A 230686-nucleotide genomic window follows, 5' to 3' on the forward strand; every position below is an offset into this window, starting at 1 on the left:
ATTATAATAGTCCAGATTGGGTAGATGGGTTAAATAAGAGTTTTGACACAGCATCATTTCTTTCAAAGGGTATCCCCGCTATCACCCTTTGGGTTGGAGATAGATTAAAAGGTGGAAAGATAGCCACACCGATTGCATTCGGGGAAATTCACAGCCCAGAAGATGAAGTAACTGATGATTGGAACTGGAACGGTGTTGAAGAACATCTGCAATTGTATAAGGCTATGGCAGATTATTTTCTTGAAAACCCGGATGGCATTAGCGTGACAAATCCTTCATTATTCGCTGAGGACTGATGACTAAAAACAGCACTATTTATTTAGAAAAGAAAATTATTAAATTGGTTATACCAACTCCCAACCCTTTCGATACTCACGACTTACCCATTCATTGGCTTTGTCGTAGTTTGTGATTTTCATGTTTTCACCATCCCAAAGCAATTTGCGTCTTCCCGGGTATTCGTAAGGATCCCAATCGCCTACTTTTTTACCTTCCTTCAATACTTTGTATTGATAAGCTTTTACGGCAAGGTTACCCATCAGTACCGTTTCGGTAAGAGGACCAGCTTTTGCAAAATTAGAGGAGGTTTCAGCTCCTGTAAGACAGCCATCCACAAAGTTTGCAATATGTCCACCCATGCTTCCAGGAACTCTGGCGTATTTGGGTTCGGGAGATTTATAAAGATTCATCATATCTGATGGGAGCAAACGCGCATTTCTTGAGTACGTATCACAGACCAAAATGCCTTTATCTCCATACATAATGGTTCCGCCACTTCCGTCGCCGACCATTTCGTCATCTTTCAACTCGTCTGGAAGGTCAGGCTTGATACCTCCGTCATACCAATTTAATTGAATATCTCCATGAGTTGGGTGTTCAAATTTCAGATGTATTTTTGAAGAGGGAGGGCATGAAGGGCTATAATCCGCCTCGACAAAATCACCTACCCAAACTGTTGTACAACTAGCTTCTGCTTCGGTCGGATATCCTAAATCTAAAACACTGAATGGAGTTTCCATAATATGACAACCCATATCGCCCAGGGCACCAGTACCAAAATCCCACCAACCTCTCCATTTGAACGGTAAATAGGCGTCGTTATAATTACGCATTGCAGCTGGTCCCAACCACAAATCCCAATCCAATCCTTTTGGAACCGGTTGTTTTTCGGAGGGAAGCGGAACACCTTGAGGCCATACTGGCCTGTTGGTCCAACACTCAATAGTATGCACATTTCCAATAACTCCAGATTCTACCCACTCACGTGCGATACGGCTATCATCACTTGATGCGCCTTGGTTTCCCATTTGAGTAACAATCCCATTTTCGGCCGCTACTTTGGTCATTAACCGAGCTTCATGAATATTGTGGGTCAATGGTTTTTCAACATAGGCATGTTTCTTCTCGCGCATAAATGGTAGCGCTATTGAAGCATGAGTATGGTCTGGCGTCGCTACTGCAACAGCATCAATATCTTTTAAATGCTTCTGATAAACTTTGCGAAAGTCTTTGTATCGCTTTGCATCAGGAAATGCCTCATAAGTTTGCTGAGCCCTGCGGTCATCAACATCACAAAAAGCAACGAACTTTACTTTTCCTGTTGCCGCAAGACCTTGGATAACCCCATTACCACGACCACCAACACCAAATGCAGCCATATAGAGGGTGTCACTAGGAGGAACATGGTTTTTTCCAAGAACAAAACTGGGGACAATGGAAAAAGCAGCTGAAGTAGCTGCTGCGTTTTTTAAGAACTTTCTTCTTTGCATTTGGTTTGTTTTTTTTGATGGGATTGAAGATACAAAAAACAACAATAGTCAAGGGGCGTTGTTACGCATTCCACTCTTTATAAAATTGTTTCAGGTAATCTAACATAAACTGGTGTCGCTCCTCCGCGAGATCCCTACCTGTCTGAGTGTTCATTTTATCTTTGAGTAAGAGTAGTTTTTCGTAAAAATGGTTAATGGTGGGGGCATTCGAATTTTTATATTCCTCTTTGGACATGTTTAGATTTGGCGGTACTTCAGGGTTGTATAATTCCCTGTTTTTATATCCACCATAATTGAAAGTCCTTGCGATTCCAATCGCACCAATAGCATCCAATCGGTCTGCATCCTGAACAACATGAAGTTCCTTGGAGACGAATTTCTCACCTTTTTCCAAACTGTTTTTAAACGACATGTATTTGATGATGTTGACGATATGCTCTGTTATATCCGAAGCAACATTTTGTTCTAGAAGAAAATTTTTAGCAGTCTGAGGGCCCAACGACTCATCTCCATTGTGAAATTTAGGGTCTGCAATGTCATGCAATAGCGCTGCCAGTTCGACAACTAAAATGTTTACTTCCTCATTTTGTGCTATCTGTCTTGCATTATTGAATACTCTTTGGATGTGAAACCAATCATGACCGCCTTCTGCTCCTTTCAACGTTTCTTTCACAAAATTTATGGTCTCTGTCACCAAATTTTTCTCAGTCATATGTTATAAAATATCCTTGGTTATTCGTTGTTCCACAAGTTTGATAAGTTCATCAGAATTTCCTTCGTTATCTATCGGTGGATGAACTTTAAATTTGATATAGGCACCAAGACCCATGGGAAACTTGCCATAGCGAATCATTTTCCAAGAATTGTTAATAGTAATGGGGACAATTAATGCTGAAGGTGATTGTTGCATAAGCGATTTCAAACCTGAAGGTTTAAAGGGTTTGGGTCTACCATCGCGACTGCGGGTTCCTTCAGGAAAGATGACTGCACTTCGATTGTGTTTTTCAATATAATCCCCCAATTTTCTGATTTCTGTCAATGCTTGAGCTGGGTCTTTACGATTGATCAATGCTGATCCTCCATGTCTTAGGTTAAATGAGACACTGGGAATGCCTTTACCCAACTCTTTTTTACTGACAAATTTTGGATGGTGCTTCCGCATATACCAAATAATGGGTGGAATATCATACATGCTCTGATGGTTGGTAACAATAATCAGAGGCCTGTCCGAAGGAATATTATGTTGGTTTTCAAATTGATAGCGAACCCCAAGTACGTTGGTGCACCTCATGATAAACCAATTCAAAAAACTTACGCTTCGTTTATGCGCATTATAACCAAAAGCATTTAAACATAGCCATTGAATAGGATGAAAAACCACTAAGGTGATTGCAAAACAAACAAAGAAGACAAGTGTCAATGGATATGAAAGTAACTTGAACATGCTACATTCTTTTATAGACCCAAGTTGGCAAAATCTTTAGAATTACAGCAATAATTCGCCATCTTTTTGTGATGTAAGCGATGTCTCTTTTCTTTTGAATTGCATAATAGATTTGTTTAGCTGCTTTTTTCGGAGGTGCCACCCAGAATTTCCCATCACCTTTAGCCATGGCTGTATCCACAAATCCAGGGCGGATGTCGGTTATTGTGATTTGTTGTTTGGATTTAACGGCTTTTTGACGAAGTCCTTCCAAATAATTTATTTGATAGGACTTTGTAGCGTTATAAGAAGGGGCTATACCACTTCCTCGAAGCCCACCAATAGAGCTAATGGCAACAAGGTGGCCATAACCTTGTTTTTGAAAAAACCGAAATGCCCATCCTATAATCTTAGAAAAAGCAATCACATTTAAATCGTTGGTCATTTGTTCAATATTGTCATCTAACGCTTCGTTTAAATCTCCTGTGCCAGATGAGAATATCAACAAATCAAGTCCGTCAAGCTTTGCAACTAGATCTTGCAAATTTTCCAGCGCATTTTCGGAGGTGCAATCAAAAGCGTTGGGAACAAAAGTATCCGGATATTCCTTTTCCAGTTGATTGAGGAGTCCCTCTCTTCTGCCTGTAATACCGACTTGATATCCATTTTGAGATAAGATAAGCGCAAGTTCTTTTCCAATTCCAGAAGTTGCCCCAACCACGATAACCTTTTGTCCCATAGGCTGCAAAAATAAAAAACCACCCTTAAGGGTGGTTTTTTATTTTAATTACAACGGAAGTTTAACAAAACTCATTGTAAGCTTCCATAAGGTTTTCGGCAATAATTTCAGCCGGTCTCCCCTCGATGTGATGTCTCTCGATCATGTGTACCAGCTCACCATCCTTGAACAGGGCCATACTTGGCGAAGAAGGAGGGAAAGGGATCATACGGTTTCTAGCTGTGTCTACTGCTTCCGTATCAACTCCAGCAAAAACCGTTGCTAAATGATCTGGTTTTTTGCTGTTCTGCAGGCTTAATTTTGCTGCAGGTCTGGCATTTGCTGCGGCACACCCGCAAACCGAGTTAACCACAACCAACGTGGTGCCTTCTTGCTTTAGTGCATTTTCAACCGCTTCACTTGTATATAGTTCTTCAAACCCGGCAGATGCTAGGTCTGCTCTCATAGGTTTAACCAATTCTTCAGGATACATAGTCTTATTTTTTATTCAACTTTCAAAGATACGGTTTTTGTCGAATTTTTTCCTCAGCCTTAACACCTTATAAACTCTTAATTGTTAGTCAAAGTCCTATATTTGGACTCTAAATATTTTAAGAAATGATCAAGTGGGTAGCCGCTTTTTTAGGCTATTTTATATTTCGTTTTCCAGGAGCGATTCTTGGGTTTCTTCTTGGGAGCCTTTTTGAAAACATGGGTGGTGCAAAAAGAGGGGGAAGAACAGTCTTTCAAGATTTTACAAGACAGACGGTTTCCCCAGCTGATTTTGAATTGAACTTGTTGTCGCTCTGTTCAATTATCATTAAAGCAGATGGACAGGTAAATCAACGTGAGTTGGATTATGTAAGGCAATACTTTTTAAGCACTTATGGGAAGGAAAAAGCAAATGCCATTTTTAGAACCTTTAATGATGTTATCAAAAAAAGAGAAGTTTCGGCGCAACGAATCTGTTCCTATTTGGAACAGCGCACTCGTTATGAAGTGCGATTACAACTTCTTCACTTTTTATTTGGAATTGCTCAGGCCGATGGTCAAGTAAGCAAGGCGGAAATAGATAAGTTAAGGGAAATAGCGGGGTATTTCAGGGTCGGCAGGCACGATTTTGAAAGCATTATGGCGATGTTCATCAAATCCGCTGACAATGCATACAAGATTCTGGAAATAGAAAAGACGGTTTCAGATGAAGAAGTGAAAAAAGCATATAGAACCATGGCCAAAAAATATCATCCGGATCGAGTAGTAACGGAAAATGAGGCCATTAAGAAAGGGGCGGAGGAAAAATTTAAGGAAGTACAAAAAGCGTACGAGACCATTCAAAAAGAACGAGGAATTTCATAATAGATCAACTTATGCAAGAACTTTGGTTTTACATCAAATTGGGATTGGACCATGTGTTGGATTTTGGCGCATATGACCATATATTGTTTTTATCCGCATTGGCAATTCCGTTTACTTTTGTGAATTGGAAAAGAGTGGTGGTTTTGGCGACCATTTTCACAGTTGCACATTGTACCTCTTTAGCGCTTTCGGCTTTTGGAGTGCTGACCGTGGATGTGGGCTTAATCGAATTTCTAATACCAGTAACAATACTCTTAACAGCTTTTTTCAATTTTATTTATGTAAAAAATGAAATCCGAAGTACCGGAATGACGCTTCATATTGTGGCTACCACGTTTTTTGGCCTTATTCACGGATTTGGTTTTTCGAACTACTTTAACTTGATGATGGCCGAGGAGGAGAACAAAGTCGTCCCCTTATTAGGCTTTGCTACTGGGATTGAGTTTTCGCAAGTTGCCATTATCCTTGTGATTTTGGCTCTGGCATTTTTGGTTCAAGATGTGTTTAAAATCAAAAGAACGATTTTTATTGTACTTGCATCGATTTTGGTCATCTGTATTACAATACCGTTGCTTATTGCCACGTTTCCACAATAGGGCCTTTGTTAAAATTAGCCGAATAAGGTTGTAGGGGTCTTGCAAAGCAGGTATATTTATTCATTATCGGCTTATTTTTTTGATGTATGAAGGAGCGCAAACAAGAGAAGTATGACAAGGCCTATCTTCGCATGGCAAAAGAATGGGGAAAACTGTCCTATTGCCATCGAAAACAAGTTGGAGCCATTATCGTAAAAGACCGGATGATTATATCCGACGGCTATAACGGTACGCCTACTGGCTTCGAAAATATTTGTGAAGATGAAGAAGGATATACCAAGTGGTATGTGCTTCATGCCGAGGCAAACGCGATATTAAAAGTGGCCTCATCTACCCAATCTTGTGAAGGAGCAACCTTGTATATTACATTATCCCCCTGCAGGGAATGCAGCAAACTAATCCATCAATCAGGAATAAAACGTGTGGTATATCAAAAGGCTTACAAAGATGATTCGGGATTAAAATTCTTGGAGCGTGCCGGAGTGATTACCCACCACCTTCCTATACTGGAAGAAATGGTATAACCTCACCATTAAGCTATGAAAAAGAAATATCAATATATATTGCCCACCTTACTTGCTTTGGCTGTGGCAATCGGAATTTTTATTGGAGGCAAACTCCATTTTGACGATACCCCAGAGAAGTTATTTTCCACCAATTCCAAAAAGGACAAACTCAATAGGCTAATAGATTATATAGACTATGAGTATGTGGATGACATTGACACCGATAGCATTGTTGATGTTACGGTGAACAATATTTTGGGAAAACTGGATCCGCACTCTGTTTACATACCCAAGAGTGAAATGGATGAAGTCTCAGAAAACATGAAAGGTGACTTTGTGGGTATCGGGGTGAGTTTTTATATGTATAGGGATACCATTACGGTAATACGAACCATAAAGAATGGCCCAAGTCAGATAAGTGGAATCAAACCTGGAGACAGGATTTTGATTGCCGACATGGATACACTTTACGGAAGAAGGATTCCTAACAATGAAATTGTATCCAAATTAAAAGGAAAAACTGGCACGAAGTTAGATTTAAAGGTATTCCGCAAAGCTGAGAATAGGATGATGGATATCACGGTAAGACGTGACCGCATTCCAATAAAGAGTGTAGATGCCTATTATATGCTCAGCAGTGACATGGGGTATATAAAAATCAATCGATTTGCGGAGTCGACCTACAACGAATTTAAAGATGCAATTAGAAAATTAAAAATAAGGGGTGCGAAAAAATTGGTTCTTGATTTAAGGGATAACCCGGGAGGTTATTTGGGAATTGCAGAAAAATTGGCCGATGAATTTTTGGAAGATGATAAACTTATTCTATACACCAAAAATAAAAAGGGAAGGATAAAAAAGGCCTTTGCAACTAGTAAAGGAGAGTTTGAAGACAAGCCTGTTTATGTATTGATAAATGAACGATCCGCATCGGCAAGCGAGATTATAGCCGGAGCCTTACAGGACAACGATATTGGCACTATTGTAGGTCGACGCTCCTTTGGTAAAGGGCTGGTCCAGAGAGAGATGGATCTAGGAGATGGTTCAGCCGTGAGGCTTACCGTTTCACGATATTATACACCTACGGGGCGTTCAATTCAGCGCTCGTACGAAAAAGGACATCGCGACTATTATCAAAAATTTATTGAACGCTATAGCAGCGGAGAATTGATTTCAGTGGATAGCATAAAAGTTGCCGACTCTCTCAAATTCCGCACGCCAAAAGGCAAGGTTGTTTATGGTGGCGGTGGAATAATTCCTGATGTTTTTGTCCCAATTGGCACCAATGAAGAGGAAGCGATAGAGAGTATGGATGATACCTACGAATTCTTCTCTCGTTTTGTTTTTGAACACTTGGAGAAGGATCGAACCCGGTATATGGACTATACCAAAAATCAATTTTTAGATGAATATCGGGTAGATGACATTCTTTTTGATGAGTTTATTCAGTTCGTGCTGAATCGTAAAATTCAATTGGATTTTTATGCCTTTGAGGCTAAAATAAAAGACTATATAAAGGCAAATATTGCCGAGCAATTGTTCTCACCAAATCTTTCAGCGCAAATAAAGGGAAAACATGATTCAATGTTGAAAAAAGTCAAAGACTTGGATGAGGCAGCAACCTTCGATAAATCCAAGGAAGTAGCATTCAAACCGGAAGACTAGTTGTCTTTGATTTTCTTATCGATTTTCTTAGAAGTCATAAATATCAACAGCAAAACAATTGCGCACAATGAAGCCACAATTCCAATAAGTGCTACGGTGCTGTCACCTTGAAAGGGCGCTTCAAAATCCACAAGGGTGACGTTATAAGCTATTAGTCCCAAAGCAAGAAATATAAGAATTGTGATAAGCGTTTTATTCATGACTATTGAAATTTAGTGTCCAAACATTTGATTAACGTTGGTTGCAAATAACTTTACTGCTATAGCTAACAAAATGACTCCAAAAACTTTTCGTATAACATTAAGGCCATTCTTGCCCAACAAACGCTCTATTCTGGCACTTGACTTCAGGACAAGATATACAAAGATAATGTTTACTATAATGGCGATGATGATGTTCTCGACATGATATTCAGCCCGTAAAGCCAAAATAGAGGTCAAAGTACCAGCCCCGGCAATTATCGGAAATGCGATAGGAACAACCGAAGCACTTTCGGGCTCGTCATGTTTAAATAGGGTAACACCAAGTACCATTTCCAGGGCAAGAAAAAATATCACAAAAGCACCAGCGACAGCGAATGAATTTACGTCGATACCTATTAACCCAAGGATACTTTCACCAACGAACAGAAAAGCGGTCATAATAGAAGCGGCCACTATCGAGGCTTTTCCCGATTGAATGTGACCTACCTTAGTGCGCAAGGAAATTATGATGGGAATACTTCCTAAAATATCGATAACTGCAAAAAGCACCATACTGGCCGTAACGATTTCTTTAAAACTTAAATTCATCAGCGTATATTTTGTCGGCAAATTTACGTGTAAAATGCCTGTTTGGATTTCATAAACAGGTATAGAAAACACAATTTTTTGGTTTTGGATTACTTTTGTCTAAAATTAACGATTGCAATGTTCCAGATTGGAAAAACCATAGTGTCCGAAGAGATTTTAGAAAATGATTTCGTGTGCAACCTAAATGCATGTAAAGGAGCGTGTTGCGTAGATGGTGAATATGGAGCACCATTGGAGAGTTCCGAAACAGAGATATTGGTCGATATTTTTAAGGATGTCAAGCCATATCTTAGACCTGAGGGAATAGCAGCTATTAAGGAGCAAGGGGCATTTGTAAAAGGGGAAGACGGTGAATGGGAGACGCCATTGGTTAATCAAAGCGAGTGTGCCTACGTGGTTTTTTCAGAAGAAGGAATTGCCAAGTGCGGGCTGGAAGAAGCTTATAATGATGGAGCCACAAATTGGAAAAAACCCATTTCATGCCATATGTATCCCGTAAGAACACGTGAATATTCTGAATTTACAGCTGTTAATTACCATAGATGGGAAATATGTGACCCGGCCTGTGGCTTAGGAAAGGAACTTAAGGTTCCAATTTACAAGTTTGTGAAGGAAGCATTGATACGAAAATTTGGAGCATCTTGGTATGCTGAGCTTGAAGCAGTGGCGCAGGAAAATGCTAAATAATTGGAATGTCCAGAATCACTTTAGTACCCCTAGGAGAACCATGTTCGTCAAATAAATCCACGATATCAACATCAAAGTTGTTTTGATAGTCTTTTGAAAAATTGGCCAAACGTTCCTTTGTAATTCGAATACCTACTGACTTTCTTTTCAAGACTCTGTTGGCCTTATTGGCCTGGGCGGCGTCCCTGCCGACCCCGTTATCTACAACTTCAATGGACACATGACTTTCGTTCTTCTTTTTTACGAGAAGATGAATCATTTTTTGTCCATCTTTTGGAGAAAGCCCATGCCATAAGGAGTTTTCAAGGAAAGGTTGTAGGGCTAAAGAGGGTACTTTTATGTTGTCTACATTGATATTATCGTCCACAACTATCTTAAAGTCTATTTCATTGGAAAAACGAATATTCTCAATGTTCATATAAAGCTCTACCGTTTCCAATTCTTCAGCAAGAGAAATCTCCTTTAAAGTAGAAGCTTCCAATATTTTACGAACCAGTTTTGAAAACTTGTTAAGGTAATGCACTGCATTTTTTTGCTCATTATTGATGATGTAGAGCTTGATAGAATTAAGGGAATTGAATAAAAAATGCGGATTCATCTGACTGCGAAGCATGTTTTGCTCCAAAGTGAGAACTCTTTTCTCATTTTTACTCTGATACTGGCGATATAGAATGTATAAAATGGAAGATATTAACCCTACAATAAGAGCGCTGACCAGCAGCGTGGTTTGATTTTTTCGAAGCCTTAACCGAACAATTTCGTTTTCCTTGGCCAGTACAGAAATCTGATTGTTCTTCTTATCTGCTTCATACCGAACAATAACATCGTTCATATACCTAAAATTCGTAGAGCTCGAGATCTCCTCATCGTATTCATCGGCTTTTTTGTAGTACTGGTATGCAGCCTTATAGTTACCGCGGGCTTGTTCAAAATCGGAAAGTTTTTGGTAAGCATATAAAATATTGCTTGGGATATTATGGGTTTGGGACATTTCCAATCCGTCCATGATAAGCTTGTGAGCTTTGTCATAATTGCCCAATTCGGTATGTGCCCAACCTGTATTGATATATACCAAGGGAGTAATATAAAAATCCCCGATGTCCATTGCTTGTTCGTGCAATGGCTCCAGCAAGACTAGGGCTGCATAGGGCATGTTTTGCTTTAGATAAATCCGGGCCAAACTATTTTTGCAGATGATTCTTCCGTAATTGGAATTGATGTCCTCATTGTAGGCCAGAGATTTACGAAAGTTCTCCAAAGCTCCTTCCAAATCACCCTTGTACTCCAAACAATCGCCTATATTCTGGTAGTTTATGGCAAGACCAAGTTTGTTGCCCAGTTCTTCTTCAAGTTTAAGGGTTCTCTTAAATTGAATAATGGCAAGATCGTACTGCTCAAGAGCTTGATAGAGATTTCCAATGCAGTTTAACGATACGTTAATGCTGCGTTTTATATGGGTCGATGGGTTTTCTACTTGTTCAGCAAGTTCAAGAGCTTTTTGGTTATAATCCAAAGCTGTTTTAATGGCATCGGTTCTTCGATATACTACCCCAAGCATATTTAAGGCCCGCACCCTGAGACCAATATTATTAGACTTTTCAGCATAATCTAAAGCTTCTTGATGCAGTTCTGCCGCTTGTTTAAACTTGGATAGATTTCTGTATCTCGCTCCAATTTGATCCAGTGAATAGGAGGCACCTTCCAAAAAATTCTCTTCTTTACATCGATTGGCAAAATAGCGTAGTAGGGCAGTATCTCTTTTTTGGTCCTTAAGCTCGGTATCCAAAGCAAGATATGTTTTGGGCTGCATTCTCAGAATCCGGTTGGTCTTTTGCACAAAGGAATCAGGAATTTCTTGCGCATGGGTAAATCCAGAAAACAATAAAAAGCAGAAGAAAACCAGACAGAGCTGAGATACAGGAGAAAGTTTTATGTTTTTTATCAATCTAATTTTGAACACAGTATCCTAGAAAGTTACAACATATCCAAAAAATCGGATTTCTTCTGACGGGAAACAGGTATTTTATGATTGGATTCCAAAACCACGTATCCATCCGTTTTTAGAAATTCTTTTATTTTATTGAGATTGATGATATATGAGTTATGGATTCTGAAAAAACTATTGTCTGGTAAAAGAGTGTTTACCTCTTTCAACTTCTTGGTCAATAGAATTTTTTGTCCATCACTTAAATAAATTGTGCTGTAATTCCCATCAGATTCGGCATAAAGAATGTCGTCGCTGTTCAAAAACACTAACTTTCCGTCTGTGTTGATGGTGATTTTTTTGCTATGGGAATCGGCATTAAAATTCAACAATATTTTTTCCAATTTTTCAACTGTCAAATTTTTGGTGTTGAATTTTTTGATTTTGGCAATGGTTACCTGAAGATCGTCAGTGTCAATTGGCTTAAGAAGATAATCTATAGCTTCATTTTTAAGAGCTTGAAGTGCATACTGGTTGTATGCAGTGGTAATTACCACCGGAAAATCCTTGTTTTTAAGATTCTTGATAAACTGAAAACCGTCCATTGCAGGCATTTCAATATCAAGAAAAAGACAATCTGGGGTATTGCGATCAAGATAGTCCAAGGCTTCATGGGCATCTGTGAAAGACGCAACAATATCTACTTCATCGCTCAGGTTGGTAAGCTCCCAACTTAAACTTTGTAGTGCTTTGACTTCATCGTCTACGATAACTGCTTCTAACATCCTCTGTTTTAAATCAAACTCAAATTTAGGATTAATATATATAAGGTATTTAAAATTATGTGCTGATGGACATTTTAAACGTATAACTGGTAAAAAACCAGTTGGAACGGTAGGTTTGTACATAAATTCCTAAGCAAAGCCCTTATTTTACCTCTATTTGAGACGAAATTGAAAAAAACCTAAACCATCTACACACAAAAAAGCACAATTCATACATGCCTCAATTGAAGGGCTGATTTTGTTTTATACTTTGGTCTTGTCAAAATAAAAGACAACCTAAACCATACATACAATGAGAAAATGTGTTGTGTTATTTATGATTTTGATATTTGCTCTGGTTTGCGCCGCGGTATTGGAGAATAAGGATTTGGAGATGCAATCAGACTGGAACGAAATGGCCATCATACCATAGACGTTTCAACCCACTACGTTCATTTACATTACCAACAAATTGTACGGCCGAAGCAACCAACCTCTTGTTTTAGAAACTGCTTGCAAAATAAAATATCCGGTTGAGCCAGGATTTGAAGTTTGGTTTTAGGTTTCGGGGGAACTACCTAGAACTTGACAAATTTCCATCGGTGAGACTTGGAAAAAGGCCGTACTATTTGGTAATGCACACCGGAAGAGCTTTTAGTGTAATTCCCATAAATAAATCAAGGCCAAGGAATATAAATTTTTATACTCTTTGGTCTTTTTTGTTGCCTTCTTATTTCGCAAAAAAGTTTTCATTCTCTTTAAATTTTACCAGCCCAAGCTGTACGGGTTGCTAGCCTAGATTTCAACATGTTGTGTTAAAAACTTTACACTCGTTTTAGTAAAACAAACTTTACAATCTGGTTACATTTTTGAATCTTTGTTAGCCCTGTTCGTAAGGAAATTTCCTTTCCAAATTATAAATTTTGTAACTAGATATTATGTCAGCAGCCATTGAGCCCATATTAGAAGAAAATGAAGATAGATTTGTAATTTTTCCAATAAAGCATGATGATCTTTGGGAATGGTACAAAAAATGCGAGGCCTGTTTTTGGACAGCAGAAGAGATAGATCTTCATGAAGACCTAACAGACTGGAACAACAAGCTGAATGACGATGAACGTTATTTTATAAAACACATACTTGCATTCTTTGCTGCATCTGACGGCATAGTAAACGAGAATTTGGCGGAAAATTTTGTAAGTGAAGTTCAGTATCCTGAGGCCAAATTTTTCTATGGGTTTCAAATAATGATGGAGAATATCCATTCAGAAACCTATTCTTTATTAATAGACACTTATGTAAAGGATGAGAAAGAGAAAAACATTCTTTTCAAGGCCATTGAAAACTTTCCAGCAATCAAAAAGAAAGCTGACTGGGCATTGAACTGGATTGATTCTCCAAGTTTTGCAGAAAGATTAATTGCTTTTGCCGCTGTTGAAGGAATTTTCTTTTCAGGGGCTTTTTGTTCCATATTCTGGCTTAAGAAAAGAGGTCTAATGCCTGGCCTTACATTTTCTAACGAGTTAATTTCTAGGGATGAAGGAATGCACTGTGATTATGCTGTTCATTTACATAACAAACACTTGATCAATAAAGTGCCTAAAGAGCGAATAACACAAATTCTGACCAACGCTCTGGATATTGAAAGAGAATTTATTACTGAGTCACTTCCGGCAAGTCTTATTGGAATGAACTCAAAACTAATGACTCAGTACCTGGAGTTTGTAACTGACAGGTTGCTTGTGGAGTTAGAATGTGAAAAAGTGTACAATGCTACCAACCCATTTGATTTCATGGATATGATTTCACTTCAGGGTAAAACCAATTTCTTTGAAAAGCGTGTTTCCGAATATCAAAAAGCGGGAGTGCTGAACAAAGAAAAAGACGAAGACGCACAAAAAATCAGTTTCGACGCTGATTTTTAAATTGACCAACCTTTAAGAAAATACTACCCCCTAGTATTTTCGTGATCTTAACCTAAGCGCGTTGGAATTTTCCATCGCCAGAGAAAATGTATGCTGGTATAACCAACAAACGTATCATTTAAAAACAATAGTAGCCACATGTATGTAGTAAAAAGAGACGGAAGAAAAGAGCTGATCATGTTCGATAAGATCACGGCCAGAGTAAGAAAATTGTGTTATGGTCTTAACGGACTGGTAGACCCATTAAAGGTAGCCATGCGCGTAATAGAAGGACTTTATGATGGTGTTACCACATCCGAATTGGATAATTTGGCTGCGGAGATTGCCGCTACCATGACCACAACGCATCCAGATTATGCGAAATTGGCAGCTCGTATCTCGGTTTCCAATCTACATAAGAACACTAAAAAATCCTTCTCCGAAACCATGAAGGATTTGTATGAATATGAAAACCCTAGAACAGGTAAAAAGGCACCGCTTTTATCCGATGAGGTTTATGAGGTAATTTCTGAAAATTCGGAAAAATTAGATTCAACCATTATTTATAACCGTGATTTTGGCTACGATTATTTCGGTTTTAAAACTTTGGAACGTTCATACCTATTAAAATTAAATGGAAATATAGCAGAGCGTCCACAGCATATGTTGATGCGTGTTTCTATTGGTATTCATTTAAACGATTTGGATGCTGCCATAGAGACATATGAGTTAATGTCTAAAAAGTACTTCACTCATGCAACGCCTACTTTGTTTAATTCCGGCACACCTAAGCCACAGATGTCATCTTGCTTTCTTTTAGCAATGAAAGATGACAGTATTGACGGAATTTATGATACGTTAAAGCAAACAGCAAAAATATCGCAATCAGCAGGAGGTATCGGTCTTTCTATCCATAATGTGAGAGCCACGGGATCCTATATAGCAGGCACCAATGGAACTTCTAACGGAATTGTTCCAATGCTTCGAGTATTTAATGATACGGCGAGATATGTGGATCAAGGTGGTGGAAAACGTAAAGGAAGTTTCGCAATCTACATGGAACCTTGGCATGCAGATATCTATGAGTTTCTCGATTTGAAAAAGAATCATGGTAAAGAAGAAATGCGTGCTAGGGATTTATTCTATGCCATGTGGATTTCCGATCTTTTCATGAAAAGAGTAGAAGCAAATGAAGAGTGGACATTAATGTGTCCTAATGAGTGCCCGGGACTTTTTACACATCACAGCGAAGAGTTTGAAGAACTATATTTAAAATACGAAGCCGAAGGAAAAGGTCGTAAAACGGTAAGGGCACGCGAACTTTGGGAAAAAATACTGGAATCTCAAATTGAAACAGGTACGCCTTATATGTTGTATAAAGATGCTGCCAACCGTAAGAGCAACCAGAAGAATTTAGGAACTATCCGTTCATCTAACCTATGCACGGAGATTTTGGAGTATACTTCTCCAGATGAGGTTGCGGTATGTAATTTAGCATCTATCGCACTGCCAATGTTCATTAAGAATGGTGAGTTTGACCACAAAGAATTGTTCAAGGTTACAAAAAGAGTGACCAAGAACCTGAACAAGGTTATCGATAGAAATTACTACCCGGTCAAAGAAGCTGAAAATTCAAATATGCGTCATAGACCTATTGGTCTTGGTGTACAAGGATTGGCTGATGCATTTATCATGCTGCGCTTACCTTTTACAAGTGATGAAGCCAAAAAACTGAACCAAGAGATATTTGAAACGCTATATTTTGCTGCTGTGACGGCTTCAATGGAAGAAGCAAAAGAAGATGGCCCATACTCTTCTTATAAAGGCTCTCCAATTGAAGGAGGAGAGTTCCAGCACAATCTTTGGGGCATCAAAGATGAAGAGCTTTCAGGACGCTGGGATTGGGCAAAATTGAGAAAAGAAGTAAAGAAGAATGGGGTTCGTAACTCTTTATTGGTGGCACCAATGCCAACAGCATCTACTTCTCAGATACTTGGTAATAATGAATGTTTTGAACCATACACTTCCAATATTTATACTCGAAGAGTACTTTCCGGGGAGTTTATCGTGGTAAATAAGCACCTATTGGAAGACTTGGTAGCTTTAGGACTATGGAACGAAAACATGAAGCAAGAATTGATGCGTGCCAATGGATCTATTCAACATATAGAAACTATTCCACAGGACATTAGAGAACTTTACAAGACGGTTTGGGAGTTGAGTATGAAGGATATCATTGATATGAGTAGGCAAAGAGGATACTTTATTGACCAGAGCCAATCTTTAAATTTGTTCATGGAAAATGCAAATTATTCCAAGTTGACTTCAATGCATTTTTATGCATGGAAGAGTGGACTTAAAACTGGAATGTATTATCTAAGAACTAAAGCGGCTGTTGACGCCATTAAGTTTACCTTGGACAATACCAAGAAAAAAGAAGTTCCAGTAAGCGTAGCAGCCGAGGCTGAGGTTTTGGCCGCTAGTCCTAAAGCTGCAGAAGGAATTAAGGTTGAAACCACACCAGTTGAGCAACAAGATGTGGACATACAGCCGATGACCCCAGAAGAAATGAAAGAGATGATCGCGCGGGCCAAAGAAGGTCAAGCAGATGATGATTGCTTAATGTGCGGATCATAATGTGATAGTGTTTATTTGATAAAGCACCTTGGGAAAGCTCACCCCACATTGGGCAGAACCAAGGTGTTTTCTTTAACAATAATAGTGGACGACCTGCAATAAATAGCTACGGAAATCTACCCCAAATAAAAACCCTATTGCTTAGCAATAGGGTTTTTTCGTGTGTTTTAGTTTAGGAAAAACCTATAAGGACCAAGCTTTTCCTTGGGTCAACTCATTAAGATCACCACAACCAATATACTCACCTGGTATAGGTAAATAAGCCAAGACTTCTTCACCAACGTATTCAGAAGTTTTATAGGCCCAGATAGTAGTGTTTCTAAGATTATCTGCAAAAGCATAACAGGCAACCTCTTCGTCTAGTTCAGCTGTTTCACCATTTGTCATGGCTTCAATATAAGCGTCCATGATTTCACCATGCTGCTCTTCCTGCTCTGGGGTTCTTTTTTTCAAATAAGAAGCAAATACAGGTTCTAAATCTTCATCATCGAGGTCTGCTAAGCTCTCTTTTCCAGAACTGGCCAATACCTTGTTGGTGAACGATTCCATCGTCAACTTCATTAACCCTTGGTGTTCTTCTGGCAGTACTTCATTGGCAAATTGATCGATAAACAAATGCACATTTACTTCAGACGCTGAAGGTGTATCCGTTTTTGGTAACAAAATGTCAATTAATGAATGCACGATATTCCCTTGCTCTTTACTAAAAAAGGTTGGAGTCCAATCGAGCACCTTTTTACTTTGACAGCTTTGAACAATACTCAATAATGCCGGAGTGGCCGCGGCATAACCGAAAACCATTCCCATATTTTTTAATGCTGCTCTTCTTTCCATTATATATTTCCTTTTTTAAGTTCTTGCGCTGCGTGGTTGGCTGCCCTTGCTGTGAAAGCCATATAAGTCAACGAAGGGTTGACACATGAGGCCGAAGTCATAAAAGAACCATCGGTAACATACACATTTTTACAGGCATGTACTTGGTTATATTCATTAAGAACAGATGTTCTTGGATCTCTTCCCATTCGAGCAGTACCCATTTCATGGATTCCTAAACCTATTGCACCAGGATCATCAAATGATTCTACATCACGCAAACCTGCTTTTTCAAGCATTTCAACTGCTTGATTTTTCATATCCTCACGCATTTTCAATTCATTTTCCCTGAGCTCGGCATCGAAGGTAACCGTTGGAAGTCCCCATTGATCAACCTTATCATAATCCAAGGTCATGCGGTTATCCTCATAGGGAAGAATTTCTCCAAATCCACCCATTCCAAAAGTCCAACCTCCAGGCTTCAAAATGGCATCTTTAAGGTCTTTTCCATGGGAAACTTCTGCAATAACATCTTCCCAATTGCCTCTTTGGGCACCTCCTTGATAGCCATATCCTCTTAAGAACTTATCGGTGTTGGAGCTGCCGCCAAGGTTTCTGAACCTAGGGACATAAATCCCGTTGGGCTTTCTTCCTTTATAGTACTTATCTTCAAAACCATCAAATTTTCCTGAAGCGCCCACACGTAAGTGGTGATCCATGATATTTCTTCCTAATTGATCCGAATCATTGCCGAGTCCATCTGGGAAACGGTCAGATTTTGATTGCATCAATATAGATGTTGAAGCTATTGCTGAAGCACATAGGAAAATCACTTTTGCCTTGAATACATGTTCTTCCTTGGTAACGCGATCAATAACTTTAACACCAGTCGCTTTTTTGGTATCAGGGTCATACATTACCTCATGAACAATGGCATCTGGTCTTAGCGTCATGTTTCCTGTGCGCTCGGCAGCCGGTAAAGTAGAAGAAACACTGCTAAAATAAGCTCCAAAAGGACACCCACGAATACATCGGTTTCTATATTGGCAACGTACTCTTCCATCACCTTCAAACTTTTTATCACTATTTATGTGAGCAACTCTACCGGCAGTTATTACCCTACCATCAAAATGCTCCGAAACCTTTTCGCGTACATGCTGTTCCACACAATTGAGCTCCATCATAGGCTCAAATTTTCCATCAGGTAGTTGGGGTAGGCCCAACATTTCCCCAGCAACGCCTATGTACGATTCCACTTTATCATACCATGGGGCAATATCCTTGTAACGAACGGGCCAATCTACCGCAACGCCATCCTTCTTATTAGCTTCAAAATCGATATCGCTCCAGCGATAGCTATGTCGACCCCACATGATGGAACGACCCCCAACATGGTATCCTCGCATCCAATCGAAACGTTTAGTTTCATTATATGGATGTTCCAAATCGTTTACGAACCAATGCTTTGAACCTGCTCTGGTTGTATACCCCGTGCGATTTTGCTTTTCCTGTTTTTTAATGTCTTCTGTTGTAGGTTGTCCATTGTTTGGAAAATCCCATGGATCCATATTGGCAGTAGGATAGTCTTCTCTGTGCTTGACCATTGGTCCACGCTCCAGTACCAAGGTCTTTAAGCCATTTTCGCAAAGTTCCTTTGCAGCCCATCCACCACTGATGCCTGTCCCAACAACAATTGCATCATAGGATTCTTGCTCTTCATTGTAATAGAATATGCTCATTTATTATTGATTGTTTATTTTCTAAAAGTATTAAATATTAAATTAATTTTCTACATTTAAACCCCCTGTTTATTGGGAAATTAACACTATAACGTTGTAGTAAATCCTAATCTTTTAATTGCCAGTATCACAAACCAATAGGTATGAAAAGAAGAAATTTTGTTGTCAATTCTGCAAAAGCAGGCTTAGCCTTAACTGCTTTGGGTGGATATGCTTGTAAGCAAACCAAAAAAGAACCGGAGAGTGAAGAAGTTGCTGTTGTGACTGAAGAAAGGACTTCCCCATTTTTTGAACTATCGCTCGCGCAGTGGTCTATCAATAAAATGATTCGTGAAGGAGGGACTGATCCATACACTTTTGCGGAAAAAGCAAAAGCGTGGGGTTTTACGGGTCTTGAATACGTAAGTCAATTATACCATCCTGAACTTGAGAAGGGTAATTATTCGCCAGAAGCTATGAAAGCTTTCGTAGATAAAAGCAATGCAGAAGCTGAAAAGCATGGTATGAAAAACGTATTGCTTATGATTGATGGACAAGGGGCTCTAGCTGCAGCCGATGAGGCAGAAAGAAAAGCTGCGGTAGAAAACCACTTTAAATGGGTAGATGCCGCCGCCGCTATGGGCTGTCATTCTATACGTGTTAATCTTCAAGGAAGTATGGAACAGGATGAATGGATCGAAGCTTCAACAGATGGATTAACGCAGCTGTCGACCTATGCCAAGGACAAAAATGTAAACATTATTGTAGAGAACCATGGGGGACCTTCATCAAATGGAGCTTGGTTGGCCGAGGTAATGAAGAGCGTGAATATGGATAATTGCGGGACACTACCAGATTTTGGAAACTTCTGTGTTAAAAGAGAAGATGGGTCTTATTACGATTCAAAATGCATAAAGGAATATGACAAGTACAAAGGGGTAGAGGAATTGATGCCATTCGCAAAAGCGGTAAGTGCAAAGGCCTACGATTTTGATGCTGATGGTAACGAGACCAAGATTGATTATGTTAAGATGTTGAAGATTGTAAAAGAAGCAGGATATACCGGATTTGTTGGTGTTGAATATGAAGGAAGTGTTTTGAGCGAGGAAGAAGGTATCATTGCGACAAGAGATTTATTGATTAAAGCAGGCAAACAAGTTTAAAGTTCGATTGCTGAAGCTCATTATATATGAAGGTATTGTTTAACCAACTATTTGACTACAATTTTTATTGTAATAAGAAGCTTATTGAGCAATGCACGACTATGGAAAAAGTTCCAGAAAAGTGCATCAAGCTTTTTAGTCATATATTGAATGCCCATCATATTTGGAACAATCGTATCGCCGGAAAACCCCCAGAATATGGTGTTTGGCAAGAGCATACCGTTGAAAGTTGGGGAGATATTCATTATGAAAACCAACGGACCACTTTTGAGCTAATTACAAATGCCGATGATTTCGGCCGAAGAATAGATTACGAAAACAGCGAGGGAAGAGTGTTTGCGAATGAGCTTAAGGATATACTTTTTCATATTATCAACCATTCAACGCACCACAGAGGCCAAATACTTATGGATTATAGATCTAACGGTATTGAACCTGAACCCTTGGACTACATTTTTTATAAAAGATAACCCCCGTTCATGAGTTTAAAAGTAAAGTTCCAGCTGTCGTTTATGATGTTTTTAGAGTTCTTCATATGGGGAGGTTGGTTCGTGACATTAGGTATTTATTTGCCTAACACCTTAGGAGCATCGGGCGCAGATATTGCCCTGGCGTACTCAAGTCAATCCTGGGGTGCAATAATTGCACCCTTTATAATCGGATTGATTGCAGACCGCTATTTCAATGCTGAAAAGGTTTTGGGAATTTTACATCTGGTCGGAGCATTTATAATGTACCAGATGGCCAATGCAGACGATATTTCAGTATTCGTTCCGTATGTATTTGGATATATGATTGCTTACATGCCTACATTGGCCTTGGTCAATTCAGTTTCGTTCAATCAAATGAAGGACCCATCCAAAGAATTTGCCTTTGTCAGGGTTTTTGGGACTATTGGTTGGATTGTAGCGGGACTAATTTTTATAAGCACCGTTTTTAAATGGGACTCCCCGGAGAACATCGCAAATGGTGCATTAAGAAATACATTTGTCATGACCGCTATAGCTTCTGCTGTGCTTGGTCTGTTCAGTTTCACATTGCCTAAAACACCACCAAGGGTTGGTAAAGCGGAAAAAGTATCTCTCTCGGATATTATCGGGCTAGATGCTTTAAAGCTATTGAAAGACAGAAATTTTTTGGTTTTCTTTTTAGCATCGGTGCTGATATGTATTCCTTTGGCATTTTACTACCAACACGCCGGACAGTTTTTGGGTGAAATTGGAGCTTCAATTGGAGTTTTCGGTGCGGAAATCGGCCCGGCAGGAATGATGACGATAGGTCAGATTTCTGAAGTTATGTTTATGTTATTACTGCCATTTTTCTTTAAGAAATTTGGATTTAAAAGGACAATTTTAGTGGGCATGTTCGCCTGGCTGGTGAGGTACCTGCTTTTTGCATATGGAAATGAAGGAGAATTGGCCTTTATGCTGATTATAGGTATCGCACTTCATGGCATATGTTATGATTTTTTCTTTGTTTCCGGTCAAATTTATACAGATACCAAGGCGGGGGACAAGTACAAAAGCGCTGCTCAAGGATTAATTACCTTAGCCACCTACGGTGTGGGTATGCTGATAGGTTTTTGGATTGCAGGTAAGATAACCGATACGTATCTCACTTCAGAAAACATTCATGAATGGGAAAATATTTGGAGTTTCCCAGCCATTTTTGCATTAGGTGTTGCCATTCTTTTTGCACTCCTTTTCAAAAACGAAAAAATAGAATACAAATCCTAAATAACAACCAAAATAATATAACATGGAGAATGTAAACAAGAATCGATTGTTTGTAGCATCCTGTGTTGCTTTGTTGGTCACTTCAATGACCTTTGCGATACGGGCAAGATTGGAGACCGTTTTTGGTCCTGAAGGAGTTGGATTGACATTAGAGCAAATTGGATGGGCGTTTACACCTGCATTTTGGGGTTTTACCTTAGCAATGATTATTGGAGGTCCATTGGTTGATTCCCTTGGAATAAAAAAGATTACTTGGATTGCATTTATTACCCATGCTATTGGTATTACATGGACAATTTTGGCCAAAGATCAAACCTCATTGTTTTTAGCTACGTTATTTGTTGGTATTGGAAACGGAATGGTAGAAGCCGCGCTCAACCCTATGATCGCATCTATGTATAGCGAGAATAAAACAAAAATGCTCAACCGTTTTCATGTTTGGTTTCCTGGAGGCATAGCCATAGGAGGCGTTCTAGGATGGCTGATTATGGATGTCATGGGCTTGGGATGGCAAATAATGGTCGGAATATTATTTATTCCCCTGGTGATATATGCATTCTTATTTTTTGGACAAAAGTTCCCGGTTACAGAACGTGTTCAATTGGGAGTTAGCAATAAAAAAATGTTTGCCAGTCTGGGTAAACCACTATTTATTTTTATGGTGATTTGTATGCTCCTGACTGCGGCATCAGAACTGGGAACAACACAGCGAATCGAATCATTGTTAAAAGAATCCGGTACTGTTCCGTTGTTGGTCTTGGTGTTTATCAATGGGATTATGGCTATAGGTAGAGGCTTTGCTGGTAAAGTAATACATAAGCTTCAACCGTCAGGAATGTTATTGTTTTCTGCAATATTTACCTTTATTGGTCTTTGGTTGTTGACTATAACAAGTGGGACGATGACATTTGCTGCAGCGGCTGTCTTTGCGGTGGGAGTCACCTTTTTCTGGCCGACAATGCTTGGATTTGTTGCGGAATACTTACCCCAAACAGGAGCCCTCGGGCTTTCGATAATGGGAGGTGCTGGAATGTTATCCGTATCAGTGGTATTACCTTTTATGGGAAAATTGATGGATGATGCCAGTCCTATGGAAGCACTGCGAACGATGTCAATCCTGCCTGCAATATTAATTGCGGCGTTCCTAGGATTGTACTTATATATGAAAAAACGAAAATCAAATACTGAAGCAACTTAAAAAAAGAAAACACATGCCAAAAAAGATTAGACTTGGTATTATTGGAGGTGGAGGAGATTCACTTATTGGGGTGCTGCACAGAGTGGCCTCTTTTATAAATGACAATTATGAAATAGTCGGAGCGGTATTTAATCCAGACTTTGAACAGAACATGGGTTTTGCCAAAGAAATCGATGTGCCCACAAATAGGATATACAAAGATTTTGACACTTTGATATCGGAGGAAATGAAGCTTCCGGAAGATCAACGCATCCAGGTTTGTTCAGTACTTACACCTAATTTCTTGCACTTTCCAATGGCCAAGAAATTGTTGGAGAATGGATTTCATGTGATTTGTGAAAAACCGATGACCATGAACCATGAGGAGGCGAAAATATTGGAAGAGGTACACCAAAAATCAGGAAAGGTATTCGCACTTACCCATACGTATACAGGTTATCCTATGGTACGACAAATGAGGGAAATGATTAAAGCAGGTGCTTTGGGAAGAATCCATAAAGTGGATGCGAGATATTATCAAGGCTGGATCAATACCGTAATTCATGATAAAGAAAAGCGTTCCACGGTTTGGCGATTAGATCCAAAAAAAGCTGGAATAAGTTCATGTATTGGTGATATTGGGGTGCATGCCTCCAATTTAATTGAATACACCACGGGATTACAGATTAAATCCGTTCTGTGCGATTTTAACTACCTCTACGATGATAATCAAATGGATGTGGATGGTACGGTCTTGATTCGTATGGACAAACATGTGAAAGGTGTGGTTAGAGCGAGCCAAGTGGCTACTGGGGAAGAAAATGGACTGGCTATTGCCATTTATGGAGAAAAAGGAGCTTTCAGATGGGAGCAGGAAAAACCCAATTTTCTGTATAAGATGAGTGATACGGAACCCTTACAAGTTTATAAACCAGGACATGCCTATAATTCTGAACTTTCCCTAAAAGCTTCAAAAATACCTGCTGGACATCCCGAAGGCATTTTTGATTCGATGGCTAATATCTATTTAGGGGCTGCTAGAGCCATCCGCGGCGAAGAATACAATGATGGGGAATTCCCAACCATGCGTGATGGTGTTAGGGGAATGAACTTTATTGAAAGTACAGTCGCTTCACACAAACAAGGGAATGTTTGGATTGATTTGGATTAATCTATATTCTAAAATAGAGAATAATGGTCGCCTACGTGCGGCCATTATCTTTGAAAAACCTTTTCGAATTCTTCAAAAACTACAATCATACTTTCCCTAGGGATACGATTAAATTCAGAAAGTTCTCGGGTATAATAGTCCCAATGTGTCTTTTTCCAGTATTCTAAACTTTTGTCGCCTTCGCCCTCTTTTCTGGCATGATCAGAGTTAACGGCAAAATAAGGAACCAGTTTTACCGATGTAGTCCGTATAACACACTTTGCTTTTCCAGACCAATCAGTCACGACAGCAAAATCTCCTATTTTGGGCATAGGTTCATTGCGGTTTTGCATTCCTAAAAGCGAATGCGAAGTGGCTCTTTTTACATCTTTGCACACCAAATTGACACAATCGTCTGCGTCTTTTTGATTATCACAAAAGTGAATCACTTTAGGTGCATCTTCAGAAGCAAATTCTAGATGGGCGTCCAAAAAATCGCCCCATAAATTGCGGGCAGAAGCGTTTTCCATAGTAGGTATTTAAGAAAATTTATGTTGTTTGAATTGTTCAACAGCGTGTTGTGCAGCTCTTGCTGTAAAAGCCATATAGGTCAGTGATGGGTTAACACAGCTGGCGGAGGTCATAAAAGCGCCATCAGTCACATAAACGTTGGGTGCTCCATGCACTTGATTATGTTTGTTTAAGACAGAAGTCTTGGAATCATGTCCCATGCGGGCACCTCCCATTTCATGTATGCCCAACCCTGGCCCGGTTTCTCTATCGTAGGCCTTCACATCTCTATAACCCGCTGCTTTTAATATGGCAACAGCTTCTTCCTTGATGGCCTCGCGCATGTTCATTTCATTTTCTTTGAATTCCACATCAAAATCCAATTGAGGAAGACCCCATTGGTCTTTCTTATCAGCACTCAAGGTAACACGATTGTCGTGATAAGGCAACATTTCTCCAAAACCTGTCATTCCAATTTCCCAATCACCCGGTTTCAACACCGCTTCCTTAAGGGCAACACCATATCCCATTTCTGCAACAGTTTCTGACCAATTTGACCTTCCTGCTCCACCTTGATATCCAAAACCTCGCAAAAAGTTTTTTCGTTTGGTTTTTTCATTCAGATTTACAAAACGGGGGATGTAAAAACCATTAGGTCTTCTGCCTTTGTAATATTTATCTAGATGCCCATCTACTTTTGCAGATGCTCCTAGCTGATAGTGGTGGTCCATAATATTGCGGCCCACCTCATCATAATTGTTGCCAAGACCGTTTGGAAATGTTTTTGATTTGGATTGCAATAAGATTCCTACAGATGCCATTGCCGAAGCACATAGGAAAACTACCTTGGATTTAAATTCAATCTTTTCATGGGTTACCGAATCAATGATTTTAACTCCTGTTGCCTTTTTTTGAACATCATCATAGACTACTTCGTAAACAACTGAGTTTGGACGAAGGGTTAGATTTCCAGTACGTTCCGCTGCCGGTAATGTGGAAGAATTACTGCTAAAATAACCCCCAAAAGGACACCCTCTCCAGCATCTATTTCTATATTGACAAGGGCCACGCCCGGTAAAATCAGTAGTATTTTTAGTAATATGTGCGGCTCTGCCGATCGTCAACAGGCGACCATCCTCAAAATGAGTGGTCATAGATTTTTGTAGATCTTTTTCCACACAGTTCAAATCCATCGGAGGCAAGAATTGACCATCAGGCAATTGTTTCAATCCCAATTTTTCACCACTTACCCCAATGTAGGACTCAACTTTGTCATACCATGGAGCTATATCTTTATATCTGACAGGCCAATCAATGGCAATGCCTTCCTTTTTGTTAGCCTCAAAATCAATATCGCTCCAACGATAACTTTGCCTGCCCCAGGTAAGGGACCGACCACCTACCTGATATCCGCGAATCCAATCAAAACGTTTGGTTTCTTGGTATGGATGCTCTAAATCATTCACAAAAAAATGCTTGACATCTTCACGCGGGGCCCAACCAACACGAAGTTGTTTCTGATATTTTTCCTTTTCCGAACGAGACAGTTCACCTTTAAAGGCATAGTCCCAAGTGTCATCGTTCATGGTTTTGTAATCTTCAACGTGCTTTACTATTGGGCCACGTTCCAAGACCAATGTTTTCAATCCATTTTCGCAAAGCTCCTTGGCTGCCCATCCCCCGGTGATTCCCGTTCCAACTACAATGGCATCATAAACAACATTTTCATTCATTATTGTGCTGTTTTAATTGTTGGCGAATCCCTATATTTATGTCTTTCCTAGAGGAAACTGAAAACATCATAATATTTTTCTTAAATATAGGTGATAAATCCTAAAACCTTAAGGATTTATACAAGCTAAAAAGTTGATTTAAATGAAGACAATTAAAGGACCGGCAGTATTTCTAGCTCAATTTGTAGATGGCCAACCTCCCTTCAATTCTTTGGATGGACTGTGCGAATGGGCATCTGGATTAGGGTACAAAGGAATCCAAATTCCAACTTGGGAGTCGTTTCTAATAGATTTGGACAAGGCAGCTGAAAGCCAGGATTATTGCGATGAATTAAAGGGAAAAATCAATTCGTATGGGTTGGAAATCACCGAACTATCCACACACTTGCAAGGGCAGTTGGTGGCAGTACATCCTGCTTACGATATCATGTTCGATAATTTTGCCCCAGATGCAGTAAAGAATAATCCGAAAGCTAGAACCGAGTGGGCCATTGAAACGGTTAAAAAGGCCGCAACGGCAAGCAGAAGATTGGGAATAAAAGCTCATGCCACATTTTCTGGATCATTACTTTGGCACACTGCCCACCCTTGGCCTCAAAGACCACCTGGATTGGTAGAAATGGGATTTGAAGAACTGGCCAAAAGATGGATGCCCATTCTAAACCACTTTGATAAGGAAGGGGTTGATGTTTGTTATGAAATTCACCCTGGAGAAGACTTGCATGATGGGGATACCTTTGAGCGTTTTTTGGAAGCTACTGGCAATCACAAAAGAGTGAATATATTATATGACCCAAGCCATTTTGTGTTACAACAATTGGATTATATTGCATATATAGATCACTATCATGAATTTATAAAATCGTTCCATGTAAAAGATTCCGAATTCAATCCAACTGGAAAAAAGGGTGCTTTTGGAGGCTATAACGATTGGGGAGATCGCGCAGGCCGTTATCGTTCTCTTGGTGATGGACAAATAGATTTCAAGACGATTTTCTCAAAATTAACACAATATGGATGTGATGTTTGGGCAGTTATGGAATGGGAGTGTTGTATTAAAAGTCCGGAACAAGGAGCAAGGGAAGGTGCCAAATTTATCCAAGACCATATTATTGAAGCCACCACCAAAACCTTTGATGATTTCGCGGGGGCAGAAACAGATACTGAAAAACTTAAAAAAATATTGGGATTATGAAAAAGCTGACTTTATTTATGGCCTTAATGGTTGCCTTTGCATGTAAAGACAAACCAAAAGAAGAGGCAAAAGAAGAGACCATACAGGCAACTGAAGCTCAAACGGAACGTGAAGAATCAGGTTGGGTAACCTTATTCGATGGAACCTCATTTAATGGGTGGCATTTATACAATGAAGGAGAAATTGATGAGCCTTGGAAACTCGAAGATGGTACCATGGTATTCTATCCACCTAAAGAGAAGAAAGAAGGGGAAAGCTATAATATTGTGACCGATAAAGAGTTCACCAACTTTGTTTTGTCTTTAGAATGGAAGATTTCGAAAGGTGGGAACAGTGGAATTTTTTGGGGTGTTTATGAGGGTGAAAAATATGGGCAACCATATTTAACCGGGCCTGAAATCCAGGTTTTGGATGACGAGGAACATCCGGATGCTAAAAACGGAACTACTCATCAGGCAGGAGCCTTGTATGACATGATTGCTCCATCCGAAAAGGCAGTTAAACCGGCAGGCGAATGGAATACCGTTGAATTAACTGTAAACCATGAAACCAACCACGGCCAGGTACTATTGAATGGAATTAAAGTTGTTGAATTTCCGGTTCACGGACCTGAATGGGACACCATGGTATCCAAATCCAAGTTTGCTGATTGGGAAGGATTTGGAGCCTACAAAACAGGAAAAATCGGCTTACAGGATCATAGCGATATTGTGGCTTATCGAAATATTAAAATCAAAGAATTATAAATGTCCAAAAATCTATTTCTTTTCTTTTTTGGTTTTATTGCAGTTGTTGCATTGGGCCAAGAAAAACAGCCAACTAATCCAGAAGCCACTGAAGTTTATGAACCCGTACCACCTCGTGTGATTCCAGGTCAACTTGGATCTCCACCGAGCGACGCCATTGTTCTTTTTGATGGTAAAAATTTTGACCACTGGATAAGCAGCGCTGATAGCTCGGCCGTAAAATGGCATTTGAATAAAGATGGTAGTACTACGGTCAACGATGGAACTGGAAACATCCAAACCAAACAAAATTTTGGGAGCATCCAGCTACATCTAGAATGGAAGTCACCAAAAGAAGTACTTCGAGATGGACAAAACAGAGCTAATAGTGGAGTATTTATACAACAACGGTATGAAATACAGGTATTGGACAATAATGATAACGACACCTATGTAAATGGGCAAGTAGGAGCTTTATACAAGCAAGGTGTGCCATTGGCCATGGCTTCATCTCCAACTGGCGAATGGAATACATATGATATTATATTTCACACCCCAGAATTTAGTAGAGGAGGAAACATTGTAAAACCAGCCACGGTTACTTTATTACATAACGGTGTTTTAATTCAAGATCATTTCGTAATTGAAGGCACAATAGAATATATTGGTTGGCCTAAATATCAGGCTCATGGAAAAGCTCCGTTAATGTTACAAGACCACAATGATAATAGTAGGGTGAGCTTCAGAAATATTTGGGTAAGAGAGTTGGATTAAATACTACAATCCTCAGACATTGCTTTGTGGCACAACCTGGGTAAACCCCATTTTTGGTTACCTTTGCCAAAATTTAATCATCCCATATGATTCAGTCTATGACCGGTTTTGGGAAGCATGTTGTACAGCTTCCCTCCAAAAAAATCACCATCGAACTTAAATCACTTAACAGCAAGAACCTGGATATCAATGCCAGAATTCCACAATTCTATCGGGAGAAAGAATTGGAGCTAAGAAAAATGATTGCCGACGTTTTGGTTAGAGGAAAGGTCGATTTTGGGCTTTATGTTGAAATCACCGGTGAGGAAACTACTACAGCGGTTAATCAAGGTGTGGTAAAAAAGTACATGCAACAACTTGCAAATATCACATCTGGAGATGATTTGAAATTGCTTGAATTGGCTTTACGCATGCCGGATACCATGAAAACGGAAAAGGCTGATATTGATGAAACAGAATATGGAGCCATCAAGACCGCTATGAAAGAGGCTCTTTCGGAAATCTCAAAATTCAGAAATGAAGAAGGCAAGGTTTTGGAAAAAGACTTTATTGGTAGACTCAGTAAGCTTAACAATTTGCTTGAAGAAGTAAAACACATGGACCCTGAGAGACTGGATACGGTTCGTGAGCGACTTGAAAAGGCTGTTGCCGATTTAAAGGTAGAATTGGATGAAAACCGATTTGAACAGGAGCTTATTTACTATCTCGAAAAATACGATATCACTGAAGAAAAGGTGCGTTTAGCAAATCATTTGGATTATTTTGAGAGCACATTGGAATCAAAAGATTCCAATGGAAAAAAGCTCGGATTCATCGCTCAAGAAATAGGTAGGGAAATAAACACCATTGGGTCTAAGGCCAACTATGCACCTATGCAGCAATTGGTGGTCCAAATGAAAGATGAATTGGAAAAAATCAAAGAACAAATGCTCAATGTACTATGAGAAAAGGAGGAAAACTCATAGTCTTTTCAGCCCCTTCAGGAAGCGGTAAAACAACCATTGTAAAATATCTTCTAGAGCAACCTGAATTGAATTTGGCCTTTTCTGTTTCTGCAACTTCAAGACCTAAACGGGGAAGTGAAGAAGAGGGGAAAAACTATTATTTTATCTCAATCCCCGAGTTCAAAAAACATATTAAACAAGGAGATTTTTTGGAATGGGAAGAAGTATATCGAGATAACTTCTATGGAACCTTGAAGAGTGAAGTAGAACGATTATGGGCCGAAGGCAAGAACGTTATTTTTGATATTGATGTTGTAGGAGGTCTTCGTATAAAAAAGAAATTTCCAGAGGAAACCCTAGCAGTTTTTGTGAAACCTCCAAGTGTTGATGAGTTGAAAATTCGCCTAAAAAAGCGAAGTACAGAGAGTGATGACAAAATCAATATGAGGGTGGCAAAAGCATCGGTTGAGCTTGCTACTGCACCCCAATTTGATAAGATTATCAAAAACTACGATTTAGATGTGGCCCTACAAGAATCCCATCAATTGGTAGCCGATTTTGTGGGGGCAACATGTTCAAATTCAGAAGAGGAATAATGAAACGCGTAGGGCTGTATTTTGGAACGTTTAACCCTATCCATATTGGCCATTTGGCTATTGCCAATCATATCGTTGAATTTTCAGGGCTTGACCAAGTATGGTTTGTAATAACTCCACAAAGCCCTTTCAAAACAAAACAATCTTTATTGGATGACCATCATAGATATCAGATGGTGGATGAGGCATTGCAAGATTATCCAAAATTAAAGCCCAGTAAAATTGAGTTCACTCTACCGCAGCCAAATTATACCATAAACACTTTAGTGCATTTGGATGAGGAATATGGTACTGTACATCAATTTTCTTTGATAATGGGAGAGGACAATCTCAAGAGCTTCCATAAATGGAAAAACTATGAGACTATTTTGGAGAACTATTCCATTCATGTATACCCAAGAATTTCAGAAGGAAAAATTGAACATCAGTTTCAAGAGCATCCTAAAATTCACAGGGTAGACGCTCCAATTATGGAAATTTCATCCACTTTTATTCGAAATAAACATAAAGAAGGTAAAAACATCAGGCCTCTGCTTCCAGATGCGGTTTGGAAGTATATGGATGAGATGAATTTTTATAGATAGTAAACTATTTTTTAGAGGTCACAACCCCAACCATACTGTCTGCAGTTCCATAATACAGATACCAAATGCCGTTAAATTGTACCAACCCTTCTAGAAAGGTTGTGCCATCTTTATATTGTCCTGACTTTTCGAAAGGAAGCTCTGGTTTAATGAATGGAGCACTGCATCGGTCCAGTAGCTTCCAAGGTTCTTTGGAATCAAAAAGTGCTTGACCTCCTGTGTAAACCCTATTTCCTAATTCCTTTACGCCAATATTTTGCGAGTTTCCTGCATTGTACAAAACCACAATTCCATTTTCAGTGAGAACGGGAGGTGGTCCGGCCTCTACTAACCAAGAATCAAAATAACCTGGCCTTGGGCTCAAAACGGGTGCAAGACTACCTTCATAGGTCTCTATTGGTGTCCAATCTATTAGATTTTCAGAACTGGCCAACCAAACGTGTGGCACTCCATAATACATCCAATATTTCCCATTGATTTTTGCGGCAACCAGTTTCCCATTATCAAGTTGGGTTACAATAGCACCGGACTTTGTTTCCTTATTTTGATATTTACCTTCCTTGTGATTCTTAAAAACGGGACCATGCTTTGTCCAATGTACAAGATCATTTGAGGTGGCAACTGCTAATCTGGGTACTTGTCTGTTCCATTGTGTGTAGGTAAGCACGTAAAGCCCTTCTTTAGTTTCTACAAGTCTTGGGTCTTCGACTCCTCCGGGCCATTCATTCTTTTTTTGATCATCAACTTTAGGATAAAAAACAGGAAACTTTTTTTTGGAGTAAGAAATTCCATCTTTGGAAACAGCCAATCCGATTCTTGAAGTGTGACCTCCAATTTCCTTTTCCCCCAACTTTTCCTCAGCTCGATAGAACACATGAATCATATTGTCTTTAACTATGGCCGCAGGATTAAAAGTTGCCATGGATTCCCAGAAAACATTTTCATTTTTAATGGGATCTGTAAAGAAGGAGCTAACATCTTTTTGAATAATGGGTTTGGTATCAGTAGCTCTTTTGAAGGGGCCCATCATCCAAGATTTTTCCATTTCCTGAGCAGAACAGAAAGAAATCTGAAATACCGCAATCAATATGAACACACTATATTTCAGAACCCAATCTTTAGTTTTTAATGAGAATATCAGTTCCTAAATATTTATTGTCTTTGTTGTAATACCAGGCTCGGGTCTTAGGCATTTTGATTCCTTGTATCTCTTCGAGTCCTTCAAGCAGAATGTATTCGCCATCATTTTTGGCTTCATCATGATAAAACTGGTAGACTTCCATGGCATAGGTGTTGGGGTCAAAATAGAAATACCAAACATCTTTGCCCACTCCCTCTTCGTAATTCACCTTTAAAACCAGATAATCTTTTCCTTTAAAGGTTTTGGTCAGTACTTTTTCGTGAAGTATGGTGCCTGGGTCTTTGATTTTCATTGGAAGACCATAAAGATAAGTATAGTAATTGCGCATTACGGTTCCCCGCTCGCAAGTCAACCGATACTCATTTCGGTCTTCTTCGGTGATATCTGTTGAGCCATTCAAATGGGTAATACAATCTTGTTTATTGAAGGAATAGGAATACGAATTATTATCCTTTTCAACTTGAAGTTTGAACTGTTCTCTTGGAATATTGATATCGATAATGCTTAATCTATCCGATGATTTTGGAGTTTTCATCAACACCTTAAAGGTGTTGTTCAATTGAGACCATTGATCATTGGGGTCGTGAAAGGCAATAGCCTTGTCCAATAATTCAGTCGATGTAATTGTTTGAGCCTTTAGGGCGTTATAGGTAATTAATACCAATACAATAAATATCCAGCGCATACGGTAAAAGTATAAAAATAAAAATTCCGGTTTCAGCCTTGAGTGTGAAACCGGAATTTTGTTCTTTGATTCCGAATATTTTTCGGAATAGGGTTTAGGCTATCTTCAATTAAGCTGGTTCGGTTGGCTCAATCCTAGCAGGTTCAATAGAACTATCATGCTCAACGTAATATAGCTCCAAAAGCTCAAATACAACTTCTACCAAATCCTTGCTCTCGGTAAGTATTGAGAAATACAAGGTAGTATTCTTTGGGCTGGATTCTTCGGTACGTGTCCTAGCAACTTGACGTTGAATTTTATCTGACATCAATTGAAATAGACCTTCCTTCTTCTCTAAAGTACTTCCTATTTCTTCAAAGGACCTATTTTCGAAAATTTGCTGAGTATTAGCAAACAATTTTTCCAGTTCCAAATCAAGCTCTTTGATTTCTTTGATTTGGTTATACTTTAATTTTTTGTGATTGTTGTTCACGTGTTTGTGACTCACTTTGCCGATATACTCCAACGACTGGGCAATATCAGTTAAGTGCGCCAAAGTATTTATATAAAAATTACTTGCACCTACATTGGCCTCATCAAGATTTTTGATGAAAAAGAATAGATGGTTTCGAAGATCTTCAATCTCGTCAGATAGTTTTGTGCCTTGCTTCTTGTTCTTTTTCAAAAGCTCCAAATCTTGCTTTGCCAACCCATTTATGGAATTGGTATAGATTTTATTGGTACGCTTTAAAACATTCGCAATGTTACTGGCGCTCTCTTCAATAACCCCTTGAACAGAACTGCTTTCAGCCCTGTTTAGACTATCCTCGGCCTTTTGCTCCTTGGCTTTTTTGTTATAAGCACTGTAATTACGCACTAAAAGTAAAATGGCAGCAAATAAAAGAATCGCGATTGCAGCTCCTTGTCCAAAGTTGATAAGGGTTAAAATTGTACCTGCTGAAATAAAGGCTATAATCGCAGTACCAAACCAACCACCTATTACATTAAGCACACCTGCAACTCTATATACGGCACTTTCCGCACCCCAAGCTCTATCTGCTAAAGAGGTACCCATGGCAACCATAAAGGTTACATAAGTAGTAGACAGTGGTAATTTATATGAAGTCGCGATGGAAATAAGGATACCCGCAACCATTAGGTTTACTGCGGCCCTTACCATATCAAAAGCAGGAAGTTTGTGTACTTTGTCCTGAGACAATGCAATTACTGGTTTTTCAAACTTTTTGTCCATGCCTGCTTTCAGACCTTTTGGAAGCAAACTGTTGAAATATTTTGAAATATTAGAAGACATCCGTACCAAGCCTCTTGAGAAAAAATTGGGTTGAAACCTTTCTTTAGCTTCCCCTTCTCTTGAAAGATTGATTTCGGTATCAGCGACATATCTTGCCTTTTTGGAAAGCCATAAAGTGGCCACCATTACAATTCCTGCAACAAATAGCAGCACTGTGGGGGTAGGCACTTTTTTAGCCAGTACCTCCATGCTAAATTCCGCAGCTGGAATGCCAGAAGCGACCCAAGCTTCATAGCTCTGCCATGCTGCAATAGGCACTCCAATAAAGTTCACCAAGTCATTGCCTGCAAAGGCCAACGCCAGGGCAAAGGTGCCAACACCGATAATTACTTTATAGATATTGATTTTGGCAACGTGAATAAATACGTAGGATAGAAGGGACCAAACTATAAAGTTTACAATTACTATTGAAAAAACTTCGGCTTCCAGAAAATCTTTAATTTTCATTCCACCAAGAATAGCAAAGCTCTCACCAGCAAAAGGTGTTCCTTTTATCCCTTTCATTAGAATGAAATACACCATGGAAGACAAAGCAACTCCACCAAATAATGCGCCTACCCACTTTGCTTTTTTCTCAAAATTATAGGACAATAGCAGTCGGGAAATCCACTGTACAATGGCGCCTATAGTAAATGCAACAAAAACAGACAACAAGATTCCTGAAATAATCTGAATGGCCTTAGAAGTGTTTATATAATTCACTACATCGGAAAAATCTCCGTTTGCTGCACCAATTTTTAAAAGTGACATGGCAACGGCGGCACCTAACAATTCAAATACAATTGATACGGTAGTTGAGGTGGGCATACCCAAAGTGTTAAAGAAATCAAGAAGCAATATGTCCGTAATCATGACTGCCATGAAAATGAACATGATTTCTTGAAAATAAAACTCACCAGGATTAAAAATACCCTTACGTGCAACCTCCATTAATCCGCTAGAGAATATGGCACCACACGCTATACCAGCACTGGCAATAATCATTATGGTTTTAAATGAAATGGCCTTTGAACCGATTGCCGAATTCAAAAAATTAACCGCATCGTTACTGACCCCAACTACCAAATCGGCAACGGCCAAAACGGCAAGGGCGATGATCATTAATAAGTAAATATTGTCCATAATTGTATCTAAAAAATAATTGTCAAATGTCTATACTTTGCTGATTTTCAATGTTATTTAAAAGTTATGTTTTGCTTAAAAATGAACATCGACCTGCAATCGGTACATCAATTCATCACTGCCACTATCGAAAGAAAGATAGCTAAAATCTGTTTGCACCTTTAACTTGTGCCCAACAATATATTTTGAAAGGCCAACAGTGTATTGAGCTCGATCACTGCTTCCAGTAATGTCATCAAAATTAACGTCTGTATATCGACCCGAAACTTCCCAATTATTTTTAAGAAGATAACCGGACTGAAGATTTAAAGCATTTCCAACAAGCACAACATCTCCTGTTGGCGACCCATCAGAATTTAATGCTATTGGATTGTGGGCGTCTCTGTGCGCATATTCACCCATAAGTGAAAAACCTTGATATTTAAACATGGCATCCACAAAGGTTGTGTTGATAGTGGTCTCATAAAAACCTACATCATTTGTCATGTATGAACCCAGGTTGCTTCTTGTTTTTACGGCATTTTGATTTGTATCATATGTAGCTGCCAACAATAATTTAGGTGTTTGCTCCCGCTTCAGGTCGGCACCACTATAATCTCCTTTGCTTATGAATTTCCCAAATGGGAGCAATTCTATTCGTGCTGTATATTGATGTCCTCCAAGGTTGCCTGAAGTAATATTTCTGCCTTCACCTTGTGAAAGTGCCAGTTTTTCGCGAACCAAAAACTTATCAGTTAAGTTAAAATGATGTCTTAACTGAATTCCCATATCCCGATCAATATTAAACCTACTGTTCAACAATGAACGATCTACTTGTTGAAGATTTCCTGATGAAATTACCCGTTCAATATTACCTGGAAGTTTTGTTTGCCCAACCCATAATTCAAAATTCTCATGAAAATTCCACATGATCACCGCATCGAGAATATATCGTGGCGCATTGTTTGTGAATTCACTTGTTCCTCCAATATCACGATTGGATAATCCAAGTTCGAATTTATATTTGAGTTTTGGAGAATAGGCAAAACCATCAAATTTTAACCTTGCTCTGCGCACTAAAAAATTCTGTTCAGGATTGGCAAATCCGTCATTTGCACCCTCATCCCAGGTTGCAATGCCCAATAGTTGCATACGCATTGCGAATTTCATGGTCCAAGTACTGTCTTTGCCGACAATATTAAAGAGTCCTTTACCAAATTTAGGGGCTTCTACTTTTTGAGCGTGGGAAGAAACACAAACAAGTGCAAAAAGGCCGACGGCCAGTAATTTAAAATTCATTTCAATATTAGTTTTTGTCGGGTGCAAAGAACTAATATCAATGTTAAGTTAATGTTTGCTTTATGTTATTTTTAATATGGCCACCCTGGCCAAGGTGGCCATAAATTCGACTTCAAAAAATAGTTGACAAAAACTAATATATTATGAAATCAAGTTGTCTCAAGACTTTAACAAAAGTCCAATAGAAAAACCAACTTATTGTAATCTAAAGATTAACTTATGTTTAAACTTCATGAGGTATTTAATGGATATTTGCTCACTGATACAGGTTATAACAACTACATAGTAAACATAAAATGTATATTGCAATTTAATTTAAGTCCTGCATGAACTGGGAAGCCCTTTTATCATTAAAACGCCTAGGCGACACCAACAAAAGACTACGAAAAGAACAAGAAGAAACCCGGTTGGGTTTTGAAGTAGATTATGATCGAATCATCTTTTCTGCCGCATTTAGAAGTCTGCAAGATAAGACTCAGGTTATACCATTGCCTATTAGTTTGGGGTCCAATAAAGATTTTGTGCATACCCGCCTTACACATAGTTTGGAGGTTTCCGTTGTGGGCAGAAGTCTTGGGAGAATTGCAGGGAAACAAATTTTGGGCAAATACCCGCACTTAAAAGAAGTTCACGGATATGAGTTCAATGATTTTGGAGCTATCGTGGCTGCTGCGGCTCTTTCGCATGATATTGGCAATCCACCTTTTGGCCATTCGGGAGAAAAGGCAATTGGAAATTATTTTGAACAGGGGAATGGAAAAAAGTATAAGGCTCTTCTATCCGATCTGGAATTTCAGGATTTAGTAGATTTTGAAGGCAACGCAAATGGCTTCAAACTATTAACCGAATCACGGGAGGGAGTTCCCGGCGGACTTCGCTTAAGTTATGCCACTTTAGGTGCTTTTATGAAATACCCCAAAGCTTCGTTGCCTAAGAAGCCCACCAAGCATATTGCAGATAAAAAATTTGGCTTTTTTCAATCAGAAATAGAGTTTTTCAAGGATGTGGTTCAAGAACTCGGTCTTGCTACAAACCCAAACAACCCCGGGATTGGATTTTACCGCCACCCGCTAACTTATTTGGTTGAAGCCGCGGATGATATCTGCTATACCATTATCGATTTTGAAGATGGCATCAATTTGGGACTTATTCCCGAGGAATTCGCGTTGGAATATCTAATTAATTTGGTAAAAGATAATATCAACACAAAGAAGTACAGCGCCATGACCAATTCGAGTGATCGCTTGAGCTATTTAAGAGCTTTGGCCATAAATACTCTTATCACGGATGCGGTGGAAGTCTTTATTGCCAATGAATCGGATATTCTTAAAGGAAACTTCGATGCATCCCTACTGGACAAGGGCAAATATCAAGCGCAAATTGATGACATTATAAAATTGAGTGTTGAAAAAATATACCTGTCCACGGAAGTGGTCGATAAGGAATTAGCTGGGTATAAGATTATTTCAGACATACTAGATTTTTATACTACAGCGTTGATGAACATAAAGCAAGGAACGGATACCAATTATGATAGGTTATTGGCGAAGAGTCTTCCTGAAAACTATCGAAATACTGAGAGTACTATCTATAGAATTTTATTGAATACCTGCTGCTTCGTGGCTAGCTTATCCGATAGTGCAGCGGTTCATATTCACAACAAATTGATGGGGAAGCAACTTTAGAATGCATAGTTAAGCCCTACACCCAACAGTTGCTTAAATTGTATTTTTGGAATCCCAGGGTCTATTACGGTTCCATCCGCATCGGTAACCTCATCAAATTTAATGTCGTCATCAAAAATGAGATGGGTTCCAATATTGGCATTGATGAATTTGTTGACCTTTAGGTTAAAGTTCAATTCCCAATCCACATCTATGTTTCCAAAACTTAATAGATAATCGGTATATAAACTTATTCGATGATTCATAAAGACGTTCTTAAGGACCTCCTTCTCCCAAGAATTGGTCACCAAAAACCCTATCTCCATAAATAAATGTTCACCTGGGTCTACACCAAACACCCCTTGATTGGATAAATCTTCATCCAGCACAAAAGTGGCCTTTTGGGTAACCGGAGAAATATATAAGTTGAATTTCCTTCCTTCTGGAATATAGGATGTCCCAACACCTAAAAACAAATAACCAGGGGCCATAAAACGGGAAATAGGGGTGTCACGGTCTGGATATTTATACCCGTTAGAGAACTGGGTATTAAAGCTGGTCTTCACGGAGTAGTACCAATTGGTTATGGTGTCTTTTCTAAAACCAATGGTAGATGCAAGCCTTATTTGGTCATCAGTTTTACGTAATTGCCTTCCTTCTTGTGCGTTTAGTCCGTAGCGTAGACGAAGTTCATTTTTCCAGTTGAGGTAGCGAAATTTATAGTTTCGGTTAAAACTCATGCTGGCCAATGCGGAAACCGAATTGTCTCCCCCCGCATTCCAATTTACAAAAGCAACTTCGTTAATGTTTAGTCCAAATTCGTTGGTTTTGGTCCAAAAGGATTTAGGAACAAAACGTCTATATTTTTTTGCTAGAGGTTTTATCCGATTCAGCACAGTTCTTGGATCCGTAAGCTTGGCACCCCTGGTAACATATTTCAATTTTACATCCTTGATTCGAACAACTTGAAATCCCGATGATGTGGTATCAGCATCTTGTTCGAAAACCCTTAAAAGGTTTATCTGTGCACTTGAACTGGATACAAAACACAGTAAAAAAAAGAAAAAGCAGACTATTGGTCGCATTGGGTTAAGGTTGATTTTATATAAGAACGTACTGCATCAAAATCTATACCAGCCATGGCGTGGGTTTCCTGAATTGTTCCGTGTTCAACAAACTTATCAGGAACCGCAAATATTTTAACAGGGGTAGTGTATCCATTATGGTTGGCAAATTCTAGAATCGCGGAGCCAAATCCGCCAGTTTCGCAACCATCCTCCAGAGTTGCAATTTGATCGTATTTGTTGAAGATGGTATGCAGTAGTTTCTCATCCAGAGGCTTTACAAAGCGCATATCATAATGACCAATAGCATGAAAGTCTTCGATTTCTTCAATAATTTTGGACACAATATTACCTAAATGCCCAATCGATAAAATTGCAATTCCCGCACCTTTTTTAAGACAACGACCCGTACTTATTTCAATTTTTTGAAAATCATTTTTCCAATTTAGATTCACTCCACGTCCTCTAGGGTACCTAATGGCAATTGGGCCGCTGGTAGCTAATTGAGCGGTATACATAATGTTTCGAAGTTCCATTTCGTTCATTGGAGCAAAAATGGTCAGGTTTGGAATGCACCTTAAATAAGCAAGATCGAAAACACCATGATGGGTAGCGCCATCTTGACCAACAAGTCCGGCTCTATCCAAACAAAAAATTACAGGAAGGTTCTGAAGAGCGACATCATGTATGACCTGATCATAGGCACGCTGTAAAAAAGTGGAGTAAATATTACAAAAAGGAATAAGCTCTTGAGTGGCCATTCCAGCGGCAAGTGTCACAGCATGCTGTTCGGCAATACCAACATCAAAAGCACGGTCCGGAATTTCGTCCATCATAAGTTTTAAGGAACTTCCGGTCGGCATAGCAGGAGTTATGCCCACAATTTTCTCATTTAACTTTGCCAGCTCAACAATGGATTCCCCAAAAACATCCTGGTATTTAGGGGGAAGTTTTTCTTCTGCTTTTTTGACTTGCTCTCCCGTGATTTTGTCAAACTTGCCAGGAGCATGGTATACGACTTGGTTTTCTTCTGCTTTTTTAAGCCCTTTTCCCTTCGTGGTAATAATATGAAGCAATTTAGGCCCTTGAACTTTTTTCAAGCGCTGTAATTCCGCAACCAATTTTTTAATATCATGACCATCTACTGGACCGGAATAATCGAGATTAAGGCATTCGAAGATATTTTCATCTTTTGCTTTACCTGTCTTTACATTGGTCAAATACTTTTTGAGTGCCCCGACACTTGGGTCGATTCCTATAGCATTATCATTTAGAATGATGAGGGCATTGACATCGGTTACCCCCAGATGATTCAAACCCTCAAAAGCCATTCCGCTAGCAATAGAAGCATCACCAACCACGGCGATATGTTGCCTACTATCATCTCCGGAAAGTTTGGATGCCATGGCCATTCCTAAAATCGCCGAGATGGCTGTTGAGCTATGTCCGGTACCAAAAGAATCGTATTCACTTTCACTTCGTTTTGGAAAACCGCTGATACCGCCCGATTGTCTATTGGTGTCAAAAACAGCTTTACGACCGGTCAATATTTTATGGCCATAAGCTTGATGGCCAACATCCCATATCAATTGGTCATTAGGAGTGTTGAAAACATAATGAAGTGCGATGGTAAGTTCGACTACACCAAGACTGGCACCGAGATGCCCTTCCTTGGTCGACACAATGTCAATTATAAAACGCCTTAGCTCTTGGGCAAGTTGAGGCAACTTATCCAATTGTAATTCTCTAACATCCGCAGGGAAGTTGATATGTGTCAAAAGTTTTTCCAAGAATTCAAAAAACAAAAATACCTATAATCGGTAATATGTTTTATGTGTAGATTAGCTATCTCAATTTTCATTTGGAAAAATTCGTGGAAAATCCGTTCGATGACACTTATTTTATGAAGAAGGCCTTGCAAGAAGCGGAAATAGCTTTTGAAAATGGCGAGGTGCCTGTGGGTGCAATTGTGACCGTAAACAATAGAATTATAGGCAGGGCCCATAATTTAACTGAACGATTAAACGATGTTACCGCACATGCCGAAATGCAGGCTATTACAGCTGCTTCTAACTTTTTAGGAGGCAAATACTTGCACGGCTGTACATTATATGTGACGTTGGAACCCTGTCAAATGTGTGCTGGCGCATTGTATTGGAGCCAGGTTTCCAAAATTGTGTACGGTGCAGCAGATTTGGAGCGGGGATTTAACGTAATGGGAGGAAACATTCACCCAAAAACAGAAATTGTTGGAGGCATTCTGGAAAATGAAGCTTCGGAAATGCTAAAAAGATTCTTTATACAGCGAAGGAACTTGAACTAAACAAAAAATCCCGACTGCTAGGCCGGGACTGTACAAATCAAAATAAAATATTGTTGTTAGATTACCTGCACTTGTGCAGCAACCACTCCTTTTCTTCCTTCTTCTTCTTGGTATTCTACTTTGTCGCCTTCGTTCAACGACACTCCGTTCAATGCAGTAACATGAACAAAAATGTCTTTTCCTGTTTCGTCGTTGGTAATGAATCCATAACCTTTAGATTCATTAAAAAATTTTACTGTTCCAGTCATTTAAAAAAATAATTGTTAAAACACTAAAATAGTTTATTTAAAAAAACAAAAAGTAAAATGTAGGTGAAATCTTTGAAAAATCATTGATTATCAGAGCTTTTTCTGTCCTTAGCCTGCATTTTTTCTATGTTTTCCTTGGTCAACATATAGTCTTTCATATTTTTTCCTTTCCTCTCTTTGAATAGAAACAGAGGCATTACCACAAGAAAAAGACCAGCCGTGCCGGCTCCTATAAATTTATTCGCTTTTGAGGTCTCTTCTTCTTTAATAGAGAACCCATAAAGAATGGAACCCACTGAAAGAAATAAGGCAAGAACGACAATATATTTGAGCTTTAATTTCATCGCGTGTAATTGATAAGTTTTCTTCGATAGGCGGTTAACAGTTTGGATTTTGATATAAAACCAACATATTTACCATCCTTGATTACAGGTAGATTCCAAGCTCCGCTATCTTGGAATTTTTTCATCACCGCTTTCATATTGTCCGAATTATAAAAAATATGTTCCGGTGGGGCATGCATCAAATTCTTTACGTGAGTTGTTTCATATAATCCACGATCAAACATAAACTCTCTAATATCATCCAAAACAATAATTCCAATCAATTTTTCTTCTTCATTAAGTACCGGAAAGATATTTCGTTTGGATTTTGAAACGGATTCGTGCAACATATCTCCCAATGACATCTCAGGATGCACGGGTTTGAAGTTTGTTTCAATAACATCATCCAATTCCATCATGCCAAGGACCATTAGGTCTTTGTTGTGGGTTAGAACAGCACCAATTTTAGCAAGCTCTTTGGTATAGATTGTGTAATCCAAAGCATTTTTGGTAATTAAAAATGAGATGGAAGCTGTTATCATCAAGGGAACAAAAAGTTGATAACCCCCTGTTATTTCTGCTATTAAGAAAATTGCAGTCAAAGGAGCATGAATTACACCGGCAATCAAACCTGCCATTCCAATTAGTGTAAAATTGCTTTCTGAAACTGAAAATCCGAGTCCAATGTTATTAATGACTTTGGCCACCACATTGCCTAGGGCACTACCCATAACCATAGTAGGAATAAAAATTCCACCAGCACCACCAGCAGCAAAAGTTGCCGTCATAGCAATGGCCTTAAAAATGGTGATTCCGAACAGAAGCGCAATCACTACCCAAATATTATGAACGTAGGCATCAAATGGGGTCTTGCCCAATGCAACTAAATGGTCTCCGCTCAAAAGATTGTTTATAAAACCAAACCCTTCTCCGTATAATGGAGGAATGGCGTAGAGCATAATCCCGATTGCAATACCCCCAACCAATAGCTTGTATTTTGGACTTTTGAATCTTTTAAAGAAATTCAGGATGCCAAAGTACATTTTGGTAAAATAAATGGAAGCGAAGGCAGTTCCCACACCAAGCAGAACATAAAAGAGTGTGTCTTTAAGTTCAAATCCTTCGGATAAAGAAAAACTGAATAACACCTCATTTCCCAAGAAAAAGTAGGAGGTAAGCACACCAGATATGGAAGCCAATAATAACGGTAGCATGGATAACATGGTAAGGTCTAAAGTAAAGACCTCAACTGCAAAAATTATGGCAGCAATGGGTGACTGAAAAATGGAGGAAATGGCCCCTGCTGAAGCGCAAGCCACCAAAAGTGACCGTGTTTTTGCATCAATATGGAATAATCTACTCAGATTTGAACTCAAGGCTGATCCGGATTTAACAGCAGGCCCAAGCAATCCGACCGAACCCCCAAAGCCGACGGTTAGAGGAGCAGCAATTAAAGGAGTGTAGATGTTTTTAACTTTTAAGAGCCCTCCTTTTTTAGACAAAGCAAAAATGATGGAGGACACGGCATGCTGAATCGGTTTTTTGTGCACGTATTTTACGTACAAATACACAAGTGTCAAACCTACAATGGGCAAAATAAAATACAATTGGTTTTGAGAAATTACAATGCCGCTTTCTAAAGCAGATTGAATAAAATAAGTAACGTTTTTTAGAGTAACAGAAACCAATCCGGCCAAAAACCCCACCACTATACTCATGACGTGGACAAAGGTTTTGTTGGAGATATTTTTATATCGCCATTTCAAGAAACGGGTAAGCCAGCTTTTCTTTTTGTTTGGCATTTAAGCGGATGATATATCTAAAAGTATTAAAAATCCCGCTCTATGGCGGGACTTTCTTTGACTTAAAGATCTAATCTTAAGTGGAGTTCTTTTAATTGATCGTCATCAATATACGCTGGAGCATCAATCATCACATCTCTTCCGCTATTATTTTTGGGGAATGCAATAAAATCTCTAATCGTTTCTTGACCACCCAAAATGGACACAAGCCTATCCAACCCAAAGGCAATGCCGCCATGCGGAGGCGCCCCGTATTGAAAAGCATCCATTAAAAACCCAAACTGTTCTTTGGCCTCTTCTTGTGAAAATCCTAAATGTTTGAACATAGTTGCTTGTACCTCCTTGTCATGAATACGTATAGAACCACCGCCAATTTCATTTCCATTCAACACCAAATCATAGGCGTTTGCTTTTACTTCTCCTGGTTTGGAATCCAATAATTCAAGCTGCCCTGGTTTCGGTGACGTAAACGGGTGGTGCATGGCATGATAACTGCCTGTTTCTTCGTCCAATTCGAGCAATGGAAAATCAACAACCCATAATGGAGCAAATTCATCTGATTTTCTAAGCCCCAATCGTTCAGCAAGTTCCATTCGAAGTGCACTTAACTGCGCCCTTGTTTCATTTGTATTGCCCGAAAGCACACAAATTAAATCACCAGGTTTGGCATTCGTCACTTCCTCCCATTTGGCCAAGTCTTCCTGATCATAAAATTTATCGACGGAAGATTTATAAGAACCATCTTCGTTGCATTTTACATAGACCATGCCTTTGGCCCCAACTTGGGGACGTTTGACCCAATCGATTAATTTGTCAATTTCTTTGCGAGTATAAGAAGCTCCTCCTGGAACTGCAATTCCAACGACCAACTCAGCCGAATTGAAGACATTAAAATCTTTATGTTGGGCAACGGAATTCAATTCCCCAAATTCCATCTCGAAACGAATATCAGGTTTGTCATTCCCATAGCGTTTCATAGCCTCATCGTATGTGATACGTAGAAAATCTGCTGCTTCAACGCCTTTGATTTCTTTTAATAGGTGTTTAGTCAACCCTTCGAAAGTATTCAAAATATCTTCCTGTTCTACGAAGGCCATTTCACAATCTATTTGTGTGAATTCTGGTTGTCTATCCGCTCTAAGATCTTCATCCCTAAAACATTTTACAATCTGAAAATACTTGTCCATTCCACCTACCATTAGCAATTGCTTGAAGGTTTGTGGCGATTGTGGCAATGCATAAAACTGTCCTTCATTCATGCGACTTGGAACTAGAAAATCCCTCGCACCTTCTGGAGTGGATTTAATAAGATAGGGGGTTTCAACATCTATAAAACCTTGTTCGGAAAGATATTTTCGGACTTCCATGGTTACTTTGTGCCTAAAAATCAGGTTTTCTCGTACAGGGTTTCTTCTGATATCCAGATAGCGATATTTCATTCTAATATCTTCTCCTCCGTCAGTTTCATCTTCAATAGTAAAGGGGGGGAGTTTGGATTCATTTAAAATTGTCAATTCAGTTACAAGCACCTCAATATCACCAGTGGGTATATTGGGGTTTTTTGAAGCTCTTTCAATAACCTCACCTTTAACCTGTATAACTGTTTCCCTTCCAAGTTCCCTGGCTTTTTCCAACAATTCTGATGAAGTACGATCTTGATCAAAGACCAATTGGGTAATACCATAACGATCTCGAAGGTCTACCCAAGCAACAAATCCTTTGTCTCTTATTTTATGTACCCAACCACTGAGTGTAACGGTTGAGTTAGTGTCCGATGCCCTTAATGCACCACAAGTATTGCTTCTGTACATGATGTTAGCTCTGAAGGCGCAAATTTAAGGGGAATGTCAATATTTATCGCTAGATATATCGATTTTCTGATCAATGTTCTGTTTCAAAAGAATTGTTTTCAGTCAAGTGTAATGCAATATTAATTATTGATTTTGGGAGCACACCAATTGGTTTTTTAGTTAAAATTTTCCGATAAAAATACCTAAGTAAAAAACTTAACATTGGATAATTACCTGACAAACAGTTGATTATGATTTAAATGTAAACTTAATGTTATGCAAATGTGTTTTTAATGTAAAATAATTTTTATCTTTAGAACGTTAGGATTATTCCACAGATTAAAACCCATAGCATATGAAGAACGTAATATTTTTAATGACAGCGCTATTTTCGGTTTGCATTTACGCCCAAAAAGCTGAGCCAACATTGGAAAAAGTTGGTGAAATGGTAAAAGCCACATATTTTCATGAAAATGGCGAAATAGCCCAAACGGGACATTACTTAGAGGGTAAGTTACATGGACAATGGTTCATGTATAATACTGACGGTAAAAAAATTGCCTCCGGAAAATATATAAGCGGAGTAAAGTCTGGTAAATGGTTTTTTTGGGAAGGTGAGCAATTGAAAGAAGTTGATTATGCCGACAATCGCATTGTTGATGTGAAAAAATGGAATCAATCAGAAATTGCTTCAACAAATCTATAAACTGGAAAAAGTTTTATGAAAAAGCCCCAACCATTGGTCGGGGCTTTTTTATTTGATTATTTCAAAAAATTATGCTGCTATATCAAGCACTTCCTTTTTGTCATCTTCTTTTCTTTTTCTGTTTTTTCGAATCCTTACTTTGACTCGGTACACAATACTAAATAAGATAGGAACGACTATTAGCGTTAAAAAGGTAGCTACAAATAATCCATAGATAACCGTCCAAGCTAAAGGACCCCAAAATATAACATTGTCACCTCCAAAGTAAATGTTTGGATTGAACTCACTAAATAGGGTAAAGAAGTTGATATTAAAACCTGTGGCTAAAGGAATTAGACCAAGGATTGTAGTAATCGCTGTTAACAATACGGGTCGTAATCTTGCTTTACCACCTTTTACCACGGCCTCCAAAAAGTCTTTGGATTCTAACAATTGATCATCATCCAATTCCAGTTCCACTTTCTTTCTGTCGATCAGTAATTGAGTATAATCCAACAACACCACTCCATTGTTCACCACAATCCCGGCCAATGAAATGATTCCCATCATGGTCATCATAATTACGAAAGCACTTCCAGTTGCCACTATTCCTCCGAACACTCCAATCAAACTCAAGAAAATGGCAAGCATAATAATTCCAGGTTTTGATATGGAGTTAAACTGGAAAATCAAGATGAAGAAAATCAAACCAAGGCCGGTAAAAAATGCTCCCATTAGGAAGGCCATCTGTTTGTTTTGTTCTTCAATTTGTCCTGTATAGTCGATTTTTATGCCCGCTGGAAGATCAGTGAAACTTTCCATTTCGGCTTGGACCTTGCTAACAATGGCGCCCGCATCTGTAAAGCCTGGTGCCAAAGCAGAATAAACCGTTACCACTCGTTGAGTTTCTTTATGCTTGATGGCACTAAACCCAGAGGTGTTCACCTGGTTAGCCACGGCAGAAATTGGAACTTCTTTTGTTTGTCCTGAATTCTGGTCCTTGAAGGTAATCTTTTGATTAAAGATCGCGCTGGTGTTATATCTATTCTCTTCATTAAACCGAACGTAGATGTCATAATCCTCACCATCTTCTTTATAAATACCCGCTTTTGCCCCGAAAATGGAATTTCTAAGTTGTTGTCCCACTTGACCTGTGGATACACCTAACTCACCTGCCTTTTTTCGGTCAACCTCCACAAGCATTGAAGGTTTGGATTTATTTACATCTATTTTGAGTTCATCAATTCCAGGAATATTCTTTCCGTTGATGTAATTCCGCATTTTTTCTGCAGTAGCAATCAATTCAGAGTAATCATTTCCTTCCAATTCAATATTGATAGGATATCCGGCCGGAGGACCTACAGCATCCTTTTCAACAGAAATAGCGACACCTGGATAAACATCTTTCAATGCTTCTTGAACCTTCTTGAGCAAATCGTTACTATCTGAACCTTCACGGAATTTATATTCCCGCATGGTAGCGGTAATCTTTCCACGATGGGGCATTTCCGCCGCTGAACCCCCATCAGTTTGAGGATTACCGGCTCCTTCACCTACTTGCGATACAGCGCTTTCAGTCAAAAAGTTGTAGTCGCCGTGCAGGTATGCATCTTCATTGATAATATCATAAACCCGACTTTCAATGTCCTTGGTAATCTGATCGGTCTTTTTTATATCGGTACCCTCAGGATATTCAATGTAGACAATGATTTGGTTAGGCGTATTGTCGGGGAAGAACTCCACCTTAGTGCGTTGACTTCCCACGGAAGCTCCAAAGCCCATAAAGGCCAAGAACAACAATACGAAGGTTCCAACAGCTATAAAAATGGGCTTTCTACCTGCCAATGCTTTGCGAAGCATTCTCTCATAGAACTTTTCCCATCTCGGCAAGACTTTGTTCTGAAAACCATTGGCCCAACCTCTTAAGAAAAGACGATATACCCAAAGCATAATTGCCGTAAATAACATAAGTGTACCCAACGCCCTATAACTACCTCCAAACAGTAGAATCAAAAGCCCAACACCCGCTACAATAGAAGTTATTTGGATAATATTCTTTAAAGGCATTTTCTTGTCGTCCGTGGTCATATACCGTGATACCAAAACCGAGTTAAAGAAGATGGCTACAAATAAGGAGGACCCCAAAACAACGGACAAAGTCACGGGGAAATAGATCATAAACTGCCCCATGACCCCTGGCCATAGACCTAGTGGCACAAAAGCCGCTACAGTGGTCAAGGTTGAGATAATAATTGGGAAGGCAATTTCACCAATTCCTTTTTTGGCAGCCTCTACCCGTGACATACCTTCTTGCTCTATGAGACGATACACATTTTCTACCACCACAATACCATTGTCTACAAGCATCCCCAATCCCATAATCAATCCAAATAGAATCATGGTGTTCATGGTATAGCCCAAAGTGCTCAGAATCATTAGCGACATAAACATGGACATTGGGATTGCAAACCCAACGAAAAGGGCGTTCTTGAATCCAAGGAAGAACATCAGAACAGTAACCACCAAGATGATTCCAAAGATGATGTTGTTTACTAAATCATCTACTTGACCAATAGTTTTGGAAGACTGGTCATTGGCTATGGTCACTGTTAAGTCTTGTGGAAATACATTCTCAATGGCATCTTCCACGATATCCTGAATCTGCTCTGCCGCAGCTACCATGTTTTTACCGGCACGTTTCTTAACGTCCAGCATCACAACAGGATGTCCGAACTCACGCGCGTAGGTGGTCTTGTCCTCTTCTTCAAAGGAAACCTCGGCAATATCTTTTAGATAAACAGGGTCGTCATTTTCTGATTTCACTACAAAATTGTCCAGGTCCTCTGGCTTATCAATTTCCCCTACAATTCTAATTGTCCTTCGTTGTCCACTAGTAATCAAGTTACCAGCAGAAGTGGTCATATTCTCGTTGCCAATAGCGGTAATTATATCATTGAAGCTTACCTGGGCGGCCATCATTCTGTAAATATCAACGGCAACCTCAACCTCTTTCTCCTGAGCACCACGGATATCTACCTGCTTTATTTCTTGCAAGCTTTCTATCTCATCTTCCAAATATTCACCGTACTCTTTCAGTTTATTCACGGGATAATCTCCAGAAATATTGATGTTTAAAATTGGAATTTCTTCGGACATACTCAGGTCAAAAACATTGGGTTCAACCTTTGCGTTGTTGAATGTGGGCCAATCTTCACCTGCAGTTTGTGAGTCTACCTCATCTTTTACTTTTTGTTTGGCGGCCTCAACGGAAATATTCTCATCAAACTCCACAATGATCATTGAATAATCTTCCTGGGAGGTTGAGGTGATTTCAACAACGTTACTTACCGTTTTTAGTTCATCTTCAAGAGGGTCTGTTATCAGTTTTTCAATATCCTCGGCTGTATTTCCTGGATAAAGTGAGCTGATATAGATTTTTGTTTCCTTAATCTCGGGGAAATTTTCCCTAGGCATGCTAAAGTATGCGGATGCCCCTAGAAAAAGTATCACGGCGATCAAAACATACATGGTTGTTTTGTTGTCAATAGCCCACGAGGACAGCCCAAATTCTTTGTCGACTTTCTTCTTTTGCTTGCTCATAATAATTTATGTCTTTGGTCTATTCTCCGTTCTTTATTCTTACTTGTTGTCCTTCCTTGACGCTTCGTGCTCCTTCGTCAATTATACCATCTCCGCTATTGATACCGGATAATACTTCCACAAAGTCGCCTTGTGTTTTTCCAGTTGTGATAATTACCTTTTTTGCTATGGTATTGGAAGCTGTGGAATCGGCATCTACCAAATACACATACTGCTCTCCTTCCGCATTTTCAGAAACAATACTTTGAGGAATTAGGATAGCGTTGTCACTTGTATAATCATTGATCATTACCTTGGCGGTAAGGTTTGGTTTTATCCTTCCATTTTCGCTAGGAACCGGAATCTCCACAGTAAAAGAACGATTGCTAGGGTTGATGAAATTACCGGTTTGCCTAACCTTTGTGGTTACGCTATCTCCAAGAACAGGGAAATATACCTGAACGTTTTTCCCAGGGGTCACATTGGGTAAATGACTTTCCGGAACCTCAACTTCTATATACATATTGGTAAGGTTTACTATTCGGAAAACTTCAGAACCAGGACCTGGGCTAACCACCGTTCCTTGATCCTTGATCACATCATCAATAATTCCGGAAAAAGGAGCTCTTATGGTAGATTTGGCCACTTGACTTTGCATTTGCTTTACAGCACTTTCCTGAGCTTCGTAAGTTGTTTTGGCCTGTAGGTATTGAATTTCAGAACCAATATTTTGTTCCCAAAGTCTTTTTTGACGCTCAAAAGTGGTCTTTGCCAACTCTGATTGCGTTTTTAGCTGCGCCAATTGGCTGGACAATCCTCCATCATCTATGGAAGCCAATACTTGTCCTTTTGCAACTTTTTGACCTTCTTTTACATAAACACGGTAAAGAGTCCCTCCCATTTCTGGGTAAACCAGTACATTTTGTTTTGTCATCACGTCTCCCTGAAGTTCTAGGTAGTGATTAAATTTTTGGGCCTTTGCCTCTATGGTTGTGACCAAAGGTAATTTGGCATTGTCATCCAACGAGGTGATTGCAGAATCCAACATATGAAGGTTTTTTTCCAAAGCCTTTTGTTGTTCAGAAATTTCCGTTCGTTTTGCACGGATGGCCTCCAAATCGTTTCCAGCAATAACACCTTCCACAGATCCATTGTTTCCTCCTCCACAAGAGGATAAAACTACTGTCGTAAGTACTATATATATGATTCTTTTCATGATGATATGGTTTTCTTTTTTGATTATTGATTTAGTATAGTTTCCAAATTGGTCTTGCGGTTGATTACATCGACCATGGATTGTAAATATTCTTGTTGAGTGGAGTACAGCTGTGTCTGTGCTTGTCTAAGTTCAAAACTTGTTGCCAAACCTTCAGAATACTTTATTTGATTTTTGTTCTCTATACGTTCGGCTAATCTGAGGTTTTCCTTGGAAGTGCCATATTCTTCTATAGAAAGTATATAATCACTTTTAGCACTTTCCAATTGAAGACGTATTTGTTCTTCGGCCTCGGTTAATTGCGTTTTGGCTTTTTCCAGTGCTATCTTAGCGCGTTGCGTACTTGCACTTCTTCCCAAAGAACTGAAAATAGGAACATTGAGGTTGAATCCTAAAACTGAGGATCCAAACCATTGCTGACCACTGCTTAAAAAATTAAAACTATCGCTAAAGGAGTTTCCTCCGTAGTTCACAAAAGCGTTTAAAGTGGGTAGTGCTCGACTTTTGGCAAGCTTATGTTCAAAATAGCGCTGCTCATTTAAGTTAAGGGCTAGTTTATAATCCACGTTATTCTCCATTTTGAATTCGGAATCCAAAAGACCGAAGTCGATTTGTTTTTGGGTGAGGTCATCAAGGTTTTCGGTTAAAACTGTTGGAGCTTCGATGGGAAGGCCCATGGTCAAATTCAACATCTGGAGCGTAATCTTTTCCAAACGCTTGGCATTTTTCAGTTGATTCTCTATTGATGATAAGGTGATCTGTAATTGGTCAACACTTTCTTCATCACCAAGACCATTTTCATAGATTCGCTTGGTCTCGTAGAGGTTCTTTTCGAGTGTAGCTTTATTGTTTTCTGCAATCAAAACACTTTCCTGGGCCAGCAGGACGTTGCCATAGGCCTCAGCCACAGCTTTTCTGACATCCAACTCGGTTTTTTCCTTGTTGTTTTGACTAAAACTTAAGAAGGCCTTGGTCGCTTGAACACCGACAATATAAGACCCGTCAAAAATTTGCTGTTCTAAGGTTGCGGTTGCCGTTGCAGACTGGGCTTGACCAAAAACCACTTCTTGAAAAGTGCCTGGCTCACCGCCAAAAAACTCGGCAGGAATTTGCGATACAGGCTGTTTTAACTGATTTTGATAATTGATTGCCCCAGAAATTTGAGGAAGTCCCGTGGCAATGGTTTCCCATTTTTGTTTTTGGGCATCCACAATATCTCTATTGGCATTGATTGCACTGTAGTTGTGTTCCAATGCATATATGATGGCTTCATCAAGACTATAGCTGTTGGTGCTGTCTTGAGCATGTGAGAACCATGACATTAGTACTAATAAACTGATTAAGGTTGTTCGCATTTATTCTTGGTTTGAATTGATGATTGAGTTTAATATTTTTCTTCCTTTTGGGGTTACAATTCCCCTGAGGTGATATTCCAAATAATAATCCATTAACTCGGGCATGGAGAAAATCTGCATTGGAAACAGATTGTTGTCTTTGATACTGGTTACTCCTGAAAAATATATCCGGGATACAAATACAGGATCTAAATTACCTCTGTAAATCTCCATTTCCATTCCGCGTTTCACATTATCCAGAACGCAATCTTGCATTACATCAAATTGTTTGCTCTTTAAGGATTCATGAACTTTGGGATAGTACTTTTGCAACTGATATTGTGGTGAGGATTTCTCATTTTTTAAGTGAAGCATCACAAACTTCTTTATCTCATAAAGTTCCTCGATTGGGTTTTTTTGTAAGGCGACAATTTCATCGATACCATTTGATATGAACCAAAACAGGGCCATGGTACTTTCTTCAACCAACATGGTCTTGTTTTCATAATGGGAGTAAATCGTTTTTTTTGAAATACCCATTTCATTGGCCAAATCGTCCATCGTCACGCTCTTAAATCCAAGATTCAAAAACATTTCTGTCGCCTTATGTAAAATCTTCTCTCTCATAATGGGCAGCAAAAATACCTTTGGAAACTTTAAAAACAAAAAAAGTTTCCAAAGTTTCACATTTTTTTAACGAGAGATTAATTTTTTGTTTTCACCTACGAATCAATACTTTATTGACGAACTGTAGTGTTAGAATTGGACTGAATTGTTGTTTTTGGTTTTGAATTCCAGAAAAAAGCTCTCCGCCCGTAGTTTTCGATTCGTTGTAAGACACTAGTTTTCTTCTGTGGAGCCATGGTTTTTTTCGTTTCTGATACGTTCGATATAAGCATTAAAGGCTGCTTTGCCCTCTTCCTTCCAATATTGGTCATAATAACGCCAATCTGAATCGCCGTTTTTTGGGTCACAAAAACGGTCCCATTTTCTGTGCTTTTTGTTCCTCTTGCTACCGCTGCCCTTGGAGGAATGATTGCCAAAGCCAAAAATAAACTTGGCCAATAACATTAACCCCAGGGCTTGCCAATATCCTATTGTGGTAAGGCCGAAAAGGTCCGGCATTAACCAGTTCCAAAGGTGCATCAGTACATACCCGGCAAGGAATACCAGGCCTATAAAGATGACGGCCATAAAGAATATTTTAAACCCCTTGGTCACATATTTTTCTACTTTTCTTTCATAGTATATATCACTTGGTTCCATATCTCTTAATTTTAATTCATTTTAGTTTTTTCGATTTCTAAATTATTTGATAAAAGGGACAATGCCCTATGTCTTCTTGACATTAAAGTTCCTTGGGAAATGCCTGTTTGAGCTGAGATTTCGCGATATGAGTAACCCTCAAAATCGACAGCGATTATAATATCCTGATATGATGGTTTCAACGATTGAATGGCTTTCTTTAAAGCGTGCATCAAGTCTTCGGGATACGAATTATCGGCATTCCCATAAAAAAGCTCGGCAAACTCCGCCCATTTGGTATCGATATCCTCACTTTCGTGAACACTTTCCTTTTTTGTCCTCAGGACATCAATGATTTTGTTCCTAATCGAGTTATAAACAAAACCGGCAATATTGGTAATGGGCGACAAATCTTCTGATCTGGAGAATATCCGCAACGCTACATCCTGAACAATATCTTCAGCATCACGTTCGGTTGAATCATCGACTTTAGATTGCACATACGTCTTCAGCGAATGATACTCATCGTTGAAAAAAGTCGAAAGATTATTATAGTTCTCTTTGTTGGTCACCGTTCTAATAGACTGTTTGCCGTCTTCACTAATAAAGACGAAGGTTTTCAAATCTATTGCGTTTTTTGAACAATTTTTTTCCGAATCTTGCTGAATTTGTCTTTTTACACTAAGAAATTCAAATGGTAAACTCTAATAGGTATTGGCTCGTTTTTTCATTTATTGACCTTATTTTTGGCATATGACCAATTCAAATGCCATTGAACAGTATCGCAGCACGTTCGTCTCATATCTAGAAGAAAGGACTGCTCTCAAAGAACCTAAAAATCTTTATGAACCCATAAGTTATATTTTGAGTTTGGGAGGGAAGCGTCTACGTCCGGTACTCACATTAATGACTACGGACTTGTTCGGCGGAAATATTTCCAAAGCTTTGGATGCCGCTTTGGCCATTGAGGTATTCCATAATTTTTCATTGGTTCATGACGATATTATGGATGATGCGCCATTGCGAAGGGGAAAAACCACTGTTCACGAAAAATGGGATATAAATACAGGTATTTTATCTGGGGATGCCATGTTGATCAATTCCTATCAATATTTGGAGAGTTATCCATCGGATATGTTTAAAATACTAACCACTCTTTTTAGCAAAACCGCTATTGAAGTATGCGAGGGGCAGCAGTATGATGTGGATTTCGAGACCAGGGACGATGTCACTATTCCAGAGTATTTAAAAATGATTGAATATAAGACCGCGGTCTTGGTAGCGACAGCCATGAAAATGGGAGCGATTATATCGCAAACCTCTGAAGAGAATGCAGATTTGATTTATGAATTCGGAAGAAACCTTGGTATAGCCTTTCAATTGCAAGATGACTATTTGGATGCCTTTGGCGATCCAGAAACTTTCGGAAAACAGGTTGGCGGCGATATTATGGAAAACAAAAAAACTTTTTTGTATCTAAAATCCTTGGAATTCGCAAAACCAAACCAAAAGGAGAGTCTTCTTTACCTGTACACAATAAAACCTGAGAATTCTGAAACAAAAATAGAGACTGTAAAATCAATTTTCTTAGATAGCGGAGCAGTAGAAGTGACCAAAGATGAAATTCATACTTATACCCAAAAAGCTTCTGCCGCATTGTCCAAGATCAATCTACCTGAAGAAAACAAACTGATTTTAAAAGAGTTTGGACAAAATCTGATGCAGCGAACAGTTTAGAAAATACGTTTCCAAAGCGCTTTAAGAAAAGGCAACTTTGGGCAAGCGCTGATTATCTGCAAATCTTCCCATAAAGAAGTCTCCTCATCCAAGAACTTCAATATCAGTTGAGGCTTTCTTTTTTGAAACATGGCTCCAAATATGGAGCTCCCCAAATGGTTTGCACGATAGAGAATGTCCAATAGCAGTAAATCGTAATACCAGAATTTATTCCTTTTATGGAATCGTGATAATGGTTGATTCTTTTTTAAGTGTTCAACGAGTTGCGCAACTTTTCTATGCGTATTATAAAAGGTAAAACCGGTACTTGGTTTGGCCCACCCACCGGCAATACCAATATTGAGTAGTGAGTCGGAATTATGTTCATGAAATCCATAACAGGTCATGGGGATGTTACCTTGCTCAACAGCTATAATTTTAAAAGGAGTATTTCCTAAGCGCTGCTCTATATACTCACGAATACCGGCTTCATATTCTGATTTGTCCAAGGTGTTTTCAGAAAACAGCGTATACTCCAATAGCGCTTCCGTTTCTGAAAAAGGAAGTACATACATAAAACGCGTATTCCCTTTTTGAGGAATGGAAAAATCCATAAAGGTCGCCTCGTTCGAATTGAAAATTGGCTTTTCCGTTTTTACAAACCAGCCCACAAAGTGCTGTTGGATCAATGGATATTTTTTTTGGGATGTCACATTTTGATGATTCACCCAACTATTGAAAACTTTGGTTGATGTAAAAAACCCATTTTGTGATGTTACTAGGACTTTGTTCTCACTTTCCTCTATCAAAATCACCCGGTCTTTAACCAATGTTACATTGGGGTGTTTTTTGATTCTATCCAAATAGTGATTATAAAAATCAATACCCTTCAACATTTTATATTGATAAGGGGAAATAGAGGCAGAATGTTCGAATCCGTTCCCTGCAAAATGGATGCTAGGCCAACTTTTATGTAGCAAATGGTCAAACGTACCTTCGTCTTTTTCCCAAAAGCACCAAGTTCGGTCGTTTGTGGTCTTATTGTCTCGATCAATGATCAATATGGAACTTGATGAAAAGTAATCGTCCTGTGTAAGTGCATCGGCAAGCAACAAACCTGCTGCTCCTGCTCCAATTATGATATAGTCAAAGTGGGACATAAACCAAAAATACGGAATGGAAAATTGTGCAAAGACTAATGTCTTTGGATATGGAAAATATATCCGTTGAAAAATGGATTACAATGATCAGATAAAGGTCAGTAGATATCCCAAAACTGCCCCGCCTAAAACGATGAAGGCACTATTGACTTTTTTAAATACGAAAACAACCAGCAAACTGATAACCGCAATGACTATGGTTCTCCAATCAGTCAAGGTGTCTTTTCCCATTTCTACACAAACGGCCACTATTAAAGCTACTGCGGCCACATTTACAGCATCCAATATGCTCCCGATGATCTTTGATTTTCGCATCTTGGGAATCAAAGGGTTCAATATCAGTACAAAAAGAAAGGAAGGAAGAAAAATACCCAGGGTAGCCATAAATGCACCCGAAATACCATTCATTTGCCAACCTATAAAGGTTGCGGTAGAGAGCACAGGCCCAGGGGTTATTTGTCCAACAGCAACAGCATCTAATAAAGCCTGTCTGGTTAGCCATCCGTTAGCAACCAATTCTGCATCCAAAAAGGCAAATAATACATATCCACTACCATATAATATGGCTCCAACCTTTAAGAATGTCAGCAATATTTTAAAAGACCCAATTTTCATTGGGTCACTGACCTGAAAAAGTAAAAATGGGATATGACTTTTTAAGTTACCCATATTCTTTTTTGCAAAATAGAGACCAAAACCGAGTAATCCTGTACCAAAAAGCACTGCGATTTCATTTACGCCAAGCAAACAGGTAGCTAAAGCGATGATTCCCAGAATGGTGAGTTCAGTAGTTTTAACCGCCTTTTTTCCAAGTCGGAAAGCGGCCATTAGAATAATGGCAATAACTGCTGGTTTAATACCGTAAATAAAAGGCTCCACCTTGGGTAATTGTCCATATTCCGCATATAACCATGCAAATACAGCTGTAATAACCACCGCGGGAAAGATAAAACAGATACCAGCAACAAAAAGGCCCTTCCAACCGGCACGCTCGTGTCCGCAATGCATGGTCATTTCGGTTGAGTTTGGACCTGGAATCAAATTGGTGGCGCCCACAAGATCTAAAAAATGTTCTTGGGTCATCCACTTTCGTTTATTGACCACTTCGTCTTCCATCATTGCTATGTGCGCAGCTGGACCTCCAAAAGCGATGCTTCCTAGTTTGAAGAACAACTTCGCAATTTCCCTTAGCTCATTTTTTTGGGACATGTCAATCTAAATTTTCAGTTGGTATTGATAGGTTGCGTTGTGAAATGAAGAACGCAGGTCAAAAATAAGGAATGGAAAGATTAAGACAATAAGACGGCAAGATATTAAGCACAAAGCCAATCTCAGTTTTGGCTTTTAGGCTGGAAGACTGAAATAAATGTTGGAGGGAGTGTTTGGTCTAATTCTTTCATTTGATCATCAAACGAACTTGAATTAGATGGCTTCAAAGTAGCATTGATAAAAGAAAGAGCAATTTTACAAATGGTTTCAAACCCCAATTGGGCTACTTTACCTCCTTTGGACCAACTTTGAACTTTGTTGGTATTCAGAATTCCGGGAATCATTCCTTCCATAGCATTAAAATTTCCATGGGAGAGTTCCTCAAAGGAGACGTAGCGGGAATTAGAATTCATGTCATCAAAAATGTCCGGAGGTGTTCTTTCCTTTCCGTTGGTTCCAATTTTTTCGGATAAAATTAGATATGGAACCTGAATTTGGTCTGTTACAATTTTATTTGGGAGTTCGCCTCCTGAATACACTCCATATGAAAACCCTATCGAACTCAATCCAACCACCAAATCTATATCGGAATTGCTCATTTGGGTTAGAATTGCCGATTCTCCGGCATAACTCCAGGACAAAATTCCAATTCTGTCCTTATCTATGTTCTGCTGCTTTTTCAAATGGGTTATAGCGTGATTCAAATCGGCAATTTGTTGGTTTAGGACCGAATCTTTTTCTTCAGCAGAAGGTAATTGCCAAGGAAACCCGGAATTTGGATTGTCTTCAACAAAAGCCACAACGTAACCTTGACTAGCCAAATATTCTGAAATCAGGAATTGGGATTCCACAGTTCCATAGCGCATGCTCCAAACGAGAAGCGGAAACTGACCATTTTTTGGAGCTACATTTTTGGAGGCTTTCATTTGAGCATTTAGAACTAGTTCCAAACTATTATTTGGAAATGCATCTGGGACACCGGAAATTCCTACGGAAAGATTCTCCAAAAGTTCCTGATGACTAAATTTACCTTTGTAATTGAGGTAATCCGAAAATATTAATTTGTCACCGTTCTCATTTCCGGGATACCAAAGTTGAATACTGAGGCTTGTTGACGTTCCATTTGTTGTATGGTCCACAGCGAGTTGCTTTGTCCCTACCAGGTGTGGTCCAAAATCAAGATTTCCAAAAAGATTAATAGCTTCTTGCGCGGTAAGGGAAGAAAATGCACTTAAAGTGAGAAATAGAAAAAGTATACCATTCTTCATGATATGCTATCTTTTTGAATGATGATCATACACCTAATATAACAAAAGCAAATAAATCCTAAAAAACAGTATACCGCAATCCAAAGAAGGCCCTAATCCCTTGGTTGGGACCATACACATAATTTGGGTCAAAAGTAAGCGCAAAAGGATTGTTGGTGGTCGCTACAGCATTACCGTTGGTATCAAAGGTCACGTTGTTGTCAAAAGGATCGTTAGCCCTGGCAATGATAAAAGGATTTCCACGGTTGGGTGTCCAATCCAATAGGTTTTTAATGCCGCCGTAGAGCTCGAAATCTTTAACTCCTTTATAGGTAAATTGAATATTCTGGATGCTCCAAGTTGGTGAGTTTGGAGCTCTTGGGTCTAGATCTCCCAAAAGAGGCAATCGCATCGGACCATATAGGTTTCCAGTATAATCAACACTTAAATCCAACGAACGAAAGGTATACGACACATTCCAGGTCCCCGTAAAACTTTCGGTAAGAATTTGTCGCTCTTTAATGCCATTTTCAGTATTGCTCACATCTTGCCATGTCGCTCCAACCATAAATCGAAGTCCGTTTGCAAACACCATATCCAAATTGGCACTTAAGCCTTGCGATACTGATTTTCCGTCTAGATTATCATAGATAATCTGGTTAGGATTGGTATCGTAATCCGGCAAAATAATATTGGAGAAATGGGTATAGAATGCTGAGGCATCAAAGCCTATAAAGGTGCCATTGTCGCTATAGATTTTTTTTAGATAGTTCAAATTCACATTGACAGAGTGTTCCGGTTTTAGTTCATTGGCAATGACTACATCCCTGGCCCCGGTCAATGCGGCGTGATCTTCCGTAAATAGATTTACCACGCGAAATCCTGTACCTGAATTCAACCGTAGAATATCGTGATCACTAATTTTCCATTTGTAGGCAGCTCTTGGAGTAAAAATATTGCCATGCCTTTTGTCATAATCATACCGAAGTCCTGTTAAAACTGAATGATTTTGAGCAAGCTCGATTTCATCCTGAACAAAAATGCTGGGAATCCAGACGTTTTCAGGTGAACTAGAAGTAGCAGGGGTATTGTCGTCATAATAATTATAACGAACGGCACCTCCAAAGAGCAAATCGTGTTTTCCAATGGATTTATCCCAGGTCAATTGCCCAAATCCGATACGCTGATCCGCCAAATAGGGAACATTGCCATACACCGAATTTTGATTGTGATCATTGTAAGAGAAGGAAAGCATCACTTTTTCATCAATAGGAAGTTCGTATTTTCCCAAGACCTCCCATCTTCGGGTATAAATACTTTCACCATAAATTTCATCACCACCTCGAAACTCTGGTGTCCAATCGAGCTCTCCACCCCAACGATCTTCATAAAAAAAACGACCCGCCAACGAAAATACCTTGGAATCATCTCGTTTGAAGTTCCATTTCTGGAATATTGAAATTCGGTCTTGAAGCGTTAAATCGGTAAAGTTGTCGCCGTTATTGTCGATTACTTCATCAAAATTAAAGTAATTGACACCCAGCAACACGTCGGTTTTCTTACCCAATTCAAACTTACTTCCAACATCCAGATTGTATTCTCCCCAACCAGTTATAAAACCATCGGCAAAGAATTCAGGAGCGTTAGGAGCATGTTTTGTTATAATATTGATCAGTCCTCCAACCGCTTCACTACCGTACAAAGTAGAAGCTGGGCCTTTTACGATCTCAATTTGTTCTATAAGTGAATTAGGTATGCCAGATAAGCCATACACCGTTCCAAGTCCACTTACAATAGGCATACCGTCTATTAAGACTAAGGTATATGGCCCTTCCAACCCGTTAATATGGATATCACCCGTATTACAAACATTGCAATTGATTTGCGGACGTACCCCATTTACATTCTGAAGCGCTTCAAAAATACTTGGGGTTGGATTCTTTTTTAGAAAAGTAGGTGTATAGACTTCAACGGGGACTGGACTTTCTAATCGACTTACAGGTTTTAGTGTTCCGGTCACCACGGTCTCACTTAATGACTCCGGAGAAGTTGTCATTTCAATATTTATGGTCCTTGTTTCACCAGATTGAATCGAAATAGTTGTTCTATATGGAACATATCCGATGGAAGAAGCCATTAGAACATACTCTCCTGGGGTAATATCGGTCAGGGTATAAAAGCCATCAAAATTCGTAGCTGTACCTTTCTGGGTTCCCTTCAACACAACGTTTACATAAGAAAGTGGTTGATTGTCCTCGGTAACCTTTCCCATTATAATGGTTTCTTGCGCTGATCCAGAAATATGGAACAGAGCTGACAACATGAAAAGTGTAAAATGGACAATCTTTTTTTTCAATTTGAGTAAAATTAATTTTAGACAAATCTAAAAATTGGTTTTGACAAATAAAAATGTATTTTTGGAAAAATTAATTTTTGATGACTCGTTCGGAAGAAAACTACATCAAAACCATCTTCCATTTAGGAGGAAACGATTCTATTTCAGTGGCAACTAATGCCATTGCAGAACAAATGGAGACCAAACCTTCTTCGGTTACCGATATGGCCAGAAAATTGGCTAAAAAAGGGTTGGTCAATTACGTGAAATATCAAGGCGTTTCTTTAACCGATATTGGAGTTGAAACGGCACTTTCTATTGTCAGAAAGCATCGTTTATGGGAGGTTTTTTTGGTCAAGAAGTTAGATTTTTCTTGGGATGAGGTGCATGAAATTGCCGAACAATTGGAACACATAAAAAGTGAAAAACTAATTGACAAGATTGATGAACTTCTGGATTTTCCAAAATACGACCCTCATGGTGACCCCATTCCCAGCAAGGATGGAAAGTTTATGGAGCGAGATAAACAATTGCTGAGCGATATTCCAATAAAATCCAAAGGTGTTTGCGTTGGGGTAAAGGATACTTCCTCTACTTTTTTAAAGTTTCTGGACAAGAATAAAATAGCCTTGGGTAACACCATAGAAGTGTTGGAAAAAGAAGAATTTGATCAATCACTCCATATTCAAATGGATGGAAGGGAACTTCATATTTCACATCAGATAGCATCTAATCTTTACGTTAAATTGAACGATTAATGGAACAGATAATTCAATATTTTGAAAGTATAAACCCCATTTTGGCAGCCTTCTACGCTACACTGTTTACTTGGGGATTGACGGCCGCCGGGGCAGCTCTTGTATTTTTGTTTAAAGGAATGAACCGTGCACTCTTGGATGGGATGCTAGGGTTTACAGGAGGAGTTATGGTTGCTGCAAGTTTTTGGAGTTTGTTGGCTCCGGGAATTGAAATGAGTGAGGGGGAAGGATTTGTAAAGGTAATCCCGGCAGCTGTCGGATTTTTGTTAGGAGCCGCCTTTATTTTTGGATTGGATAAAGTTTTACCCCACTTGCATATCAACTTTAAAGAAAGCGAGGCAGAAGGCGTAAAAACGCCTTGGCACAGAACAACTTTGTTGACCCTTGCTATTACCTTGCATAACATTCCTGAGGGATTGGCTGTTGGTGTCCTTTTTGGAGGAGTAGCAGCAGGTTTTGATGGGGCTACCATCGGAGGTGCTGTAGCATTGGCTTTGGGAATTGGACTTCAAAACTTTCCTGAAGGTTTTGCGGTGGCCATGCCGTTACGCCGTCAAGGTTTGAGCAGGACAAAAAGCTTTATGTATGGACAAGCTTCTGCTATTGTTGAACCAATTGCCGCAGTTTTGGGAGCATGGGCGGTGTTGACTTTCGAACCAATTTTACCTTACGCACTTTCTTTTGCAGCTGGAGCAATGATTTTTGTGGTGGTGGAAGAAGTGATACCAGAAACGCAAAGAGATAAGTACACTGATGTAGCCACGATGGGCTTTATTGGTGGATTTATCATTATGATGACTTTGGATGTTGGTTTAGGATAATTTCAAGCAAAGTTTTTCAAAACCCGATTCAAACTTCTAACAGTAATGCCAAGGTAATTGGCAATATCAGTTTTTGAAATTTTTTGCAATAAGTCAGGAAAATCCGCTACTAATCGGTTAAGGTTCTGTTCCAAAGAATGCGATTGATTATAGGAATGTCGGACCGCGGTATACCTTATTTTGGAAGCCATCATTTTCAAGAGCAGACTATTAAAGATTTTATCTTTTTTGATTAGTTCTTCCAAATCTGTCTTGGGAATCTTATAATATGAAATTGGCGTAAGTGCTTGAACAGTGCAAAAACTAAATTCATCAGTAAAAATTTCAATCTCACCGAAGGGTTCACCTTCACCAAAAACCTCTTGAATAAAATAGGTCCCTGTGTCTATCGAATGGTAGCATTTTACCATTCCGCTTTTAATAATATATAAGGCAAAGACCTTGGTTTTTTGAACAATGATTTTTTCACCAGCTTTTGCATCCTCCTCCAAAATCATTGGATGGTCCCCAGAGCTATGTAATCTGGTCACATAATTTAGTAGTTCTGTATTGACGCGTATCATTTTTGAATATTGGGACAAATGTCCTTTTCAGGTTCAAAAAGTGGCTATTTCTTTGGGGTACTTTTATGAATGCACAAGATACCACTACTCAGACAAAAACAATACACCCTATCTATAATCTTCGATTTGGATTGTTGTGCTTGAGTTCCTTGCTTTTTTCAAGCAGTTTTAATATGCTTATCCCCGAATTGCCAGGATATCTTTCTGGACTAGGAGGTTCAAAGTACATCGGTCTTATTATCGCATTATTTACGTTGACCGCTGGTATTTCAAGACCGTTTAGTGGTCTGTTAACAGATAAGATAGGACGTAAACCCGTGATGGTTTTTGGAGCATTGGTCTGTATGATCTGCGGATTTTTATACCCTGTCCTGACCACAGTGGCAGGATTTCTACTTCTGCGATTGGCCCATGGATTCTCAACAGGATTCACCCCTACGGCGGTTGCGGCTTATGTGGCCGATATTGTTCCAGCTCATCGTTGGGGTGAGGCTTTTGGTATTCAAGGATTATTTTTTACGAGTGGTTTAGCTTTAGGTCCTGCTATTGGCAGCACCATAAAACTTCATTATTCCTATGAGGTGCTATTTTATAGTTCTTCTGCCATGGCACTATTATCAATCATTTTGATTTTTAAACTTCGCGAAACGCTGGTTGCAAAGCAGCCATTTAGATTGGGCATGCTCAAAATTTCAAGGAAGGATATCATTTCACTTGAAGTAATGACCCCGGCAATCATTACTTTTTTGGCCTATTTTGCTTTTGGAATGGTTCTGACGCTTATTCCTGATTGGAGCGACCATTTAGGTATTCGTAATAAAGGAAGCTTTTTCATTGTATTTACTATTGTTTCATTAGCCATTCGTTTTTTGGCAGGAAAGGTTTCAGATAGAGTAGGACGTAAATGGGTTGCTATGACAGGACTCTTCCTTCTATGTTGCGCCTTGGTATTGATGGCACTCCTTCAAACAGCTTCTGGACTACTGATAGCCGGGGCACTTTATGGACTTTCCACAGGCATTTTATCACCAGCATTGAATGCCTGGACGGCTGATTTGAGTCCTTCAGAACAGCGAGGTAAAGGTATTGCGACCATGTTTATAGCTCTTGAAGCGGGAATTGGTCTTGGTGCCTTGTTATCAGGGTGGTACTATCAAGACAACTATCAAAACATTCCCATTGCCATGTTTGGATGCAGTCTGATTGCTTTGACTGGTCTTGTTTTTTTGCTTCTCAAAAAGGAAGTGAAATAAATATCAATTATGGAGTTTAAAATGAGCTATATGCTCCATAATAGTATCTTTAAAGTATGATACGACTAACAATAATTCTGGTTTTTGGCATTTTGGGACATGTGAAAGCGCAAACAACTGCAGATATACAACAAGAGATTGACAAATCAGTTTGGAAACCTTTTCAGAAAGCCTTTCAAACTCTGGACGGTGAAGCATTAAATGCCACTTATGCCGATGAGGTACTAAGGGTAACTCCACAGGGAATAGATACTGAAAATACCTTTAAGGGAAAGAATCTTAAACGGTTTGAGCAAAACAAGGCCGATGGCATCTCAATCTCTTTGGATTTTTGGTTCGATAGTCGTCATACCAATGCCACTACTTCCTATGAAGTGGGGTTTTATAGGATTGGGTTTATTGATAAAGATGGAAAAATCAGTTATAGCTATGGCCAATTCCATATTGTTCTGCAAAAGATTGACGGGCAATGGAAAATAACCCAAGATTGGGATACCGGAACCATTAATGGGAACCCTATTAAAGCTTCAGATTTTGCAAAGCAAAGTGTTCTAAAGTTCTAACCACACTTTAAGGAAGAATTGAGATACGCTCTTTATCCTTATCACCATTAGCGGTCGGAGCAATGTTTTTTATTCCCATGATTAAAAGCCATAGACAGGTGCCAAGCTCTCCAATGCTAGCAGGTATGGTAATATAATCTGATATCCAAAGACTGCCATAATCGGAGAATGCCATTCTGCCAATGAAATCCAGGAAATAGCCGATGCTTCCTACCATTAAAAACAACCCTAAAAGTTTAGGCAGAAACCCTGATTTAAACACCAAATATCCAAAGGGAAACAACCAAAGGCTCCAAAATACCTGTACTGCTAAAATCTCATTGTAATACGATTTGAAAGCGAGCATCACTTGAGCTTGAATTTCATCCGGGGTGTATATATTTAAATATTCGGCTCCGCGGACTAATGAAAGAACATCAAGTTTGTTTGCCACAGCATTAAATGAAATAGGGACACTAATAATGGCTAAAACAGCCATTAGAACGGCCTGTGTTTTATTAATCCTTTTGAACAGCTGATAGAGAATCAAAGGGAGAGGTATAAAAAATAAATAGCACAGAAGCTCACTTAAAATCTCCATTCTAAACAAAAATTCTGAGGATTTGATGTTGTCGATTGTTTCTGAAGGATTGTCCCAAACAATAAGTAGAGAGGGAACATACATTAGACTGAATAATCCCGTTACTGCGATTAAAAAATAAAAAAACCCAGCCAGACGCGCTGTTCTGTTATTTACTTCCATGTTTAATGATTGATATGGTTTGTAAATAGAAAGACGATTCTTTTTACAGAATGGTTGCCTATAGCTCTCTTAAATCTTCAAGTGCCAAGCCATAATCATACTGAAGGTCTTCATGGAGTGCAGCAATCTTCTTTTCGATATACACCACTTGCCTCTCATATAAATTGGACAAAGCAATGTTCCTATGGATTGAAGGGCGGAAGGTTTTTAGTTTCTCACAAAAATAGAGTAACAGCTCTACTTCGGTCTCTTTATTTCCCGAATAGCGAATGTATTTTTTGATGTTGCGCAATATCTTCCGAACACTTTTTTTGATATAGAAAAAACTGTTGGTATTGATGTCCAGGAATTGTTCGTCAATTTCAGATTTTACGCTTTCAATAAAACCAGCCTCATGGTCGGCTTCGAACAAGAGGTACGTAAGTAGTTCCTTGTTCTCTTTTTTAAATCGACCTAAACGAAGACATAAATTCAAAAGCTCATCCGGCGAACGATGTTGAAGTTCTTTTTTAAGTTGGGCAATGGTGGAGGCTTTCATATTAACTTCTTAAATAAGAGGCTCCGTTGACATCGATTATGGTTCCGGAGGAGTATTCAGCTCCATCTGAAGCTAAAAACAAAATGGCGTGGGCCACCTCTTCGGGTTGTGCCATGCGCTTAAAAGGAGATTCCCGAAGCAGATTCTCCCGTTCTTTAGGTGTCAGGGTAACAGCAGCCATCTCAGTTTCGGTAAAACCAGGTGCCACAGCTCCAACATAAATATTGTAAGGAGCCAATTTTTTGGCCAAAGATTGACTCATGGCATTCAATGCAGCTTTACTGGCACCATAGGCAGGTTTGGTAGGCTCTCCTCTAAATGCACCTCTGGATGATACATTTACAATACGACCTCCACCTGATTTCATCATTGCTTGTGCTGCGCAATAACACATATTGGCTGGCGCAAACAAATTGGTTTTAAAGGTGTTTTCCCAAGCGTCGGTCCAATGTTCAAAATCTACCTCATCAATGTCATGAAAAATGGAAATTCCGGCATTGTTTACCAAAATGTCCAAAGAACCATAAGTGGAAACGAACGCATCAACAAGAGTCTGGCAGTTTTCTTTTTGTGCAATATCTTTTTGAAAAAGTTGATGTCCTTCTCCTGGTAATTCGGCTAAGGTTTTTTGAGCTTCTTCCAAATTGCTTCTAAAATTGATGCCAACTTTCGCCCCTTTTTGAGCAAAGGCAATAGCAGTTGCTTTGCCAATACCTCTTGAAGCTCCTGTTATCAATACCTGCTTATTATTAAAATCCATATGCTCAGTAAAAGGTTAATTGGTTAACCTTTCCAATTCTTGGTCAATTTTTAATTTAAGTCCTTGGGCATCCTGTTTTAAAAATCCCCAGCGCATCAATTGCTCTTGGTTGCTACCGAACTTTAAAAGGGACATTCTCCAAAAATCCCTGTTGCTTTTTAGGCTCTCGATATCTAATGCTTCAATATCAGCAATATTTTCCACTTGCATTCCCAATCGAGCAAAAGCTTTTTTGTTCAGCATCACTGATTCAACAAGGAGGGGAGTTATGACTTCATCGGTAATTTGGCGGGAGGTACCATCTATCAAACTTTGCTTGGCATTTCTATAATAATCGAAGATGGCCTGCGAGAGTAGGGGATTTTTGATGTAGCTCATCTTACCAGACGATACTGCCTCGTCAAATATGCCACTATTGCTACTAAAGTAGTTGTCAACCATAAACTCGAATGAGCGGTTCGAAAACTCATCAATTCCAATAGAATCCTTGCTATTCAAAAATGATAAAGTGGTATTCAGTCGACCCAGACGTTCGTTGGTTTTTTTTGAATTGGAATCAATTTGTTTAATATCCAATCCCACATCTTTGGAAAGGTTTTGGAGTAATATGATTTCTTGTTTTCGTTCCTTTTTTTGCTCGCTGTAATTGTTGATTTGCAGCGCAATTAAAATACCAATGACCACTAAAATAATCTCGCCAATGGCATAAACGAGGTATTGCGAAAACTTATTCTCCGAAAGCAGTTTTTGACGTATTTTCCGAAAAAACTTAAACATGGTAAGGTTTGCTATTTCCGATAAATATAGCAAGTAATGAGCATTAAATTTTCACCTATCACATTTTCATGAACACAGCTACTTTATCACCTCGTTCAGAGCGCTTTCTAAATCTCTTTTTAATGATGGGGTTATAGTATTGTCCTCATCAATTAATTTTTTGGCTTGCTTGTAATGCAATTGTGATTTTTCTGCTAGGTTATTTTTTTCCAAATAATAACCAAGGCGATAATGGTTTAAGGTTGATTCCGGATAGCTTTCCGCTGCCATTTCATACAAATGCATACGATAAACATAGTCTGGGTCTTTCTTCCAGGCAAGCCAATTTTTAAAGTCATTATAAAAGGTGTTTGAAAATGGTTTTGGATTCCCTTCGGAAATATGAGATTGATAAATGCTATCTATCGCGTACATCCCTTTTGTGATAAAAAGATTTTTGAGAATGGCCATGTTTGGGGGAGGATTAAATCCATCTAACCTAAAAAGGGTGTCTATGGTCTTTTCAAACTTTTCCGGTATTTCACCACCATAAAATTGATTCAGGTTTTCTTCTTCTTGTTTCAATTTGGCATCCAAAAAGGCCAAGACAAGTTCTGCTGAAACTTTAAATCCTTTTTTGACATCTCCTTTTGGTTGCCCAATAATGTTTGGCACATATGCTTCAAACGGACCAAAATTCAAAAAATGGAACTCACTCATTTCTGGAAAGTGGGCAAAATATCGTTCGCTATAGTTTAAATGATAGATTTGCTCAGGTGAAATACTTGGGTGCGGAGCATAAATGGCCAAAAGGGGAAGAGTAATCCGTTGCGGTTCATAAAAGTTGGTTTCATTCAGAATATTTTGTTCAAATTGACTTAACAGACCTCCTTCCAAACTAATAAGCGCTTTAATTTTTTTGTTGCGCGAAGCTAGGCTTGCACAAATTGAAGAAGCCATCGCATTTCCTATCAAAGCAACTTCTTCTTTATTTACATTAGGTAATTTAAATAACTGACCCAAAGTAAATTGTAAGTCACTAACCGCCGTTTCCAATCCTTTTACAGAAGTACCTCTTACATGTGAAAATTCGCCCTTAAGAGCGACTGCTGCTACCACAAATCCATAACTGGCCAAATATTCACATAAAACACTTTGATAGGCCGGACTAGCGCCGTTTGGAAAGATGACCAATGGAAATTTTTGCTGTATGGGATTTGCATTGAGTGAAGCGTTTGTTTTTAATGCCAAAAGGGTATCCAATTGAGCCATGGTAAACCCATCTTCACCCTTTAATTGATCAACCTGGTAGGCAAAGATTTTCTTGGCAAGTGCATCAGAATCTTTTTTGAACCCTTCTTCAGTTTGCGCGGTCATTAGATCTACAAAATGGGCATAGGGAAGCAATTTGGATTTGTCAGAAGCGGGATACCAAATGTGTATGGGTAACTTTCTGCCTTCAGATGCTTTATGTTCAGGATAGAGTTTTCCACTCCAATCCGCGTAAGGCACACTTTCTCTGGAATCATCAGTCGTAAAAAGCGTTTTAAAGCCAACAGAGTATTCCCCATATTCCATAAAGTTGGAAAAGGGGACTTCAGGCATGTCATCCTTCGAATTTTGACAACCAGCGAGAAATAACAGACTTAAACAAAAGATAACTCTTTTCATGATTGACACTTAGTTGATCTTTGTGGTCACATCAGTAAAGATTTGAATCCATTCCTTGTCCTTTTCAAAAACGCTGGCCCATCCGTTCCAGACTAGTTTGTCTCTATCCGCATAAGAGATGGTCGCCCTAAAAAAGCGATCTTCAATTACATTTTTGGGTGTGATCGCAATAATACGTTCGTTTTCTTTGTCCAAAAACCATTTGAATTGACCATGTAATGGAAAATCATGGGCAAAATTGGTAGCCCTAAAGCAATTTTCCTTTTTGTCATAGTTGATCATGTAAGAATAAAAACGTTCCCGCTGGTTTCTTTGATCGACGGTCACGGATTCACACTTAATAAAACTTCCGTTGAGGTAATACTCACAGGTTCTGGTTCCAACTTCTTGATACTCTTTTTCAGTTCCGGGATATATGGTTTCAACGATTTTCCAGGTGCCGATTAAAAAATCCAGATCTTTTATGGATTGTGAAAATAAGGATGATGAAAACGTAACGGACAACAGAATTAAAATTGTTTTTTGCATGATGTGATTTTTCCATGAAAGTAGGAATGAAGACTATCTGCAAAGGTCTCAATGACTGATTGTACGTCTCAAAAGGTGTTTTTTAACCTAATTTTTGGATTTTAAACTCTTTGGGAGTCAAGCCCGTATATCCTTTAAACAAACGGTTGAATGTTGCTTTGGAGTTAAATCCCGCATCAAATGCCAAGCTGAGGATTTTTAAATGGGAATTTTCGGGATTCATCAACTTTTCTTGAACATCCTTTACCCGATATTCATTTACAAATTGATAGAAGTTTTTATTGAGATGTCCATTCAAGGTTTCCGAAATCGACCTTTCGGAAATACCAACAGCTTTACTCAGGCTAGTTAAACTCAATTCGGGATTTCTAAAAAGCTTTTCCTGAGTCATAACCAGATGAAGTTGTTCTATGGTCTTGACAGATTCTTTGTTTGGAACACCAATAGGAATTTCTTCCGGTTTGATAAGTTTTAACGTTTGCGTCTGTCGATAGCCGTGTATGCTTAGCCAATAAAGCATACAAGCATACAATACCAATATGGCTGCTTTATATTCATTCCATTGATAGAAAAAAAGTTTTCCACTAATGGCACTACTTACCCACAGAAAAATAAATATCAGCATGAAAGAACAAATGATGACCACAATGGTTTTTTTGACCCAATGAAGATCAATTTCATTCATATTAGAGACGTTGTTTAGAAGTTGTTGGCGATACCGTTTCACCCTTTTAAAGGATAGCACCATATAGATCATAATGGAAATAATTGATGCTGATTCAAATAGTTCGGCAACAAAATGAAACCAATACCATGGGGTAACGTTTCCTGGAAAAATGCCATGAAAAATACTATGTATGTAGTTAAGAATGATGGGGGCAAAATGCCAAAGATGTCTTTTATTAAACCGAAAACTTGGGTTGGTCAGAGTATGAACATAAAAATAAAAAGAAGGACCTATCCAATAAGAAAGTGAAAAGGGCAACCACGCTAACCATCTATATTGGTTCCAAATGGAAGGGTCCAACATATATGGAGTAAAGGTCAAGCACATGCAGATCAGCGTTATTGAAAGAAATCTATTGGCAAATCTGTTTTCCTTTTTTTCGAGCAGCAAAAAAGCAAAAATGAACCCATTGACAACTGCGCATATGGTAACAAGTTGAATGATGGAAATGTTTAGTTGCATCTGCAATTTTGTTTCTAAGGATCGTCCTTTTGCTTACCTTTAAAACTACAAATTTCAAAACTATGCGGAGACTTCTTTTTTTCTTGATTGCAGTAAGTGCCCTGCAATTTTCAGTAGCACAAAAACAGCATTTTTCATACCTCGATGTATTTGGACTTCAATATGTTTCGGACCCACAAATCTCTCCTGATGGGGAATGGGTGGTATATCGGAGAATGGGCTTTGACATTTTGAAAGACCGGTCTGTTGGAAATTTATGGCTCATTAAAACGGATGGGACTCAAAATCAAAAACTAACAACCAGAGAAGTAAACGAAAGCGGACCAGTATGGTCCCCTTCGGGAGATCGCATTGTGTTTTCAAGTAGTACAGAGGAAGGTTCCGAAATCTATATGTATTGGGTTTCTTCAGGAAAAATGGCCAAACTTACCCAACTACCATTTAGTCCAAGTTCATTGACTTGGTCTCCAAATGGTAAGCAACTTGCTTTTTCTATGAACGTGCCCAAAGCAGCTCCTGTAATTGCTAAAATGCCAAAAAAGCCCAAAGGAGCAAAATGGGCTGAAGCCCCTAGAATTACGGATCGCGTTTATCATGAAGCGGATGGAAGAGGTTATATTAAACCCGGGTTCAATCATATTTTTACTGTTCCTGCAGATGGGGGTGCTCCTAGGCAGATTACTTCTGGTGATTGGCATCACAGAGGCACACTTTCATGGGGAAGAGACGGAAGTAAAATTTATTTTTCCGCAAATAGAGTGGAGGATTGGGAGTATCGGTTCCGTAATAGTGAAATCTATTCCGTGAATGTCCAAAATGGAGAAATCAATGCATTAACAGATAGAAATGGACCTGATTACAACCCAAAGGTTTCTCCAAATGGGAAGTACATTGCTTATTTGGGTTTTGAGGATAAGGTGCAGGCCTTCCAAATTAGAAAAGTTCATATCATGAATATCGATGGAAGCGGGAAAAGAGTCATTTCCGGAGGATTGGACCGCACCATTTCCAATTTTGAATGGAATACAAAAAGTGATGCGCTATATATTGATTACGATGATAAAGGCAATGGAAAGGTTGGACAGGTTTCGCTTTCAGGTGCGGTGTCAAAAATACTCGACAATAAAGGGGGAACTTCCTTGGGAAGGCCTTACGCAAGTGGTTCTTTTAGTATTTCAAAAAATGGGACCATTGCATTTACGCAATCACGCCCAAAGTATCCGGCTGAATTGGCCATTCTTAAACCAAAGTCCAAAAACCCAATCAAGATTACCAATTTGAACGGAGCCCTGCTCAACTATAGAGAGTTGGGTAAGGTAGAAGAGGTTTGGTACAAATCATCCGTAGATGGACGAGATATACAAGGATGGGTTGTATATCCACCAAACTATGACGCTTCCAAAAAATATCCCTTTATGGTTGAAAATCATGGTGGCCCTATTTTAAATTATGGCGACCGCTTTTCAATTGAGATGCAATTATATGCCTCTGCAGGATACATTGTATTCTACCCAAACCCAAGGGGCAGCACAAGCTATGGAGAAGAATTTGGAAACTTGCTTTACAATAACTATCCCGGAGAGGATTATAATGATGTTATGGATGGGGTAGACCACTGCATTTCCAAAGGCATTGCTCACGAAGACCAATTGTTTGTGACTGGTGGAAGTGCTGGAGGTATTATGTCGGCTTGGATGATTGGAAAGAACAACCGATTTGAAGCTGCTGTTGTGGCCAAGCCCGTAATGAACTGGATCAGCAAGACCTTGGTTGCGGACAACTATTTTTATTATTACGATCATCGCTATCCCGGACAACCTTGGGAAAATTTTGAAGGCTATTGGAAATTTTCTCCCATTTCACTCGTTGGTAATATAGAGACCCCAACAATGGTTATGGTGGGAATGAATGATTTACGTACTCCGCCAAGTGAAGCCAAACAATTATATCATGCCCTTAAACTGCGCAAAATTGAGACAGTTCTGGTGGAAATTCCCGGAGCAAGTCATGGCATTGCCAGTAAACCAAGCAATCTAATTACCAAGATTGCACATACGGTCGCATGGTTTGATAAGTATAGAACGGATAAGGAAAATGAATAAGAAGAAAAGACACGGATTTTGGAATGTGCTCATAGTACTTACCTTGATTATCTGTGTTTTTGCGTTTATAATCCACTATAAAAATTGGCATAAAATTGAGGAAGGAGAATTAAGAATTCTATCCGGAATCTATTACCAAAAAATTCCTATTTCGGAGATTGATAGTGTTATGCTTGTTGATAGAATTCCAGAATTGGAAAGATCCAATGGTTTTTCATGGGCAGCAATAGAAAAAGGGGTTTTTAAAGATTCATTGACCGATACGAAGGTTTATGTTTTTGTAGATGATCTAAGACAACAAAAAATAAGATTGGTACACGATGATTCCCTTAAACTCTTCCTCAATTTTAAGGATAGTTTGGAAACGCAAAAAGTATATCATCTTTTGAATGAAGAATTGTTGGCCAAACTCGAAGACCCGAACTAATTTTGCTTCCGTATATGCATAAGAAATATTACTTATCCCAAATTTAATATGAGAAGACTTACTTTATGTGCTTTAGTGATGCCCGTATGGCTGTTTTCCCAAAACACTATATCAGTCAAGGTTCATAATGTTGCTTCGGAAGACGGAAAAATAAATGTTGCCGTTTATGATTCGGACGAATCTTTTTTAAAGTTTGACAAGGTTGTAAAGACCGGTTCTGCAGAGGCACATGAAGGAGTAGTGGCTTTAAAACTTGAAGACATGCCTGCAGGGGAATATGCATTGGCCGTTTTTCATGATGAAAATGACAATGATGAACTAGATACTAATTGGCTCGGCATTCCTACTGAGAAAGTAGCCTTTTCCAAAGGAAAGATGAAAACTTTCGGACCTCCCAAATACAGGGAATGCGTTTTTAAAGTAAACTCAGACTATGAGATTAATATTGAGTTGTAAAATGTAAAAATGTAATGGAGACCATTTTGTTGACACAGCTTATTGGAGGGCTTTATGGATTGTTGGCAGTCATTTTTGGGGCATTCGGTGCGCATGCACTAAAAAAGAAACTTACCCCGGATCAATTGCAAAGTTTTGAAACAGGGGTAAGATATCAAATGTACCACGCCATTGTGCTATTGGTTTTGAGCTTTAATTTTGGATTTGACAAGCCTATTGAACACTATATCGTGCATTGTTTTATTAGTGGAACATTTCTTTTTTCCTTTAGTATTTATGGCCTTTGTTTAAGTACCGCTAACGGAAAGAAACTTCGCTTTCTTGGCCCCGTGACCCCCTTAGGAGGACTATTATTGGTCATTGGATGGGCACTTTTGGTGTACTCATTTATTGCTCCAATACTCTAAAATTCAACACACTAAAGTCGGAGATACATATTGCCATTAATGGTATTTAGTTTGAGACGGTTGGTCGCTCCATTAAACCTTCCTTCCACTTTTTGACCCACATGACGATCCGTAACGTCCAATTTCAATTTTTCATCAGCGTAAATATTCCCGTGGATAGTTTCTGCGGTCAATTGTGAATTTGAAATGGCCAGGTCGATTTCTCCATTGATGGTTCTAAGCTCAAGATTTCCATCATACTTTTTAATATCAATATTTCCATTGATTAAGTCAGCTGTAAAATCTGCTTCGATGATTTCAGCTTTTAAGTCTCCATTGATACTACTCACAGAGAAATTAGCATTTTTGGGTACATAAAGGGTATAATCAAACTGGTACATTTGATTGGTGAAATAGTACCGCTTTTTTCCATCTGGCCTGTTTTTATCGCGTTCTTCTTGAAGCGCTTTGAAAATCTCTTTTGTCCTGGAAGTAATTATGATAGAGTTGGAACTTTCTTTTACATCGAGCTTGTATAGATCAAGATATTTCTCATCCTCGGTCATAATCTCCGCCTTAAAATATACGGTAGATTTATCCCAGGTCTTTACAGTAATGTCAGAAGCAAACTTAACCTCCACATCAATACGCTGATTGTTGTAATCGATAGTTTTCTCTATGACTTTTTGAGCGTTTAGCGATGAGCCGATAATACTCATCATTAAAATGATTGACAATTTTTTCATGACTGTTCGTTTTTTGATGTTTGCTTATTATTGCTTTCTTAGATAGATATTACCGTTGGTTGATTTCAAAGAAATATCTACTCCGCCGCTGTTGATTACAGCTCTTACTTTTCGCCCAGAAACAGATTTTAATCCATCTTTTTCCTCTCTTTTAATATCAAAATTGGTGTAGATGTCCCCATTTGTGGTAGTTAGGGTCAAATCTGCAGGAGTGCTCGCTGGCAGTGTTACATCTACTGCTCCGTTTGTGGTATAAATGGATATGGGAGAGTTTTGCTTAACGGTTCCAAACCCTACCTCAATTTCTCCATTTAATGCGTTGGCAGTTACCGGACCATTCACATTTTTTATTTCAACACTACCATTGAGCTGGGCATCAGCTTCAACTTCACCGGAAAATCCATCTATATCAATATTTCCGTGCCAGGTACTTTTTACAGACACATTTTGATTCTTGGGAAGATATATTTCAGCTCCTTCCGATTTCCTCAAACTTTTTACAATCAAGGTATTCCCATCTTGCACCACATAAAACCCAACATCGGTATTATCGGATCCACCTTCGCCAACGAGTTTTAAACCCTTTGCTTTTTCAGAAACTTTTGTACTTCTACTTTTTTTGATCAACAGTTCATTCGAACTATGTGTTTTAAGGGTGATATCTGATTTGGATTCGATTTTTACCCAATCCACCCCGTTCAGTGATTTGGTAAAGTCCGTTTGCGCATTGATACTTGTGCCAAATGCGAGAGCGATTAATAGAATTGTTACTTTTTTCATGATTTTCGTTTTTTGATGTTTATATAATTTTTGGTAATCCTAATTTGATTTCATCTTTAATGAAAGGCTGGGTGTCTTCCTTTTCCAGCAATTTTTGCATGGGGCCAATAGCCTTCTTCTCTTGAATCTGAACCAATGCTTGGATAATAGCAATTTGGATACTTGGGTTTTTCTCGGTTCCCAAAGCGTCTATAAAGGCAGTCTTTACAGTTTCGGTGGATGTGAAGCTTGAAAGTGCCTCAAAAGCATTCAGCCGCACATTATCATTCTCATCATAAAGTAATCGAGTGGTCAAAGCTTTTACAATAGCCTCATCAGGATTTGGAAATTCTTCGATATAGTTAACCCCCTGTATTCTTTTACTAGCTGATTGGTTTTCCATTAAGGAAAGCATGGCCGTTTGTTTTAGTTGTAGACTTTCATTTTGCACAACAACAAGGTCATTATTGGACTTTTTCTGTTGGAAAATACTGCCCATTTGAAATGACCCCACAAGTAAGGCAACACTGGCCGCAACCTTAAGTATATTTGATGCCCAGGAAGATTTCTTATTTTCCTCAGTAAGTGAAATTACTTTGGGGATGGATGCTTTTTCCAATTCAAGAGCTTCTTCAAAGTTTAGACGGAGCTTGTCGGAAGGAACTTGTACTGGCTCATTTGCAATGGCTTCAAAAAGCACTTTAAATTCTTCCAATTCCTTTTGGCAACTGGCACAGCCTGCTAAATGCTTTTCAATAGCAATCACTTCTTTTTCCGGTAAAGTCTTTTCCAAATATTCTGGAAACAGGTCCGAAACATGTTGTTTTTTCATGACTATATACTTTCTAAATAATATCCTTTTAATTTCTTCAAGATTCGACAAACTCGTGTTTTTACTGCCCCGGGAGTGCTGCCCATAATCTCGGCCAATTCTTCATACCGGATTTCTTGAAACTTGTTTAAAATGACCATTTCCCTATCAGTTTCTTCCAACCGGTTCAGCGCATTTTGTAAATGGGAGTAGTCTTCTTGGTAATCTTCTGTGCTTTCCACAGATTTATACTCAAGAACATTAATATCTTCATGGTTTTTGACGTTTCTTGTGAAATGACTTTTTAGATTATTTCTGGCGATGGTGAACAACCATGACACAAACGAGCCGTTTTTATATGAATCCCTATACTTGATGAGCTTATAAAAAACATCTTGTGTCAAGTCCTCACTTAGCATTTGATCTCCACTCATTTTATACAAATAATTATACACGTGTTTATGATGCCTGTTAAAAAGAACCTTTAGCAAATCCAGATTGCCATCGGCAACTTTCCGCATTAGTATTTCATCTGAAGGCTCTTTCAAAAGATGTTTTTTAGTTGGTGTGTTACTTTATATAGTCAGGAAATCCAAAAAGGTTACAAGAGGGGTGAATTTTTTTATCCCCTCCGTAATATGAATATAAAGTATAATGGATTAAAAAGGATCAGTCACAACCACATCCATCCTGCCCGCAGGCTTTGGATGCATTCTTTTTGCTTTTGACCAAGGTCTTGGGAAGGATAAACTTCCAGACCAAATAACCGACTGCTAATGCAAGAGTGAGATAAACAAGTATTTGTTGAAAATCTTCCATTACTTAAGGATTTGAAAGGCGGTCAATGCTACAAGATAGGCAAAAACACTCATGAAGAGAAGTTGAAACAAAGGCCATTTCCATGAATTGGTCTCTTTTTTCACGATAGCCAAAGTACTCATGCATTGCATGGCAAAAGCATAGAAAAGCATGAGCGAAATGCCAGATGCCAGATTAAAAAGCGGTTTTTTACCCGATTCGTCCAGTTCCGCAGCCATCCTATTTTTAATAGTTTCTTCCTCATCACTACCAACACTATAAATCGTGGCCAGCGTGCCCACGAAAACTTCTCGGGCTGCAAATGAGGTCAAAACCGCAATCCCAATTTTCCAATCATAACCTAAAGGTCTAACTGCCGGTTCAATGGCTTTGCCTGCATATCCAATATAGGAATGCTCCAATTTATAACTGGCAATTTCCTGAGCTCTGGCTCTTTCCTGTAAAATAGGAGTCATTATTTGGATGGAATCTTGCTTTGATTCTTGAGAATAGGTGTTAAGATTGTTTTGAATATAATTTTTGCTGTAAGGGGAAAGACCTTGTTCCTCTATTCGTTTATTAACAATGCTTTCGGCATTTTGAAATTTCTCAGAAATTCCGTTCGAGCCTAAAAACCAAAGAATTATGGAAATGGCCAATATGATTTTACCAGCACCAAAAACAAAACTCTTGGTCTTTTCCAAAACCGTATATGCCACATTTTTAAGCAATGGCAATCTGTAGGTGGGCATCTCGATCATGAACAGGGAACGACTTTTTATCTTAAGGATTTTGTTCAGTATCATGGCTGAAAAAATTGCCATTCCGAATCCGATGAGGTATAAAAGCATTAAGGTCAAAGCTTGAAAACTTAACCCTAGGAAGCGTCCTTGTGGTATCACCAAAGCGATAAGAATTAAGTAAACAGGCAATCTTGCGGAACATGTGGTGAAAGGGGTTACCAAAATGGTAATCAACCGCTCTTTCCAATTTTCTATGGTTCGAGTTGCCATTACCGCTGGAATGGCGCAGGCGGTTCCCGAAATTAAGGGTACAACACTCTTGCCGCTCAATCCAAAAGGGCGCATAAGCTTATCCATTAAAAAGACCACTCTGCTCATATACCCTGATTCTTCCAGCAGGGAAATGAATAGGAACAAAAAGGCTATTTGAGGAATAAAAATGACAATACCACCTATACCGGCCAAGATTCCTTCAGCCAATAAATCGGTAAAAACTCCAGCAGGTAAGGTGTTTTTTATCCATTCACCGGCCATGGCAAATTGCTCGTCAATGAAATCCATGGGATAGGTGCTCCAATCAAAAATGGCTTGGAATATCAAAAGTAAAATGGCAAAGAAAATAACGTACCCAAAGACTTTATGAGTCAAAATTTTATCGAGCGACCCTCTAAGCCCCGTGGCTGCTTGAAAATTCACTTCATAAGTTCCTTTTAGGGTATTGTTGATAAACTGATACCTTAAAACAGTCTCTTTATGCTGTAGTTTTTTTAGTTCTGTCTTGGATTTTGTTGAAAAAGAGGTGGCATCTTCAATGCGCTTCTTTTCAATGGGCATAAAATTGACATCCTGTGTGATTACCAACCAAAGTTTGTACAAATCTTCGTTAGGAAATGCCTTTTGTAACCGGGAGAAATATTCAGGTGAAATTCTGGAAGTATCAACGTTTGGATTGGTTGATAAAGACTTGAAATCGGCTATGAGTTCCTTAATGTGCTCAATACCATTGTTTTTTCGGGTACTTACCAACGCAATTTTGGTATCCAGCTTCTTTTCCATAGCCTCTATGTCCAAAGAGATCCCCTTTTTGGACATTCGGTCCGCCATATTGATGACCAAGATTGCCGGAATTCTCAAATCTTTGATTTGGGTGAAAAGGAGCAGATTCCGTTTCAAGTTTTCCACATCACTTACCACCACGGCAACATCAGGGTAATCCTTGTCCTTTTTGTTTAGCAAAAGCTCTACAACTACACTTTCATCCAAAGAAGTAGTGTTTAGACTGTAGGTTCCTGGAAGATCTATGATGTGGGCTTTAATTCCTCTTGGAAGCTTGCAAATACCTTCTTTTTTTTCGACTGTTATTCCAGGGTAATTGCCCACTTTTTGCTTCAATCCGGTTAGGGCATTAAAAACGGAAGTTTTACCGGTATTGGGATTGCCAATAAGTGCAACATTAATGATCTTGCTCATATGGCTTTAGGGTCTTCTTGGATTTCAATTTCAATCTGTTTGGCAAGAGATCTTCTAATAGCGATGTGGCTTCCGTTTACATTAATATAAATTGGGTCATTCAATGGGGCCACCTGCACAAGTTCGACACTATTTCCTGGCAAACAACCTAACTCCAGCAACTTAATGGGCAGAATATCTTCGGAGAATTCCTTTATAACCCCTTTCTGTCCATATCCCAATTCAGCAACAGTGACCACTAACTTTATTTAGATTGATTTTAAGTAAGGCAAAAATAGGTAAAAAAGCGAACATACGCCCTGCCAAATATCATTGAATAATTGGTGTTACTCTAGGTAGCTTGCTTTTAAGATTTCTAAGTCTGAAAGCAGTTTTTCAATTTCCTCTTTATTGGTTCCATCGTAAAATCCTCGAATTCTTCGTTCTTTATCAACAAGAATAAAGTTTTCGGTATGAATCATATCATATGGACCGCCATCACCATCATTTTTGACCGCCAAATACGATTTTCGTGCGAGTTCATAGATTTGTTTTTTGTCACCGGTAACCAAATTCCACTTGCTGTCAATTACCCCTTTTTCAACCGCATACTTTTTTAGTTGTGCAACAGTATCAATTGCGGGTGTCACAGAGTGGGACAATAGCAGGACATCTGTGTCATTTAAAATCGAATTTTGGATTTGGACCATGTTTTTGGTCATGATGGGACAGATAGTAGGGCATGTAGTAAAGAAAAAATCTGCCACATAGATTTTATTCTTGTAATTCTTTTGGGTAATCTTTTCTCCATTTTGATTTATAAGATCAAAATCGGAAATGGTATGATATTTCCTTTTATAATGCAAGGTACTATCTACCAACGACTGGTCAACCATTGAAGGTTGAAAAACCGGAAGCATCTTTTTGGGTTGCAAAGCATTATAGAATAGGTAGATAATCACTGCCGATAATCCAAGCAGCACAATTCCGAAGAACTTATATTTTGAGAAAAATGATAACACCGAATGCAAAATTACTGATGACCTTGGGATTCATCACTATTAAAATGGGCTTTTGGTGCTAAATCTTTCTTAAAACCCTTACCCTCGGAAAAGGCTGTTTTTTTATGAGGGGCTAAAAGTTTACTTTTGTGCGTTTTAACAGATTATTGCTGATGAGTCCCATTGTAATACAGATCATACAATTCTTCCTTAGTTTATCATTGCTTATTGTACTGCATGAGCTAGGCCATTTTATACCCGCCAAAATATTTAAGACGAGAGTTGAAAAATTCTACCTCTTTTTTGATATCAAGTTTTCATTGTTCAAAAAGAAAATAGGTGAAACCGTTTATGGAATCGGATGGCTTCCTTTGGGGGGTTATGTGAAAATTTCGGGTATGATCGATGAGAGCATGGATACCGAGGCCATGAAGGAAGAACCAAAACCTTGGGAGTTTCGAAGCAAACCAGCTTGGCAACGTTTAATTATTATGTTGGGTGGGGTTACCGTTAACTTCATACTTGCAGTGATTATTTACATTGGCATGGCATATTCCTACGGGGACCAGTATATACCCATGGACAGTTTACGCGATGGTGTTTGGGTAACCGAGAAGGAAATAGGTGATAAAATTGGGATTCAGACCGGCGATAAGATTATTGCTGTGGATGGAGAAAAACTAAAAACATTTAATAGTGTTTTTATTGAGTTGATCAATGGAAACTCAATTACAATTGATAGAGATGGAAAACAGATAGAAAAAGAAATTCCTATAGATTTTATTTCAACCCTGTTGGAAGACGAGGAAAAGGTTAGATTTTTGAGTTTGCGTGCTCCTTTTGTGGTGAATAAGGTTTCCAAAGATTCTCATAACGATAGTGCAGGGTTTGAGGCCAATGATGAATTTTTAACCATTAACGGATCTGAGGCGGTTTTCAGAGATCAAGTGATTCCGCTTTTAGAGGAAAATAAAGGGCAAGACATCAATGTTAGGGTAAAGCGTGAAGATGGTAGTCAGGCAGATTTGGTGGCCAAAGTGAACGACGAAGCAAAGCTTGGAGTAGAAATTGGTGGTTTCACGATGGAAGATCTTGAAAATAGAGGTCTTTTTAAAATTCAGACCCAGAAATACACTTTTCTAGAGGCTATACCAGCAGGAATTGATAAAGGAGTTACTACCTTATCGAGTTATGTAAAGCAATTGAAGAAAATTTTCAATCCTTCTACAGGGGCCTATAAAGGTGTTGGTGGTTTTGCGGCGATAGGGAGCATGTTTCCAGACACATGGGATTGGACAGCTTTTTGGTCGACCACGGCATTGATTTCCATTATTCTTGCCTTTATGAATGTTTTGCCCATACCGGCATTGGATGGTGGTCATGTAATGTTTTTGTTATACGAAATGGTTACAGGAAGAAAACCAAGCGATAAATTTTTAGAGTATGCCCAAATGGTAGGTTTCTTTCTTTTGATAGCACTGCTATTGTTTGCGAACGGTAACGATTTGTATAAATGGCTTTTTAAATAGAAAAGCACTTTTTTTGTTTGGGACGTTATAAAGAAACTGCTATATTTGCACCCGCTTAGGATAAAATATTCCTCCTTAGCTCAGTTGGTTAGAGCATCTGACTGTTAATCAGAGGGTCCTTGGTTCGAGCCCAAGAGGGGGAGCAGAAATAAAAATCCAATACTTGAAAGAGTGTTGGATTTTTTGTTTTTATGGAAGTTTCTAACCAAAACTATATTTAGATTTCATTTACTCTTAATAACATGGCCTCAATAGCTAATAGCTCTTCCTGCCAAAGACTAACAATAAGAAGGAGACAAAGTATAAGTCAGCATGCCAGCAAATTTGTAGATTGGCCAAAAAGCTCTAATTTTTCACTCATTTTGAATTAAGGAAGGCTTTACATTGAAAGTATTTGAAAGCATTGAGAACAAGATTAAGTTTACCATACCTATAAAGTACCACATCATCTTTTGGGTGGTCTACTTTTTGTTCAATTCCATTCGGTGGGGCAGTTATTTTGATGATTATTGGTACTCGGTCAAATCGAACATGGTCGAGTTTCCGCTTCATATCATCATGGTTTACCTCAATATTTACTATCTCATTCCAAAATTCATCATCACCAAAAAGTATAAATCGTACCTATGCTTATTGGCCCTCGCCCTGATATGTCATTATTTTGTTCGTATTGGTCTTTCCTATTGGTTGGTTTCCGAAAATGTTTGGAGAGAGGCTCAGGGCGTACACCAACCCTTTGGTTTTAATCATGTTGTTTCGGTGATTTTGGGCGAACTTTATGTTATTGGTTTGGTTTCTGCGATTAAATTCACGTTCGAATATGTAGTTCAACTGAACAAGAGCAATCATTTGTTGACCCTTCAATCTGAAACCGAGTTGAAATTCTTAAAGGCCAAGATACAACCTCACTTTTTTTTTAATACTTTAAACAATCTATACGCACTAACACTTAAAAGATCTAAAAAAGCTCCGGAGGTAGTACTCAAGTTGTCAGAAATCATGGAATATGTCATTTATGACATCAACATGAAAAAGACTACTTTAGGAAAAGAAATTAGATACGTTAAAAATTATATTGAACTAGAGCGGATACGACACGGCTATCAGTTAAAAAGTGATATAAAAACTTTGGGTGATTTGGATGATATAAAGTTGCCCCCGCTTTTATTTCTGCCATTTGTGGAAAACTGCTTTAAACATGGGCAATTGAGTGACGGCACCATAAAAATGGAAATGACCTTCGAACAAGAGAAAGACATGTTGCAATTTACCTTAACGAATGATTTTGAACCCTCAAATATGGTGAAGACAAAAGAAGGGATTGGTATTGCAAACACCCGAAGACGACTTGACCTATTATATGAAGATGCCTACACGCTGGATACATATCCAGTGGAAAATCGATACCATGTTAAACTGAAAATACCTTTGAAATGAAAATAAACTGCGTAATAATTGATGATGAACCATTGGCAATCAGTGTTTTGGAATCGTATATCAATAAGTTGAGCAATGTTACAATTGTAGACACTTATACGCGAGCCACGGATGCGATAATCGATGCAAATAGTGAAGATGTGGATGTGATTTTCTTGGATATTAACATGCCCAACCTCAATGGACTTGATTTTTTGAAAAGCATGGGAAAAGGCAAACAGCCATTGGTGGTTATCACTACTGCATATAGGGAGTATGCTTTGGAAAGTTTTGATTTTAATGTAATCGATTACTTGGTGAAGCCCATTCCTTTTGAACGATTCCTGAAATCGATCAATAAAGTTTCTGAAAGATTGATAATCAAAAAGAAAAGTGTTTCAAGTGAAAAGCCCGGTGAACCCTATTTTTTTGTCAAGGTTGATAAGAAAATGGTCCGGATACAGTTGAATGAAATCCTCTATATCGAGAGCTTAAAAGATTACATTAAAATTAAAACGATAGATAACGGTTATATTGTTTATCAATCGTTGTCAGGGATTCTCATGGATTTACCCTCAGAAAATTTTATTAGGATCCACCGATCGTTTATAATTGCTATTGATAAAGTGGAGTCAGTAGAAGGGACCAGTCTTGAGATAGCAAAAAAGAGCATTCCGATTGGCCGAAGTCATCTTAAGGAAGCAAGGGAGAGAATCTTAGGGGAGCGTACCATAAGTACAAAGAACAAAAAGCACCAGCCAATATAGAGCGACTTTAAACAAATCGCTTATATAATTCAACTGTGCGTTTTCATTTACAAGATGGGTTTGTTGGGTCGTCTTGTTCTTTAAAGCAAGATCAATACCCTTCAATTGCTGTTTTAAATTTTGCGTCCGTTCAAAATCATAAAACTTCTAGTGTTTTTGATAATAAGAATCCACTAGAGTGCTCAGTTTTTTTTCTTTGGTGTGATCATTAGAAAACATGTTCAACCGTTCCAATTCAACAGGGGAAAATCTTCGAAGTCCTGCTGAGGTTTGGACTACATGCTTAAAGCGGGAAAGAGTCCTAGTAGACAGACTAACGGATAATTAGGAAAAGTTTTTACTAGATTGTTAAACTCTTTCTTTCCAACTTGCCTCTTAATAAGAAATATGTGATTTGCGATTTAAAGGATATTTCGGCTCTGAAGCTCTTGTGGGCTATGTTGAATTGCTTTGTAGGAGGGCAATAAAAGGATTCTGAAAAATTCAATTAACAACCTGATTACTCTTAATTGACCCCCTTTATTTTCTTAAATGAAGGTTATGAATCAATTGAGAACCATAATATATCAATTCATATCTTGTTTTCTTCAAAAGAATAAGTTTTTTCTGCCAAATAGATGATAATTTTTCATTCAAATATTATTGAATAATCAATATTTATTCTTTGCTAAAACTTTCATTTAAATTTTCGAATAACAGATTTAAATGAACTCCACTAAAATGCCAAACTTTTAATATTCTGTACAAGTAATGCAAATTTTCCCAAAAGAAATCATTGATAATACTGTTCAAGCGTACATTCCAAAAAACAGCGTCAAGAGCAAAGCGATATATGGCTTGATATTATTTTCCATTTTCTTGGCACTTTGCTCACTACCTTTTATTAAAGTAAAGGTCTATACATCGGCCCAAGGAATTGTAAAGCCATCCAAGGAAAGAATTAAGATCACCAGCCTCAATTCTGGAAAGGTCATATTTTCTAACATTGAAAGCAACAAATATGTGGAAAAGGGAGATGTGCTTTTAATTCTGGAGAGCAATATTTTAAATGAGCAGATTGCATTGATAAATTATGAATCCAAAAGATACTTAGAGCAGATAAAGGATTTGAAATACCTCTTGAATGCGAAAAGAATTTATAGTGATAGTATCAAATCTTTAAATTATCAAAAAGTATATCTCCAATATTCAGAAGGTTTAAACGAGCATTCTACAAGAATCAAAAAGCTCAAGAAAGACTATGACAGAAACTACAGGCTCTTTTCAAAAGGAGTAATCGCCAAAGCCGAGTTTGAGAACATAAAATTGGATTATGACCTAGCCCTGAACACTTTCAACCAATTCAAAAAACGACAACAAAACACTTGGCAATCCTCTTTAACAGAATTGGAAAATAACCTGGAAGTGTCCCAAAATAAAAATATCCAATACAGTAAGAGTAAAAAAGAATATATAATTACTGCCCCAATGAACGGTTCCCTTGTTAATCTATATGGAGTTGAGAAGGGCAGTATAATAACATCAGGGGTTTCTCTTGTGGAAATCTCTCCTGACACAGATTTATTGGCCGAATGTTATGTAAGTCCAGTCGACATAGGCCTTATCAATAAATCAAAACCGGTCGATTTTCAAATTGACGCTTTCAATTATAACCAATGGGGTCTTGCATCTGGGGAGATTCTTGAAATCTCAAAAGATGTTGAGCTGATAAACAATCGACCTGTTTTCAAGCTTCGATGCAAATTGAATGAAGGATTCCTGCAATTAAAAAATGGTGCTAAAGGTATTATAGGAAAGGGAATGACATTCAATGCGAGATTTGAACTGACCGAACGGACATTGTACCAATTATTATATGATAAAGTAGACGATTGGATGAACCCTTCACAAAACACTCAAAGAACTTCTGTAGAGTAAAATGGCTAAAATCACTATAAGACAGCATGATATAACCGATTGTGGAGCAGCCTGTTTAGCATCCATAGCCGCTCATTTTGATTTTCAGATACCAATTTCCAGGATTCGGCAATATGCTGGAACCGATAAAAAGGGGACAAACGTTTTTGGACTTATAAAAGCAGCTGAAAAGATGGGGTTTTCGGCTAAAGGTGTTCGAGGTGAATTTGAAAGCCTATTTAAGATTCCCAAGCCAGCTATTGCACACATAATAGTAAAAGAACAGTTGCACCATTATGTGGTAATATATGAAGTGAGCAAGAGTCATATAAAAATAATGGATCCTGCCACGGGAAAGATTAAGAATTGTTCCAATGAAGAATTTAAGAAAGAATGGACAGGTGTTTTAGTACTTCTACTTCCCAATGAGAAGTTCAAAAAAGGGAATGAAAAAATCTCCGTACTCAAACGTTTTTGGTTCCTGTTAAAACCGCATAAAATGGTGTTGGCGCAGGCATTTATAGGAGCTTTGGTATATACCCTATTGGGCTTTTCTGCATCTATTTATATACAAAAGATAACAGATTATGTACTGATCGATAGTAACACTAAACTATTGAACCTCCTAAGTGTAGTGATGATTATCCTGCTAATATTGCAACTTATAATAGGAGCCTATAAAGATGTATTTCTTTTAAAAACAGGTCAACAGATAGACGCAAGGTTAATATTGGGCTATTACAAACATTTACTCAAACTACCCCAACAATTTTTTGACACTATGCGTGTGGGAGAAATCATATCACGCATCAATGATGCAGTAAAAATTAGGAACCTTATCAATGGTGTTTCCCTCAACCTCACAGTGAATGTCCTTATAGTTGTCTTTTCATTTGGATTGATGTTTACCTATTACTGGAAACTGGCCTTGATAATGCTCATCATTATTCCAATATTTATAGTGATATATTGGCTTGTTAACACGTTAAACAAAAAAGTGGAGCGTAAAGTCATGGAAGATTCCGCCGATTTGGAGAGTCAATTGGTTCAATCTTTAAATGCGGTGGGCACCATAAAACGGTTTGGATTGGAAAGTCATGCTAATTTAATGACCGAGACCCGTTTTATTCGATTGTTAAGGACCGGCTATAAATCAGCATTAAACCATATTTTCTCAGGTACCAGTTCCAATACCATTGCCCAATTATTCACTATTATATTACTATGGTCTGGGGCTGGATTTGTTATAGACCGAGAGATTACCCCTGGAGAGCTGTTATCGTTTTATGCCATTATTGGTTATTTCACGGGGCCTTTAACCAATCTCATTAGTGCCAACAAAGACATACAGAATGCACTTATAGCAGCTGACCGTCTTTTTGAAATCCTAGATTTGAAAAGAGAAGATGTGAATAAGAAAATAACCCTGACCAAAAATAAAATCAATAATATAAGTTTCACAGACGTGGCATTTCAATACGGGACAAGGACAGAGGTCTTCAAGAATTTGAACTTGACCATTGAAAGAGGCAAAATTACTGCCTTTGTTGGAGAAAGTGGATCGGGAAAATCAACCCTTGTTTCTCTGATTCAAAACATCTATCCCATCAACAATGGAAAAATCAGAATTGGTGACATCGACCTAAAGCATATTGATAACCAAAGCCTTAGAAATTTAGTGAGTGTGGTTCCTCAAAAAATAGACTTGTTTGCCGGAAATGTAATAGAGAACATTGCAGTAGGAGAATTTGAGCCAAATTTTGATAAGATATATAAAATATGTAGCGACATTGGGATTTTGGAATTTATAGAAAGTCTCCCCAACGACTTCAATACCTATCTGGGCGAAAATGGAGCCACCTTGTCCGGGGGGCAAAAACAACGTATTGCAATAGCAAGAGCCCTTTATAAAGATCCCGAAATTTTGGTGTTGGACGAGGCAACTTCTTCCTTGGATAGCAGTTCAGAAAATTATGTCCAAAAAACGATTGGCAATCTACGTTCTGAAGGTAAAACGGTAATTCTAATAGCACACAGATTAAGCACTGTGGTCAATGCGGATAAGATCGTAGTTTTGGACAAAGGTCAAGTAGTTGAAGAAGGTTCTCACTATAAGCTTTATGATGGTGAAGGTGCATATTTTGAATTATGGCAACAACAAGTGCCTTCATTCTTGTCAATACTTAAACCCGTTAACTAATAAATCTTACCGATTATGTCAAAACTGACAAGGCAAATAGCAATTCTAGAACGCGTACACCAATTGATAAGGCTAAAAGCTACGGGAAGTCCTAAGCAATTAGCAGAAAAGCTAGGAGTCTCAGAAGCTACAGTATTTAGAATGATAGATACAATGAAAGAGATGAAAGCGCCTATCTATTATAATTTAACAAGGCAAAGCTATATCTATACAGAGACTACATATTTTAAATGTGGCTTTTATGCAGAGGAACTGGACTCAACAACTAAGAGGAACTTATCAGGCGGGTGTTGCTTTACCTACATAGAACAATTGGTGAAATTTTAACTTTTTTATCAGAAACGCCTCTATTCTTAAACAAAGAATATGATTCGTTTTTATCAAAAACTATTTGGATTGAATCGGAAAAAATAATTTAGTAAGAAATATATCCCAGTACCTTGAGACAATATCAAAATATCATTTTAAGTCTTCTTTGCTATTTTTCAATTCATGCATGTTTTTCCCAAAAAGCTATTTCTGGCAAAATAATTGATGATAATGGTACTCCCCTACCTTTTGTCCATATACGTTTTGAAAACAGTAATATTGGGACAATTTCCAATGAGAATGGCGTGTTTCAATTTGCAACCAATAAAGATGTTGGGAAAAAAAGTATAATCATATCTGCAATTGGATATAAAACAGAAAAGATTCTGTTTCAAGAGGAATACCAAATTATTTCATTGAAACAAGATATTATAGCCTTGGATGGGGTCATATTATCCCCTGAAGATTATGGAAAGCAGCTGGTTGAAAAAGCAATTAATGCTATTCCTCTGAATTACCCAAAAGTAGAAGAAAGGCATACAGGTTTTGTTAGGGAGGTCACTTCTTGGGAAAACAAAAAGAACCCAATCTATGTTGTTGAAGCGGTACTAGAATCCATCAAAAAATCATATACTAAAAAAAACTTATCAGGGGATGTCAAATTAATTGAATTTAGGAAATATCAAAGTGAACAGTTGGACTCCTTGAATACAAGAATTTATGCAGGTAGTCATCATATACATAGGTTTGACATTGTATCACGAAAAGAAGCATTTCTGGGAAAACCGAATGACTTTATTTACAAAATCAAGGACACCTTACTTCAATATGGGGAAAAGATATACTTGGTTCATTTTGAAAAAAAAAGTAAGTTATCGGGCCAGATATATATAGCAGACTCTTCCTTTGCCATTGTAAAAGTGGTCATTGACCAACACTTCAGTTCCAAGACCCTTACAAATAATCGGCAGTATTTAAAATATACAATCACATATGAACAAGGAGAAGATGAAAAATGGAGGTTCAAACATTCCCATTACGAAACTGCTTTTGACAAGAAAGATGGACTTTTCAAGCTGACAAGCGATTATGTGACCACCAAAGTGGAAACCAATAAAGATGTAATACCTTATACTGACAAGTTGCAATATGGTGATATTTTGTTGAATAAATCAAAACAATATGAGCTTGGTTTCTGGAGTGGTTACAACATTATCATACCAAATCAAAAGACAGAAAGTTTATTCAAATCAATGGATTATTTAAATAAGAAGAATGATAAAAGGAAAAATAAGTTTGTTGATTTCCTACTAAGAATTGACCATGATATATCAATTATAGGAACATGGATAACTATGAATACCAATACAATAACCTTTAACAACCCTTCTCTCGTAGTTCAAGAAAATTTGACTTCTTCAAAAGAGTATGTAACAGGGTTGTCCTATTCTCTGATGTATGAGATTAAACCCAATATTTTTCTAGGATATGCAAATGAAAGTAAGATTTCAAAAACAGGAACAACTTCTCATGACGTAAGCATAGCAAATAGGTTCAACTTAAATCCCAATGGTCGGCCTATCTTCATATACCCAAGTGTAAATTTTGGGTATCAAAAGTTGGATTTCCTGATTGGAAGCTATAGTCGTACCGGAGATTTAATTGTCAATGGAAAATCCTTTGATACTGCTAAATTGGATGTTTTTCTCTCTCAAAAGAACTATCGGTTAAATCCCAATATCTCGCTTGGTATAGAAAAAAGTCGTCGCTTCTTGTTTAAGATATCAATTGGGCACAATTTTCAATTTAACGAAAAAAAAGGTGTTTTTTTTCGTGAGAAAGATGGGTTTTTCGCTTTAAGAAAAAGTACATTCCTAAACAACGGAAAAGAAAACTTATCAATTAATCCTAGTAATAATGATTTGTTACAAAACAACATTAATATAAAAACGGGTATCGTTTTTAGTTTTTAAACCATGGCCATCATTCCATTTGATTTATTCACTTAAAAATTAACTTTTTTTGATGGGCTCTCAATATTTGAGAGTGAGTCTTGCAATATTTGGTATGTAATGAAAAACCGGGCGCTTAAGAAATTTCCGGGTTTTGATTACAAAAAAATAAATGTTTAACATAAAAATTCTAAAAATGAAAAATTTAGAAAGTTACGGGGTTTCAGAGCTAAGAGTTACTGAAACTCAAGAAGTAAATGGAGGGTTTCTTGGTCTTCTTGCAGGATTTCTGGTTGGAACAGCCCTTGCAATGATATTTTTTGACAAGTAAAATAATTATTAATCCAAAAGCTTGAAACATGAAAAATTTAGAAAATTTACAACTGACCGAGCTTAGCGCACAAGAAGCTCGTGCAGTCTCGGGTGGGTTTGGTTTTTTACTAGGTTTATTAGTGGGCTTTGTAGCTTCTGCGCTAGCATTGTCCGCCTCAAAGTAACAGATTAAACAAATAATAGTGGGGGTATGTCCCCGCTATTATTTACTGTGCTCAATTGACCATCTACTTATTGGTTAAGTTATTTTATGGCATACTGTTGAGCATAGTATGCGCTGCAATGCCGTGACAGGATATATATGAAGTAAATTTTTCTTCAACATTACACAACTCTGTAATTTCAATGGCTTTTTGCTATTCCTATACTGCTATCCGAGATTATTGAGATGAATTTTCATTATGGTTTAATGTAAGAGATAATGTAGTTTTATTATGCTTCCTAATTAAACCAACTGCTTGCCTACACCAATCTTTAATAAAAACTCCAACCTTAACACTAGATTTATAGGATTTTCCGCTTTATTTTTTCTTGAAAAGAACAAATAACCTTCAGTTTTTGGGTCAAGATTGTCCATAACCAGTTTTCCATGTAGGCTTTTATTAGCTGAGATGGTCTTTTGCAATAGATGTAAGGTCAAACCTCTTTCAATTAGATACGAAATCAATTTTTGCCTATTCACAAAGGTGACATTGCAGGAGGTATAAATTCCTTTTTCATCAGAAAAGATGTTGGTAGCCAAAGCGTAAAAATGGGTTTGCTTCTTTTTGTCAAAAAGCCACCCGGGTTTTTCAGCACCGTTTTTTTGATATAAAAGTTCGAAAGCAAAAGTCGGTAGTGATTCATTTATATAATCCAATTGGGCTTTTTCATCCACAAAATGGACTTGTTGGGTCGTTTTGTTCTTTAGAACAAGGTCAATCCCATCCAATTGCTGTTTTAGATGCTGTGTCCGCTCAAAATCATAAAACTTCAAGTTTTTTTGATAATAAGAATCCAGTAAAATGCTCAGTCTTTTTTCTTTGGCGAGGTCAGCTTTGAAGTTGCTTTTCAAGGGCATCGATTTTCTGGAACAATACATTGCCCATTTGTTCCACTACACCTACCACAAGCGCATTGCCCATAAAAAAAGCTCTTTTGGTGTTGGAGATACCCTCCAATTTGGTGTGATCATCAGGAAACATGTTCAACCGTTCCAATTCAACAGGAGAAAGTCTTCGAAGTCCTGCTGAGGTTTGGACTACGTGCTTAAACCGAGATGGGGATTTACCGCCCTCACCGGTTATTATTGTTCTGGAAGGTTGATCAAGTGCATCAGGAAATACCATACTTCCCTCGCTATAATTATATTCAAAACCATCTTTGGTTTTGCGAATTTCTTTTTTGGACCCTTTTAAATATTCCCATTTTGGAATATCAGCTTCTGGAATTGAAAACTCCACTTCATTATTGTTCTCAATAATGTCGGAAAGAACATTACGAGAGCCATAATAATCAGCTGCTGTCTTTATAGTGTCTATTTCATTCTCAATACAGAGCCCTGAATTTAGAAAAGGAGAAAGTTCTTTATCTGCATTGAACGAATCGGAGAGCGACACCAAATCTTTGTCCAAAGAAAAAGAAACGGGAGCACCTAACTTCTTAACTGGAAATGATGAAGCAATGGTGCCATGTTCCAAAAGCCAATCCATAGGGTTTTGATTGACCAACTTCTTATAAATGGCTGTGGATTTATGGTACCCTAGAAAAAAGACCCGTCTCCTGCGTTGGGGCATTCCGTATTCTGCGGCATTGATTACCCGCCACTCTACGGCATAGCCCAGATTGTTCAAACTTTTGAGCATAACGGCAAAATCCCGTCCTCTCTGCGTTGATGGGGACTTTAATAATCGGTCCACATTTTCAAAAAAAAGATATTTAGGCTTGTTTTCTTTTTCTGAAAGAATACGATGAATGGACCACCATAGCACCCCTTTTTTGCCAATTAGTCCTTTGGAATTTTTTAGTGTAGTGGCCACAGAATAATCTTGACAGGGAAATCCGCCTACCAATATATCATGGTCGGGAATTTTAGAAGTTGACACTTCTTCGATATTCACATTGGAGTGGTTTTTAGAACCAAATCGGGCTTCATATACCAAAGAGGCATGCTGTGTTTTTGTGGATGGTTCCCATTGGTTGCTCCATACCACCTCATAATTGCCTGTGTTTTCCAATCCGAGTCGAAAACCGCCTACACCGGCAAAAAGTTCGCACACCTTGAGTTTTTGCATCTTCAAAAATAGGGTTATTCTATTTTCTTTAAATCTTCATCATACAAACCAACCAATACACTGTTTCCTTGGTCATCTATTTTCAATCCACCATATTTTGCCACTTCATATTTTTCAGCTTCTCCTTCTTGAAAGAAAAAAGACTCAGCCCCAATGTTTATCCCCCACCAATTTGCAGCAGTAAATTCAATAAGGTGCTCATTTTCATAGATAGGTGTCGTTTCTTCTTGTAAGCGAACCCGCTCTGCAGTGCCATTGGGTAAAAGTTTGACCACGCAAAAACCTCGTTTTGGGATGCTATCAGTATCGATGCCTTCAGAAATGGTATAGCGGAGACGCATATAATCTCCTTGAATGAGCGATCTTGGGTCTACCGGGGCTAGTTCCAATAGCACAAGCTTGCCCTCGGATAGCATAGACTCCTTTTTTATCACATTGTTGTTAAAGACCAACAATAGGATCAATAGATTTAAAAGGATGATGACCCACTTATATTTTTTCATTCCCCTTGAGCATTTTTTGGATGAACATATAGAAAACTAATAGTACCGCTCCTGATGAAATCAAGATGAGGGATTTGGTCAACAAGGTAAAACTGAGGTCATAATAGTATTGCGAAACAAAATAGACCAAAGCAACAATGCCAATTATAAAGCTGGTTTTATGATTGACGTAAAATCCCAATAGAACGATTAAGATGGCTCCGGAAATTGAAGGACAGAATATTGTGGGAAGCAAAAATAAGACGGTTAAGCCGTAGATTGCGGATTTATGTTTGGATTCCTCCAGTCCAACGACCCCAATGATATTATGCACAAGAAACAGGACTCCAGCCCAAATAAAAATGGAGGAAATCCAGATGTAATTTTGATCTATAGGAATCAAACCCCTAATGCCTAGTGTAATTAAACCGATTAAAAAAGAAACTACAATACCGATGCGCAAAGGACTGTAGAGCAGGGACAATTTAGCACTTGAATTCATGATTTTTGCTTCGCACAAAAACCAAAAACCCATTAATAGCACATAAAAAGTAATGTAAATGTGAATAAAATCGTAGAGATCATTAGATATGATCCATGTGAGCAAACAGGCACCTATGGTTACGGTGGAGACAAAGGACAAGATATAATTCTGCATTACATATAAACTTGCAAGAGCTATAGCTATGATTATGAAAATGACTGTGTTTTCATCGAGGTTTAAATTCAACAGACCAAAAGCCAAGCTAGCTACACCTATTATGAATATGGAAACGCTGAAAGTGTCGAAAATGAAGTTATCCACTTTCTTGTTAAGTATCCATGAAAAAATAATAGCACATATACCAACGGCCAGTATTCCATATTCAGAATCAAAGACTCCAACTATCCCCATAAAACCAAAGAGCGCCAATGAAGCTAAAAAACCACCAAAAACGGACAGAAGTTTGATTGCTATACCCGGTTGGCTGACATCTGTGTTCTGATAAGCTGATAGAATAGCTTTTTTGTCACAAACAAAAGTGTTTTCCTCCTCGGATTGAATGTCACTCAACAACTTTTCTATGGCTTTTATCCTTTCCATTTTCGCTGTAGTTTAAGTAATGACATAATCAATAGAGAGATACTGATAACAATGAACAAACCGACAGTAAGAAACATGGGCGCACCATCCGATAATTCAATTAGGAAAGCTGAAATTATAATAATGCCACCAAATGGAATCAAGGACACATAGATGATTTGTTTATGTTTAATACCATACCATATGCCGGCTCCAAAGAAAAGTAGAACAATTGTATAAAAGAGGGCAAAAGAGGAGCCTTGTCCATCAAAAATTCCCTGTAGAAAACCCAATGTGCCGATAGAAACTATATATAATAGCAGAATGTTCTGTAGCCATATGGGGGCGTGAATTTTGTATTTGAATTTTGATGCTATAATAAAAATGAGAGCAATCAAGGTGTTGAAAACAAAGAATAAGGTATACACAAAATCTGCGGACCAATCATGGGCAACTTGTTTTGTGTACAACATAAATGTGGTGTTCAGCAGAATAATATAAAGAAGCCATAATGGGGCAAAATTTGAAACGAATACCCACAGACTAATTAATAGGGTCCAACCTAAAAAGAGATCATATGCATTGGCCCCTGTTTGATAAATCTGCCCAAAAACAGCCAATAATACACCAACTAATATTGAAGCTGCGGTTATGAGAACATTTTTGATTAATTGACTCATACGGGAGTAGAGAACTATAAGCGCTATCGCTATAATTAACCCCTCAACCAATCCAATCTTGATAAACTTGTGTAGGTCAGCCCAATTGTATGCGAAGAAAAAGAGAATCCCAAAGGTGATAAAAGAAACTCCCAAACATAGTAAAAACAGCTTCAGGAACGCTTGCCAAGTATGCGAGGTATTATAAACGTTTTGTTTTAGGGTTTTGGCAATACCTTTTTCAGACCAATTGCTATGCTTATTTATTATTTGAATGTCTTCCCTGGTAATATTTGCCATATGACAACCTCTGAAAAGGCCAAACGTGACCTATAAATTGTACTTGTTCGGTAAGATAATAAAAAGGGGCAGATTATTTTCCGAGGAATTGACGAACAGATAAGAATTGTGTGTATTTAGAATCTCATTCCTTCGGTTTTCTGGTTAATTGAATAATAGATAAAGCATGAAGAAAAACGGCAAATGGCATTAAAAATGTTGGAAGTAATAAATAAGGGAACTGATTAAACTCGAGCGGGATACCAGAATTGCCCCAAATGGTTGGCAGGTAGAATGAGGTTATAAATATAAAAGCTGCGAACAGTACCACAAGAATTCCGATAACATTCCATATTAAAAGAATCTTTCTTGAACTATTTGTTCGATTGGCGTAAACCGCCATGACTATGGCAGACAATCCTATTAACACGTCATAATTAGAACCTTCAAAGGTCACTTGAACAGGTAAAATATTGTTCAAAAACGTAAAATAAAATAAAACCTCTATGACCGCCCTAAAACTCTGAATGGCTATGGGAAGTGCTATCGGAATAGCCGAAAGTACTTTATGGTTTCTATTCCTATTCAGGAATAAAAAGGTAAACAGAAATACAGGGAAGACCATAAACAGCGGAATTCGTGGAGGCAAGGACAAGTCGTAATAGAATCCAGTGTTCCAGACGAAAAACTGTAATGTCAACCAAGACAATATGCCTATCAAAGTGAGTAGCAAGATTCGATTTCTTTTAGCAGGGGTAGAGCCAGTTTTTAACAGAGCATTGTTTAAACCCCACAGAAGAATGGTTAAAAGAATAACAAACAACAGAACGTAAGAAGCCTTTATCATGGTTATTGAATTTATGGTTGTATATACAACTTATAGAATTAAATTTTTATCTGCTCAATTTGGTTAATATCAAGTTGATTGCGTTTTCTCCATCCTTTTCCAAGATTCCCCTAACTTCTGACATGGCATTGTTCCAGTGTGGCAAAACACCCTCAAGAAATTCCTTCCCGTTTTCTGTGATGAATAAAAAGGAGTTCTCGTCGCCAGAGATGTATTGTTTTTCAACCAATCGGGTTAGATTTCTATTTACCGTGGATTTTTCCATGTGGAGCTTTTCCGATATTCGTTTTTGGTTGACCGAATTTCCCTTCGTAACAACAAAAAGAATACTTAGTTGACTGTCTGTTATCCCGAAAGGCCTTAGATGCTTTCTGAAAATATTAGCGATTATCCTTTTGCATTTCATGATGTTTCCTGAAATACAGCTGGAAGGATTGCACTGTTCAATATTGCTATACGTTGAATTAGATGGCATAATTCAAAGATAATGAATAGAGTTGTATATACAACTATTTTAACTGTATTATTGAAACAGCTCTACTTCCGAGCACTAGTTAACTTTCTCCAACTGTACCCAAAAAGGAAAGATTCTTTTCCTATTGACCATATAGAAGGGTACAAGTGAACCCTTCATTTCCGGCAGCGTCACATTTTTCATTTCAATGATATCCGTTTTGGCCTCGTTCTTCATTTGATTGACCACCGCACCGGTTTCCAAAAACATTCTTCCCTGTGCTTCTACGGGTTTGATAAACTTGAACTTAAGATTATATGCTCCTTCTTTTATATGTACCTCCCATTTTCCATAGATTTCTTCTTGGTCCCATATTCCTCGCTGTCCAGAGGCATCATTTCTATTGAGTATGATAGGGTTTTCAAATTCTGAACCTATAACAATCAAGGGCTGATTCATAATGTTTTCAGAGGCAATGAGTTCTTGGTAATGGGTTTCCAATTCGTTTTTCAGGTCCGTCGCCAAGCTAGTATTTTCTTCAACAATATTCTGCTGTTCATTTGGATCTTTATTAATGTTGAACAACTCAAATTCCTCAATAGGGGAATTATAATTTGTTTGCCCCACTAGCTTGTAATCTGCTTTTTGAATGGCGATATTATGATATAGTTCTGGATACCTACGAGCCCAATAGAAAAATAAAGACCTGTCGCCCCAATCGACACTTTTATCATTCAAAAGAGGAAATAGATTTTTACCGTCAATTTTTCTATCCGAAGGAATTTCCACATTGCATAATTGTGCTAGAGTAGGCAAAACATCAATATGGGCAGTTGTAGTTTCAATATCCCCGCTATTTTTGAATTGGGATGGGTATCTAAAAAAGAAAGGAACGCGAACACCACCTCTATAAACACTTCCTTTTAAACCTCGCATACCGCCAACATATCTGAGTTGTTGGGGTCCATTGTCCGTCATGAAAATGACAATGGTATTGTCCGAAATCCCGAGAGTATCAAGTTTATTTAGCACCTTGCCCACGTTATCATCAATATTCGTGACCATCGCATAAACTTTTCTAGCATCTTCTTTGTCTTTTTCACTCATTTTTCGTGAAGCCGAATTGTTTTTTTCAAAAGCGATGGATGGATCAATATTTGCATATTGTTGGTAGTATTTTTCAGGTACCTGCAAAGGTGTATGAGGGGCGTTGAAGGAGAGATAGCAGAAAAAAGGTTGGTCCCTATTTTCCTCGATAAATGCAACGGCATTATCCGCAAAAATATCTGAACAATAACCTGTGTACTTTTCTTTTTCACCATTGTGCCATAAAACAGGATCAAAATAACTGCGATTACCTTCAAAAAAGGTGGTAAAATCGCCTACTTGACCCATGCCGCCCGAAAGATGAATTAGCGACTCATCAAAACCTTGATCATTGGGTCTGCTGGGGAAATTATCACCCAAATGCCATTTGCCAAAAACTCCAGCTCTATAACCTCCTTGTTTAAGCATTTCAGCTATGGTTATTTCATTGGGAGCCATAATGGCACCTCCGTTATAAGTATCTCGAACGCCTGTTCGCAAAGAATACCGGCCAGTCATTAAACTTGAACGGGTAGGGGCGCACACAGGTGATACATAAAAGTTATTGAAACGGATACTTTCCTTGGCAAAGGCATCCAGCACGGGAGTTTTTATTTGATCATTCCCGGTTATACCCAAATCTCCATAACCTTGATCATCTGTGATTATCAAAATCACATTTGGACGTTTTTTTTGTTGGGATTGGCTTGAAAAAGCTAAAAAGAGGGCCATTAAGCCAACGAAAAGGGTCCTTTTTTTGATATGCATGATTGCGGTTTTTCTAAAAATACACCAAAATGCAAACAAAACGGCATAGTTATTTGGAGGAGGCACGTAGCATTCCCAAAAACTGGTTTATCAATTCGGAAAGTTCTGGATTTTGATCATACACCGAGCTATTTCTTCGAGAATAAATCTTGGCAAAAAGATCAAACCTCACGCGATATGCCATTTTACGAATTTCATCACTATCGTCTTTTTCAATGAGCTCATTTAGTTTCTCAAACTCTTTTTTCCACCAATCAAAATCAACATCATTTGGGTTTTCAAAATCATTGGAAAGTTTGGGCCTTAATCTATCAGCAAGCTTAATTTCTCTTTTCAATGCATTAGAAAGTGCAGTTTTTTGTTTTTTGTAAACCTTAGATCTTAAAAGTTTTGCGTGCTGTTTTGATAGACTATCCGTTTCTAACAAATGTTTGTAATCTTTCAACATACGTTCACTCTGTTCTGAAGCCAATAATAGTTTTTGGTCTTCCATAAACTGTTTAAACAAAGTGTAATCGGCATGATATTGACTTAGAATTTTATCCGAAGCCGAAGTTTCCTTTTTAAGTTTTTGAAGGTGTAACCAATCAAACGCCCGGAGGATTTGATTTTGAGGCGGCCACCTATGCTCATCGTCATAGGTGATTAGGGTGCTATTGAATTTTATTAGTTTGAGGTAGTCTTTGTTTTCCTGCATTTCCCTAAAATTCATATCACGATCACCGCAAAGTCCCACATAAGAGTATGCCTGTGCGGCTGGCATTTGTTCCTGAATGTAGGAGAAGCCGGCTCCACAACCTACTACACCTGCAAATTTATCGGTCAAAGATGCTATGGCACTTGCTAATCGGGAACCTCCTGAAAAACCAGAAAGGTACATCTCACTTTCATTAATACTGAATCGGGAAAAAATGTACTTAAATAATCTATTGGCGATTTCAAAGTTACGGTTGTAAGGTCCATTTCTTGAGTTGTTCGAGCAAACTAAGATGTGTCCGTACTTTTCCGAAACTGTAATGAAAGGTTGAATACCTATAGCTCCTCTAGCGGCTGGCTCAAAAATAAAAACAATGGAACTTAGCTGATTTTCGTTGAATGATTTTGGAAGGTAAAGCGCAAACGTTTCTTTTTCTGCTCCAGTGACCAAAATTGAATCATGAACTATTCCTTTTTCAAATGAATCTTGTGCATGTAAAAAGGAAACTGCTATAAAAGAAAGAAAGAAAATACGAAACTTAAGGCACATAGACTATTGCAGGATACCATTATATTTTGTCCTATCATTCAATAACTCCTTAGCGGCCAAAATGGCATCATCATGTTTTAAATAATACTGATAAAGTCCTTCTCTATAAAAATATCGTTTGATAATTTCATCTTCAAGATTTTTCTGAATCTCTTTTTGATAGGTATCTAGCGCTAGAATTTTGCCCTTGTTCACGGCAAGTAGTAAGTCTTTGTATTTTTCTTGAACGGAAGGGCCGAGCAAATGTTCATCTCCGTTTATAGCTTCCTCCAGGATTTCCTCGGTTTCCGTTCGAAACGAAAAATTCTGAGCCTGTGCATATTGTTTAAAAGCGTCAAAATCAGCATTGGAAAATTCAAAATCATTTACAGATTCAACGGAATTATCATAGTAATAGTCCGTCGCAAAATCAAACACAACACTGTTCTGTTGCAAGGCATCGATTAAGGTATTCGATTTTAGAGAAGCAATTTCAATGTCGGGCATTACGCCTCCTCCATCTTGCACTCTTCGTCCATTTCTTGTGGTGAACTCCTTGAAATCAGTATTTCTAACTGCATTTCCCTCATTATCCCTGTTCCAATAGTCCAATGATTGGATACAACGTCCGGAAGGAGTATAATATCGCGAAATGGTAACTTTTAATTGTGTTCCATAGGTGAGTTTTAATGGACGCTGAACCAAACCTTTTCCAAAGCTTCTAGCTCCCATGATTACGGCGCGATCCAAATCTTGCAGGCCACCTGAAACTATCTCACTTGCGGATGCACTTCTACCATTTACAAGAACAACCAAAGGAATATCCAAATCTTCAGGTTGGTTTTTGGTCTTATACTCCTGATTGAATTTTTTGACTTTGGATTTTGTGGTAACAATAAGCTCTCCCTTGTCGACAAAAAGATTGGTCACATTGATGGCCTCGGTAAGAAGTCCTCCTGGATTTCCGCGTAAATCCAACACTAATTTTTCAGCACCTTTTCCCTTTAGGTCTTGGATAGCGGATTTCGTCTGGGATGAAGCCTTTCTATTAAATTTTGAAAGCACGATATATCCCGTGTTATCGTCGATCATATCATAAAACGGAACTGCATCCACTTCTACACCTTCCCGTTTTAGGGTAGCCGTTTTGGTCTGACCTTGTCTTACAAAAGTAATGTCGACACTGGTGTTGTTTGCTCCTTTAAGCAGTTCGCTTGCGTTGTCATCAAAGTCAGAAACCTTGATGTCGCCAATTTTAATGATTTCATCACCAGCTTTTAGGCCGGCCTTGTCCGCAGGATAATCTTTATAGGGTTCAACAATGACCAATTTGCTTTCGTAAGAACGCACCAAGGCCCCAATCCCCGAATACTCTCCGGCATTATTGATTTTATAGGCTTCAACATCTTGTTCGTTTAAGAACCGTGTATAAGGATCCAATTCATCCAGCATGTTCTTAATTGCCGAATCCATGAGCTCTGCAGGATTGGTCTCATCCACATAATTCATGTTGAGTTCCTTGAAGAGTGTGGTAAAAATCTCAATCTGCTTCGCGATTTCAAAGAAGTCACTCTTGAAACTACTTCCGACGGCCAAAAAGGCAACGGCTACAACGGGGATTATAAATTTTTTATTGAGTATTGTTTTTTTCATCGAATTCTTTCTTTAGAAATGCTTCCAAAAGCGTGTTTATGGAGCGATCAACTTCATCAAAATTGGGTATGGTATTACCAAGATATAAAAATAGAAACGCAAAATTTCCCTCAATCTTGTTAAAAACGGAATGCTTATTCAATCGATAGGCCTCGCGTAATAAACGTTTTACGCGATTTCGCTTTACCGCGCTTTTGAATTTCTTTTTTGGGGCAACAACACCTACTTTAATCTTGGTGTCATCCTCAAAATCTGATTTTATGTAAAGTAGTTTTATGGGAAATTCGGTGATTCCTTGTCCTTCAACAAAGAGTTGCTCAATAACCTTTCTGTTTTTGAGTTTTTCCTTTACTGGGAAAGTTACATCTTTTGAATCCATATCAAACTTTTCCCTTTAGGGAAGCTATTCGACTTTCTTCGGTCAAGATACAAGTAAATAAGTAATACCGATTAATCAAGAAGTTTCTGATGCACGTTATTTTCTCCATCCACATCTGCCATAAGTTGTGAAGGATCAAGGACAATGGCTTTTATCGTCCCAACAGGCTTATCTATTGTAAACCCATAGGTTTGATGTGCCCATGCCCAATCTTCCAAAACAGTTCTTTTTAGATTGGGATAAGGATTCTCTTTTTCTCCGCGCATCATGCGTAATGGAACATAATAGATTTCCTGCGTACCATCGGAGTTTACCACCAATATGTCTAAAGGCATAGGCATGTCGCCGATACGTTCCAGGACAACCTTTGTTTTTTGTCCTTCCGATTCCACACTTTTAATGGAATAATCGATGGTGTTGGTAGTCTGGGTCCAGTCGGTCAAATACCAATCCAATTCCATTCCTGAAACTTTTTCTGCTGTTCTCTTGATATCGTTTGGCACAGGATGTTTGAATTTGAAATCTTCATAATATTTTTGAATGGTTTCCATTAATTTATCCTGACCAATAATATATCCCAACTGCGAAAGAAAAATAGATCCTTTGCTATAAGCTCCAATGCCATAGGCGAAATTTGTCGCGAAGCGATCGGCATGCGAAGTCTGTGGTTTTTCCAAACCAGAATTCACCAAAGCATAGTATCCTTTGTATGAGCCTTCAAAAGGATTTTCCTTGCCTTCTTTCATGATTTCATTCATGCAAAGGCTGCTTATGAATGAGGTAAAGCCTTCATCCATCCATTCATATTTGGATTCATTTGTCGCCAAAATGTGTTGAAACCACGAATGAGCCATTTCATGCACGGTAACCCCAACAAGGCTGCCGAAACTTCTTTTGCCTGTAATCAAGGTGCTCATGGCATATTCCATACCTCCGTCTCCACCTTGAATCACAGAATATTGTTCGTAGGGATATTTACCTATGTTTTTACTGAAAAAGCGCATGGTCTCTTCCGTTTTGGGCTGCAATTTTTTCCAATTATCAATGATTTCAGGGTCATTTTTATATAGAAAGTGAAGTGTTGGTCCATCTTCCATAGCCACTGAATCATGAATGTATTCTGGATCTGCGGCCCACATAAAATCATGCACATTAGGCGCGTTAAAATGCCAAGTGAGCGTTTTTCCTTTGGTTTTTACTGAAGTTCCAGGAGCTTCATAACCGTGTCCTATTTCTTGAGGGTTTTGCAGATAGCCAGATCCGCCTACGGTGTAGTCTTTATCTATAGTCAATTTTACATCAAAGTTACCCCATACACCATGAAATTCCCTTGCGATATATGCATTGGGGTGCCACCCTTCAAAATCATATTCAGATAGCTTTGGGTACCACTGGCTCATGGATAGTGCAACACCTTCTGCACTGTTTCTTCCAGATCTTCTAATCTGCAAAGGAACTTGTCCATTGAATTCCATATCCAAAACGGTTTTTCCACCTGCCGGAATGGGATTTGCCAATTCAACCACTAGGATGGTTCCCTCCTCATTAAATGAAACAGGGGTTCCATCTTGGGTTAACGTTTTTACGTGCAAATAACCAATTTCACTTTCTGAAAGGGATGCAATCCTACTTTTTCCATCCTTCATCATCCGCTTATCAGGATCCTTTACGCTTTGAAGTCGAGCATCCATTTCACTCCCAGGTTGAAATGCATTAAAATACAAATGATAATACACCCGATTCAGTACATCAGGAGAGTTGTTAGTGTAGACCAATTTTTGGGTCCCTGCGTATTGAAATGTTTTAACGTCCATATTGACATCCATGGTATAGTCTACATGCTGTTGCCAATACGAAGTGTTGTTTTGGGCATTCAGGATAATTGTGGCGCCCAATAATGTGAAAACGGATAAAAAAGCTTTTCTCATTTTATTTTGTGTTCTTGGTCAAAGTCATTTTACCTTTTGAAATATTATCAGCCATAATAAGGGCGTTATAGGCATTGACCATTTTTCCGGATTTTGAAATAGTATTGAAAGTTGTGGCATTTTCAGGATCTCCCGAAACAATAACAGAAGCTTTGGAACTTAAGCCAGATTCAATAATTACCTGCTTTACCTGAGAAGCGGAAAGCTGCGGATAGTATGATCTGATAAGTGCCGCTACGCCTGCTACAGCAGGAGCGGCCATTGAGGTTCCTCCTTGAAAATCATAATCGTTATTGGGTAAAGTAGAGTATATGTCATCTCCTGGTGCAAAAACATCCACGTTCTGCAAGCCGTAATTTGAAAATGAAGCCACCATTTTAGAACCATAACTACTGGTTAGTGCGCCAACGGTAATTACGTTATTGGTAAATTCTGTGCTTCCATAGTTATGATCGTTAGGAAAATTCGGGTTTTCGGCGTCATCCAAATTGTCTCCATCGTTTCCTGCAGCATGTACAATAAGTACGTCACGAGATGCAGCATATTTAATAGCATCATAAACCCACTGCGCATTTGGTGAGAACGATTTTCCAAAACTACAGTTGATAATTTTAGCTCCATTGTCCACCGCATATCTAATCGCCAGAGCAATGTCTTTATCGTATTCATCTCCATTTGGAACAGCTCTTAAGCTCATCAGCTGTACGTTTTTGGCCACCCCATTTACTCCTTTTCCATTGTTGCGTTCAGCGGCGATAATTCCAGCTACGTGCGTTCCGTGACTTTCGGTATCCACTCTGTTCTTTGGATTTCCATTACCATATGATTTGTCAGTAAAATCATATGGCTTATCCCCAACAGGCGTTCTTCCATTAAAATCTTTGTTGAGGTTATAGTTCACCTGTTCGGTGAAATAGGTAATGCCTTCGTTAAGTTCTTCGATAACACTTGGAATACTTTCTCCATAGGAGAACATTTGGTTCAACACCGCAATATTCTGCTTCATTTCCTCCGTTTTGGCCTCGATAGCCATTAATTCCTTTTTGGTGTAGGAGCTCTTACCCAATTCTTTCTTAACAGCATCATCCGCATTTTTTACCACTTGGAAAATTTGCTCGTATTGCTGTTTGTTTTGAACCGCTTTGGGATACTCAGAATCAAGTTTAAGACGCGCTTTTGCCCTAGCAGAGGCATCACCGATATTCAATCGTAGCATTCGCACATACTCCAATTGCTCATGGTAGGCTTCACCTAAAAAATTATATCCGTGAATATCATCAACATATCCATTGCCATCATCATCTTTTCCGTTATTGGGCTTTTCTCCCTTATTGGTCCAAAGCACATCATCTAAATCTTCATGCTCTAGGTCCATTCCTGAATCGACAACCGCTACGACAACGGTATTTCCACGTCTATTTTTGATGATTTCTTTGTATGCTTTGTCCACACTCATACCGGGGATGGTGTCTGAAATTAAATCAGCATGTCCCCAAGTTTTCTTTTGGGATTCGGACAACTCTGAAATTTTTAAAGGAACGGCATCAATATTTGCAACCGGAGTAGACACTAAAGTGGTAGCGCCACATCCCATCAAAAAGATTGAAAAGAAAAGCGAGGCAAATGGCAGCTTTGAGTATTTGATATTCATAGAACTTATTTTATTGAAATGTAAAACTTTATTGTGAATTGAATATTTCATCGAAAGAAAACAATTCGTCCAATCGCACCCCTTTTTCCGTTTGTTTTAGGGTGCACAGTTGATTGTGTGCATCATGTTCAAAGAACAATAGCAATTTGTTTTCCGCCGCATGGTTTAAAAATTGCGCCTTTTCTTCCAAAGTCAGTAAAGGTCTAGTATCGTATCCCATAACATATGGCAAAGGGATATGTCCCGCTGTTGGAATCAGGTCCGCCATGAATACAATAGTTTTTCCTTTATAATTTACTTGTGGAAGCATCATTTTTTCTGTATGTCCATCTACAAAAAGGATACCAAATCCCAATTCTGAATTTTCAAGCTGAGAAACCTTGTCGCGTTTGACAAAATTTAGCTGCCCGCTTTCCTGCATCGGAAGAAGGTTTTCTTTCAGAAAAGATGCCTTTTCCCGAGCATTTGGGTTCGTGGCCCATTCCCAATGCTCTTTGTTGGTCCAAAAACTAGCATTTTTAAATGCAGGCTCGTAGCCGGTTCTGTCTTTGTTCCATTGGATACTTCCTCCGCAATGATCAAAATGTAAATGGGTCAAAAAAACATCGGTAATATCATCTCTTCGGAACCCAAGTTCTTTTAAAGAATTGTCTAAAGAATGATTTCCCCAGCGGTAATAATAGCTAAAAAACTTTTCAGATTGCTTATTGCCCAGACCATTATCTATAAGAATAAGTTTATCCCCATCTTCAATAAGCAGACATCTGGCTGCAAGGTCTATCATGTTGTTAGAATCGGCCGGATTGGTTCTATTCCAGATGGATTTTGGGACAACTCCAAACATTGCGCCCCCATCTAGTTTAAAATTACCGGTCTCAACAGGATAAATAGTCATTCAGAAAATAAATGCCGTGCAAAATAAGAAAAGCTTAATGCAAAAGGTTAAAAAACATCGGATTATTGGCCGTATTTTAACAAAGTTAGTCTTCTGGGAATTGATTTAAGAGTTTTTGAAGCTGTAAACCAAAATAAATCATGGCCTTGATTTCCTGTACACTCAACAAGCGTTCTTTTTTTAGAATCAGCAGGGAATTTCCATTGGATTCTATATGGTAATAGGGATTGCTCTCCAAAAACAGAATGAGTTCGTCATGAAAAAGCCCTTGAATCTGCGTGGTTTTTTCACCACTTAAAAAGAATCTACGGTTAAAATCGGGGTGATTGTCAATGGTGATGTCCTTAAATCCTGCCAACTTGTAAATTCGCTCGAGTAGTCCTTCTTTATCCAAAGTGAAGACCGGAAATCTTTGCCGCAGTTCAATGTGCATTACGGTTGATTTGATAACCTCTTTGGCTACAAAAGCTCCCTCAGTGAATTCAATATCAAATACGGAACAATGGTCTTTTTCGTCAATAAGATGGTTATACAAATAACTAATTTCCCGTGTTTTGAAGAAGATGAAATCTGATAGAAAGGAAGTCTCAATATTTTTTTGGGCACGATAGTTCCACCCAAGTTCAGTGGTGGTTTCTTTTAAATGCGTCTGTCTTCGTGTAAAGTATTTTTCAATGGGTTTTAAAGTTTCGAGCGGAATTATTTTTCGAATTGCAAAAGGATGTTTCGAATCGGTTCCGTGCTTGTCCAGCCCAACAATCTCTATACTTCCTCCTTTTTTGGAAAAAACGTGCATATAAGATTCCAAGCCTTCCATTGCTGTGTGATCTACAAATCCACACAAGGAAAAATCAACAATTACATTTTGATCTTCGGGAATAGCATCCAATTTATTTTTTAGCTTGAAAAAATTGAGGAAACTGCAGAAGTATTTTACACTCACATAATAATTCTTGTCCTCATGCTCTTGAAAAAGCAGCACATTGGGTTTAAAAAGATTCCCTACAAACAAAAAGGTACTTCTGTTAATGATAATATGGATAAGCAAAGTGGTAAGTATACCTACGCCGATACCCGTTATGAGATTTGTAAATAGGGTAGTCAGTAATGTTGCCAAGAAAATGACAATCTGTTCCTTTCCGATTTTTGCAATCTTCCTGAAAGTCTTGGGAGTGGCGAGCTTATATCCGGTGTATACCAAAATTGCGGCCAAAGCTGCCAAAGGAATCTTTTTGAGTTGTTCTTGGAACAAAAGAATAAAAATAACCAAAAAAGAAGCGTGAAAAAGGTTAGCTGATCGGTTTGTAGCTCCATTATTTACGTTAACTGAGCTTCTCGCAATTACCGTGACCACGTTTAATCCTCCTACCAGACCACTCAGAGAGGTTGCAAACCCTAAAGCTTTTAAATCCTTATTTACATTGGAGCGTCTACTTTGAGGGTCCAATTTATCAACCGCTTTAATGCTTAATAACGATTCGATACTTGCGATTAGGGTTATTGCGAACACACTAACCATAAACTCTTTAGTCAGTGCTTTTGAAAAATCGGGAAAAGCGAGGTTTGAAAGCACATTTTCAGGAATAGAAATAAGATACGAAGGATCCATTGGGAATGGGATGTTCAACCATCCGAAAGAATAGCTAAAGCCAACTGATAAAATCAAAATCCACATGGGAGCTGGAATCAGTTGAAAATATTGGTTTCTAATTTTTGAATAGAACACCATAATGAAAAGACTGATGATCCCAATTCCTGCGGCTACTAGTTCTTCCGTTGTCCCATTTTGGAAAAGATCTGTCAGTCCATTTGGAATCTGCGCCAACAATTGAACTATGCTTCCATGTTCATTGTTATGGCCAATCATAATATGAAACTGTTTTGCAAGGATGCCCCAACCTATTGCAGCTAACATACCTTCAACGGCCGAAGCAGGGAAAAAATCAGCAAGACGACCCATTTTTAAAAAGCCAAGCAACAACATTAAAACCCCCGAAACTACAATCGCGGCCAGCGTAAACAAATAACCTTGATAAAGGTCACCCGCACCCAATGTGGTAATGGCTCCTAAAAGCACTATGACCAATCCGTTTCCAGGTCCAGTGATGGTAACATTGGATCCACCTAAAATTGCGACTACGGTTCCTCCCACAATTGCTGCGATGATTCCGGAAATGGGCGGAGCATCACTTGCAATAGCCAGACCGAGACCTAGTGGCAGGGCAATCAACGAAACCACAAAACCCGAAAACAGGTTTTTAGGAAGATCTTGGATAAAATGTTTTTTATGGTGGGTTTTTGAAGTCAATTGTTTTTTCTAACTATGAGCAGGTCGGTTGGTAAATCAGAAAGTATATATTCGATATCGTGTGGAAAAATCCGATCCAACAAACCTATTTTTTTTGGTGCATTCATTACCAAAAGGTCTGCTCGGACCACCTCGGCATAGTGACCTATAGAGTACCCTCGTTTTCCAAAAATACTCTGGGTTTTGATCTTCAGATTTTCCAAATATCTTTCTGGGATTGATTTTAAAAGTTTTCGAACGCGTGAATCTTCCCGATGTCGTAGGCGCTCCTTTTGAATGGAGGCTTTTTTAAGAGACTTATCATCTTCAATGTTCACGGCTACCTCTTTTTGTCGGATTTCTTCCACAATGGTCAATTGTTTGGCTCCCAAGGCGTTTGATACAAAAACGGCATTTGAAATTGCCAGGGCAGTTCCTTCATCTTCCAACCCATTTACCACCACATGTTTACAAGGTACCCGTTCTTTAGAAGGTTTTATCAATAGCAATACGGAACAGCAAACTTTTCGTGTCAATTTTCTGGCTATGGATCCAATATAGAACTGATAAAGATTTTCATGCTGAAGAGCTCCAAGAATTAGAAGGTCAATATCAGAAGTTTTGCAGGTTTCCAATAAAACCTCATCTGGCTTCCCATTTTTCCACTCAATGGAGAATTCAAGATTTTTATGTTCGATTTGTGATAGGATTCCAAGAATTTCCTTTTCTTTTTCCTCTGTTTTTTCGCCAACATGTAGTAGCAGTAATTTAGCCTGAAAAAAATAGGCTATTCTGGCGGTCTCCATGATATTTATTTTCAAAGAAGGGGAAAAGGCAAACCCAAATAAGACGGTTTTAAATGGTGAATTCAAGAATTCTCTTTTAAAGATAGTCGCCAATATACCACTTAATGTATTAAGAGATATCGGTGGTTTTTCAGTTTAGTCAAATTTTTCACGGAAAAACAGTAAATTTCAGAAAAACTATTTCAATGCTCGAACTTGCTGGAATAATTATTCTTGGAATTATTGCACAATGGGTTGCATGGCGATTTAAATTACCAGCCATTTTACCACTAATATTAATTGGCCTATTGGTTGGTCCTATTGCCACCCTATATACGGAAGATGGCACAAAGCTCATAGAGCCTATTTGGAATGGAGAAAAAGGATTGTTCCCTGGCGAGGGGTTGTATTACTTTGTCTCACTTGCTATTAGTATCATCCTTTTTGAAGGAGGTCTTACCCTAAAGCGTGCTGAGATTAAAAACGTGGGCCCCGTTATTACCAAACTTATCACACTCGGTTCTATAGTCACCTTTTTTGGGGCAGGAGTTGCCGCTCATTATATTTTTGGACTTACATGGCAGATTTCCTTTCTGTTCTCGGCATTGATCATTGTTACTGGACCGACGGTAATTACACCGATACTTCGAAACATTCCATTGAAAAAGGACGTCTCCGCGGTTTTAAAATGGGAGGGAATCCTAATCGACCCCATTGGGGCATTGGTAGCAGTATTGGTATTTGAGTTTATCAGTGTAGGTGAGGGTAGTGCTTTTACCCAGACCGCCTTGGTAGAATTTGGTAAGATATTGTTGTTCGGAACCACTTTTGGATTCACCTTTGCACACGCATTGGCATTTGCAATCAAAAAGAACTTTATTCCCCATTACTTAATGAATGTGGTGTCACTCTCAGTGGTGCTTTTAGTATTTGTAGAGTCAGACCTATTTGCCCACGAATCTGGCCTGTTGGCCGTGGTTGTTATGGGAATGGTGCTTGGGAACATGAATCTTCCCAACCTTAAAGAATTGCTCTATTTTAAAGAGTCTTTGAGTGTACTTTTAATTTCCATCCTGTTTATACTATTGGCAGCCAATATCAATATTAGTGACATGATGTTGATTTTCAACTGGAACACGGCCCTTCTTTTTGCGATCATTGTTTTTATTATTAGGCCGTTGGGGGTCTTTTTAAGTACAAAGGGTTCTGGATTAAAATTGAATGAAAAACTCTTTATAGGATGGGTGGGACCACGTGGTATTGTGGCTGCTGGTATTGCTTCATTATTTGGGTCAAAGTTATTGGCAAAAGGTGTACCCGGCGCAGAATACATTACGCCTTTAGTGTTTATGGTTGTTCTGGGAACAGTTCTTTTAAACGCAACAACAGCACGACTTTTTGCCAAGATGATAGGTGTGTTCTTGACAAAATCCGAGGGAATCTTGATTATTGGAGCATCAAAAGTGTCGAGGTTGATAGGGAATTACCTCAAAAAGAACAACCGACATGTAGTTCTCATCGACAATAATGACACTAATGTTGAAAAGGCTAAAAGCCTAGGTTTGGAAGCCATGTCCGCGAACATTTTTTCTGATACGTTAACGGATAATATTGAATTGAATGATATGGGATACCTTATGGCCTTAACCGGGAATTCTGATATCAACAAATTCGCCATTGATAAGTTTAAGGACCAGTTCGGTGAGAATGGCGCTTTTCGATTGGTCAATTCTGAAGAAATCAACGACCCTGAGAATACTCCTGCAGATGGACTTTTTTCGCATACCGATGACTTTATCAAACTTATGGATGCGGTTCGGAAACATCCGACCATCCATGAAATTGACATAAAGGACAAGTCGCATTATGATAGCCTTATTGACATAACCCTAAAGGATTATGATATTATTCCGGTATTTACCAAATCGCCCAAAGGGAGTATTGATATCATTCCAGCAAATCGCAAAGATTTTACTCCTAATGGAGAAGGGCACAAACTGGTCTACCTTGGAAAAATGTTTGAAATGGATTAAAGCTTACCAATTCTGGTCAACGATTAGAAGGTGCGAGAAACCCTAACACTGTACAATTCACTCTCGTTTTGAAAAGTAATTTCTGGCCTAATAATAAGTCCTGGGATTGGACGTATGTCAAGGCCTATACTAATATAATCTTCAAAATCAGAGTTCTCTTCCAAATAAGTGCCATATCCGTAATTGGCGCCCACTCCAAATGTATCACTTAGACGGTAATCAACTCTAGCACTTACTCCTAAAAAATCGAAACCTTCGCCCTCTACGGTAATATCACCAAAGTCTCGATCTTTTCCAACAAAATGGGTATAGTTGACTTCCGGACCGGCACTAAAACCTTTAGATACTTTGAAAGAATACCCCCCAAATGCACCGTACAGAAAGGAGGCGGCCTCACCAAGACTTCCGGAGGGCACACCTACGCCTACTCCTGCATAATATGAATTAAATGCTTTCTCCAAATCCTCTTCAGTAATTTCGTCTACTGAAATTGGAACATCTTGAGTGGTTTCCTCTTTTCTTTGTGCATTGGCAGCAACGATGCATACCAAGAACAATAAGCTAAATAGAATAATGGAATTACGGAATGTGGGTTTCATATTGTTGAAGTTTGGTTATTATATAATTGCTTTAGTGTTATTTTTTTGAGAGTGAGACACTTCCGCTTAGCATTAAGGCGCCTAGACTGCCTTCTCCAAAAGCAATACTGCGATATCCTACAAAAAGTACTATTGCTTCAAGAGGTCTCCAAAAGGGGCCAAGACTATAGATAAGGCCGCCTTCCCCTCCTTCACTTGCAGAAATAGCATACCCCACGCCAGCTTCGGCACCAAAGGCATCGCTAAAATTATATCTTGCTTTAGCCGTAAGGGGTATAAAGTTTTCCCCTTCAGTTTCAAAACCAAAATCGGTTTCTTTTCCCGTATATCTTGCATAACCTGCGGTTGCACCTAGTTGGAACTTATCACTAAGGTTTTGGAAATAACCGACTTCTGCTCCATATGTAAATCCAAAGAAATCTGCCTCGTCACCAATAGGTTTTCCAAGGTAAACTCCATAGGAAAAGGAGCCCGCTTCCCTGAAAAAAGACCCTTCTTCATCTGATGCTTCAGAAACCGCACTTTCATTGGCTTGTGGATTGTTCAAAAAGATATCTCGGGTGTCCTCTATAAAATGCTTGGATTCTTCCGTGGGTACCTCGCTTGAAGTTTTTTCTGTTTCTGTTTTTTCTGGGCAGCAAACCACATTACTTATTGATAATTTTGCATCTGAAACAGTGCCATTAAATGTAAAATCGAATGCAGTTTCTAGGGATGTTGTTTTGGCTGTGTAGGTGTAAGTTGCTTTGTTCAATGTGCTTTTGTTTGAACCTTCCTTACAACCGCAGTTGTATGTTATTTTGGAAGTGAACAACCACTTAGTGTTGGGATATTTTTTTCCGGTTTCGGAGATATCATGGTCAACAAATACGTTACAATTTTTGCTAAATAAAATGTGGTCTCCATAATTATAACTATCATCCAAGCTAAACGATTTCATCAACTTTGATTGATCATACTTACGCCTTAGAGATTCTGCATCATTTTTACTTAAATCGCCAATACTTTGTCCAGCAAATAGTGATACAAATTCAGCGAAACTATTTGAATTACTAGAGCTAATCAATAGCTTGTCTTCAAGGGTTTTAAAATTTCCTCTATCAAAGCTCCCCTCTAGATTGAGTTTATTTGCATCTGAATTCATAGAACTAAGTTTATGGCGTAACATACTGCGGGTTTCTTGAGTGAAACCATACACTATAATACTGTGTTCTTTTAGATTTTTAACATAATCAAAAGCATCACAAGTTTGAGCATTTGTATTTTTATAAGCAGCATTTGCCTTTCGGAACATATCCTGAAATGCATTCTTAATGTGTTCGTATTCTTCTTCTACTCTGTTAGCAATTTTTTGTCTAAGAGCGTCTTTTTCCTTTTCATCTGTTTCCTGAGAATAACCATTGCATAGAAAAAGGCATAGTAAGAATGTTGTCAGTATTTTGGAAGAAATATAGAATTTCATGGCTTATTGATTTATAGTAAACCAAATAGAAGCTATTATAGCAGATGAAACAATACCAGAACTCAGGTATATTTTGTAGGAATTATGACTAAGACCGAAGTGCCTTTGTCAGGGAGGGAGTCAAAAAGAAGTTGCCCATTCATTTGGGTCACCCTTGATCTAATGTTTTTTAGACCAATACCGGAAGAGGTGTTTTTTTGCGCAACTCCCTGACCATCATCTTCAAAGCTTAGGGTAACGGAGTTCTTATGTCCAAATAATTGAATGTCAACACAAGATGCATTGGCATGCTTGATAACATTTTGGAGTAGTTCCTGCACAATTCTAAACAAATGTGTGGAAATTCCTTCGTTCAGATTTTCGGGGAATTGAAAGGTGTTGAAATTTATGGTCAACTGTTCCGTTTTTTCAATGGTCTCCAATAATTCGTCAATGGCACCTGAGAGTCCAACAAGCGAAATTTCAGCAGGGGTAATGCTATGGGCCACCGTTCTAACATCCTCACAAATGTCATCAAATTCTTTTTGCATTTTTTCATCGGAATATTTGGTACTGAACAACCTTTTCAAGTTAGAGATTTTACTTCCAATATTGTCATGTAGCTCACTGCCAACACGTTTGCGTTCGTCTTCTTGCCCCTGAACAAAAGCATTTAAAAATTTTTGTTGTTGAAGTACAAGTTTGTTGGCAAGGGAATTTCGTTCCTGATAGATCTGCCCGACCACCAGTGTCAATGTGGCGGTAAGAAAACAAACTTCTAGGGCAGACGCATAAAAAATTCCAGGAAGACCGTAAAATGAAAACTTTAAGAGACCGAAACTATGATAAAGCACCAGCAATATGGATCCAATCGCCATGAACAAATAAGAAATCGCAAAATAAGCTCCTATTTTTTTGTTGTGCTTTAGGTAAACTAAAACCTCAAAAACCAGAGCGATGATTAAAAACAGAATTGTCAAATACCAAAGCTTCATAAATAGTTCAACTTGGGCCGCATACATTGAGTTGGCCATAAAATGCAGAAAAATCCGAAAGGCAAATTGAAAAATAATTACAAATTCAACACTTCTTTTGAGTTTTGGTAAATACTTTTTTGCCATGAGCACTTGTTGAGCAAAAAGAATGAAAACAGCAGTGGAGAGCTCAATGGAAATCACATAAATGGCGCGTCCTACGTCCAAGGATTCAGGAGGTAACAACAAATTGGTATAACCAAGATACGAACCGATAAAAACCAACAAGATGGTCAGGTAAAGACCATATAATAAAAACAGTGTTCGCTTTATAAAAACAAAAATGAGGGTTGTAAAAAGAAGAGACAATAGCACAAGTCCGGCATAGGAGCCAATGGCCACACTTTGAAAGGTATGGGTGTTGTAATAGGTGTCGCTGTCTTGAACAATGATATCTGTTGCCAAGGGTTTGCCCTTAGATTTGTTGAAAACCAGATAGTACAGCGACCTCTCCTTTGGTAACAAAGTGATAGAGACCTTCCAGGTACGTTCTACCGCCTGTTTCAATAGCTTTATGCCAACACTTCCCTCCAGCTTTAAATCCCCTTGATCAACTTTATATACGCTTACATCTTCAAGAAAAGGATACGAAAAAGACAAAATAACTTCTTTGGATGTGTTTGATTGGTTTTCTAAGGTGAACTTAGAATAGGCTTGTGCTACATCAAAACCCAAGTAGAAAAAAGATCGTTTATCATCGAGGGAAGTGAAGCGATCTAGTTTATCGGTTGAGAAAGGACCTTCGTTTTTTTTAGAAATATTAATGGTGACGAAATCTTTCAGGTTTTTTGAAAAGCGAGCATCATGAAAAACAATGCTGTCATTAGCATGCAATGGAGTGAAACAAACGGCAAAAAGAGAAAAGAGAAACCAGTAAGTATTATAACAATTGATTTTCATGCACAAAGGTTACAAGTTTAATACTGCTATCTACTCCAAGTTTACGGTAGATATTTTTTTTATGGGTTTCAACAGTTAAAGGGCTAATGCTCATAGCAGAAGCTATATCCGGCACCTTATTGCCATCACATAAATATTTAATAATCTCTTTTTCCCTTGGGGTCAGTTGTATCCGTTTATAAAACTCATCCGCTTTTAATGGGTCTGGCTTGGCGCTCTTTGCCACACCTTCCCCATAGTAAAAACCACTTTCTTTGGAGACATGATTCAAGGCGTCCAGCAGATCTTCTGAAGAACAATTTTTTAATAAAAACCCGTTTGCTCCATGGGTAATGGTCTTATTGACAATTGTTTTTTTGTTGTACATGGTAAGAATAAGAACCTTGATATCATTGTTTTTGCCTCTAAGTTCTTGGAGAATTTCCAGACCATTTTTCTGTGGAAGATTTAAGTCAAGCAAAAGAATACTTGGCTCATACTTTTCCAGAGAAGAATATAGATTTGAATACCCATTGACGGCATCGACAACTTCAAAACCAGAAAAATCTTGGATAATGGAACGCAGACCATCTATAACAATTTGATGGTCCTCACAAATGAGAATTTTTCGAGATTGGTCATTCACACTGGTGGCGTCTGTGTAGTAAGTTACAAAAGATTAGCTGTATAACCACTTATTAAGAAAATCCTGCTTTGCAAAGCATCTATCAATTGGTTTGGACCATACATAAATCTGTAGGTCGAATAGAAAAACCATACCAATATATTCGTTTCAAGTAACTATCTAAAACTTTTAAAAATGAAAAAGATTTTGTTTTTAACCACCTTGGCAATTGCATTGACTTTTGCAAGTTGTTCCAATGACGATGATGGAGGATCTAAATGTGAGTCTTGTACTTCCAATGCTGGGAATAAGTTTGAAATTTGCGATAACGGAGATGGAACTTACACGGCATCGGAAAATGGGGTGTCAGAAACACTTACAGAAGAAGAGTTAGGCGGACTTTCAGTAAAATTAGCCGTTGAATTGGCCTGTGAGTTGGATTTAGAAGTCTAATCGTTAAGTTTTAAAACGGCCATAAAAGCTTGCTGGGGGATTTCAACATTACCCACTTGGCGCATACGCTTTTTACCTTTTTTCTGCTTTTCAAGTAGTTTTCGCTTTCGAGAAATATCTCCTCCATAACACTTGGCGGTTACATCCTTTCGCAAAGCTTTTATGGTCTCTCTTGAAATAATTTTAGAACCTATAGCAGCTTGAATAGGGATATCAAACTGTTGTCTTGGAATAAGCTCTTTTAACTTTTCACACATCTTTTTTCCAATGGTGTGAGCATTATCAAAATGAACCAATGCCGATAGAGCGTCAACAGGTTGCGCGTTTAAAAGAATATCCACTCGGACCAATTTGGAAGTTCGCATACCTATTGGGGTATAATCGAAAGAGGCATACCCCTTTGAAACGGTTTTTAATCGATCGTAAAAATCGAAAACGATTTCAGCCAAGGGCATATCAAAAATAAGTTCTACCCTTTCCGTTGTCAAATAAGTTTGATTCGTAATCTGTCCTCGCTTTTCAATACAAAGTGACATTACATTACCCACAAAATCAGACTTGGTAATGATTGTTGCCTTGATATAGGGTTCCTCTACGCGATCAACCGTGGAGGGGTCTGGCAGGTCTGAAGGGTTGTTTACAATGAAAGCGGTCTCTCTATCTCTGGTCGTGTAGGCATGATAGCTAACATTGGGAACTGTGGTGATGACTGTCATGTTAAATTCGCGTTCCAGGCGTTCTTGGATAATTTCCATATGCAACATACCTAGAAAACCACAACGGAAACCAAAACCAAGGGCAGCACTACTTTCCGGAGTAAATACAAGAGAAGCATCGTTCAACTGAAGTTTTTCCATAGAAGAACGCAATTCCTCAAAATCTTCCGTGTCGACAGGGTAAATGCCTGCGAAAACCATTGGTTTTACATCTTCAAAACCTTCAATTGCATTCTGTGTTGGTTTAGCAGCATCGGTAATTGTATCACCGACTTTTACTTCGCGAGCGTCTTTAATTCCCGTTATCAAATACCCAACATCTCCTGTGGAAATAGTAAGCTTTGGAAATTGAGTCAATTTTAAGGTGCCTATTTCATCGGCAAAATAATCCTTGTTAGTGGCAACAAATTTTATCTTTTGACCTTTCTTAATTTCACCATTGATGACTCTAAAATAGGTTTCCACTCCTCGAAAAGGATTGTAAACAGAATCGAAAACCAATGCCTGAAGTGACTCATCAGGATTGCCTTCTGGCGGAGGTACACGTTCAATAATTGCTGCGAGAATTTCTTCTATTCCAATTCCGGTTTTGGCACTTGCGGGAATCACTTCCTCCGCATTACACCCCAATAGATCGACAATATCATCTGTTACCTCTTCTGGATTTGCACTTGGTAAATCGACCTTATTGAGTACCGGTATAATTTCTAAGTCATTCTCCAAAGCCAAATACAAATTGGAAATGGTCTGCGCTTGAATGCTCTGCGCAGCATCTACAACTAAAAGAGCTCCTTCGCAGGCAGCAATGGAACGTGAAACTTCGTAGGAGAAATCAACATGTCCCGGAGTATCAATTAAATTCAAAATATAGGTCTCTCCGTTGTATTCATACTCCATTTGGATGGCGTGACTTTTTATGGTAATGCCCCGCTCTCGTTCCAAATCCATATTGTCCAAAAGTTGGTCTTGTTTCTCGCGTTCGGTCACAGAACCGGTAAAGTCCAAAAGACGATCTGCCAAGGTACTCTTACCATGGTCAATATGTGCAATAATGCAAAAATTTCTAATCTTCTTCATTAAAAGCTATTGCCCAATACATTGGGAGTGATTTAAGATTGCAAATATAGGTGTTTTAACTACCTCAGATGGGTATTTTAAGAATTATGAGAGCGGGGTAAAAGATGGCTGTAAAATATTTTCTTAGATTTGATATAGAACCCCAAACTCAACTAATGCGAATCACCTGTATTTTTTTATTGGTGTTTTTGACATCTTACAACCTGATTGCCCAGACGTATCAGATTAAAGGAAAGGTAGTTGACAGAAGTAACAATACCATTCCGTTCGCCAATATTTTATTGCTTCAAGCATCTGACTCGACTTTTGTAAAAGGGACTTCAGCTGATGATAGTGGCCAGTTTTTACTTTCTGAGGTAAAACCAAATGTTTATTTACTGCAAGCAAGCTATGTGGGACGTGGCTCTGAACCAAGAGCCTTGGATATTTCCAGCAATGTTGCATTAGGGGCGTTGGTAATTCCACTGGAAGAAAACAATTTGGAAGAGGTGGTCGTTACATCGCAGCGACCAAAGCTTCAAAGGCTTTCGGACAGACTTGTCTTTTCTGTGGAAAATACGGTAGTTTCCCAAGGAAATTCATGGGATATTCTTAAAAGTACTCCAGGGGTGATTGTTAACCAGAATGATCTTCAGATTAGAGGACAAAATGCTACAGTTTATTTGAACGACAGGAAGGTCCAATTGTCAGGTCAAGAGGTGAGGGATTTATTGGAAGGACTTTCGGGTACCAACATAAAGTCTGTAGAGGTCATTGCAAACCCTCCCGCGCAATACGATGCCGATGGAGGACCTATTTTGAATATTGTGACAAGCAAGAATATTGTCCCCGGTTATAAGGGAAGTGTAAATGGAACATACACCCAGGCTGTTTTTCCAAAGTTTGGAATTGGAACAAGCCATTATTATAAAACGGAAAAGCTTAACATATTTGCCAATTATAGTATCAGTCCAAGAAAAGATATTAGAAAAGCGGTTAAAGGCATCAATTTTATTGACGTAAATGAAACCGTTTTTTCTAATTGGGATACTTACTATGACCAGACAGCAAGGGCTAAAGCCCAAAATGCAAGCCTAATCCTGGATTATGATTTTAATGATAGAAACAGCATAAACCTTACCACCAATCTTGCTCTCAACCCTAATTGGGAAAGATCTACTAACCTGAATACCCAGATTAGAAACGGGCAAAGTCAATTAGACTCTACATTTACAACCCAAAACATGGAAAATGTAGACAACACCAACCTGGCAGTTGACCTAACGTATGTGCACAAAATGAAAAAACCAGGGGCTAAGCTCTCTTTCAATGGACATTATACCCTTTTTGATGGAAGCTCATCCCAAAATTTATTTTCCTCCTACTTTGATAATGGAGGAGGGTTTTTGAGAAACTTTGGATTTGATGCCAATTCCCTGCAGGACATTCAGATTTTTACAGGACAAATGGATTATTCTACCCCTGTCGGAAATGCATCCATAGAAACGGGACTTAAGGCTTCTTCGATAGCATCAAAAAACCGGATTGATTTCTTGAACTTTGTTGGCACCGATAACAATGTAGACGCTTCCTTATCGGATCGCTTTAACTATGACGAAAATGTATACGCTGGGTATCTAAGTTTTGTAAAAAACTGGGAAAAATGGTCGATGAAGTTAGGTTTACGTGGCGAATTGACCAAGGCAACGGGAACCTCCTTAACGTTAAATGAAGTAAATACCATTGACTTTTTTGAACCATTCCCTTCTGTTTATGTATTGTATTCCCCTTCTGATAAACATAGCTTTGCTTTTGACTATGGACGAAATGTGGATAGACCAAAATACAATGACCTGAATCCGTTTCGGTTATTTTTCAATGAAAACGATTTTGAAGAGGGAAACCCTGGATTAAGACCCAGTTTCAGCAATAATTTCAATTTTAACTATACATTCAACAGTGAACTCTTCTTTGATGTTTATTATCGAGATAATGGCGAGAACATAGCATATTTTGTTTTTCAAGACAACTCGAACCAAACTTTGGTGGAACAAAAACAGAACGTTTTAGACAGCAAGTCTTATGGAATTGACCTAACATTGAGCAAGAGTATTTTACCTTCCTGGTTTTTGTATGCCTATACTTCGCTGTTTCATGAGGAAGAAACGTTTTTGGCTGTAGAGAGCAACAATCAAGTGTTTACGAATTCTATTGAAGGTTATTATGCTTATTTAGCCAATTATCTAACTCTTTCTAAAGATGGAACCTTTACAGGGGAGTTAACAATGACATATTTATCTAAATTTTTATTTGGTTCGTATGTGTCAAGCGATGAGCTAAATATGACTTTAGGCCTCAGAAAATCATTTTTTGATAATAGGGTAACTGTATCTATAGCGGCTGAAGACATACTTGAGAAAGCTAACCCGACGTACTCCTCTAAATATCTAAATCAAGATAATTTTTATAGAAGACGACCAGAAACTCAATTCATAAGATTTGGTTTTACCTATAATTTTGGAAACTTCAAATTGAACGACAACCAGCGCGAACTAGATAAAAAAGAAAGGGAACGACTAGAAACTGAAGAATAAATAGTTGATTTAAGGGATTTTGTATTTTTGCAATCCAAAAAAATTAAGGTTTGCCAAAAATTGGAGATATAGAACTTCCTGATTTTCCGCTACTTCTTGCACCAATGGAAGACGTGAGCGACCCTCCCTTTCGTGCTTTATGCAAAGAACAGGGCGCAGATGTGGTATATACCGAATTTATTTCGTCCGAAGGATTGATCAGGGATGCTGCAAAAAGTATGATCAAGTTGGATATCTACGAAAAAGAAAGACCCGTAGGAATCCAAATTTTTGGAGCTGAGTTAGATTCCATGCTCCAGGCTACTGATATTGTTGAAAAATCCAATCCAGATATTATCGACATTAATTTCGGTTGCCCCGTTAAAAAGGTGGTAAGCAAAAATGCCGGTGCTGGAATACTAAGGGACATTCCCCTTATGGTAAAATTAACGGAGGAGATTGTAAAACGGACTAAACTTCCAGTTACCGTAAAAACTAGATTGGGATGGGATACCAGTTCCATTAAGATTGTTGAAGTGGCTGAACGTTTGCAAGATGTGGGAATCAAAGCTATTTCAATACATGGTCGTACTCGTGTTCAAATGTACAAAGGTGATGCAGATTGGAAGCCAATTGCTGAGGTAAAGAACAATTCAAGAATGCACATTCCGGTTTTTGGAAATGGTGATGTTGATACCCCAGAGGCAGCGGTTAAAATGAGAGATGAATATGGGTTGGATGGTGCTATGATTGGTAGAGCAAGTATTGGAAACCCTTGGTTTTTTAATGCTGTGAAGCACTTCTTTAAAACAGGAACACATGTATCACCTCCAACTATGGAAGAGCGGGTTGATGCAGCCCGCAGACACCTTCAAATGGCAATCGATTGGAAAGGTGAAAAATTAGGTGTTTTCGAAACTAGAAGGCACTACACGAACTACTTTAAAGGGATTCCGCATTTCAAAGAATATCGAATGAAAATGGTGACCAGCGATGAATCCGTTGACGTGTTTGCAGCTTTTGATGAGGTTCTCGAAAAGTTTGGAGATTTTCAATTTGCTTAGGCAGAAACCAATCTTTGATTTATTCTACTACTCGCGATTTTTGAGGAAACAAACCCCAAAACCACAATTGTTGCCAAAACCACAAATAGATTCATGACATTGTACTCCACAGGATAGGCCAGCGAAGGAGTTATTTTTAACCAACCAAAAGCAAGTTGGGATCCAATTAAGAGTGAGCCTATCAAGACACCGATAAGACCTCCCAAAGTGGTAACCAATAATCCTTGAGTGAAATAAATTGTACGCAATTCTTTGATAGTCGCACCAAGACTAAATAAGGTTTTTGAATTTTGTTGTTTGTCCAAAATCATCATAATAATAGCCCCAACAACATTAAAGAGTGCAATAATCAATACCAGTGTAAATATTAAGTAGGTGGCCAGGTTTTCCGTGTTGAGCATGCGATGGAGGGTTCCATTTTGTTCTTGTCGATTCAAAAGCAATACCTTGTTTCCCAAGACATTCCGGATTTTATCTTTAACGACATCTGAAGCAGATGTATTGTCAAGCTTAAAATTGATTCCCGAAACTTGCGTGCTATCTTTTTCAAGTAAAGCTTGCACTAATGGAAGTTGCACAAAGACATATTTTTTGTCCAAATTTTCCTCAATGGCGTAAACTCCGCTCAGAACAATAGGAAGTTCATTATAAGGCTTTGGAGAATTTAAACCTTGCGGTGAAAAAGAACCTTCTCCTGGTTTTGGGACCAAAACGGTCATTGGGTTTTGGTAATTATCAATGGGAACACCCAATTGATTGTAAATTCCAATACCGGCAACACCATTATATTCCATTACGCCCCAATTGCCAAAATATAAAGTGCTATCAACGCCAGTTACGGAACGATAGTTATTGTCCACCCCTTTAATGTAAGCGATGCAACTTTTCTCACGAAAGGTTAAATATGCTCTTTCTTCCAATTCTTTGGAATAATTGGCCAAACCCTCAATATCTTTCAATGCATCTTCTTCTTTTGGAGAAATAGAAAAGTATTTTCCGGTAACTGGTAACGCCTTTAAATCGGGATCAAATGTGTTGGTGAAAGAAAGGCTAAAAGTCTTTAGCCCTGCAAAAGCGGAAAGCACCACAAAAAGCGCTGCCGATCCTATCACAATGACTAAAAAAGTAATAAAATTGATAATATTCACAGCATTTTGGCTGCTTTTAGAACGGAGATAGCGTTTTGCGATATAAAAAGAAAAATTCAAGATCAGGATTTCTTTCGTTTATCCAACAAGTCCCTATTTTCAATAGGGTTTTCATCACCCTTTAGGGATTTTTCAATGTTGTCGATATATTCCAGGGAATCGTCTAAATAAAAGTTGAGCTCTGGAACACGTCGAAGTTGACTTTTGGTGCGCTGGGCCAATTCGTGTTTGATTAGGCTCTTGTTCGATTTGATTCCTTCTAACAATTCATCTGCGCTTTTATTCGGAAAAATACTCACATATACCTTGGCTATAGATAAATCGGTGGTGACATATACTTTGGAAACTGAAATCAAGGTTCCTTTTAGACCGCCATCGGTAGCAGCACGCTGCAAAATGTCGACTATGTCCTTTTGTATAATTCCACCTATTTTTTGTTGCCGTTGTGTTTCCATAAGTGCAAAATAACGGAATAAATGACGAACCTCATGATATGATTTCCCAACAGTGCGTATTTTTGATATCATGCAAGGGAAAGCATTTAAACATTTTGGCCATGGATAAAATCGAACATATCGGGATTGCGGTAAAAAACTTGGAGGATTCCAATACCTTGTTTACGCAACTTTTGGGCGTTCCGCATTATAAGATGGAAGAAGTTGCATCTGAAGGAGTACGAACATCTTTTTTTAAATCAGGCCCAAACAAGGTGGAGTTGCTCGAGGCGACTAATACTGAAAGCCCTATTGCCAAATTTCTTGAAAAAAAAGGAGAGGGCATACACCATATAGCGTTTTCCGTTGAAGATATAAAAGCGGAAATCTCAAGATTAAAGCAAGAAGGCTTTACGGTTTTGAATGAAACACCAAAAAAAGGTGCGGACAATAAGCTTGTTGCATTTTTGCATCCTCGCGGAACAAACGGGGTTTTGGTGGAGTTGTGCCAAGAAATAAAGGAGGAGTAGCTCAGTAAAATCTTGCGGTGTAGAAAAATAAATAGTAATATTGCATCCGCAAAATGCGGGTCCTATAGCTCAGTTGGTTAGAGCACCTGACTCATAATCAGGGGGTCCCTGGTTCGAGCCCAGGTGGGACCACAAAAGCAAACACAAAGCTTCCATTCTTGGGAGCTTTTTCTTTTTTGAAAACAGCAATTTTCAAGGAACCTCGAATAAACTAGTTCTGAGGTGTAAAATCCATACTTAAAACAATCATCTAAAACTATTTTTCTGCAAACCACTTTCAATGTGACCAAATTCAGGAAAGCGTGTCATACTAAATATAAAATGAAAAGATGCTCTTTACAATTGGTTTGGTTCTTGGAATACTATCATTTTTTACTTCAATTTTTTTGATGTTATTCTATTCCAATCAGGAAAGGAAAAGAAGAAAAGAAAAATAATAGGATGATGCTATGCAAACACTAACCATTGCGTTATCCGCAACCGCCAGTTTAACTGACACTCTGTTTGCTCCATAACAGGGATTAAGAATTGGCAATATGAAAAGGCTGCTTCGGCAGCCTTTTTTTGTATAAAAATTACACAGTTGTGATGACTGGTATACAGAAGTATACAATGTGATTCAGGATAAAAAATTGTTACTCCTCTGAATTCCAAATAACTAGCAAATCAATTCAAGTTCTAAAGAAAATGGCATCGAATTTTCAATAGTATGGTCAAGTTTAATTTTAAAAAGAATACATCATGAAAAAATTGATTTTTGCAACAGCACTTTCGTTCATCGGTTTAACCGCATTTGCCCAAGAAGAAACCGCGGAACTTCAAACGGATAATACTATTACAAAAACCGTTCAAGATTTTGAGGAGATTAGCGTTTCGGATCTTCCGGCAGCTGTCGTGGCAGCGGTTAAAAAAGACTATCCAACTGCAACCATTGACAAGGCGTACAAGAACGAGTCAAATCAGTTTAAATTGGAACTTTCATTAAAGGATGGTGCCAATGGAACTGTTTATGCCGATGCCGATGGCAATTGGATAGAAATATAGCATGAGTTTTGATTGATCATGTTAGGTTAGTTTGGTTCGGTGGGGGCTGCGTTTGCAGCTCCCACCTTTTATGATAAGTTTATCAAAAACAAAAAATCCCATACGTTGTCGGTATCGTATATATGGTACTGAGATATGCCCAAAATCTTAATCATTGAGGACGATACCGCATTCTGTCAAATGCTTCAAAAGTTTTTGACCAGGAATGGCTATGATGTTTCGTTCTGCTTTAACCTTAAAGAAGCAAAAAAAAATCTTGATAATACTTTTTTCGACCTTGTCCTCTCAGATGTAAGATTACCTGAAGGAGATGGTATAGCATTACTATCAAAGGTCAAGGCCAATTCTCCGCAGACGCATGTTATTCTAATGACCGGTTTTGCTGAGATAAAAACAGCAGTCAGCGCCATTAAGAAGGGAGCTTTTGATTATGTGTCCAAACCTTTTACTCCTGAAAGCATATTACAGGTCATCGCAAGAGCATTAAATACCGATAGCACTGAAGTTGACCCCCGGAAACCAAAAAAGGACCAGGCTTTAATCAAATCACATTTTACGAAAAGAATTGTTGGAAGCAGCACCGCCTCCAAAACAATGCAGCAGTATGTTGAACTCGTAGCTCCCACGAATATGTCGGTTTTGCTTACCGGAGAAAGTGGAACCGGAAAGGAAGTAACCGCTAGGACCATCCATGAAAGAAGTGAACGAAGAAACCAAAGGTTTATCGCCGTTGATTGCGGTGCAATACCAAAAGAATTGGCCACTAGCGAATTTTTTGGGCATGTGAAAGGAAGTTTTACCGGCGCAATCGAAGATAAAATTGGACATTTTGAAGCAGCCAATGAAGGAACGCTGTTTTTGGATGAGATAGGAAATCTATCCTACGATAATCAAGTGCAATTGTTAAGGGCAATTCAAGAGCGCAAGATAAAACGAGTTGGAAGTACACAGGAAATTTTGGTAGATGTCCGAATTATTTCAGCCACCAACGAGAATTTAATCGAAGCCGTTACTTTAGGAAATTTTAGGGAGGACTTGTATCACCGTTTGAATGAGTTTTCAATAGAAATTCCTTCACTGAAGGACAGGGAAGAAGACCTTATGCTCTTTGTTGATTTCTTTTTGGAAAGAGCAAACACTGAACTTAACAAAAGCGTATTCCACTTATCAGAAGAAGTTATTCAATTACTAAAAACGTATCATTGGCCTGGGAATCTTAGGGAACTCAAGAATATTATAAAACGTGCTGTCCTGTTTACAGATGGTGATACTATGGATTTAAAATCACTTCCACAAACCCTACATGCTGATTCAAAAGAAAGGGAGTCAGCTAATTTTTCCAAGCATGAATTTGAAAAAGACAGGATACTCAAGGCGCTAAAACTAACCAACTTTAACAAGAGCAAGGCGGCCAAACTTTTACAGATGACCAGAAAGACACTCTACAACAAAATCAATTACTATCAACTGAAAGTTTAGTCATATGGGCATTCATTTCTTTCTTTAGCTTAGAGATTGAATTTTCCAGCAATTCCAGATCCTTAAAAGCTTTTTTAGTGGAAATATCGGGAGCAATATGTTCAAAGTTTTCCAAAAGACAAATGGCACTCTCAATTTTCAATTGCCGGAACATAGGAAGCATTTTATGCGATACTTCCCTGACTTTATGATACTTTCTTTTTTTGATGGCCTTAGAAAGAAGTAATAGATTCTTATCTGTGTTTTTTAGAAAAGTATGCAGGATTTCAAAAAGAGCTTGTTCATTTTCGACAAAAGCAGCAAGGTTCTCTGTCGAAAATAAAGCTGATGAGGGTTGATGTGGCCTATCGATTCCATTCTTAGTGAAATCAAAGGGTTTCCCTGCTTTGACGAGGGCATTCAGAAAGTTTGATGTGGAAAAAGGTTTAAACAAAACATCATCAAATCCTATTTCGAGATAGTGGATTTGTGGGAATTCCTTCGAACCTGTCATGGCGATTACTGGTTGACCTTTATAATTGGGCAAGTTTCCTTTTTTAAAAGCTTTTACAACTTCAAACCCACTTGTTTTCGGCATCTGGATGTCAGTCAAAACCATATCATAGTGCTCCGGAAGATTTTTCTGTAATGCTTCGAAACTTGAAAATGTTTTTACGGAGATACCGTTTATTTTACAAACCTCTTTCAATAGTTTTAACAAACTTTCATCATCATCAAGTATAGCAAGCGATAGATTGCCTTTGAGATTGGTTTTTTTTACTTTTTCAACCTGACTTGGGTGATTGGAAAATTTCAATGGTATGGAAAAAGTAAATGCACTTCCCTTGTTGAACTCACTTTTGACCTCTATTGTTCCACCCAATAATTCGGTGAGTTTTTTTGAAATTGTGAGCCCTAATCCATAACCTCCCACATTTCCTTGGGAAGAACCTTCAACCTGTGTAAATTCTTGAAATATAAGTAATTGTTTTTCTGCTGGAATACCGATTCCTGTGTCAATAACCTGAATTATGGCCTTGTCGACCCCATTGACCTTTTTGGTAAAGGCTTTTATACTGATTGAACCTTCGTTAGTGAATTTAAAGGCATTACCGATGAGATTGGTTAATATTTGTCTAATTTTTTGTGAATCCCCATTAATGGGATGCTCTAAGGTTTCCGCAATGTCGATTTCTAATAGAATGGAATCGGAATTTTGAACTTGTTTAAAACTAGAAACCGTATCCTTAATTAAATCTGATAGTATAAAAGGAGAGTTGACTGTTTTTATTTTTCCAGATTCCAACCGGGAAAAATCCAAAAGATCATTGGCTAGATCTTCTACATAGCTGGTGGAAGATTGCATGTTTGAAATATACTCTTGTTGTTTAGGAGTCAATGCATGCTGTTCCATCAGCTCCAGGTATCCCTTTATGCTGTTCAGTGGAGAGCGCAGGTCATGACTTACGGTGGAAATTAATTGCCCTCTACTTTTTAAAAGAATGTCGGAATATGATTTTTCTTTTTCCAGTTGCGTTCGGTACGATTGAGATTTCCAATAATCATTCGCTATTAAAAAGGTGAAGAAACACACAAGAAGAAAACCAAGAATTGCCGCAGTCCAAGCAAGGGTAGAACTTCTTTTTAACAAAGTTTGCCTATTGCGATTTTCGGAATGGATCTCTGCTATAATTTCCTGTTCAAATGCTGAAATAAAACTTCTGAGCTTTTGCGAGAGTTCCAGGTCCGTTTTGTATACCTGCAACTCCTTGGCCATCATGGACCGCTCTAATTTTACATTTTGGGTTTTAGCTTCTTGTACTATTGATTTAGATAAACCAAGAATTGAATCTGCGTCATTGGAGCTAACTTTTCCCAATTCATTTTCAGGAATGTTCTCGTTCAATATGGAAACATATTCCCGAATCGATTCTTGTGTCTCAAAGGGAAGTAGATCAAAATCTGGCACAAAAGCTTCAGGCGTAATTCTTCCCATGTTTATTTCCATTTGGTTGAACACCTGCAATAGGGAATCCAAAGGAGCATAATTTTTATCAAGGCCTTTTAGCTTTCTAAGCTCAGCGTTGTTGATTGTTTTCTGCTTCAGCAACTGCTGAATACTGTCAAGTTTAAAAATTTTGGAATCATTTTTCAACAGTAGTTTCAGGGCATCAATGGTTATACTAACCGAATCTACCTTATTGGAATAGGCAAGGATATTTTGTCTTTTTCTATGTTGAAGGGCCAATTTGGAAAGATTTTCGGCTTCATAGACCTCGGTGAGCAAGGAATTTATTTTTATCAGCTTGGCGCTTCCATCTTGTTTATTCTGTGCCTCCGTGTAATCTTTAAATTCGGCATAAATGAAATAACCCGCCACAAGCACCAGGAAGCCTAATGTTAAATAACTGACGATGATTTTTATGGTGAACTTCTTTTTGGACCTGGGGAGCATAAAAAAGTGTTTCTGAAATATATACGTAGCAATGCAGGGCAAAAAGTGCTTACCTAATGTTAATTATGATGTTTTTTGTTATGAAAACTAATTCTCAGGTATTACATTTGCGGCATCTCAAAGGGGTGCTTTTATTTAAGGGCTGAGATTATACCCAATGAACCTGGGCGGGTAATGCCGCCAAGGGAATGCGCAAGGCGCATCTTGGAATTTCAATGTTTCTTTTGAAACAAAATCAATTTATTAATCAGAATAATAACCCCTTTTATTCGTAACATTTTTACGGATGAAGACATTTTTATTCACAACAATGGCTCTTTTAGGGCTGGTACTGGTCGGTAGTGCCCAACAATCACCGACAGATTCACTTGAAGGGAAAAAAATTGTGCTGGACGAGGTACTGGTTCAAGCAATTCGAGTGACAAAAGAATTCCCAATTACTTTTTCAGATTTGGACAAAGATGAAATTGCTCCAAGAAATTTAGGTCAGGACATTCCTGTTCTTATGAATTTCTTGCCTGCCGTAGTAACCACGTCTGATGCCGGAGCCGGAATTGGGTATACGGGAATTCGTGTACGAGGTAGTGACGCAACTAGAGTAAACGTCACAATTAATGGAATCCCTTATAACGATGCGGAATCACAAGGGACTTTTTGGGTGAATATGCCCGATTTTGCTTCCTCGACGGAAAGTCTTCAGCTTCAACGCGGGGTAGGAACATCCACTAATGGGGCCGGAGCGTTTGGTGCAAGCCTCAACATTTTGACCGATGCCTTTTCGGAAAGTGCTTATGCTAGAATTTCCTCTTCAGTTGGAAGTTTTAATACCCTGAGGAACAACCTTAAATTTAGCACTGGTTTGCTCAACAATTCGATTGAAGTTTCAGGAAGGTTGTCTCGAGTAACTTCTGACGGTTACATCGACCGGGCAAGTTCAGAATTGGAAAGCTATTTTCTTCAAGGAGCTTACAAAGACGATAACACTCTTGTAAAAGCCTTACTTTTTGGAGGACATGAGATTACCTACCAGTCTTGGTTTGGGATTGATGCAGAAACGTTAAGAACAAACAGAACATTCAATCCAGCCGGAATCTATACCGATGAAAATGGCAATACCCAATTCTACGAAAGAGAAGAGGATAACTACAAACAAGACCATTTCCAATTACATTGGAATGAAACAATTAGTGCTGGCTGGAGTTCTAATATCGCTTTCCATTATACGCGGGGAAGAGGGTATTTTGAACAATTCAGGGAAGATGATGACTTTGCCACATATGGCTTTGATCCAATTACTGTCGACGGAGAAACAGTGGATACCACCGATTTAATCAGAAGGAGATGGTTGGACAATGATTTCTATGGGGTTGTTGCCTCACTTAACCACAAAAAAGAGAACCTTGATTTGATTTTTGGAGGGGGTTACAACGTTTATAAAGGCGATCATTTTGGAGAGGTGATTTGGGCCCGTTTCGCTACGAACAGTAGTATCCGCGATCGCTATTATGATGACAATTCCACGAAAACAGACTTCAATGTTTATGCAAAAGCCAACTACAGAATGGATGACAAATGGGCAATTTTTGGAGATTTGCAATATCGTGGGGTAGGGTATGAAGCCAATGGAGAGGATACTGGTTTGGTGGATGATACCTTCAACTTTTTTAACCCCAAAGCAGGAGTTACTTTCGATTTAAATCCCAACAACAACTTTTATTTTTCCTATGCCGTTGCCAATCGAGAGCCCAATCGAAACGATTATGAAAATGGAAACCCCAAACCCGAACGTTTGAACGATTTTGAGTTGGGTTGGCGCTACGTTTCCCCATCATTTCAGTTAAATGCTAATGCCTATTACATGAGCTACAAAGACCAACTAGTGCTCACCGGAGAATTAAACGATGTGGGAGCACCTTTAAGGGCAAATGTGGGAGATAGTTATAGACTGGGAGTAGAATTGGATGCCAATATTCAACTTGGAGATAAGTTCGCAATCAGACCGAATATAGCACTGAGCGATAACCGGAATCAGGATTTCTTCTTTCAAAGAGATGGGACACTTCAGAATTTAGGTAATACGAATATTGCCTATTCTCCAAACCTAGTAGCAGGAAACATCCTTTCATATTTGCCAACTGAGAATTTTCAGATTTCTATCCTGTCAAAATTTGTTGGAAAACAATATATGGGGAATATTGATTCAGAAAATTCGGTACTGGAAAGCTATTCCCAAACAGATATTAATCTTCAATATGTAATCGAAACCAACTCTTTTATAAAGAGTATTGCACTCTCCGGTTTGATAAATAACATTTTTGATCAGGATATTGTTTCCAATGGGTATTTCTTCACCTTTGATGATGACTTTTCAACCCCAGGAACTATCACAACAGTAGAGGGAGCAGGGTTTTATCCTCAAGCTGGAATAAACTTTTTGCTAGGCGCCACAATCAATTTTTAGATAAAAAATTATCTCTTTTTGAGGGATTCTGTACTTTTATTATATGGCAGAATCCCTCGATTTTTTTGATAAGACCCCAATTCGCTGGGGTGTCATTGGCTGCGGAAGTGTTGCTGAGAAAAAAAGCGTTCCGGCATATCAAATGACAGAAGGGTTTGAAGTAGCCATGGTCATGCGAAGAGATGCAGAGAAGGCTAAAGATTATGCTCAAAGGCATAAAATTCCCAATTGGACTGTCAATGCAATGGACATTATCGAAAATCCGGAAATAGATGCCATCTATATTGCTACACCTCCTGATTCGCACAAATTTTATGCGTTGCTGGTCGCCAAAGCTGGTAAACCTTGTTGCATAGAAAAGCCAATGACCTCTAACTTTCAAGACAGTTTAGAAGTTTACGAGACTTTCAAAGCGAAAGAACTACCCCTTTTTATTGCCTATTACCGGAGGTCCCTGCCAAGATTCAATAAGATAAAGGAATGGTTGGATGAAGGGGAAATAGGAGCGGTCAGACATATCCATTGGCAAAAAACCAAACCGCCAAGCGACGTAGATTTAAGTAAGCAGTACAATTGGAGAACGGATAAGGAAATCGCTCCGGGGGGCTATTTCGATGATTTGGCAAGTCATGGTTTGGACCTTTTTACATACTTGTTGGGTGATATTAAAAGAGCAAATGGCGTAGCCATAAATCAACAAAACCTGTATTCTGCATATGATGCGGTTACCGCATCTTGGATCCATGAAAATGGGGTAACCGGGGAGGGAAATTGGAATTTTGGAACCTTCCATCGCGTGGATAAAGTAGAAATCCTCGGTTCAAAAGGTAAAATAACCTTTTCGGTGCTGGACGAAGCACCAGTTGAACTTGAAAACGGAGAGGGATTTCAGACTTTGACTATTCCTAATCCGGAACACATTCAGCAGTTTCATGTGGAAAACATCCAAAAACATCTATTAGGAAAAGAGGCACATCCATCTCAAGGGATATCAGGATTGCATACCAGTTGGGTAATGGATTGTATTCTTAAAACCAATTAGGGGAAATCAGTTGAAGACGGTAATAATATTACCACTCTGGGTTGCCCTATAAAAAAGGAGATCATAATAGCGGTTACCATCATCTGGCCTATTGAGTTGTTGGCCGGTAAAAAGACTATACGTGAAGTCCTCACAAGAACAAACCACATTTTGTCCATCTATCGTCATGGTAGAACAATTGTTTGGAGCGTGGTTTGGACAACTGGCCTCAAAGGCAAAAAAAGAATCCAAACTGGATCTCATCACAAAAATACCTCGCGTACCCACACCTGTATTTCCAACATAAACTGGGTTTCCAATTGTATTTAAATTGTTGTACAGTGGCAGATTCATGTTGAGTTCAAACCTAAAATTAACCTCCTGAAGAAAGGGATTTCGATTGGTGCTGTCCGAAGAGCATGCCATTAAAAATAATAATAAAATAAACCCTGTGAGGCGCGTCATAGTTTGAATTTGAAAGCTTTAGAACAACAAATTTGAGTAAAAATTGTCTATATTTGCGTTAAATCCTCGCAAAAAAACTATGCCGGGCATAGTGGTAGTTGAGGATTTTTTCTATTTGAAAAAAAGTACATTGGAAAAACCTTTGGTTTTTCTTGAATGTTCTTTTTTGTATTTAAATATGACGATATGAGCAAGGTGTCTTACTATACGGAAGAAGGATTAAAAAACCTTAGAGAAGAATTGAACCAATTAAAAGATGTGGAGCGTCCCAAAGCTTCTCAGGCTATTGCCGAGGCCAGGGATAAAGGAGATTTGTCAGAAAACGCAGAATACGATGCAGCTAAAGAAGCGCAAGGGCTTTTAGAACTGAAAATATCCAAGTTGGAAGAAACTTTGGCAAACGCTAGGTTGATTGATGAATCCCAGTTGGACACTTCAAAGGTATTGGTGTTATCCACCGTCAAGTTGAAAAACCAAGCCAACGGTATGGAAATGAAATATACCTTGGTCGCAGAAAGTGAAGCTAATCTAAAGTCGGGTAAAATTTCCGTAACTTCTCCAATAGGTAAGGGGCTATTAGGGAAATCCGTGGGTGATGTTGCTGAAATTCAAGTACCCAATGGAACGTTAAAGTTCGACGTTTTGGAAATTACAAGAGAATAGAGTTCGTAAAATTCTTATATTTAATCCCGTCACTCGACGGGATTTTTTTATTAGAACCAAACCAACTCACGTCCACATGTCAAGTATATTCACCAAAATCATTAATGGAGAAATTCCATGTTACAAAATTGCCGAAGATGAAGATAACTTTGCGTTTCTGGACATAAATCCAAATGCAAAAGGACATACGCTTTGTGTGCCCAAGAATGAAGTGGACAAAATAATGGATTTGGATGAAGCTTCTTACGCAAAATTGATGGCTTTCTCAAGAAATGTCGGTAAAGCTATTGAGTCGGCAATACCTTGTAATCGAGTGGGAATGTCCGTTATAGGGCTTGAAGTACCACATGTGCATGTGCATCTGATACCGCTGAACAGTATGAAAAATGCCACGTTTCAGCATAAGGAAAAACTAAGCCCAGAAGAATTCGAAGAAACGGCTGAAAAAATCAGAAACTTTCTTAAATAAGGCCTTCAAGGTATAGGTAGATGAATGCTCCTATCGCTGCTATAAAGACAAGCAATAGCACAAAAAACAAAGTGGTAAATCGTACCGACGGTTTGTCTGGAGTCACCAGCTTATTATAATAATCAAATACCCTTTCAATATCCGGAGTCCAATTCACGGGATAAATGACGGAATAACACTTTCGGCATTTTATTTCATGGATAACCTCGTTCGTAGTCCTATGAAAAAATGGATTGTAGGTATGTTTTTGGTAAAAAGAGAGTTTTAAGTCCTGGTTAAAACATTCAGGACAATTATTGGTAATCTCTGCTTCTTTGATTGCAATATTTTTTTCCTTAGCCATAACCTTACACGTTTGCTTTCAAGGAAATTTGCATGATTGTTCCTTCTTTACTTGACGAAAGTACTTTAATTTTTCCTTTGTGATACTCTTCAACTATTCTTTTAACAAGTGAAAGTCCAAGCCCCCAACCCCTTTTTTTAGTGGTTACACCGGGATTGAAAATACTCTGAAAATCACTTTTAGGGATACCGCGACCTGTATCAGAGACCAGAATATTAACGCTCTGTCCTTTCTTTTCGATTTGTATGGCAATATTTCCCTTGCCCTTCATGGCATCAATGCCATTTTTGACCAAATTCTCAATACTCCAATTGTAAAGTGGGGGGTTGAGGAGCACAGGGAGTTGGTCTATATCTGAACTGAATGAAAAATGCACCAACTTCGAACTCCTTCGCTTTAAATATTCATATGCTTTTTCGGTCTCGGCAACAATATCATATTCTTCAAGATTTGGAATAGAACCAATTTTAGAAAAGCGTTCCGTAATGGTTTGCAGCCGTATAATGTCCTTTTCAATCTCTTTGGTAATATCTTGATTTATGTTTTCGGCCCTCAATAACTCGTTCCACCCCAAAAGTGAAGTCAATGGAGTACCAATTTGATGGGCCGTTTCCTTGGCCATTCCCGCCCACAATTTATTTTGCTCCGATGCTTTGTTGATTCGAAAAAAGAAGAAAATAACCGCTCCAAAAAGACAAATAATGAGCAATAGAGCCAAGGGGTAATATTTCAATTTGTTAAGCACCTCCGAATTGCCGTAATAGAGCGTCTCTAAAAGCTCGTCTTCTTGAATAATATGAATAGGCTCATTTTCACTTGAAAACTGCCGTATCTTTTTCTGGATATAAGCACTATCTGAAGCTTTTTCAAGAGGGATATTATGAGTTTTGATGGTTCCTTCCTCATTGACCAAAATCATTGGGGTAGAAGTATTGTTGCCCATTACCTTTAAGGTAAGATTTCCCAATTCTTGGTCTACCGAAGACTGGATAAGTTCCAACTGGGCTGTAGCCCAAATCTCCATTTTAAGACGTTCTTCTTCCTTAAACTTCTTAAAAAAGCTGTTGGTGTTCCAAAGTATAAGGCTTACAATAACAAAAGCGGAAATCAGCAATATGATATTGGAAGCTTTCTTTTTGGGGTTGAAATTCATTTTTGGTCCAATTGATTTTAAAGATAACGGAAAAACTAAAAATTTGTTGATAGTTATTGATATCATATTTTACTAGAGGTAGTCATTTTATGTACATTTGGGGTTTATTGAAAAGTTAAATACATGGAAGTTCAGGGAAGAATTAAAATGATTGATGAAACCAAAACTTATGGTAATAATGGTTTCAGAAAGAGAGAATTGGTAGTTACAACAGAAGAGCAATACCCTCAGCATATTTTAGTGGAATTTGTACAGGATAAATGCGATTTGCTGAACTCCTATGCCGTTGGTCAAATGGTTAAGGTGAGTATCAATTTAAGAGGACGTGAATGGGTTAATCCACAGGGAGAGACCAAGTACTTTAACTCAATTCAAGGATGGCGAGTTGAAAATTTGGAAGCTGCCCAAAGCACTGAAAATATGCCCCCAGTGCCTCCGGTTGAAGCTTTTGAGCCAGCTGATGACCTCAATGAAGAGGATCATGACGATCTTCCATTCTAATACATTTTGGGCCTAACCAAGGTCATAGAGCGTATTTTCAGAAGGTATTTGCCTTCACCCTTTACCATTGCGGTGCTCTTAACGCTGCTGACAATTGTTTTGGCGCTTGTTTTTACCGAAAATACTTCAGACAAAAATCATTTCTTGACTGTCCTCTCCTATTGGGAAAACGGGATATGGAATAGTGGATTACTTGTCTTTGCTTATCAAATGATGCTCATTTTGGTTTTGGGGCATGTGTTGGTATTGAGCAAACCCATGGAACGTTTGATTCTTGGGATTACCAAATTTGTAAAAAACACCTCCAATGCAGCGGTTCTGGTTGCTTTGCCCACTATGCTGGTTGCTTTCTTCAATTGGGGATTAGGACTCATATTTGGCGCAATTTTAGCTCGAAAGGTTGGTGAGTATGCCCATGCGAACAACATTCCAATAAATTACCCACTGATTGGGGCTTCGGGATATGTCGGGCTTATGGTATGGCATGGTGGAATCAGTGGTTCGGCTCCGATTAAAGTTGCTGAAGCGGGACATTTAAATGAGTTGATTGCTGGAATATCCAATTCAGAACTGGTAAGCCAACTGCCAGAAACAATTTCAACATCACTTACCGTATTCAGTAGTTGGAACATTATACTGTTCCTATGCGTAATTATTGCAATTAGCACACTTGTTTATTTTCTTGGGAGGAAAGCCGCTCCTCAAAATTTAGAATTAAAGGAATATAAATTTCAATCCATAGACAAAAAAGAAGTGCAAGGAGCAGAAAAATTGGATTATTCCAAGGTTGCGGTGTCTCTTTTTGGCGGATTGATTTTATTGACCTTTTTGGTGCAATACCTGCCTGCGCTAAAAACACTCAATATTACTCCTAATATGCTCAATTTTTTTATGCTTGGCTTGGCCATTGTATTGCATGGAAGTTTTAAAAGTTTTTTGGTAGCTGTTGAAGAGGCAATAGGTGATACCGCTGGAATCTTAATTCAATTTCCACTGTATTTTGGTATTATGGGTATTATGGCAAGTAGCGGAATGATTACCGGTATTTCCGATTTTTTTGTGTCCATTAGCAATGCAACAACCCTTCCGATATTTACTTTCTTGAGCGCTGGTCTGGTCAATGTTTTTGTACCAAGTGGTGGTGGACAATGGGCCATTCAAGGACCATTGGTGCTTGAGTCTTCACTCCAATTGGGCGTTTCGTTGCCCAAGGCAATTATGGCTTTGGCCTACGGGGATCAAATAACCAATATGCTACAACCATTTTGGGCGTTGCCACTTCTGGGAATCACAAAGCTCAAAGCCAAGGAAATATTGCCCTATACATTGCTTTTTATGTTGGTGGGCAGTCTCATCTATATTGGTGGACTGTTAATCTTTTAGATTGATTTTTACGTAACTTTAGGTAAAACTGCATTTTGGAAAAGGACCAGAAAAAAATACCACTGTTTTTTTTGGGCGATCGATTGGAATTTCCTCCAGTTGAAATGGCCAATGATGATGGACTTTTGGCCGTAGGAGGAGATTTATCGCCAGAACGCCTTTTATTGGCCTATAAAAACGGAATTTTTCCATGGTTCAATGAAGATGCCTTGATTCTGTGGTGGTGTCCTGACCCTAGAATGGTACTTTATCCTAAAAGGCTAAAGATTTCAAAAAGTATGCGTAAGGTTCTACGGAACAATCAATTCCGACTTACTCAAAATACCTGCTTTGAAAAAGTGTTGGATAATTGCGCAAATGCTGAGCGTAAAGATCAAGAAGGTACGTGGATTACGCCAAAAATGAAAACTGCTTATTTGGAACTATTTGAAAGAGGCATGGCAAAATCTTTTGAGGTTTGGCGGCAGGAAGAACTGGTCGGAGGGCTTTATGGAGTGGACTTGGGACATGTTTTTTGTGGTGAGAGCATGTTTAGCGCTGTTCCAAACGCTTCTAAATATGCGTTCATTCAAATGGTTGGACAGCTACGTAAAGAAAATTATCAGCTTGTAGATTGTCAAGTGCACACAAATCATTTGGAAAGTCTAGGGGCTGAAGAAATTCCAAGGGAGGCTTTTTTAAAGCTATTGAAAAAGGCTACTTTTTAATAAGGATTTTGGTCTGCCAAGCATCAAGCTTAAAGTTCTCGGAAGTATTCTTCTCAAGATTGGATTTCATAAGCTGAAAGTCATCCGCTATTCCGGCAGCTTCAAAAGTTTGTGATGTATCACTGAGATTATGGAGAATCAAAAATTCAATATCATCATCCCATCTTCGGTATGCGTATATGGAATCGTGCCCTCTGTCTACACATTCATAATCACCATATACAAGAGTTGGGTTGGCCTTTCTTATGGCAATCATATCCCTATAATAATTTAAAATGGAGTTCTGATCTTTTTCTTGAGAAGCAACGTTGATTGTAGTGTAGTTTGGGTTTGTTGTAAGCCAAGGTTTTCCATCTGAAAATCCAGCATTTTTGGTTGTGTCCCATTGGACAGGAGTGCGTGCATTATCCCTACTTTGCTGCTGAACAATCTTGAAGAATTGTTCCATGTCCTGACCCTTTTGTTCTGCTTCTTTCCAAGCGTTTAATGTTTCAACATCATTGTGATGACTAATATCAGGGTAAGCCACATTGGTCATTCCAATTTCATCACCTTGATAGATATAAACAGTACCTCGTAAGGTAAGTAACAAGGTGGCAAGGAGCTTACAAGACTCTGAATGGTATGTTGTGTCATTTCCAAAACGTGAAACCATTCTTGAAAAATCGTGGTTACCGAGAAAAATACTTCCCCATCCATGACTTTTTAGAGCGTTGTCCCAATTAGTGAAAACTTGTTTGAATTGGTTCAATCCAAAAGGTATAGGGTCATATTTCCCTCCAGGGCCACAATCAATAAACATATGATCAAAATGAAACACCATATCCAATTCTTCGCTCCGCTCATCCACATATCGGGGTCCATTTTCCAAATCTATTCCTGGACCCTCACCAACGGTCATGATATCATATTTGGACAGGACTTCCCTATTCATCTCCTTTAAAAACTCATGTATTCTGGGACCATTTGCATAATCTTTCATTATCGTATCCTGAAAACTGTCGTAGGCGGTATCTGGAAAACCAGGGGGTTTGGAGATTACTGATATCACATCCATTCGGAAACCATCCACCCCTTTTTTGAACCAAAAATCAATGATGTCAAAGATTTCTTTTCGAACCTTTGGATTTTCCCAATTGAGATCAGGTTGTTTTTTGGTAAAATAATGAAGGTAATATTGGTCGGTAGTTTCATCGAATTGCCAAGCACTACCACTAAAAAATGAGCCCCAATTGTTTGGCGGGCCATCGTTTTTGCCATCTTTCCATATGTAATAATCCCTGTAGGGGTTATCCTTGGACTTTTTCGACTCCTGGAACCATAAATGTTCATCAGAACTGTGGTTGGCAACCAAATCCATGACCAATTTCAGTCCTTTTTGATGCATCTGTTCCAAAAGCACATCGAATGCTGCTTGACCACCAAAGTCGTCTGATATTTTGCGATAATCACTTATGTCATACCCATTATCATCGTTTGGAGATTGGTATATGGGACATAGCCAAATAACATCGACCCCCAAAGATTTGATGTAATCCAATTTTTCGATGACTCCATAAAGGTCACCCAATCCATTTCCCGATGTGTCGTTAAACGAACGTGGATATATCTGATATACCACACTTTCTTTCCACCATTTTTTTTTCATTCCAATACGGCTATGAGAAGATAAAATAAGTGCTAATTACTAAAATTGAAATGAAGGCGCCAATACCGAAAGCATATTTCCATGGAGTAATATCTATGACATCGGTGCTCTCTTCTTCGACAACTTCCGTTTTTGGTTTTATTCTTCCGAAGAATAACATGACCAAAATATTGAAAACGAACAGGATACCCATTACATGAAGATAATGGGGGTAGGCATCTGCTTTGATAATGCTAAGCTGAGCTGCATCCGTAATTCCTTGCGATTGAGCCAGGGCAACCGCACTTTCTCTAAAATGAGGTTCTAAAAAGAGTAAACTTATAAGATAAAGGATAACTCCGCCTATCATCACAACTTTTGCACCCAATGCAGGTACTTTTTTGGTTAGTATACCGGTCATTACCACAGCCAAAATAGGTACACTTAAACTTCCCAAAGATTGTTGAATGTAACTAAAAAGACCATCTGGTGCATTAGCAATAAATGGCGCTATGATCATCGCTACAATGCCCAGCCCAAGTCCAAAGCGTTTCCCTGCCTTTACAGTTTCCATCTCGGTAGCTTCTGGTTTGAAGAAGAATTTATATAAATCAAAACCAAATAATGTGGCACTACTATTCAAAAGACTATTGAACGAACTTAATACGGCACCAAATAGCACAGCAGCAAAGAAACCGGTAAGTCCCGCGGGTAACACTTTAGCTACCAGTGCAGGATAGGCCTGATCGGCATTGTCCAATTGTCCATTGAATACATGCCAAGAAATAATTCCAGGAACAACTACAACAATAGGAATGACAAATTTCACAAATGCCGCTAGAAGCATTCCTTTTTGCCCTTCTTTTAAGCTTTTGGCGCCAAAGACACGTTGCAAAATAGATTGATTGGTTCCCCAATAATAAATCTGCGCCAACATCATACCTGTAAAAATGGTGCCGAACGGAATGGATGAATCCACCGTCCCTTTCATTACAAATTTTTCTGGATTGGTTTCCCAAAGAATGTCCAGTCCGTTCCCGATACTCCCATCTCCAATCAACAGCAATCCAAAAACTGGAATTAAAAGACCGCCTATCAACAACCCTATTGCATTTATAAGATCTGAAACCGCTACCGCTTTCAATCCACCGAAAATCGCATACACCATTCCGATTAGACCAATGGACCAAACGCAAATCCAAATAACCGACCATGGTTCCATGCCCAAAACATTCGGTAAGTCGAACATAGTGCTAAAGGCAAGCGAACCTGAATAAAGAATGGTTGGAAGCAGAACTACACCATATGCAAATAGGAAAAGTATGGATAGTAGAGCTTTTGTTTGTTTGTCAAACCGTTTTTCTATGAATTCGGGAATCGTAGTAATTCCTTTTTTCATGTACTTGGGAAGTAAGAAGATGGCCGTGAATACCATGGCAATGGCAGCTAACGTTTCCCATGCCATAACCATAAGCCCTTCATCAAAAGCCTGCCCATTCAATCCCACAATCTGTTCTGCAGAGAGGTTGGTCAGAAGTAGAGAGCCAGCAATGGTAATAGCTCCTAAAGACCGTCCGCCCAAGTAATATCCATCGGCTGATTTTTCATCCGTTTTTCTTGTAGCATACCAGGCGACAACCGCAACAAAAAGTGTAAATCCAAGGAAGGAAAAAAGTGTTAGAAATCCCATATCTCAATTTCAAGTTGGTTTAAGTAGATTTTAGAAAGATAGAGAAATTTCCAATGCTAGTGAAAATTGAAGTCGCTACTTAGATTGTCAATAGGAGAGTTGGCAACTAGTTAAAAGAAAAAAGACATTTTGAGGTAAAGTTGCTGTGTAATCCTCTAGACGATATTCCATTCCAACCAATAGTTTTAGACTTTTGTCCAATTTCCAACCAAGTTGTCCCTGCAAACGTGTGTCGTACTGTGGGGAGTTTCCTTTGGAAATACTCAACAGGTTTTCGTTACCAACAACAAGGAAAGTTTCACCAATATCCAGTTTCTCCCCCTTTAAAGGGAAATCGATTGAAAAACGATAGCGGAACCGATGGAAGGTCACTTTGCGGGTTATACGTTGTTCCGAACGGAATCGATGTCCGTATCGCACTGCTAGAGGGCGGGAAGTGAAATTATACTGTTGGATCAATCTGAGTTCATCGGAACTACCTTCGAATATATTCCGAAAACGGTATTGAATTCCTAAGGCAATGCTTTGGTTGTCTTGCAAACTGAGTTTTGAAAAGTGAGCGATGTCTAACTGTCGGGTGTTGAATTTCCAATTGTCGGTTTCAACAACATAATTCCGATTCACCAATGAAAAATTATGTGAATAAAGAGGCGATACAGGATAGTTAATTGCAATTTGGGGTTGCCAATAGGCTGTAAAATTATCTTGGGCCATGGAAACACCCCAAGAGCACAAAAAAGTGATGGTCAAAAACCATTTAATAGAGGAGGTGGTCATACTTTGGCGAAAAGGATTGGCGCAACTTTACTAGGGTGCCAGTCGAATTAAAGAGGGCTTCATAGGTTTGGAAACCTTTACTGTTTTTGGCAGAAAAAACCAACTCGAAATTAATGTAGTCCAGGATTAGATTCTGAAAAGCTTCTTTTAGTATGACACTGTAATCTGAATTTCCAACAGGATATTGTTGTTGTATTTTTTTTACACGGACTTTTTGAAAATTAGTGTTGAGGTAATCTTCGATTTTGGACCAACTCTCATTCGGGATATCGTTTTCTCCGATTAGAAACTCCACATCTTCCAATTCACCCTTTGTGTTGAATTCCACACTGTAACGGAGTCTTCCCTTTTTAAACTTTGTCTCGAAGCTTTGCTTTACACTATCTACCTCGTGGTAAAACTTAATTTTTTTAGCATCCTCTATATAAGGAGTGAGAGTCTCCAATGCTCTTATTGGAAATTCTGATTTTGAAATCCTGGATTCACGCTCATACTTGTTTTGGGCCGAACTTATAAAGCCGACCAAAACAAAAATGACAGCGAGAAAGAATTTAAACTTGATCATATCGAAAACAACTTACCTCATGGTCATTTACCATTCCTGTGGCTTGCATATGGGCATACACCACCGTGCTGCCGACAAACTTGAACCCTCGTTTTTTCAGATCCTTACTAAGTGTATCGGATAAAGATGTCGTAGCAGGTGCATCTTTGTAGTTTTTATGTGCATTTTTAATGGGCTTGTCTTCGACAAATCCCCATATGTATTTACTGAAGGTTCCAAATTCTTTTTGCACTTCCATGAAGGCTTTGGCATTGGAAATTGTTGCATGGATTTTTAACCGGTTTCTAATGATACCCGCATTATCGAGCAACTCATCAATTTTAGGTTGACCGTATTTCGCAATTTTTTGGTAATCGAAGTTGTCGAATGCCTTCCTGAAATTTTCACGTTTTTTAAGGACAGTAATCCAACTGAGACCAGCTTGAAAGGTTTCCAAGATTAAAAATTCAAAAATAGTATGGTCGTCTTTTACAGGAACACCCCAATCATTATCATGATAATCCTCATAAAGTGGGTCACCTTCGCACCAACCGCAGCGATGTTTGTTCATGGTAAGGGTTTTTGCTAAAGATAACACAAAACCATACTTCTAAAAATCATCAATTTATCAGAATTTGTTTTTGAATAAAAGTGATAAATGATATGGATGTAGGGGTACCATTATCTTGTAAAGATTTGAATAATGAACAAATAAAGTGGCATTCCCAAGGTAATATTAAAAGGGAATGTAAATGCCAGGGCCATGGGAACGTAGAGGCTCGGATTGGCTTGAGGGGCGGCAATCCTCATGGCCGCTGGCACTGCAATATATGAAGCACTTGCTGCTAGAATGGAGAACAGGAACCTATTACCAACACTTTCGGTAATGAACTGGCTAGACCAAGCCACAAGACAGCCATTTAGGATGGGAACACCAATGGAAAACAAAAGTGCGAACCAACCTTTGTTCAAAAAATCATTTAATTTTTTGCCACTGGTGATACCCATGTCTAACAGGAAAACCGCCAAGAATCCTTTAAAGATATCTGTAGTGAAGGGTTTAATACCTTCCGCTTGATGCTCATTGGCTAAAAATCCGATTGCAAGACTGCCAAGAATCAAAAGAACACTGCCATTGGTGACCGAATGGTGCAATACCTTTGAAAAACTACCGGCTTGTTTTTTCCCTTTCTTAAAAAAGGCCATTAATAGCACTCCAATAATTATCGAAGGAGCTTCCATTAAAGCCATCACAGCGACCATATGTCCTCCAAAATCTATCTTTTCCAGTTCAAGGAATGAAATAGCGGTTACAAAAGTAACTGCACTTACCGAACCGTAAGCTGCGGCAATAGCCCCGGAGTTTTCAATGCTGAATTTCCTTCTCAAAATGAAATATGCCATCACTGGAATGGCAACAGCCAAGAAGACACCGAATAAAAGCGACCAAATAATTTCAATATTGAATGGACTGTGCGAAAGTTCCATACCTCCTTTAAAGCCTATGGCAAAAAGGAGATAAAGTGATATGAACTTTGACGAATTCGCCGGAATTTCAAGGTCGCTTTTCAACTGTACTGCAATGATGCCCAAAAAGAAGAAGAGCAATGCAGGATTGGTAAGATTGTCAACTAGCAAGTGCAGGTCCATAGGTGTTAATCCTCTAGGGTAATGTTTAATATTCCATCTATTCTTAATCGCTTTCCTTCTTGGCGTACTCCATTGATGAAGTCTTTTGCAATGGTTTTTTCCCTTTGCAACTCTTGGATTCTGCCATCAGGATATGTTGTGTTTGCATCGCAGTCACCCTCATACCAAGAAAGTCGTTGAAGTTTATGAAAGTTTATTTTTTCGTTTAACAACGAGGTAATAATATCCAAAGCTTCCGCAGCGGTAAAAGTCCCATCTACGAGTTGGATTTTCTGATCTGTTTTAACTAATGTTTCCATGGTGAATTTAAATTTTGATTAATACTTTTTTACTTGTTCATCCCCTAATATGTGAATGGTTAATAATCCAAATATTATGGACATTGAAATACTTAGCCATCCGAAAAAGAGAAAATCGTTAAGTGCAGACAGCACTAAGATGCCCCCAAATAGGAATCCTGTTAGAGCGTAGTACAAAGGATAATAACGCTCCTTTCTGTTAACCTTTTCTTTTTTCGAATCAACTTTTTGTGTTAATGAAAGTTTAGATAACATGATTTATTTTTTTGCAAAGGTTACTGTTTAAATAGATATATTATTATTTATATTTATTATGAAATACATAAATGTTATTTATGAATTATACATTGCACCAACTGCGGATATTCTCAAAAATTGTTGAAAAACAGAGTATTACGAAAGCTTCTGAAGAGCTTTATCTGACCCAGCCAGCCGTTTCAATTCAACTAAAAAATTTTCAAGATCAGTTCCCAATTCCCTTAACAGAAGTTGTGGGAAGGAAGCTTTTTATTACAGATTTTGGAATGGAAATTGCTAATTCGGCGGAACGTATTTTAAGCGAAGTGGATGGAATCAACTACAGAATGCAATCTTTTGAAGGGAAATTGGCAGGACGCTTGAAAGTATCTGTTGTATCTACGGGAAAATACGTCATGCCCTATTTCTTATCTGGCTTTATGAAATCTAACACGGGGGTAGACCTGGTGATGGATGTCACCAATAAATCAAGGGTGGTTCAAAGTCTTGAGGAAAATGAGGTAGACTTTGCATTGGTTTCTGTCCTTCCGAAACATCTTAAATTGAGTCGAATCGAGTTGATGAAGAATGTGTTGTATTTGGTAGCAAACCCCATGAGTTATAAAAAAATATTGCTTTCCAAAAAAATGTTCGTTAAAGATACACCGCTAATATTTCGTGAGCCAGGTTCTGCTACCAGAGCGGCAATGGAAATGTATTTATACCAATCTGAAATCGAGGTTGGAAAGCGGATTGAATTAACATCCAACGAAGCAGTAAAACAGGCTGTTATTGCAGGCCTCGGGTGCTCTATAATGCCTCTTATTGGGATAAAAAATGAACTTGGCAATGGTAATCTAAAAATTTTTCCCAAAAGAAACCTTCCCATTCAAACCACCTGGAATTTGGTATGGTTGGCCTCCAAGAAACTATCGCCAGTAGCGATGGCTTTTTTAAAGTATCTTGAGGAAACGAAGGCAAAAATTATCCAAGAAGAGTTTAATTGGTACGAGAAATATTAGGGATGCCGAAGTTTGTCAAAACAAGAGTTGGTAGCTTCTGTTCACCCCTTACCCGGAATTTTTAACTCTCCTGCGGCAACCGCTTGGTTAAAATCGGCTTTCATGGTTTTATAAAATCTAAAAAATTTAGTGCCGTCCGACTTTTTAAAGGTTACCTGTGTTTTTTTTCCGTAAGTGATATTGGTTATGATCACCCTGGTATGTTTTAAGGTCTTCAAATTGGGAATTCCCCCTCTCTTTATGATGAAGTTCTTTCTGGGAACTAAAATGTGGGTGTACGATGCATTAGAAGGTTCACCTAAAGTGAGTTCATCTCCAATTCGTACATCATCCATTTGTTTTTCCTGGCTATGCAGATTGCTTAGTGAGAGCAATAGTGCTAAAAAAAAGTAAATTGATTTCATTTGTTAGGTTTTGGAATAATGCTGTTTTCAAATCTGTGCCCTTGTAAGATTTCTTTTTACCAAGATAGCTTTTATGGTTGGTTTATAACCGTAAAAACTTCGGCCATCTTCCCTTCTAAGCACCACTTGAACACTTCCGTTAGGCATTGTTTCCATATGATCTATGACAACAATATGGCCATGAAAGTTCATGGTAAGTCCAAATCCCGAAGAAGATTTCAGCGAGTTTTCTACCAAAACTACATTGGTATATGGTATTTCTAATAGCGTTCCCAGTTCAGAATCTCCACGACTTTCGGTAAAATGCTCAAATTTTATCTCGTATCTGTTTTGTTGTGCGTTTGTGACCCAAACGGTTAAAATCAAAAGGAACATCAATTTTTTCATAGCAATTTATTTTCCCCTAATAAAAATAGGAATAAACGCAATTAAGAAAGTATTACTTTTGTTAAAAGATAGTTAAACTATTATATATTGATAGTAATACTATTATTTTTACAATCCAATTAGTTAAAATTTCGGTATGGAAAGACTCATGCAATCTATTCGGATAGGGATCAACGACAAGATTTATATCAAAGACCCCGAGTCATCGGATCTTGGAAAAAGAATTATTGAACAAAGCATTTTGCTTATAGATGAGATGGGCTTTGAGAGCTTTACGTTTAGAAAACTTGGAGACCGTATTAAATCCAATGAGAGCTCTATTTATCGCTATTTCGAAAACAAGCATAAGTTATTGCTTTACCTAGCTTCGTGGTACTGGGGCTGGTTGGAGTACAAAATGGTCTTTGCTACCAACGCCATTGGTGAACCTGCCGAAAAACTTCGTAGGGCTGTTGAAATTCTAACTCAGAGCGTTGAGTTGGATGTCTCCTTTTCGCATATCGACGAGGTTCTTCTGAATAAAATAGTTATTAATGAATATTCCAAATCATACCTGACCAAGGAGGTGGACCAAGAGAACAAGGAAGGTTATTTTGTAATCTATAAAAGGCTGGTCAATCGCTTACACGAAATGATCGTGGCATTGGATGGCGAATATCCATATCCATCAAGTTTGGCAAGCACAATTCTGGAAGGCTCGTTGCATCAATACTTTTTAACGGAGCATTTCCCTCAGCTAACAGATTGCAACGAAACCACAACACCAACACATTATTTCATCGACTTGGTCTTCCGAACCTTAAAAACTTAAAATAAATGGCAGAAATGGTCTTAACCGCCTGGCAACGCCTGATCGGGCTGCTGGCACTGGATAGAAAAGACATCCTTCAAATTTTTTACTACGCAATTTTTGCTGGAGTTGTAAATCTTTCCCTTCCTCTCGGAATTCAGGCTATCATTAACCTGATCCAGGGAGCGCAGGTGAGTACTTCGTGGGTTGTACTGGTTGTTTTGGTAACACTTGGAGTGGCCTTTTCAGGAACCTTGCAACTGATGCAGATGCGTATTATTGAAAACATACAGCAAAAGATTTTTACCCGGGCTTCTTTTGAATTTGCATATCGTTTTCCAAAAATTAGGATGCACGAATTACGAAACTATTACCCGCCGGAATTGGCAAATCGATTTTTTGATACCCTGACCATTCAGAAAGGACTTTCTAAAATTCTAATCGACTTTCCTGCTTCCTTCCTGCAGGTTGTTTTCGGACTTTTATTACTGTCTTTTTATCACCCGTTCTTCATTCTCTATGGTCTATTGTTGGTATTGTTGATTTATGTGGTATTTAAGTTCACGGTACAAAGGGGATTGGAGACCAGTCTGGATGAATCCAAGAACAAATACAAAGTGGCCCATTGGATCCAAGAGATCGCAAGGTCTCTGGTAAGTTTCAAATTATCTGGCAGAACTACACACGCTCTTGATAAAAATGACACCCTGGTAGCGGACTATTTGGACGCAAGGGAAGGTCACTTTAAGATATTGGTGCTACAGTTCATTCAAATGATAGGATTTAAGGTATTGGTAACCGCGGGACTTTTGCTTATTGGAGGACTATTGGTCTTGAATCAGGAGATGAATATTGGACAGTTTGTGGCAGCGGAGATTATCATAATTCTTGTAATTAGTTCCGTAGAAAAAATGATTTTGGGTCTGGAAACCTTCTATGATCTTTTGACTTCATTGGAAAAACTAGGGCAGGTTGTCGACAAAGAATTGGAGCCTCAAGATGGAGAAAAACCCTTTAGAACAGACGAAGGGTTTGTGGTCGAAATGGAAGATGTTTCCTATAACGTGCCCGAAAGAGATAGAAAAATCGTGGATAACGTCTCGCTAAAAATCACCCCTTCATGCACTATTCTACTACAGGGATCAAGCGGTTCGGGAAAATCTACCCTGTTGAGGTTAATTGCCGGAATTCTGGAGCCAGACAATGGAAAGATTTTTGTCAACGACGTGGCAATTCAAGGTATGAACCTCAATTATTATCGCTCACATTTGGGGCAATCACTAAGTGAGGAAACCCCTTTTGAAGGTACACTCTTGAACAACATCACCTTTGGAGACAAGACAATTTCTATGGAAGATGTTTACTGGGCATTGGAGAAAACGGGACTTACACAGTTCGTGAAAGATCTCCCCCAAGGGTTAAATACGGTATTATATCCTGAAGGAAGGCAAATACCCTATGCGGTCTCTAAGAAAATAGTTTTGGCAAGAAGTATAGTAAGAAGACCCAAACTGTTGATTCTAAAAGACCCCCTAGATCAATTTGGAGAAGCAGAGGCAGAAAGAATAATGGATTTTATAACCAATCCAGAGAATGGATGGGCCTTGGTCATCGTTAGTGAAAATCCAAAATGGGTTAAACGTTGTGGTCGCATAATAACTATGGAAAAGGGAAAATTAATTAACGAAAGATAGCAGTATTATGCTCAATATATCACCAAACAAGTTGAACGAAAAAGTGGACCTTGGTAAGTATAAGGTGGCCCAAAAAGTGTTCGTGGAAAAACACAACAAACATTTTAACCGGTTGCTCACTGTATTTTCGGTAATTGTGCTTATTGTTATGTTTCTCCCTTGGACCCAGAATATATCAGGTAAAGGATACTTAACAACCCTGAAGCCGGATCAACGTCCTCAAACAATTCAATCTCCCATACCGGGACGTATTGAAAAATGGTATGTGAAAGAAGGAGATTTTGTGCAAAAGGGAGATACCATTTTGCATATTTCGGAGATAAAAAGTGAATATTTTGACCCTAATCTAGTCGCTCGTACAGGCAAACAAATAGAAGCTAAATCCATGGCGGTCACATCCTATCAAGAAAAGGTTAAGGCGCTGAATATTCAAATAGGGGCACTTTCAAACGAAAGTCAACTTAAGTTGGAGCAGGCGAAAAACAAACTGATTCAATCTAAACTGAAAGTTCGGAGTGACAGTATCGATTTAGAAGCGGCCAAAACCAACATTGCCATTGCGGAGCGTCAATTCAATAGAACAACACAATTGGAGCAAGAAGGGCTAAAGGCTGTAACCGATGTGGAAGAAAAGAAGCTAAAGCTGCAGGAAACGCAGGCCAAGCTGATCTCCCAAGAAAATAAACTCTTGACCAGTAAAAATGAGGTAATCAATGCGCGGGTTGAAATTAATAGGGTACAGGCCGAGTACACGGACAAAATTTCAAAAGCTAGAAGTAATATGCTCACCGCCCAATCCAATCAATTTGATTCCGAGGCGCAGGTGACCAAGTTGGAAAATGCATATACCAATTATGAAGTTCGAAATAGTATGCTGTATATCCGTGCACCACAAACTGGATTTATTAACCGGGCTTTGCAATCAGGTATTGGCGAAACCTTTAAAGAAGGCGATCGTTTGGTAGGAATAATGCCGGACAAGTATGATATGGCTGTGGAAACCTATGTGGATCCCATAGATCTTCCTTTGATACATATAGGAGAGAAAGTTAGAATTCAATTTGATGGTTGGCCAGCTATTGTATTCAACGGATGGCCCAATGTTTCCTTTGGGACATTTGGGGGCGAAGTGGTGGCTATCGAAACGTTTATTAGTGATAATGGAAAATACAGGATTCTTTTGGCACCGGACAAAGATGATGTTCCTTGGCCTCAGGCTATTCGGGTTGGATCCGGAGCAAATACCATAGCCCTACTTGAGGATGTGCCAATTTGGTTTGAGCTATGGAGACAATTGAATGGATTCCCACCCAATTATTACCAACCGGATAACAAAGTTGCCGATGTCAAGAAAAAATAACCTCATTTTTCTATTCGCTATAATATTCCTAGCTGCCATTAATAACATTTACGGTCAGCAAGACACCCTTGTGCTCAATTTTAAAGAGTATCTTGGATATGTAAAGAAATATCATCCCATTGCGAAACAGGCCCAATTGAACATTGCAATGGGGCAGGCAAATTTGATGAAGGCAAGGGGTGGGTTTGACCCCAAAATTGAAGTGGATTATGATCGCAAGCAATTTAAGGGCACTGAATATTGGGATAGACTCAATACCACCTTTAAAATCCCTACTTGGTTTGGTATTGAACTCAAAGGAAATTTCGAGCAGAATCAGGGAGACTTTCTGAATGCAGCTGAAACACTTCCAACGGATGGATTATACAGTGCGGGGGTTTCTATGTCCCTTGGTCAAGGTTTCTGGATCAATGAGCGCATGGCTACTCTTAGACAGGCCAAATTTTTCAGGGAGCAATCCAAGGTAGATCAGGATATTTTGGTAAACAAAGTGTTGTATCAAGCTTCCTTAGCTTATTTTGATTGGTTAAGAGCTTTTCAAGACACTCAAGTTTTTGCCGACTTTCTAAGCAACGCAAATATTCGCTTTCAAGGCATAAAAAAAAGTGCTCTTGCTGGGGAAATTGCAGCCATTGACACGGTTGAAGCAAGAATAACCGTTCAGAATCGAGCTTTAAACCTAGAACAGGCCAAGGTAAGGTTGATGAAAAAGTCTTTGGAGCTGTCCAACTTTTTATGGATTAATGATGTGCCTGTAGAATTACAGCCCGATGTCATTCCTGATACCCAGGTCGAAGCTGATATTGACACCACTTTGGAAATCATGCAAAAACCATTGGATAGTTTTGTGCTGGAAAACCATCCAAAGTTAAGGTCTCTGCAATACAAAGTCGATGGACTTTTGGTAAATAAACGCTTAAAAGGAAACAAGTTATTACCCAAATTAGATGTGGAATATAACTTTTTAACTGAGACTCCGGAGCTCATAAACTCATTGGTAACGGATCAGTTCAAAGGTGGGTTTACATTCCGATTTCCGCTATTCTTGAGAAAGGAACGTGGGGATTTAAAATTGGCAAAGTTCAAGCTAAGGGATGCTGAATTTGAACGTGACAATGCCCAAGTTGAGGTACAAAACAAAGTAATAGGAATTTATAGGGAACTGGATTCATATACAATTCAAAATGACCTGATCGCAAATATTGTACAAGACTATCAGACGCTATTAACGGCAGAAGAACGAAAATTTAGTTTTGGTGAGAGCTCAGTCTTCTTGATCAATTCTAGGGAGGGAAAACTTATTGATGCTAATCTGAAACAAAATGAGGTTCAGAATAAATTTTTTCATGCTAAAGCCATGTTGTTTAAAACATTGGCCATAAATCCCCTTAACTTATAGGAAATTTTTTACCATGAAAGGAAAAAGCACTGCTAAACGGGAAAGTCAATCAAAAAGAAGATCCATGCTGTTGAATTTATACATTAAAGATGCCTTTTTTATTGTTTCCGGGATTTTTGCAGCTGCTTTTGGGCTTGAGAGCTTTTTGCTTCCCAATAGTTTTATTGATGGAGGAGTAACGGGAATTTCTTTGCTGGTTTCCGAAGTGACCAATACCCCACTATGGATACCCATCGTGCTGATTAACTTACCATTTATGTTTATGGCGTATAAGGTCATTGGGAAACAATTTGCCATAAAAGCAATCATTGCTATTCTTGGATTGGCACTTGCCCTTGCGCTGATAGAATTTCCGGAAGTTACCCAAGACAAACTGTTGGTGGCTGTTTTCGGTGGATTTTTTCTTGGTGCGGGAATAGGGCTGTCCATTAGAGGAGGAAGTGTTTTGGACGGAACAGAAGTGCTAGCGATTTTTTTGAGTAGAAAATGGCGGGTCAAGATTGGAGATATCATCATTTTGGTCAATGTAATTGTATTTCTGGCAGCGGCCTATTTATTGTCCATTGAAGCAGCGCTGTATTCAATGCTTACCTATTTGGCAGCTTCTAAAACCTTAGATTTTGTCGTGGACGGTATCGAAGAGTACACCGGAGTAACAATTATATCTCAAAAAAGTGAGGAGATTAGAAAAATGATTGTTGAGAAAATGGGCAGGGGACTCACCATTTATGAAGCCAAAGGAGGCTATGGAAGTCACGGAGAGCAAAATGAATACAACGTAATCTACACCGTAATCACACGATTAGAGATACGCAAACTACATATTGAAATTGATAAAATAGACCATACAGCTTTTGTGGTAATGAGCAGCATTAGTGATACTCGTGGAGGTATGGTAAAGAAAAGATTTCTCAATAACTGAGTCTTTGGGAAATTATGTCTTTCCTCGCATTAAATTCTTGATTGTAAGGTATGTTCAAATTAACCTACCAATGACGGAAGTCACATTTTATGAGATTTATGCAGTTTAACTTTGGAGAAAATTTGACATGGAAGTAGTGGAAAAAAACATATCGGAAAAGCAATTGGAATATATTCAAAAAGGTATTGCGAAGGGAATGTCTTATCAAACCTATCGTGATTTGGTCGGGGATTTGGCTAAAAACAGGCAAACCACGGGCGAAGAACAATTGGAATCTTTGATCAATTATACCGAATTGAACGATCGCAGAATGAAGCGGTGGGACAGAACGCTAAAAATCCCTGTGGATCTTCAAGAACGGATAGCCAAGATTGATACTAAAATCACCTTTTTAGTATTGAGCGAAAGTTGGTGTGGTGACGCGGCGCCAAGCTTACCAGTTATGAACAAGATAACCGAATTGAACCCCAATATTGAGTTCAAAATTGTACTTAGGGATGAGAATTTGGAGTTAATGGACGAATTCTTGACCAACGGTTCCCGCTCCATACCTAAATTGATTGTCTTTAACAAGGAAGCTGAAGAAGTGGTTGGGGAATGGGGTCCAAGACCAAGCATAGCCACTCAAATGGTGGAAGAGTATAAAAGAGAGCATGGAAATTTGGATTCGCAGTTTAAGCAAGACCTCCAATTGTGGTACAACAAGGATAAGGGTCAGGATATCTTGGAGGATTTGGTTGAATTGCTTCCTTAGGTAAGCAGACTTTTTTCCGGTAGTATCACTTATCGGTCTTGTATATGAAAAGTAGCGGGTTATATAAACTAACTTTTCGGATTATAACAGACCTTTAATTTGTTCATTTTCTTTCGATTAAGCGATTAAACCGCTATTTTTTATATACGTTGTTGCCAGTAGTACTTTATTCTCTTCTTAATTCTTTTGGTAAAAGATTATTTATCTCGTCTGTCGAAAATGTTAATTCTTCATTTAACTGAAGACTTTCAGTTGCTTTTTTGTAAGCTTTACTCAGAGTCCTTGGTGCTCCTTTATAAATATTGAAAAGCTCAGACTGTAATTCATCACGTTTTTTTCCGATTTCTTCAATATTTAAAATCCCAGAATTAAGGTCTGTGAGAAGAGACAAATACTTCTCTCTAACGTTCCAAATATCTGATGCAGATTCAGAGTGTTTTTGAGCAATTTCTCCTAAATCGTATTTTTGAAAATAAGCGTTTAAGGTGAAAAGTATAGCTGATAAAACAGCTGATATAATGCCAACCACATAATTTTCTCCAAAAACTGTAACCAAAATACCAGTAGTTGTTAATGCTGATAAGATGATTTGTAAAATTTTCATATTGTGATTTCGAGCACGTAAAATATCCGCACACTTTTCTTGTGTTTTATGTGTCCATACTGCTCTTCCATAAAGTTCCCTCAATTGGGACTCAATTGTTAATTTAGCTTGGGTATCTGTTGCCATAAATTTCTCTCCATTTTTGTTTTGTCGACCATAGTTTACCATCCGTTTGTAATTGGATTGCATCTACAGATTTATTGTAAGCAATAGTTGCTTTGTATCTAAAGTTGTCTGGATTATAAATTTGTTGTCCACTTCCAACCGCATACCATATGGTCTGAGTTGAATTTTGGTTTTTCAAATACTCAAAAAAATCTCTGCACATCCAGTCGTAATACAGGTACGACTTATCACGATTATTCCAATTTGTTAAAAAACGATATGCTAACGTATCAATTAATAGACCTTTTATTGGAACATTACAATAATATTTCCAAGCCCTTGTCATTCTACAAAGTCTCTTTAAATTATTATTGGTAATAGAATCTCCGTAATTAATTGAATTAATTTCAGGCACTGGATTTGTTTTTTTCCAGCTTCCACCTGAATTTGAATCTGCAAATGCATAAGAACCATCTGTGTATTTGAAAGCTGGTAATACTTCAAATTTCATTGAATCAGAAAATATGACCTGTACTATTTGACCATCTCCTTTTAAATATGTACTCGGATAAGTTTTAGCAATAGAATTCTTTACTTCTTGTAAAAACGCAGATTGTCCATTTGTAATATAAGCATCATATTTGTTATAAACAGACCAAGGCATTTCAAATAACATGTCAATATCACTTACCCATCCATTTGCCGTATGTCTCCCGTAAGAACCTAAATATCTTCCTCCAGTAGAAGAATCCATATTCCAAAAATCTGTATTCAGACGTTTGACAATTGAATTGAATCGAGTTGAAATGGTTGAGCGTTTTCCTGACGAAATTTTTAGGTCATCACAAAAAGTTTTAAAATTTTCAGAAACGCTCATTTATTCGGATTATTTTTTTCGTATTGCTGGCAACTAAAAGGATATGAATCGTTTTGATGATTTATATCCAACGATAAGTGAAGTTCGGGATTTTTGAATAAAGATTCAAGGTCAAATTGTTGAATGACCTTTATAGGTTAATGAAATAAGACAATTTACTTGCTTTGGAACAAATAGGTAATGGCATTGCCCCCCAAACCCGTTGCACGTACCAGCGCTATTCTTATCGAATAATGTGATTAAGGGATATCGGTATTAATCCTATTAAATTTACCCGTTACAATCACTAAAATTGCTACAGCGAGGTATACCGCACAGACAGTTAAGTAGGGGCCTCCTAGTTCATCTGGTATCGCCAATTGCGTTATCAGCTCCGGGCTTATGGGAACAACTTCTTCCCAAGGCATAAACCTTACTAAGGAAAGCGAGGCATTTGAAATGGCATGAAAACCCACCGCAAAAATTAAACTGCCTCCCGACTTGTTATACAGCCAATTAAAAATAAATGTCCAGGGAAACACAAAGGCTAAAACATATACAAAAGGAACATTGTGAATCCCTTGGCCCAGCCAATAGGTAGGTAAATGCCATAATAAATGCACTATGGCTAGTATAAAAGAGGCGCCAATTGGGGAAAAACTCCTTTGTAACCTGGGTAGCGCAAACCCTCTCCAGCCTAATTCTTCTCCAAAACCTGCGATTAAAAATGAAGGCAACAGTGCTCCCAAACCATGAGCTATGTACAACCTGTCAAGTTGGGATTCGGCGGGATTTAAATAATCCCATAAAGAGACGCCTGCCAAATGAATTGAAGCTGGAAGTAGTATCAAAAGCAGCCACCAATACCATTTTATACGGAATCTTTTAAATCTTCCGAACATTTGAGAAAGGCCCTTTTTCCCAAAAAAATATACCGTTAAACCTATGGAAGTTAATGATGGAGCCCAAATCCCAACCAATATAATGGGCAGGATTTGTGTTTTATGGCCTACAAAAAATAGCGACCAAGATAAAACATAGGTCAAAACAAAGAATGCAACAAGCTGATACCTTGTAGAAATCGTCCTTTTCATGATGATGTGAATAGTTAATCTATTTGGACAAATCTATGGTAGAAACTCGCTCAGGACGGGTCAAACGTATGCCATATCATGATATAGCATATTAATTGGTCTGATGTTGTTGCTGGAACTGTTTTGGTGTTAGCCCAACATTCTTTTTGAAAAGATGATTGAAGCGACTACTTGAGGAAAAACCGGATTCTTGTGCAATTCCATAGATGGTCAAGTTTTTTTTCTCCGGATTCTTCAGGTTTTTTTTGACCTCTTCCAAGCGGAATCTTAGTAGATAATCAGAAAAGCTCAAACCAAGATTTTGATTGATGACCTGCGAAACATATTTGGACGAAATTCCAATGGAATTGGCAAATGATTGCAGGCTTAAGTCTTTGTCCAGATACAATTTATCGTTTTCCATGGCAGATTGTATCTGTTTCAAATATTGATTTGATTTTTCTTTGGAAATAGGAGAAGTACTATACTTTTTAGGGGCAATCCCAAAGTTTTTGGAAGCGTTCATTTCTTTATAGGCCAAATAAAAGACCGGGAAAGCCAGTAAAGAAGTAAAACTTTGAAGCGTAGTAGTTGGAAGAATTTCAATTCCAAAGGACCTCAAGGTGTACAAACTAAAATTAACTGCCACGATGAGGGTGATGGAAATAATGGAAGGCAGTATCCAGTTATAAAATTGTCTTGCTCCTTTATAATAGCGTATACAATGTTGCAGGGCGAGAAAAAGATAAATGATCATCTGCGTAAATGCGATAAATGGAATTACTGATGAAAACCAAGGCCATTTTAAAAATACGTCGATCAAGAAAGGAACAAGGAACGGAATTGTATTGAGCAAGATTATCCGGTTACTGTGTTTCTTTTGGTAGTAAATTACATATAGGTAGATTGACGGACCCAGAAACCACATTACATTATTGGCGACGTCCTGAATTAATGTGGTTTGAAAACTGTAATCGCCTAAACTTAAATAGGTGTTGGTTACAATAATCGCAAAACACAGGCATAATAGGGCTACCAGTCGATTTAAAATTCGAACTCCCTTAGATTTAAGTATAAAATGAAAGAAAAGAAAGGCCGCCTGTACGGCAATGATCAAATTTAGTATAGAAAGGGTCTTTAACAATTGGGCAGATTACTTTTTAGGCACTTATCCGTTGGCGCATGTTCCGTGCGACCGAATGGGGGCATGTAGATATGTGCATTGTTAGTGGCTTGTTTTATTTATACGCTATCTGTTCATTTAATTTTGTAAACAATGTAATGTTAGGATACATTTTTTGTAAATTTTCATATGCTTCGTCCGAAAAACCAGGAGGTATGTGAGTAGCGATTATTCGTTTTGGAACTAATAGATTTGCTACGTTCTCAGTTGAATTTTTATCGAGTAACATCCAATAAGGCAATATGGCAATATCAATCGACTTGTCAGAGATTTTTTTATTTTCTAGGACCACTTTGGCTACATCCCAATTAGAATCTCCAAGATGTAAAATGGAATAATTATCTATGGATATTAAATATGCAAGGTTTTGAACTGATGAGTGTCGAACAGGATTTACATGTGGGCATTGGAATGCTTTAATGTTAACGCCTTTGTGATTTAAAGAATATTCTTCATCATTATATGGAACTTGTTTCAAGATAGAACTTAGATTTGCTTCATTATCCAAATTTTTACGAATTAAATCGTTCACCTGTTGTGAAGCAACAACTAAAGAATTTGGGTTTTCTCGCATAAAAATTTGATAATAGTCTGCATCAAAATGGTCTTTATGGTGGTGTGTCACTAATGCTATATCAGGTGTCTTGAAATTTTTGTAATCTCCATCAATTAATTTTTGCACGGTACTTTCTGAGGGGTAAGCATAGTCCGGTTTATAATTTTTATGAAAACCATCTATTAGTACTGCATTACTATCGCTCGCTATTAGAACTCCCATATTTCCGATATATGAAATAGTTAAGCCATTAGTTTCTTTTTCTAATGGTCCTTCCCATAAGACTTCTTCAATTAACCATCCGTTATTGTGTCTTGATAGGAGGACGTAGTCTATGCCCCACCAAGCTGTTATTTTGGCCGCAGCTATATGGTTACTAATATCAAGAACTTCGACCTTCTTTGGGGCATCAGGTTTGGCAAATTGCTTTTTCAGCAATACGTTTTTAGAGTAATCTATCGCCTGTTGAAAAGTCATATGGCCATCACCAATATATGAATCTGAGTTCTTGTTTTTCCAATACCCAAACTTGTACAGAGTTGGTTTTATACTACTTATTATTTTAGTGCTATCTCCTTCATAGAAACCTTCAATATAATTCGTACAGGTCTCTTCAATTTTTTTTATATCACTTTCTTGTCCATATGACAACGCATAGCATGTACTTAATAAAAAAGCAAAGAATAATTTATTTAACATGATATAATTTTTTAAATACGCCGATGATTATTTTGCTTGTGGCTAACTAACAGGATATGAATCGTCTTAATGAGCTATATCGACCGATAAGTGAAGTTCGGAAAATTTAACTTAAGATTCAAGGTCAAATTGTTGCATAAATCTTATGCATTGATAAAATGGGTAATTTATTTACTCTGGAATAAATAGGTAATGGTTCCTATTTGGGAGGCTTTGGAGTCTACGCTAAATCGTGCCTTATAGGCATAGGCGATGGCGTTGTCTACCAAACACCCATTGCTGGTGCCGGAACTCTTGTCGTTAAAAGAAGCTTCGGTCACATAACCATTGGAGTCCACTTCGATATTAATGACCACTTTGCCACCTTCAATACAAGTGTAGATTGGAGGGGGGAGGGAATAGGCGTTTCTCTCCACCAATGAATAGGAAATGGAGGTGCGTTTATCTTTTAAATTGTTGGTGAATTCTTCTTTTTGGGATTCACGTTCGGTTAATTGCTGCTTTTTTTCTTCGCGTTTAGCAGCCAACTCCTTAAGTTGGGATGCAAATTCTCCGTCGGCTTCAGAAGGTTGGCCAGCATCGCTATTCAGGGCCCGTTCTTCCATCAACTCTTCCAAAGTTTTTAAAGGCTCCGGACTTTTTACAGATGGCTTGGCGGTTTCGTTAAAGGCCAAATGACTTTTAATAGGGTCATTGTTGATGAGTTCCTCCAAACGTTTTTCTTCTTCTTCCAGCAGTTTTTCAATGTCCTCATCGGCCAGACTCATTTCAATAACGTATTCTTCCTCCTTAACGCCTCCTAAATGAATGTTGAACAACAACAATACAATTATGGACATGGAGAAAAAAGTTATTAATAACGATAACTGGTTTCTGTTTAGGTTCATAGTCCTATTATAACCGATTTTTTGCAAAAATATTTTAACTGATTCTGATGTCCAAATCACCTATCGCAGGAGAATCGGTCTTAATTGGACTGCAAATTATCCTTGAAGGTAAGCGGACTTACAGCATTAATTACGTTGAAATCACCTATTTTGGTTCTTCTGAGTGCTGATAAGTGTGCTCCGGATTGAAGTGCCTGACCAAAATCATGCGCCAACGAACGTATGTAAGTGCCCTTACTACAGACCACCCGAAACTCGACCTTTGGTAAGCTGATTTGGGTGATTTCAAACTCAAAGATTTGGATAGTCCGGGCTTTTATTTCAACTTTTTTGCCTTCTCGGGCCAATTCGTACATACGTTTGCCATCCTTTTTTAAGGCTGAAAAAATCGGAGGTACCTGTTCAATTTCCCCTAAAAATTGTGTAGTTGTGCTTGTAATTAACTCCTCGGTTATATGATCTATTGGAAAGGATTGGTCAACCTCCGTTTCCAAATCATAGGAAGGTGTTGTGGCACCCAATGTGAAGGTTCCTGTATATTCCTTGACTTGTCCTTGGAGCTCAGGGATTTTTTTGGTGAATTTTCCAGTACAGATAATCAAAAGGCCTGTGGCCAATGGGTCGAGAGTACCTGCATGGCCAATTTTTATTTTTTTGAGACCAAACTTTTTTCGGATAGCCCATTTAAGAGCATTCACGGCCTGGAATGAGGACCACTCCATAGGTTTATCGATTAAAAGAATCTGTCCATTTAAGAAATCTTCCTTTGTCTTCAAAGATGCGCAGGTTTTGTGATAAAAGTACTAACTTAAGGTTACCCCCAAATGCTCCATGCAATAGCAATAAGACCGACGATTACGCAGTAAATGGCAAAATAAGAAAGCCTACTTTGACGTACCAATTTGATCATCCAAGTACATGCCGCCAAACCGGCAATGAAAGCTGCTACAAATCCGGCGCCCATGGCAACGGCTTGGTCGCCTACAAAATTGATATCTCCACTTAGAAGATCCTTGGCCATTTTGCCAATAATCAGAGGGACTACCATTAAAAAGGAAAAACGAGCAGATTTTGATTTATCCACACCTAATAAAACGGCCGCCGATATGGTGGCACCACTTCGTGAAATTCCTGGTAATATAGCGACCGCTTGTGCCATACCAATGACAAAAGCACTGCGAAATGAAACTCCTTTGTCGGTGGTTTTGGCTAAATCCGCGAGATATAAAAGGAATCCAGTGATTAGAAGCATAATACCTACGATAATGATTGCCCCATCAAAAAAGACTTCTAAAAAATCCTCTAAAAAGAAACCAACAAGGGCAGCGGGAATCATGGAAATCACAATTTTCAAAGAAAACTGGGTCTCCTCATTCCATTTGAATTGAAATAGTCCTCGAATAATTTCCCATACGTCTTTTCGAAAAACAACTAAGGTGCTCAAAGCGGTTGCAAAATGCAATACAACTGTAAATAGGAGGCTCTCCTCAGGGAGTGAGTCTGCACCTAAAATGGCCTTTCCTAATTCTAAATGTCCACTTGAAGATACCGGTAAAAATTCAGTAAGACCCTGGATTATTCCAAGGATTATGGCGTCTATAATGTCCAAATTATTTTTTGTTTTTGTTAGGGTTCAACAAAATGGCATATACCTGAATGCCAAGACCGATGAGCACCAAAGTGGGTGCCAAACGGATTCTTCTAAAATTGTAAATATCTGGATTAAAAACATTGGGGTCATCGCTTCCACCACCAGTCATTAAAATAAACCCTAGCGCAATCAAACCAAGCCCAATAAAAAGAAAGATGTAGTTTTTCTTTTGAAAGACAAACGTTTTGGCTGGTTTTTGAATGTTCTTATTTTTCTTACTCATGCTATAAAGTTAATAATAAAGATCATCTGTCCTTAAATTCAAGAAACGTTGGGTGGCAATATGGGTGCTCAACCAAGAAATCAAAACTCCCAATCCAAAAATACCAACAAACAAAACAACGAGGACCATTACATCTTTGAATATCGCTAGCTCAGGAAAATTGGTATTTACATAGTAAAGTACAACTGCCAAAGCAATTAACGAGATTACCGAGCCTAACATTCCCAATTTAATATTGGTCCATACAAAAGGTTTTCTAATAAAAGTTTTGGTGGCTCCGACCATTTGCATGGTCTTGATGATAAATCGTTTGGAATAAATGGAAAGTCGGATGGAACTGTTGATCAACAATACCGCAATAAAAGTGAAAATGGCACTTGCAATCAAAATCCAAAAGCTGATTTTTTTGACATTGTCATTCAGTAAGGAAATAAGTGGCTTGTCGTAGCTTACTTCCTCCACATAAGTTTTGGTTGCAAGTTCTTCTGCGATTTCAGCAATCTGTGCTGTGGAAACAAAATCGGCCTTTAAATTGACGTCTATAGAGTTTTTGAGGGGGTTATACCCCAAAAATTCGATAAAATTCTCGCCAATGTCCTCGCTATATTGCTCTGCGGCATCTTCTTTGGACACAAAATCGGCGGATTTTGTATAATCGGCCATCGCCAAACTTTTTTGCAATTGTTCTATTTCCACAGGCTTGGCATTATCCTTTAAAAAGACGGAAACCGTAATTTGCTCTTTAAAGTGGTCTGCCAATTTTTTGGTATTCAACACCAAAAGCCCTAAAACTCCCAATAGGAAAAGTACAAGGGCAATGCTCAGCACAACCGAAAAATATGAGGAGATGAGCTTTCTGCGTTGGTATCGTTCAATATATTGGGCCATACATAAAAATCAATATGTAAAAATAGAAAAGTAAATCCTAATCTTTGCAGTAAACTTGTTTTTGAAGTTTTCCATATGAATAGACTATTGTTGGATTTGAAGATTTCTCGACCTGGATTATGGTTTCCTACCATTTGGATTTACCTCGTTCCGTTTGCAAACCAAGAGGGTTTTTGGGACACCTTTTCATTTTGGTTGGGATTGTTTTTTGTCTCATTTCCTCTAAATTATCTTGTGTACGGATTGAATGATTACAACGATTTTGATGCCGATAAAATCAATGACAGAAAAGGGAACTATCTCTTTGGAGCCAAGGCTAAAAGGCAACAATTGAATTCGATTCCGGCACGAGTTTTCTTAGTGATGCTTCCTTTTTTTATAGCTTTTACAGCATTGTCGGGCACAAAAATGTTGATATTATTGGGATTGATGGTAGTGGTGAATATCATCTATAATTTTCCACCGCTACGTCTAAAGGAAAGACCTCCATTCGAAATTTTGATTCAATCAGGATATGTGCTTACCGCTCTTTTTTGTATTCAGTTGAATGGATTGGAAATGCTTCCATGGCAAACAATAGTATATCTAATCCTGTTTGCCTTTCAGGCCCATATCGCTGGTGAGATTATGGATATTGAACCCGATAAGGAAGCCGGAAAAATGACCACAGCGGTAGTCTTAGGAAGAAAAAAGACCAAGATTATAATGCTTCTACTTTTGGTAATTGAATCGTACTTGCTGATTTATTGGTTTAACGATTGGATTCTTGCTGCTTTTTTAATGGTTTTTTCCGTCTGGTTGATAATAGACGCCTTTTTTGTCTTTAAAGACAAGCCATATTCGCATAAACAGATGCTTCTTTTTGGATACGCGATTAATGCTTCGGCCATTTTATCTATGATTTGGGTGTTGTATAGCGCTAAACTTTTGACAATTGTATAGCAAGAATTATCGTTTCAACGCAAAATGCCCGGTGTATAGGTTGTCACCGATTTTTACAGCGTACCAATAATCGGAAGATGGCAAAGGTCTGTTTTTAAAGGTGCCGTCCCATGAATAGTCCTTGTCTGTAGATTGTGCGATAAGCCTTGAGGTCCTATCGAAAATACTGATTTGAAAGTCTTCGAATGCTTGAATGCCTTCTGGTCTAAAGCTGTCATTCACCCCATCACCGTTAGGAGTAAAAAAACGCGGAAGAACTAAGTGAACAAAAGGAAACTGCGCTGCACCACAAAACGTTTTGTCTCTAACATAGGCGGTATAAGCACCACCTTCGAGGTTTTCAAAGAGAGGACTGTCTTGATAAACAAAACCATTAATCGAATATTCAAAATCGCCTGTATTTTCGGTCACAATGGTAAAGTCCCTGTGATTTGAAACAATCTCTTCAACAATTGGCCGATCTATCTGGGTGACCTCAATAGTTTTATCAGCACTACAGCCACTAGCATTGGTAACAGTAACAGTGTACGTTCCTGGAGAATCTATGGTTATCTCTTGTGTGTTTTCCCCCGTATTCCATGAATAAGAGGAATTAGGAAAATCGGCTGATATGGTCAAACCCTCTCCTTCACAAAGGATTAGGGTTTCATCTTGTAGAACAGGTAAATCATTAAAAACAATGGATACCCCAGTTCTGGTATCCGAAAAGCAGCCGGCAATTTCCGTAACTGCTTCGGCATAATAGGTTCCTCCAGTTGTGATTACGTAATGAAGGGTGCCTGCCTCCAAGAGGTTGCCTCCGGCAGGTGCATCATACCAATCTGCGGTGATACCGTCAGGTGTGGAAACAGAGACGCTTCCAGTTATGCCAGCGCATGTGTTGACATCTCCCAAGGAAATCGGAGCGATTGGTTTTCCTTCAATGATAACCTCAAACTCATCGGATAGTGCATTGCAATTGGAATTGGAAAGATTTATCGGGTCCTCGGCAACTTTGACACGGTACCTTGTAGTACCAAAAATTGGTTGAGAAGTATACGTTGGGTTGGTTTCTCCAACAATGTCAGACCAGTTAATCCCGTCTGTACTTTCTTGCCATTGATAGGCATGCGTGCTATAGACTGAAAAATCTGGATTTGCGGTCAGCTCAACCATAGCAGGGGCATTTTCTTGACAGACACCTAGAATATTGGTGTTGTTTGCAGCATCCGTTAAAGTAATTCGGTCACCACAAGTTCTGAAAACAATATCATCTATGGCAAGGTCATTTCCACAGCCACCTGCTCCATTGTTGAGCATTTTGAGAATGACTGATGTTTGGCCAGGTACCGTTTGAAAAACCAATGCATATTGCTCCCAAACCGGACCACTTTTGTTAGCAATACTACCTGTGCTCCCGGATGCTAATAGATTCGTATCCGTATTGTCCCATATCTGAAATTGAACATTTATAGGAATTCCGTTACCGCCACAACTTGAACTTGGCAAGAGATTAAGTAGCCATGATGAAAACTCATAGGTTGTGTTCTCGCAGAGCCCATCTATTGTTCTTCGGAAAAATTCGCCAGCGGTAAAACTAGCGTTGACAATGAGCGCTTTCCCATTATTGTCGCCAGGAGTGTGGTCATTAATATTGAACCAATCGAAATAAGGTGTGGAGCTAGAGATTGTATAGCTTCCATCAATCGGTTCCCCATTCACATAATTATAAGTGGTAGTGCCTGGGGGTAAAGCGGGGCCATTTGTAGTTCCTGTACCAAAGGTTTCCGTAAAAATAGGGTCTCCCGAATTACCATTGCAAAACCCCAATTGTGCATCCACGTGGAATACAATGAAGCAAAAAAACAACGCGGAAAGTAAAGAGGTTTTTTCTAGCAATGGATGGCATTTTTATGGCTTTCTAGGACAACACATTTTATCTTTTTCGCTTTGCGTGATTAAACCTATTTTTGCCAAATCAAAGGAGTAAGATATAAAATGAATTATAATTTCAGGGAAATAGAAGCCAAATGGCAGAAGTATTGGGCAGATAACCAAACATTTAAAGCGCACAACGACTCGGATAAGCCAAAATATTATGTATTGGACATGTTTCCTTATCCTTCAGGAGCCGGTTTACATGTTGGACACCCTCTAGGCTATATAGCTAGTGATATTTATGCGCGATACAAAAGACATAAGGGGTTCAATGTCCTTCACCCTATGGGATATGACTCCTTCGGATTGCCTGCAGAGCAATATGCCATTCAAACTGGACAGCATCCTGCAATTACCACGGCAACCAATATCAAGCGATATCGTGAGCAGTTAGACCACCTTGGTTTTTCATTTGATTGGAGCCGGGAAGTGCGTACTTCAAATCCCGAATACTACAAATGGACACAATGGGTTTTTATCCAATTGTTCGATTCTTGGTATAATAAAAAAGTAGATAAGTCTTCTACTATTTCTGAGTTGATTTCTGTTTTTGAAAAAGAAGGAAATGCAACAGTTGATGCTGTTTGTGATGATGACACTCTAGCATTTTCAGCTGAAGATTGGGCAAGTTTTTCAGATAAAACAAAACAAGAAATACTTCTAAAATACAGATTGACCTATTTGGCGGATGCTGAAGTAAATTGGTGTCCGGCATTAGGTACCGTTCTTGCCAATGATGAAGTGGTCAACGGAGTTTCTGAGCGCGGAGGGCATCCGGTAATCCGGAAAAAGATGACCCAGTGGATGATGCGCATCACCGCTTACGCTCAACGTTTGTTGGATGGATTGGATACCATTGATTGGCCGCAGCCTTTAAAAGATTCTCAAACCAACTGGATTGGCCGTTCCGAAGGAGCACATGTTGAATTTAAAGTGCAAGGTTCGGAGGATACTATTGGAGTCTTTACTACCCGACCAGATACTATTTTTGGTGTGAGTTTTATGACCTTGGCACCAGAACATGATTTGGTGGCCAAAATCACCACCCCAGAACAAAAGGAAACGGTTGAAGCTTATGTCGAGGCTACAGCCAAGCGCTCAGAGCGTGACCGAATGGCAGATGTAAAGACCATTTCTGGAGTGTTTACCGGTGGGTATGCAGAGCATCCGTTCACCAAAGAGCCGATTCCAATTTGGATTGGCGACTACGTTTTGGCTAGCTATGGCACTGGAGCGGTTATGGCAGTTCCCTGTGGGGATCAACGAGATTACGATTTTGCAAAGCACTTCAACATTCCAATTCCAAACATTTTTGATGGAGTTGATATTTCTGAGGAGGCATTTGCAGATAAGGCGACTACGATTATTGGCAATTCTGACTTTTTGAATGGTCTTTCATACAAAGCAGCTACCACGAAAGTCATTTCAGAATTGGAAAAAATTGGACATGGAGAGGGCAAGATCAATTACCGTCTCCGTGATGCGGTTTTTAGTCGTCAGCGTTATTGGGGAGAACCCTTTCCGGTCTATTATGTTGATGGAATGCCTCAAATGATTGCCGATGAACATTTGCCTTTGGAATTGCCCGAGGTAGAAAAATACCTTCCTACGGAAACCGGTGAGCCACCTCTTGGAAATGCTACCGTTTGGGCTTGGAATACTGAAACCAATGCGGTTGTTGAAAATGAAAAAATCAACAACATTACAGTGTTTCCATTGGAATTGAACACCATGCCGGGTTGGGCTGGTAGCTCCCAGTACTTTAACCGTTACATGGACCCGCATAATCGAGAAGCGATTTATTCTCAAGAAGCAATTGATTATTGGCAAGATGTAGATCTCTATATTGGTGGTAGTGAACATGCGACTGGTCATTTGTTGTACTCGCGTTTTTGGCAAAAGTTCTTGTTTGATATGGGAATTGCCCCTAAAGAGGAATTTGCAAAGAAGCTCATTAACCAAGGGATGATTACGGGGACGAGTGCTTTTGTTTATAAGGATCTAGATTCTAATAAGATTTTCTCAAAAGGACTAAAGGAGAACAGGAATGTTATTCCAATTCATGCTGATGTCTCTATGGTAAATGCTTCTGATGAGTTGGATATTGAGGCCTTCAAAAAATGGCAGTCAGAATATAAAGAGGCAGAATTTGTTCTTGAAGATGGAAAGTACATCGTTGGCAGAGAGATTGAAAAAATGTCCAAATCCAAATACAATGTCGTTAACCCGGACGCTATTTGCGAAGAATATGGGGCTGATTCATTGCGTTTGTACGAAATGTTCTTGGGACCTTTGGAGCAATCAAAACCATGGAACACTGCCGGTATAACCGGAGTACATACTTTCCTTAAAAAACTTTGGAAGCTCTATTTGGACATTGATGATAGTGCTCCAAATGCGGAAAATCTAAAAACCCTACACAAGACCATCAAAAAGGTAGAAGAGGATATCGAGAATTTCTCGTTCAATACCTCTGTGTCAACCTTCATGATTTGTGTAAACGAGTTAACGGCGCAAAAATGTGCCAGTAAATCGATATTGGAACCCTTAGCCATTTTGGTATCACCTTATGCGCCACATATCGCAGAGGAATTATGGGAGAAAATGGGTCATTCAGGGTCCATTTCAGAAGCCACTTTCCCCAAATTTGAGGAAAAATATTTAGTAGAAAGTAGTAAGGAATATCCGATTTCCTTTAACGGAAAAATGCGTTTTAAACTGGAACTTCCTTTAGATATGGGCAAAGACGATATTGAGGCTGCTGTAATGGCCCACGAAAAAACACTTGCGCAACTTCAAGGGCGAACCCCTAAAAAGGTTATTGTGGTTCCTGGCAAAATTGTAAACATTGTGGGGTAAACTATTAGATTCCCCAAAGAATTACAACCAATTATGGATACAGTTGAGATTATTGGTTTAGTAGCTGCTACACTGACCACAGTTGCCTTTGTGCCCCAGGTTTTTAAAGCATGGAAAAATAAATCCACCAAGGATGTTTCCCTGACCATGTACTTGATTTTGCTTACGGGTATAATCTTATGGCTCTATTATGGCTTTGCAATTAAAAGCCTCCCCATAATTTTTGCCAATGCAATTACGGGTGTTCTAGTATTATCAATTCTAGTGCTTAAGATAAAACACAAGTAAGGTATTTATAAAATTATTACAGCATACCCCTTAAAAAATAGGGGTCTACTTAATAAAAAGTGTTTTTCTGTCAACTTACCCCTCATTTTATCGATTATATTTCTAATTTTGTTTGTTTTAAAACATTTTTGATGTTAAACATTAAAACTAAAACTATGATTGTTGGGGTGCCAAAAGAAATCAAGAACAATGAAAGTCGGGTGGGTATGACACCAGCTGGTGTTTTTGAGCTTGTAAAGAATAACCATACCGTATATATCCAATCAAGTGCAGGAGAAGGGAGTGGATTTTATGATAAAGACTATGAGCAAGTTGGTGGAAAGATCTTGAACACTGCAGCTGAGGTTTATGCTCTGAGCGACATGATTGTTAAAGTCAAAGAGCCCATAGCTGAAGAATATGAGCATATAAAAGAGGGTCAGATAGTATTCACATATTTCCATTTTGCATCTAGCGAGGTGTTAACTAAGGCGATGATAGAAAGAAAAGCGATTTGTATAGCATACGAAACTGTGGAAGATTCTGATGGTACGCTACCATTATTGACTCCAATGTCCGAAGTCGCTGGACGTATGGCCATTCAGCAGGGAGCAAAATATCTTGAAAAGCCTGTTAAAGGTCGAGGTGTCCTATTAGGAGGCGTTCCTGGAGTAGCTCCCGGTAAGGTTTTGGTGTTAGGTGCTGGAACTGTTGGGATTCAAGCTGCTAAAATGGCAGCAGGTCTAGGAGCACATGTGACTATTATTGATGTTGACATGAAACGACTTCGCTATGTGAATGATATAATGCCAAATCATGTAGTCACCGATTTTTCGAGCGAATATAGTATTCGCAAACATATCAAAAATCATGATTTAATTATTGGAGGTGTTCTATTAAAAGGAGCCAAGGCGCCAAACTTAATTACAAAGGACATGCTTAAAGAAATGAGGCCAGGAACAGTTATTGTTGATGTAGCCGTAGATCAAGGTGGATGTGTTGAAACGACAAGGGCTACCACTCACGAAGACCCCATATACATTATTGATGACGTTGTACATTATTGTGTTGCAAATATGCCCGGTGCTGTCCCATACACTTCTACCATTGCATTGACCAATGTGACACTGCCATATGTCATTAAACTGGCCAATCATGGTTGGCAAAAAGCCTGCGACAAGGATAGAACATTATCCAAAGGGTTGAATATTGTTGAAGGCGAAGTTCTTTACAAGGAGATTGTTGAGGCATTTCATTGGGAGGACCCAATTACCATATAACATACAATTTGTCAGTAAAATAACCCCGTCAAACATTGGCGGGGTTTTTGCTTTATAGTTGGTATATTTATAAGACTAAAACGAAACAGTTATGATGACATATTATATATTGATTGGTGGAATAGCGCTGATCAGCTGGTTGGTAAGCAGTAGGTTAAAGAGTAAGTTCAAGCACTATTCCAAAGTTCATCTTCGAAATGGAATGAGTGGTGCAGAAATTGCTCAAAAGATGCTTGACGATCATGGTATTAGAGATGTAAAGGTGATTTCAACTCCGGGAATGCTAACAGATCATTACAATCCAAAGAATAAGACCGTTAATCTAAGTGAAGGTGTATATGCCCAACGAAACGCTTCTGCTGCTGCGGTAGCCGCGCATGAAGTTGGACATGCTGTTCAACATGCTCAGGCTTATGAATGGTTGACCATGCGCTCTAAATTGGTGCCAGTGGTCAGTGTTACGTCCGGAATGTCCACATGGGTGGTATTTGGTGGATTAATGTTGGGTGCAGCCGCCGGTGTAGGACTTGGATATTACATAGCCGTTGCTGGATTGGTCATGATGGGCTTGGCAACCGTGTTCAGTTTTATCACTTTACCCGTGGAGTACGATGCTAGTAATCGGGCATTGGCATGGCTAAAACAGAAAAACATGGTAAGTCAGGAAGAATATGCCGGTGCAGAGGACGCTTTAAAATGGGCCGCAAGAACGTATTTAGTAGCCGCCTTAGGTGCATTGGCCTCTTTAGTATATTGGGCTTTCCAAGTGTTTGGAGGGAGAGATTAAAATATAGAGATCCTTTTTTAAAAGGAACCGCAATAATAAACCTGTTTGGAGTAATTCAAGCGGGTTTTTTTAGATAGAAATTTGACGGTCTATTTGCTGATGCAAAGAAATAAAGGTTTCGGTTCTGGAAACGCCCTCAATTTGTTGTATTCGTTTATTCAGTACATGCATTAAATGCTCGTTATCCTTGCAAAGGACCTTTATCAATATGGACCAGTTTCCTGTGGTATAATGACATTCAAGAACTTCAGGAATCTTCTCGAGTTCTTTTACCGCTTGGGGATTGGACATCGCTTTGTCCAGAAAAATGCCAATATAGGCCATGGTCATATATCCCAATACCTTGGGGTTGATAACAAATTTTGATCCGGAAAGCAATCCAGAATTTTCCAACTTGCGCAAACGCTGGTGAATGGCTGCACCTGAGATACCAATATTTCTGGCAATCTCTAGAATTGGTCTTCGGGCATCTTCCATTAAATACCTTAGTATTTTTTTGTCGATACCATCGATTTTCACAGAAGTGTTAGTGTTTTTCATGTAAAAACTTCAAAATTGAAGTTAAAGATACCGAAAAACTAAAAATAGCTAACTTCCAATCGTATCGGGGTTATATCCTAGATAAGGAACCTTATGTTCTTTAAAGGTAATGTCGTATGACTTTAATTCTGAGAGGATGGGTTCATAAACTTCTTTTTGAATAGGTATCTGAACCCCAGGAGTTGTAATTTTTTTGTTTAGAATCTGAAGTGTCGCAATGGCAACCGGTAAACCAACAGTTTTAGCCATGGCAGTATAGGTTTGATTTTCACCTAGGACAACCATACTGGCATCAACCTGTTTTTTTTGTCCATCCAACTCATAGCCAAACTTGTGGTACATCACAATCATATCCTTTTCATCCTTTTTTAGGGTCCAACTATCCTCGAGAATGTACTGGAGCATCTTGGCTGGAGAGGCATTTTTTATTGGAATTTTTTTGTTGGGGTTAAAAAGGTCCAATTCCAAAAGCTTTCCCCATCGAATATCGTCTTGATCAATCTTGAGATAATGACGCAATTTCAATTCAACTGAATCGGTAGGGGAGTAGGGTAGAAACAGATTCACAAAATCACGATATGACATTCCCTCAGAATTTTCAATGATATAGCTATCATCTGTCATCCCTAGCATAACAAATACTTGCCATGCTTTGGAAAAACCTACTCTTCTCATAGTACCGCGATAAAGAGTCAAAGCTTCTTGAAGTCCATAAGCATCCGTATACTTTAAAGAATCCCTGTTTGGGTATACTTCAAAAGTTCCGTACCCTTCAATATCAACGAGCTCGGTTCTTCGAAAGAGCTTCTGATATGGAATGTATTTGTAAGTGCCTTCCTGTATAAATTTTGCTGCACCACCCTGTCCGGCCAAAACCACATTTCTTGGATTCCAAGTGAACTTATAGTTCCAAAGATTGGAGTCGTTTGCCGGGGCTACCAAGCCCCCGGTGAATGATTCGAAAAGAAGCATTTTTCCGCCATTTCCACGGATACGGTCTATGATTTCCATAGCGCTCATATGATCTATGCCAGGGTCTAGACCTATTTCGTTCATAAAAACAAGCCCATTTTTTTTGGCTTCTTCGTCCAATGCCGCAATTTCCTTGCTCACGTAAGAGGCGGTAACTAGATGTTTTTTATACAGAATACAATCTTCTGCAATACTAATGTGTAATCTAGGGGGGAGCATGGAGACGACTATAGAAGATGACTCAATCAAACTTCTTCTATCGGCATCATTAAAGATATCCAATGCCACAACCTTGCAATTGGGATTTAAGGAAATATCCAGCGGAATATTCTCAGGATGAAGGTCTCCAATTAGCAACTGGAGATTCTCTTTTTCAGCATTCTTTAGAATATAATCCAGAAGATATGAGGTGGATTTTCCAGCCCCAAGAACCAAAATAGTACGTACCATGCGTTTTAGTTACTTTTGATTAAAACGGACACTAAAGTATCAAATTGTTATATTTCTAAAAAAATATGATTACAAAGTTATGAACAAAACAATTTTGATGACAGCCACGCTTTTTGGTATGGTGGCAATTATTCTTGGCGCTTTTGGTGCCCACGGACTTGAAAGAATAGTTGATGAGACTTCTTTGGAGTCTTTTGAAACGGGAGTGCGTTATCAAATGTACCATGCCTTGTTTCTGTTGTTTTTGGGAATATGGGATGGACTGGGAGTCAAGCCTAGAAAATTGATTTTTCGATTTATTTGGATTGGCACCGTTTTGTTTTCATTTTCCATCTATGCATTGGCCTTAAATGATTTAACTTCTTTTGATTTCAAAATCATAGGGTTCGTTACACCCATAGGCGGAAGCATACTGATTGTGGGTTGGGCACTTCTTGGCTTTTATATTTTGTCCAAAAAATCAGATAATTAACCAAGTTTTTCAAGGTGGAACTGACTAGATTTTCTAGTTTTGTACCAACTTAAAATTAACTAAATGAGTACGCCTGTTCCAACTACGAAATCGATTTCGTTAAAAGCATATGGAATCGACCACAATCGTATACATTATCAGCTATCATCAGACAATTTACATGCAGCCACCATTGAAAAAGATATGGGAAAAGAAGCCTCATCAGGTGCTTTGGCTGTCAATACCGGTGAGTTTACTGGACGATCTCCAATGGACCGCTTTATTGTTGAAGATGAGATAACCAAGGATAAAGTATGGTGGGGAAAGATTAATATTCCCTTTGAAAGTGCAAAGTTTGACAAATTGTATGATAAGGTTATTGCTTATCTAAATGACAAAGAATTATTTGTTCGTGATTGTTACGCCTGTGCAGAAGCTGATTATAAGCTGAATATTCGGGTAATTAATGAATACCCTTGGTCCAATATGTTTGCGAACAATATGTTTATCAGGCCAACTGAAGAGGAATTGGTAGGATTTGACCCAGAATGGACTGTTGTGAATGCTCCTGGCTTTCTTGCGAATGCACAAGAGGATGGCACACGTCAGCATAACTTTGCCATTTTAAACTTTTCTAGAAAGATTGCTTTAATAGGAGGCACAGGATATACAGGGGAAATAAAAAAGGGAATTTTTTCTGCATTAAATTTTATTCTTCCCGTGTTTAAGAACACTTTACCGATGCACTGTTCGGCCAATGTTGGGGCGGACGGAGACACTGCAATATTCTTTGGACTTTCAGGAACCGGTAAAACAACGCTTTCAACCGACCCTGACCGTAAATTGATTGGAGATGATGAACATGGTTGGACCGCTAATAATTCGGTTTTCAATTTTGAAGGTGGTTGTTATGCAAAGGTTATAGACCTTTCCAAGGAAAAGGAACCTGAAATTTATGGAGCCATTAAAAAGGGCGCTATTTTGGAGAACGTCATCATGGATGAGAATGGGGAAGTCGATTTCAATAATACTTCCATCACCCAAAATACCAGGGTAAGTTATCCGATTCACCATATTGAAAACATACAAATTCCTTCAATAGGTAAGAATGTGAAAAATATCTTTTTCTTGACTGCTGATGCTTTCGGGGTGCTGCCTCCAATATCTAAATTGACTCCAGCCCAAGCTGCATATCATTTTATTTCAGGGTATACCGCAAAGGTGGCCGGCACTGAAGCAGGTGTGGTCGAACCACAACCTTCTTTCTCAGCTTGTTTTGGAGCTCCTTTTATGCCATTACACCCCGCTGTTTATGCCGAAATGTTGAGCAATAAAATGCAAGAGTCCGGGGTTGATGTCTGGTTGATCAACACAGGTTGGACAGGAGGTCCTTATGGTGTTGGTAAGCGAATGGAATTAAAATATACCAGAGCTATGATAAGTGCTGCATTGCGTGGAGAGCTGGGGTTATATAACTATGACAATTACCATATACACTCTGTGTTTGGAGTGGCACAGCCAAGAGAGTGCCCAGGAGTTCCTACTCGTGTGTTGAGTCCACGGGCAACATGGAACGATGATGAGGCATATTATACCACAGCATTTAAGTTGACCAATGCGTTTCGGGAAAACTTCAAGAAATTTGAGGCCTACGCCAGTGAGGAAATTAGGCGTGGAGGCCCACAGCGATACGCTTTCTAAACAAAAAGGCCCGATTCATAGAATCGGGCCTTTTTATATAAACTAAAAAAATTATTTGTTCACACTGGTAATATACTTCTGCAATGCCATGGTCATAGAAGGCGTTTCAGGAGTTGGAGCTTGAATATCTATTCGAAGACCGGCTTCGGTTGCAGCGTTTACGGTACTGTTTCCAAATACGGCGATTCGAGTATCTTTTTGTTCGAAATCCGGAAAATTCTTTAGAAGGGATTCAATTCCCGATGGGCTAAAGAAAACCAAAACATCATAATAAACATTGCGGAGGTCAGAAAGGTCGCTAATTACGGTTTTGTAGAATATACCTCGCGTCCAATCAACCTGCAATTCATCCAATGCCTGGGGCACGGTAGCCTTTAGCGTGTCTGATGATGGTAATAGGAATTTTTCGTCCTTGTATTTCTTGATCAATGGGACCAATTCATTAAAGGTGCGTTTACCAACATATATCTTACGTTTACGGTAAACAACATATTTCTGAAGGTAGTAAGCAACGGCTTCCGATTGGCAGAAATACTTCATGGTATCAGGAACCTTGAAGCGCATTTCCTCTGCAATTCTAAAAAAATGGTCTACCGAATTTCTGCTGGTAAGAACTATGGCAGTAAAATTGTTAAGATCAATTTTTTGCTGCCTTACACTTTTGGCTTCAACTCCTTCAACATGTATAAAGGGTCTAAAATCTACTTTTACCTTCTCTTTTTCAATCAGGCGTGAATAAGGGGAATTTTCGATTTTAGGTTCAGGTTGGGAAACCAAAATTGTCTTTACTTTCATAAGCTTTCAATCTTTTAGATAGGTTCCAACTATCACTAGGGGTGCAATTTCGAGTGTGCAAAGGTACAAAATAAAATAGAATAAATTGGGAACAATGGCTTTTTGATAGTTCTTCAACAGCTTTATAAATCCTATAGCATTTATGGAAACAATTAAGATAAAAGCCACATAAAATACAATTTTGGAGCTGCCGGCAATGTAAATGAGAACCACATTCGCGGCAAACATTATAAGGCTGCTGTAGTTAAGGTAGGAGGTTTTGTTAAAAAGAAGTTCGGCAATCAGGCTTTGTGTATTAAAAACGTAGCCCTTAACAAATTGAAGGGCCAATTTGACCAACTGGAAAAGTACCACGACTCCCATAATCACGAAAAATGATAACAACGGGTCTTCATCAGCGCCAAAAAAGCTCTGTATCACCAAAAAAAGAAACAGTGAAAAATTGATTAACTGAAATAATGTTAGCATAATATGGAACCAGTTCAATAACCGACCTTTCTTACTATGAAGCACTACATACCTATTGTTGAAGGGAAGGATTATGAAGTTTAGAAACCTACCCTGAAAAAGATACTTTCCCAAAGCAAGTATCACCATACTCAAGAAGAGTACTATTGTCATCCAATCCATGGAATCTACTACCTTGTATATTGGGTTCATTGAGTTACTTTAATTGGTTCACCATTGAGTCCAGGGAGTAAGCCATTTTCTGATATACCAATTCGAAAATAACCAGGATTCTCAATTGTTGGCTTGGGTAATTTAATGTTATAGTGCGCGGTATCTTTTGGTTTTAACAAAAATTGCTCGTTTTGCTGAAGTTTCACATGAACAGGCAATAATTGTTTCACTTGTTTGTATTTGTTGGAATAAGCCACCTTGTAGCTCAATTTGTCTAGCGGAACATCGAAGGAATATGGATTATAGACCTTCAAGATGTGCGAACTGGAATCAGGAGACAATTCTACAAAACATTGCAATTTGCGATAGGACTGGAAATTGTCCATAAAAACACCATAAAATACAGTGCCATCTGGATAGACGTATGAAACATCTCCGCTTTTTCGATATTTAGTTACATAAAGAATACGTTTATTCCTCATCAGTTCTTCCGCATCATCAATGGAATATTGATTTTTCCGTTCCCCCCAAACATTATTAAAGGAAAAGGAGTCATCTTCCGAATAAAACTTGTACATCGATGCGCTGCGATACGAGTTTTCAAAAACAATGGGCACCCCTTCTGCTTTGGCCTTCAATGTTTTGACCCATTCCTTATTTCCATGTGTTTCAAATAATAAAGGAACCAAAGGTTGATGGATTAACCAAGCTCGAGCATAAAGCAAGATAACCAAGCTGACAATACCAATGCGATACATCCATTTTCTGCTTTTGGCATTTTCCAAAAGGTGATTGAATGCAAGTACGGCCATGGGAATCGAAATCACAATAATCCATTGTGTTTGTACCCGTCTGTTAAAACTCGAGACAAAAAAGAAAATAAGCACGCCAAACACCAAGAATTTCAGTGCTCTGGTAAACTTATCAGATGCCGCCTTGGTCTTGATCAGGGATAGATAAACCCAATAAAATAGCAGCCCGAAAATGGCAACTAGATTTATGAGGTAGCCCAATGTGAATTTTTCAAACGAATAGGCTTGGTTGGGCCTTTCAAAAAGATGGTATTTTATAGAAACAAAGTCATGTTCATACAACCAAAGGAAATGAGGTGTGTAACATATCAAAGCAATAATCACTGCTAGCCATGCCCGACCATTTCCGATTAATTTAAAATTGGAAAGAAATACAAATAGTATGACCAATACCGCGTGATACTTACTGTACATCAAAGCAGCCATTGCAACTCCTAACAAAACAGAAATTAAAATGGTAGGCTGTTGCAAAAAACGTTTGTATAGCCACAAGAAAAAGGCTGTAAAAAACAAGAGGGGAGTATCGGGTAAGGTCAAAAATCCATAGGCATTCATCAAGGTCATTGAGAACAACAACAGGAAAAAATGAACTATATAATCTTTCTTCTTAGAATTGTCAATAAGTAACCACAAAAAGGAGTAGGTTCCTGCTGAAAGTAAACAACTCATAAAGCGAACCCCAAGCTCTCCATCAAAAAAAAGACTGCTAAGCTTGATTAAAAAGGCAACCATCGGAGGGTGGTCAAAATAACCCCAATCCAACTGTTGCGCGTAGTACCAATAGTATGCTTCGTCGTAAATAAGCTCGGTAAAATAGCTTTGTACAAGGTTGAGAACAAAAAGAATGGCCAGAAGAACAAGAAAAAGTCTGGGAAACTTTTGAATCATCAAATGGATTTTTAGATGGCGCAAAGTTACAAATATTGAATTATAGCGTAGCGATTAAAGCATAGAGTAACGACAATAGACAAAAGAGAAAACCGTATTTTAGCGCTTCTAATCTTTAACGGATGGCAGACGGCCTGGTGATTATACCGACTTTCAATGAAATTGAGAACATTGAGGCTATTATCAAAACAGTTTTTGATTTAAAAAAGGACTTTCACGTACTCGTTGTGGATGATAATTCTCCTGATGGTACCGCCGAAAATGTTCGAAAGTTACAAGACCAATTTTCTGATCGCCTTTTTCTTGAGGTGCGAAAGGAGAAATCCGGTTTAGGAACGGCATACATTCATGGTTTTAAATGGGCATTGCAGCGAGATTATGAATACATCTTTGAAATGGATGCAGATTTTTCGCATCGCCCAGCCGATTTATCACGGCTACATCGCGCCTGTCTAAATGGAGCCGATGTTGCCGTTGGATCCAGGTATAAAAAGGGTGTGAACGTCGTTAACTGGCCCTTATTTAGAATATTGCTGTCTTATGGGGCATCATTTTATGTAAAGATCATCACGGGCATGCGGGTTCACGACCCCACCGCAGGCTTCATCTGTTATAATAGAAAAGTTTTGGAAGCCATTAATTTGGACGCGGTCCGTTTTATTGGCTATGCGTTTCAAATTGAAATGAAATACCGGGCACACCTCAAAGGCTTTAGGATTGATGAGGTTTCCATCATTTTCACGGATAGAATCAATGGAAAATCAAAAATGAATTCTGCAATTATCCGTGAAGCCATATTTGGTGTAATTGCAATGAAGTTTAGAAGTATATTTTTCAAAAAGAGTTTTTTATAATGCCGAAGACCCTCTTAAAAAACGCCACAGTAGTTAACGAGAATAAAATCTTTGAAACTGATATACTGCTAGATGGTGATTTTATAGCCAAATTAGATAACAACATATCCGATGCGCATGCAAAAACAATTGATTTGGAAGGAAATCTTTTGTTGCCAGGAGTTATCGATGATCAAGTACACTTTAGGGAACCAGGGCTTACCCATAAAGGTAATATTGCTTCCGAAAGTCGAGCTGCGATAGCTGGTGGAATCACCACTTTTATGGAGCAGCCCAACACGAATCCTCAGACCACCACTATTGAAAAATTGGAGGAAAAGCATTCCATAGCTTCCAAGAGTTCTTTCGCGAACTATTCTTTTTTGTTTGGTGGAACCAATGATAATTTGGAAGAACTAAAAAAATTGGATAAAAATGCATGCTCTGGGGTAAAGTTGTTTTTGGGTTCTTCTACCGGCAATATGTTGGTTGATAATGAAGAAGTACTTGAAAAAATCTTCAAGAATACCGAAATGGTTATTTCCACGCATTGTGAAGATGAATCAACCATAAGAACGAATTTGGCAAAATATCAGGAAAAGTATGGGGATGATATCCCAGTAGAACTGCATCCTATTATTAGAAGCGAAGAAGCCTGTTATTTGTCATCGTCAAAGGCGATTGCCTTGGCCAAAAAAACCGGGGCAAGATTACATGTATTTCATCTTTCAACGGGTATCGAGACTGACTTGTTTACCAACGAAATTCCATTGGAAGAAAAAAAGATTACCTCGGAAGTATGTATACATCACCTTTGGTTCTCTGATGAAGATTATGCAAAAAAAGGTACTTTGATCAAGTGGAATCCGGCGGTAAAAACAAAAACCGACCGCGAAAAACTTTGGGATGCACTTTTAGATGACAGAATCGATGTGATTGCCACCGATCATGCACCGCATACCGTGGATGAAAAAAACAATCCATATACAAAAGCACCTTCAGGTGGTCCATTGGTTCAGCATGCGCTTTTAGCTATGCTCCAAAAAGAGGAGGAAGGAATTATTTCCCTTGAGAAAATTGTGGAGAAAATGTGCCATAATCCGGCTAAGTTATTTGATTTGGATAGACGTGGATATATCAAGGAAGGATACTATGCAGATTTGGTCCAGGTGAAACGAAACACCCAAAACGAAGTTAAAAAAGCTAATATTTTGTATAAATGCGGTTGGTCGCCCTTTGAAGGTGTTACTTTTGGCTCGGAAGTGGTGCGTACTTTTGTCAATGGTCATTTAGCGTATGAACTCGGAAACTTTTCTGAGGAGAGGCATGCAAAACGACTCACCTTTGATAGATAAAATATGAAGCGGTTCATTATATTCTTTTTGGTTTTAGGATTGTTCTCTTGCAATGAAAAAGTTGTGGAAGAACCGGAAAACCTTATTCCAAAGGAAAAGATGGTCACTATATTACATGATTTGGCTTTGCTCAATGCTACCAAATCTTCCTATAAGGCTGCCTTGGAGCTCCATGACATAAGAATTATGGATTTTCTATATCAGCAGCATGACATTGATAGTGCTCAATTTGCAAAGAGTGATCTTTATTATGCCTCATTACCGCTGGAATACCAATCCATTTATGAAAAAGTGGAGGCGTTGTTGGAGAAAGAATCAGCCGACTTGGAACATATTGTCCAGAAACGAAACGATAGTGTTAGAAAGGCCCAGGAAAAGAAAAGGGATTCCATTGTAGACGCAGCAGGGGACAAAACCTCTAAGCCTTAAATTTTTCACAACAAAAAGCAATGGTTTCGTCTAAGTTTTCAAACTGAAAATCGATAGCCTTCTTGATTTTATTGTTGCTGTAAGTTTCCTGCTGATACAGCCCTTTAACCATGTTTTTGGTAAGTTTTCTTCTCTTTCCGAACCAGTTGCTTCGCAACCAATCAATTCGCCAGAGGACTTCCAATAACCAAAATGGAAGGGGTTTGGTCGGAGCCTTTACGTTCAAACTTGAAGCTATTTTTTGAAAAAGTACGCGAAAAGAAAGATTTCCACTGACCAAAATGAATCGCTCCCTTACAACATCGGAGTTCATTAGGGAAATCATGGCGTTGGTGACATCATTAATGGAAACAAAACCTGTCCCTCCCGGAAAGTAATTCTTTTTCTCTTTTGATACATATTTGAAAAATGTTCCGCTTCCGGAATGCCAAAAACCTGGACCAAGAACTACCCCTGGATTCACTGCTACTACTGAAAGTCCTTCCTGCGACCCGCGCCAAACCTCAAGTTCTGCATCGTGTTTGGTGAGGCCGTAAACTGAGACACAGGATTCGTTCCATTCATTTTCTTCATCCGTAATCTGCCCTTTGATACTTGGTCCGATGGCGGCTATTGTGCTTACGTAACAAAGCTTTTTCACATTGTGTTCCAAACAAAGATTAACAATGTTGGCGGTGCCTTCTATATTGGTTTTTACAAGGGCCTGATAGTCTTTTGGATTAAATGAAATTAGCGCTGCACAGTGATAAACATAATCCACATCCGCAAATATGGGCATCAAGGAGCTTATGTCCGTAATATCTGCCTTAACCCAAGATATTTTTTGGAATAGTGCTTCGGAATTGTTGGAATAATATCCAAAAATCTCTAAAACCTTGTCAATGGATTTTTTGTTTCGATAGCTGGCTTTTACACTTTTATCATTTTTTGCTAGATGGAAGAGCAAATGCGAACCTATTAAACCTGTACCTCCGGTTACCAAAATCATTGGATAAAAGTACCCAATTGTATTGGAATTATTCAGCGATGTAAGAACTTCATTTTATATTTGCAGCTATCTAAAAGATTTTGATGGTGAAGAATTTTGTTCAAGAGCTAAAGTGGAGAGGAATGATTCATGATGTTATGCCAGGTGCGGAGGAACATCTTATGGAGGAAATGCAAGCTGCATATGTGGGAATTGACCCTACGGCAGATTCATTGCACATTGGACATTTGGTTAGCGTGATGATGCTCAGGCATTTTCAATTGGCCGGCCACAAGCCCTTTGCTTTGGTAGGAGGGGCTACCGGTATGATAGGGGACCCTTCAGGAAAGTCAGCGGAACGCAACCTCTTAGATGAAAAAACACTTCGCCACAACCAAGAAGCTTTAAAGGAACAACTAAGTCGTTTTCTAGATTTTGAAAGTGATGAACCGAACGCTGCCGTTTTAGTCAATAACTATGACTGGATGAAGAATTTTTCGTTCTTGGATTTTATTAGGGATGTCGGAAAACATATCACGGTCAACTATATGATGGCCAAAGATTCTGTAAAAAAACGCCTTTCCTCTGATGCCAAAGAAGGGATGTCGTTCACAGAATTCACCTATCAGTTGGTTCAGGGATATGATTTTTTACACCTATATCAGAACCACAATTGTACACTTCAAATGGGAGGTAGTGATCAGTGGGGTAATATTACTACAGGAACTGAGCTGATTAGAAGAATAGGTGGAGGTAAAGGTTTTGCCTTAACCTGTCCATTGATTACAAAGGCTGATGGCACAAAATTTGGTAAAACGGAAGGCGGAAATGTGTGGTTGGATTCAGAACGTACTTCGCCCTATAAATTTTATCAATATTGGTTGAATACTTCCGATGAAGACGCTGAAAAATACATCAAGATTTTTACCTTTTTAACGCAGCAAGAGATTGACAGGTTGGTTTTCGAACATAAAGAAGCCCCACATCAACGATTACTTCAAAAACGACTTGCTGAGGAAATCACAACTATGGTTCATTCCAAGTCTGATTTGGATAATGCTATTAAGGCTAGTAGCATCCTATTTGGAAAGTCAACATCCGATGACCTAAAGCAGTTGGATGAGAAAACCTTTTTGGATGTTTTTGAAGGAGTGCCTCAAGCTGAAGTATCAAAGGAAGATATTTCTAATGGTCTGGATATGATAGGAGCTTTGGCTGCCAAAACCGGTTTTCTAGGCTCAAATGGGGAGGCCCGTAGAGAATTGAAGCAAAATTCCATTTCGGTAAACAAACAGAAAGTAAAAGAGGACTACCAAATCACTGAAAACGACCTTATCAATAATAAGTTTGTTTTACTTCAACGTGGCAAGAAGAACTATTTTGTGCTCGTTATAAGTTAGTTTTCAATTCCATTATAAGTTTTACAAAAAGTCTTCTTCACCCTGGTGGAAATCAAGAAATATGGTATCCAAATAGCAGCGCCTACAAAACTCTTGGCAATATCTTTAAATTCTGACGGATCACTTATGGAAAACAGATCTGGGTAAAGAGCATTCAAGGCCAAGGATTCTAAAAAAGGGACTAGAAAACTCAGCGCATAAAATACAATAATGAGTTTTGGTAAGTTGGTTCGTTTGGTATAAAAAAGTACAATGAGCAATATGGTGAATATGAGAAACACAAAATTGTATAACAACTCTGCACCGACAATAAAGGAAAGCACTCCTGGATTTTCTATAACAGCATTTTCTATTCCAACCCAAAATACGTTGCTAAAATAGTCTTCTTGAAAAATTTGAAAAAGCATGACGAAGGGAGATATGGTGAGACCGATGGCGGGTAATACCAACCATCCGCCAATACTCATTTGCTGGCAGGTTTCATGGGGCTTTGGATTGTATTTGACATAGAGTTTCCAAAACATGAACCCGCCCAATAGCAATGCCAATATTGTTATGATAATAGCTGTCCAACTTGGCCCTTCACTTGTGGCTGAGGTGTCCAAATGTGTCAATTGATAATTAAGCTGTCCAAATATTTCGTCGTGTTTTTTTAAAAATTCGGGCACCGCATCCGCTTCTAAAACTTCCTTCTTTAATTTGTAATTATGGGCCACTACAATTGTATTTCCCATCGCAAAGGATTCATTATTATAGAGAAAACTAGGTTCATCCAATTCAAAATCTTCGTTGCTTGCGGACCAGGCTTCAGGTAATTTTATAGTGGTCATTTGCTTAAAATCATACGGAGAACCTAAGTAATAAGGCATTTCCCTTTTAGCTGATTTTGTATAATTGATTAAACTTTCTAAAACCAAAGGATAGGTTTCACAATAGATCAAAGATTCGTTTTCTAGGGATTTGGACCAGAAATCTTCGATATAGTACGATTCCTTTACAGTGACCCTGTTATCATAAGATTTGGAATCATCTGTAAAACTGATTTTACCTGCAGATGTAATCGAAGGGTATAGTTCACTATAAAAATTGAGATACTCATTATTGATGCTCTCTTGTGTATTGTTGTTGAAATAGCTTCTTGTATAATCGGCTTTGGCACCCGTGTATGTTGTTTCCACAATAAAAGAGGCTCCACCTCCTATAGAGTCTATTTCTATAGTCTCTGAAATATCAATGGATGGACTTTCGGTTTCGGGAATCTCTATAAGGGATTGTTCGCCGTTTTTAATGCGGAGCCCACTACCATATTTTGGAAAAATCAGGTATTTAAGGTTGCCACCTTGATTTGAGATAGTTGGGTCAACAAAGTAATCTTTTCCTTCATAGGTGAAGTTTACAATGCAGTGATCAAAAGAACCTAGACTGGGAGTTATTTTTTTTATTTCTTGCCGTAAATAGGTGTTCACCAAAAAGGGATAGGCCGAAACACCCTGCTGACGGAGCAAGTCCACCAGCAATAGAGATTTATCTTTACAGTCTCCAAATCGTTGCGAAATCACGGAGGAAGGTGCATTGGGCTTATAGGCACCAATACCAGACTCGAACCCAAGATACCTCACATCGTCTTGAACAAAACGGATTAGAGCCAAAACTTTATCATCAAGAGATTGTTTTCCTTCCAGCACTTCACTGGGTAAAGTGGCCTTATTATTTCTTATCTGATATAGTGGGCTAATTAGATTTACTATTTCATTCCAATTCTTAAAGGTCGAAATGGACACTCTTTTTTGTGTGTTTATCCAACTGGGGACATTGGTATCATAGAGTATTCTGTCTATGCCTGAAGAATCCCAGAGATATTCTTTGCCAAAAGGGGAGTCAGAAATTTTAGGCTCCAGGGCATCATCTAAAAGCTTTAAGTTGATTTCTTTGGATGTTCCATTGACCAAGCGACTATACAATCGATCAACCGGAAGGGTGTATTGTTGATAATAGGTAGATGAAAAATTTCCTTTATTAATGGGATTAAACCCTTTTTTGGTATAAGCATATTCGATGATATCACCTGCCCGAACATCAGATAGGTTCATAACAGCTGTTAAAGAGCCATCATATAGGTAACGTTCTTTGCTCGTTTCTCGTTGAATTACGTTGAACTTGTTCTCTTTGAGCTTGTTAATGGTTTTTCCGTTCCTTATCAAATTGACAGAATGAACGGTAAGCTCTTGAAATGCGGGATCATAATTTAGGGTTACATCAGACATATCCTGAACCCCATCTGCATTTAAAATTTTGATTACATAATGTGAATATCGTTCTTGACTTGCGATATTATCCTGGAAGTCTATAAGTAGATATTGAGAGCTACCCTCGGCAATTCCTGAAGTTTCATCAGAATAGTCTACTTTGTTCACCCAATTGGAAGGGGGTCTTATATCTACTGTTTTTTGCGCATTGGAAAAGGGAGAATACAGGAAAATGAATAACAGCAATATTTTAAACTTCATATACGGAAAGTTGGTCGGTTTAGTTACTGGGTTTAATAGGTCAAATTAAAGGCAAGTATTCAAAAGGAATTGTATCCAAGTGTTATATTGCTTCTGTCATAAAAATAGGATAAATAATATTGAAATGTAGTTAATCTCGTTCATGGAATCTCTTTTTGGATAAACAAACAGTATTTAGGATTCTATGCGCAACTCTTTAACGAACTTCTCGTCTATAAGTTGAATCAATCTCAAGAAAAATGAAGAAAATTAGCTTCCTGTTGAGGGCTCTTATTCTCATATTCGTTGCCGCTTGTTCTTCGGATGATAATATTGTCAATCCAGAACTTGATGAGCAATGGATACTTAATGATGTCGCCTGTTTTTGTTTTTTTGGTGATGACTTTGACTTTTCGGCACACACCATAACCTTCAACACCTCAGGTGGAACTGTGACCATAAGCAACTCGGCAGATAGTTCTTTTATAGCGGCTTCGGGGACCTATTCGTATACAGATAATGGGTCAGTTATCGAAATAGAAGGTAGACGTTACACTTATGAAATCACAGGAAATACGTTAACATTAAATTTTGTTGACAATCCCAATATTGCCGACGATGAAGTCTCGTATTTCTATATAAAAAATTAAATTATCAGCTTATTAAGCGATAAAGCTGATTCCGTAGCGACCACAAATTTCACTGACTTTGGCAAAATCCGGTGGGCCGGGAGGAAGCTTACCTAATTCTTCAAACATAAGTTCCAGTCCAGATGGGAAAACACTTAAAATGGTTTTGCAAGGCTGATCACCTATTACCTTCCATGTATGAGGAATGTTTTTAGGCGCAAAGGCAAGGTCACCGGCCTTTAAAACTGTGGTTTCATCGCCAACGGTAACTTCAAGCTCACCTTCAAGGACTTTGAATATTTCATCTTCGTTTGTATGAACATGAGGAGGAATCATAGTACCAGGAGGGTTTACTTCTTCGATTAAGGTAAACATACCATTGGTGTCTGTACCAGTTAGTTTAAAAGTTTGTTGGTCTCCAATAACATTTACTTTTTTTCCTTCATCATTTCGAACAATCTTTGGTTTCAGAGAATTTCCAATCTTGTCTTTTTTCGAAGAATAATGAGCGAATGAAGGCAGTGATGCAAGTGCTGCAGCCGAAAGTGCGCTTCTTTTTAAGAATGCATTTCTATCCATAATGGTTTTGGTTTGGTTATTTATCTTTAAAAGATATGTAAAATACCAATAGAACAATTGAAGAATATATAATATGTGCTTATCCTTGTATGGATTGAAAGTAGCAGGTAGTGTGTTGCTTAAATCGCCAAAAGATTACAACCCCTTATATCTGAATTATCAAACCTGCCCAAAACTTCAAATGTTCCGGTAGGGTGAACTTTACCCAAATCTTGTGTGGCAATAAAGGAACAGGAATTTACATTGGCCAAATCTATTACATTGATACCACCAGTTTTACCATATGGTTGAATGCCAAGTGGATCTTCGGTATCTCGAATTATGATTTTCATCCAGGGAGGGTATTGAAATGATCCATCACCTTGCGAATAGGCTTGGGAAAGTAACTCGGTCATACCGTATTCCGAATGAATTTTTGGAACATGGAACGCGGTTTTAAGAATGCTATGGAGCTCCTCTCGAATCAATTCTCTTCTGCGGCCTTTCATTCCCCCAGTCTCCATTACAATCGTATGGGATAAGTCCATTGGAAATTGCTCTGCCAAATCCAACAATGCAAAAGAAACGCCAACAAGTAAGCATTTGATTCCTTTGTCTTGCAGTTGAATCAATTTTTGATTCAAGTCGTTTAAATTATTGAGATAAAAACCACTGTCAGAATGTTTGGATTGTTGAATTAGGTTATTGACCATACAGATTAAAGAAGAACCTTCCCGTTCTAAATAGGAAGGCAACAAAGCTAAAATGCAATAATCTTCCACTGGACCATAGAAGTTGGTGAATCCTTTCAGAAAGCTTTGTTGGTATACTTCCAAATCGGTTACAAAATGCTTGCTTGTATTCTCAGAAGTGGTTCCGCTGCTTTCAAAGACTGCTTGAGGGACTTTGTTGGAGGAAATTACTTTATGACTTTTAAAAAACTCAATAGGAAGAAATGGAATGTCCATCACCTGGTGAACATTCTCAGGAGCTTTCTGTAGGTATTCGCAATACCTTTTGTAAACTGGATTGTTTTGAAATTGAAACGCAAAGACTTGTAGAGTCAACTCTTCAAATTGAGCTTGATTGGATATGGAGAAAATCTGTTGGATACTCTTGTTGTCCATGAAGGGATAAAAGTACCCAAAAATAAAAAGGCCTTTCCGCGGAAAGGCCTTTTTTACAGCAATTTTTTTATTTGACGACCAGCTTTCTGGTCATGGTTTTTTCTTGTTCAGTTACCTGGAGTACGTAAACGCCGGGTACTAATCTTGTTATGTTTAAAGTATTGGTAGAAATTTTGTCTGTCAACACTATTTCACCAAAGACATCATAAATTTTAATCTCCTTGGCTCCGTTGGAAGCTGTGGTCACATACACTTCATCACCATAAGCTGGGTTGGGGTACATTTTGAAACCCTTGAGTTCTTGCTTTTGCCCAGTATTAACACTGACCAATTCTTGACCAAAACTGAAAATAGGTAATGCCATAATGAATAGAAAGTAGATTTTCTTCATGAATGCTGATTTGGGGTATAGCATCATAAAAGTAGATAAACCTTGCTTTTTTGGCTACAAAATGTTGTGAAACAAAGAATTATGTAGGTAAAGAAGAAAAAAGAGGTATTTCGTCGATGAAATGGATAAAATAGTAACTACTTGACAATAAGCTTTCTAGTTGCTACTTTGTTGTTTTCAAAAACACGAAGAATATAAACACCCTTATCGAGGTCAGAAAGATTAAGTTCTTTGCCCAATATAGTTGTTTGAAGTACCTGTGTTCCAAGCACATCAAAAATTAAAATTTGTTTGGGAGCGTTTAGATTGGTCTCAATGTAGACCTTTCCATAAGTAACCGGATTAGGATACAACTTAAACCCGTCAATATCTGCATTCTTCTGGGCATTTTGGGAAAAAGCCAGAGAACAGATACAAAAGAAAAAGACGAAGTAAAGTTGCTTCATAAAAGATTTGGTTGCAAAGGTTATGCCACAAATATAATTAATTTGCAGACTGAGAGGACTTTAGAGGCGGAAAAAAGCTACATTTTTCGATGAACGGTAAAAGAAAAGCCCCGCATTGCAGGGCTTTTTTTGTTGAATTGTTTTTTCTTTAGTTAATGCCTCTGGCCCATCCGGCGCCCCATGTGGCAATATCTGTTCCTGTTCCGTTTCCAACACCTGAAATCACATCTGCCTCAATAAAAGCCGCTCCAGTGTCATTTTTCAAGGTAGTGGTCACATTGTTGAAGGTCACATCAATTATGTTTGAATCATCTGCCACAACACCTGCTCCGGTATCAGCATCGTCCAAATCAAACCCTTCATCAAAATCGTTGATTACAATGTTGGTAAATGTAAATCTGGTTCCAGCTCTAAGTCTAATTGCCTCACTTGCATCGTTAGCTCCTACAATAGTTACATTGGTAACGGTTGGTGCAGAAAAATAACCTGCCTCATTGCTAAAATCAGTGTTGAATCCATCACATTCAAAAGCTTTGTCATGCGAAGTTCCATGCTGAACATATACATCGGTCAATGACCCCGTATATCCTTCTGTCCAGTCGATAGAATCATCTTCAGCATTCACAACAACCAAATGGCTTGCATTTACTGTTCCTCCAAAAAATTCGAAACCATCGTCAGATCCTTCAAAAATTTGAACGTAGTCAATAGTAGTTCCGGTTCCAACGCCATAAACAGATAGACCATTCAACTCTGCGTTTCCATCAATTGCTCCTCCGGCATATTCGATTCTTACGTATTCTACATTTCCTGAATTATCAGTTGGAATGTTTCCTCCAAAGCCTAATGCACCAACTTCTGAAGTAGCGATGTCATCTGATCCATCAGGAGTTGAGTTAATTGGAGCTCTACCACAAAGAACCAAACCTCCCCAATCACCTGAAGAAGGTGTAGTTGCGTTGGAAGTAAAAATAATTGGCTCGCTAGCAGAACCTACAGCATTGATTCTAGCTCCTTGCTGAATTGCGATATACGCATTTACTCCAATGGGCTGAGCCTTAATGGTCATACCAGCAGGTATTGTTAAAGTAGTACCGTCAGCCATCAATACAGGACCTGTAACGATATACTCTATGTCTGCATCCAAAGTAAGATTCTCTGTGTACAATCCGTTAAGATTAACTGTTGTCTCTCCGGGAGTTTCACCACCTCCAGTGGTATTATTGGTCGTGGTAACACTGTTGTCATTAATGACAATGTCCGAGGTATCGTCGCTTTCACAAGCAATGAATAATGCAGCGGCTATACCTAAAAATAAAAACTTGTTTTTCATCTGTGTGTATTTAAAAAAAATTTAAAATTTATATTTAAGGGTTAGCCCAACGTTAACCCCAAGGTTATACTCTCTAATAATAATATCTCCTAGATCCGTTCCTTCACGAACAAGGGTGACATCTGGATCTAAAATGTTTTTAGCTGTAAGGTTTGCTTCAAAATGCTCACCGAAAGAGTTCTTCCAAACAAAGTTCAGAGTAGGAACAGCTTTTTCCACGATGTTACCTAAACTTCCAGACCCTAATGAAAAGATACGATCGGAGAAATATGAAAATGCTACCGTGGCTTTTGGCTTGTAATTGCCAAATACCGGGCTGTAGTTTATATCTGTATTTATAATAAATGGTGAAGCTCCTTCCAATTCGTCTGAATCACGATCGAATGCGGTCCCAAAAGTATTTTCTGCACCGCCCGGAATATCTTCAAGATCTTGTTTGGTATGTGTATAGGCGGCATTTAAACCCAAAGACACTATGGCGTTGTCATCAGCATCGGTGTAAAGATTCTTTCTTAGTTCCAATTCGGCTCCATATATATCGGCTTGATCACCTGTTCTAAAGTATCGTTGGGTTCCTGTGGCATCGGCAGCAACCACCCTATTAACAGGATCTTTAATGGTCTTTGCAAAGGCAGCAACGGATATTATCTCACCGCGTTCTAAAAACCACTCATACTTCACATCATAGTTGAAAATGTCAGAATAGGTAGGGCCATTTCCGTCTAATCCTCCCAAAAGGTCAGGGTTACCACCAACCCTTTGCGTTACTGACTCATATACAAAGGGAGCAACCTCTTTGAATTCTGGGAAAGATGCCGTTTTACTGAATCCAAATCTTAGGTTTGAGTTGTCATTCAACGCATATCTAAGGTTTAAACTTGGTAAAAAGATGTTTTCATAAACACTCCTGTTTCCGGGATCATCCGCTCTAATGTTGATTACATCATAACCAACTTTTTGACTGAAAGATTCCAAGCGTATACCAGGGACTATTCCTAATTTTTCACTAAGCGCGATTTCCGCTGCTGCATAAACCGCATGTATATTTAAATTACCCTTGTAAGTGTTTTCCGGAAGTCCTGGTCTATTTCGGTTTCCAATCTCGTTGCTGATTGGATTTAAGACAAGTAGGTCCCAAAGCCCTTCACCATTTGGAATGTTGATATTGTTCACATCAAAAATGGTGTTGAAGTTGTTTACATCGGTGATTGGAGTGTTGTCCCTGTCCTGAATTTCATATCCATAGCGGATACTGTTAAACCTTCTTTCCTTTCTTCTACCATTATAACCAAAATTGAACTTGACTTTCTCAGAAGCTTGATACCCCAGATTTAAGAAACTATTCAATTCATCATCTTCAATGCTTTGAAAGAATCGTTGATTGTCGAAAGGGATGTTGGTATAGAAAACCGGATTTGTGGATGTATCGTTGTCCAATGCAAATTGATAGTTCTCCAAAGTGATTCTCTTTCTGTCAGGTTCATCAGAAAACACCTTATTGAAACCAGTTCCCCAATCCAAAGAAAGTTTTTCGCTGAATACGTGCTGACCAGTCAACTGGTTCACAAAAATCATGTCTTGATTAAACTGTACGTTCATGACATAAAACCCTTCATCAGTGGTAATGATAGCATCCCTGTTGGTTCCCTGTCCGTTTACACCGTAAAAACCAACTGCATCGGAAGAACTATTGATGAAAAGTGAACTGTATTTCAGTTTATGCTCATTGTTGATTTTGTAAGTGACATTTCCGAGGGCGGTTGTAGTTGTACTGTAATTGAACTCTTGTACGTTTGGAAAGTCAACCTTTAAAACGTTGGTAAAGTCACGGGCAGGACCTTCAAGTAACTCATATCCATTTCCAAAGCTTGCCGCTCCAAAGAAACTTAACCTAGATTCATCGTTATTGAAATTAAAAGAATAACCTCCTTCAATGGCTCCGGAAATATTGACCGGGCTCCAAGCTTCTTGAGGATCTACACCATGTGAAAGAACAATGGCAAATGGGTCATTGTCATACCTATTATAGAAACCGAAATTACTTGGCCCTTCACTTCGTACAAAATCTTCTCCGGATGCATTACTGTTAAAACCACTTCCAAGTGAAACTTCCAAATAACCATCACCGGTATATTCTTTTGAATCGATATTTACATTACCAGCAGCAAAATCTCCGTAAAATGAAGGACTGTATGCCTTACTAACGGACACATTTTCAATAATACTGGAAGCAAACAAATCCAAGTCGACGTTCTTTTTGTTTACGTCATTCGATGGTAGGGATAAACCATTCATAGTAGTGTTTTGGTAGCGATCGCCAAGACCTCTTACATAAACATTACTTGACCCCTGTTGCTTTGATATACCCGAGATTTGAGCTACTGCAGAAGCAGCATCGTCAATACCTTTTAAGGTAAGTGCCTCGGCGCTGATAGCTTCTTGGATCACTAGGGCCCTTTTCTGCTGAAGAAGTAAGGCAACCTCTGAATCTTTTCTAGCTGTAGTGGTTACCACAACTTCATCCAAACCAACACTACTTGCACCTAAGCCGGCATTTACTTCGGTAATCTTGTCAAGTTCGACTACTACATTGGGAACTTCCAATGTTTCGTAACCCAAGAAGCTAATTACCAAAGTATAAGTTCCAGGTTCAACATCAGCTATTTCAAACAATCCATCAAAATCTGAGGTTGTTCCTTGGGTTGTTCCTTTAATCAATACATTGGCAAAAGCAAGCGGGTCATTGTTAAGTTCCTTATCGGTCAACTTACCCACAATACTGCCATTTTCTTGAGCAATACTAGCTAGGGTAAATAAGGAAAAGACAAGTATTAAATAAGTTTTCATACAGTACTCTGTTGGATTTTGAATTCGGGGCAAAGAAAGACAGGTGCTGTAAAAGCGATGTTATCGGCAGGTTAAGTGTTTATTTGAAAACTGTTACAATAATGTTATGACATTAAATGAATGTTAAGCATTAATGTTGTTATAGTATTATCTTTACATTTGGTGACCAATCATAATAAAACCATCCTATGGAAACTAAGGACATTAAGATTTTACTTGTTGATGATGAGCCGGATATTCTGGAGATAGTGAGTTACAATTTATCTGCTGAAGGCTATCAAGTGTACACCGCCAAGAATGGGGTGGAAGCTGTTGCCAAAGCAAAGAAAAAGAATCCTCATTTGATTATTCTGGATGTTATGATGCCGGAAATGGACGGTATTGAAGCCTGTGAGATTATCCGCAGGACCCCAGGATTGGAAAATACCATTGTCACGTTTCTTACGGCCCGTGGCGAGGATTATTCACAAGTAGCCGGTTTTGATGCAGGTGCTGATGACTATATTACCAAACCCATTAAGCCTAAAGTATTGTTAAGCAAGGTTAAGGCGCTTCTAAGAAGGTTGAAGGAAGATAGCAAGGATACGGAGGATATTGTAAAAGTTGGAAGTATTGTTATCAATAGAGAAGAATATAAGATTGTAAATGATGGGGTAGAGATCACGCTGCCCAGAAAAGAATTTGAGCTACTGGCCTTACTTACGTCCAAGCCTAGCAAAGTTTTTAAGAGAGAAGTGATTATGGACAAGGTATGGGGCAACGAAGTAGTCGTTGGGGGTCGTACCATAGACGTCCATATTCGAAAACTACGGGAAAAAATCGGAGACCATCACTTTAAAACCATAAAGGGCGTAGGGTATAAGTTTGTCCTATAATGGCTGTTCAATTAAGGAAATCCTACAAGTTTGCCTTAAAGTCATCATCACTGATTACTTTTTTTCTTACTGGATTTTGCATTGTTTTTCTGAATTATAAAAGCCAACTTGATTGGCTGATGGTGCTGGCCTGCGCATTGATCTGTTTCGTTGTTTCCTTTGGTATTATCCAAATACGTGTAGAACGATTTATCTACAGAAGGGTAAAAAAAATATATGATGACGTTTCTCTTCTTGAATCTTCATCCTTCTCTTCCAAACCGATTACCACGGACATGAAGTCGTTGATTCTAGAAATAGAAAAGTTTGCCGAAGGAAAGAAGATAGAAATAGATACCCTGAAAATTAGGGAAGAATATCGAAAAGACTTTTTAGGCAACGTTTCACATGAGCTTAAAACCCCATTGTTCACTGTGCAAGGCTATATACTTACACTATTGGACGGAGCAATGAACGATAAAAAAATTAGGGAAAAATATCTTACACGCGCCAATAAGGGAGTAGAGCGATTAATTTATATAGTAAAGGACCTAGACCTAATTACCAAGCTTGAAGTAGGTGAATTGAAACTTGACCGGGTAGATTTTGACATTATTGAGCTTATTCAGAATGTTTTCGATTTATTGGAGATGAAAGCTGCACAGAAAGATATTATGCTCACATTTGACATGGAGTATGCCCCAATTTATGTCTATGCCGACAAAGAAAAAATCCAACAATTGGTGAGTAATCTTTTGGTGAATTCCATAAAGTACGGGCATCCCAATGGTACTACCGAGGTAAGTGTCGAAAATCTGATTAAAAACAAAGTAATCATTAGGGTCACCGACAATGGTTATGGAATACCCAAACAACACATTCCCAGACTTTTTGAACGCTTTTACCGGGTTGATCAAAGCGGAAGCAGAAGTGAAGGAGGTTCGGGACTTGGACTTTCAATTGTTAAGCATATCATTGAGGCCCATGAAGAAAAGATTTACGTGGAAAGTGAAGAGGGAATAGGCTCAGAATTCTCTTTTACATTAGAAAAGGCAAAGAATATTTCTTCATAGGAGCAATACCAAAATTGCTTCCGGATTTCCTTAGTTTTGCCAAAACATTAAGTTTTAGCTTAGATTAGAAAATAGAAGTGGGAAGTAAGAACAAACTAAAACGATTTAAAGAGAACGAGACATTTTCGAATGTCATTCAACCCACGCGGGACGATATAATCTCTGGATTTGAATTCAAGGGGAAGTGGAATACTTTCTTTGAAAAAGCACAGCCGATTGTGCTAGAATTGGGCTGTGGAAAGGGCGAATACACGGTTGGCCTTGCCCAAAGAAATTCAGATAAGAATTATATCGGGATAGATATTAAAGGCGCACGGTTTTGGCGTGGAGCCAAATCCGCCCAAGAGGATAACTTGGAAAACGTTGGCTTTCTACGAACCCAAATCGAGTTGATCGATCTTCTTTTTGATGAAAATGAAGTGGATGAGATTTGGATAACATTTCCTGACCCCCAGATAAAATATAAACGAACAAAACACCGACTTACCAATCCGATATTTCTTCAGAAATACAAGCACATTTTAAAGCCCAATGGGGTAGTCCACCTTAAAACCGATAGTGAATACATGCATGGATACACTCTTGGATTGTTACAAGGGCAAGGACATGATATCTTATATTCGAACCACGATGTTTATAAAAATGCAGGAAGTCCACCAGAAGTTCTGGAAATCCAGACATTTTACGAAAATCAGTATCTTGAACAAGGAAAACCAATTACCTATATCCGGTTTAGGATTAACTAACCAATGACGCACCTTTTTGCCCTTTTCTTCTTTACTTTTTTGGCGGCCTTTATTGCTTCGGCTCCGCCTGGGTTGTTAAATGTGAACGCTGCAAAGGCCAGTGTCGAAAAGGGAAAGGGCAACGGAATTATTTTTGGTCTTGGCGTGGCGATAATGGTGTGCTTTCAAACCTATATTGCCGTTAGAATTGCAAAATACCTTTCCAGAAACCCGGAAGTAATAGGGATGTTGTTCAAAATTGCCCTAGTGGTATTTACGGTATTGGCCATTTTTTTCTTTTTAAAAGCCAGAAAACAAGGTGATCGTCCGGTTGAGTTTCAAAAAGGGAAAAAGTTTGATAGCTTCTCCAAAGGGATTTTTCTTGCTGCTTTAAATTTATTGACCATACCCTATTACAGTGGATTAAATACGGTATTTCACTCTCAGGGATTCATGAATTATACAGTTTTGGATGAGGTGATATTTATTCTCGCAGCTGGTTCTGGCACTTTTTTGGTTATGTATCTGTATGCTTTCTATTTCAATAAACTGGAGACAAAAACACATCGTTTTTCGAAAAACTCAAACTATATTTTGAGTGCCCTAATGCTGGTGCTTTTGATAATAACCCTTATTCGCATTTGTTACTGATTAATATGGAAGAAGGAAATTTTTTCGATAAGGTCTATGAGGTGGCTAAACTCATTCCGTTTGGAAAGGTGACTTCCTACGGGGCAATTGCTAAATATTTAGGCGCGGCAAGAAGTGCCCGAATGGTGGGTTGGGCGATGAACAATTCAGCAGCAAAGGACGTTCCGGCCCATAGAGTGGTCAATAGAAAAGGCGTGCTTACTGGCAAGCATCATTTTGACGGAACCAGTTTAATGCAGCAGCTTTTGGAAAACGAGGGCATCGAAGTGGAGGATAATCAAATTGTAGACTTTCAAAAGCATTTTTGGGACCCCGGGAAAGAACTGCTTTAAAGTGAATAATGTTCGATGAACCATCTCTCGCCCAAACCTTTTATCCGTCACCTTTTACCCTTTACCTTTCAATCCTCCATCTTTCAACCATAGTCATACCCAATCCCATCATCTTCATTTTCAATGCTCAAACTTCTTCATATAAAGGGCAAGCCGTATCTTTGTAATTTAGAATAAGTTTAAACGACTGCAATAAAAATAGGATTGATGAAGCTGAATAAAGCAGATATTCTTAAAGCATTGGAAAACATTTCCGCTCCCGGAGAAGGCCAAAATTTGGTGGAGAGCGGTGCGGTGACTAATGTTCAAGTGTTTGGTGATGAAGTTGAGGTGGATGTGACCATAAAAAACCCAAGTTTACAAGCCAAAAAGAAGACCGAGGTTGAAATTTTAAAGATCATACACAGAGAGGTTTACGAAAAAGCCAAGATAAAGGTCAACCTTAAGGTTGATGCGCCCGCCAAACCCAAGGTCAATCAAATCAAAGGAAATCCGATTCCCGGAATTCAAAATATTATTGCTGTAGCCTCCGGTAAAGGAGGTGTAGGGAAATCTACTGTTACAGCAAACCTTGCAGTCACATTGGCAAAAATGGGCTTTAGGGTAGGCTTATTGGATACGGATATTTATGGGCCTTCTATGCCCATTATGTTCGATGTTGCTTTGGAAAAACCACTTTCGGTAAATGTTAATGGTAAGTCCAAAATGAAACCGGTGGAAAATTATGGCGTAAAGCTTTTGTCCATTGGATTTTTTACCCAACCTAATCAAGCGGTGATATGGAGAGGACCTATGGCTTCTAAAGCGCTGAACCAGATGATTTTTGATGCCCATTGGGGAGAACTGGACTTTCTTTTATTGGATTTGCCTCCAGGAACTGGGGATATCCACTTGAGTATCATGCAATCTTTACCCGTTACCGGGGCCGTTGTAGTAAGTACCCCGCAAGAAATTGCGTTGGCCGATGCACGAAAAGGAGTGGCTATGTTCCAGCAAGAATCTATTAGTGTTCCAGTGCTGGGAATTGTGGAAAACATGGCTTACTTTACACCAGCGGAATTGCCTAACAACAAATACCATATCTTTGGAAAGGATGGGGCCAAAAACTTAGCAGAGGATTTGGATACACCATTTTTAGGTGAAATCCCATTGGTGCAGAGCATTCGGGAAGCAGGAGATATAGGGAGACCAGCAGCATTACAGACTGCTACACCTATTGAAGAAGCATTTGAGGAATTGACCAAAAATGTGGTGCAAGAGTTGGTTAGAAGGAATACCGATCTGCCACCAACCGAAGCAATAAAAATTACAACAATGGCAGGTTGTGCTGCCGTTAAAAAGAAATGAGCATGACATCAGAAGAGATTAAAAACAATGTTGAAAAAGCTTTGGATGAAATAAGACCATTTCTTCAAAGCGATGGAGGAGATATTTCGTTGATTTCAATAGATAATGACAGCTCCGTAAAAGTGAAGCTGGAAGGTAATTGCATAGGGTGTAGTGTCAACCAAATGACCCTAAAAAGTGGGGTGGAAATGACCATTAAAAAGTATGTGCCCCAGATTGAAGAAGTTATCAATGTAAGTTAGGCTGATAAAAATCATAAATCTTTCCTGTTACAAATCTTAAGTTGCGCAGATATCCAAATACGATTCTGAATGATTAAAACCGATATCTTGATTATTGGAGCAGGGCCTACGGGTCTTTTTGCTGTTTTTGAAGCAGGTCTTTTGCAACTCAAATGTCATTTGATAGATGCTTTGCCCCAACCCGGAGGGCAGTGCTCGGAAATTTATCCCAAGAAACCGATTTATGATATTCCCGGATTTCCAGAAGTCTTGGCCGGCGAGCTGGTTGATAATTTAATGGAACAAATAAAGCCATTTCAACCCGGGTTCACTTTGGGTGAGCGTGCCGAGAAAATTGAAAAATTGGATGATGACACATTTCTGGTCACTACAAATAAAGGTACTCAGCATAATGCTCCAATTGTTGCAATAGCAGGAGGACTTGGTAGTTTCGAGCCTAGAAAACCTCAGTTGGAAAACCTTGCCAAGTTTGAGGATAAGGGTGTAGCCTATATGATTAAGGAACCTGAAGTATATCGCGACAAAAAAGTAGTTATTGCAGGTGGTGGAGATTCCGCTTTGGATTGGTCTATATTCTTGGCTGAATTAGCTTCAGAGGTTACGCTAGTGCATAGACGCAATGAATTTCGGGGTGCCCTGGATTCTGTAGAAAAAGTACAGCAATTAAAAAACCAGGGAAAAATCAATTTAATAACCCCCGCTGAAGTAATAGACCTCCAAGGTCAAGATCATCTTCAAAAAGTAATTGTTAGAAAAACCGATAATTCTGAAGAAATTGATCTAGAGGTAGATTATTTTATTCCGCTTTTTGGACTTTCACCTAAATTGGGCCCGATTGCCGATTGGGGACTGGAAATTGAAAAAAATGCCATAAAAGTGGACAACACTTTGGATTATCAAACCAATATTCCGGGTATTTATGCCATTGGTGATGTAAACACCTATCCCGGAAAGTTAAAACTGATTTTATGTGGGTTCCATGAAGCCACTTTGATGTGTCAAAGTGCTTATCAAAGAATCTATCCGGATAAGAAATATGTAATGAAGTATACCACGGTTGGTGGAGTTACCGGTTTTGATGGTAGTAAAAAGGAGGCCCCCAAAGCTGTAGTAAAAAGTATAGAATAAGCATGTCAGATATAAAGATAAAGATAACAGACCGTGATGGTGTGCAACACGAAATAGATGCGCCAACGGATATGAACATGAACCTTATGGAAGTGGTTCGGTCCTACGAATTGGCCCCAGAAGGTACTATCGGAATTTGCGGAGGTATGGCCATGTGTGCCTCATGTCAATGTTATGTAAAATCTGACCACCAACTCCCTGAAAAGTCGGATGATGAGGAGGCGATGTTGGCAGAAGCTTTTTTTGTAGAGGACAACAGTCGATTAGGTTGTCAACTTCACATCACTCCTGAACTTGAGGGCTTAGAAGTGGAACTTGCTCCTGAGGAAGCCTAAGACTATTTGTATACTGCTTTGATTCTAATATGGAGGAGCTAGCAGTGAACTATTAATTGATATTAATAGAGTTATACTTTGACGTATGCAGCGGAATTTTTAATGTTTGGGCGATTACTTTCCACGAAGCATCAGATATTCTAAAACGTATTAATTTTATTCTTTTATCTCTTTTTATTGTAGGCGAAGCTTGACCCCAAACTCTTGGCGATAATAATATCAATTGGTTGGTAGGATCTTTAACTAACTTAAGAAGCTCTTCGTCAATATTACTTATAAGCTTTTCTTCCAACTTAACCTCTCCCACTAGCTTTTTTACATCGTTCAAAATATTTGATGACATGTTATTTTCCAGCTCCACCAAGATCATTTTTTCGATAGTAGTTTTTGTGCTTTTTAAAAAATTTGGGTCAACTTCAATAGGAATATTTATGACTTTTTTCTTCAGTTTTTTTCCAATACGGTTGACTTCTCTTATATGAAATCCCGTGGTCATAAGTATTTCAACACTTTTAGGTATATCGGGAATTAACGACCTGTCATCATGAAGACAAACAGGGTGTATTGGGACATTCAATTTTTGAAATATTTCTTTGGTGTGGCCTTCAGCCTGATGATCTGTACATTCTAGAAAGGCATAAATGGGATTTGACTTAGATTCCGAAATCGCCAGGGCGCCAAAATAACGAAGGGCATAGTTTAGATTAAGGTCTGTATGTTTGGCAATCATGTTTTTAAGCTTACCATAGAGTTTGTTCAAGCCAATATCAAAAACATCGTTTTCGCCATTATCAATAACATAATAACCACTTCTATCTTTGGATTCGACCAGCCCAATCTTTTCCAATTCCCGATAGGCTGCTAACACGGTAAGGCGATTAACGCCCCAAATAATTTCAGCTTCCCTAACTGACGGTAATTTTTGTTGAGCAGTCCATTTTCCTGTAGCTATTTCATAAATGCAATGCTGTACAATATCCCCTAATTTACCCCTTGCAGGTTCCATTAATCTACTTATATAATTCAAATATATAAATAATAAGCAATTCTATATTGTTATAAAAATTATAACAGATTAAAATATTTTTGTATGTTTGGCGAATTAATATTCATCAATCAAAAAATGTACAGATCAATTTTAATGGGCCTACTAGTGGGCATTTTATCTTCCTGCAATTTTACGAAGGGAAAGACCATAGATTCAAACAGTAATTCGATAGAAGATGCTCATAATGCGTATTTTCAAATGGACCATGCAACTGCATATTCCATATATACCAATGTATGGAATGACACCACTCAAAATGTAGAAAATCGAAATGATGCAGGACGGTTCACGGCTAAAATGGATTGGTTATTTTATAAAAACCCGACCAAAGCATTAAAGACTATCGATTTAATTGAAAAATTAAATCATGAGCCTACGAAACTTTTTACCCTGAAAGCTAGGATTTTAGCAAATCAAACTGATTTTGACAAAGCTATTTTGGCAGCTCAAAAGGCAATTGATGTAAGTGTATCACAGATTGAAAGGTATCATGGTAAGTTTTCCTACTGTCAGCATGTATTCAACAAAATAAAACAAGATAATTGGGTCATTAAGAACAATGCAGAACTCGAAAATGCATATGCAATTATTACCGACATGGCTACCGTTGAATCTGGAGATGTGGATGTTGCAAATCTGTTTTTGGGCTATTCCCTATTACTTAACAATGGAGAAAATGCATTTAAGGGGTGGATGTCGTACTATAGACTAACAAATATCGATCAGGTCCACCCGAGTTTAGTCAATTCAATGCCCCAATTCAAAGAGTCCTTCCTACAGTATAAACAGGATACTATGTCCAAAGACAATGTGATAAGAATGATTAAGGGTTTGGCGGAATCGGGATTTTATGAATATGCTTTCCTTGTAAAAACTATTCACCCTGAGCTAAATCTTAATGATGATAAGGAGCTAAATCAATTTTTTCACTACCATAATTTTTTACAAAAAATTGACAAACACACAACTGATTTTTATTTGAAAATAGTTGAAGGAACAGATGACAGAGATATTTACAAAGATTCTTTGATTAAGGAGGCAATTGAATTATGGGACAGCTTAGTTTGGGAAACTAAAAAACCACCATTTTCTAAAGAACTCTTCGAAAAAGAAATCAACAAGAGATTTAAAGCGATTTTTAATTTGATGTCTGCCAATGGGTATTTCGGATTGCATATGGGACATGTGGTATTAGATGACAGGAGAGTTATAACCCAATATAGTGAAAGTGCAGATTTCAGATACATTTCAATTGATCATATGATTTCCAATGGGTATTCAGGATGGTTCTGGGATGGTCAAGCTGAAACTGGAGGTTGGGCCAATGATGACGAGTCTTTTCTACAAGTCCGCAGTGCTTATACCTCTGGCCCGATTAGGACTTGGCAAAAACTCGCAGATTCTTTAGGGGTCGTTAAAATTGAAAAAAGAATTAAAGAAGCAACAATATCTGATGACTCATTGGCAATAAATGACCCCCATACTTTTCTTCCAGGGTTAAGTGCTAGAATTGATTACTATCAATCTAAAAAGCTATTGGATTCATTAAAAAATTCTGGAATCCAAGGTGATGAATTAAGATTAAATTTTATTAATTCACTTGAGGAAATAGTACGGGGAGCAAGTATATATGCGCATGAAGGAAGACATGCTATTGATAAAAAAATGAACTATTCAAGAAAATCGGAAAAACTGGAATACACGGCTAAATTATCGGAAGTTTATTTTTCAGAAAAACCGATGTGGTCCTTTAATGCCATTATGAGTAGAAACATAGGAGACAATACGTCCCATGGGCAAGCTAATTTAAAAGTAATAGAAGGGCTCGTAAACTGGATGGATCAAAACAAGGAAAATCTATCCATGGTTGATGCAAACCGACCACTGCTGCCCCAAATAGATAAGCTAACAGATATGCAATTAAAAAAAGCAATAAGATCATTAGACCCTTTGGCAAATTAAAGGATTGAAAATGCACCAAATATATGTTTGGACTAATGCAGAAATAATCTGGTTTTTATATCCTAGCCTGATAGGTAAAGAGATTATAATACCTTCCTTCGGAAGCTATCAATTCTTCGTGGGTGCCTTGTTCTGCAATTCGCCCATTTTCAATCACTAAAATCTGGTCAGCTTTTCTAATTGTACTTAGACGGTGGGCAATAACAAAGGTTGTTCTGCCTTTGGTAAGTTCGGCCAGACTTTTTTGAATCAAAGCCTCTGACTCAGTGTCCAAATTTGAAGTAGCTTCATCTAAAATCAATATTCTTGGGTCTGCCAAAACAGCTCTGGCTATTGCGATACGTTGGCGTTGTCCTCCAGACAATTTTACGCCTCTTTCACCAATTAAAGTATCCAATCCTTCATCAAACCGATTGGTGAACTCATCGACATATGCTGCTTTTACTGCTTTTTGCAATTGATCCTCGGAAGCATTTGGCCTAGGAAACAGGATATTTTCTTTGATAGTTCCCTCAAACAAAAAATCATCTTGTAAGACTACACCTAAATGCTGTCTAAAACTGTTCAGATTCACTTTGGACATATCTTTCTCGTCAATAGTGATAGTGCCCGAATCCGGATTCAAAAAACTAGCAGCAAGTCCTGCAATCGTGGATTTTCCCGAACCTGAACTACCTACCAGAGCAATCACTTGACCCGATTTCACCTTAAAACTGATATCGTGCAAAACTTCTTTATCCTCTTCATAAGCGAATGAGACATTGTTAAAGTTCATATCCCCATGAACGGATTTCAAGGTATTTGTGCGTTCTGTCTGGTCGGCCTCAGGAACCATGTTCATGAGCTCTTCAGTTCGGTCCAGACCGGCCAAAGCTTCGGTAAGTTGGCTCCCAATATTGCTCATTTGAACAATGGGTGCAATCATTAACCCCAGCAATACAGTAAATTCTACAAACTCACCAATGGTAAGATTATCTTGAATAATCATATAACCTCCAAATCCCATAACACTTGTGGTGGCAACACCCAATAAAAAGGTAGAAGAGCTGGTCATGAACGCAGTGGTGGTCAAACTCTTTTTTACATTTTGGTATAAACGGTCTACCCCTGTTTCAAAAACGGCATGTTCTTGTTGCTCCGCATTAAATCCTTTTATCACTCTGATTCCACCTAATGTTTCAGTCAACCTACCTTTTACTTCGGCATTTATTTTACCACGATCTCTAAAAATCGGACGGATAATTTTAAAGGCTTTTAAAGCAATAATTGAAAAAATAATCAATGGGATAAAGGTGAACAAGGTCATAAAAACACTAATATCCAATAGGAGAATCAACGAAACTACTGCAGTTATTACGCCTCCCACAAGTTGAACAAGGCCTGTGCCGACAAGATTTCGAACGCCTTCCACATCAGACATGATCCGAGAAACAAGCGCACCCGATTTTGTGTTGTCGAAAAAACGAATAGGCAATGAAAGCACCTTTTTTTGCACTTGGGCCCGAAGTTCTGAAATCAAATACTGTGCTTGCACACTAAGAATCCGGGTTAGCAAAAATGAAGTTACAGCTTGCACGAAAATGGCCAACATTACACCACCTACCAAATATTTGAGCATGTTAATATCCTTATTTACAATTACATCATCGATAAGATGTTTTGATGCAATTGGTGCTACGAAACTCGCTGCTTTGCTAATGGCAATCAGGAACAGGCCTATAAATACCAATTTCCTTTTGGGCCAAATAATCGTTTTAAATGCGGTAAGAATACTTACTTTTTTCTCTGACATAAAACTTTTAAAAGAAGGTACAAGTTAGTAGAAATAATACGGACATAAAACCATTAGTGCAGTTTGTACAATGGAGGTATAAGAAGAGCACAACATATTGTATATTTAAATGTTTCTGACCAAAAATCACCAATGAAAAAGCCTCTTCTTCTTTTACTGTTGTTTGTTTTCTCGGTTACAGGCTTTGGGCAGGAAAGCTATCTGCAATTAGAGGAAATTGTCACGGATAGTGCCGATATTTTTTCAATAGAAGAAATGGAGGGGCTAAAATCCAAACTCACCCAGTTTGAAACGGAAACTACAAATCAATTGGTAATCCTTACCATAAATGCATTGGGTAATACAACAATCGAGGAATATGCCAACGGTACGTTCAACCAAAACAAGTTGGGACAAAAAGAAAAAGACAATGGCATTCTAATTCTTTTTGCCAAAGATGACCGTGAGGTTCGTATTGAAGTTGGCTATGGGTTGGAACCCTATATCACAGATGCGGTTGCTTCTGGTATTATCAGAAATACCATGATTCCACAGTTCAAGGAAGAGCATTATTTTGAAGGATTGGACTTGGCCATGGATCAGTTGATTGAATTTTTGAAAAATCCAGAAGCACTTGATGAATTCAAAAAAGAACTGGAATCGGAAAATGAAATAGGTTGGGGCATTGGAATTTTTATCAGTCTTTTTCTTTTGGTATTTGTGGGAGCGGGAGGTTTTATTTTAATAAAGACCTATTCAGGCATGATTGAAGCATTTCGAGGAATGCTTATTGGAAAACTTGGGATTTTGCAGGGTGTTTTTATGGTGATTTTTCAACTACTTCCCATACTCTTTTCGTCGGTCTTTATACTGATGCCGCTGTTCTTTGCCATTGAAATATTTGGTTTAGGAATCAATCTTGAGGATTATACCTATTTACTCGACGATTTTTCCTGGGTGTATTATCTTATTGCGGGATTTTTTGGATTCACACTTCTATTGGCGGGTGCGAAAATTTTGATAAAAGGAAAAGAGGATTTCAAGCTTTCACTGATTAAAAGTGATAGCAAGTATATGAGTAAAACTTTCTCATCGGGCGGAAGCCATTCCTTTGGCTCTGGTTCATCCGGTGGGAGTTCAAGTAGTTTTTCGGGAGGTGGAGGAAGCTCAGGCGGAGGAGGAGCGAGTGGAAGTTGGTGATCTTCCATATCAATTAGTAATTCAGTGACATTTGCTGTACTTTAACCATCTAAATTATAGATATGGATGCCAAGGACAGCAATGGAAATATTCTTGAAGACGGAGACAACATTCACGTCATCAAAGATTTGAAGATCAAGGGTATGTCTAAGGTGCTCAAAAGAGGGAATATTATCAAAAATATTCGCCTAACAGATAATCCACAAGAAGTAGAATGTAGAATTGGAAAATCCCAAATAGTATTGAAGACCCAGTTTCTTAAAAAAGCATAACACAATGAGAATTTTACTGATAATGGCATTGTTCACTTTAGTGAACTGCACTTCAAAACCACAAACCGAAGTTGAAAAATGGCAATCCCAAGCGGAAAATATCACTATAATCAGAGATGATTTTGGTGTGCCTCACATTTATGGAAAAACTGATGCTGACGCTGTTTTTGGATTGCTTTACGCCCAATGTGAAGATGATTTTAACCGCGTGGAGCAAAATTACATTTGGGCAACCGGGAGGCTGGCGGAGGTTGAAGGTGAAGATGCACTATATAGCGACTTAAGGGCACGTCTGTTTATGACAAAGGAAGAAGCTATTGCCAATTACGAAAAGAGCCCAGAATGGCTTAAAAAACTTTGTGATGCTTTTGCCGATGGAATCAATTATTATTTGCACACCCATCCCAAGGTGAAACCCAAACTTTTGACACGATTTGAACCTTGGATGCCGATGTATTTTAGTGAGGGAAGTATAGGTGGGGATATTGAACGGATTTCAGTCCGAAAAATCAAAGCATTTTATGAAAGCGGCATGGAAATTCCAGAAATGGAAGCGCTTAAATTGGAAAAAGAAAAAGAGATGGCAGAACCTCAAGGTTCCAACGGAATTGCAATTTCTGGGGAATTGACACAATCTGGTAACGCGATGCTTCTGATAAATCCACACACCTCTTTTTATTTCCGTGGGGAGGTCCATGTAGTAAGCGAAGAAGGATTAAATGCATACGGTGCGGTAACTTGGGGGCAATTTTTTGTGTACCAGGGGTTCAATGAAAAAACGGGTTGGATGCATACATCCACCTATACTGATGTGATGGATGAGTATAAAGAAACTATCGTTAAAAACGGTGATAATCTTTTTTACCATTACGGAGAAGAACTGCGACTAGTTGGCGCTTCAGAGGTAACCTTAAAATATAAAGATGGCGATGCCATCAAGGAAAAGACCTTCCCAATGCACCATACCCATCACGGACCGATTACTCATGCAGTTGATGGACAATGGACTGCTTCCGCAATGATGTGGGAGCCTGTTAAGGCGTTGGAGCAATCTTTCATCCGGACCAAGCAAAATGGCTATGATGGTTTTCGAAAAATGATGGATATCCGGACCAACTCTTCCAACAATACCGTCTATGCAGATACGGAAGGTAATATTGCTTATTTCCACGGGAATTTTGTTCCAAAAAGGGATACAAGCTTTGATTTCACTAAACCAGTGGATGGAAGTAATCCCCTTACCGATTGGAAAGGTTTGCATACCGTTGACGAGAATATTTTGGTGTTGAATCCCAAAAATGGATGGATTCAAAATTGTAATTCCACGCCCTATACATCAGCATTGGATAACAGCCCTAAACGAAGTGATTATCCAAAATATATGTCTCGCGATCAAGAAAACTTCAGGGGAGTGCATGCTATTGAATTGTTAACCGACCGAAGTGAATATACTCTGGATAGCTTGATTCAACTGGCACATGACCCATATCTGCCGGCTTTTGAAGTATTGATTCCTGGATTAATTAAGGCGTATGATCAAGCTCAAGGACCAAGAACAATAGAAGGGGCAATAAGTTTACTTAGGAATTGGGACTTTAGAACCTCCAAGGAGTCGGTAGCAATGACCCTTGCACACTATTATGGAACAATCTGTTTTGCAAAAGCAGAAAGACCAGAAGGAATGTATGCCATGCAACTGATGGAACATTGGGGAAGCGATAATTTTCCGCAAAAAAACAAAATCAATCTTTTTCAAGAAACTTTGGAAAAGCTCGAGGCCGATTTTGGAACTTGGGAAATGCCGTGGGGAGAAGTAAATCGGTATCAAAGGTTAAATGGTGATATCCGACAACCATTTGATGACGCTAAACCCAGCATGCCAATTGGCTTTGCTAGCGGAAGGTGGGGCGCATTGGCAGCCTATGGGGCAAGGTACAATAACAACACAAAGAAGATTTATGGCACACGAGGTAACAGCTTCGTTGCCGCTGTAGAATTTGGAGAAAAAGTGAAGGCAAAGACCATTTTGGCCGGCGGACAGAGCGGAGATCCAGACTCACCTCATTTTGATGATCAGATTCAACGATATGCAAATGTTGAATGGAAAGATGCCGCATACTACAAGGAAGATGTACTAAAAAGGGCAGTAAGAACTTACCAACCTGGGGAATAATTATTCCGCTTCTTTGACCACTATAATGCTAGCTTTGTCTTTAATTCGAAGATTCCAAAAATTATTATATAACACTTTGTTTTCTGCATCAATTATAACAAATTGTGCAGTATTATAACCAACTTCTCCTTGATTAAGAGCTTCAAATTCAAATAAATTAAATCCTTCTTGAAGTGTTGCATTTACTTTTTTAAATGCTCCTGATAATAAAATGTTCTTATAAACAACGGTTTGGTCATGGAAAAGTCGAATTCTATCTCCATCAACTCTCCCAAAATCCCTAATGATTATTTGAACTGCATTCGATTTGGTATTGACATCACCAAAATGAATGTCACCTCCAGCAAGTTCACTTACCTTACTTTCATCGTAATTTTCAAGAAATCGTGGTCTTATTTTTAAATCAAACCCAGCTTGCTTTAGATTTCTGTCAGGTAACATTTTCACCTCGGGCGTATTATTTTTGGATGTCAGGTTCTCGTCAATTACCGAAGGAATACGTAATGAAGTACCTTGATTACTGGATTTAATATCCAAGTTGTTGTTCTCTCCTATTTTTAAAGGTCGAGTGGTAGGAATATCGCCTTGAGCCTGCAGAGCAGAAGCTCCAAAGACCAAAAAGGATAACAATAGAACAAGATTTTTCATAGCAACTTGGTCGATACGTTGATTTAAAGTTAACAAATACCTTGCCACAGGAGTGATAAATAGCTGTTAAATGTGTTCAATTTTCGATATAAGGGGAGTCCTCAAATCTCTTTCTGGATAAAACTTGGACATCTGCAGTCGAATATCGTAACTTAATGGTTTACAAGTTTTAGGGGTATTTTGAAATTCATAAGGATATGGAAAAAAGACAATTTTTAAGGTATTTGGGCGGAGCCAGTATGGTGGTGCCTTTTCTACCTATTGCAGCCCACGGGCAAAACAAATCAAAAGAACTTCCTTATCCACATCCGGAAGAAGATGGGTTCTGGGAACGTATCAGACAAGACTTTAAGCTAAAGCCTGATTATATCAATTTGGAAAATGGTTATTACTGCATTACCCCGACTCCCGTATTGAACAAATTATGGGAACATACCCAAATGGTAAATTATGAGGGTTCCTATTATATGCGTACCGTACAATGGGAAAATAAGGAACAAGTAGCCTCTAAATTGGCATCATTCGTAGGATGTGACCCTGAAACTTTGATAATTACCAGAAACACTACAGAATCTTTGGATCTTGTTATTGGAGGTTTTCCCTGGAAGGAAGGGGATGAAGCAATTTTTGCACATCAGGATTATGGCGCTATGCGAGATCACTTCGACCTGATACAGAATCGGTATGGAGTGGTTTGTAAAGTGATTTCCGTGCCAAATCACCCCGAATCGGACGAAGAAATAGTTGCTTTGTATGAATCACAGATAACGCCAAGGACAAAATTGTTGATGGTTTGTCATATGATCAATATTACCGGACACATACTTCCTATTCGCAAAATCTGTGATATGGCTCACAAACATGGAGTGGAGGTAATGGTGGATGGAGCCCATGCCGTAGGTCATATTGATGTTAATATTTCGGAATTGAATTGCGATTATTATGGGTCAAGCCTTCACAAATGGCTGAATGCTCCGTTAGGGGTGGGCTTGCTGCATGTTGCCAAAAAGAACATTCCCAAAATATGGCCCTTGTTTGCAGAGCATGGAAGGGAACCGCAAGATATTCTTCGGTTAAATCATACAGGAACCAATCCGGTACAAATTTATTTAGCAATTAACGAAGCCTTGGATTATTTGCATAAAATGGGAATTCATCGGAAGGAAAAACGGCTACGATATTTACAACGGTATTGGAGCAATGAGCTTCGAAATATACCCAATATTGTGGTTAACACACCTGTGGAAGAACATCGGAGCTGTGGTATTGCCAATGTTGGAATCTCACATATGAAACCCAAAGACTTGGCAGAAACCTTGCTCGAAGAATTCAAGATTTGGACAGTTGCCATTGATGAAGGCAATGTGGTTGGTTGTCGAATTACCCCGAATATTTATACCACCACTAAAGAACTTGATGTCTTTGTTGATGCCATGAAAACTTTGGCAAAACGTGTTTAATAACTCCGAAAAATTAAGTTTTTACTGTACTTTTTTTCAATCCAAACAAAGGATGTAGGAAGGATATTCGAAGAATAATTAAATCATAAATAAGCCAGCTTAACCCAAAAGTCCCAGCTATTAGGATAAAGCTTTTGGGTAACAATCCCCAATCCATATCAATTAGATAATAGGCTATTGCCACAGTAATGGTTTGGTGCAAAATGTAAAAGGGATACACTGCCCTGTTGGCATAAGTCAATTTTCCACTCGGTTTATTGAGATATTGAGCAGCATAGGCAAAAAGGACCAGAATCCAGGACCAAATGTTTGTTACTTTTAAAAGGGCCTCTGTGCAATGAACTACATACCCATCCTCCAAAAAGAGCCATATTAAAACCTGACCTGAAAAGGCAATCATGCCAAGGGCAAGCGCTTTCTTTTTTATGTTTTGAAGACTGGCCCAGAACATATTCCCGCTTCGTACCAAAACAAACCCATAGAAAAAAAGCACCATGCTAAAACTGAAGTTGAACCAGTCGTCTATCAAGGCATGTGTAATATCAAAAAAGGGCTCAACAAAAACTTCAAGCAGGTACAAGGGAACAATAAAAATGTAAAGACCTAACGGTTTTTGAATCCATTTTTGGATCCATTCAATGAATTTACTGTTCTGGCGTCTCAGGTATACCAATAATGGTGAAAGCACCAAGGAGAATAGGAAAAGATAAGGCAGAAACCATAAATGGTGCCAGCTTATATTTCCCTCTGGATAGATGCCTTCGAAGGCGATCGTTGAGTAATACTCCAAAAAAGAACCGGAAAATTGTCCGTTTGCCAATCGTTCAAAATATACTTGGGGAGGAACAATTAATAGCATGCCAACACCTAAGGGAATACCCAGACGTAGATAGCGTTCCAAATTAAATTTCCAGACACTTCTTTTGCCCAAGGCATAGTATGTGCCCATCCCGGAAATAACAAATAGAATAGGTAAACGCCATTGGTTGAGAAATATCATGGGCCACCGCAACCAATCATACAGTACACTATTTTTGACATGCCATCCCCATGGAACAAAGAACATGCCCACATGATAGAAAATAAGTAGTGCAAAAACAATTACTCTGAGCCAATCTAGATCGTACCGCCTGATGTGATTTTTCATGATGAATAAACTTTGGGCAAAGATTGGGGATGCCTTTGAAAAGTATCCGATTTTTACGGGACGATACGTCTTGAATTGTAATTCTGGAGAAAAAAACCTAGGTTTTTTGTTTTAAGAAAGCAGAAGGAGAATGCCCTGTGTGCTTTTTAAAGGCATTGTAAAATGCTGATTTTGAGCTAAATCCAACTAAATTGCCTATAGCTTCAATCGTCAAGTTAGAAAAAGAAGAGTCTCGCAGTCTTTCCTTGGCACTGTTTACTCTTTTTTGATTTAGATAGTCATTAAAATTGAATCCGGTTTCCATATTAATGGATCTGGAAAGGGAATTTGGACTGATTTCCAGTTTTTCGGATAAATCTTTTAGTGATGAGTTTTGATTCAAAAAGTAATCGTGCTCGGAAACATAAGCTTCTATATCTTGAAACGACAGTGAATCACTGGGGAGGGTCTCGTACTTATCCGCAATCCATGAATTTTCAAAAAATCTGGATTCCGATAAAACAAAGAAAGAACTCATAAAGGCTATTGCCCCTACAAAAATGACAATGAAATGATCACCACCATCATCCTCATATTGCAAGTAGACTGTAAAAACTATCGCCAACAATAGGATCAGTAACAAGATTGTGTTCTTGGTAAACACATACTTATCTATCTTGATTTTTTGGGTGGGTAATTTCTTCTGTTTTTTTCTTTTGTATACGATTATCCCACTGAGAATCAGGTAAAATGCGAAACTTATGAGCATAATCCAGCGGAATTCATCTTTGACCCACTGATATTCATAGGTAACCGAATCCGGAACTGCCACCATGGGAATGTTATCATGATATGCATCTAAATATGCATTTAATTTTACCGAAATTGGATTAAGAAAGTACCCCATTTGAGAGACAAAATAGAGTAAGGGAACCAGAAAGTGTACCCAGTGCTTTTTAAAGGTAATGGGTTTTCTTTTCAATAGGGAATACACAAAAAAATAGATGGTTGGTGCAATTAACAGCACAAAAACTTCTGTGGAATCATTGAAGTGTATCAAATATTTAATGAGCCCTGTATAACATAAAAGGGTGTCGGTGCATACCAGAGCTTGAAACAGCAAAGACCACCCAAATATTCGTATGGCCGAATTTTTTTTGGAACGGATAAAAATGACCAATCCCAAAAAATAGGCTTGGACAACACCCAAAAACATAATATACGAAGCAAGATTATGTCGAATGGGGATTTGATCTATAATGTGCTGAATAGTATCCATCTCACTTTTCGATGTAGTCCTTCAGTTTTTCAGGACCCTCTAATAAAACCCGAACAATCTGGAGTGTTCCATCTTCTTTGGTGGAAATATGCCACTTAATCAAAGAAATCTCTCCATTTTCGATTTCAATTCCGGTAACACTTCGAGGGTGAACACAACTTCCGTCATTAAAAAAAGGGATTTGGCCTGGTTCTGGAAATCTTGGTCTATGCGTGTGCCCCGCAATGGTTATTCTAAGGTTATTTTTCAGAATCCATTTTTTTATTCGCTTTTCAATTCGAATAAGTTCTTTATAGTTTTTAGCAGGACTAGTAGGGTCTGCAATTCCAACAACTTGTAATGGTTTCCATAGAATTCGCACTAAAAAACGTCCAATTCGCCAGCAAACATAGTTCCACCAATCAGCTTGATGACCGTGGGTACAAAATAATTCTTGCTGAGTATCTTTATGTTTTAAGATAAGTGCTTCATTATAAGTAATTCCCTGGAAAAGCTCTTTGTCGGTATCTTCTATAGGTTCAAAATAACTCGACAGATGCTTATCAACATAGGACTTTTGCCTATAAACCATATCATGGTTCCCCCATACCATATGGAGTTTATTTTCCAAATGGAATTTTCGCAATAATTGAAAGACATTCTTATGAGCTTCAAATATGGATTCGAAGTGTAAATTTTCCCAAAGCTCATCACCATCACCAAGCTCACAATACTGAAAATCATTCCTATAATAATGACTCAGTGCATGAAAATAAATATTACGGTTGTTCGCAAAATCATCGGCAAAACTGTTGTCGCCCCTATGACAATCACTGAAGAAAATAAATTTCGAATCGTCATCAAAAAGGATGGTTTTTGCCTTTTGGTACGCTCTATCTAACCTGAAACTGGAGGACATGGAACAATTTTTACTAAATATCCAAAAAATGCCAACAAATCCATAAGGATTCCCTTAACAACTGCGCATTTTTTCTTTTTGTAACTTTACAAGCTCAACCTCGACTAAGATTGTATGGAGCAGAATTACCAGGCAGAGAGTCCCATGTTGCATCTGGTTAGTTTCAACAAGTTGTTGCAACACTACGATGAACAACTAAAAGGCAAGGACAAATATCTAGCTGAAAGAGCTAAGTATATACTTGATGCACAAGCGCCGTACCCTGAACTCAGGGAGGGCTTCAGTGATCATAAACTATTGCATAAGCACAAGGATGTAATCGGCATTATTTTGGCCGATACGTTTTCACCTGTACTTACAAAAAATGAGATCAAAACGGTTTCCGTTCCGTATGAGAATTTATTCTTTAATTCTTCTGAACGTTTTCAAAGTATATTAAAAAATGCGGGTGAAGGGTTTGAACTTCAAATCCGCAATATGCCCCAGAATGTTGATTACATTATGAGGTGTACCGTGGTGTTGAGCTTTTACTACGGATTTAAACTGGATTTTAAAAGGCCATTGTTTTATGACATTCCAGATGCCAATGGTGTAATGCGGCATTATAGAATTCTTTACAATGCTGACTTTATGGAGATTGTTCCAACCGAAAAAGCGAAGGAACTTTCTCAAACAGATGTTGATGAACTACTTGAGAATTTTGACAATCTTGATCTTTGGAAAGAGAAGATTCCACCGAATAGTTTCATCTCAAAAGGATTTGTGATTTCAAATATGTTCGATGTTACCGCTGAACATTCCATCTCGGAAATTAAGTCCACCTTAATTGGAAGCAATAAAAGGGCGAATGAGAACTTTATGGACAGCTTTCAGGAAACCTTTAGGTCGCTTTTCAATCTCAGAAAAATAAATGTTGGTTTTTCAGGCTATGATTCCAATACCAATAGGTTTCTTAAAATATATGGAAAGGGAATAGAAAGTTATATCCTTAAAGGAAAGGATATGGAGTCGTGTGATCATATGTTATGCAGTTATTCGCACGAAAAGCTATTTAAGGAGAACACCTACTTTGCCATCTCCAATGTGGAAAAATATTTTAAAAGATCAAAGGGTGAACAGCCCTATAAAAACCTCCATGAGCAAGGGATAAAAAGTGCCATTTTAGCTCCCATAGCTAGTGATGGTAATTTATTGGGTGTTTTGGAGCTGGTATCTAACACCATCAACGAGTTGAACAGTATCAATGCCAATAAATTGGAAGATGTGATGCCGTTTATCGTTTCTGCAGTGCTTCGATCTATTGAAGAAGAAGAAAACCTGATCGATGCCATTATTCAGCATGAATGTACCACGGTACACTCCTCGGTGTATTGGAAATTCCAAGAAGAGGCCAAACGATTTATGGGTGATGAACTTGTAGGAAACCATCCTGTTTTTAAGGAAATCGTTTTCAAAGATGTATATCCGCTATACGGTCAAATTGATATCAAGGAGTCTTCGAAACAAAGAAACCTCTCGATTCAAAGGGACCTTATGATTCAGCTTTCTGAAATAATGGGAGTTTTGGATGTAGCGTTTAAAAAATTCAAGTTGCCCATTTATGAAGAACTCATGTTTAGGGTGAACACGTATCTTGAGGAGGTAAAAGAAGCATTATACACTCACACTGAACAAGCCATATTTGATTTTGTCAAAGAAGAAATAGCTCCCGTTTTCAAGCATTTAAAAGGGGAGAATGAAGAAATATCAATGTTGGTCGATGCTTATGAAGATCAAATAGACGAGAGTACCGAATCCTATTATGACCATCGCCGTAATTACGATAATAGTGTAATGGAGGCCAATATGGAATTGGCAGCCTTATTGGACAAAAAACAAGTAGATGCCCAAGAGATGTTCCCGCATTATTTTGAGCGTTACAAAACGGATGGGGTGGAACATAATATGTACATCGGAAGTTCTATTGCCAATGATAGAAACTTTGATGAACTTTATCTGAGCAATCTTCGATTATGGCAATTGCAGGTTATGTGCGATATGGAAAACAAGTACTACGCGCTAAAGCCTAAGTTGCCTGTAAAATTGGATGTTGCCTCCCTGATTTTAGTGTACAGTACATCATTGGCCATTCGTTTTAGAATGGATGAAAAGAGATTTGATGTTGATGGTACATACAACGCCAGATATGAGATTATCAAAAAGCGTATTGATAAGTCCTATATCAAGGGAACCAATGAACGTTTGACACAAAAAGGGAAATTGGCCATTGTCTATAGTCAAAGAAAGGACGAGAAGGAGTATATGCGCTATATCAAATTCCTAAAATCCAAAGGTTACTTTACCAACAATATCGAAATTGTAGAATTGGAAGGATTGCAAGGGGTAACCGGGTTGAAAGCCATTAGAGCTGAGATTCTCTATACGAAGGATAAGGACACCAAGTCTGAACGTACCTATACATATGAAGATTTGATGGAAGAACTTAAGTCTTAGTTTTACAAACGACCTGTTCCGCCTAAGAAGTTGAATGCTATTGCGAAAGCAATGACCGATATCACAATACCTACTATAAAAATGGTATAGGTTAACCGAAGTATTTTGTATTTTCGATTGAGCACAAGCCCCAAAAAGTACAAGTCCTTTGTCAGGGATGAATAAATGTATTGGTTGTCTTTTACCAATTCTTTTATGGCCCATTCATAATCGCCAAGGCTCATTTTATGGAAATTTCCAAAGAATAAGAGATTCACTTTTTTGTTTTCCACGTCTTGTTTGGTAAACTGTCCGCTGGTAACATTCGGCCTGGTCGCCAATACCGCCAAAACCATGGAAATCACACTAAAGGTGATAAAAATTCCAGTGGGCCAAATTAAATAAGCGTTAGATGGATTATCAAGCTTTGGAATAAGGTTCGATAGAGCCACTGAGATGATAATCGCATTTACGGAAAGTAAGATATTCGCTTTGGTATCCGCAATATCACTAAGGGTCAAATGATTTTTTAAGGTGACCCTGAACAAAGTCTGAATACCTCGGTCAGGACTTTCGCTTTTGTATTTGGCCTTAAGAGCCTCTTTTTTGGCGATTTCCTTCTCTGTCTTTTTTTCCTTTAATAGCTGTTTTAGATTTCGTTCTTTACCCTCTTCCCAATTCTCTTTGGCATAAGCTGTATAGAACTGATGCTCGTTCCGGAACATTTTAATGTTTGCATCCCTCCATTCTTTATTGGAATAATTGGCAATTCCGAGCAATTCTAGTTCTTCTTTTAAAAAATCTGTAGTTTCCCAATAGCTCTTTTGTGCAAAATGCGAGGCATCAGCATCCCGAATGATCTCTTGATGCAAATTTTCAGGCGCATGATAGCGCTTAGTAGCCATAATATTACTGCTGATTTCCTCAATACCTTTTGCATCATACGCGTTTTCCTTTAGAAAATTAGTGGCGATTTCACAGCTTGTTTCCTCATGATTTTCAACCCCTTTGGTATAGCCCGTATCGTGGAACCAGGCTGCCAGTAGTAGCTTTTCCTCTTCCTCGGTCCCCAAATTATAGAAATTGAGCAATTCTTTAGTACTTTTAACTACACGCTGGGTATGTCGCAAATTGTGGTATAGGAATTTTGGGTCCAATTTTTGTTCCAAAATTTCGGAGACAAAATGTTCAGTTTTTTCTAAAATTTCCGACATAACAGTACTTTGAATTCTCCAAAATACGAAATTTTGGAATCAACTTCTGAGATATGAAAAAACATTACTTGGTTCTCCTTTTAGTGGCCTTGGTAACTAGTTGCGCAACATACGAAGCAAAGTATGCTGCTCCGTTCAATAAAGCTGATGTTTCCCAGGATAAAGAAATTGAACATACCTTTTATTTAATTGGTGATGCTGGGAAATCACCTACTGGTGATTTGAACTCGACCTTAAAACGATTTAAAGATAGATTGCAACAAGCAAGCGGGAACAGTACAGTACTTTTTCTAGGAGATAACATCTATCCAGCGGGGTTTCCAGATAAGAGCGCTGATCCATCTGGACATGCTTTAGCGAAGAATCATTTAGATGCGCAGTTGAACACTGTGGAGGGGTTCAAAGGACAAACGATTTTCATTCCGGGTAATCATGATTGGTATAGTAATGGACTTAAAGGATTAGAACGACAAGAAAAATACATACAACAAGCACTGGATAGCAAAGATGTTTTCTTACCAGACAATGGCTGTCCAATTGAAAAGATTGAGGTGAGCGATAATATTTTGGTGATAGCTATCGACACCGAATGGTATTTGACCAACTGGGACCGACATCCAACAATGAATGATGATTGTGAAATCAAAGATCGCGGTAGATTATTCGAAGAAGTGGAGAGTCTTATCAAGAAGAATGTTGATAAAACCACCATTATTGCCATGCACCATCCCATGTTTACCTATGGGTCGCATGGAGGATATTTTTCGTTTAAAGAGCATATGAATCCAAGCGGCAAAGGGTTTCCGCTTCCTGGAATTAGTTCTCTGGCCAATTTGTTGAGAAAGACCTCCGGAGCGTCAACAACCGATGTGTACAACAAAATGTACAATCATTTAAAGAATAGGATAATCACCTTGTCTCAATATTCCGATAAGGTAGTCTTTGTTTCAGGGCACGAACATTCCTTGCAATATATCGAGGAAAAGGGAATTCCACAGATTGTAAGCGGTTCAGGGGCCAATACAGGAGCGACCAGATTGTTGAATGGCAGTAAATTTTCTACTGGGAAAATGGGCTATGCCGTTTTGAATGTATATACCGACGGGTCGTCCAAAGTTGACTTTTATGGAGCTGGAGAAACACCAGAAGAGCTTTTGTATCAAACAGAAGTACTTCCTCCAAACCCTTCTACGGAAAGTGCATCATATAAGAGTGATTTCCCAGCATTTAAAGCAGCATCCATCTATAATGATGAGGAAATTGATAAAAGTGGATTTCATAAATGGCTTTGGGGAGAGCGATATCGAAAATACTATGCAACAAAAGTAAAGGCACAAGTTGTACGATTGGATACTCTCTACGGAGGACTTTCCGTGGTTAGAAAAGGTGGCGGAAACCAATCCAATTCTTTGCGGTTAAAAGATAATGATGGTAAGCAATATGTGATGCGTGATTTGCGCAAGAGCGTCGAACGCTATTTACAGGCCATTGCCTTTCAAGAACGATTTGTTATCGGTCAATTCGATGACACCTATACGGAAAAATTACTATTGGATTTATACACCGGAGCGCATCCATATGCCCCTTTTACCGTTGGTGAGCTTTCGGACGCCGCTGAGTTATTTCATACCAATCCGAAGTTATTTTATGTGCCCAAGCAATCCGTTTTAGGGGATTTCAATGCTGATTTTGGAGGGGGATTGTACATGATAGAAGAGCATGTTTCTGATGGACATTCGGATTTGGAAAGTTTTGGAAAGACAGACAAAATTGAAAGTACTTATGATTTCATTCAAAAACTTAGAAAGGACGAAAAATACAGTTTGGATGGAGTTACCTACGCAAGAGCAAGACTGTTTGATATGCTGATAGGGGACTGGGACCGTCATGTGGATCAGTGGCGTTGGGCAGAATTTGATGGTGAAGATGGCAGAAAAATCTACAAACCTATCCCAAGGGATAGAGATCAGGCTTACTCGATTTGGGGTGATGGTTTTATAATGGGCCTTGGCTCAAAAGCCGTACCATCGCTTCGAATTTTTGAAGGGTTTCATGAAGAAATCAAAAGCGTAAAAGGATTTACTTCTTCCCCTAGGACTTTTGCGTTGGATATGGCCCTACTGTCTGAAACTGATTTGGAAACATGGGAAGAACAAGCCAAATTTCTACAACAAAATATCACCGAAGCCGTAATTGATGAAGCATTATTGAATTTTCCAGAAGAGGTGCGTGATGAGACCATAGACAAAATAAAAAAGATCCTCTTGGCGCGAAAAAGAAACCTTGTTGGTACAGCACAGGAATATTTTAGGGTAATCAATAAATACAGTGTGGTCACTGGTACAGATAAGGATGATTACTTCAATATAACTTCGGCGCCAAATGGAGATTTGGAAGTTAAAGGCTACCGCATAAAAGATGGAGAAAAGGAGGATCTCTTTTTTAATAAGACCTACAGACCAGAGTTCACTAAAGAAGTTTGGGTTTATGGTTTGGATGATGACGATGTTTTCGATGTCAATACCAAAACATCGAAAATCAAGGTTCGAATCGTTGGTGGACAGAATAACGATGTCTATAAAATTGATGAAAAGTCCAAAAAGGTGCATACCTATGACTTTAAATCCAAAAAGAACACCTACGACGAGGCTTTCGGTGGAAGAGTGCATCAAATCAACGACTATGACACCAATACCTATGAATTTCTTAAAATAAAGGCCAGCAACAATCAATTTTTGCCAACCATAGGTTTTAACCCAGATGATGGCTTTAGGCTTGGGTTTACAAATACCTATACGTTTAATGGTTTTAGGCAAAATCCGTTTACACAACAGCATGTTATCAATGCGGCATACTATTTTGCTACGAATGGTTTTGATTTGGGCTATAATGGTGAGTTCGCCGATGTGTTCGAGGGTGTAAACCTAGAATTGGACGTGAGATTTACAAGTCCAAATTTTGCCATCAATTTCTTCGGTTTTGGAAATGAAACTGAAAATAATGACGATGATGAACCTCTAGGGCTTGATTTTAATAGAGTAAAGCTTGAAACCATAAAAATTGCTCCGTCATTGGTTTGGAGAGGACGTTTGGGTTCAAAAGTAAGATTAGGAGTTTCCTACGAGGATATTGAGGTCGAAGAGACCGAAGACCGGTTTATCAACCAGTTTTTTGTTGCGAACGGGGAAGAAAACGAACAGAGTTTCTTTGGTTTGGATGCAGAATATTCTTATTCCAATACCGATAATGAGGCGTTCCCTACTATGGGGATGAGTTTTTCATTGCATGGTGGATATAAGATGAATCTAGACGATTCCGATAGGGCGTTTGGGTATATCATACCAAGCCTGTCCATAGACCATAAATTATGCTCCAATGGAAAATTGGTTTTGGCCACAAAGCTAAAAGGGCATTTGAATATTGGTGATGATTTTGAATTTTATCAAGGTGCAAGTATTGGGGCCAACAATGGGTTAAGGGGGTTCCGATTTGAACGTTTCACCGGAAAGTCGGCCTTTTATCAAAATACAGATTTACGCCTAAGCTTTAGAAATAGACAAACGGGATTATTGCCAGTTACCCCTGGTATTTATGGCGGCTTTGACTATGGACGTGTATGGTTCCCTGGTGATGATTCGGATAAATGGCACAACTCCTACGGAGGTGGTTTCTTTTTAAATGGAGCCGACATTCTTTCCGCAAACTTTGGGTTGTTCAGCAGCTCCGATGGCATGCGATTTGCCTTTGGGGTCGGTTTTGGGTTTTAACCAAAGAATTCCCGAACTTCAATTATCAGTCGTTATAGCAAATTAAAATGAGCAATATCTTAGTGTTTGTGCAATGGTTGAAAAAACTGAACCAAATTGACAACATTTTGAACCATTTGTAAAACAATAACCAACTTCCAAAAGTTATTTTTCAATAAAAAAATAAATGGTACAGGATTACAAAACCATCGATTTATTTGGCAAATTGCTTTTTGAAACTATTATTCTAAAACCGCCTTATAAAAAACCAAACCTTATGCCTAATGAGGCTTGTTTCTTATATATACTAAAAGGTGAATACGATTCTATTTCAGAAACTGAACGACTGCGGATTGAAGCAGAAGAATCACTTTTAATGAAGTGCGGTAACTACACCTGTAACATGTTACCCTCTAAAACCTCAGATACATATCAAGCGCTTGCAGTTCATTTTTATCCGGATATACTATTGAAAATCTATGAGAACAAACTTCCAGGTTTTCTAACACAAAAACTTCCTTTAGATATTGGAATGTCTAAACTTAATAGTGACATTCTAATAAGAAAATACATAGAAGGTATCTTATTTTATTTTCAAAACCCTGAATTGGTTACCGAGGAAATACTCATCCTAAAACTCAAGGAAATTATCTTGTTGTTAAATCAGACCAAAAATGCACCTGCTATTAGAAGTACTCTATCTAACCTGTTTCATCCAACATCGCATTCCTTCAGAGAAATTATAAAGGCGCATGTTTACGAGAATATCTCTTTGGAAGAATTGGCCATTTTAAACAATCAGAGCCTGTCTACCTTCAAAAGAGAATTTAAAAAGATATACAACACATCTCCAGCAACTTACCTTAGAGACAAAAAACTAGAACGCTCTGTAAAACTGCTGCTTTCATCCGATTTAAGAACAACAGACATCGCTTACGAATGTGGTTTTGGTAGTGTATCACATTTTTCAAAAACCTTTAAGGGCAAATATGGAATTTCGCCTACTATGTACAAACTGACCCAATTAGACAAATCTTTGAACTAATTGTAAAACACTTACTTCTCATCGGTTTTCATCTTTGCATCGGTAACAAAAAGATATATAAAGATGAAAACAATACTTATTACAGGATCCAGTAATGGATTTGGAAATTTAGCTGCATTAACACTCGCAAGAAAAGGTTACAATGTTTGGGCAACTATGCGGGACGTAAACGGAAAAAACAAGACGAAAAAAGAGGAATTCGAACGCATTGCAACGGAAGAAAATATTGCAATTACTGTGGCGGAATTAGATGTAACGAGTGAAAAATCTACGAATGATTTATTAGAAAGAATTCGCTCTGAGGAGCAGGACGGACTTGATGTATTAGTAAACAATGCTGGAGTGATGTACGTTGGTATTACTGAAGCGTATAGTTTAGAACAAGCTCAGGAGCAGTTTGATACGAACTTTTTTGGAATTATCCGTACCTCAAAGGCATTCCTACCTCTTTTAAAAAATTCTTCAGATGGATTAATTATTAATATTTCATCCTTAGCTGGACGATTGGTATTCCCTTATTTCGGAATTTATTGTGCCAGCAAATTTGCTTTGGAAGCTTACTCTGAAGCGCTTTCATACGAACTAAAACCTCTAGGAGTAGATGTTTCCATTATAGAGCCAGGTCCATATCCATCAGGATTATTATACAGTGGCCCCAAAGAAGACGACAACCATACTTTAGAAACTTATGGCGAAATGGCTTCTGTCCCAAAAGCGATGCTTCAAAATTTTGATCAATTCTACAAAAGTGATGCCTCTCCAAATCCCCAAGAGATTCCAGATGCAATTTTAAACCTAATAGAAACACAACCAGGAAATAGACCTATTCGAAAAGCAATAGGTATAGATTACGATACCAACGAGTTAAACAATAGAACTGGTTCTATTCAAGAAAGTCTAATTAAGGATGCTTTACAAATGGAGCATCTTCTCTAAACTAAATACATGAAATCTTTAACAATAATTACAAGCATTGCTTTAGGTGCACTCTTGTTTGTCTTGAGCACTTCTAATGCTAAAAACTCAAATACCAATACTGAACACACAGAAAAAATGGAAGCAAAAAATCAGGAAATAGTTAACGTGGCAGTGATATATATAAAAGATGGCGAAGAAGCTAGATTTGAAGAATACAAAAAGAAAGGTGGTGCTATTTTGGAAAAATATGGTGGAAAAATAGAACGCATCATTAAACCAACAATGTTAGCTGAAGGAGATTTAGAATTACCAAGCGAAATTCACTTTGCGAGGTATCCAAACATTGAAGTATTTAATAAATTCAATGAAGATTCAGAGTTTATTAAGATTAGAAACGAATATGCTATTCCGGCATTGAAAGACATTTCCATCTTTACAAGTAAGAATACCGATTTTGAATTTAAAAAAGAGATGGGTGATAAAAGTAAAACTTATGGAGTGGCCTTAATTTATTTTAATGAAGGAGAACAATATGTAAAGCAATTTGCAGAATATCATGACGATGTTTGTGCAATTATGCCTGAATTTGGAACACATTTCGAACGCTTCATTGCTCCTTTTCAATCAAAAGGTAGTATAGAACAACCTGACGAAATTCATCGTTTTTATTTCGACTCAATGGAAGGGTTACAACAAATGGGAACTGACGAACGAATGAAGGCTTTATTCCCTAAAAGGGATGCTTCTTTAAAAAATCTGTACTTTTTTATAGGGGAGGCCAGTTTATAAATTCTTAATACAAAATTGAAATAAGTTAGCTTACAACAATATGTAAAAGTAATAGCGGTTTGGGCATTAACTCAAGCCGCTATTTATTTAATTTGGATATCTGTAAACTAAGAAATGGTTGCTGCAAAACCACAACCATTCCTAAACTAGCCCGATAAGGGCATCTAATTTTTTTAGTCTTTACTCAAGGAAAATTACAAACTCGTTAATCAAGTTTATAAGAATATAGATTTCTTCCTTTGGTCTGGGATTGTTCATCTGCTATTAATAGCGTAGTGTTGTCCAAAAAGGCAATGGATTCCTGTTGGGTTCGGTGTTGTACATCAATAGTTTCAAGGGTTCCGTTGGTAAAATCATCCCCTGTAAAATCAGAAAATAACCAAATATAGCCGGAGCCCAACAAAGCAATTTTCTTGCCATCTGGTGAAATGTCAGCAGCGGTAATAGAACAGAATTTTTGGTTTGTACAAGATAAAAATTCCCCTACCAATTCGGCTTCATATGAACCTTCAATCGCCGGGATTTTATAGATCAATGCCTTTCCTGTATAGGGTCGTGTCCGATTTTTGGTGATGAGGTACAAAAAACCTTGTTTGTAAAAAAAGGCTTCGCAGTCGAACAATAACTTTGACTTCTTGGGCGGGAATTTTGTTTGCTCCGGATAGTGGAAAGATATCTTTACAGCTTCGATTTTGTCGCCAGGCTCGTTATCGGGATTGGGAATTTTGTAAATGGAAAGATTTTTCCGGTCGTTGTTGTTGTTTCCAAAGTTGCCAATATAAATGTTGCCCTTATCATCTTTGGCCAAATCTTCCCAATCGTTATTCTTGGCGTTTTTTACTTTAAATTCTTTGATCAACTGCCCTTTACGGTTAAGTGCGTAGATATGGTCCTTGTTTCCATTGTCTTCTATAATCCATAAGGTTGTGGCATTATTGGTAACCATTCCGGATATCTCACTTAATTTGGAAGGGATTTTACCTTCAAATTTCAAATCACCATACCATGGTTTTTGAGCACAGGCCTGCGCAAAAAGAAGGAACAATATGGGCACAAGCCTATTCATTGCTATCTTTTATCGGCATATAAATTTCAGCTTTCCATTGCAATGCATCGCCACCAAAATTGGGATTGTTGTAGAAGATTTCGATAGGAGTCGGTTCAAGCTCAATGTTGTTCGCTTTGGCATAATCTAAAAGTGCATACCAGGCACGGTCAGAGGTAATATAGTTACCGTTGTATTCAGCTTTTAAGGCCCTTTTAGAGAATAAACGTTTGTATTGGATTTCGGTATTCATAGGCAACCTTTCGGAGCGAATGATTGGTTGGCCAAAATTATATTGAATACTATCGTTTTCCATATCCCATTTGGTGACGTGAACGATGGGATTTCCATCTAGTTGCACTTCATTTTGTATTAGGGTATGGGTGATATAGTTCAAATTTTCCATCATTCCACCAGCTTTTTGAAATTGGGTAACTTTTACTGGAATATATGCCAGATACTTGGTCGGAATTTCTTCTTCTCCTAGGATGGTAACTTTGAAATTTTTGGTATGGTCGTTAAGGTTTTCCATAAAATCAAGAACCGTTTTTCTTGAGCGTTTTTCAAAATCGGTATCAGAAAAAGGGACTTTTATTTTATTTGATATGCTATGGTTTTCATCATGGATGCTCACTTTTACTTTTGAAGTAGAATCTGTAAGAGCTTGAATTTCCCAATCATAAATGTGAATGGAATCGCCAAATTTCACCTTTTGTCTTAGATTGAAAATGTTGTCTCCTTCTTGGGATACCGGTACTATGGTATCCAAAGTTTGATCCCAGAGTTTAATTGTTTGATTGATAGCTCCCGGAAAGGTTTTCGCTTCAAATCGAATAATATAATCGGAAGGTTTGATGAATAGATACCAGAGTAAGGCGATTGCCAAAATTGCCGAAATACCCAAAAGAACTTTTTTCATACCACTAAACTTGACTTTAAAGTAATACTGATTTTAATTCATGTCAAGGTTGTCCACAACAAACTGACCTAATGACCGACCTTGGTTTACGCCAATCTCAACAGCGGCCCTGTAGTGGATTCCACCATACATTCTGCTTATAGCGGCCTCGTCAGCCGCGGCTTTAAATGATTTGAACGATCGAACAGGTAAACCATAAGGGACTTCAGTATCATCATCAAACTCAAAATTGTCACCAAAAACACTAGTTAAGGCCATTGCAGCGGCTCCTGATGCCACACTATGTCCACTGGTGTATTCAGGGAACGGAGGTGTTTGCAATACCGGCTCCCAACTATCGTCTATATGTTCGTTGATTAGGGTCTCGGGGCGGATAAGATTACTTCTATACTTTTCATCCCAGCAACTAATAAAAGCATCGGCAATGGCAATGGAAGTCTTTGTATATGCATATACGGTTTTTGCAAAATCGGAATTGGTCTTTCTAGCTGCGATTTTGGTAATGCCAATCCAATGGGCGCCGGGGGTAATCTTCTTGGTAGCGAACATTAAATGACCTCTGGTAACTGAAACGTATGGATTGCAATCCCAGAATTTGGCAATTTCTATTTCTTCGGATTCATCACCTTTTCCGGTAATTTCATTGCTAATATCATATACTTCGACGACCTCTTTATAAAAATCTGAGTCCTTGTCCATCGAAAAGGGTGGTGGTGGCGATGGCTTGAATTGGTTCGATGAGTCAATCACGAACGGTCTTATTTTACTCCAATGTGGTTCAATGCCATCCATATAGGAAGGAGGCGTTGGCTGCCATCTTGATGGGTCTTCAGAGTCAACCGTAAACTTAGGCATAGTTCGAGTTTGTTTGTAATTGTCCTTATCCATCCAAGTGGCAATATGGTCTGCAACTTTCAATCCATAGTTTTTGGAAGCTTCGAATTCAGCAGTGTTTTGTTCTTCCCATTTATGATAAAGACTATCACGGAAAGTTTCAATACGATCTTCCGAAAAAATAAGACGCTTGCTCAAATCGATATGGGCAATAAGCGCTGCTAAATCCCAATTGATATTTTCTACATTTTCAGGTTGAGGAATAGGCGATAAATCGGTGACTTGACCTTGAAGCGGTTTGTAATTGTCATTTTTCAAAGCCAAAATTTCATATGCCGCTACATTTGGGTATGCATAAATACGGCTGGCCACTGGAGGCGAAAAAATATCGTGGATCATCACTTGGGTCACTTTGTCCACCGAACTGTGATAATCTTCTGAAGATATAACAATGGGTTCCTGTTTTTTACTGCAGGAGAAACATAGTAGTGCAATAATAAGCAGTGTTCCTGTACTTTTTTTCATAACCAATTTACTTTAGTTGTTGAGTTGATATAATTGGGCTTTATCGTTATTAAAAATGGCAAGTAGGTACTTTTTATCCTGAAAAGGGAGAATGCCTAAATGGCGCAGGGATTTTTGATTAAAATCTAGGCCAAGGCGATTGCCCAAAATTACATTATTTTCATTTTTTATCAATGCTCCAGGAAAACTGTCGAACCTGCCGTGGTAAGGTTTTACTCCAAAATAGTTACCCCCGGCTAACACTTCCATATGGCCATCATTGTCAAAATCATATGAAAGAAAAGCCATAATTGGTGAAACCTGCAATTCAAAAGAAAATGGCACAAAAACAAACGTCCCGTTTTCATTTTTCAAATACCCTGAACGAATTTCTGTTACGGATAAAGTTTTAGCGTTTGCGATTGCTTCCTCTTCCAAAACCTCATCAATACTTTTACCTGCAAATGACGTATAGCTGTTGAATTTTTTTCTTAACGAGACCATTTGAGAGGCCAAATCATCTAAATCATGAATGGGATATTCCTTCCCATTTTTGTTAAGGACGATAATGGTTTCTGTACTGCCATTGTCATCAAAATCGGAGAAGTACATTTTTAAAGGGTTCTCTGTGGTTGCTACAAATTTTGAATTTTGCCCCCAGTTGCCCAACAGATAATCATCGTCACCATCCTGATCAATGTCGAAAGGTTCAATGGCTTGCCATAAGCCATTCAGGTCAAGAGAATTTGCTTCTGTAAAGGTTCCATTCGAATTTTTGAAAAAACGTGGTGACATCCATTCCCCTACAACAATGAGGTCCTTAGTGCCATCAGTATCAAAATCATGCCATAAAGCGTCGGTAACCATTCCGCTGTTGCTAGCAACAAAACCATCCACAATTGAAAATACTCCTTCATTATTGTTCAACAAATAGGAGGTAGGGGCTTCACCAAATTTGGTGGTAATCATGTGGTTTCCGACAAAAACGTCCATATCTCCATCCTGATCATAATCATAGGGCTTTATGACGCTTGCATTTTCAAAATATTGGGGAAGTTCATTCTTGATATATGCTAAATCATCCTGAATGAAATAATCGTCGATCAAAGGTTTAGACTGTCCAAAGAAATCAGCACCTCCGCTTCCTAAAATCAAATCGTTTCTTTCGTCGCCATTGAAGTCGGCAATTACCGCACTTATGTTTTCTTTGATGGAATCTTGGCGGATTTGAGGAAAATTATGCACTACAAAAGCAGAATCTTGTTGTATGTAGGTCTTGGAAGGAATAAACTTGGAACCTCCCAAGAAAATGTCTTCTTTTCCGTCATTATTTAAGTCTCCGATGGCCATCGCAGGACCTCTATCCGAAGCCTTATACGGAATCAATTTCTCGCGGTTAAAATCGACATAGTTATCCTCTTTGTGCACAAAATCAATGCCTAGGGCATTATCTACTTTTTTGAAAAGTGAAGGAGCCTTGAGTTTTGAGGCATCATAATTATATGGCTTTGTATTCTCCGGTGAAATCGTGAGGGTTTGGTTTGTATTGATATCCTTTAGAACCTGGTAGGTGCGATTTGGCCAAACAACTTTTAGAGAATCCACCTTTATTGTGGAACCAAACCCAAAATGGACCAAAGGCTCGGAAGAAGCTTGAAACCCCCTGCTCAGGTATAATTCTTTAAACTGTAAACTACCGTTGGCATATGCATAGACCTTGGTTCCTATTCCAAATTTATTCGGATTACCGTAATCAAACCGAATTTTTAAATAGTTGGATTTTTCGTTGGTCTTGTTGATATAAAGTGATGCTGGACTGTTTAGGTTTGAAGTGACCACATCAATATCGCCATCATTGTCAAAATCGCCTAGCGCCGTAGCCCCAGATATCAACGTATCGTTGGAGATCCATTGACCGGTCATATCTTCAAAAGCCAAATTTGGTTTACCCTTGAATGCGTAGTTATGGGTTGCCCCGGTTGGCATCATGTTAAGAGCAGCTTGATCTACCAATTTTGTGTTGTTGACCTTGCTCTGTATCTGGTCGCTGGATAGGAAATTGATAAAGTCCAAGTCATTAGGGCGCTTTGGAATACCGTTGGATATGAAAAGGTCCTGCTCCCCATCTTGGTCGTAATCTGCAAAAAGCGCACTCCAACTCCAATCTGTTGCAGCAACTCCACTCATCAAGGCAGTTTCCATGTAATTTCCATCTGTTTGGTTCACATAGAGCATATTGCGCGTGAACTGGTAGTGATAACCGTATTGCTCAATACGCAATTTTTGCGTCTGGATATTGTCATCTCCTTCCGAAGATTTCAATGGAATTTCATCCTCTGGCAACATGTCTAGGGATATCATATCAGGAAGTCCATCATGATTAATATCCGCAACGTCATTACCCATGGAAAATCTACTGATATGTCCAAAATGTTCCTTTAGACTTTCACTAAAGGTTCCATCTCCATTGTTGAGATAGTAATAATCATCTTCGTGAAAATCGTTGCCAACATAAATGTCGGGATAACCATCTTGGTTGAAATCGGAAATGGCTACACCAAGTCCATATCCATTGATTCCGCCATAAATACCTGCTTCCTCACTGACTTCGGTGAATTTTCCATTATCATTTCTCAACAACTTATCTCCTGTC

Annotated in this window: 213 protein-coding genes and 2 tRNA genes (2 of these 215 running past the window's edge); 94 read left to right on the plus strand and 121 right to left on the minus strand. The window is 38.5% G+C overall.

Going from position 1 to position 230686, the window contains the following annotated elements:
• Nucleotides 1–296, plus strand: partial view of a M28 family peptidase gene (locus ACOKFG_RS03955; protein ID WP_298793142.1) — the end only. The gene continues 634 nt to the left of window position 1, outside the view; the window shows 296 of its 930 coding nt (coding positions 635–930); its start codon lies beyond the left edge, outside the window; it ends in the stop codon at nt 294–296.
• Between the two features lie 48 nt (nt 297–344).
• Here the strand turns inward: ACOKFG_RS03955 and ACOKFG_RS03960 are convergent, their stop codons facing one another.
• From ACOKFG_RS03960 to ACOKFG_RS03980, 5 genes are all read right to left on the minus strand, one after another.
• Nucleotides 345–1769: a Gfo/Idh/MocA family protein gene (locus ACOKFG_RS03960; RefSeq protein ID WP_299171389.1), complete on the minus strand. Its 1425-nt coding sequence runs from the start codon at nt 1767–1769 to the stop codon at nt 345–347.
• A gap of 61 nt (nt 1770–1830) precedes the next feature.
• The gene (locus ACOKFG_RS03965; protein ID WP_422861884.1) at nt 1831–2481 is read right to left on the minus strand and encodes an HD domain-containing protein; all 651 of its coding nucleotides are present in this window, start codon (nt 2479–2481) and stop codon (nt 1831–1833) included.
• 3 nt (nt 2482–2484) lie between these two features.
• On the minus strand, nt 2485–3213 hold the full coding sequence (locus ACOKFG_RS03970; RefSeq protein ID WP_422861885.1) for a lysophospholipid acyltransferase family protein: 729 nt from the start codon (nt 3211–3213) through the stop codon (nt 2485–2487).
• Nucleotide 3214: 1 nt separating this feature from the next.
• Nucleotides 3215–3931: an SDR family NAD(P)-dependent oxidoreductase gene (locus ACOKFG_RS03975; protein ID WP_298793152.1), complete on the minus strand. Its 717-nt coding sequence runs from the start codon at nt 3929–3931 to the stop codon at nt 3215–3217.
• 61 nt (nt 3932–3992) lie between these two features.
• Nucleotides 3993–4403 (minus strand): BrxA/BrxB family bacilliredoxin, encoded by a 411-nt coding sequence (locus ACOKFG_RS03980; protein ID WP_298793154.1) that lies wholly within the window; start codon nt 4401–4403, stop codon nt 3993–3995.
• 125 nt (nt 4404–4528) lie between these two features.
• Between ACOKFG_RS03980 and ACOKFG_RS03985 the strand changes: the two genes are divergently transcribed.
• The 4 genes from ACOKFG_RS03985 (at nt 4529) to ACOKFG_RS04000 (ending at nt 8033) form a co-directional block, all read left to right on the plus strand.
• Nucleotides 4529–5266, plus strand: coding sequence for a TerB family tellurite resistance protein (locus tag ACOKFG_RS03985; RefSeq protein WP_298793156.1), 738 nt, complete (start codon nt 4529–4531; stop codon nt 5264–5266).
• An 11-nt stretch (nt 5267–5277) separates the two neighbouring features.
• Nucleotides 5278–5862, plus strand: a complete 585-nt coding sequence (locus tag ACOKFG_RS03990; RefSeq protein WP_422861886.1) for a HupE/UreJ family protein — start codon at nt 5278–5280, stop codon at nt 5860–5862.
• Between the two features lie 86 nt (nt 5863–5948).
• Nucleotides 5949–6386: a dCMP deaminase family protein gene (locus tag ACOKFG_RS03995; RefSeq protein WP_298793160.1), complete on the plus strand. Its 438-nt coding sequence runs from the start codon at nt 5949–5951 to the stop codon at nt 6384–6386.
• 15 nt (nt 6387–6401) lie between these two features.
• A complete protein-coding gene (locus ACOKFG_RS04000; RefSeq protein ID WP_422861887.1) occupies nt 6402–8033 on the plus strand; it encodes a S41 family peptidase in 1632 nt (543 codons plus the stop codon).
• Here ACOKFG_RS04000 and ACOKFG_RS04005 read toward each other — a convergent pair.
• Together ACOKFG_RS04005 and ACOKFG_RS04010 are read right to left on the minus strand one after the other, a co-directional pair.
• Nucleotides 8030–8233 carry a hypothetical protein gene (locus ACOKFG_RS04005; protein ID WP_299171405.1) on the minus strand — a complete coding sequence of 68 codons (204 nt, stop codon included), beginning with the start codon at nt 8231–8233 and terminating at the stop codon, nt 8030–8032. The two genes, ACOKFG_RS04000 and ACOKFG_RS04005, sit on opposite strands and share 4 nt — an antisense overlap.
• A 12-nt stretch (nt 8234–8245) precedes the next feature.
• Nucleotides 8246–8824, minus strand: coding sequence for a MarC family protein (locus tag ACOKFG_RS04010; RefSeq protein WP_299171408.1), 579 nt, complete (start codon nt 8822–8824; stop codon nt 8246–8248).
• Nucleotides 8825–8941: 117 nt separating this feature from the next.
• Between ACOKFG_RS04010 and ACOKFG_RS04015 the strand changes: the two genes are divergently transcribed.
• Nucleotides 8942–9511, plus strand: coding sequence for a DUF3109 family protein (locus tag ACOKFG_RS04015; protein WP_299171410.1), 570 nt, complete (start codon nt 8942–8944; stop codon nt 9509–9511).
• On the opposite strand, the gene ACOKFG_RS04020 is transcribed toward ACOKFG_RS04015, so the two are convergent.
• The gene (locus ACOKFG_RS04020; RefSeq protein WP_422861888.1) at nt 9504–11456 is read right to left on the minus strand and encodes a tetratricopeptide repeat-containing sensor histidine kinase; all 1953 of its coding nucleotides are present in this window, start codon (nt 11454–11456) and stop codon (nt 9504–9506) included. The two genes, ACOKFG_RS04015 and ACOKFG_RS04020, sit on opposite strands and share 8 nt — an antisense overlap.
• A gap of 29 nt (nt 11457–11485) precedes the next feature.
• A complete protein-coding gene (locus ACOKFG_RS04025) occupies nt 11486–12220 on the minus strand; it encodes a LytR/AlgR family response regulator transcription factor (protein ID WP_299486790.1) in 735 nt (244 codons plus the stop codon).
• Between the two features lie 917 nt (nt 12221–13137).
• Between ACOKFG_RS04025 and ACOKFG_RS04030 the strand changes: the two genes are divergently transcribed.
• Both ACOKFG_RS04030 and ACOKFG_RS04035 read left to right on the plus strand, forming a co-directional pair.
• Nucleotides 13138–14124: a ribonucleotide-diphosphate reductase subunit beta gene (locus ACOKFG_RS04030; protein WP_298793173.1), complete on the plus strand. Its 987-nt coding sequence runs from the start codon at nt 13138–13140 to the stop codon at nt 14122–14124.
• A gap of 138 nt (nt 14125–14262) precedes the next feature.
• Nucleotides 14263–16740: a ribonucleoside-diphosphate reductase subunit alpha gene (locus ACOKFG_RS04035; protein WP_298793175.1), complete on the plus strand. Its 2478-nt coding sequence runs from the start codon at nt 14263–14265 to the stop codon at nt 16738–16740.
• Nucleotides 16741–16923: 183 nt separating this feature from the next.
• Here the strand turns inward: ACOKFG_RS04035 and ACOKFG_RS04040 are convergent, their stop codons facing one another.
• Together ACOKFG_RS04040 and ACOKFG_RS04045 are read right to left on the minus strand one after the other, a co-directional pair.
• Complete coding sequence (locus tag ACOKFG_RS04040; protein ID WP_299171417.1) at nt 16924–17574, minus strand: gluconate 2-dehydrogenase subunit 3 family protein; 651 nt, start codon at nt 17572–17574, stop codon at nt 16924–16926.
• A complete protein-coding gene (locus tag ACOKFG_RS04045; protein WP_422861889.1) occupies nt 17574–19292 on the minus strand; it encodes a GMC oxidoreductase in 1719 nt (572 codons plus the stop codon). The genes ACOKFG_RS04040 and ACOKFG_RS04045 overlap by 1 nt, the downstream gene beginning before the upstream one ends.
• Nucleotides 19293–19435: 143 nt before the next feature.
• On the opposite strand from ACOKFG_RS04045, the gene ACOKFG_RS04050 reads away from it, so the two are divergent.
• The 5 genes from ACOKFG_RS04050 (at nt 19436) to ACOKFG_RS04070 (ending at nt 24518) form a co-directional block, all read left to right on the plus strand.
• A complete protein-coding gene (locus ACOKFG_RS04050) occupies nt 19436–20434 on the plus strand; it encodes a sugar phosphate isomerase/epimerase family protein (RefSeq protein ID WP_422861890.1) in 999 nt (332 codons plus the stop codon).
• 101 nt (nt 20435–20535) lie between these two features.
• Complete coding sequence (locus tag ACOKFG_RS04055; protein WP_422861891.1) at nt 20536–20904, plus strand: DinB family protein; 369 nt, start codon at nt 20536–20538, stop codon at nt 20902–20904.
• A 9-nt stretch (nt 20905–20913) separates the two neighbouring features.
• Nucleotides 20914–22170, plus strand: a complete 1257-nt coding sequence (locus ACOKFG_RS04060) for an MFS transporter (RefSeq protein WP_298793186.1) — start codon at nt 20914–20916, stop codon at nt 22168–22170.
• A 22-nt stretch (nt 22171–22192) separates the two neighbouring features.
• Complete coding sequence (locus ACOKFG_RS04065) at nt 22193–23368, plus strand: MFS transporter (RefSeq protein ID WP_298793188.1); 1176 nt, start codon at nt 22193–22195, stop codon at nt 23366–23368.
• Nucleotides 23369–23381: 13 nt separating this feature from the next.
• Nucleotides 23382–24518 (plus strand): Gfo/Idh/MocA family protein, encoded by a 1137-nt coding sequence (locus ACOKFG_RS04070; protein ID WP_298793190.1) that lies wholly within the window; start codon nt 23382–23384, stop codon nt 24516–24518.
• Between the two features lie 44 nt (nt 24519–24562).
• On the opposite strand, the gene ACOKFG_RS04075 is transcribed toward ACOKFG_RS04070, so the two are convergent.
• Both ACOKFG_RS04075 and ACOKFG_RS04080 read right to left on the minus strand, forming a co-directional pair.
• A complete protein-coding gene (locus ACOKFG_RS04075) occupies nt 24563–25027 on the minus strand; it encodes an ASCH domain-containing protein (protein WP_298793192.1) in 465 nt (154 codons plus the stop codon).
• A gap of 9 nt (nt 25028–25036) precedes the next feature.
• Nucleotides 25037–26740 carry a GMC family oxidoreductase gene (locus ACOKFG_RS04080; RefSeq protein WP_299486781.1) on the minus strand — a complete coding sequence of 568 codons (1704 nt, stop codon included), beginning with the start codon at nt 26738–26740 and terminating at the stop codon, nt 25037–25039.
• A gap of 142 nt (nt 26741–26882) precedes the next feature.
• On the opposite strand from ACOKFG_RS04080, the gene ACOKFG_RS04085 reads away from it, so the two are divergent.
• The 6 genes from ACOKFG_RS04085 (at nt 26883) to nadD (ending at nt 31558) form a co-directional block, all read left to right on the plus strand.
• Nucleotides 26883–27935: a sugar phosphate isomerase/epimerase family protein gene (locus ACOKFG_RS04085; protein WP_299486780.1), complete on the plus strand. Its 1053-nt coding sequence runs from the start codon at nt 26883–26885 to the stop codon at nt 27933–27935.
• The gene (locus ACOKFG_RS04090; protein WP_299486778.1) at nt 27932–28681 is read left to right on the plus strand and encodes a 3-keto-disaccharide hydrolase; all 750 of its coding nucleotides are present in this window, start codon (nt 27932–27934) and stop codon (nt 28679–28681) included. The genes ACOKFG_RS04085 and ACOKFG_RS04090 overlap by 4 nt, the downstream gene beginning before the upstream one ends.
• Nucleotides 28682–29434, plus strand: coding sequence for a 3-keto-disaccharide hydrolase (locus ACOKFG_RS04095; protein WP_299486776.1), 753 nt, complete (start codon nt 28682–28684; stop codon nt 29432–29434).
• Between the two features lie 86 nt (nt 29435–29520).
• The gene (locus tag ACOKFG_RS04100) at nt 29521–30378 is read left to right on the plus strand and encodes a YicC/YloC family endoribonuclease (protein ID WP_298793201.1); all 858 of its coding nucleotides are present in this window, start codon (nt 29521–29523) and stop codon (nt 30376–30378) included.
• On the plus strand, nt 30375–30974 hold the full coding sequence (gene gmk / locus ACOKFG_RS04105) for a guanylate kinase (protein ID WP_299486774.1): 600 nt from the start codon (nt 30375–30377) through the stop codon (nt 30972–30974). Before ACOKFG_RS04100 ends, gmk begins: the two co-directional genes overlap by 4 nt.
• The gene (gene nadD, locus ACOKFG_RS04110) at nt 30974–31558 is read left to right on the plus strand and encodes a nicotinate (nicotinamide) nucleotide adenylyltransferase (RefSeq protein WP_299486772.1); all 585 of its coding nucleotides are present in this window, start codon (nt 30974–30976) and stop codon (nt 31556–31558) included. Before gmk ends, nadD begins: the two co-directional genes overlap by 1 nt.
• 4 nt (nt 31559–31562) lie before the next feature.
• Here the strand turns inward: nadD and ACOKFG_RS04115 are convergent, their stop codons facing one another.
• The 4 genes from ACOKFG_RS04115 to ACOKFG_RS04130 form a co-directional block, all read right to left on the minus strand.
• On the minus strand, nt 31563–32654 hold the full coding sequence (locus tag ACOKFG_RS04115) for a glycoside hydrolase family 130 protein (RefSeq protein ID WP_299486770.1): 1092 nt from the start codon (nt 32652–32654) through the stop codon (nt 31563–31565).
• Nucleotides 32655–32676: 22 nt separating this feature from the next.
• Entirely contained in the window at nt 32677–33384 is a 708-nt protein-coding gene (locus tag ACOKFG_RS04120) for a DUF6503 family protein (protein WP_299486768.1), read from the minus strand.
• 109 nt (nt 33385–33493) lie between these two features.
• Nucleotides 33494–35797 carry an inorganic phosphate transporter gene (locus ACOKFG_RS04125; RefSeq protein ID WP_299486766.1) on the minus strand — a complete coding sequence of 768 codons (2304 nt, stop codon included), beginning with the start codon at nt 35795–35797 and terminating at the stop codon, nt 33494–33496.
• A 75-nt stretch (nt 35798–35872) separates the two neighbouring features.
• On the minus strand, nt 35873–37075 hold the full coding sequence (locus ACOKFG_RS04130) for a porin (protein ID WP_298793213.1): 1203 nt from the start codon (nt 37073–37075) through the stop codon (nt 35873–35875).
• A 326-nt stretch (nt 37076–37401) separates the two neighbouring features.
• Here ACOKFG_RS04130 and dgt point away from each other — a divergent pair, with 326 nt between their 5' ends.
• Nucleotides 37402–38760 (plus strand): dGTP triphosphohydrolase, encoded by a 1359-nt coding sequence (gene dgt / locus ACOKFG_RS04135; protein ID WP_298793216.1) that lies wholly within the window; start codon nt 37402–37404, stop codon nt 38758–38760.
• Here the strand turns inward: dgt and ACOKFG_RS04140 are convergent.
• A complete protein-coding gene (locus ACOKFG_RS04140; protein ID WP_298793219.1) occupies nt 38757–39824 on the minus strand; it encodes a DUF3078 domain-containing protein in 1068 nt (355 codons plus the stop codon). The genes dgt and ACOKFG_RS04140 overlap by 4 nt on opposite strands.
• Entirely contained in the window at nt 39812–41593 is a 1782-nt protein-coding gene (locus ACOKFG_RS04145) for a 1-deoxy-D-xylulose-5-phosphate synthase (RefSeq protein ID WP_298793221.1), read from the minus strand. The genes ACOKFG_RS04140 and ACOKFG_RS04145 overlap by 13 nt, the downstream gene beginning before the upstream one ends.
• Before the next feature lie 83 nt (nt 41594–41676).
• Between ACOKFG_RS04145 and ACOKFG_RS04150 the strand changes: the two genes are divergently transcribed.
• Complete coding sequence (locus ACOKFG_RS04150) at nt 41677–42126, plus strand: nucleoside deaminase (RefSeq protein WP_298793224.1); 450 nt, start codon at nt 41677–41679, stop codon at nt 42124–42126.
• 56 nt (nt 42127–42182) lie between these two features.
• On the opposite strand, the gene ACOKFG_RS04155 is transcribed toward ACOKFG_RS04150, so the two are convergent.
• From ACOKFG_RS04155 to aspS, 4 genes are all read right to left on the minus strand, one after another.
• Nucleotides 42183–42374, minus strand: a complete 192-nt coding sequence (locus tag ACOKFG_RS04155) for a cold shock domain-containing protein (RefSeq protein ID WP_298793226.1) — start codon at nt 42372–42374, stop codon at nt 42183–42185.
• Nucleotides 42375–42454: 80 nt separating this feature from the next.
• Nucleotides 42455–42718: a hypothetical protein gene (locus ACOKFG_RS04160; RefSeq protein WP_298793229.1), complete on the minus strand. Its 264-nt coding sequence runs from the start codon at nt 42716–42718 to the stop codon at nt 42455–42457.
• Nucleotides 42715–44499, minus strand: coding sequence for a chloride channel protein (locus ACOKFG_RS04165; RefSeq protein WP_299486762.1), 1785 nt, complete (start codon nt 44497–44499; stop codon nt 42715–42717). The genes ACOKFG_RS04160 and ACOKFG_RS04165 overlap by 4 nt, the downstream gene beginning before the upstream one ends.
• Before the next feature lie 62 nt (nt 44500–44561).
• Nucleotides 44562–46310: an aspartate--tRNA ligase gene (gene aspS / locus ACOKFG_RS04170; protein WP_299486760.1), complete on the minus strand. Its 1749-nt coding sequence runs from the start codon at nt 46308–46310 to the stop codon at nt 44562–44564.
• Between the two features lie 334 nt (nt 46311–46644).
• Here aspS and ACOKFG_RS04175 point away from each other — a divergent pair, with 334 nt between their 5' ends.
• A complete protein-coding gene (locus ACOKFG_RS04175; RefSeq protein WP_299486758.1) occupies nt 46645–46995 on the plus strand; it encodes a nicotinic acid mononucleotide adenyltransferase in 351 nt (116 codons plus the stop codon).
• Between the two features lie 69 nt (nt 46996–47064).
• On the opposite strand, the gene ACOKFG_RS04180 is transcribed toward ACOKFG_RS04175, so the two are convergent.
• The 6 genes from ACOKFG_RS04180 to ACOKFG_RS04205 form a co-directional block, all read right to left on the minus strand.
• Nucleotides 47065–50574: an efflux RND transporter permease subunit gene (locus tag ACOKFG_RS04180; protein ID WP_422861892.1), complete on the minus strand. Its 3510-nt coding sequence runs from the start codon at nt 50572–50574 to the stop codon at nt 47065–47067.
• Nucleotides 50575–50593: 19 nt separating this feature from the next.
• On the minus strand, nt 50594–51769 hold the full coding sequence (locus ACOKFG_RS04185; protein ID WP_298793243.1) for an efflux RND transporter periplasmic adaptor subunit: 1176 nt from the start codon (nt 51767–51769) through the stop codon (nt 50594–50596).
• Nucleotides 51770–51792: 23 nt separating this feature from the next.
• On the minus strand, nt 51793–53124 hold the full coding sequence (locus tag ACOKFG_RS04190) for a TolC family protein (protein WP_298793245.1): 1332 nt from the start codon (nt 53122–53124) through the stop codon (nt 51793–51795).
• The gene (locus tag ACOKFG_RS04195) at nt 53125–53730 is read right to left on the minus strand and encodes a TetR/AcrR family transcriptional regulator (RefSeq protein WP_298793247.1); all 606 of its coding nucleotides are present in this window, start codon (nt 53728–53730) and stop codon (nt 53125–53127) included.
• Nucleotides 53731–53943: 213 nt separating this feature from the next.
• Complete coding sequence (locus ACOKFG_RS04200; RefSeq protein ID WP_298793249.1) at nt 53944–54369, minus strand: hypothetical protein; 426 nt, start codon at nt 54367–54369, stop codon at nt 53944–53946.
• An 11-nt stretch (nt 54370–54380) separates the two neighbouring features.
• Complete coding sequence (locus ACOKFG_RS04205) at nt 54381–54971, minus strand: RNA polymerase sigma factor (RefSeq protein ID WP_422861893.1); 591 nt, start codon at nt 54969–54971, stop codon at nt 54381–54383.
• A 130-nt stretch (nt 54972–55101) separates the two neighbouring features.
• Here ACOKFG_RS04205 and ACOKFG_RS04210 point away from each other — a divergent pair, with 130 nt between their 5' ends.
• Nucleotides 55102–56085, plus strand: coding sequence for a polyprenyl synthetase family protein (locus ACOKFG_RS04210; RefSeq protein ID WP_422861894.1), 984 nt, complete (start codon nt 55102–55104; stop codon nt 56083–56085).
• Here ACOKFG_RS04210 and ACOKFG_RS04215 read toward each other — a convergent pair.
• The 4 genes from ACOKFG_RS04215 to ACOKFG_RS04230 form a co-directional block, all read right to left on the minus strand.
• Nucleotides 56082–57224, minus strand: a complete 1143-nt coding sequence (locus tag ACOKFG_RS04215) for a lycopene cyclase family protein (RefSeq protein ID WP_298793259.1) — start codon at nt 57222–57224, stop codon at nt 56082–56084. The genes ACOKFG_RS04210 and ACOKFG_RS04215 overlap by 4 nt on opposite strands.
• A gap of 87 nt (nt 57225–57311) precedes the next feature.
• Complete coding sequence (chrA, locus tag ACOKFG_RS04220) at nt 57312–58433, minus strand: chromate efflux transporter (RefSeq protein ID WP_298793261.1); 1122 nt, start codon at nt 58431–58433, stop codon at nt 57312–57314.
• A gap of 122 nt (nt 58434–58555) precedes the next feature.
• Nucleotides 58556–59701: a hypothetical protein gene (locus tag ACOKFG_RS04225; RefSeq protein ID WP_422861895.1), complete on the minus strand. Its 1146-nt coding sequence runs from the start codon at nt 59699–59701 to the stop codon at nt 58556–58558.
• A gap of 58 nt (nt 59702–59759) precedes the next feature.
• Nucleotides 59760–62003, minus strand: coding sequence for a TonB-dependent receptor (locus ACOKFG_RS04230; protein WP_422862179.1), 2244 nt, complete (start codon nt 62001–62003; stop codon nt 59760–59762).
• A 113-nt stretch (nt 62004–62116) separates the two neighbouring features.
• On the opposite strand from ACOKFG_RS04230, the gene ACOKFG_RS04235 reads away from it, so the two are divergent.
• Nucleotides 62117–62773 (plus strand): metal-dependent transcriptional regulator, encoded by a 657-nt coding sequence (locus ACOKFG_RS04235; protein WP_422861896.1) that lies wholly within the window; start codon nt 62117–62119, stop codon nt 62771–62773.
• Complete coding sequence (locus tag ACOKFG_RS04240) at nt 62773–63594, plus strand: ZIP family metal transporter (protein WP_422861897.1); 822 nt, start codon at nt 62773–62775, stop codon at nt 63592–63594. The genes ACOKFG_RS04235 and ACOKFG_RS04240 overlap by 1 nt, the downstream gene beginning before the upstream one ends.
• Before the next feature lie 2 nt (nt 63595–63596).
• On the opposite strand, the gene ACOKFG_RS04245 is transcribed toward ACOKFG_RS04240, so the two are convergent.
• Nucleotides 63597–64157 carry a Crp/Fnr family transcriptional regulator gene (locus tag ACOKFG_RS04245; protein WP_422861898.1) on the minus strand — a complete coding sequence of 187 codons (561 nt, stop codon included), beginning with the start codon at nt 64155–64157 and terminating at the stop codon, nt 63597–63599.
• A gap of 65 nt (nt 64158–64222) precedes the next feature.
• On the opposite strand from ACOKFG_RS04245, the gene ACOKFG_RS04250 reads away from it, so the two are divergent.
• Entirely contained in the window at nt 64223–65410 is a 1188-nt protein-coding gene (locus tag ACOKFG_RS04250; protein ID WP_422861899.1) for an MFS transporter, read from the plus strand.
• A gap of 56 nt (nt 65411–65466) precedes the next feature.
• The gene (locus tag ACOKFG_RS04255) at nt 65467–65973 is read left to right on the plus strand and encodes a YybH family protein (RefSeq protein WP_422861900.1); all 507 of its coding nucleotides are present in this window, start codon (nt 65467–65469) and stop codon (nt 65971–65973) included.
• Nucleotides 65974–65980: 7 nt separating this feature from the next.
• Here ACOKFG_RS04255 and ACOKFG_RS04260 read toward each other — a convergent pair whose 3' ends face one another.
• The 7 genes from ACOKFG_RS04260 to ACOKFG_RS04290 all read right to left on the minus strand — a co-directional run bounded on the left by ACOKFG_RS04260 (nt 65981) and on the right by ACOKFG_RS04290 (nt 72157).
• On the minus strand, nt 65981–66715 hold the full coding sequence (locus tag ACOKFG_RS04260) for a DUF4386 domain-containing protein (protein ID WP_298793274.1): 735 nt from the start codon (nt 66713–66715) through the stop codon (nt 65981–65983).
• Between the two features lie 58 nt (nt 66716–66773).
• Nucleotides 66774–67253, minus strand: a complete 480-nt coding sequence (locus tag ACOKFG_RS04265; protein WP_298793276.1) for a hypothetical protein — start codon at nt 67251–67253, stop codon at nt 66774–66776.
• A 1-nt stretch (nt 67254) separates the two neighbouring features.
• Complete coding sequence (locus ACOKFG_RS04270; RefSeq protein WP_422861901.1) at nt 67255–68013, minus strand: SDR family NAD(P)-dependent oxidoreductase; 759 nt, start codon at nt 68011–68013, stop codon at nt 67255–67257.
• A 15-nt stretch (nt 68014–68028) separates the two neighbouring features.
• Nucleotides 68029–68790: a DUF6090 family protein gene (locus ACOKFG_RS04275; protein WP_298793280.1), complete on the minus strand. Its 762-nt coding sequence runs from the start codon at nt 68788–68790 to the stop codon at nt 68029–68031.
• A 78-nt stretch (nt 68791–68868) separates the two neighbouring features.
• Nucleotides 68869–70440 (minus strand): acyl-CoA thioester hydrolase/BAAT C-terminal domain-containing protein, encoded by a 1572-nt coding sequence (locus ACOKFG_RS04280; protein ID WP_422861902.1) that lies wholly within the window; start codon nt 70438–70440, stop codon nt 68869–68871.
• Nucleotides 70441–70449: 9 nt separating this feature from the next.
• Entirely contained in the window at nt 70450–70968 is a 519-nt protein-coding gene (locus tag ACOKFG_RS04285) for a hypothetical protein (protein ID WP_422861903.1), read from the minus strand.
• Nucleotides 70969–71050: 82 nt separating this feature from the next.
• Complete coding sequence (locus ACOKFG_RS04290) at nt 71051–72157, minus strand: helix-turn-helix domain-containing protein (RefSeq protein ID WP_299171518.1); 1107 nt, start codon at nt 72155–72157, stop codon at nt 71051–71053.
• A gap of 62 nt (nt 72158–72219) precedes the next feature.
• Between ACOKFG_RS04290 and ACOKFG_RS04295 the strand changes: the two genes are divergently transcribed.
• From ACOKFG_RS04295 to ACOKFG_RS04310, 4 genes are read left to right on the plus strand one after another with little or no spacing between them, the layout of a single operon-like run.
• The gene (locus ACOKFG_RS04295) at nt 72220–74259 is read left to right on the plus strand and encodes a S9 family peptidase (RefSeq protein ID WP_422861904.1); all 2040 of its coding nucleotides are present in this window, start codon (nt 72220–72222) and stop codon (nt 74257–74259) included.
• On the plus strand, nt 74252–74686 hold the full coding sequence (locus ACOKFG_RS04300) for a hypothetical protein (RefSeq protein WP_422861905.1): 435 nt from the start codon (nt 74252–74254) through the stop codon (nt 74684–74686). The genes ACOKFG_RS04295 and ACOKFG_RS04300 overlap by 8 nt, the downstream gene beginning before the upstream one ends.
• 48 nt (nt 74687–74734) lie before the next feature.
• Nucleotides 74735–75142 (plus strand): DUF2141 domain-containing protein, encoded by a 408-nt coding sequence (locus ACOKFG_RS04305; protein ID WP_422861906.1) that lies wholly within the window; start codon nt 74735–74737, stop codon nt 75140–75142.
• 14 nt (nt 75143–75156) lie between these two features.
• Nucleotides 75157–75549, plus strand: a complete 393-nt coding sequence (locus tag ACOKFG_RS04310; RefSeq protein ID WP_299171525.1) for a DUF423 domain-containing protein — start codon at nt 75157–75159, stop codon at nt 75547–75549.
• 11 nt (nt 75550–75560) lie between these two features.
• Here ACOKFG_RS04310 and ACOKFG_RS04315 read toward each other — a convergent pair whose 3' ends face one another.
• The 8 genes from ACOKFG_RS04315 to ACOKFG_RS04350 all read right to left on the minus strand — a co-directional run bounded on the left by ACOKFG_RS04315 (nt 75561) and on the right by ACOKFG_RS04350 (nt 81856).
• Nucleotides 75561–76274 carry a hypothetical protein gene (locus tag ACOKFG_RS04315; RefSeq protein WP_422861907.1) on the minus strand — a complete coding sequence of 238 codons (714 nt, stop codon included), beginning with the start codon at nt 76272–76274 and terminating at the stop codon, nt 75561–75563.
• 27 nt (nt 76275–76301) lie between these two features.
• A complete protein-coding gene (locus ACOKFG_RS04320) occupies nt 76302–77054 on the minus strand; it encodes a DUF4097 family beta strand repeat-containing protein (RefSeq protein WP_299171531.1) in 753 nt (250 codons plus the stop codon).
• A 19-nt stretch (nt 77055–77073) separates the two neighbouring features.
• The gene (locus ACOKFG_RS04325; protein ID WP_422861908.1) at nt 77074–77865 is read right to left on the minus strand and encodes a HEAT repeat domain-containing protein; all 792 of its coding nucleotides are present in this window, start codon (nt 77863–77865) and stop codon (nt 77074–77076) included.
• Nucleotides 77866–77867: 2 nt separating this feature from the next.
• The gene (locus ACOKFG_RS04330) at nt 77868–78392 is read right to left on the minus strand and encodes an RNA polymerase sigma factor (RefSeq protein WP_422861909.1); all 525 of its coding nucleotides are present in this window, start codon (nt 78390–78392) and stop codon (nt 77868–77870) included.
• A 121-nt stretch (nt 78393–78513) separates the two neighbouring features.
• A complete protein-coding gene (locus tag ACOKFG_RS04335; RefSeq protein ID WP_299171539.1) occupies nt 78514–78663 on the minus strand; it encodes a hypothetical protein in 150 nt (49 codons plus the stop codon).
• Entirely contained in the window at nt 78663–80855 is a 2193-nt protein-coding gene (feoB, locus tag ACOKFG_RS04340; RefSeq protein WP_422861910.1) for a ferrous iron transport protein B, read from the minus strand. The genes ACOKFG_RS04335 and feoB overlap by 1 nt, the downstream gene beginning before the upstream one ends.
• Nucleotides 80852–81094, minus strand: coding sequence for a FeoA family protein (locus ACOKFG_RS04345; protein WP_298793305.1), 243 nt, complete (start codon nt 81092–81094; stop codon nt 80852–80854). Before ACOKFG_RS04345 ends, feoB begins: the two co-directional genes overlap by 4 nt.
• Nucleotides 81095–81181: 87 nt before the next feature.
• A complete protein-coding gene (locus tag ACOKFG_RS04350) occupies nt 81182–81856 on the minus strand; it encodes an SCO family protein (RefSeq protein ID WP_422861911.1) in 675 nt (224 codons plus the stop codon).
• Nucleotides 81857–82008: 152 nt separating this feature from the next.
• On the opposite strand from ACOKFG_RS04350, the gene rseP reads away from it, so the two are divergent.
• From rseP to ACOKFG_RS04400, 10 genes are all read left to right on the plus strand, one after another.
• Nucleotides 82009–83364 (plus strand): RIP metalloprotease RseP, encoded by a 1356-nt coding sequence (rseP, locus tag ACOKFG_RS04355; protein ID WP_422861912.1) that lies wholly within the window; start codon nt 82009–82011, stop codon nt 83362–83364.
• A gap of 69 nt (nt 83365–83433) precedes the next feature.
• Nucleotides 83434–83507: transfer RNA gene (locus ACOKFG_RS04360), tRNA-Asn, on the plus strand.
• A gap of 241 nt (nt 83508–83748) precedes the next feature.
• Nucleotides 83749–84801: a sensor histidine kinase gene (locus ACOKFG_RS04365; protein ID WP_422861913.1), complete on the plus strand. Its 1053-nt coding sequence runs from the start codon at nt 83749–83751 to the stop codon at nt 84799–84801.
• Nucleotides 84798–85547: a LytR/AlgR family response regulator transcription factor gene (locus ACOKFG_RS04370; RefSeq protein WP_298793347.1), complete on the plus strand. Its 750-nt coding sequence runs from the start codon at nt 84798–84800 to the stop codon at nt 85545–85547. The genes ACOKFG_RS04365 and ACOKFG_RS04370 overlap by 4 nt, the downstream gene beginning before the upstream one ends.
• Before the next feature lie 750 nt (nt 85548–86297).
• Entirely contained in the window at nt 86298–87464 is a 1167-nt protein-coding gene (locus tag ACOKFG_RS04375; RefSeq protein ID WP_298793348.1) for an HlyD family efflux transporter periplasmic adaptor subunit, read from the plus strand.
• Nucleotide 87465: 1 nt separating this feature from the next.
• Nucleotides 87466–89643 (plus strand): peptidase domain-containing ABC transporter, encoded by a 2178-nt coding sequence (locus ACOKFG_RS04380; protein ID WP_298793349.1) that lies wholly within the window; start codon nt 87466–87468, stop codon nt 89641–89643.
• 15 nt (nt 89644–89658) lie between these two features.
• The gene (locus ACOKFG_RS04385) at nt 89659–89970 is read left to right on the plus strand and encodes an HTH domain-containing protein (protein ID WP_299486719.1); all 312 of its coding nucleotides are present in this window, start codon (nt 89659–89661) and stop codon (nt 89968–89970) included.
• Between the two features lie 113 nt (nt 89971–90083).
• Nucleotides 90084–91925, plus strand: coding sequence for a carboxypeptidase-like regulatory domain-containing protein (locus tag ACOKFG_RS04390; protein ID WP_298793350.1), 1842 nt, complete (start codon nt 90084–90086; stop codon nt 91923–91925).
• 175 nt (nt 91926–92100) lie between these two features.
• Nucleotides 92101–92235, plus strand: a complete 135-nt coding sequence (locus ACOKFG_RS04395; protein WP_298793351.1) for a hypothetical protein — start codon at nt 92101–92103, stop codon at nt 92233–92235.
• A gap of 28 nt (nt 92236–92263) precedes the next feature.
• On the plus strand, nt 92264–92401 hold the full coding sequence (locus tag ACOKFG_RS04400) for a class IIb bacteriocin, lactobin A/cerein 7B family (RefSeq protein WP_298793352.1): 138 nt from the start codon (nt 92264–92266) through the stop codon (nt 92399–92401).
• 281 nt (nt 92402–92682) lie between these two features.
• Here the strand turns inward: ACOKFG_RS04400 and ACOKFG_RS04405 are convergent, their stop codons facing one another.
• The 16 genes from ACOKFG_RS04405 to ACOKFG_RS04480 all read right to left on the minus strand — a co-directional run bounded on the left by ACOKFG_RS04405 (nt 92683) and on the right by ACOKFG_RS04480 (nt 110972).
• Nucleotides 92683–93297 carry a hypothetical protein gene (locus ACOKFG_RS04405; RefSeq protein WP_298793353.1) on the minus strand — a complete coding sequence of 205 codons (615 nt, stop codon included), beginning with the start codon at nt 93295–93297 and terminating at the stop codon, nt 92683–92685.
• Entirely contained in the window at nt 93269–94510 is a 1242-nt protein-coding gene (dcm, locus tag ACOKFG_RS04410) for a DNA (cytosine-5-)-methyltransferase (protein ID WP_298793354.1), read from the minus strand. Before dcm ends, ACOKFG_RS04405 begins: the two co-directional genes overlap by 29 nt.
• 14 nt (nt 94511–94524) lie before the next feature.
• Nucleotides 94525–95013 carry a GDYXXLXY domain-containing protein gene (locus tag ACOKFG_RS04415; protein WP_298793355.1) on the minus strand — a complete coding sequence of 163 codons (489 nt, stop codon included), beginning with the start codon at nt 95011–95013 and terminating at the stop codon, nt 94525–94527.
• Nucleotides 95000–96076, minus strand: a complete 1077-nt coding sequence (locus ACOKFG_RS04420) for a DUF4401 domain-containing protein (RefSeq protein ID WP_422861914.1) — start codon at nt 96074–96076, stop codon at nt 95000–95002. The genes ACOKFG_RS04415 and ACOKFG_RS04420 overlap by 14 nt, the downstream gene beginning before the upstream one ends.
• The gene (locus ACOKFG_RS04425; RefSeq protein ID WP_298793357.1) at nt 96064–97014 is read right to left on the minus strand and encodes a DUF2157 domain-containing protein; all 951 of its coding nucleotides are present in this window, start codon (nt 97012–97014) and stop codon (nt 96064–96066) included. The genes ACOKFG_RS04420 and ACOKFG_RS04425 overlap by 13 nt, the downstream gene beginning before the upstream one ends.
• Before the next feature lie 124 nt (nt 97015–97138).
• On the minus strand, nt 97139–97840 hold the full coding sequence (locus ACOKFG_RS04430; protein WP_298793358.1) for a hypothetical protein: 702 nt from the start codon (nt 97838–97840) through the stop codon (nt 97139–97141).
• A gap of 46 nt (nt 97841–97886) precedes the next feature.
• Nucleotides 97887–98315: a MarR family winged helix-turn-helix transcriptional regulator gene (locus tag ACOKFG_RS04435; protein WP_298793359.1), complete on the minus strand. Its 429-nt coding sequence runs from the start codon at nt 98313–98315 to the stop codon at nt 97887–97889.
• Nucleotides 98316–98390: 75 nt separating this feature from the next.
• The gene (locus ACOKFG_RS04440) at nt 98391–100148 is read right to left on the minus strand and encodes an arylsulfatase (RefSeq protein WP_299486710.1); all 1758 of its coding nucleotides are present in this window, start codon (nt 100146–100148) and stop codon (nt 98391–98393) included.
• A gap of 49 nt (nt 100149–100197) precedes the next feature.
• Nucleotides 100198–101394: a hypothetical protein gene (locus tag ACOKFG_RS04445; protein WP_299486708.1), complete on the minus strand. Its 1197-nt coding sequence runs from the start codon at nt 101392–101394 to the stop codon at nt 100198–100200.
• A 3-nt stretch (nt 101395–101397) separates the two neighbouring features.
• Complete coding sequence (locus tag ACOKFG_RS04450; RefSeq protein ID WP_299486705.1) at nt 101398–103026, minus strand: S41 family peptidase; 1629 nt, start codon at nt 103024–103026, stop codon at nt 101398–101400.
• A complete protein-coding gene (rnpA, locus tag ACOKFG_RS04455; protein WP_299486702.1) occupies nt 103004–103405 on the minus strand; it encodes a ribonuclease P protein component in 402 nt (133 codons plus the stop codon). The genes ACOKFG_RS04450 and rnpA overlap by 23 nt, the downstream gene beginning before the upstream one ends.
• A gap of 71 nt (nt 103406–103476) precedes the next feature.
• Nucleotides 103477–105333: a M1 family metallopeptidase gene (locus ACOKFG_RS04460; RefSeq protein ID WP_422861915.1), complete on the minus strand. Its 1857-nt coding sequence runs from the start codon at nt 105331–105333 to the stop codon at nt 103477–103479.
• A 1-nt stretch (nt 105334) separates the two neighbouring features.
• A complete protein-coding gene (locus ACOKFG_RS04465) occupies nt 105335–106984 on the minus strand; it encodes a S8 family peptidase (RefSeq protein ID WP_422861916.1) in 1650 nt (549 codons plus the stop codon).
• A 28-nt stretch (nt 106985–107012) separates the two neighbouring features.
• A complete protein-coding gene (locus ACOKFG_RS04470; RefSeq protein ID WP_422861917.1) occupies nt 107013–107879 on the minus strand; it encodes an MBL fold metallo-hydrolase in 867 nt (288 codons plus the stop codon).
• Nucleotides 107880–107964: 85 nt separating this feature from the next.
• Nucleotides 107965–110187 carry a SulP family inorganic anion transporter gene (locus ACOKFG_RS04475; protein ID WP_422861918.1) on the minus strand — a complete coding sequence of 741 codons (2223 nt, stop codon included), beginning with the start codon at nt 110185–110187 and terminating at the stop codon, nt 107965–107967.
• A complete protein-coding gene (locus tag ACOKFG_RS04480; protein ID WP_299171593.1) occupies nt 110184–110972 on the minus strand; it encodes a universal stress protein in 789 nt (262 codons plus the stop codon). The genes ACOKFG_RS04475 and ACOKFG_RS04480 overlap by 4 nt, the downstream gene beginning before the upstream one ends.
• Nucleotides 110973–111157: 185 nt before the next feature.
• Here ACOKFG_RS04480 and ACOKFG_RS04485 point away from each other — a divergent pair, with 185 nt between their 5' ends.
• Nucleotides 111158–112984 carry a sodium:proton antiporter gene (locus ACOKFG_RS04485; RefSeq protein WP_299171597.1) on the plus strand — a complete coding sequence of 609 codons (1827 nt, stop codon included), beginning with the start codon at nt 111158–111160 and terminating at the stop codon, nt 112982–112984.
• Nucleotides 112985–113007: 23 nt separating this feature from the next.
• Here ACOKFG_RS04485 and ACOKFG_RS04490 read toward each other — a convergent pair whose 3' ends face one another.
• The 4 genes from ACOKFG_RS04490 to ACOKFG_RS04505 form a co-directional block, all read right to left on the minus strand.
• Entirely contained in the window at nt 113008–113583 is a 576-nt protein-coding gene (locus ACOKFG_RS04490) for an outer membrane beta-barrel protein (RefSeq protein WP_299171600.1), read from the minus strand.
• A 37-nt stretch (nt 113584–113620) separates the two neighbouring features.
• On the minus strand, nt 113621–115045 hold the full coding sequence (locus ACOKFG_RS04495; protein WP_299171602.1) for a hypothetical protein: 1425 nt from the start codon (nt 115043–115045) through the stop codon (nt 113621–113623).
• 62 nt (nt 115046–115107) lie between these two features.
• A complete protein-coding gene (locus ACOKFG_RS04500; protein ID WP_422861919.1) occupies nt 115108–116958 on the minus strand; it encodes an ATP-binding protein in 1851 nt (616 codons plus the stop codon).
• The gene (locus tag ACOKFG_RS04505; RefSeq protein WP_299171608.1) at nt 116939–117583 is read right to left on the minus strand and encodes a response regulator transcription factor; all 645 of its coding nucleotides are present in this window, start codon (nt 117581–117583) and stop codon (nt 116939–116941) included. Before ACOKFG_RS04505 ends, ACOKFG_RS04500 begins: the two co-directional genes overlap by 20 nt.
• A 174-nt stretch (nt 117584–117757) precedes the next feature.
• On the opposite strand from ACOKFG_RS04505, the gene ACOKFG_RS04510 reads away from it, so the two are divergent.
• On the plus strand, nt 117758–118015 hold the full coding sequence (locus ACOKFG_RS04510; RefSeq protein WP_422861920.1) for a hypothetical protein: 258 nt from the start codon (nt 117758–117760) through the stop codon (nt 118013–118015).
• On the opposite strand, the gene lepA is transcribed toward ACOKFG_RS04510, so the two are convergent.
• The gene (gene lepA / locus ACOKFG_RS04515) at nt 118012–119808 is read right to left on the minus strand and encodes a translation elongation factor 4 (protein WP_299171612.1); all 1797 of its coding nucleotides are present in this window, start codon (nt 119806–119808) and stop codon (nt 118012–118014) included. The two genes, ACOKFG_RS04510 and lepA, sit on opposite strands and share 4 nt — an antisense overlap.
• A 155-nt stretch (nt 119809–119963) precedes the next feature.
• Between lepA and ACOKFG_RS04520 the strand changes: the two genes are divergently transcribed.
• A complete protein-coding gene (locus ACOKFG_RS04520; protein WP_422861921.1) occupies nt 119964–122381 on the plus strand; it encodes an outer membrane beta-barrel protein in 2418 nt (805 codons plus the stop codon).
• A 50-nt stretch (nt 122382–122431) separates the two neighbouring features.
• Nucleotides 122432–123424 carry a tRNA dihydrouridine synthase DusB gene (gene dusB, locus ACOKFG_RS04525; protein ID WP_298793377.1) on the plus strand — a complete coding sequence of 331 codons (993 nt, stop codon included), beginning with the start codon at nt 122432–122434 and terminating at the stop codon, nt 123422–123424.
• Here dusB and ACOKFG_RS04530 read toward each other — a convergent pair.
• On the minus strand, nt 123421–124632 hold the full coding sequence (locus ACOKFG_RS04530; RefSeq protein WP_299486685.1) for an FtsX-like permease family protein: 1212 nt from the start codon (nt 124630–124632) through the stop codon (nt 123421–123423). The genes dusB and ACOKFG_RS04530 overlap by 4 nt on opposite strands.
• 2 nt (nt 124633–124634) lie before the next feature.
• Nucleotides 124635–125027 carry a 30S ribosome-binding factor RbfA gene (rbfA, locus tag ACOKFG_RS04535; RefSeq protein WP_299171624.1) on the minus strand — a complete coding sequence of 131 codons (393 nt, stop codon included), beginning with the start codon at nt 125025–125027 and terminating at the stop codon, nt 124635–124637.
• A gap of 101 nt (nt 125028–125128) precedes the next feature.
• On the opposite strand from rbfA, the gene mce reads away from it, so the two are divergent.
• The 4 genes from mce (at nt 125129) to ACOKFG_RS04555 (ending at nt 128059) form a co-directional block, all read left to right on the plus strand.
• Entirely contained in the window at nt 125129–125536 is a 408-nt protein-coding gene (mce, locus tag ACOKFG_RS04540) for a methylmalonyl-CoA epimerase (protein ID WP_298793379.1), read from the plus strand.
• 58 nt (nt 125537–125594) lie between these two features.
• Nucleotides 125595–125668: transfer RNA gene (locus tag ACOKFG_RS04545), tRNA-Ile, on the plus strand.
• Between the two features lie 609 nt (nt 125669–126277).
• Nucleotides 126278–126580 carry a hypothetical protein gene (locus ACOKFG_RS04550; RefSeq protein ID WP_298793380.1) on the plus strand — a complete coding sequence of 101 codons (303 nt, stop codon included), beginning with the start codon at nt 126278–126280 and terminating at the stop codon, nt 126578–126580.
• A gap of 135 nt (nt 126581–126715) precedes the next feature.
• Nucleotides 126716–128059, plus strand: coding sequence for a sigma-54-dependent transcriptional regulator (locus tag ACOKFG_RS04555; RefSeq protein WP_298793381.1), 1344 nt, complete (start codon nt 126716–126718; stop codon nt 128057–128059).
• Here the strand turns inward: ACOKFG_RS04555 and ACOKFG_RS04560 are convergent.
• Nucleotides 128034–130493, minus strand: a complete 2460-nt coding sequence (locus ACOKFG_RS04560; protein ID WP_299486680.1) for a hybrid sensor histidine kinase/response regulator — start codon at nt 130491–130493, stop codon at nt 128034–128036. The genes ACOKFG_RS04555 and ACOKFG_RS04560 overlap by 26 nt on opposite strands.
• 286 nt (nt 130494–130779) lie before the next feature.
• Here ACOKFG_RS04560 and ACOKFG_RS04565 point away from each other — a divergent pair, with 286 nt between their 5' ends.
• Both ACOKFG_RS04565 and ACOKFG_RS04570 read left to right on the plus strand, forming a co-directional pair.
• Complete coding sequence (locus tag ACOKFG_RS04565; protein WP_422861922.1) at nt 130780–132954, plus strand: TonB-dependent receptor; 2175 nt, start codon at nt 130780–130782, stop codon at nt 132952–132954.
• A gap of 43 nt (nt 132955–132997) precedes the next feature.
• Entirely contained in the window at nt 132998–133996 is a 999-nt protein-coding gene (locus ACOKFG_RS04570; protein WP_422861923.1) for a Gfo/Idh/MocA family protein, read from the plus strand.
• Between the two features lie 6 nt (nt 133997–134002).
• Here ACOKFG_RS04570 and ACOKFG_RS04575 read toward each other — a convergent pair whose 3' ends face one another.
• A complete protein-coding gene (locus ACOKFG_RS04575) occupies nt 134003–134440 on the minus strand; it encodes a hypothetical protein (RefSeq protein ID WP_298793385.1) in 438 nt (145 codons plus the stop codon).
• 186 nt (nt 134441–134626) lie between these two features.
• Here ACOKFG_RS04575 and greA point away from each other — a divergent pair, with 186 nt between their 5' ends.
• Complete coding sequence (greA, locus tag ACOKFG_RS04580; protein WP_298793386.1) at nt 134627–135103, plus strand: transcription elongation factor GreA; 477 nt, start codon at nt 134627–134629, stop codon at nt 135101–135103.
• Between the two features lie 76 nt (nt 135104–135179).
• Nucleotides 135180–135572, plus strand: coding sequence for an HIT family protein (locus ACOKFG_RS04585; protein WP_299171663.1), 393 nt, complete (start codon nt 135180–135182; stop codon nt 135570–135572).
• Here the strand turns inward: ACOKFG_RS04585 and ACOKFG_RS04590 are convergent.
• Both ACOKFG_RS04590 and ACOKFG_RS04595 read right to left on the minus strand, forming a co-directional pair.
• Entirely contained in the window at nt 135565–135915 is a 351-nt protein-coding gene (locus ACOKFG_RS04590) for a hypothetical protein (protein ID WP_298793388.1), read from the minus strand. The genes ACOKFG_RS04585 and ACOKFG_RS04590 overlap by 8 nt on opposite strands.
• Before the next feature lie 4 nt (nt 135916–135919).
• Entirely contained in the window at nt 135920–137068 is a 1149-nt protein-coding gene (locus ACOKFG_RS04595) for a sensor histidine kinase (RefSeq protein ID WP_298793389.1), read from the minus strand.
• Between the two features lie 123 nt (nt 137069–137191).
• Between ACOKFG_RS04595 and ACOKFG_RS04600 the strand changes: the two genes are divergently transcribed.
• From ACOKFG_RS04600 to aat, 3 genes are all read left to right on the plus strand, one after another.
• On the plus strand, nt 137192–137569 hold the full coding sequence (locus ACOKFG_RS04600) for a DUF3127 domain-containing protein (RefSeq protein ID WP_298793390.1): 378 nt from the start codon (nt 137192–137194) through the stop codon (nt 137567–137569).
• Nucleotides 137570–137575: 6 nt separating this feature from the next.
• Nucleotides 137576–138952, plus strand: coding sequence for a short-chain fatty acid transporter (locus tag ACOKFG_RS04605; protein ID WP_422861924.1), 1377 nt, complete (start codon nt 137576–137578; stop codon nt 138950–138952).
• A gap of 62 nt (nt 138953–139014) precedes the next feature.
• Complete coding sequence (gene aat, locus ACOKFG_RS04610) at nt 139015–139659, plus strand: leucyl/phenylalanyl-tRNA--protein transferase (RefSeq protein WP_298793542.1); 645 nt, start codon at nt 139015–139017, stop codon at nt 139657–139659.
• Here aat and ACOKFG_RS04615 read toward each other — a convergent pair.
• The 8 genes from ACOKFG_RS04615 to ACOKFG_RS04650 all read right to left on the minus strand — a co-directional run bounded on the left by ACOKFG_RS04615 (nt 139649) and on the right by ACOKFG_RS04650 (nt 146501).
• Entirely contained in the window at nt 139649–141307 is a 1659-nt protein-coding gene (locus tag ACOKFG_RS04615) for an alpha-glucosidase (RefSeq protein WP_298793392.1), read from the minus strand. The genes aat and ACOKFG_RS04615 overlap by 11 nt on opposite strands.
• 10 nt (nt 141308–141317) lie before the next feature.
• Entirely contained in the window at nt 141318–142976 is a 1659-nt protein-coding gene (locus ACOKFG_RS04620) for a solute:sodium symporter family transporter (protein WP_298793393.1), read from the minus strand.
• 87 nt (nt 142977–143063) lie between these two features.
• Nucleotides 143064–143753 carry a DUF2490 domain-containing protein gene (locus tag ACOKFG_RS04625; protein WP_298793394.1) on the minus strand — a complete coding sequence of 230 codons (690 nt, stop codon included), beginning with the start codon at nt 143751–143753 and terminating at the stop codon, nt 143064–143066.
• Nucleotides 143734–144318, minus strand: coding sequence for a hypothetical protein (locus ACOKFG_RS04630; protein WP_298793395.1), 585 nt, complete (start codon nt 144316–144318; stop codon nt 143734–143736). Before ACOKFG_RS04630 ends, ACOKFG_RS04625 begins: the two co-directional genes overlap by 20 nt.
• Nucleotides 144305–144868 (minus strand): DNA-3-methyladenine glycosylase I, encoded by a 564-nt coding sequence (locus tag ACOKFG_RS04635; RefSeq protein WP_298793396.1) that lies wholly within the window; start codon nt 144866–144868, stop codon nt 144305–144307. The genes ACOKFG_RS04630 and ACOKFG_RS04635 overlap by 14 nt, the downstream gene beginning before the upstream one ends.
• 110 nt (nt 144869–144978) lie before the next feature.
• On the minus strand, nt 144979–145947 hold the full coding sequence (locus tag ACOKFG_RS04640; RefSeq protein WP_422861925.1) for a sodium-dependent bicarbonate transport family permease: 969 nt from the start codon (nt 145945–145947) through the stop codon (nt 144979–144981).
• Nucleotides 145948–145952: 5 nt separating this feature from the next.
• Entirely contained in the window at nt 145953–146246 is a 294-nt protein-coding gene (locus ACOKFG_RS04645; RefSeq protein WP_298793398.1) for a hypothetical protein, read from the minus strand.
• An 18-nt stretch (nt 146247–146264) separates the two neighbouring features.
• Nucleotides 146265–146501 carry a hypothetical protein gene (locus ACOKFG_RS04650; RefSeq protein ID WP_298793399.1) on the minus strand — a complete coding sequence of 79 codons (237 nt, stop codon included), beginning with the start codon at nt 146499–146501 and terminating at the stop codon, nt 146265–146267.
• 80 nt (nt 146502–146581) lie between these two features.
• Between ACOKFG_RS04650 and ACOKFG_RS04655 the strand changes: the two genes are divergently transcribed.
• Nucleotides 146582–147505 carry a LysR family transcriptional regulator gene (locus ACOKFG_RS04655; RefSeq protein WP_299171705.1) on the plus strand — a complete coding sequence of 308 codons (924 nt, stop codon included), beginning with the start codon at nt 146582–146584 and terminating at the stop codon, nt 147503–147505.
• Nucleotides 147506–147546: 41 nt separating this feature from the next.
• Here the strand turns inward: ACOKFG_RS04655 and ACOKFG_RS04660 are convergent, their stop codons facing one another.
• Together ACOKFG_RS04660 and ACOKFG_RS04665 are read right to left on the minus strand one after the other, a co-directional pair.
• Nucleotides 147547–147909, minus strand: a complete 363-nt coding sequence (locus tag ACOKFG_RS04660; RefSeq protein WP_422861926.1) for a hypothetical protein — start codon at nt 147907–147909, stop codon at nt 147547–147549.
• Nucleotides 147910–147936: 27 nt separating this feature from the next.
• The gene (locus ACOKFG_RS04665; protein ID WP_298793402.1) at nt 147937–148296 is read right to left on the minus strand and encodes a hypothetical protein; all 360 of its coding nucleotides are present in this window, start codon (nt 148294–148296) and stop codon (nt 147937–147939) included.
• A 136-nt stretch (nt 148297–148432) separates the two neighbouring features.
• On the opposite strand from ACOKFG_RS04665, the gene ACOKFG_RS04670 reads away from it, so the two are divergent.
• The 6 genes from ACOKFG_RS04670 (at nt 148433) to ACOKFG_RS04695 (ending at nt 155215) form a co-directional block, all read left to right on the plus strand.
• Nucleotides 148433–149107 carry a TetR/AcrR family transcriptional regulator gene (locus ACOKFG_RS04670; RefSeq protein WP_298793404.1) on the plus strand — a complete coding sequence of 225 codons (675 nt, stop codon included), beginning with the start codon at nt 148433–148435 and terminating at the stop codon, nt 149105–149107.
• 5 nt (nt 149108–149112) lie between these two features.
• The gene (locus ACOKFG_RS04675) at nt 149113–150780 is read left to right on the plus strand and encodes an ATP-binding cassette domain-containing protein (protein ID WP_298793405.1); all 1668 of its coding nucleotides are present in this window, start codon (nt 149113–149115) and stop codon (nt 150778–150780) included.
• Between the two features lie 7 nt (nt 150781–150787).
• A complete protein-coding gene (locus ACOKFG_RS04680) occupies nt 150788–152140 on the plus strand; it encodes an HlyD family efflux transporter periplasmic adaptor subunit (RefSeq protein ID WP_298793406.1) in 1353 nt (450 codons plus the stop codon).
• Entirely contained in the window at nt 152124–153539 is a 1416-nt protein-coding gene (locus ACOKFG_RS04685; RefSeq protein WP_299486660.1) for a TolC family protein, read from the plus strand. The genes ACOKFG_RS04680 and ACOKFG_RS04685 overlap by 17 nt, the downstream gene beginning before the upstream one ends.
• Before the next feature lie 13 nt (nt 153540–153552).
• A complete protein-coding gene (locus ACOKFG_RS04690) occupies nt 153553–154461 on the plus strand; it encodes a YitT family protein (protein WP_422861927.1) in 909 nt (302 codons plus the stop codon).
• A 127-nt stretch (nt 154462–154588) separates the two neighbouring features.
• Entirely contained in the window at nt 154589–155215 is a 627-nt protein-coding gene (locus ACOKFG_RS04695; RefSeq protein ID WP_298793408.1) for a thioredoxin family protein, read from the plus strand.
• Nucleotides 155216–155381: 166 nt separating this feature from the next.
• Here ACOKFG_RS04695 and ACOKFG_RS04700 read toward each other — a convergent pair whose 3' ends face one another.
• From ACOKFG_RS04700 to ACOKFG_RS04745, 10 genes are all read right to left on the minus strand, one after another.
• Nucleotides 155382–155945, minus strand: coding sequence for an SLATT domain-containing protein (locus tag ACOKFG_RS04700; RefSeq protein ID WP_422861928.1), 564 nt, complete (start codon nt 155943–155945; stop codon nt 155382–155384).
• Nucleotides 155923–156801 (minus strand): SMODS domain-containing nucleotidyltransferase, encoded by an 879-nt coding sequence (locus ACOKFG_RS04705; protein WP_422861929.1) that lies wholly within the window; start codon nt 156799–156801, stop codon nt 155923–155925. The genes ACOKFG_RS04700 and ACOKFG_RS04705 overlap by 23 nt, the downstream gene beginning before the upstream one ends.
• 239 nt (nt 156802–157040) lie before the next feature.
• Nucleotides 157041–157874: a CPBP family intramembrane glutamic endopeptidase gene (locus ACOKFG_RS04710; protein ID WP_422861930.1), complete on the minus strand. Its 834-nt coding sequence runs from the start codon at nt 157872–157874 to the stop codon at nt 157041–157043.
• A gap of 91 nt (nt 157875–157965) precedes the next feature.
• The gene (locus ACOKFG_RS04715) at nt 157966–158997 is read right to left on the minus strand and encodes a helix-turn-helix domain-containing protein (RefSeq protein WP_422861931.1); all 1032 of its coding nucleotides are present in this window, start codon (nt 158995–158997) and stop codon (nt 157966–157968) included.
• A gap of 94 nt (nt 158998–159091) precedes the next feature.
• On the minus strand, nt 159092–160291 hold the full coding sequence (locus ACOKFG_RS04720) for an MBL fold metallo-hydrolase (RefSeq protein ID WP_422861932.1): 1200 nt from the start codon (nt 160289–160291) through the stop codon (nt 159092–159094).
• A 167-nt stretch (nt 160292–160458) separates the two neighbouring features.
• A complete protein-coding gene (locus ACOKFG_RS04725) occupies nt 160459–161130 on the minus strand; it encodes a hypothetical protein (protein ID WP_313819526.1) in 672 nt (223 codons plus the stop codon).
• Between the two features lie 128 nt (nt 161131–161258).
• Nucleotides 161259–161954 carry a tRNA pseudouridine(55) synthase TruB gene (gene truB / locus ACOKFG_RS04730; protein ID WP_299171733.1) on the minus strand — a complete coding sequence of 232 codons (696 nt, stop codon included), beginning with the start codon at nt 161952–161954 and terminating at the stop codon, nt 161259–161261.
• A 38-nt stretch (nt 161955–161992) separates the two neighbouring features.
• Nucleotides 161993–162787: an undecaprenyl-diphosphate phosphatase gene (locus ACOKFG_RS04735; protein ID WP_422861933.1), complete on the minus strand. Its 795-nt coding sequence runs from the start codon at nt 162785–162787 to the stop codon at nt 161993–161995.
• A gap of 1 nt (nt 162788) precedes the next feature.
• Nucleotides 162789–163052, minus strand: a complete 264-nt coding sequence (locus ACOKFG_RS04740) for a DUF3098 domain-containing protein (RefSeq protein ID WP_298793418.1) — start codon at nt 163050–163052, stop codon at nt 162789–162791.
• 9 nt (nt 163053–163061) lie between these two features.
• Entirely contained in the window at nt 163062–163940 is an 879-nt protein-coding gene (locus tag ACOKFG_RS04745; protein ID WP_298793419.1) for a permease-like cell division protein FtsX, read from the minus strand.
• Between the two features lie 75 nt (nt 163941–164015).
• On the opposite strand from ACOKFG_RS04745, the gene ACOKFG_RS04750 reads away from it, so the two are divergent.
• Nucleotides 164016–164882, plus strand: coding sequence for a UbiA family prenyltransferase (locus ACOKFG_RS04750; protein WP_422861934.1), 867 nt, complete (start codon nt 164016–164018; stop codon nt 164880–164882).
• A 6-nt stretch (nt 164883–164888) separates the two neighbouring features.
• Here ACOKFG_RS04750 and ACOKFG_RS04755 read toward each other — a convergent pair whose 3' ends face one another.
• Nucleotides 164889–166760, minus strand: coding sequence for a T9SS type B sorting domain-containing protein (locus tag ACOKFG_RS04755; protein ID WP_422861935.1), 1872 nt, complete (start codon nt 166758–166760; stop codon nt 164889–164891).
• Between the two features lie 99 nt (nt 166761–166859).
• On the opposite strand from ACOKFG_RS04755, the gene leuS reads away from it, so the two are divergent.
• From leuS to ACOKFG_RS04775, 4 genes are all read left to right on the plus strand, one after another.
• The gene (leuS, locus tag ACOKFG_RS04760) at nt 166860–169658 is read left to right on the plus strand and encodes a leucine--tRNA ligase (protein ID WP_422861936.1); all 2799 of its coding nucleotides are present in this window, start codon (nt 166860–166862) and stop codon (nt 169656–169658) included.
• Between the two features lie 33 nt (nt 169659–169691).
• Nucleotides 169692–169946, plus strand: a complete 255-nt coding sequence (locus tag ACOKFG_RS04765) for a SemiSWEET transporter (protein ID WP_298793423.1) — start codon at nt 169692–169694, stop codon at nt 169944–169946.
• Between the two features lie 155 nt (nt 169947–170101).
• Nucleotides 170102–171205: an alanine dehydrogenase gene (gene ald / locus ACOKFG_RS04770; RefSeq protein WP_299487816.1), complete on the plus strand. Its 1104-nt coding sequence runs from the start codon at nt 170102–170104 to the stop codon at nt 171203–171205.
• A gap of 91 nt (nt 171206–171296) precedes the next feature.
• Nucleotides 171297–171992, plus strand: a complete 696-nt coding sequence (locus ACOKFG_RS04775) for a zinc metallopeptidase (RefSeq protein ID WP_298793424.1) — start codon at nt 171297–171299, stop codon at nt 171990–171992.
• A gap of 69 nt (nt 171993–172061) precedes the next feature.
• On the opposite strand, the gene ACOKFG_RS04780 is transcribed toward ACOKFG_RS04775, so the two are convergent.
• Both ACOKFG_RS04780 and ACOKFG_RS04785 read right to left on the minus strand, forming a co-directional pair.
• Nucleotides 172062–172532 carry an Lrp/AsnC ligand binding domain-containing protein gene (locus ACOKFG_RS04780; protein WP_298793425.1) on the minus strand — a complete coding sequence of 157 codons (471 nt, stop codon included), beginning with the start codon at nt 172530–172532 and terminating at the stop codon, nt 172062–172064.
• A gap of 48 nt (nt 172533–172580) precedes the next feature.
• Nucleotides 172581–173954, minus strand: a complete 1374-nt coding sequence (locus ACOKFG_RS04785; RefSeq protein ID WP_299486645.1) for a saccharopine dehydrogenase C-terminal domain-containing protein — start codon at nt 173952–173954, stop codon at nt 172581–172583.
• Nucleotides 173955–174051: 97 nt separating this feature from the next.
• On the opposite strand from ACOKFG_RS04785, the gene ACOKFG_RS04790 reads away from it, so the two are divergent.
• Together ACOKFG_RS04790 and pckA are read left to right on the plus strand one after the other, a co-directional pair.
• Complete coding sequence (locus ACOKFG_RS04790) at nt 174052–174426, plus strand: DUF423 domain-containing protein (protein ID WP_313809755.1); 375 nt, start codon at nt 174052–174054, stop codon at nt 174424–174426.
• A 63-nt stretch (nt 174427–174489) separates the two neighbouring features.
• Complete coding sequence (gene pckA / locus ACOKFG_RS04795) at nt 174490–176106, plus strand: phosphoenolpyruvate carboxykinase (ATP) (protein WP_298793428.1); 1617 nt, start codon at nt 174490–174492, stop codon at nt 176104–176106.
• A gap of 51 nt (nt 176107–176157) precedes the next feature.
• Here pckA and ACOKFG_RS04800 read toward each other — a convergent pair whose 3' ends face one another.
• From ACOKFG_RS04800 to ACOKFG_RS04810, 3 genes are read right to left on the minus strand one after another with little or no spacing between them, the layout of a single operon-like run.
• Nucleotides 176158–176901: a uroporphyrinogen-III synthase gene (locus tag ACOKFG_RS04800; protein ID WP_298793429.1), complete on the minus strand. Its 744-nt coding sequence runs from the start codon at nt 176899–176901 to the stop codon at nt 176158–176160.
• Between the two features lie 6 nt (nt 176902–176907).
• The gene (locus ACOKFG_RS04805) at nt 176908–177561 is read right to left on the minus strand and encodes a DUF4271 domain-containing protein (protein ID WP_298793430.1); all 654 of its coding nucleotides are present in this window, start codon (nt 177559–177561) and stop codon (nt 176908–176910) included.
• Nucleotides 177558–179222, minus strand: coding sequence for a glycosyltransferase family 39 protein (locus ACOKFG_RS04810; RefSeq protein WP_298793431.1), 1665 nt, complete (start codon nt 179220–179222; stop codon nt 177558–177560). Before ACOKFG_RS04810 ends, ACOKFG_RS04805 begins: the two co-directional genes overlap by 4 nt.
• A 122-nt stretch (nt 179223–179344) precedes the next feature.
• On the opposite strand from ACOKFG_RS04810, the gene ACOKFG_RS04815 reads away from it, so the two are divergent.
• From ACOKFG_RS04815 to ACOKFG_RS04825, 3 genes are read left to right on the plus strand one after another with little or no spacing between them, the layout of a single operon-like run.
• Nucleotides 179345–180076 carry a polyprenol monophosphomannose synthase gene (locus ACOKFG_RS04815; RefSeq protein WP_298793432.1) on the plus strand — a complete coding sequence of 244 codons (732 nt, stop codon included), beginning with the start codon at nt 179345–179347 and terminating at the stop codon, nt 180074–180076.
• Nucleotides 180076–181410, plus strand: a complete 1335-nt coding sequence (locus tag ACOKFG_RS04820) for a dihydroorotase (RefSeq protein ID WP_298793433.1) — start codon at nt 180076–180078, stop codon at nt 181408–181410. The genes ACOKFG_RS04815 and ACOKFG_RS04820 overlap by 1 nt, the downstream gene beginning before the upstream one ends.
• A gap of 3 nt (nt 181411–181413) precedes the next feature.
• Nucleotides 181414–181839: a DUF4296 domain-containing protein gene (locus ACOKFG_RS04825; RefSeq protein WP_298793434.1), complete on the plus strand. Its 426-nt coding sequence runs from the start codon at nt 181414–181416 to the stop codon at nt 181837–181839.
• Here ACOKFG_RS04825 and ACOKFG_RS04830 read toward each other — a convergent pair.
• The gene (locus ACOKFG_RS04830) at nt 181829–182827 is read right to left on the minus strand and encodes an NAD-dependent epimerase/dehydratase family protein (protein WP_422861937.1); all 999 of its coding nucleotides are present in this window, start codon (nt 182825–182827) and stop codon (nt 181829–181831) included. The two genes, ACOKFG_RS04825 and ACOKFG_RS04830, sit on opposite strands and share 11 nt — an antisense overlap.
• A gap of 83 nt (nt 182828–182910) precedes the next feature.
• Between ACOKFG_RS04830 and tyrS the strand changes: the two genes are divergently transcribed.
• Entirely contained in the window at nt 182911–184206 is a 1296-nt protein-coding gene (gene tyrS / locus ACOKFG_RS04835) for a tyrosine--tRNA ligase (protein ID WP_299486639.1), read from the plus strand.
• Here tyrS and ACOKFG_RS04840 read toward each other — a convergent pair.
• Nucleotides 184203–186713 carry a DUF3857 domain-containing protein gene (locus ACOKFG_RS04840; protein ID WP_422861938.1) on the minus strand — a complete coding sequence of 837 codons (2511 nt, stop codon included), beginning with the start codon at nt 186711–186713 and terminating at the stop codon, nt 184203–184205. The two genes, tyrS and ACOKFG_RS04840, sit on opposite strands and share 4 nt — an antisense overlap.
• Nucleotides 186714–186952: 239 nt before the next feature.
• On the opposite strand from ACOKFG_RS04840, the gene ACOKFG_RS04845 reads away from it, so the two are divergent.
• Nucleotides 186953–187342: a hypothetical protein gene (locus ACOKFG_RS04845; RefSeq protein ID WP_299486637.1), complete on the plus strand. Its 390-nt coding sequence runs from the start codon at nt 186953–186955 to the stop codon at nt 187340–187342.
• 12 nt (nt 187343–187354) lie between these two features.
• On the opposite strand, the gene ACOKFG_RS04850 is transcribed toward ACOKFG_RS04845, so the two are convergent.
• From ACOKFG_RS04850 to ACOKFG_RS04875, 6 genes are all read right to left on the minus strand, one after another.
• The gene (locus ACOKFG_RS04850; RefSeq protein ID WP_299486636.1) at nt 187355–187900 is read right to left on the minus strand and encodes a cupin domain-containing protein; all 546 of its coding nucleotides are present in this window, start codon (nt 187898–187900) and stop codon (nt 187355–187357) included.
• A gap of 119 nt (nt 187901–188019) precedes the next feature.
• A complete protein-coding gene (locus ACOKFG_RS04855) occupies nt 188020–189006 on the minus strand; it encodes an acyl transferase (RefSeq protein ID WP_299486635.1) in 987 nt (328 codons plus the stop codon).
• Between the two features lie 67 nt (nt 189007–189073).
• The gene (locus ACOKFG_RS04860) at nt 189074–189397 is read right to left on the minus strand and encodes a T9SS type A sorting domain-containing protein (protein ID WP_298793441.1); all 324 of its coding nucleotides are present in this window, start codon (nt 189395–189397) and stop codon (nt 189074–189076) included.
• A gap of 137 nt (nt 189398–189534) precedes the next feature.
• A complete protein-coding gene (locus ACOKFG_RS04865) occupies nt 189535–189843 on the minus strand; it encodes a T9SS type A sorting domain-containing protein (protein ID WP_422861939.1) in 309 nt (102 codons plus the stop codon).
• Nucleotides 189844–189991: 148 nt separating this feature from the next.
• Nucleotides 189992–191176, minus strand: coding sequence for a multidrug transporter (locus ACOKFG_RS04870; protein WP_422861940.1), 1185 nt, complete (start codon nt 191174–191176; stop codon nt 189992–189994).
• Between the two features lie 21 nt (nt 191177–191197).
• Nucleotides 191198–194023: a TonB-dependent receptor domain-containing protein gene (locus ACOKFG_RS04875; RefSeq protein WP_422861941.1), complete on the minus strand. Its 2826-nt coding sequence runs from the start codon at nt 194021–194023 to the stop codon at nt 191198–191200.
• A 188-nt stretch (nt 194024–194211) separates the two neighbouring features.
• Here ACOKFG_RS04875 and ACOKFG_RS04880 point away from each other — a divergent pair, with 188 nt between their 5' ends.
• The 9 genes from ACOKFG_RS04880 (at nt 194212) to ACOKFG_RS04920 (ending at nt 200710) form a co-directional block, all read left to right on the plus strand.
• On the plus strand, nt 194212–194898 hold the full coding sequence (locus ACOKFG_RS04880; protein WP_299486630.1) for a response regulator transcription factor: 687 nt from the start codon (nt 194212–194214) through the stop codon (nt 194896–194898).
• A complete protein-coding gene (locus tag ACOKFG_RS04885) occupies nt 194898–195950 on the plus strand; it encodes a sensor histidine kinase (RefSeq protein WP_422861942.1) in 1053 nt (350 codons plus the stop codon). Before ACOKFG_RS04880 ends, ACOKFG_RS04885 begins: the two co-directional genes overlap by 1 nt.
• 77 nt (nt 195951–196027) lie before the next feature.
• Nucleotides 196028–196696: a tRNA (guanosine(46)-N7)-methyltransferase TrmB gene (trmB, locus tag ACOKFG_RS04890; RefSeq protein WP_422861943.1), complete on the plus strand. Its 669-nt coding sequence runs from the start codon at nt 196028–196030 to the stop codon at nt 196694–196696.
• 3 nt (nt 196697–196699) lie between these two features.
• The gene (locus ACOKFG_RS04895; protein WP_298793448.1) at nt 196700–197326 is read left to right on the plus strand and encodes a LysE family transporter; all 627 of its coding nucleotides are present in this window, start codon (nt 196700–196702) and stop codon (nt 197324–197326) included.
• A gap of 5 nt (nt 197327–197331) precedes the next feature.
• The gene (locus tag ACOKFG_RS04900; protein ID WP_298793449.1) at nt 197332–197658 is read left to right on the plus strand and encodes an MGMT family protein; all 327 of its coding nucleotides are present in this window, start codon (nt 197332–197334) and stop codon (nt 197656–197658) included.
• Between the two features lie 207 nt (nt 197659–197865).
• Nucleotides 197866–199005 carry an Mrp/NBP35 family ATP-binding protein gene (locus ACOKFG_RS04905; protein ID WP_299486622.1) on the plus strand — a complete coding sequence of 380 codons (1140 nt, stop codon included), beginning with the start codon at nt 197866–197868 and terminating at the stop codon, nt 199003–199005.
• Between the two features lie 2 nt (nt 199006–199007).
• On the plus strand, nt 199008–199247 hold the full coding sequence (locus ACOKFG_RS04910) for a NifU family protein (RefSeq protein ID WP_298793451.1): 240 nt from the start codon (nt 199008–199010) through the stop codon (nt 199245–199247).
• Between the two features lie 69 nt (nt 199248–199316).
• Nucleotides 199317–200375, plus strand: coding sequence for an NAD(P)/FAD-dependent oxidoreductase (locus tag ACOKFG_RS04915; protein WP_298793452.1), 1059 nt, complete (start codon nt 199317–199319; stop codon nt 200373–200375).
• Between the two features lie 2 nt (nt 200376–200377).
• Nucleotides 200378–200710, plus strand: a complete 333-nt coding sequence (locus tag ACOKFG_RS04920) for a 2Fe-2S iron-sulfur cluster-binding protein (RefSeq protein WP_298793453.1) — start codon at nt 200378–200380, stop codon at nt 200708–200710.
• 52 nt (nt 200711–200762) lie between these two features.
• On the opposite strand, the gene ACOKFG_RS04925 is transcribed toward ACOKFG_RS04920, so the two are convergent.
• Nucleotides 200763–201716: a GntR family transcriptional regulator gene (locus tag ACOKFG_RS04925; RefSeq protein ID WP_422861944.1), complete on the minus strand. Its 954-nt coding sequence runs from the start codon at nt 201714–201716 to the stop codon at nt 200763–200765.
• 117 nt (nt 201717–201833) lie between these two features.
• On the opposite strand from ACOKFG_RS04925, the gene ACOKFG_RS04930 reads away from it, so the two are divergent.
• The gene (locus ACOKFG_RS04930; protein WP_422861945.1) at nt 201834–203720 is read left to right on the plus strand and encodes a hypothetical protein; all 1887 of its coding nucleotides are present in this window, start codon (nt 201834–201836) and stop codon (nt 203718–203720) included.
• A gap of 55 nt (nt 203721–203775) precedes the next feature.
• Here the strand turns inward: ACOKFG_RS04930 and ACOKFG_RS04935 are convergent, their stop codons facing one another.
• Nucleotides 203776–205512, minus strand: coding sequence for an ABC transporter ATP-binding protein (locus ACOKFG_RS04935; protein WP_422861946.1), 1737 nt, complete (start codon nt 205510–205512; stop codon nt 203776–203778).
• Between the two features lie 132 nt (nt 205513–205644).
• On the opposite strand from ACOKFG_RS04935, the gene ACOKFG_RS04940 reads away from it, so the two are divergent.
• From ACOKFG_RS04940 to ACOKFG_RS04950, 3 genes are all read left to right on the plus strand, one after another.
• Nucleotides 205645–206691: a TPM domain-containing protein gene (locus tag ACOKFG_RS04940; RefSeq protein ID WP_422861947.1), complete on the plus strand. Its 1047-nt coding sequence runs from the start codon at nt 205645–205647 to the stop codon at nt 206689–206691.
• A gap of 62 nt (nt 206692–206753) precedes the next feature.
• The gene (locus ACOKFG_RS04945) at nt 206754–206963 is read left to right on the plus strand and encodes an alkylphosphonate utilization protein (RefSeq protein WP_422861948.1); all 210 of its coding nucleotides are present in this window, start codon (nt 206754–206756) and stop codon (nt 206961–206963) included.
• 4 nt (nt 206964–206967) lie between these two features.
• Nucleotides 206968–209136 (plus strand): acylase, encoded by a 2169-nt coding sequence (locus ACOKFG_RS04950; protein WP_422861949.1) that lies wholly within the window; start codon nt 206968–206970, stop codon nt 209134–209136.
• Here the strand turns inward: ACOKFG_RS04950 and ACOKFG_RS04955 are convergent, their stop codons facing one another.
• Entirely contained in the window at nt 209137–209784 is a 648-nt protein-coding gene (locus tag ACOKFG_RS04955) for a hypothetical protein (RefSeq protein WP_298793460.1), read from the minus strand. It abuts the gene before it with no gap.
• A 197-nt stretch (nt 209785–209981) separates the two neighbouring features.
• On the opposite strand from ACOKFG_RS04955, the gene ACOKFG_RS04960 reads away from it, so the two are divergent.
• Nucleotides 209982–211244 (plus strand): aminotransferase class V-fold PLP-dependent enzyme, encoded by a 1263-nt coding sequence (locus tag ACOKFG_RS04960; RefSeq protein ID WP_299171822.1) that lies wholly within the window; start codon nt 209982–209984, stop codon nt 211242–211244.
• Between the two features lie 13 nt (nt 211245–211257).
• On the opposite strand, the gene ACOKFG_RS04965 is transcribed toward ACOKFG_RS04960, so the two are convergent.
• The 3 genes from ACOKFG_RS04965 to ACOKFG_RS04975 form a co-directional block, all read right to left on the minus strand.
• Entirely contained in the window at nt 211258–212391 is a 1134-nt protein-coding gene (locus tag ACOKFG_RS04965) for an acyltransferase family protein (protein WP_299171824.1), read from the minus strand.
• A 97-nt stretch (nt 212392–212488) separates the two neighbouring features.
• Entirely contained in the window at nt 212489–213649 is a 1161-nt protein-coding gene (locus tag ACOKFG_RS04970; protein WP_299171827.1) for a helix-turn-helix domain-containing protein, read from the minus strand.
• A gap of 1 nt (nt 213650) precedes the next feature.
• Complete coding sequence (locus ACOKFG_RS04975) at nt 213651–214547, minus strand: metallophosphoesterase (RefSeq protein ID WP_298793464.1); 897 nt, start codon at nt 214545–214547, stop codon at nt 213651–213653.
• A gap of 114 nt (nt 214548–214661) precedes the next feature.
• On the opposite strand from ACOKFG_RS04975, the gene ACOKFG_RS04980 reads away from it, so the two are divergent.
• On the plus strand, nt 214662–217040 hold the full coding sequence (locus tag ACOKFG_RS04980) for a GAF domain-containing protein (RefSeq protein WP_299486602.1): 2379 nt from the start codon (nt 214662–214664) through the stop codon (nt 217038–217040).
• Between the two features lie 2 nt (nt 217041–217042).
• Here the strand turns inward: ACOKFG_RS04980 and ACOKFG_RS04985 are convergent, their stop codons facing one another.
• A complete protein-coding gene (locus ACOKFG_RS04985; RefSeq protein WP_422861950.1) occupies nt 217043–218233 on the minus strand; it encodes a Pycsar system effector family protein in 1191 nt (396 codons plus the stop codon).
• 53 nt (nt 218234–218286) lie between these two features.
• On the opposite strand from ACOKFG_RS04985, the gene ACOKFG_RS04990 reads away from it, so the two are divergent.
• The 4 genes from ACOKFG_RS04990 (at nt 218287) to ACOKFG_RS05005 (ending at nt 224731) form a co-directional block, all read left to right on the plus strand.
• A complete protein-coding gene (locus tag ACOKFG_RS04990; protein ID WP_422861951.1) occupies nt 218287–222000 on the plus strand; it encodes a metallophosphoesterase in 3714 nt (1237 codons plus the stop codon).
• Between the two features lie 166 nt (nt 222001–222166).
• Nucleotides 222167–223024, plus strand: coding sequence for a helix-turn-helix domain-containing protein (locus ACOKFG_RS04995; RefSeq protein ID WP_299171837.1), 858 nt, complete (start codon nt 222167–222169; stop codon nt 223022–223024).
• A gap of 63 nt (nt 223025–223087) precedes the next feature.
• Nucleotides 223088–223960 (plus strand): SDR family oxidoreductase, encoded by an 873-nt coding sequence (locus tag ACOKFG_RS05000; RefSeq protein WP_299486596.1) that lies wholly within the window; start codon nt 223088–223090, stop codon nt 223958–223960.
• A 9-nt stretch (nt 223961–223969) separates the two neighbouring features.
• Nucleotides 223970–224731, plus strand: a complete 762-nt coding sequence (locus ACOKFG_RS05005; RefSeq protein ID WP_299486594.1) for a hypothetical protein — start codon at nt 223970–223972, stop codon at nt 224729–224731.
• Nucleotides 224732–224936: 205 nt separating this feature from the next.
• Here ACOKFG_RS05005 and ACOKFG_RS05010 read toward each other — a convergent pair whose 3' ends face one another.
• The 4 genes in view from ACOKFG_RS05010 to ACOKFG_RS05025 are tightly spaced (at most 33 nt apart) and all read right to left on the minus strand, a layout consistent with a single transcriptional unit that may run on beyond the window.
• Nucleotides 224937–225797: a hypothetical protein gene (locus ACOKFG_RS05010; protein WP_299486592.1), complete on the minus strand. Its 861-nt coding sequence runs from the start codon at nt 225795–225797 to the stop codon at nt 224937–224939.
• Nucleotides 225790–226695 (minus strand): AraC family transcriptional regulator, encoded by a 906-nt coding sequence (locus ACOKFG_RS05015; RefSeq protein ID WP_422861952.1) that lies wholly within the window; start codon nt 226693–226695, stop codon nt 225790–225792. The genes ACOKFG_RS05010 and ACOKFG_RS05015 overlap by 8 nt, the downstream gene beginning before the upstream one ends.
• 33 nt (nt 226696–226728) lie before the next feature.
• Entirely contained in the window at nt 226729–228054 is a 1326-nt protein-coding gene (locus tag ACOKFG_RS05020; protein WP_298793473.1) for a vanadium-dependent haloperoxidase, read from the minus strand.
• Nucleotides 228055–228066: 12 nt separating this feature from the next.
• Nucleotides 228067–230686, minus strand: the 3' portion of a protein-coding gene (locus ACOKFG_RS05025; RefSeq protein WP_299486586.1) for a VCBS repeat-containing protein. 638 nt of this gene lie beyond the right edge of the window; only the last 2620 of its 3258 coding nucleotides appear in the window; the start codon falls outside the window, past its right edge; it ends in the stop codon at nt 228067–228069.

The sequence above is a fragment of the Flagellimonas rhodophyticola genome (assembly GCF_049332665.1).
Taxonomy (GTDB): domain Bacteria; phylum Bacteroidota; class Bacteroidia; order Flavobacteriales; family Flavobacteriaceae; genus Flagellimonas.

What these genes read in the sequence shown, in the direction of transcription:
- ACOKFG_RS04415 (WP_298793355.1), bottom strand. Translation starts at nt 95,013, where the DNA reads ATGAAAAAATATAAGTGGGTCATCATCCTTTTAAATCTATTGATCCTA.
- ACOKFG_RS04975 (WP_298793464.1), bottom strand. Translation starts at nt 214,547, where the DNA reads ATGTCCTCCAGTTTCAGGTTAGATAGAGCGTACCAAAAGGCAAAAACC.
- ACOKFG_RS04140 (WP_298793219.1), bottom strand. Translation starts at nt 39,824, where the DNA reads ATGCGACCAATAGTCTGCTTTTTCTTTTTTTTACTGTGTTTTGTATCC.
- ACOKFG_RS04765 (WP_298793423.1), top strand. Translation starts at nt 169,692, where the DNA reads ATGGATACAGTTGAGATTATTGGTTTAGTAGCTGCTACACTGACCACA.
- ACOKFG_RS04125 (WP_299486766.1), bottom strand. Translation starts at nt 35,797, where the DNA reads ATGGACAATATTTACTTATTAATGATCATCGCCCTTGCCGTTTTGGCC.
- ACOKFG_RS04850 (WP_299486636.1), bottom strand. Translation starts at nt 187,900, where the DNA reads ATGGATAGAAATGCATTCTTAAAAAGAAGCGCACTTTCGGCTGCAGCA.
- ACOKFG_RS04490 (WP_299171600.1), bottom strand. Translation starts at nt 113,583, where the DNA reads ATGAAACCCACATTCCGTAATTCCATTATTCTATTTAGCTTATTGTTC.
- dcm (WP_298793354.1), bottom strand. Translation starts at nt 94,510, where the DNA reads ATGCAAAAACTCAAGGTGTGCGAACTTTTTGCCGGTGTAGGCGGTTTT.
- ald (WP_299487816.1), top strand. Translation starts at nt 170,102, where the DNA reads ATGATTGTTGGGGTGCCAAAAGAAATCAAGAACAATGAAAGTCGGGTG.
- ACOKFG_RS04685 (WP_299486660.1), top strand. Translation starts at nt 152,124, where the DNA reads ATGTCAAGAAAAAATAACCTCATTTTTCTATTCGCTATAATATTCCTA.
- ACOKFG_RS04625 (WP_298793394.1), bottom strand. Translation starts at nt 143,753, where the DNA reads ATGACCACCTCCTCTATTAAATGGTTTTTGACCATCACTTTTTTGTGC.
- ACOKFG_RS04560 (WP_299486680.1), bottom strand. Translation starts at nt 130,493, where the DNA reads ATGCTCCCCAGGTCCAAAAAGAAGTTCACCATAAAAATCATCGTCAGT.
- ACOKFG_RS04370 (WP_298793347.1), top strand. Translation starts at nt 84,798, where the DNA reads ATGAAAATAAACTGCGTAATAATTGATGATGAACCATTGGCAATCAGT.
- ACOKFG_RS04025 (WP_299486790.1), bottom strand. Translation starts at nt 12,220, where the DNA reads ATGTTAGAAGCAGTTATCGTAGACGATGAAGTCAAAGCACTACAAAGT.
- ACOKFG_RS04450 (WP_299486705.1), bottom strand. Translation starts at nt 103,026, where the DNA reads ATGAAAAAAACAATACTCAATAAAAAATTTATAATCCCCGTTGTAGCC.
- ACOKFG_RS04825 (WP_298793434.1), top strand. Translation starts at nt 181,414, where the DNA reads ATGAAGCGGTTCATTATATTCTTTTTGGTTTTAGGATTGTTCTCTTGC.
- ACOKFG_RS04225 (WP_422861895.1), bottom strand. Translation starts at nt 59,701, where the DNA reads ATGAAGAATGGTATACTTTTTCTATTTCTCACTTTAAGTGCATTTTCT.
- ACOKFG_RS04495 (WP_299171602.1), bottom strand. Translation starts at nt 115,045, where the DNA reads ATGAAATTCTATATTTCTTCCAAAATACTGACAACATTCTTACTATGC.
- ACOKFG_RS04185 (WP_298793243.1), bottom strand. Translation starts at nt 51,769, where the DNA reads ATGAAAAGAATCATATATATAGTACTTACGACAGTAGTTTTATCCTCT.
- ACOKFG_RS04925 (WP_422861944.1), bottom strand. Translation starts at nt 201,716, where the DNA reads ATGGAACCTGCAAGGGGTAAATTAGGGGATATTGTACAGCATTGCATT.
- ACOKFG_RS04960 (WP_299171822.1), top strand. Translation starts at nt 209,982, where the DNA reads ATGGAAAAAAGACAATTTTTAAGGTATTTGGGCGGAGCCAGTATGGTG.
- ACOKFG_RS04215 (WP_298793259.1), bottom strand. Translation starts at nt 57,224, where the DNA reads ATGTCCCACTTTGACTATATCATAATTGGAGCAGGAGCAGCAGGTTTG.
- nadD (WP_299486772.1), top strand. Translation starts at nt 30,974, where the DNA reads ATGAAACGCGTAGGGCTGTATTTTGGAACGTTTAACCCTATCCATATT.
- ACOKFG_RS04055 (WP_422861891.1), top strand. Translation starts at nt 20,536, where the DNA reads ATGGAAAAAGTTCCAGAAAAGTGCATCAAGCTTTTTAGTCATATATTG.
- leuS (WP_422861936.1), top strand. Translation starts at nt 166,860, where the DNA reads ATGAATTATAATTTCAGGGAAATAGAAGCCAAATGGCAGAAGTATTGG.
- ACOKFG_RS04750 (WP_422861934.1), top strand. Translation starts at nt 164,016, where the DNA reads ATGAATAGACTATTGTTGGATTTGAAGATTTCTCGACCTGGATTATGG.
- ACOKFG_RS04045 (WP_422861889.1), bottom strand. Translation starts at nt 19,292, where the DNA reads ATGAGCATATTCTATTACAATGAAGAGCAAGAATCCTATGATGCAATT.
- pckA (WP_298793428.1), top strand. Translation starts at nt 174,490, where the DNA reads ATGAGTACGCCTGTTCCAACTACGAAATCGATTTCGTTAAAAGCATAT.
- ACOKFG_RS04095 (WP_299486776.1), top strand. Translation starts at nt 28,682, where the DNA reads ATGTCCAAAAATCTATTTCTTTTCTTTTTTGGTTTTATTGCAGTTGTT.
- ACOKFG_RS04920 (WP_298793453.1), top strand. Translation starts at nt 200,378, where the DNA reads ATGTCAGATATAAAGATAAAGATAACAGACCGTGATGGTGTGCAACAC.
- ACOKFG_RS04865 (WP_422861939.1), bottom strand. Translation starts at nt 189,843, where the DNA reads ATGAAGCAACTTTACTTCGTCTTTTTCTTTTGTATCTGTTCTCTGGCT.
- ACOKFG_RS04480 (WP_299171593.1), bottom strand. Translation starts at nt 110,972, where the DNA reads ATGGAGACCGCCAGAATAGCCTATTTTTTTCAGGCTAAATTACTGCTA.
- ACOKFG_RS04845 (WP_299486637.1), top strand. Translation starts at nt 186,953, where the DNA reads ATGAAGAAAATTAGCTTCCTGTTGAGGGCTCTTATTCTCATATTCGTT.
- ACOKFG_RS04375 (WP_298793348.1), top strand. Translation starts at nt 86,298, where the DNA reads ATGCAAATTTTCCCAAAAGAAATCATTGATAATACTGTTCAAGCGTAC.
- ACOKFG_RS04075 (WP_298793192.1), bottom strand. Translation starts at nt 25,027, where the DNA reads ATGGAAAACGCTTCTGCCCGCAATTTATGGGGCGATTTTTTGGACGCC.
- ACOKFG_RS04430 (WP_298793358.1), bottom strand. Translation starts at nt 97,840, where the DNA reads ATGATAAAGGCTTCTTACGTTCTGTTGTTTGTTATTCTTTTAACCATT.
- ACOKFG_RS04590 (WP_298793388.1), bottom strand. Translation starts at nt 135,915, where the DNA reads ATGGCTAAGGAAAAAAATATTGCAATCAAAGAAGCAGAGATTACCAAT.
- ACOKFG_RS04305 (WP_422861906.1), top strand. Translation starts at nt 74,735, where the DNA reads ATGAGAAGACTTACTTTATGTGCTTTAGTGATGCCCGTATGGCTGTTT.
- ACOKFG_RS05010 (WP_299486592.1), bottom strand. Translation starts at nt 225,797, where the DNA reads ATGAATAGGCTTGTGCCCATATTGTTCCTTCTTTTTGCGCAGGCCTGT.
- ACOKFG_RS04120 (WP_299486768.1), bottom strand. Translation starts at nt 33,384, where the DNA reads ATGCGCTGGATATTTATTGTATTGGTATTAATTACCTATAACGCCCTA.
- ACOKFG_RS04420 (WP_422861914.1), bottom strand. Translation starts at nt 96,076, where the DNA reads ATGGAAAGGATAAAAGCCATAGAAAAGTTGTTGAGTGACATTCAATCC.
- aspS (WP_299486760.1), bottom strand. Translation starts at nt 46,310, where the DNA reads ATGTACAGAAGCAATACTTGTGGTGCATTAAGGGCATCGGACACTAAC.
- ACOKFG_RS04000 (WP_422861887.1), top strand. Translation starts at nt 6,402, where the DNA reads ATGAAAAAGAAATATCAATATATATTGCCCACCTTACTTGCTTTGGCT.
- ACOKFG_RS04405 (WP_298793353.1), bottom strand. Translation starts at nt 93,297, where the DNA reads ATGCCCTTGAAAAGCAACTTCAAAGCTGACCTCGCCAAAGAAAAAAGA.
- ACOKFG_RS04465 (WP_422861916.1), bottom strand. Translation starts at nt 106,984, where the DNA reads ATGAATATCAAATACTCAAAGCTGCCATTTGCCTCGCTTTTCTTTTCA.
- ACOKFG_RS04680 (WP_298793406.1), top strand. Translation starts at nt 150,788, where the DNA reads ATGCTCAATATATCACCAAACAAGTTGAACGAAAAAGTGGACCTTGGT.
- ACOKFG_RS04740 (WP_298793418.1), bottom strand. Translation starts at nt 163,052, where the DNA reads ATGAGTAAGAAAAATAAGAACATTCAAAAACCAGCCAAAACGTTTGTC.
- ACOKFG_RS04555 (WP_298793381.1), top strand. Translation starts at nt 126,716, where the DNA reads ATGCCCAAAATCTTAATCATTGAGGACGATACCGCATTCTGTCAAATG.
- ACOKFG_RS04080 (WP_299486781.1), bottom strand. Translation starts at nt 26,740, where the DNA reads ATGAATGAAAATGTTGTTTATGATGCCATTGTAGTTGGAACGGGAATC.
- ACOKFG_RS04175 (WP_299486758.1), top strand. Translation starts at nt 46,645, where the DNA reads ATGAAGAACGTAATATTTTTAATGACAGCGCTATTTTCGGTTTGCATT.
- ACOKFG_RS05005 (WP_299486594.1), top strand. Translation starts at nt 223,970, where the DNA reads ATGAAATCTTTAACAATAATTACAAGCATTGCTTTAGGTGCACTCTTG.
- ACOKFG_RS04815 (WP_298793432.1), top strand. Translation starts at nt 179,345, where the DNA reads ATGGCAGACGGCCTGGTGATTATACCGACTTTCAATGAAATTGAGAAC.
- ACOKFG_RS04510 (WP_422861920.1), top strand. Translation starts at nt 117,758, where the DNA reads ATGAAAAAGATTTTGTTTTTAACCACCTTGGCAATTGCATTGACTTTT.
- ACOKFG_RS04870 (WP_422861940.1), bottom strand. Translation starts at nt 191,176, where the DNA reads ATGAAAAACAAGTTTTTATTTTTAGGTATAGCCGCTGCATTATTCATT.
- ACOKFG_RS04565 (WP_422861922.1), top strand. Translation starts at nt 130,780, where the DNA reads ATGAAGACATTTTTATTCACAACAATGGCTCTTTTAGGGCTGGTACTG.
- ACOKFG_RS04265 (WP_298793276.1), bottom strand. Translation starts at nt 67,253, where the DNA reads ATGAAAGCCTCCACCATTGCCCAACTTAAAAAAGAACTTCAACATCGT.
- ACOKFG_RS03960 (WP_299171389.1), bottom strand. Translation starts at nt 1,769, where the DNA reads ATGCAAAGAAGAAAGTTCTTAAAAAACGCAGCAGCTACTTCAGCTGCT.
- ACOKFG_RS04200 (WP_298793249.1), bottom strand. Translation starts at nt 54,369, where the DNA reads ATGGAACCAAGTGATATATACTATGAAAGAAAAGTAGAAAAATATGTG.
- ACOKFG_RS04090 (WP_299486778.1), top strand. Translation starts at nt 27,932, where the DNA reads ATGAAAAAGCTGACTTTATTTATGGCCTTAATGGTTGCCTTTGCATGT.
- ACOKFG_RS04320 (WP_299171531.1), bottom strand. Translation starts at nt 77,054, where the DNA reads ATGAAAAAAGTAACAATTCTATTAATCGCTCTCGCATTTGGCACAAGT.
- ACOKFG_RS04085 (WP_299486780.1), top strand. Translation starts at nt 26,883, where the DNA reads ATGAAGACAATTAAAGGACCGGCAGTATTTCTAGCTCAATTTGTAGAT.
- ACOKFG_RS04165 (WP_299486762.1), bottom strand. Translation starts at nt 44,499, where the DNA reads ATGCCAAACAAAAAGAAAAGCTGGCTTACCCGTTTCTTGAAATGGCGA.
- ACOKFG_RS04600 (WP_298793390.1), top strand. Translation starts at nt 137,192, where the DNA reads ATGGAAGTTCAGGGAAGAATTAAAATGATTGATGAAACCAAAACTTAT.
- ACOKFG_RS04790 (WP_313809755.1), top strand. Translation starts at nt 174,052, where the DNA reads ATGACAGCCACGCTTTTTGGTATGGTGGCAATTATTCTTGGCGCTTTT.
- ACOKFG_RS04235 (WP_422861896.1), top strand. Translation starts at nt 62,117, where the DNA reads ATGACTCGTTCGGAAGAAAACTACATCAAAACCATCTTCCATTTAGGA.
- ACOKFG_RS04100 (WP_298793201.1), top strand. Translation starts at nt 29,521, where the DNA reads ATGATTCAGTCTATGACCGGTTTTGGGAAGCATGTTGTACAGCTTCCC.
- ACOKFG_RS04830 (WP_422861937.1), bottom strand. Translation starts at nt 182,827, where the DNA reads ATGATTTTGGTAACCGGAGGTACAGGTTTAATAGGTTCGCATTTGCTC.
- ACOKFG_RS04050 (WP_422861890.1), top strand. Translation starts at nt 19,436, where the DNA reads ATGAAAAGAAGAAATTTTGTTGTCAATTCTGCAAAAGCAGGCTTAGCC.
- rbfA (WP_299171624.1), bottom strand. Translation starts at nt 125,027, where the DNA reads ATGGAAACACAACGGCAACAAAAAATAGGTGGAATTATACAAAAGGAC.
- ACOKFG_RS04270 (WP_422861901.1), bottom strand. Translation starts at nt 68,013, where the DNA reads ATGGATTTTAATAATAAGCAGGTATTGATAACAGGAGCTTCAAGAGGT.
- mce (WP_298793379.1), top strand. Translation starts at nt 125,129, where the DNA reads ATGGATAAAATCGAACATATCGGGATTGCGGTAAAAAACTTGGAGGAT.
- ACOKFG_RS04860 (WP_298793441.1), bottom strand. Translation starts at nt 189,397, where the DNA reads ATGAAGAAAATCTACTTTCTATTCATTATGGCATTACCTATTTTCAGT.
- ACOKFG_RS04425 (WP_298793357.1), bottom strand. Translation starts at nt 97,014, where the DNA reads ATGGCAAATATTACCAGGGAAGACATTCAAATAATAAATAAGCATAGC.
- ACOKFG_RS04195 (WP_298793247.1), bottom strand. Translation starts at nt 53,730, where the DNA reads ATGAGAGAGAAGATTTTACATAAGGCGACAGAAATGTTTTTGAATCTT.
- rseP (WP_422861912.1), top strand. Translation starts at nt 82,009, where the DNA reads ATGAGTCCCATTGTAATACAGATCATACAATTCTTCCTTAGTTTATCA.
- ACOKFG_RS04280 (WP_422861902.1), bottom strand. Translation starts at nt 70,440, where the DNA reads ATGAAAAGAGTTATCTTTTGTTTAAGTCTGTTATTTCTCGCTGGTTGT.
- ACOKFG_RS03990 (WP_422861886.1), top strand. Translation starts at nt 5,278, where the DNA reads ATGCAAGAACTTTGGTTTTACATCAAATTGGGATTGGACCATGTGTTG.
- ACOKFG_RS04630 (WP_298793395.1), bottom strand. Translation starts at nt 144,318, where the DNA reads ATGATCAAGTTTAAATTCTTTCTCGCTGTCATTTTTGTTTTGGTCGGC.
- tyrS (WP_299486639.1), top strand. Translation starts at nt 182,911, where the DNA reads ATGGTGAAGAATTTTGTTCAAGAGCTAAAGTGGAGAGGAATGATTCAT.
- ACOKFG_RS04260 (WP_298793274.1), bottom strand. Translation starts at nt 66,715, where the DNA reads ATGGAAGTAAATAACAGAACAGCGCGTCTGGCTGGGTTTTTTTATTTT.
- ACOKFG_RS04720 (WP_422861932.1), bottom strand. Translation starts at nt 160,291, where the DNA reads ATGTTAAATAAATTATTCTTTGCTTTTTTATTAAGTACATGCTATGCG.
- ACOKFG_RS04885 (WP_422861942.1), top strand. Translation starts at nt 194,898, where the DNA reads ATGGCTGTTCAATTAAGGAAATCCTACAAGTTTGCCTTAAAGTCATCA.
- ACOKFG_RS04935 (WP_422861946.1), bottom strand. Translation starts at nt 205,512, where the DNA reads ATGTCAGAGAAAAAAGTAAGTATTCTTACCGCATTTAAAACGATTATT.
- ACOKFG_RS04950 (WP_422861949.1), top strand. Translation starts at nt 206,968, where the DNA reads ATGAGAATTTTACTGATAATGGCATTGTTCACTTTAGTGAACTGCACT.
- ACOKFG_RS04035 (WP_298793175.1), top strand. Translation starts at nt 14,263, where the DNA reads ATGTATGTAGTAAAAAGAGACGGAAGAAAAGAGCTGATCATGTTCGAT.
- ACOKFG_RS03970 (WP_422861885.1), bottom strand. Translation starts at nt 3,213, where the DNA reads ATGTTCAAGTTACTTTCATATCCATTGACACTTGTCTTCTTTGTTTGT.
- ACOKFG_RS04900 (WP_298793449.1), top strand. Translation starts at nt 197,332, where the DNA reads ATGGAAGAAGGAAATTTTTTCGATAAGGTCTATGAGGTGGCTAAACTC.
- ACOKFG_RS03980 (WP_298793154.1), bottom strand. Translation starts at nt 4,403, where the DNA reads ATGTATCCTGAAGAATTGGTTAAACCTATGAGAGCAGACCTAGCATCT.
- ACOKFG_RS04520 (WP_422861921.1), top strand. Translation starts at nt 119,964, where the DNA reads ATGCGAATCACCTGTATTTTTTTATTGGTGTTTTTGACATCTTACAAC.
- ACOKFG_RS04065 (WP_298793188.1), top strand. Translation starts at nt 22,193, where the DNA reads ATGGAGAATGTAAACAAGAATCGATTGTTTGTAGCATCCTGTGTTGCT.
- ACOKFG_RS04985 (WP_422861950.1), bottom strand. Translation starts at nt 218,233, where the DNA reads ATGTCGGAAATTTTAGAAAAAACTGAACATTTTGTCTCCGAAATTTTG.
- ACOKFG_RS04010 (WP_299171408.1), bottom strand. Translation starts at nt 8,824, where the DNA reads ATGAATTTAAGTTTTAAAGAAATCGTTACGGCCAGTATGGTGCTTTTT.
- ACOKFG_RS04295 (WP_422861904.1), top strand. Translation starts at nt 72,220, where the DNA reads ATGCGGAGACTTCTTTTTTTCTTGATTGCAGTAAGTGCCCTGCAATTT.
- ACOKFG_RS04595 (WP_298793389.1), bottom strand. Translation starts at nt 137,068, where the DNA reads ATGAATTTCAACCCCAAAAAGAAAGCTTCCAATATCATATTGCTGATT.
- ACOKFG_RS04690 (WP_422861927.1), top strand. Translation starts at nt 153,553, where the DNA reads ATGAAAGGAAAAAGCACTGCTAAACGGGAAAGTCAATCAAAAAGAAGA.
- gmk (WP_299486774.1), top strand. Translation starts at nt 30,375, where the DNA reads ATGAGAAAAGGAGGAAAACTCATAGTCTTTTCAGCCCCTTCAGGAAGC.
- ACOKFG_RS04910 (WP_298793451.1), top strand. Translation starts at nt 199,008, where the DNA reads ATGACATCAGAAGAGATTAAAAACAATGTTGAAAAAGCTTTGGATGAA.
- ACOKFG_RS04550 (WP_298793380.1), top strand. Translation starts at nt 126,278, where the DNA reads ATGAAAAAATTGATTTTTGCAACAGCACTTTCGTTCATCGGTTTAACC.
- ACOKFG_RS04395 (WP_298793351.1), top strand. Translation starts at nt 92,101, where the DNA reads ATGAAAAATTTAGAAAGTTACGGGGTTTCAGAGCTAAGAGTTACTGAA.
- ACOKFG_RS04230 (WP_422862179.1), bottom strand. Translation starts at nt 62,003, where the DNA reads ATGTTGTCAGCTCTGTTCCATATTTCTGGATCAGCGCAAGAAACCATT.
- ACOKFG_RS04460 (WP_422861915.1), bottom strand. Translation starts at nt 105,333, where the DNA reads ATGAGAAAAGCTTTTTTATCCGTTTTCACATTATTGGGCGCCACAATT.
- ACOKFG_RS04805 (WP_298793430.1), bottom strand. Translation starts at nt 177,561, where the DNA reads ATGAACCCAATATACAAGGTAGTAGATTCCATGGATTGGATGACAATA.
- ACOKFG_RS04700 (WP_422861928.1), bottom strand. Translation starts at nt 155,945, where the DNA reads ATGGCAACAGATACCCAAGCTAAATTAACAATTGAGTCCCAATTGAGG.
- ACOKFG_RS03965 (WP_422861884.1), bottom strand. Translation starts at nt 2,481, where the DNA reads ATGACTGAGAAAAATTTGGTGACAGAGACCATAAATTTTGTGAAAGAA.
- ACOKFG_RS04670 (WP_298793404.1), top strand. Translation starts at nt 148,433, where the DNA reads ATGGAAAGACTCATGCAATCTATTCGGATAGGGATCAACGACAAGATT.
- ACOKFG_RS04635 (WP_298793396.1), bottom strand. Translation starts at nt 144,868, where the DNA reads ATGAACAAACATCGCTGCGGTTGGTGCGAAGGTGACCCACTTTATGAG.
- ACOKFG_RS04070 (WP_298793190.1), top strand. Translation starts at nt 23,382, where the DNA reads ATGCCAAAAAAGATTAGACTTGGTATTATTGGAGGTGGAGGAGATTCA.
- ACOKFG_RS04675 (WP_298793405.1), top strand. Translation starts at nt 149,113, where the DNA reads ATGGCAGAAATGGTCTTAACCGCCTGGCAACGCCTGATCGGGCTGCTG.
- chrA (WP_298793261.1), bottom strand. Translation starts at nt 58,433, where the DNA reads ATGTCCCAAAAAAATGAGCTAAGGGAAATTGCGAAGTTGTTCTTCAAA.
- lepA (WP_299171612.1), bottom strand. Translation starts at nt 119,808, where the DNA reads ATGAAGAAGATTAGAAATTTTTGCATTATTGCACATATTGACCATGGT.
- ACOKFG_RS04435 (WP_298793359.1), bottom strand. Translation starts at nt 98,315, where the DNA reads ATGCCATCTAATTCAACGTATAGCAATATTGAACAGTGCAATCCTTCC.
- ACOKFG_RS04915 (WP_298793452.1), top strand. Translation starts at nt 199,317, where the DNA reads ATGATTAAAACCGATATCTTGATTATTGGAGCAGGGCCTACGGGTCTT.
- ACOKFG_RS04245 (WP_422861898.1), bottom strand. Translation starts at nt 64,157, where the DNA reads ATGATACGCGTCAATACAGAACTACTAAATTATGTGACCAGATTACAT.
- ACOKFG_RS04820 (WP_298793433.1), top strand. Translation starts at nt 180,076, where the DNA reads ATGCCGAAGACCCTCTTAAAAAACGCCACAGTAGTTAACGAGAATAAA.
- ACOKFG_RS04485 (WP_299171597.1), top strand. Translation starts at nt 111,158, where the DNA reads ATGCTCGAACTTGCTGGAATAATTATTCTTGGAATTATTGCACAATGG.
- rnpA (WP_299486702.1), bottom strand. Translation starts at nt 103,405, where the DNA reads ATGGATTCAAAAGATGTAACTTTCCCAGTAAAGGAAAAACTCAAAAAC.
- ACOKFG_RS04995 (WP_299171837.1), top strand. Translation starts at nt 222,167, where the DNA reads ATGGTACAGGATTACAAAACCATCGATTTATTTGGCAAATTGCTTTTT.
- ACOKFG_RS04030 (WP_298793173.1), top strand. Translation starts at nt 13,138, where the DNA reads ATGTCAGCAGCCATTGAGCCCATATTAGAAGAAAATGAAGATAGATTT.
- ACOKFG_RS04160 (WP_298793229.1), bottom strand. Translation starts at nt 42,718, where the DNA reads ATGAAATTAAAGCTCAAATATATTGTCGTTCTTGCCTTATTTCTTTCA.
- ACOKFG_RS04440 (WP_299486710.1), bottom strand. Translation starts at nt 100,148, where the DNA reads ATGCATATCAAAAAAAGGACCCTTTTCGTTGGCTTAATGGCCCTCTTT.
- ACOKFG_RS04040 (WP_299171417.1), bottom strand. Translation starts at nt 17,574, where the DNA reads ATGGAAAGAAGAGCAGCATTAAAAAATATGGGAATGGTTTTCGGTTAT.
- ACOKFG_RS04930 (WP_422861945.1), top strand. Translation starts at nt 201,834, where the DNA reads ATGTACAGATCAATTTTAATGGGCCTACTAGTGGGCATTTTATCTTCC.
- ACOKFG_RS04955 (WP_298793460.1), bottom strand. Translation starts at nt 209,784, where the DNA reads ATGAAAAATCTTGTTCTATTGTTATCCTTTTTGGTCTTTGGAGCTTCT.
- ACOKFG_RS04310 (WP_299171525.1), top strand. Translation starts at nt 75,157, where the DNA reads ATGGAGACCATTTTGTTGACACAGCTTATTGGAGGGCTTTATGGATTG.
- ACOKFG_RS04155 (WP_298793226.1), bottom strand. Translation starts at nt 42,374, where the DNA reads ATGACTGGAACAGTAAAATTTTTTAATGAATCTAAAGGTTATGGATTC.
- ACOKFG_RS04655 (WP_299171705.1), top strand. Translation starts at nt 146,582, where the DNA reads ATGAATTATACATTGCACCAACTGCGGATATTCTCAAAAATTGTTGAA.
- ACOKFG_RS04965 (WP_299171824.1), bottom strand. Translation starts at nt 212,391, where the DNA reads ATGAAAAATCACATCAGGCGGTACGATCTAGATTGGCTCAGAGTAATT.
- ACOKFG_RS04970 (WP_299171827.1), bottom strand. Translation starts at nt 213,649, where the DNA reads ATGGATACTATTCAGCACATTATAGATCAAATCCCCATTCGACATAAT.
- ACOKFG_RS04180 (WP_422861892.1), bottom strand. Translation starts at nt 50,574, where the DNA reads ATGAGCAAGCAAAAGAAGAAAGTCGACAAAGAATTTGGGCTGTCCTCG.
- ACOKFG_RS04650 (WP_298793399.1), bottom strand. Translation starts at nt 146,501, where the DNA reads ATGTTATCTAAACTTTCATTAACACAAAAAGTTGATTCGAAAAAAGAA.
- ACOKFG_RS04290 (WP_299171518.1), bottom strand. Translation starts at nt 72,157, where the DNA reads ATGCAACTAAACATTTCCATCATTCAACTTGTTACCATATGCGCAGTT.
- ACOKFG_RS04300 (WP_422861905.1), top strand. Translation starts at nt 74,252, where the DNA reads ATGAATAAGAAGAAAAGACACGGATTTTGGAATGTGCTCATAGTACTT.
- ACOKFG_RS04800 (WP_298793429.1), bottom strand. Translation starts at nt 176,901, where the DNA reads ATGAAAGTAAAGACAATTTTGGTTTCCCAACCTGAACCTAAAATCGAA.
- ACOKFG_RS04445 (WP_299486708.1), bottom strand. Translation starts at nt 101,394, where the DNA reads ATGTGCCTTAAGTTTCGTATTTTCTTTCTTTCTTTTATAGCAGTTTCC.
- ACOKFG_RS04255 (WP_422861900.1), top strand. Translation starts at nt 65,467, where the DNA reads ATGATACGACTAACAATAATTCTGGTTTTTGGCATTTTGGGACATGTG.
- ACOKFG_RS04570 (WP_422861923.1), top strand. Translation starts at nt 132,998, where the DNA reads ATGGCAGAATCCCTCGATTTTTTTGATAAGACCCCAATTCGCTGGGGT.
- ACOKFG_RS04470 (WP_422861917.1), bottom strand. Translation starts at nt 107,879, where the DNA reads ATGACTATTTATCCTGTTGAGACCGGTAATTTTAAACTAGATGGGGGC.
- ACOKFG_RS04620 (WP_298793393.1), bottom strand. Translation starts at nt 142,976, where the DNA reads ATGGGATTTCTAACACTTTTTTCCTTCCTTGGATTTACACTTTTTGTT.
- ACOKFG_RS04980 (WP_299486602.1), top strand. Translation starts at nt 214,662, where the DNA reads ATGGAGCAGAATTACCAGGCAGAGAGTCCCATGTTGCATCTGGTTAGT.
- dgt (WP_298793216.1), top strand. Translation starts at nt 37,402, where the DNA reads ATGAACTGGGAAGCCCTTTTATCATTAAAACGCCTAGGCGACACCAAC.
- ACOKFG_RS04990 (WP_422861951.1), top strand. Translation starts at nt 218,287, where the DNA reads ATGAAAAAACATTACTTGGTTCTCCTTTTAGTGGCCTTGGTAACTAGT.
- ACOKFG_RS04905 (WP_299486622.1), top strand. Translation starts at nt 197,866, where the DNA reads ATGAAGCTGAATAAAGCAGATATTCTTAAAGCATTGGAAAACATTTCC.
- ACOKFG_RS04615 (WP_298793392.1), bottom strand. Translation starts at nt 141,307, where the DNA reads ATGAAAAAAAAATGGTGGAAAGAAAGTGTGGTATATCAGATATATCCA.
- ACOKFG_RS04875 (WP_422861941.1), bottom strand. Translation starts at nt 194,023, where the DNA reads ATGAAAACTTATTTAATACTTGTCTTTTCCTTATTTACCCTAGCTAGT.
- ACOKFG_RS04780 (WP_298793425.1), bottom strand. Translation starts at nt 172,532, where the DNA reads ATGAAAAACACTAACACTTCTGTGAAAATCGATGGTATCGACAAAAAA.
- feoB (WP_422861910.1), bottom strand. Translation starts at nt 80,855, where the DNA reads ATGAGCAAGATCATTAATGTTGCACTTATTGGCAATCCCAATACCGGT.
- ACOKFG_RS04060 (WP_298793186.1), top strand. Translation starts at nt 20,914, where the DNA reads ATGAGTTTAAAAGTAAAGTTCCAGCTGTCGTTTATGATGTTTTTAGAG.
- ACOKFG_RS04335 (WP_299171539.1), bottom strand. Translation starts at nt 78,663, where the DNA reads ATGGAAGATTTTCAACAAATACTTGTTTATCTCACTCTTGCATTAGCA.
- ACOKFG_RS04710 (WP_422861930.1), bottom strand. Translation starts at nt 157,874, where the DNA reads ATGAAAAGGACGATTTCTACAAGGTATCAGCTTGTTGCATTCTTTGTT.
- ACOKFG_RS04745 (WP_298793419.1), bottom strand. Translation starts at nt 163,940, where the DNA reads ATGGCCCAATATATTGAACGATACCAACGCAGAAAGCTCATCTCCTCA.
- ACOKFG_RS04015 (WP_299171410.1), top strand. Translation starts at nt 8,942, where the DNA reads ATGTTCCAGATTGGAAAAACCATAGTGTCCGAAGAGATTTTAGAAAAT.
- ACOKFG_RS04585 (WP_299171663.1), top strand. Translation starts at nt 135,180, where the DNA reads ATGTCAAGTATATTCACCAAAATCATTAATGGAGAAATTCCATGTTAC.
- ACOKFG_RS04005 (WP_299171405.1), bottom strand. Translation starts at nt 8,233, where the DNA reads ATGAATAAAACGCTTATCACAATTCTTATATTTCTTGCTTTGGGACTA.
- ACOKFG_RS04725 (WP_313819526.1), bottom strand. Translation starts at nt 161,130, where the DNA reads ATGTCCATAATTGTATTGTTGTTGTTCAACATTCATTTAGGAGGCGTT.
- ACOKFG_RS04380 (WP_298793349.1), top strand. Translation starts at nt 87,466, where the DNA reads ATGGCTAAAATCACTATAAGACAGCATGATATAACCGATTGTGGAGCA.
- ACOKFG_RS04315 (WP_422861907.1), bottom strand. Translation starts at nt 76,274, where the DNA reads ATGAAAAAATTGTCAATCATTTTAATGATGAGTATTATCGGCTCATCG.
- ACOKFG_RS04640 (WP_422861925.1), bottom strand. Translation starts at nt 145,947, where the DNA reads ATGGACCTGCACTTGCTAGTTGACAATCTTACCAATCCTGCATTGCTC.
- ACOKFG_RS04785 (WP_299486645.1), bottom strand. Translation starts at nt 173,954, where the DNA reads ATGGTACGTACTATTTTGGTTCTTGGGGCTGGAAAATCCACCTCATAT.
- ACOKFG_RS04500 (WP_422861919.1), bottom strand. Translation starts at nt 116,958, where the DNA reads ATGAAAATCAATTGTTATAATACTTACTGGTTTCTCTTTTCTCTTTTT.
- ACOKFG_RS05000 (WP_299486596.1), top strand. Translation starts at nt 223,088, where the DNA reads ATGAAAACAATACTTATTACAGGATCCAGTAATGGATTTGGAAATTTA.
- ACOKFG_RS04940 (WP_422861947.1), top strand. Translation starts at nt 205,645, where the DNA reads ATGAAAAAGCCTCTTCTTCTTTTACTGTTGTTTGTTTTCTCGGTTACA.
- ACOKFG_RS04275 (WP_298793280.1), bottom strand. Translation starts at nt 68,790, where the DNA reads ATGTTTAAGTTTTTTCGGAAAATACGTCAAAAACTGCTTTCGGAGAAT.
- ACOKFG_RS04775 (WP_298793424.1), top strand. Translation starts at nt 171,297, where the DNA reads ATGATGACATATTATATATTGATTGGTGGAATAGCGCTGATCAGCTGG.
- ACOKFG_RS04250 (WP_422861899.1), top strand. Translation starts at nt 64,223, where the DNA reads ATGAATGCACAAGATACCACTACTCAGACAAAAACAATACACCCTATC.
- ACOKFG_RS04660 (WP_422861926.1), bottom strand. Translation starts at nt 147,909, where the DNA reads ATGAAATCAATTTACTTTTTTTTAGCACTATTGCTCTCACTAAGCAAT.
- ACOKFG_RS03995 (WP_298793160.1), top strand. Translation starts at nt 5,949, where the DNA reads ATGAAGGAGCGCAAACAAGAGAAGTATGACAAGGCCTATCTTCGCATG.
- ACOKFG_RS04325 (WP_422861908.1), bottom strand. Translation starts at nt 77,865, where the DNA reads ATGAAAAAACAACATGTTTCGGACCTGTTTCCAGAATATTTGGAAAAG.
- ACOKFG_RS04385 (WP_299486719.1), top strand. Translation starts at nt 89,659, where the DNA reads ATGTCAAAACTGACAAGGCAAATAGCAATTCTAGAACGCGTACACCAA.
- ACOKFG_RS04705 (WP_422861929.1), bottom strand. Translation starts at nt 156,801, where the DNA reads ATGAGCGTTTCTGAAAATTTTAAAACTTTTTGTGATGACCTAAAAATT.
- ACOKFG_RS05020 (WP_298793473.1), bottom strand. Translation starts at nt 228,054, where the DNA reads ATGAAAAAAAGTACAGGAACACTGCTTATTATTGCACTACTATGTTTC.
- ACOKFG_RS04645 (WP_298793398.1), bottom strand. Translation starts at nt 146,246, where the DNA reads ATGGAAACATTAGTTAAAACAGATCAGAAAATCCAACTCGTAGATGGG.
- ACOKFG_RS04945 (WP_422861948.1), top strand. Translation starts at nt 206,754, where the DNA reads ATGGATGCCAAGGACAGCAATGGAAATATTCTTGAAGACGGAGACAAC.
- ACOKFG_RS04855 (WP_299486635.1), bottom strand. Translation starts at nt 189,006, where the DNA reads ATGGACAACAAGAGTATCCAACAGATTTTCTCCATATCCAATCAAGCT.
- ACOKFG_RS04810 (WP_298793431.1), bottom strand. Translation starts at nt 179,222, where the DNA reads ATGATTCAAAAGTTTCCCAGACTTTTTCTTGTTCTTCTGGCCATTCTT.
- ACOKFG_RS03985 (WP_298793156.1), top strand. Translation starts at nt 4,529, where the DNA reads ATGATCAAGTGGGTAGCCGCTTTTTTAGGCTATTTTATATTTCGTTTT.
- greA (WP_298793386.1), top strand. Translation starts at nt 134,627, where the DNA reads ATGAGCAAGGTGTCTTACTATACGGAAGAAGGATTAAAAAACCTTAGA.
- ACOKFG_RS04285 (WP_422861903.1), bottom strand. Translation starts at nt 70,968, where the DNA reads ATGCAAAAAACAATTTTAATTCTGTTGTCCGTTACGTTTTCATCATCC.
- ACOKFG_RS05015 (WP_422861952.1), bottom strand. Translation starts at nt 226,695, where the DNA reads ATGAAAAAAGTTCTTTTGGGTATTTCGGCAATTTTGGCAATCGCCTTA.
- ACOKFG_RS04665 (WP_298793402.1), bottom strand. Translation starts at nt 148,296, where the DNA reads ATGAAAAAATTGATGTTCCTTTTGATTTTAACCGTTTGGGTCACAAAC.
- ACOKFG_RS04840 (WP_422861938.1), bottom strand. Translation starts at nt 186,713, where the DNA reads ATGAAGTTTAAAATATTGCTGTTATTCATTTTCCTGTATTCTCCCTTT.
- ACOKFG_RS04895 (WP_298793448.1), top strand. Translation starts at nt 196,700, where the DNA reads ATGACGCACCTTTTTGCCCTTTTCTTCTTTACTTTTTTGGCGGCCTTT.
- ACOKFG_RS04575 (WP_298793385.1), bottom strand. Translation starts at nt 134,440, where the DNA reads ATGACGCGCCTCACAGGGTTTATTTTATTATTATTTTTAATGGCATGC.
- ACOKFG_RS04240 (WP_422861897.1), top strand. Translation starts at nt 62,773, where the DNA reads ATGGAACAGATAATTCAATATTTTGAAAGTATAAACCCCATTTTGGCA.
- ACOKFG_RS04190 (WP_298793245.1), bottom strand. Translation starts at nt 53,124, where the DNA reads ATGCGAACAACCTTAATCAGTTTATTAGTACTAATGTCATGGTTCTCA.
- ACOKFG_RS04695 (WP_298793408.1), top strand. Translation starts at nt 154,589, where the DNA reads ATGGAAGTAGTGGAAAAAAACATATCGGAAAAGCAATTGGAATATATT.
- ACOKFG_RS04880 (WP_299486630.1), top strand. Translation starts at nt 194,212, where the DNA reads ATGGAAACTAAGGACATTAAGATTTTACTTGTTGATGATGAGCCGGAT.
- ACOKFG_RS04400 (WP_298793352.1), top strand. Translation starts at nt 92,264, where the DNA reads ATGAAAAATTTAGAAAATTTACAACTGACCGAGCTTAGCGCACAAGAA.
- ACOKFG_RS04130 (WP_298793213.1), bottom strand. Translation starts at nt 37,075, where the DNA reads ATGAATTTTAAATTACTGGCCGTCGGCCTTTTTGCACTTGTTTGTGTT.
- ACOKFG_RS03975 (WP_298793152.1), bottom strand. Translation starts at nt 3,931, where the DNA reads ATGGGACAAAAGGTTATCGTGGTTGGGGCAACTTCTGGAATTGGAAAA.
- ACOKFG_RS04210 (WP_422861894.1), top strand. Translation starts at nt 55,102, where the DNA reads ATGACCAATTCAAATGCCATTGAACAGTATCGCAGCACGTTCGTCTCA.